156 protein-coding genes, 4 tRNA genes and 2 pseudogenes (1 of these 162 cut by a window edge) are annotated in these 230686 nt (G+C 37.7%); 82 read left to right on the top strand and 80 right to left on the bottom strand.

What is annotated here, in order from left to right; genetic code table 11:
• From PVV57_RS00005 to PVV57_RS00015, 3 genes are all read right to left on the bottom strand, one after another.
• On the bottom strand, positions 1-4200 hold a 4200-nt coding region (locus PVV57_RS00005; RefSeq protein WP_273783190.1), incomplete at its 3' end, for a hypothetical protein.
• A 1225-nt stretch (positions 4201-5425) separates the two neighbouring features.
• Positions 5426-11563 carry a Vomp family autotransporter gene (locus PVV57_RS00010; protein WP_273783191.1) on the bottom strand — a complete coding sequence of 2046 codons (6138 nt, stop codon included), beginning with the start codon at positions 11561-11563 and terminating at the stop codon, positions 5426-5428.
• 1086 nt (positions 11564-12649) lie between these two features.
• Positions 12650-13168 carry a helix-turn-helix domain-containing protein gene (locus tag PVV57_RS00015; RefSeq protein ID WP_273717533.1) on the bottom strand — a complete coding sequence of 173 codons (519 nt, stop codon included), beginning with the start codon at positions 13166-13168 and terminating at the stop codon, positions 12650-12652.
• Between the two features lie 943 nt (positions 13169-14111).
• Between PVV57_RS00015 and PVV57_RS00020 the strand changes: the two genes are divergently transcribed.
• Positions 14112-14381, top strand: a complete 270-nt coding sequence (locus tag PVV57_RS00020) for a hypothetical protein (protein WP_273717532.1) — start codon at positions 14112-14114, stop codon at positions 14379-14381.
• 317 nt (positions 14382-14698) lie between these two features.
• On the opposite strand, the gene PVV57_RS00025 is transcribed toward PVV57_RS00020, so the two are convergent.
• A complete protein-coding gene (locus PVV57_RS00025; protein ID WP_273717531.1) occupies positions 14699-15910 on the bottom strand; it encodes an MFS transporter in 1212 nt (403 codons plus the stop codon).
• Between the two features lie 624 nt (positions 15911-16534).
• Here PVV57_RS00025 and PVV57_RS00030 point away from each other — a divergent pair.
• From PVV57_RS00030 to PVV57_RS00050, 5 genes are all read left to right on the top strand, one after another.
• Entirely contained in the window at positions 16535-17311 is a 777-nt protein-coding gene (locus PVV57_RS00030) for a trans-aconitate 2-methyltransferase (protein ID WP_273717545.1), read from the top strand.
• Between the two features lie 530 nt (positions 17312-17841).
• Entirely contained in the window at positions 17842-19056 is a 1215-nt protein-coding gene (locus PVV57_RS00035) for an MFS transporter (RefSeq protein ID WP_273717530.1), read from the top strand.
• Positions 19053-20258, top strand: coding sequence for an ATP-grasp domain-containing protein (locus tag PVV57_RS00040; protein WP_273717529.1), 1206 nt, complete (start codon positions 19053-19055; stop codon positions 20256-20258). The genes PVV57_RS00035 and PVV57_RS00040 overlap by 4 nt, the downstream gene beginning before the upstream one ends.
• Positions 20259-20281: 23 nt before the next feature.
• A complete protein-coding gene (locus tag PVV57_RS00045) occupies positions 20282-20998 on the top strand; it encodes a YqcI/YcgG family protein (protein WP_273783192.1) in 717 nt (238 codons plus the stop codon).
• Positions 20991-21335 (top strand): cupin domain-containing protein, encoded by a 345-nt coding sequence (locus PVV57_RS00050; protein WP_273717527.1) that lies wholly within the window; start codon positions 20991-20993, stop codon positions 21333-21335. The genes PVV57_RS00045 and PVV57_RS00050 overlap by 8 nt, the downstream gene beginning before the upstream one ends.
• Positions 21336-21844: 509 nt before the next feature.
• Here the strand turns inward: PVV57_RS00050 and PVV57_RS00055 are convergent.
• The 4 genes from PVV57_RS00055 to rplU all read right to left on the bottom strand — a co-directional run bounded on the left by PVV57_RS00055 (position 21845) and on the right by rplU (position 28329).
• Positions 21845-21934, bottom strand: a tRNA-Ser gene (locus tag PVV57_RS00055).
• A 1704-nt stretch (positions 21935-23638) separates the two neighbouring features.
• Complete coding sequence (gene ptsP / locus PVV57_RS00060; RefSeq protein ID WP_273717526.1) at positions 23639-26173, bottom strand: phosphoenolpyruvate--protein phosphotransferase; 2535 nt, start codon at positions 26171-26173, stop codon at positions 23639-23641.
• Positions 26174-27570: 1397 nt separating this feature from the next.
• On the bottom strand, positions 27571-27840 hold the full coding sequence (gene rpmA / locus PVV57_RS00065; RefSeq protein WP_273717525.1) for a 50S ribosomal protein L27: 270 nt from the start codon (positions 27838-27840) through the stop codon (positions 27571-27573).
• 12 nt (positions 27841-27852) lie between these two features.
• Positions 27853-28329, bottom strand: a complete 477-nt coding sequence (rplU, locus tag PVV57_RS00070; protein WP_273717524.1) for a 50S ribosomal protein L21 — start codon at positions 28327-28329, stop codon at positions 27853-27855.
• A 289-nt stretch (positions 28330-28618) separates the two neighbouring features.
• On the opposite strand from rplU, the gene PVV57_RS00075 reads away from it, so the two are divergent.
• Positions 28619-28708, top strand: a tRNA-Ser gene (locus PVV57_RS00075).
• A gap of 933 nt (positions 28709-29641) precedes the next feature.
• Here the strand turns inward: PVV57_RS00075 and pgi are convergent.
• From pgi to PVV57_RS00090, 3 genes are all read right to left on the bottom strand, one after another.
• A complete protein-coding gene (pgi, locus tag PVV57_RS00080; RefSeq protein ID WP_273783193.1) occupies positions 29642-31306 on the bottom strand; it encodes a glucose-6-phosphate isomerase in 1665 nt (554 codons plus the stop codon).
• Positions 31307-31494: 188 nt separating this feature from the next.
• Positions 31495-34632: an efflux RND transporter permease subunit gene (locus PVV57_RS00085; protein ID WP_273783194.1), complete on the bottom strand. Its 3138-nt coding sequence runs from the start codon at positions 34630-34632 to the stop codon at positions 31495-31497.
• On the bottom strand, positions 34629-35765 hold the full coding sequence (locus PVV57_RS00090; RefSeq protein WP_273717521.1) for an efflux RND transporter periplasmic adaptor subunit: 1137 nt from the start codon (positions 35763-35765) through the stop codon (positions 34629-34631). Before PVV57_RS00090 ends, PVV57_RS00085 begins: the two co-directional genes overlap by 4 nt.
• A 363-nt stretch (positions 35766-36128) precedes the next feature.
• On the opposite strand from PVV57_RS00090, the gene PVV57_RS00095 reads away from it, so the two are divergent.
• The 4 genes from PVV57_RS00095 to PVV57_RS00110 all read left to right on the top strand — a co-directional run bounded on the left by PVV57_RS00095 (position 36129) and on the right by PVV57_RS00110 (position 41160).
• Positions 36129-36205, top strand: a tRNA-Arg gene (locus PVV57_RS00095).
• A gap of 761 nt (positions 36206-36966) precedes the next feature.
• Positions 36967-38640 (top strand): formate--tetrahydrofolate ligase, encoded by a 1674-nt coding sequence (locus PVV57_RS00100; RefSeq protein WP_273783195.1) that lies wholly within the window; start codon positions 36967-36969, stop codon positions 38638-38640.
• Between the two features lie 187 nt (positions 38641-38827).
• Positions 38828-39061 (top strand): 30S ribosomal protein S21, encoded by a 234-nt coding sequence (rpsU, locus tag PVV57_RS00105; RefSeq protein WP_273717519.1) that lies wholly within the window; start codon positions 38828-38830, stop codon positions 39059-39061.
• A 1538-nt stretch (positions 39062-40599) separates the two neighbouring features.
• Entirely contained in the window at positions 40600-41160 is a 561-nt protein-coding gene (locus PVV57_RS00110; RefSeq protein WP_273717518.1) for an SH3 domain-containing protein, read from the top strand.
• A gap of 46 nt (positions 41161-41206) precedes the next feature.
• On the opposite strand, the gene irrA is transcribed toward PVV57_RS00110, so the two are convergent.
• The gene (gene irrA / locus PVV57_RS00115; RefSeq protein WP_273717544.1) at positions 41207-41719 is read right to left on the bottom strand and encodes an iron response transcriptional regulator IrrA; all 513 of its coding nucleotides are present in this window, start codon (positions 41717-41719) and stop codon (positions 41207-41209) included.
• A gap of 233 nt (positions 41720-41952) precedes the next feature.
• Between irrA and fabA the strand changes: the two genes are divergently transcribed.
• The 3 genes from fabA to fabI are packed head-to-tail and all read left to right on the top strand — an operon-like array spanning position 41953 to position 44607.
• A complete protein-coding gene (gene fabA / locus PVV57_RS00120; protein ID WP_273717517.1) occupies positions 41953-42462 on the top strand; it encodes a 3-hydroxyacyl-[acyl-carrier-protein] dehydratase FabA in 510 nt (169 codons plus the stop codon).
• A gap of 57 nt (positions 42463-42519) precedes the next feature.
• Entirely contained in the window at positions 42520-43740 is a 1221-nt protein-coding gene (gene fabB / locus PVV57_RS00125) for a beta-ketoacyl-ACP synthase I (protein ID WP_273717516.1), read from the top strand.
• Positions 43741-43788: 48 nt separating this feature from the next.
• On the top strand, positions 43789-44607 hold the full coding sequence (gene fabI, locus PVV57_RS00130; RefSeq protein WP_273783196.1) for an enoyl-ACP reductase FabI: 819 nt from the start codon (positions 43789-43791) through the stop codon (positions 44605-44607).
• A 61-nt stretch (positions 44608-44668) separates the two neighbouring features.
• Here fabI and PVV57_RS10470 read toward each other — a convergent pair.
• From PVV57_RS10470 to acnA, 12 genes and pseudogenes are all read right to left on the bottom strand, one after another.
• Positions 44669-45452, bottom strand: a pseudogene (locus tag PVV57_RS10470) (integrase); the annotation flags it as partial.
• Positions 45453-46472: 1020 nt separating this feature from the next.
• Positions 46473-47480, bottom strand: coding sequence for an NAD(P)H-dependent glycerol-3-phosphate dehydrogenase (gene gpsA / locus PVV57_RS00135; RefSeq protein WP_273717514.1), 1008 nt, complete (start codon positions 47478-47480; stop codon positions 46473-46475).
• A gap of 399 nt (positions 47481-47879) precedes the next feature.
• Complete coding sequence (cyoD, locus tag PVV57_RS00140; protein ID WP_273717513.1) at positions 47880-48608, bottom strand: cytochrome o ubiquinol oxidase subunit IV; 729 nt, start codon at positions 48606-48608, stop codon at positions 47880-47882.
• Positions 48608-49276 carry a cytochrome (ubi)quinol oxidase subunit III gene (locus PVV57_RS00145; RefSeq protein WP_273717512.1) on the bottom strand — a complete coding sequence of 223 codons (669 nt, stop codon included), beginning with the start codon at positions 49274-49276 and terminating at the stop codon, positions 48608-48610. Before PVV57_RS00145 ends, cyoD begins: the two co-directional genes overlap by 1 nt.
• The gene (cyoB, locus tag PVV57_RS00150) at positions 49273-51291 is read right to left on the bottom strand and encodes a cytochrome o ubiquinol oxidase subunit I (protein ID WP_273717511.1); all 2019 of its coding nucleotides are present in this window, start codon (positions 51289-51291) and stop codon (positions 49273-49275) included. Before cyoB ends, PVV57_RS00145 begins: the two co-directional genes overlap by 4 nt.
• 75 nt (positions 51292-51366) lie before the next feature.
• Positions 51367-52338 (bottom strand): ubiquinol oxidase subunit II, encoded by a 972-nt coding sequence (gene cyoA, locus PVV57_RS00155; protein ID WP_273717510.1) that lies wholly within the window; start codon positions 52336-52338, stop codon positions 51367-51369.
• A gap of 124 nt (positions 52339-52462) precedes the next feature.
• The gene (gene aroQ / locus PVV57_RS00160) at positions 52463-52912 is read right to left on the bottom strand and encodes a type II 3-dehydroquinate dehydratase (protein WP_273783197.1); all 450 of its coding nucleotides are present in this window, start codon (positions 52910-52912) and stop codon (positions 52463-52465) included.
• Between the two features lie 55 nt (positions 52913-52967).
• A complete protein-coding gene (recF, locus tag PVV57_RS00165) occupies positions 52968-54101 on the bottom strand; it encodes a DNA replication/repair protein RecF (protein WP_273717508.1) in 1134 nt (377 codons plus the stop codon).
• Positions 54102-54121: 20 nt separating this feature from the next.
• A complete protein-coding gene (gene dnaN, locus PVV57_RS00170; protein WP_273783198.1) occupies positions 54122-55243 on the bottom strand; it encodes a DNA polymerase III subunit beta in 1122 nt (373 codons plus the stop codon).
• A 187-nt stretch (positions 55244-55430) separates the two neighbouring features.
• A complete protein-coding gene (gene dnaA / locus PVV57_RS00175) occupies positions 55431-57002 on the bottom strand; it encodes a chromosomal replication initiator protein DnaA (RefSeq protein WP_273717506.1) in 1572 nt (523 codons plus the stop codon).
• A 704-nt stretch (positions 57003-57706) separates the two neighbouring features.
• On the bottom strand, positions 57707-57973 hold the full coding sequence (rpsT, locus tag PVV57_RS00180; RefSeq protein WP_273783199.1) for a 30S ribosomal protein S20: 267 nt from the start codon (positions 57971-57973) through the stop codon (positions 57707-57709).
• A 239-nt stretch (positions 57974-58212) separates the two neighbouring features.
• Positions 58213-60900 carry an aconitate hydratase AcnA gene (gene acnA / locus PVV57_RS00185; RefSeq protein WP_273783200.1) on the bottom strand — a complete coding sequence of 896 codons (2688 nt, stop codon included), beginning with the start codon at positions 60898-60900 and terminating at the stop codon, positions 58213-58215.
• A 296-nt stretch (positions 60901-61196) separates the two neighbouring features.
• Between acnA and ccmA the strand changes: the two genes are divergently transcribed.
• The 5 genes from ccmA to PVV57_RS00210 are packed head-to-tail and all read left to right on the top strand — an operon-like array spanning position 61197 to position 64133.
• On the top strand, positions 61197-61808 hold the full coding sequence (gene ccmA / locus PVV57_RS00190; RefSeq protein WP_273717504.1) for a heme ABC exporter ATP-binding protein CcmA: 612 nt from the start codon (positions 61197-61199) through the stop codon (positions 61806-61808).
• Positions 61809-61819: 11 nt separating this feature from the next.
• Complete coding sequence (gene ccmB / locus PVV57_RS00195; RefSeq protein WP_273717503.1) at positions 61820-62485, top strand: heme exporter protein CcmB; 666 nt, start codon at positions 61820-61822, stop codon at positions 62483-62485.
• A 46-nt stretch (positions 62486-62531) separates the two neighbouring features.
• Positions 62532-63311: a heme ABC transporter permease gene (locus tag PVV57_RS00200; RefSeq protein WP_273783201.1), complete on the top strand. Its 780-nt coding sequence runs from the start codon at positions 62532-62534 to the stop codon at positions 63309-63311.
• On the top strand, positions 63299-63550 hold the full coding sequence (locus PVV57_RS00205; protein WP_273717501.1) for a hypothetical protein: 252 nt from the start codon (positions 63299-63301) through the stop codon (positions 63548-63550). Before PVV57_RS00200 ends, PVV57_RS00205 begins: the two co-directional genes overlap by 13 nt.
• Positions 63525-64133, top strand: coding sequence for a DsbE family thiol:disulfide interchange protein (locus tag PVV57_RS00210; protein WP_273717500.1), 609 nt, complete (start codon positions 63525-63527; stop codon positions 64131-64133). Before PVV57_RS00205 ends, PVV57_RS00210 begins: the two co-directional genes overlap by 26 nt.
• A gap of 561 nt (positions 64134-64694) precedes the next feature.
• On the opposite strand, the gene PVV57_RS00215 is transcribed toward PVV57_RS00210, so the two are convergent.
• From PVV57_RS00215 to PVV57_RS00225, 3 genes and pseudogenes are all read right to left on the bottom strand, one after another.
• Positions 64695-65696 (bottom strand): Hsp33 family molecular chaperone, encoded by a 1002-nt coding sequence (locus PVV57_RS00215; RefSeq protein ID WP_273783203.1) that lies wholly within the window; start codon positions 65694-65696, stop codon positions 64695-64697.
• A 35-nt stretch (positions 65697-65731) separates the two neighbouring features.
• On the bottom strand, positions 65732-66667 hold the full coding sequence (argF, locus tag PVV57_RS00220; protein WP_273717498.1) for an ornithine carbamoyltransferase: 936 nt from the start codon (positions 66665-66667) through the stop codon (positions 65732-65734).
• A pseudogene (locus PVV57_RS00225) lies at positions 66664-67879 on the bottom strand (aspartate aminotransferase family protein). Before PVV57_RS00225 ends, argF begins: the two are co-directional and overlap by 4 nt.
• A gap of 484 nt (positions 67880-68363) precedes the next feature.
• Here PVV57_RS00225 and PVV57_RS00230 point away from each other — a divergent pair.
• Positions 68364-68897, top strand: coding sequence for a GcrA family cell cycle regulator (locus tag PVV57_RS00230; RefSeq protein ID WP_273717497.1), 534 nt, complete (start codon positions 68364-68366; stop codon positions 68895-68897).
• A gap of 859 nt (positions 68898-69756) precedes the next feature.
• Here the strand turns inward: PVV57_RS00230 and PVV57_RS00235 are convergent.
• Both PVV57_RS00235 and PVV57_RS00240 read right to left on the bottom strand, forming a co-directional pair.
• Positions 69757-70347 carry a Smr/MutS family protein gene (locus PVV57_RS00235; protein WP_273783204.1) on the bottom strand — a complete coding sequence of 197 codons (591 nt, stop codon included), beginning with the start codon at positions 70345-70347 and terminating at the stop codon, positions 69757-69759.
• A gap of 47 nt (positions 70348-70394) precedes the next feature.
• Entirely contained in the window at positions 70395-71087 is a 693-nt protein-coding gene (locus tag PVV57_RS00240; RefSeq protein WP_273717495.1) for a Tim44/TimA family putative adaptor protein, read from the bottom strand.
• Between the two features lie 170 nt (positions 71088-71257).
• Between PVV57_RS00240 and PVV57_RS00245 the strand changes: the two genes are divergently transcribed.
• Together PVV57_RS00245 and secB are read left to right on the top strand one after the other, a co-directional pair.
• Positions 71258-71752 (top strand): FxsA family protein, encoded by a 495-nt coding sequence (locus PVV57_RS00245; RefSeq protein ID WP_273717494.1) that lies wholly within the window; start codon positions 71258-71260, stop codon positions 71750-71752.
• A gap of 143 nt (positions 71753-71895) precedes the next feature.
• Complete coding sequence (gene secB / locus PVV57_RS00250; protein ID WP_273717493.1) at positions 71896-72372, top strand: protein-export chaperone SecB; 477 nt, start codon at positions 71896-71898, stop codon at positions 72370-72372.
• Between the two features lie 65 nt (positions 72373-72437).
• Here secB and PVV57_RS00255 read toward each other — a convergent pair whose 3' ends face one another.
• The gene (locus tag PVV57_RS00255; protein ID WP_273717492.1) at positions 72438-74738 is read right to left on the bottom strand and encodes an NADP-dependent malic enzyme; all 2301 of its coding nucleotides are present in this window, start codon (positions 74736-74738) and stop codon (positions 72438-72440) included.
• Positions 74739-74934: 196 nt separating this feature from the next.
• Between PVV57_RS00255 and mutS the strand changes: the two genes are divergently transcribed.
• Positions 74935-77679: a DNA mismatch repair protein MutS gene (gene mutS, locus PVV57_RS00260; RefSeq protein ID WP_273717491.1), complete on the top strand. Its 2745-nt coding sequence runs from the start codon at positions 74935-74937 to the stop codon at positions 77677-77679.
• A gap of 595 nt (positions 77680-78274) precedes the next feature.
• On the opposite strand, the gene ilvD is transcribed toward mutS, so the two are convergent.
• From ilvD to PVV57_RS00275, 3 genes are all read right to left on the bottom strand, one after another.
• Positions 78275-80113: a dihydroxy-acid dehydratase gene (ilvD, locus tag PVV57_RS00265; RefSeq protein ID WP_273717490.1), complete on the bottom strand. Its 1839-nt coding sequence runs from the start codon at positions 80111-80113 to the stop codon at positions 78275-78277.
• A gap of 1100 nt (positions 80114-81213) precedes the next feature.
• The gene (locus PVV57_RS00270; protein WP_183193592.1) at positions 81214-81465 is read right to left on the bottom strand and encodes a DUF1150 domain-containing protein; all 252 of its coding nucleotides are present in this window, start codon (positions 81463-81465) and stop codon (positions 81214-81216) included.
• Between the two features lie 26 nt (positions 81466-81491).
• Positions 81492-81923, bottom strand: coding sequence for an Hsp20 family protein (locus tag PVV57_RS00275; protein WP_273717489.1), 432 nt, complete (start codon positions 81921-81923; stop codon positions 81492-81494).
• Positions 81924-82043: 120 nt separating this feature from the next.
• Here PVV57_RS00275 and nth point away from each other — a divergent pair, with 120 nt between their 5' ends.
• From nth to PVV57_RS00325, 10 genes are all read left to right on the top strand, one after another.
• Complete coding sequence (gene nth, locus PVV57_RS00280; protein ID WP_275064822.1) at positions 82044-82805, top strand: endonuclease III; 762 nt, start codon at positions 82044-82046, stop codon at positions 82803-82805.
• Positions 82806-82959: 154 nt separating this feature from the next.
• On the top strand, positions 82960-83163 hold the full coding sequence (rpmI, locus tag PVV57_RS00285) for a 50S ribosomal protein L35 (protein ID WP_005774429.1): 204 nt from the start codon (positions 82960-82962) through the stop codon (positions 83161-83163).
• Between the two features lie 33 nt (positions 83164-83196).
• Entirely contained in the window at positions 83197-83598 is a 402-nt protein-coding gene (gene rplT, locus PVV57_RS00290; protein ID WP_012230420.1) for a 50S ribosomal protein L20, read from the top strand.
• Positions 83599-83693: 95 nt separating this feature from the next.
• On the top strand, positions 83694-84776 hold the full coding sequence (gene pheS / locus PVV57_RS00295) for a phenylalanine--tRNA ligase subunit alpha (protein WP_273717488.1): 1083 nt from the start codon (positions 83694-83696) through the stop codon (positions 84774-84776).
• 31 nt (positions 84777-84807) lie between these two features.
• A complete protein-coding gene (pheT, locus tag PVV57_RS00300; RefSeq protein ID WP_273783206.1) occupies positions 84808-87222 on the top strand; it encodes a phenylalanine--tRNA ligase subunit beta in 2415 nt (804 codons plus the stop codon).
• Positions 87223-88796: 1574 nt separating this feature from the next.
• On the top strand, positions 88797-89705 hold the full coding sequence (locus tag PVV57_RS00305) for a metal ABC transporter substrate-binding protein (RefSeq protein ID WP_273717486.1): 909 nt from the start codon (positions 88797-88799) through the stop codon (positions 89703-89705).
• Entirely contained in the window at positions 89702-90532 is an 831-nt protein-coding gene (locus tag PVV57_RS00310; RefSeq protein ID WP_273717485.1) for a manganese/iron ABC transporter ATP-binding protein, read from the top strand. Before PVV57_RS00305 ends, PVV57_RS00310 begins: the two co-directional genes overlap by 4 nt.
• Complete coding sequence (locus PVV57_RS00315; protein WP_273717484.1) at positions 90529-91395, top strand: metal ABC transporter permease; 867 nt, start codon at positions 90529-90531, stop codon at positions 91393-91395. Before PVV57_RS00310 ends, PVV57_RS00315 begins: the two co-directional genes overlap by 4 nt.
• Complete coding sequence (locus PVV57_RS00320) at positions 91392-92297, top strand: metal ABC transporter permease (RefSeq protein ID WP_273717483.1); 906 nt, start codon at positions 91392-91394, stop codon at positions 92295-92297. The genes PVV57_RS00315 and PVV57_RS00320 overlap by 4 nt, the downstream gene beginning before the upstream one ends.
• Positions 92298-92756: 459 nt before the next feature.
• Positions 92757-93143: a YbaN family protein gene (locus tag PVV57_RS00325; protein ID WP_273783208.1), complete on the top strand. Its 387-nt coding sequence runs from the start codon at positions 92757-92759 to the stop codon at positions 93141-93143.
• 1333 nt (positions 93144-94476) lie between these two features.
• Here PVV57_RS00325 and pncB read toward each other — a convergent pair.
• From pncB to aroA, 5 genes are all read right to left on the bottom strand, one after another.
• Entirely contained in the window at positions 94477-95781 is a 1305-nt protein-coding gene (gene pncB, locus PVV57_RS00330; protein WP_273717481.1) for a nicotinate phosphoribosyltransferase, read from the bottom strand.
• Between the two features lie 129 nt (positions 95782-95910).
• Positions 95911-104481, bottom strand: a complete 8571-nt coding sequence (locus PVV57_RS00335; protein WP_273783209.1) for a GH36-type glycosyl hydrolase domain-containing protein — start codon at positions 104479-104481, stop codon at positions 95911-95913.
• 233 nt (positions 104482-104714) lie between these two features.
• Positions 104715-106415 carry a 30S ribosomal protein S1 gene (gene rpsA / locus PVV57_RS00340; protein WP_273717479.1) on the bottom strand — a complete coding sequence of 567 codons (1701 nt, stop codon included), beginning with the start codon at positions 106413-106415 and terminating at the stop codon, positions 104715-104717.
• A 133-nt stretch (positions 106416-106548) separates the two neighbouring features.
• Positions 106549-107196: a (d)CMP kinase gene (cmk, locus tag PVV57_RS00345; protein ID WP_273717478.1), complete on the bottom strand. Its 648-nt coding sequence runs from the start codon at positions 107194-107196 to the stop codon at positions 106549-106551.
• Complete coding sequence (gene aroA / locus PVV57_RS00350) at positions 107193-108521, bottom strand: 3-phosphoshikimate 1-carboxyvinyltransferase (RefSeq protein WP_273717477.1); 1329 nt, start codon at positions 108519-108521, stop codon at positions 107193-107195. The genes cmk and aroA overlap by 4 nt, the downstream gene beginning before the upstream one ends.
• 186 nt (positions 108522-108707) lie before the next feature.
• Here aroA and PVV57_RS00355 point away from each other — a divergent pair, with 186 nt between their 5' ends.
• Positions 108708-109088, top strand: a complete 381-nt coding sequence (locus PVV57_RS00355; RefSeq protein WP_100129789.1) for a TIGR02300 family protein — start codon at positions 108708-108710, stop codon at positions 109086-109088.
• Between the two features lie 107 nt (positions 109089-109195).
• A tRNA-Ala gene (locus PVV57_RS00360) sits at positions 109196-109271 on the top strand.
• A gap of 1216 nt (positions 109272-110487) precedes the next feature.
• Here the strand turns inward: PVV57_RS00360 and PVV57_RS00365 are convergent.
• A complete protein-coding gene (locus PVV57_RS00365) occupies positions 110488-111075 on the bottom strand; it encodes a hypothetical protein (protein WP_273717476.1) in 588 nt (195 codons plus the stop codon).
• Between the two features lie 113 nt (positions 111076-111188).
• A complete protein-coding gene (locus PVV57_RS00370; protein ID WP_273717475.1) occupies positions 111189-112373 on the bottom strand; it encodes a DNA recombination protein RmuC in 1185 nt (394 codons plus the stop codon).
• Positions 112374-112464: 91 nt separating this feature from the next.
• Here PVV57_RS00370 and def point away from each other — a divergent pair, with 91 nt between their 5' ends.
• Genes def through truA form a run of 3 tightly spaced genes read left to right on the top strand, consistent with a single transcriptional unit; the run spans position 112465 to position 114675 of the window.
• Positions 112465-113001 carry a peptide deformylase gene (gene def / locus PVV57_RS00375; RefSeq protein ID WP_273717474.1) on the top strand — a complete coding sequence of 179 codons (537 nt, stop codon included), beginning with the start codon at positions 112465-112467 and terminating at the stop codon, positions 112999-113001.
• The gene (gene fmt, locus PVV57_RS00380) at positions 113001-113930 is read left to right on the top strand and encodes a methionyl-tRNA formyltransferase (RefSeq protein ID WP_273717473.1); all 930 of its coding nucleotides are present in this window, start codon (positions 113001-113003) and stop codon (positions 113928-113930) included. The genes def and fmt overlap by 1 nt, the downstream gene beginning before the upstream one ends.
• Before the next feature lies 1 nt (position 113931).
• Complete coding sequence (gene truA, locus PVV57_RS00385; RefSeq protein ID WP_273717472.1) at positions 113932-114675, top strand: tRNA pseudouridine(38-40) synthase TruA; 744 nt, start codon at positions 113932-113934, stop codon at positions 114673-114675.
• Positions 114676-114707: 32 nt separating this feature from the next.
• Here the strand turns inward: truA and PVV57_RS00390 are convergent, their stop codons facing one another.
• Positions 114708-115571: an LOG family protein gene (locus PVV57_RS00390; protein WP_273717471.1), complete on the bottom strand. Its 864-nt coding sequence runs from the start codon at positions 115569-115571 to the stop codon at positions 114708-114710.
• 106 nt (positions 115572-115677) lie between these two features.
• On the opposite strand from PVV57_RS00390, the gene dapD reads away from it, so the two are divergent.
• Complete coding sequence (dapD, locus tag PVV57_RS00395; protein ID WP_273717470.1) at positions 115678-116526, top strand: 2,3,4,5-tetrahydropyridine-2,6-dicarboxylate N-succinyltransferase; 849 nt, start codon at positions 115678-115680, stop codon at positions 116524-116526.
• Positions 116527-117119: 593 nt separating this feature from the next.
• Here dapD and lepA read toward each other — a convergent pair.
• The 5 genes from lepA to dnaK form a co-directional block, all read right to left on the bottom strand.
• Positions 117120-118925, bottom strand: a complete 1806-nt coding sequence (gene lepA / locus PVV57_RS00400) for a translation elongation factor 4 (RefSeq protein WP_273717542.1) — start codon at positions 118923-118925, stop codon at positions 117120-117122.
• An 869-nt stretch (positions 118926-119794) separates the two neighbouring features.
• Positions 119795-120688: a DMT family transporter gene (locus tag PVV57_RS00405; RefSeq protein ID WP_273717469.1), complete on the bottom strand. Its 894-nt coding sequence runs from the start codon at positions 120686-120688 to the stop codon at positions 119795-119797.
• A gap of 32 nt (positions 120689-120720) precedes the next feature.
• Positions 120721-121626 carry an acetylglutamate kinase gene (gene argB / locus PVV57_RS00410; RefSeq protein ID WP_012230379.1) on the bottom strand — a complete coding sequence of 302 codons (906 nt, stop codon included), beginning with the start codon at positions 121624-121626 and terminating at the stop codon, positions 120721-120723.
• A 1253-nt stretch (positions 121627-122879) separates the two neighbouring features.
• Complete coding sequence (gene dnaJ, locus PVV57_RS00415; protein ID WP_273717468.1) at positions 122880-124022, bottom strand: molecular chaperone DnaJ; 1143 nt, start codon at positions 124020-124022, stop codon at positions 122880-122882.
• Positions 124023-124180: 158 nt separating this feature from the next.
• Entirely contained in the window at positions 124181-126073 is a 1893-nt protein-coding gene (dnaK, locus tag PVV57_RS00420) for a molecular chaperone DnaK (protein WP_273717467.1), read from the bottom strand.
• A gap of 1060 nt (positions 126074-127133) precedes the next feature.
• Between dnaK and PVV57_RS00425 the strand changes: the two genes are divergently transcribed.
• Positions 127134-127688, top strand: a complete 555-nt coding sequence (locus PVV57_RS00425) for a copper chaperone PCu(A)C (RefSeq protein ID WP_273783211.1) — start codon at positions 127134-127136, stop codon at positions 127686-127688.
• A gap of 114 nt (positions 127689-127802) precedes the next feature.
• Here PVV57_RS00425 and lysM read toward each other — a convergent pair whose 3' ends face one another.
• Positions 127803-128258, bottom strand: a complete 456-nt coding sequence (gene lysM, locus PVV57_RS00430; RefSeq protein ID WP_273717466.1) for a peptidoglycan-binding protein LysM — start codon at positions 128256-128258, stop codon at positions 127803-127805.
• A 386-nt stretch (positions 128259-128644) separates the two neighbouring features.
• On the opposite strand from lysM, the gene PVV57_RS00435 reads away from it, so the two are divergent.
• The 6 genes from PVV57_RS00435 (at position 128645) to thpR (ending at position 133701) form a co-directional block, all read left to right on the top strand.
• A complete protein-coding gene (locus PVV57_RS00435) occupies positions 128645-129367 on the top strand; it encodes a response regulator transcription factor (RefSeq protein ID WP_005774392.1) in 723 nt (240 codons plus the stop codon).
• 39 nt (positions 129368-129406) lie between these two features.
• Complete coding sequence (locus PVV57_RS00440; protein ID WP_273717465.1) at positions 129407-131191, top strand: sensor histidine kinase; 1785 nt, start codon at positions 129407-129409, stop codon at positions 131189-131191.
• 23 nt (positions 131192-131214) lie between these two features.
• Positions 131215-131679, top strand: a complete 465-nt coding sequence (locus PVV57_RS00445; RefSeq protein ID WP_273783212.1) for an HPr kinase/phosphatase C-terminal domain-containing protein — start codon at positions 131215-131217, stop codon at positions 131677-131679.
• 135 nt (positions 131680-131814) lie between these two features.
• Entirely contained in the window at positions 131815-132213 is a 399-nt protein-coding gene (locus PVV57_RS00450; protein WP_100129806.1) for a PTS sugar transporter subunit IIA, read from the top strand.
• Positions 132214-132230: 17 nt separating this feature from the next.
• Positions 132231-132524, top strand: coding sequence for an HPr family phosphocarrier protein (locus PVV57_RS00455; protein WP_273717463.1), 294 nt, complete (start codon positions 132231-132233; stop codon positions 132522-132524).
• A 637-nt stretch (positions 132525-133161) separates the two neighbouring features.
• Positions 133162-133701, top strand: coding sequence for an RNA 2',3'-cyclic phosphodiesterase (gene thpR, locus PVV57_RS00460; RefSeq protein WP_273717462.1), 540 nt, complete (start codon positions 133162-133164; stop codon positions 133699-133701).
• Positions 133702-133793: 92 nt separating this feature from the next.
• Here the strand turns inward: thpR and grpE are convergent, their stop codons facing one another.
• Positions 133794-134462: a nucleotide exchange factor GrpE gene (gene grpE, locus PVV57_RS00465; RefSeq protein WP_273717461.1), complete on the bottom strand. Its 669-nt coding sequence runs from the start codon at positions 134460-134462 to the stop codon at positions 133794-133796.
• A gap of 125 nt (positions 134463-134587) precedes the next feature.
• Positions 134588-135658, bottom strand: a complete 1071-nt coding sequence (gene hrcA / locus PVV57_RS00470; protein WP_273717460.1) for a heat-inducible transcriptional repressor HrcA — start codon at positions 135656-135658, stop codon at positions 134588-134590.
• A 483-nt stretch (positions 135659-136141) separates the two neighbouring features.
• Between hrcA and rdgB the strand changes: the two genes are divergently transcribed.
• Positions 136142-136789 carry an RdgB/HAM1 family non-canonical purine NTP pyrophosphatase gene (rdgB, locus tag PVV57_RS00475; protein WP_273717459.1) on the top strand — a complete coding sequence of 216 codons (648 nt, stop codon included), beginning with the start codon at positions 136142-136144 and terminating at the stop codon, positions 136787-136789.
• Complete coding sequence (gene hemW / locus PVV57_RS00480; protein WP_273717458.1) at positions 136786-137985, top strand: radical SAM family heme chaperone HemW; 1200 nt, start codon at positions 136786-136788, stop codon at positions 137983-137985. The genes rdgB and hemW overlap by 4 nt, the downstream gene beginning before the upstream one ends.
• An 841-nt stretch (positions 137986-138826) precedes the next feature.
• Here the strand turns inward: hemW and dapE are convergent.
• The 3 genes from dapE to PVV57_RS00495 all read right to left on the bottom strand — a co-directional run bounded on the left by dapE (position 138827) and on the right by PVV57_RS00495 (position 141780).
• Entirely contained in the window at positions 138827-139999 is a 1173-nt protein-coding gene (dapE, locus tag PVV57_RS00485) for a succinyl-diaminopimelate desuccinylase (protein WP_273783214.1), read from the bottom strand.
• A gap of 222 nt (positions 140000-140221) precedes the next feature.
• A complete protein-coding gene (locus PVV57_RS00490; RefSeq protein ID WP_273783216.1) occupies positions 140222-140968 on the bottom strand; it encodes a M48 family metallopeptidase in 747 nt (248 codons plus the stop codon).
• Positions 140969-141000: 32 nt separating this feature from the next.
• Complete coding sequence (locus tag PVV57_RS00495) at positions 141001-141780, bottom strand: carboxylesterase (RefSeq protein WP_273717455.1); 780 nt, start codon at positions 141778-141780, stop codon at positions 141001-141003.
• 194 nt (positions 141781-141974) lie between these two features.
• On the opposite strand from PVV57_RS00495, the gene infC reads away from it, so the two are divergent.
• The gene (gene infC / locus PVV57_RS00500; protein WP_273717454.1) at positions 141975-142493 is read left to right on the top strand and encodes a translation initiation factor IF-3; all 519 of its coding nucleotides are present in this window, start codon (positions 141975-141977) and stop codon (positions 142491-142493) included.
• A 1530-nt stretch (positions 142494-144023) separates the two neighbouring features.
• Entirely contained in the window at positions 144024-145790 is a 1767-nt protein-coding gene (locus PVV57_RS00505) for an ABC transporter ATP-binding protein (RefSeq protein WP_273783218.1), read from the top strand.
• Positions 145791-147997: 2207 nt separating this feature from the next.
• On the opposite strand, the gene PVV57_RS00510 is transcribed toward PVV57_RS00505, so the two are convergent.
• Positions 147998-152650, bottom strand: a complete 4653-nt coding sequence (locus PVV57_RS00510) for a translocation/assembly module TamB domain-containing protein (protein WP_273783220.1) — start codon at positions 152648-152650, stop codon at positions 147998-148000.
• The gene (locus PVV57_RS00515; protein WP_273783221.1) at positions 152650-154614 is read right to left on the bottom strand and encodes an autotransporter assembly complex family protein; all 1965 of its coding nucleotides are present in this window, start codon (positions 154612-154614) and stop codon (positions 152650-152652) included. The genes PVV57_RS00510 and PVV57_RS00515 overlap by 1 nt, the downstream gene beginning before the upstream one ends.
• 401 nt (positions 154615-155015) lie before the next feature.
• Between PVV57_RS00515 and PVV57_RS00520 the strand changes: the two genes are divergently transcribed.
• Complete coding sequence (locus PVV57_RS00520) at positions 155016-156548, top strand: YifB family Mg chelatase-like AAA ATPase (RefSeq protein ID WP_273783223.1); 1533 nt, start codon at positions 155016-155018, stop codon at positions 156546-156548.
• 11 nt (positions 156549-156559) lie between these two features.
• On the opposite strand, the gene PVV57_RS00525 is transcribed toward PVV57_RS00520, so the two are convergent.
• Positions 156560-157456, bottom strand: coding sequence for a transporter substrate-binding domain-containing protein (locus PVV57_RS00525; RefSeq protein WP_273783284.1), 897 nt, complete (start codon positions 157454-157456; stop codon positions 156560-156562).
• 947 nt (positions 157457-158403) lie between these two features.
• Here PVV57_RS00525 and gyrB point away from each other — a divergent pair.
• From gyrB to tsaE, 11 genes are all read left to right on the top strand, one after another.
• Positions 158404-160836, top strand: a complete 2433-nt coding sequence (gene gyrB, locus PVV57_RS00530; protein ID WP_273783225.1) for a DNA topoisomerase (ATP-hydrolyzing) subunit B — start codon at positions 158404-158406, stop codon at positions 160834-160836.
• A 118-nt stretch (positions 160837-160954) separates the two neighbouring features.
• Positions 160955-161737 carry a bifunctional demethylmenaquinone methyltransferase/2-methoxy-6-polyprenyl-1,4-benzoquinol methylase UbiE gene (ubiE, locus tag PVV57_RS00535; protein ID WP_273717447.1) on the top strand — a complete coding sequence of 261 codons (783 nt, stop codon included), beginning with the start codon at positions 160955-160957 and terminating at the stop codon, positions 161735-161737.
• Positions 161738-161739: 2 nt separating this feature from the next.
• Entirely contained in the window at positions 161740-163326 is a 1587-nt protein-coding gene (ubiB, locus tag PVV57_RS00540; RefSeq protein WP_273717446.1) for a 2-polyprenylphenol 6-hydroxylase, read from the top strand.
• A 68-nt stretch (positions 163327-163394) separates the two neighbouring features.
• A complete protein-coding gene (gene coaBC / locus PVV57_RS00545) occupies positions 163395-164783 on the top strand; it encodes a bifunctional phosphopantothenoylcysteine decarboxylase/phosphopantothenate--cysteine ligase CoaBC (protein WP_273717445.1) in 1389 nt (462 codons plus the stop codon).
• 1641 nt (positions 164784-166424) lie between these two features.
• The gene (locus PVV57_RS00550; protein WP_273783227.1) at positions 166425-167144 is read left to right on the top strand and encodes a sulfate transporter family protein; all 720 of its coding nucleotides are present in this window, start codon (positions 166425-166427) and stop codon (positions 167142-167144) included.
• Positions 167145-168145: 1001 nt separating this feature from the next.
• A complete protein-coding gene (gene accD / locus PVV57_RS00555; RefSeq protein ID WP_273783229.1) occupies positions 168146-169066 on the top strand; it encodes an acetyl-CoA carboxylase, carboxyltransferase subunit beta in 921 nt (306 codons plus the stop codon).
• Positions 169067-169070: 4 nt separating this feature from the next.
• Positions 169071-170390 carry a folylpolyglutamate synthase/dihydrofolate synthase family protein gene (locus PVV57_RS00560; RefSeq protein WP_273783231.1) on the top strand — a complete coding sequence of 440 codons (1320 nt, stop codon included), beginning with the start codon at positions 169071-169073 and terminating at the stop codon, positions 170388-170390.
• A gap of 43 nt (positions 170391-170433) precedes the next feature.
• Complete coding sequence (locus tag PVV57_RS00565; RefSeq protein ID WP_273717441.1) at positions 170434-171432, top strand: complex I NDUFA9 subunit family protein; 999 nt, start codon at positions 170434-170436, stop codon at positions 171430-171432.
• A 720-nt stretch (positions 171433-172152) separates the two neighbouring features.
• The gene (gene ahcY / locus PVV57_RS00570) at positions 172153-173550 is read left to right on the top strand and encodes an adenosylhomocysteinase (RefSeq protein WP_273717440.1); all 1398 of its coding nucleotides are present in this window, start codon (positions 172153-172155) and stop codon (positions 173548-173550) included.
• 35 nt (positions 173551-173585) lie between these two features.
• Positions 173586-176051: a PAS-domain containing protein gene (locus PVV57_RS00575; protein ID WP_273783233.1), complete on the top strand. Its 2466-nt coding sequence runs from the start codon at positions 173586-173588 to the stop codon at positions 176049-176051.
• 43 nt (positions 176052-176094) lie between these two features.
• On the top strand, positions 176095-176562 hold the full coding sequence (gene tsaE, locus PVV57_RS00580) for a tRNA (adenosine(37)-N6)-threonylcarbamoyltransferase complex ATPase subunit type 1 TsaE (RefSeq protein ID WP_273717438.1): 468 nt from the start codon (positions 176095-176097) through the stop codon (positions 176560-176562).
• Between the two features lie 176 nt (positions 176563-176738).
• Here the strand turns inward: tsaE and trxA are convergent, their stop codons facing one another.
• The 6 genes from trxA to PVV57_RS00610 all read right to left on the bottom strand — a co-directional run bounded on the left by trxA (position 176739) and on the right by PVV57_RS00610 (position 189139).
• Positions 176739-177062, bottom strand: coding sequence for a thioredoxin (gene trxA, locus PVV57_RS00585; RefSeq protein WP_012230305.1), 324 nt, complete (start codon positions 177060-177062; stop codon positions 176739-176741).
• 175 nt (positions 177063-177237) lie between these two features.
• Positions 177238-180717 carry a double-strand break repair helicase AddA gene (addA, locus tag PVV57_RS00590; protein ID WP_273783235.1) on the bottom strand — a complete coding sequence of 1160 codons (3480 nt, stop codon included), beginning with the start codon at positions 180715-180717 and terminating at the stop codon, positions 177238-177240.
• Between the two features lie 2 nt (positions 180718-180719).
• A complete protein-coding gene (addB, locus tag PVV57_RS00595) occupies positions 180720-183839 on the bottom strand; it encodes a double-strand break repair protein AddB (protein ID WP_273717436.1) in 3120 nt (1039 codons plus the stop codon).
• A 457-nt stretch (positions 183840-184296) separates the two neighbouring features.
• Positions 184297-185871 (bottom strand): peptide chain release factor 3, encoded by a 1575-nt coding sequence (locus PVV57_RS00600; protein WP_273783237.1) that lies wholly within the window; start codon positions 185869-185871, stop codon positions 184297-184299.
• On the bottom strand, positions 185871-187532 hold the full coding sequence (locus PVV57_RS00605; protein WP_273783238.1) for a lysine--tRNA ligase: 1662 nt from the start codon (positions 187530-187532) through the stop codon (positions 185871-185873). Before PVV57_RS00605 ends, PVV57_RS00600 begins: the two co-directional genes overlap by 1 nt.
• A gap of 371 nt (positions 187533-187903) precedes the next feature.
• Entirely contained in the window at positions 187904-189139 is a 1236-nt protein-coding gene (locus PVV57_RS00610; protein ID WP_273783240.1) for an argininosuccinate synthase, read from the bottom strand.
• Between the two features lie 166 nt (positions 189140-189305).
• Here PVV57_RS00610 and PVV57_RS00615 point away from each other — a divergent pair, with 166 nt between their 5' ends.
• On the top strand, positions 189306-189947 hold the full coding sequence (locus PVV57_RS00615; protein ID WP_273717432.1) for a LysE family translocator: 642 nt from the start codon (positions 189306-189308) through the stop codon (positions 189945-189947).
• A gap of 701 nt (positions 189948-190648) precedes the next feature.
• Here PVV57_RS00615 and rlmN read toward each other — a convergent pair.
• The 6 genes from rlmN to lptC form a co-directional block, all read right to left on the bottom strand.
• On the bottom strand, positions 190649-191875 hold the full coding sequence (gene rlmN, locus PVV57_RS00620) for a 23S rRNA (adenine(2503)-C(2))-methyltransferase RlmN (protein ID WP_273717431.1): 1227 nt from the start codon (positions 191873-191875) through the stop codon (positions 190649-190651).
• 42 nt (positions 191876-191917) lie between these two features.
• Entirely contained in the window at positions 191918-192421 is a 504-nt protein-coding gene (locus PVV57_RS00625; RefSeq protein ID WP_273717540.1) for an invasion associated locus B family protein, read from the bottom strand.
• 1399 nt (positions 192422-193820) lie between these two features.
• Positions 193821-194285, bottom strand: a complete 465-nt coding sequence (gene ptsN, locus PVV57_RS00630; RefSeq protein ID WP_273717430.1) for a PTS IIA-like nitrogen regulatory protein PtsN — start codon at positions 194283-194285, stop codon at positions 193821-193823.
• A 1169-nt stretch (positions 194286-195454) separates the two neighbouring features.
• The gene (lptB, locus tag PVV57_RS00635) at positions 195455-196249 is read right to left on the bottom strand and encodes an LPS export ABC transporter ATP-binding protein (protein WP_273717429.1); all 795 of its coding nucleotides are present in this window, start codon (positions 196247-196249) and stop codon (positions 195455-195457) included.
• A 6-nt stretch (positions 196250-196255) separates the two neighbouring features.
• Positions 196256-196828 carry an LptA/OstA family protein gene (locus PVV57_RS00640; RefSeq protein WP_273717428.1) on the bottom strand — a complete coding sequence of 191 codons (573 nt, stop codon included), beginning with the start codon at positions 196826-196828 and terminating at the stop codon, positions 196256-196258.
• 102 nt (positions 196829-196930) lie between these two features.
• Complete coding sequence (gene lptC, locus PVV57_RS00645) at positions 196931-197575, bottom strand: LPS export ABC transporter periplasmic protein LptC (RefSeq protein ID WP_273717427.1); 645 nt, start codon at positions 197573-197575, stop codon at positions 196931-196933.
• A gap of 186 nt (positions 197576-197761) precedes the next feature.
• Here lptC and ihfB point away from each other — a divergent pair, with 186 nt between their 5' ends.
• The 7 genes from ihfB (at position 197762) to PVV57_RS00680 (ending at position 203339) form a co-directional block, all read left to right on the top strand.
• Positions 197762-198040: an integration host factor subunit beta gene (gene ihfB, locus PVV57_RS00650; RefSeq protein ID WP_026500856.1), complete on the top strand. Its 279-nt coding sequence runs from the start codon at positions 197762-197764 to the stop codon at positions 198038-198040.
• A 7-nt stretch (positions 198041-198047) separates the two neighbouring features.
• Positions 198048-198344 carry a lipopolysaccharide assembly protein LapA domain-containing protein gene (locus PVV57_RS00655; protein WP_273717426.1) on the top strand — a complete coding sequence of 99 codons (297 nt, stop codon included), beginning with the start codon at positions 198048-198050 and terminating at the stop codon, positions 198342-198344.
• A gap of 165 nt (positions 198345-198509) precedes the next feature.
• The gene (locus tag PVV57_RS00660; protein WP_273717425.1) at positions 198510-199442 is read left to right on the top strand and encodes a class I SAM-dependent methyltransferase; all 933 of its coding nucleotides are present in this window, start codon (positions 198510-198512) and stop codon (positions 199440-199442) included.
• Between the two features lie 2 nt (positions 199443-199444).
• Positions 199445-200293 carry an RNA methyltransferase gene (locus PVV57_RS00665; RefSeq protein WP_273717424.1) on the top strand — a complete coding sequence of 283 codons (849 nt, stop codon included), beginning with the start codon at positions 199445-199447 and terminating at the stop codon, positions 200291-200293.
• Positions 200290-200793 (top strand): signal peptidase II, encoded by a 504-nt coding sequence (gene lspA / locus PVV57_RS00670; RefSeq protein ID WP_273717423.1) that lies wholly within the window; start codon positions 200290-200292, stop codon positions 200791-200793. Before PVV57_RS00665 ends, lspA begins: the two co-directional genes overlap by 4 nt.
• A gap of 796 nt (positions 200794-201589) precedes the next feature.
• Positions 201590-202363, top strand: a complete 774-nt coding sequence (locus tag PVV57_RS00675; protein WP_273717422.1) for a Bax inhibitor-1/YccA family protein — start codon at positions 201590-201592, stop codon at positions 202361-202363.
• Positions 202364-202475: 112 nt separating this feature from the next.
• Positions 202476-203339 (top strand): endonuclease/exonuclease/phosphatase family protein, encoded by an 864-nt coding sequence (locus tag PVV57_RS00680; protein ID WP_273717421.1) that lies wholly within the window; start codon positions 202476-202478, stop codon positions 203337-203339.
• 6 nt (positions 203340-203345) lie between these two features.
• On the opposite strand, the gene polA is transcribed toward PVV57_RS00680, so the two are convergent.
• From polA to PVV57_RS00710, 6 genes are all read right to left on the bottom strand, one after another.
• Complete coding sequence (gene polA / locus PVV57_RS00685) at positions 203346-206255, bottom strand: DNA polymerase I (RefSeq protein WP_273783242.1); 2910 nt, start codon at positions 206253-206255, stop codon at positions 203346-203348.
• A gap of 330 nt (positions 206256-206585) precedes the next feature.
• Positions 206586-207293 (bottom strand): DNA polymerase III subunit epsilon, encoded by a 708-nt coding sequence (gene dnaQ / locus PVV57_RS00690; RefSeq protein WP_273783244.1) that lies wholly within the window; start codon positions 207291-207293, stop codon positions 206586-206588.
• A gap of 4 nt (positions 207294-207297) precedes the next feature.
• Complete coding sequence (gene coaE, locus PVV57_RS00695) at positions 207298-207885, bottom strand: dephospho-CoA kinase (protein WP_273717418.1); 588 nt, start codon at positions 207883-207885, stop codon at positions 207298-207300.
• On the bottom strand, positions 207882-208754 hold the full coding sequence (locus PVV57_RS00700; RefSeq protein WP_273717417.1) for a shikimate dehydrogenase: 873 nt from the start codon (positions 208752-208754) through the stop codon (positions 207882-207884). Before PVV57_RS00700 ends, coaE begins: the two co-directional genes overlap by 4 nt.
• Positions 208747-209343: a Maf family nucleotide pyrophosphatase gene (locus PVV57_RS00705; RefSeq protein ID WP_273717416.1), complete on the bottom strand. Its 597-nt coding sequence runs from the start codon at positions 209341-209343 to the stop codon at positions 208747-208749. Before PVV57_RS00705 ends, PVV57_RS00700 begins: the two co-directional genes overlap by 8 nt.
• 12 nt (positions 209344-209355) lie before the next feature.
• A complete protein-coding gene (locus PVV57_RS00710; protein ID WP_273717415.1) occupies positions 209356-210180 on the bottom strand; it encodes a pyruvate, water dikinase regulatory protein in 825 nt (274 codons plus the stop codon).
• A gap of 564 nt (positions 210181-210744) precedes the next feature.
• Here PVV57_RS00710 and rho point away from each other — a divergent pair.
• The 6 genes from rho (at position 210745) to PVV57_RS00740 (ending at position 217709) form a co-directional block, all read left to right on the top strand.
• The gene (gene rho / locus PVV57_RS00715; protein ID WP_005774324.1) at positions 210745-212010 is read left to right on the top strand and encodes a transcription termination factor Rho; all 1266 of its coding nucleotides are present in this window, start codon (positions 210745-210747) and stop codon (positions 212008-212010) included.
• A gap of 31 nt (positions 212011-212041) precedes the next feature.
• Positions 212042-213349: a tRNA uridine-5-carboxymethylaminomethyl(34) synthesis GTPase MnmE gene (gene mnmE / locus PVV57_RS00720; protein WP_273783245.1), complete on the top strand. Its 1308-nt coding sequence runs from the start codon at positions 212042-212044 to the stop codon at positions 213347-213349.
• Between the two features lie 107 nt (positions 213350-213456).
• Complete coding sequence (gene mnmG / locus PVV57_RS00725; RefSeq protein WP_273783246.1) at positions 213457-215325, top strand: tRNA uridine-5-carboxymethylaminomethyl(34) synthesis enzyme MnmG; 1869 nt, start codon at positions 213457-213459, stop codon at positions 215323-215325.
• Positions 215325-215972, top strand: coding sequence for a 16S rRNA (guanine(527)-N(7))-methyltransferase RsmG (rsmG, locus tag PVV57_RS00730; protein ID WP_273783247.1), 648 nt, complete (start codon positions 215325-215327; stop codon positions 215970-215972). The genes mnmG and rsmG overlap by 1 nt, the downstream gene beginning before the upstream one ends.
• A gap of 6 nt (positions 215973-215978) precedes the next feature.
• Positions 215979-216776 (top strand): ParA family protein, encoded by a 798-nt coding sequence (locus PVV57_RS00735; RefSeq protein ID WP_012232630.1) that lies wholly within the window; start codon positions 215979-215981, stop codon positions 216774-216776.
• Between the two features lie 36 nt (positions 216777-216812).
• Positions 216813-217709: a ParB/RepB/Spo0J family partition protein gene (locus PVV57_RS00740; protein ID WP_273717411.1), complete on the top strand. Its 897-nt coding sequence runs from the start codon at positions 216813-216815 to the stop codon at positions 217707-217709.
• Between the two features lie 24 nt (positions 217710-217733).
• On the opposite strand, the gene PVV57_RS00745 is transcribed toward PVV57_RS00740, so the two are convergent.
• The 7 genes from PVV57_RS00745 to dapF form a co-directional block, all read right to left on the bottom strand.
• Positions 217734-218243, bottom strand: a complete 510-nt coding sequence (locus PVV57_RS00745; RefSeq protein ID WP_273783248.1) for a hypothetical protein — start codon at positions 218241-218243, stop codon at positions 217734-217736.
• Between the two features lie 576 nt (positions 218244-218819).
• Positions 218820-219308 (bottom strand): hypothetical protein, encoded by a 489-nt coding sequence (locus tag PVV57_RS00750; protein ID WP_273717409.1) that lies wholly within the window; start codon positions 219306-219308, stop codon positions 218820-218822.
• Positions 219309-219310: 2 nt separating this feature from the next.
• Positions 219311-220072, bottom strand: coding sequence for a hydroxyacylglutathione hydrolase (gloB, locus tag PVV57_RS00755; protein WP_273717408.1), 762 nt, complete (start codon positions 220070-220072; stop codon positions 219311-219313).
• 65 nt (positions 220073-220137) lie between these two features.
• On the bottom strand, positions 220138-220824 hold the full coding sequence (locus PVV57_RS00760; RefSeq protein WP_273717407.1) for a septation protein A: 687 nt from the start codon (positions 220822-220824) through the stop codon (positions 220138-220140).
• Positions 220821-222089, bottom strand: a complete 1269-nt coding sequence (gene ftsY / locus PVV57_RS00765; RefSeq protein ID WP_273717406.1) for a signal recognition particle-docking protein FtsY — start codon at positions 222087-222089, stop codon at positions 220821-220823. The genes PVV57_RS00760 and ftsY overlap by 4 nt, the downstream gene beginning before the upstream one ends.
• A gap of 14 nt (positions 222090-222103) precedes the next feature.
• Complete coding sequence (gene mtaB / locus PVV57_RS00770; protein ID WP_273783249.1) at positions 222104-223387, bottom strand: tRNA (N(6)-L-threonylcarbamoyladenosine(37)-C(2))-methylthiotransferase MtaB; 1284 nt, start codon at positions 223385-223387, stop codon at positions 222104-222106.
• On the bottom strand, positions 223387-224238 hold the full coding sequence (dapF, locus tag PVV57_RS00775) for a diaminopimelate epimerase (RefSeq protein WP_273717404.1): 852 nt from the start codon (positions 224236-224238) through the stop codon (positions 223387-223389). Before dapF ends, mtaB begins: the two co-directional genes overlap by 1 nt.
• A 226-nt stretch (positions 224239-224464) precedes the next feature.
• Between dapF and PVV57_RS00780 the strand changes: the two genes are divergently transcribed.
• From PVV57_RS00780 to PVV57_RS00805, 6 genes are all read left to right on the top strand, one after another.
• Positions 224465-225010, top strand: a complete 546-nt coding sequence (locus PVV57_RS00780; RefSeq protein WP_273717403.1) for an AprI/Inh family metalloprotease inhibitor — start codon at positions 224465-224467, stop codon at positions 225008-225010.
• 98 nt (positions 225011-225108) lie between these two features.
• Positions 225109-226308: a cell division protein ZapE gene (gene zapE, locus PVV57_RS00785; RefSeq protein ID WP_273783250.1), complete on the top strand. Its 1200-nt coding sequence runs from the start codon at positions 225109-225111 to the stop codon at positions 226306-226308.
• A gap of 288 nt (positions 226309-226596) precedes the next feature.
• Positions 226597-227559 carry a malate dehydrogenase gene (mdh, locus tag PVV57_RS00790; RefSeq protein WP_273783251.1) on the top strand — a complete coding sequence of 321 codons (963 nt, stop codon included), beginning with the start codon at positions 226597-226599 and terminating at the stop codon, positions 227557-227559.
• A gap of 91 nt (positions 227560-227650) precedes the next feature.
• Positions 227651-228847: an ADP-forming succinate--CoA ligase subunit beta gene (gene sucC / locus PVV57_RS00795; RefSeq protein WP_273783252.1), complete on the top strand. Its 1197-nt coding sequence runs from the start codon at positions 227651-227653 to the stop codon at positions 228845-228847.
• Between the two features lie 3 nt (positions 228848-228850).
• Positions 228851-229753 (top strand): succinate--CoA ligase subunit alpha, encoded by a 903-nt coding sequence (gene sucD / locus PVV57_RS00800; protein ID WP_273717399.1) that lies wholly within the window; start codon positions 228851-228853, stop codon positions 229751-229753.
• 164 nt (positions 229754-229917) lie between these two features.
• On the top strand, positions 229918-230686 hold the beginning of the coding sequence (locus tag PVV57_RS00805) for a 2-oxoglutarate dehydrogenase E1 component (protein WP_273717398.1). Its footprint extends 2231 nt past the window's final position; 769 of the gene's 3000 nt are visible here — the first part of the coding sequence; it begins with the start codon at positions 229918-229920; the stop codon falls past the right edge of the window.

The raw sequence follows: 230686 nt of genomic DNA on the forward strand, positions 1-230686 counted from the left end.
AAGAAAAGTAATCTTGCTATTGGTTTTTCCTTCACCTGCACCATGTTGAGCGATAAATGCTCCTTTATCATTGTTCCACAATAAAGCATCACCTTTTGTTTCATTAATCTGGTTGGTGATATCATTGGTAATTTTATTCTGAATATTCTTGAAAGATGTGCCAACTCCAGCAAACGCTTCTGCTACACTCGGATAGCTTTGCTCCTCTTCTGTTCCATCTTCCTTAACTGTCTTAAGCGTAAAAGTAGGCTCTTTCCATTTGCCTTCCTCATCATAGCTCGCATTACCATCCAAATAGCTAACAAATTGCTTGTTCATCGAATAAAGCTGCGAACCATTAATTGCATCGGTAGAGTTTTCAGTTATATCACCATTGGTAAGAAAAGTAATCTTGCTATTGGTTTTTCCTTCACCTGCACCATGTTGAGCGATAAATGCTCCTTTATCATTGTTCCACAATAAAGCATCACCTTTTGTTTCATTAATCTGGTTGGTGATATCATTGGTAATTTTATTCTGAATATTCTTGAAAGATGTGCCAACTCCAGCAAACGCTTCTGCTACACTCGGATAGCTTTGCTCCTCTTCTGTTCCATCTTCCTTAACTGTCTTAAGCGTAAAGGTAGGCTCTTTCCATTTGCCTTCCTCATCATAGCTCGCATTACCATCCAAATAGCTAACAAATTGCTTGTTCATCGAATAAAGCTGCGAACCATTAATTGCATCGGTAGAGCTAACAGCAATATCTCCATCCTTAAGAGATTTAATTTTGCTGTTTCCTTTTGCATCTCCTTCTCCATGCTGCGCTACAAAGGCATCCTCATCCTTGCTCCAAGACAACGAATCCTGTGCAACGCCCTCTGAGACTTCTTTAATGCGAGCGTTCACATTCTTGATATTGTCATCAAGTCCTTTAAAGGCTGAACCAACATCGGTATGCGATTTATCTGTTACCTCACCGCCTTTATCAATATTCGATAAGTCATACTTGGGTCCTTTAAAGTTTTTGCCATCAAAGGATACATCATCACCTAAAATTTTTGACAAATCATCTGTAATCGTATGAAGCTGATCACCATTAATCGCATCGCTCGAAGCTGATGTTATAGAACCAGCGGCAAGCGATGTGATTTTGCTGGCTTTTCTGTCTTCACCTTCCCCATGCTGGGCAGCAAAGGATTGTGCTTTACTATCCCACAACAGAGCATCACCTTTAACTTCTTGTGTGATATTTGTGACTTTTTCATTAAAGTCTTTAACAATGTTCTGCACATTCTTATCAATTCCGTCAAAGGCTTCCGCTACATTATTGTAGCTCTTTTCTTCAACTTCATTATTCTCTAAATTGAAAATTTTGAGCTTGAAGGTTGGTTTGTTCAACACGCCATTCTCATACTTAGCATCACCCCCAAAATATTCGGCAACTTTATCGCCTAGAGAATAAAGCTGAGAACCTGTTATAGCTTCATGCGAATCTTTCTCTATCTTACCATCAGCGACATTGACAATCTTGCTCGCATCCTTCTCACCATGAGCAGCATTGTAGGCGCCACCATCACCTACACTATCATCCCAATTTAAACCATTTGAAGAGACGTCCTTTTCAAATTCCTTAATGCGAGCATTCACAGTCTTGATATTATCATCAAGTCCTTTAAAAGCAGAACCAACATCGGTATGAGATTTATCTGTTACTTCACCTTTTTCATCAATAGTCGATAATTTATACTGTAGTTCTTTAAAATTTTTGCCATCAAAAGATACTTCACCACCTAAAATTTGCACTAAATCCTCAGTGATTGTATGAATCTGACCACCATTAACAGCATCTGTCGAATTTGCGTTAAGATCTCCACCCGCAAGCCCTGTTATTTTTTTATTCCCAGCATCAATACCATTCGCTGCTATTTTGGGACCATTTTCAATGGTTAAGCCCGTTGTATCTAAAGTGATATCCTTTAATTTCACACTGTTTAATGTGACATCTTTTGCCAAATCAAATGTTATTTCTTTGCTTATACTGTCTTTTTTATCGCTACTTTTAATCTTTAAATTATCACTTCCAGAAGCCAAGTTTAACTTATCACCCGGCTGAAAACCTGACACAGCCTCATCATTAAGAGAAAGTGTCCACCCTTGTGCTACAAATTCTCTTAATTTTTTTAGCTGCGCAATGTTGACAGCATCAGTGTCTGCATAACCCGCTGCTACGCCTGTAAGCTGTCGCGTTATCTTATTTGGAGTATCACCAATACTAAAAGCACCTTGAGTGCTTTTCCATATCACATCATCACCTGTTGATTTGCTCCCTATGGAAGGATCATAGCCTACAATGGATGCTGAGTTACGAGAAGAAGATTTATAACCCACAGCAACACCACCATCAGTAAGTACTTGCACATTTGAACCTAATGCCATACTATTTTTAGCTGTTGCAGCTGAAAGTCCACCTAATGCAATACTATTTTCACCAGATGCATTTGAAAAACCGCCTAATGCAATATTATTTTCACCAGATGCACTTGAAAGCTTCCCTATAGCAATACTTCCTTGCCCACTTTCTTCCTCACTGGCAGCAATTTTAATACTTTCCGATTCAGCATTCCATTTAAAGACACTACCATCGGCAGCTTTTTTAATCTCATTGTGAAGGTTTACATAAGACTTACCCACCCCCTCAAAGGCTTTTGCTACATTCGAAAAACTTTCTTCTTCAACCTCATTCTTCTCAGGATTGAACGTTTTAATTGTGAACTTTGCATCATCCCATTGGCCACTTGTAAATTTAACACCACCACCTAAATATCCAGCTATATGGGTAGCTACAACACTCAACTGACTACCATTTACCGCGTCTTGTGAATCTGCACTAAGATCACCAGGTTCAATATCCGTTATCCTTCTATTTCCAGCATCAATGCCACCCGTTGTTATTTTGGGACCATCAGTAATTACTAAGCCCGTGGCATCGAAGGTATTTGTGCCTGCCTTTACGCTGTCCAGTGCAATGTCCTTCGCTAAATCAAATTGTACCTTGTTGTCTTTATCACCTTTGGTAATTTGGAAGTTCCTACTTCCAGCAGAAAAATCTACTTCATCGTCTATAAGAACGGTTTTGCCATTTTTACCGCCAACAGACAGTTTCCAGCCATTTTGTTTCACAAATGTTTTTAAATCTTTTAACTGCCCTACATTTACTGCATCAGTATCTTTGCTACCAGCTGCTACACCTATAATTTGTCGCGTTATGTTCTGACCAAAATCACCAACACTCACTGCACCTCTCGTACTTTTCCACTGAGGTGTAGCATTTGTTGCAACCTCACCCTTTAACGAAGGAGCATAACCAAAAATACCAGCAGTCCTTTTGGATACAGAGTTGTTTCCGATAGCAACACCACCCTCAACTATTACATTAGAATCGGAACCTAAAGCAATACTTCCAACTCCATTTGCTTCTGAATAGAAACCTATAGAAATAGCATTTTTAGAAAATGCATATGCACGGTGGCCAAGAGCAGTCGAACCATACTCCGTAGCCTTAGAAACAGCTCCTACGGCTATTGAATAATCACCCTTAGCAGTTGTATAATCGTTGTCTCGGTCCGAATTATATTCTCCACCTACTGCAACACTGCTTTGCCCCAAGGCATGAGCCATATGACCTACAGCAACGCTCCACTTTTTTTCTACTTTCGCGTTCTTACCTACCGCCACAGTATTATTGCCGATGTCAATTCCATCATCTCCTCTAGTCATTGGTGCATCAATTCTCGTCATCGGATTCATACTAAATGTCGTTGTAGCATTCTCCGATACAACAGAATTATAAGCACCCTCTAAAGAAGGTATAGAAAAAGAATTATCATCACTCTTACCAGACAGGGTTCTGGTTAAAAAATTTGCATAATCATTCAAAACATGAGCGTTTGGTGCCAACGTCGTATTCGATACTGTTATATAATTATCTTTTGATACATCAAGAGAATCATCATAAACAGAGATAACACTTTGGGAAGAAACCACAGAAACAGCCTTTATATCTGTAGATCCCCCTTCTCTTGGAGAGAGATTTTTTGAAAAAACTGGAAAAACGCTTGACAAAAGTGCAGCAATTGAAGTCACTGTCACAACTTTAATAAAAGGAAAACGAGAAAATTTTAATTCACTCCCCGCTAATTTAGTATATAATTTGTTCATAACAAATTCCCCAATGAAAAAATTTTAACGACAAACACAAAAAGACATATTTAAACGCTAGAATTTTATCTAGATTTAATTTTTTAACATCGAAATTTATGTGATGAAAAGATAGAAAAATTATGTATTTAAATGTTAGAGTGAATATACCCGCTTTTTGTGTTCTCTAAGAAAATAAGACCTATTTTTTTATATATTAGTTAATATTTGTTTAATTTTTAGGCTTTTTGGTTATTTTTTGCAAGAATAATATTATTTTTTTTGTTTTTCGTTTTTTCTTTTAATTTGAAATGAGCAAATCTAGAGTAATGAAGGGGAGTTTTTTCAAGTAAAATGAAGTCAATATGAGCGGGCGGGTGGTTTTTCTTGAAAAATTTTAAGGGGAGATGTTGTTACTCTTTCTTACACTGATGCTTTTCTTTTGAACTTTAAAAATTAGAGTACGTGTTGTCATTTTACAGTTTTCAATACCAAAAGCAAATACATGTTGGGGTACGCTGTATGCCGCTATTAAGTGCTGCTTAACTTTTTTGCTAAATAAAGCATTTATAATTTCATTCCTCTCCTTTAAGCGTGAAAGCGCTAAAAAGTGGTATTTCGTCATCAACACTATAATTTTTCATGCCTTCAGAATCTATAGACACCGTCAATTAAATATTGCTCAACTGTTATTGAATGTTGGCTTTTGCTTGTTTGCAGAGGGTAAAAGTATTTATGCTCTCTCCTTCTACAGTCATACCAAGACTTGTAAAACAATATTCGACAAAACTATAAGAACAGCTACATTTATGAAATAATACCGTATAAAAGGCAAACAATAACAAGAACGAAAGTTTAAATTATTGTTGGCTCATTTTGCATATCATTTTTATCACTGCTCTTAGTAAAACTAAAATATCTTTAAAGAACTATTTTTCCCATTAGAAAATTGGTAGTAAATTTACAGTTTTTTAGAGAGCAAAGGAGATCCCATTTTTCTACCTATAAAGTGCTGCAAAAACTTTTAGCTGTAAAATTTAAAAGTAGAAAATAATGAATGTGTAATTTATGGAAAAATTGCATTTTTTTAAAATTTACTCGCTTAAGTGAGAATATAAGTTTTTTCTGTTTTTTAAACATGTATTTATTAATTTATATATGCGCCTTTTTTAAAGATGTAAAAAACAATTCACCCCTGCCTCACGAGACAAGGGTAAAAAGAATTTTTTATGTGTTTTTTTGATTATTAGTTCAGGGTCATATTGAATCCCGCACCTACACCCCAATGTCCGCCAGAAGTCGTTGCGGATACATTAGACCGAAACTTTCCATTTTCTGAGGTATAACCAGCACCAAAGGCAAATGCAGATTGACTACGCCATAAACCAGTACCAAATCCAACGCTTAATTTTCCAGGGGTATCATTGTAGCGTAAATTAGACACTGCTAGACCAATAGCCGCTGCTTGTCTTGCCTCTTTTTTTACACTCTCAATGCTGTAGTTTAAAACGTCAAACTTCATATCGGTATACTGTTTAGACCGATCAACCGCATCGTCAATCGCATCAATCACAATATTATTAACCCGTTGATCCGTATAATGCTTGGATTCATCAAGAATAATCTTCATCTGTTCTTGAGTATAGTCATGGAGTTGACCACCATTTACAGCTTCTTTTGATCCTTTCTCAATTTTACCATCAGCGACATTATCAATCAGAACTGGTTCACTGGCATCACCCCCTGCTAATGTGATTTTGTTGGTTTTTTTACCGTTTTCATCTCTGTCATAGCGAACAGCATCCTCAGCAATATCGTTAACTTTATTATCAATATTATCAACTTTAGCATCAATATTGATAACTGTGTCACCAATATCAGCAATGGTATTGGAAATGTTATCGACTCTGTTGTTAAGATGCTTAACATCTTTTTCAACACCCGCTACACGTTCATTGGTTTCCCAAAGTTGTCCACCATTAACCGCGTCTTTTGAACCTTTTTCAATTTTGCCATCAGCTACATTGATAATTTTATTCGGCTTACCATCGCGACCAGCATCATAGGCTTTTTCTTTATCATTCCACTTTAAAGCATCTGAATCGACCTTGTTGATGACGTCATCAATACGGTTATTAATATTTGACATCCCATCATTAATATCACCAAAAGCATCAGCAACATTATGGTGCTCTGTCTCAACAGTCTTGCCGTCCTTATCGACTTTAGAAATCTTGAAAGTAGGATCTGTCCATTTGCCATTCTCATATTTAGCACCACCACCGAAATAATTCGCAAGCTGGTTACTCATGAAATAAAGCTGGTTACCCGTAATAGCATCCGTTGAACCATCCGCAATCTCACCATCCAAAAGATATTTCAATTTGCTGTTTGTCTTCTTGCCATCTTTTTCATGACGTGCAACGAATGCTTCTTCTTCATCATCCCAAAGTAAAGCATCTTTTGAGATACCTTCAATTTTCTGATTAAACTCATTGGATACATTCGTTAAACGCTTATTCACATCTTGAACATTATTATCAAGACCGTCTAAAGCTGAACCAACGTCATAAAAATTAGCCTTCCCTACCTTACCATCTACGATAGCAGATAAAGTATATTTCAGTCCTTTAAAGGCACCATCAACAAACTTTGCGCCACCACCAAAAAACTTGGCAACATCTTCTGATATTTTATTAATCTGGCTGCCATTAATTGCATCGTGGGAATCTTGGGAAATGCTACCATCTTTGACGTTATGAAGAGCAACTGGTCCGTTGTTTTTATCACCGCCCAAAGTTACGCTACCATAATTAACACTACCATCGTCATTCTTATCGTAAAGAACGGCAGCAGCAGTTACTGTCTCAATATCTTTCGTAATATCCTTTATGCTTTTATCAAGTTGGTCTTTGTTAACAGCCTCATCACCCTTCTCTGCTGCTTTAACACCAGAAATGGAACGTGCTACCTTACCATATCCTGCAATATTGATTTCAGTCCCAGCTGTATCCTTACCAATCGTGATAGGATCTGAAATTCCGTCTTGTTTAACAAGACTATTTTTTACCACATCGGAAATCTTATTATCAATATTTGTAATAGAAGTATTCACACCCGTAAATGCATCTGTAACATTATTATAGGGCTTACCCTGAATAAGGAAGGAAGGTTCGATACCGTTCAATACATCTGTACTGCCACCAAAATATTTTGATGTATTTTGAGCAACTTTTGATAAGTTATCAGTAACAGTTTTGACATTTTCATTCGTCTTAAAGAGCTGTGAACCATTTATGGCTTCCGTTGATGTTTGAGAGATCATTCCATCTTTTACACCCGAAAGAGTTCTTTCTTCGCCATCTTTATTGACAATACTGATTTCTGTCCCCCCTGTTTCTTTACCAACAGTGATAAGACCGTCTTCTCCCTCCTGCTTAACAAGGCTATTTTTTGTTATATCAGAGATTTGATTGTGAATATTCGTGAAAGTATTGTTCACACCTTCAAAAGCATCAGCAACATTATCATAAGGCTTTTTAGAAACAGTACCATTATCTTCAATGTGATAAACTTGGAAAGTAGGGGCATGCCATTCTCCATTTTTATCATAACCAGCGCCGCCACCAAAATAAGAAGCAACATCATTCATCGAATTGATCAAATTTTGATTGACATTCTTGATATTTGCATCAAGCCCTATCAAAGCATCACCAACATTATTATGTTCCTTTTGCTTGACTTTACCATCTACACCAACCTCCGATAAATTATATCTTGGTCCTATAAAGACTCCATCTTCGAACGATGTTTTACCACCAAAATAATCAGCAATGTCGCTACCCATATAATGAATTTGGGAACCATTGACTGCATCGGTTGAATCTTTAGTAATGTCGCCATCTAAAAGATAGGTAATCTTACTAACCGTTTTTTCGCCGTTTGGTCCATGAAGTGCAACAAATGCACCTTCCTCTTCACTCCACAATAAAGCATCTTGAGAGAACTTATCAAATTTATCATCAAATTTCTTGTCTACATATTGTATATGATTATTCACATTTTTGACATTTGCATCAAGTCCTGTCAAAGCATCACCAACATTGTCAAAAACTTTCTGCTCTACTTTACCATCTGCAGAAACTATCGATAAATTATATTGTGGACCTACAAAGGCACCATCTTCAAATGCTGCATTACCACCAAAGAATTTTGCAATATCTCCAGATATCTTATTAATCTGACTACCGTTTATGGCTTCTGTTGAACTGTTAGAAATTTCACCATCTTTGACACCTGCAATGGTTCGCTTTCCATCAGTCCCCGTGACATCAATTCTCGTACCACCTTTTTCAGTACCAATAGTGATAAGTTTTTTATCCTCATCCCATTTAACAAGACTATTTTCTACTATTTGATCTTTTATTTCGTTTAACTGTGAAACATTTACAGCGTCATTTGCATTAGTACCCTTTTGTACTCCTGTAATTTTTGTATTGGCAGCATAGATACCACCCTTAGTCATATTTGGACCGTCCTTGATCATGAAACCGGCATTACTCATGCTACTAAGCCCTGTTTCTACACGACCAACTTTAATATATTCACTTAAATCAAAGGATACTTGATTGTCTTCGTTTTTGACAATTTTTATATTTGTGTTCTCACTCTCATTATTATCATCATCCTTATGCTTAACTGCAATAAGATCTACTGTACTCCCAGCTGTAACATCTGTAGCATTGTTTCCATCAACAGAAAGCTTCCAGCCTTTTTCTGCAAGCTGTCTTACATCTTTCAGCTGCTTAAAATTCACTGCATCAGTATTATCTTCCCCATCTGCCACTTTCGTAATTTTCTTATTGCCAGCATCAATCCCATTTATCGTTATTTTTGGACCACCGTTAACAAACCCAAAGCCATTATTATCCATAATGCTGTTGCCTGTCGTGACACTCGTGAGCTTAAGAGTATCATTCAAAGAAAAAGTAACTTTATTGCTGTTGTCTTTTGCAATTTTGATATTTTTGCTTCCGTCCTCACTCTCCGCCGCAACAAGATCTACTGTACCCCCAGCTTTAACATCTGTAGCATTGTTACCATCAACAGAAAGCTTCCAGCCCGTTTCCACCCCTGCTGTAAAGTCTTTCAGCTGCTTAAAATTAACAGCATCAGTATCATCAGTACCAGCTTTCACTTTTGTAATTTTTTTATTGCCAGCATCAATACCTTTCATCGTTATTTTTGGACCACCGTCAACAAACCCAAAGCCATTATTATCCATAATGCTGTTGCCTGTCGTGACACTCGTGAGCTTAAGAGTATCATTCAAAGAAAAAATAACTTTATTGCTGTTGTCTTTTGCAATTTTGATATTTTTGCTTCCGTCCTCACTCTCCGCCGCAACAAGATCTACTGTACCCCCAGCTTTAACATCTGTAGCATTGTTCCCATCAACAGAAAGTTTCCAGCCTTTTTCTGCAATTTCTTTTACATCTAGCAACTGTGAAAAATTTACAGCATCATCTAGATCTTCCCCATCTGCTACTGCAGTAATTTTTTGATAGCCAGCGATAATACCACCAGAAGTTAGTCTTGGTTTATTGTCTCCAGCAAACCCAAAGCCATTTTCATTCATAATGGTTTCCCCCGCAACAACACTTTTTACTGTAATATTCTCGGCCAAATCAAATATTACATTGTGGTTATTATCTTTCGCAATGTTGATATTCTTTTTACCTTCTTGGCCAACTGCTGTAAAATTTACTAAACCGTTTGGACCAATAGCCGTAGCATTCCCTCCATTAACAGCAAGCTGCCAAGTTGTTTTCGTTGCTTCTTTTATCTCTTTCAGCTGTTTATAATTTACTGCTTCATGATCTTGAGTCGCATCTGCCACGTTTGTGATCTTTTTATTGCCAGCATCAATACCATCCACAGTCATACTTGGAGCATTCTCATCTGCAAACGTAAAACCATCAATAGTTACTCTTGGCCCATTATTAATAATAAAGCCATCATCACTCATCGTGCTTTGCCCTGTGGTGACGCTCGTTAACTTAAGATTATCATTCAAAGTAAATTGAACTTTATGCTTATTCTCTTTAGTTTCTCTTTCAATCGTTAAGTTGTCTTTTCCCTCTGGTTTTTTATTTTTCACTGAAAAATCTATTATGCTGCCTGGATTCACGTCTGTAGGATTTTTATCGTTAGCAGACAGCTTCCAAGCTCCTGATGCCACATCTCTCAAGGCTTTTAATTGCGCCACATTCACAGCATCAGTATCCTTAGTCCCTGCTGCAACATTTGTAATCTGTCGCGTTAATTGCTGCTCAGTATTACCAACACTAAAATCACCTCCAGTGCTTTTCCATGCAAGACTAGTCTTTTTTGTTGCAGCATTTGTTACAGGATCATAACCTGCAACCTTTGAGTCAATACGAGAGACAGATCCTCCCCCCACAGCAACACCATCTATAACACGCACTTGTGCGTTTATACCAATTGCAACTGAATGAGCCATCTCAGCATAAGTATGGGAACCTATGGCAATCGAATTTTTACCTTTCGCTATTACCTTTCTTTCCTGCCCGTTGTCTGCAGGCTCCCCACCACCTATTGCAATAGAACCAAGAGCTTGCGCTTCAGCCTTCGAACCTATAGCAACCGTGTAATCTTTCGTTGCTTTCGTTTTGAGCCCTAACGCAACACTATTGTAACCAGAAGCAGTCGCAAGCCCTCCAATAGCAACCGTAGACTCCCCTGACGCCTCTGATCCCACGCCCATGGCAACACTTGCTTTACCACTTGCAAGCGCAGAAACACCAAAAGCTTGCGCCCCTCCAGCCTTTGCTGTCGCGCCTGCACCAAATACCGTGGAATAATTTCCTGTTGCCGCAGAACCACAGCCCGTTGCAAAAGAATAAACACCATAAGCCTCAGGCATAGCATTTAGAAACCCTTTAGAGCCAGCTGGTCCCATATAAGTAGCATTGTTGGTCAGAAGCCCATCCCCCTGCCAAGTAACCTTGTTAGTAGTCACATCATAAGGGTTGCGTCCGTTACCCTCAGTGTAACCATTGATAAATCTGTTATATTGTTCCTCTGCGGTTATTTGTTTATTATCAGCAACTCCTTGTTGTTGCTTACCGCCACGACCAACAACGTTGTCTGCACCGCAGTAGTCATCATCACCAACTAAAACAACACTGCCATGACTACCATGTGCATATGAAACGCCGGTGCCACTTGTGCTCAAATTAGCACCTCCTGTTATCGCAAGATTGGCAGCAAAAACGGGAGAAACACTCGATAAGAGTGTGGCCATTGCCGCGCTGAGCGAGACAGCTTTAATTAAATTTGGTGTGGAATATTTTTTTTTCATAAGAATCTCCTCCAACAGAGTTCAACATCATCACAACGCGCAAAAACACTCATGGCAAAACCCTTGTTTGCGCACCTCAAAAAAACAATAAATCAATATAAAACTCCCCCTCTGACGCCGGTATTCCTTACGGCATCATCCTAAAATCTTTGCAATAACATCGAATCTAGAAAAGTCCCCAATCCTTTTAGCTAGAGGGATTCAAGCTAAAAAATAAATAAAAATACAAGACTTTGAAAATATACCGTAATCTCCATTAAAAAATACTGCGATTTATCTCTTAACAAAAACAGTTTCACTAAAAAGCAATTCTACTTTTCAAATAAAGCGCATCAGCAAAATGGCAAGAGTATAAAAAATAATTTTTTATCAATTTGTAAAAATACTTCTCAATAAAAGAGCTTTTCTTATAAGCACAAATTTATGATTTTTTTAACTTATCGCATAATGTAATAGATAATGACGAGCATCATAATCTCACTCTTTACTAGCGATCTTTGTTATGCTATAATCTACTTTAGTATGGGTGTACTTCTTTGGAAAACATATTTCATGTAATGAGGTGCGTTTTGTAAAAAGTTTCAACATGCTTAGTGTGTTGTCTTGATAAAAAACTAAAGCGGGCTATAAACAGTTCTTTATTCTTCTCTTATATGTCTGTTACCCTTTTATAGGAACCAAATATAGTTTCGGCACCATAATGGGATTAAAGCCACAGTGTCTTTTTTCTGTTATATAAATTTTTTTAAATATCACAAACCGAAAGGAAGATGTTTTATAAACTCTTTCTCTTCACGTAACCCACTGTATTTTCACTGTTGTCAGTATCTTTTCCTTCAACAAATACATATTTCAGGAATAGTGTTCGCTGCTTTTTGAAAAAAATTTATTTGTATCATCAACCGACATTCTTTTTATAAACAATTTTATCTGTATAATATTAATGTATTGATTTATAATTATAATTTATCGTTTTTCAGGTTGAATAAAAGACTCGAAGATCATGAGACCTTCCCATTTCAGACTTGTTCATACAGTAGAAAATCGAAAAAATTCCATTATTTAAAAGGGCTGTTCGTTCGTATCTTATGACGTTGCTTGATGCGCTTTCTCAATTTCGATTTTACGCTTTAAATGTAATTTTAAAAGTGGCATCGTGGCTTCGACTTCTTCCATATCATTGATGTCTTGAATAAACTCTTGCAATTTTCCATAAAGCTCTGCAGCTAATTCTGCAACATCTTCAGGAGGCAAATTTATTTTTGCATCATGATAAGTTATATAAGCCAAATGTCCAAGCTTTTTCATCAGCCCAGTAGGAATCGCTTGCGGTTTAAAACCAGCTGCTTTCGCTTTTGCCATATCTGAAAACATCTCACCATTGCCCGTTACAAGCCAATCTAATGAGACACCGCAAATTTCTTGATATTTGGAGAGCGCAGAGGCTGTAGGCTCACTTATACCAGTTTCATAAGTTCCTATAGAACCAGCAGTGATACCAAGATGTTCAGCAAACTGCTTACGCTCTGTAAAACCAAGAGCGCGACGCACTTCGCGAAAACGTTTTGCCAACTCAGTTTTAGGTTTTGCTTCCGGACGAGCCAAAAAAATCACTCCAAAATCAATATAATTGTTGACTAAGTAATTATATTAATTTATATCTATCATTACTGCTCCTTAAGAAGAGCAGTTACCACATACACAACCCCACAAAAATGGATGTTACAGCATCCCTCTAAGCAGGAGCGAAAATTATGACAATCCCACAAAAAAGGCAATCGCCATAGTATTTTACCAAGCCCCCTACCCTCATACAACCTAGACAAAACGCGTGGAATTTTACCAAATACTGCCCTCCAGTGTCAAAAACATTTGAATATCATCTTACAAAAAAATGATCCTTGCCATTGCCAATTGTATACCCATCGAGCAAAGTTCTATCAAAAAGCGCAATCATATGTTTCAAAGCAATAAAAGGCCAATCCGGTTCTCTTCATTGCGTGCTGCACAATGTACCACTGAAATCTTATTATAAAAATATGCAAATACACTTCCCATACCATAGTTTTTATAAGATAAAAGGTTTATCAATGTCTAAAAATCGATATAAAATAGGCAAAATAATTGCATTTCTACAAAAAATGAGATTATCACACATTCTTAAGAAGCTGAACATTTACAAACCATGCTTGCTTATTGTAGATATTAATTGCACTGATTTAGCTGTAATTGGCAATAGAGATTTCAAGGTGTTTGGTTTATCGTCAAGATACTCCTCTCCTCTATGCAAATTAAAAGCCTTTTGGCAATATATTTTAAATGCTATAAGTTCTAGAGCAAACACATTGCCATCCATATTTACAATTGGGCACTTCAAAGTCTTGGAGTGATAAAGTTTTTAATAGGCATTGATTTATAAAGCGCGTATTTTGCAAAAAATTGACAAAACCGTGAGGTTCGTATACATGGCAGTTCTGAGTGATGATAGTGGAGTGATACTTAAACAGACCAAAGCTGCACAAAAAACCGCAACGTGGAGGAATTCAGCATGACCTATTTATGCGATAAAGAATTATCCGATACACTGGTTGGTCTTTATGACGACTATCAACGTGGTTTCGACATTGGAGAAGAGCTTAAATTGTGTGTGGATTTAGCTTTATCTCTTGAATTAGAGCTTAGTATTCTCCGTTTAAGTGAAACAGATGCACTTTTAAAAAAAGAGATTGTACAAACCTTGCATCGTCGCAGAAATGCTCATTCAAATGAGGATGAAATTGATGCAATTTTTCGTATGGATTTTGAAAAACAAAAATAATGCAACACTCTCCCCATATGATGAGAGAGTACTTTACTTTCTGCTGTGTTTAAACCAAAAAAATTTTAAGAAACTTTAACGTGTTGCGTCTTTGCCTCCTTACAAAAGTCCAATGAATTAAAGAAACGCATTAATCCTCTTTGGTCATCATCAAAAAATAAAGAGTATTTTATAGCATAAATTAATTTATGCTTTCTTCATTAAAAGCACCAACACTTTCACATTTACTCACCACCCCTTTAAAAGCAAAATATGAAATATACGGCGTTATAAATGTTTATAAAATAGCGTATAGTTTTACTACACTTCAATGTAATTTATCGTTTTTCATGTTGATAAAACAGCACAATAAATATTCCAACAAGCGCAACAATGCTTTGAAGAAAATATATCGATTGAGGTGATATGCTACTGCTATCGCTTGCCATAATGAGATAGACTCCGAGGATAAAGCATCCAGACAGACCATTAAAACTTGCCTGCAATCTTCCTTGATATTCCGGATCGCAAGAGAGTTGCGATAAAGAAATCGAAAGAGCCCAACTTGAAAGCCCAAATCCAATCATGAAATAAACAGGAAAAACAACAAGCGTGTGTGCATTGACAGATAGAATGGCAAGACCGATAGCCATAACAGCTAATAAAAGTGCTAATGTTTTCCTTATAGATAAAACTTTACAAAAAAATGGAGAAAGAAGCGCACCAGTAAATACGCCCATGGAATAAAGCGCCTCAAATATTGCAAAAGTCCTGCTATCTGCGTTTAAAACCTCTTGTGTATAAGGCACCAGAATAACAGGAATAGTCATCAAAAGCGTCATAATAATCATCTGGCTTATATAAGGCATAAAAAGAACCGAATTCTGCTTAAAATAATGAAGGGACGCTCTATAATTTTCCCACCAGTTTTGCTGATTTTGATTTTTAGATCTTTGGTTTTCAGGTACTTTCATTGCAAAATTAAACAAACCAGCAATAATAAAAAATATGCCGCCTATCAGAAGTGTTCCTTTTGTTCCTGCACAGGCGAGTATAAATCCACTAAACCCCATACCTATGATAGTGCCAAGTTCATAAACCATATCGATGGTTGCATTTGCATTGATGAGCTGTTTTTTAGGAACAATACTTTGGATCAAAGGGACAGCTGATGGCATATAAAGAGAAATAAAAATACCCAATAGAGCAGATAAGATCATTAAATCAATTTCCATGCCAAAATACCCAAGCATTACCCAACCCACAATCACCAAACCTCTGACAAGATTTGAAGTGATAATCTGCATTTTACGATTGTATTTATCCGCCAATACACCCAAAAAAGGTGCAAAAAGAATGCTAGGCGCCCAAAGAAAAAGCATCATCAACGCTACACCACGGATCGAACTTGTCTGATTGTAAGCAAGCCATGACAATGCAATGTAATTTAATCCGTTTCCAAACGTAGCAAACAAACCACTCAGGGTAAAGTAGAGAAAAGCTCTGTTCTCGAATAGAGCAGCACGTTCTTTCAAATTTGCAACGAACATAAATCATTCCCTCATACATACATCATTCAGTATGCCACATAATCACATTTAAAAATATATATTGAGTTCTTATTTTAGTTCATTAAATTTAAAGGAATGAAATTCCTCGTTTTATTAGAGCGTGATACATTTTTTATGAAAAGAAAACTCTCTAAATATCATATGGGATAAGTTTAACATACTGAAGATTAATAAATATTTCTACTTTCATTGCGCGTTACATTGGCACTATAGATATAAAATAGTGACGCTGAAATGTGTTGTTTTGGCTGTACAGTTACAAAGCGAATAGGCAATCTCATTTTTACGATAGAGTGTTTGAGAATGATCGTTTCCGCAAGCAAGTTATAAATTTAATGCTCATAAAAGGCATGCAAGAGGTAATCGCACCAGAAGTAAGACAGATTTTTAGAGGAATATATGGAATTTCCAACTGATTGCTCAAAAAACAATTTACTTTCAAAATGCATCATTTGAAGCAGAAGAGAATGTAAATATCAACTCTATAGAAAGTGTCAAAGAGCAGCTCCCATTCAATTTTCTTTTAGAATTTATTACTTGACATAATGGACAAAGGAGAGCTTCTTTATGTACAGTGCAATTCGTGAAGGGGGATCACACCATATGTTAAAAACTATTCAACCGCAAAGTGAAAAATTTGATGGACTGGCTGATGATTATGATCGTTATCGTCCACGCTACCCCTTCACCTTATTTAAAACCATGCTGCTTCCTTTTAAAGACAAAAAGCATTTGTCTATCGTGGATGTAGGGGCTGGAACGGGCATTGCATTAGAGGGAATTGTCAAACTTTTAGGAAATGAACACCACTATCATGCTATTGATGTATCAGCAGATATGATTAAACAGGGACAAAGCAAATTTCCTTTTGTGCAGTGGTATCACGGCAAAGCCGAAAGCCTCTTGCCCCAAATCGGCAAGGTTGATCTTGTTGTTGCAGCACAAGCGTTTCAGTGGATGGATCGCCCTCTGTTGCTTCGCAATGTCTCAAGTCAACTTCGCGCCGGTGGTGTCATGGCTGTCATTCAAAACAATCGTGATTTTCAAAATAGTCAATTTCTAGCCACTTATGAGACATTATTAGAGAAGATGAGCCCTAATTATTCCCGTTATTATCGCAATTTTGATTTTTTACAAGAAATGCGTGATGGTCTTGGAGAAAATCCTGAAAAGATTGCTTTACATACACACAATTGGACAATGACAATCCCATCCGAAGCTTTTATCGGCATGAGCCGCTCTTCAACGCAAGCGCAACGCGCCATTGCCAGCCATGGAGAAGAATATTTGCAGCAATTGGTTACACTCATAAAACAATACGAAGTGCAAGGAAATTTGGAACTTTTGTATCGAAGTGAACTCTACATCTATATGAAATAATCTTACATCTATGGTTATCCCCGTTACCTTTCAACGCATTATAATCTCCCCCCAACAAATGAAGTCGTCCGCCCCAAATTGATTGTATAAAGAGCCACCTAAAGCTGTACTAGCACACCTCAATCTGAAGCCATAAATAATTTCTGCCCGATAATTAAGGTTTGTTGTCCCTTCAAAATCCAAGCTTATCCAGTCAATAATCAATAACAACCCAGCAACCTTGAATTAAACAGAGACACCCCTTAAAATACCAAATATGGCTCTTAGGCGTAGCTGCGCTCATCATCGAATAAGTACCCCTTTATCGGCAAGGTGTCCCACAAAAAACGTAGCAAAAATACCAGTTGTCCTCGCTACTTAAATTTCTGAAAATGGGATATTATTACAGTAAATATCAGCGTTCAAATTTATATCATGCCCCTATCGAAAACACTTGACTTATCCCGTAATAGATGTACTAACTGTTTATGAGCGTGTGTACCAATTATAATACTGCATATTTTTAAAGATGCAGACATGGGGGGAATGATGTGCGCAAACAGCTAATGTTTCGGTTTTATGGGCTTGTTGTTCTGCTCTATCTTTCTGATATGGTGCTTTTCTTAAGTAACCTTTGGAATGCTTATCGCATAACATCCTCATCGGTTTTTCTAGGCATAACCATGGCTTTAGGGACCCTTACACCCTATCTTTTGAAAAAGAGTGGTTTTGTGCACATTAAAGCATCGTTGCGATTGATCGATTTATACACAAGACGGATCATCATCTATAGCCTCCTTTTATTGATTGCTCTTTTTCATTATGTCGACTCCCGTTTTGGTTTTATTGTGGTCTCTATCTCTATTGGTTATCTCTCTTTGATCACCTTAAGTACGCTGGAGACTTATAATACTAAACTCGCGCTTAGTGGCTATATTAGTGCTCAAAAGGCTTCTCGCATTATGCAAACAGTGGTGCAGATTGGCGCCTTTTTGGGGGCAGCATTGAGTGGTTATCTCTTAGAAGCAACCAGCCCACGAGGGGTAGCAGCTGAAGTCGGCTATAATGGTTTGATTGCAGCGATTTGTGTGTTTGACATTATCGTAAGCCTTGTGGCCGGATATGTCATCTTTCGCGATGAATATCATGCCGACAGCACTACAAACGGCTTGCCGCCTGTCACCGATAAAGAGACAATGCTTATACCGCAAGCAGATGGGCTTTCTCTAGAGCTTAAACTTTTATGCATCTGCATAGGCCTTATTGGCTTTCACATTTGCTCTTATAATACACTAGCAACTATCCTTTTTCAGAGTGTGAAAAATTTTGGCTCTGAATATTATGGGTTGTGCAGTGCTGTTGCAGGTGTGGGGGCTTTTTTAGCTGCTTTTATCAAGATCCCGCGCTTTGAATTCATTCTTCCAGCCCTTGTATTGGGTTTAGCTGATCTTATTTTTAGCACCACGCAATCGCCTTATTTGGCTGTGATTTTTTGCTTTTTTATTGGCTTTTCAATGAATACCATGCGGATTAACGCCCGCAAACATATGATTGAAGCAACCCGAACAGAAACTCAAGCAGAGCTGGTGGGAAGCTATAGCGGCATGCTTTATACTCTCTCTCAATCGGCTGGTTATGTTATCCTTGGTCTTCTTACAAGCTCTGCCCTTATGGGACCTCAAGCAGCCATTTACCTTCTCCCCCTTATAGGGCTGATAATTTTTATTTATGTTTTTTTCCTTTCATCACAGCGGGCCAAAGTATGAGTAAATCCATTCTTATTGTCGATCCTTTCTCCACGGGTGCTCTTTATAGTCCTGCTTTACAAAAATTAGGCTATGCTTGTTATGGCGTTGTCTCTCAACCAGTTCCTTTTTCACACTTTATGCTCTCTTATCAGGGTGAGGGCATGGTAGAAGCGAAACTTCATAGTGTCGATGAAATAAAACAGCGCTTTCCTGTCGGTGCGATAAAAGCCGTGGTGGCAGGCTCCGAAATAGGTATTTATTGTGCAGAACAATTGGCTGCTTATTATGGTTGTGCCGGAAATAACCCCTTGACCACTGATTGGCGGCGAAAAAAGACAGCAATGCAAAGGCGCCTTTGTGAAAATGGTTTATCCTATATTCGATCAAAAATTCTTACAAAAGGTGATTGTGCTCTCGATGATTTTGAAAGCCTCAGTGGCTATGTGGTAAAGCCAAACGATTCTGCAGGAAGCGATGGAGTTTTGTTTTTCTCTAACCGGGAAGAAGTGGCGGCGTGGATTTCTGAAATTGACTGGACGCAAAAAAATATTTTTGGCACACCTAACGAGGCTTATTTGCTCCAAGAACGATTGGAAGGAGAAGAATACATCGTAGATGCCATTGTAAAGGAAGAAGCTATAAAGATATGCGCTTTATCACGATATAAAAAGGGTATTCATAATGGAAGTGCCTTTGTTTATGAATCGCTTGACGTGCTTGATGCTCAAGATCCTCTTTATGCCGCTCTTATCTCTTATGCAAAACAGTGCATTCGCGCGGTGGGAATTGAATATGGGCCTGCACATATGGAAATCATGCACACCGCTCGTGGTCCAGTAATGATCGAAGTAGGAGCCCGCCTGCACGGAGGGATTGCGCCCACTTTGTTTGCACATTGCTATGAAAATGATTTACTTGAAAGCGCCGTTAACCTTATTGCGGGAGTGTTTTCACAAACACCAAGTCGTTTTAAGAAAAAAGGGCGTATTATCTTTCTTATCAACAAAGTTAACAATCATATCATAAAAGATGTTAATCTATGGCAGCAAAAGCTTCATTCTTGGGAAAATGTTGTTCATTTTATGCTCTTTTTTAAAGAAAATGAGCCTATCCCCCTAACCATCGATTTAAATACCTGTCCAGCTATTATAGCAATTTGGGGCGAGAGTGATGATGAATTATCGACTTTGGAGAGGATAATTCGTAGCAATTTCTTATAAAATACAACAATTGGGAGGAGTACATGGATTCAGCAGCGCAAATAATTGAAAATATCGATAAATATGAAAAATGGAAACAAGTCGTTTTTAACGAATTCGATGCAATAATGAATAACAAAATCAGGCCTTTTCCTTGCCTATTCGGGGTGAATGGATACCAAAAAGACATGCTGAGATTTGGATTCTATAAAAAGTTGACCGCAAAAAATATTATGGAAGATCTCATAAATTATTGCGACAATTATAAGAGCTTTGGAAAAAATACATCTTTTGTTGCATTCGAGGAGCCAGCCCCCATACAAAATATCGAAGTTTATAGAGAGAAATTCTGGTCTATACTTAAAGATTTGAGAATGCTTGACGACCGAGAATGGCCTAAGCATATACCTAAAAATATGGATGACCCTCTATGGGAGTTCTGTTTTCATGGCGAACCTATGTTCATAGTTTGCAATACGCCATCCCATATCAACAGAATAAGTAGAAAAAGTTCTACATTTATGTTAACTTTCCAGCCTAGATGGGTTTTCTCTGATCTACTGGATACAGAAAAAAAAGCAAAGAATGCCTTCTCCACTGTAGGAAAAAGACTTGAACCTTTTGATATTATCACAAAGTCTCCTTTTTTAGGAAAATACGGTGATCCCCAAAATAGAGAATGGATGCAATATTTTCTGCAAGATAATAATATTGAATCCCCACCTTGTACATATCACGTAATGGAGCACGATAATGACTAAATTTTCCAACATTAAATTAAATAAAAGTGTATATGATATATTAAAAATGATGCTTCCAGAGCAAGGATCAATAGAGATACAAAGAGATTTTCCAGGAAAAATACATGATTGGCATATTCACCACGTCGATGAAACTCTCTTAATTATAGAGGGAGAGTTAATTTTTTTCTATGATGAAAAGCGCATAACCTGTATACAAGGAGATATTATACATCTACCTGCCAATACAAAGCACAAATCGATTGCGGCAGACGTAGGATGCATATACGCAATTGCTACAGAAAATCTCACGATTGAAGATAGTGTAGCTGAATACTCTCCAATTTCTTCTCTCTGAAACAGAATTTTAACTTTTACTGCCGCTTTTCTCACAAAGATATGCATCTTGAGTTTATGCGGCAGACAAGGCTATTAATCTCCAATTCAAGGCCCGCGTAAAAACTTTTCAGTTTTTATCGCAAAGGTGTATTTCTCTTTACTCGCTGATATTGTCACAACGACAATTAGTATTCAAGTTATTTGGTTTTTGTTAAAAGCGGCTGCATTAGATTTTGCGTTATTATGGCATCTATTTTCTTTTTCATAATGAAAGGAACTATCATAATAAACAAGTAGTGAAAAAATAAATGGCTATATCTATAGTAAATGCCAAAGTTACACAGATAGCCTTCGATCTTATTATAACTCCTGAATTTTTAAAAAGTTACTTGGTGAAGAAAAAGCTATTCGCAATCAAAGTAATAAAAACGCTACAAAAAAGTTCGGGATAGACAAAAAAATAAGTCAAAAAAATCAAAGAGCTTAAAATTCTCTAACTTTTATATCACCCATTGATTTTACGATAAATGGCGGAGAGAGAGGGATTCGAACCCTCGATATGGTTTCCCATATACACGCGTTCCAGGCGTGCGCCTTCAACCACTCGGCCACCTCTCCAGAGGTCCGCACACTATACCCAGAAAGAAATAACGTGCAAGCTTAAATTATACATTCAAAACTCAAAAAAAATTCATTTATTAAAATGAAAGCTGATATCTGTTGAATAACAAGCACATCCTTCTTTTTTAAGAAAAAACTTTTTCCGTGGATAGTTATTGTACAATACAAGAATGGGAATAAAAAGCTTATCACAAATCATAAATATTCATGCTTACTTATGCACCTTCTGTTTTATGAAAAAATACTGCTCTTAAAATTGGCATATGATCTATGCTTTCTTTACAATGAAGTCATTAAACATCTCTCGTCTATCAATATTGATTGCCGCAATAATAAATAAAATAACAGCGATATGAACTTCTTATATTTCTAAGCTTCATCTAGATAATAAATTTCATTCAATAAAAATCAGTTTCAACCTTCTTTCCCCTCTCAAGAATGAGGATTCTTAACCACGACAAATCTGTTTTTAAATTGCTTTCTCTTAAAATGAAATCTATCTACTCATCACTTTTATGTTTCACTTCATAGACAAAGTTTTAACTTATAAGGACAACTTATTGTTTTTACCTAATGAGATCCTCAAATAGCGTAAAACTTTCTCTTCACACTCCCTTTCATATTGAATGAATTAAAATCACTTTCTTGTACGTCATAAGCGGGGATAATATATGGAAAAAAACATTTAAGAGAGAATAAATGTCTCTTGTGAATTTTCTCAAATAAAAAGAACTGTCACAACATGGGAGCCGGAAAATAGAGTGATGGTGCAACTTGCTCCTTCATAAGTGTAAAGAGAGGGGCTTTATGGATTTACCGTTACACCATCCACCAGCGCACACGCGAAATGGGTTTGGGTGTACGAATGTTTGTGAATGAGCAATCCAATGGCGTTTCGTTTTACATAAAAGACGTGCCCCTATTAAAGAACATGAAAACAAAAGTGTAAGGCAAAGCTTAATCTCCATTATTTTAAAAGATATTGCTTTGGACATATTTGAAAGTCGTAAAGACGAATTAAAAGGTGATGGTAGGGATATTAGTTTGCATCTTTAGTCTTCATATCCCCCAAAATTAGATTATCTGCCCATTTCAGAGATTACACCAACAGAGATAAGCAATATACTCTCCCCCATTTGGTATGCAAAAGCCAACAACAGAAGAGAAAGCATTGAATCGACTTAAAAAATTTTGCTGCTTTGGGATTAAATGTTGATTTACAGGCAAAAAACAAAACATTCTAAATAAAATACTATTGTCTTGCTCATCCAGGCATTTGTTTTAAAAAACATTTCTCAATTCTTGTCACATTCATCCCATAACAATCATAACGCTCATAACGGTATTTATGAATAATATAAAATCTATTGGATAGCACTATCACGCTATTTACCCACTCCAATTGTTGCCACAACTTTTGTTATTTGAGAAAATCTATAAGAGGTATTTATTCTTTACTAAAGTGTTTTTATCCACACGTTAATTCCACTTATAAAGTATAAGAGAATTTTTTATGAATTTAAGATAAAGAAAATTTAAAATAAAAAAATCTTATGTTATTTGAGGATCTCGTCATGTAAAACGATAATTTACCACTATAAATTAATATGTTGCCTATAATCGTTCTAAAAGGCAATGGTCTACAGTACTAAAGATCTAATGACTTTGCACAATGAGCGCGTTCTTTCCTCTTAACGTTCTTTACCAGCGGATATCCTTGCTTAAAGCGCGTACAGCCCGTGCAGTTTCACATTGTAGTGCTTTTTGTGCTAAAATTTTCATATCTTCAAAACTATGAGTCTGCAAACACGCCTTTACTGGAGAAATATCGCAAGATATCATAGAAAGCTCATTAATTCCCAATCCAGCCAAAATCATCGCACCAAAAGGATCTCCGGCCATACCACCGCATACACTAACCCAACACTTATGTTGTGCTGCTCCCTGAATAGTCTGATAAATCATACGCAAAACTGCTGGATCAAGGCTATCCGCTTCAGACACAAGGTACGGATTTTGCCGATCAACAGCCATTGTATACTGTGTTAAATCGTTGGTTCCAATTGAGAAAAAATCAACATGGGCGCTCAATACATCTGCCATAATGGCTGCTGCTGGAACTTCGATCATAATACCAAGTTTTAATTTTGGTGCATCAATATCATTGCGGATTTCTTCTGCAATCTTTTTTATGGTAACAATCTCTGAAACAGACATCACCATCGGAAACACAATCCATAGATCTCCGCCCTCTTTTGCTGCTCGATATAAAGCACGTAACTGAGGAACCAGAAGATCACGCCGACGTAACAAAAGCCGCGTTCCTCGAACACCTAAAAAAGGATTATCTTCTTTAGATAAATGTAAATGCGTAACCTGTTTATCCCCACCAATATCAAGCGCACGAATAATTAATGGCTTATCGCCTACAGCTGCAATCATCGCACGGTACACATCAAATTGTGCTTCTTCATCTGGAATATGTGGATTCTCTAAAAATAAAAATTCTGTGCGCATGAGTCCGACACCTTCAGCCCCCAAATCTAGCGCAACAGGAACCTGATTTGCATAATTGACATTAGCCATGATACGAATTCTTTGACCATCTGTCGTTTGTACTGGTAATCTACACGTACTTATCTCACTGACACGTTTTTGCGCAACAGTATCAATATGCCTTTGAGCATCTTCAACATCTTCAAGCGTAGGATCAAGGTAAATGAACCCGTTATCGCCATCAATAATAGCCTGAATATCAGGCTGAACCGCTAAAATATCATCACCTGCAGCAACAACCATCGGAATATCAAGAGTACGCGCCAAAATAGCTGTATGAGAGAGTAGACCTCCCCATGCTGTCGCTAATCCTTTTACTTTTGTACAATCAAGTTGTGCAACATCAGAAGGAGAAAGATCATTTGTAACCAGAATAACACCACTTGGAATATCATTCAAAAAGAATGATCTATAGGATGGATTTATTTCACCCAAAACACGACGACCAACATCAACTAAATTAACAGCACGTGCTGCTAACAAAGGATTGTCCACCTTAGAAAACATATCTGAAAATTGCCGAACCGCTCTATCCCAAGACCAAGCGACACCATGACCTTCTGCTATAAAACGACAAGCTTGAGCTATGAGATTCTCATCTTCAAGCAAAACCATTTGCGCAGAAAAAATTGCAGCAGAATCCGCTCCCATACGCACTGTAATATCAGAAATCGCAGATGCCATTTTATGTTTTGTTTTTGTAAGAGCATTTTCAAGACATGCTGCACCAACTGAAAAATCAATTGGCTGGTCTATTATGGAAACATCATTTTGCCTTAAAACAAAAATCTTACCAAAGGCTAACCCTGAACTTGCCCCAACACCAGAAATGCCTTTTTGCATGAAGCGTGGATACCAACCATGAAAAGTCTTTGCTTGAGATTCCATTTCTCTCACCACGCATTTTTCACTAATACTCACTTTTTTTACAATAGCAATGGCATCATTGAGAAGTTTTGCTCCCTCTTCAGCATCTGTAGAAAAAATCAGAACATCACCGTTTTTTGCTCCTAATTGCAATAAACCAACTAAATTTTTCATTTCAACGGCACATTGACCATGGCGAACTCTGATAGAATTTTGAATCTTTTTCGCAAAATCAACCCAAAGAGAAGCTGGTCGTGCATGAAGACCACTCGGATAATCTAAAGTCCATTCCTGACACACCGAAAGATCACCAATAAAAGTTTTTTCTTTCTTTATATCTTGATCAAACAGAGTTGTAACAATTTGCTGTTTATCCGTGGTTGTTGTAAGTACTTCAAGTTGTTTTTTATCAAATAAAAGAGACGTCAATTTTTTGCAAATTTCTCTATAGCGATCTGGACACGCTGCAATGGCAATAACCAAATGTGCTTTCTTTCCCTCCTGCCATTCAACACCAGCAGGAACCTGTATAACAGCAACAGCGTCCTTGATGATTAAATCACAATTTTCAACCAAGCCATGAGGAATGGCTATACCATTCCCAAGCCAAGTATTCGTTATTTCTTCACGTGCAAGCATGCTTGCCAAATAACATTTGTCAACTGCGCCAACCTGTACAAGCAATTCAGCAGCAGCATAAATCGCATCATTTTTATGATTAAAAGCAGCAGCAAGTTGTACAGATTTGATAGACAAGATTTCACTCTCGGTAAAATCTACATTCATTGCTTCTGCTTCCTCACATCTCATCATGAATTCAAACTGCCTCACATTTGAATACAAAATCTCTGATAAATTTCATTTCAAAGCCACATTTTCAAAAATACAAGATGTACACAACACTACGACTTTTTGTTTTACGCAATAGAACTGAGTGAGGTGCTTAAATACCTCAATATAATCGATAAAACAATTGGATATTATAACCCCGCGGGTTGCTTAAAACCATCATAAGCAAATCTGACTCTTAAACTCTTACTTTACAAAGACAAAACCTCGATTTTTACAGCCCCAATCACCTGAAAAACTATGTTTTAAAAACGCTCTCTCTATCCTAAATTATTGAACATAGCTTGTCATTATTCTCCCTATAAGAAAGCATCCTCCTCAATCATCTGTAACTTCAGTTAACATTTCTAACTCTTCCTCCAAGTTGGTTTAACCTACCGCCCCTCTTATAAATTTATTACACCATTTAAAATTGCTCCATGCAACTTACTATCTTTAAAATTCTGTGCAGCTCATCCTATGATACTAACCTCTCAATCATATAGCATTGATATATTTTAAGCTAATCCTTTGCTGCAATCAATATCGCAAACACACAATGCCCTCTGTCGCACATTTGCAAATGTACGCCCCATAAACACCATCATCAACCACTAAACTTTAAAAAAATTCTATAAATAATCTTACTTTCTAGACATTTCGTCAAATGAGATAAATAAAGCACAAAAACGAAAAGCAATTATTTCCTTAACTTTAAACCCTTATGCTGGTTGATTTTCAATAATGTACAATAAATAGTGAAATCCGGAAAAATACTCTTGAAGATAGCTGATTGCACATTGGTTACTTTTATATCTTAAGTCTTCCTTAAAAATATCATTTCAGCCTCGATTGACTGAAATGTTTCAATACATATTCCCTTAAAGCAGCTTTAATTATTCAGCTTTATGGATTTTTTATTCCTTTTTTTAAAGAATGTCCTCATCTGCCCCCATCCCCAGCACACATGCTGATAAAAAGATTCCTCTTTATCAAAATGATCACATAAATAATGCTTTCATTAAATTTTTCATAATTTACCGAAAACAAATTGCTTCTCTTATCAAGAAATTACTAAACACTTCTTCATGCATAAAAAGAAAGTAAACTCTCCTCACTATTATCATACACAAATTTATCAATAAATTCCCTCATAACAACAATACCTAAATACTAACATAACACCGCACAAATATCTTCCCTCATTGAGAAAAGTCATTTCCCCCAATTCTACCTTTTTCGTTTTCCGTATACCTTCTAGATTTGTTATAGTACTAACGCAAAAAGGGAAAGATAACATTCTATCTTTCCCTTTTAACGCTTAAAAACTACAAGTGCAATTCAATGAAATTCCAGTTAATTGCTAGAGAAAATGCTACAGATTACTCTGCTGCCTCCACCATAGGAATAACTGAAACATAAGAACGGTTACCCGCTTTCCGTTGAAAAGAAACCTTTCCTTCTGATAAAGCAAAAAGCGTATGGTCTTTTCCCATGCCGACATTGTTACCAGGATGCCAACGTGTACCACGCTGACGGATGATAATATTTCCAGCAATAACGCTTTCACCACCAAATTTTTTAACGCCTAGACGTTTCGATTCTGAATCGCGACCATTCCGCGAGGAACCACCAGCTTTTTTATGTGCCATAGACGCTCTCCTTTAATCTTTCTTACTCTTTGATGCTACAGCCGCTTTCTTCTGCGATGCAGTCTTTTTTTCAGCCGTTTTTTCAGCCTTCTTCTCAACAGCAGCATCTTTTGTTTCTTTTGCTGCCGTTGCCTCCTCTTTTATGGGTTTCGCAGCTGCTTTTTTAGGCTTTGAACCACCCATTAAAATTTCTAAAACACGCAGTGTTGTAAATTCTTGCCGATGACCACGCGTACGCTTAGAATTCTGACGACGACGCTTCTTAAATGCGATAACCTTGCGCCCGCGTGCTTGTTCTAAAATTTCAGCCGTTACCCGTGCATCAGCAACAACAGGTGTCCCAATAACCGCATTACCTTCTTGCCCAACCATCAATACGTCATTGAATTCAACAACATCACCCGCATTTCCACTAACTTTTTCAACTTTTACCACTTGGTTAGCAACAATGCGGTATTGCTTACCACCGGCTTTAATGACTGCGAACATTTTTTATCCTTCCGTTCATTCCAGCTCTTATTTAACTTTTACCTTGAAATAAAGGAAAATAGGCTGCTTTTTATCAGTCGTAATCAATTTTAAAGAAGGATAAAACCTTCCTCAACACAAATACGCGCAGATTCCTCCACGCTCATATTTTTGCATATATGAAGGAATTTCTATTCTCTGTCAATAAAGTCCTATAAAAAAGAAAAAAAGGTTGTACCAAAAACAATTGAAGGTTATCTACCCATTAGAGACTATACTCAAGTAGTGCGAATTTTTTCGCACTTCATATGGAGAGGTGGCTGAGTGGTTGAAAGCACCGCACTCGAAATGCGGCATAGGGGTAACTCTATCGAGGGTTCAAATCCCTCTCTCTCCGCCATTAACTTAAAACGAACTTTCATATGCTCAGTATAGTATAACTTAAAACCCAGCATTTGCACGATTTTTATTATTTGCAATTGACCAGTTCGCGCTAATCTATGCCTGTCATTATGTATCTCTAGAAATCAGTATTGGATTTCTACGAGTTTTATAATTTCCAAACTTTTCCTCTCCCGATCTTTAGATTACCTCATCTGACATAAAATATCTCTTCAAATATTATTGAAAGATTTTTGCCAATCACCAACCTTTGATAGAGTTTTAGAAACAATGGTGATCATAGCGCTATTTGCAATTCTGTTGATAAAAAACTAAATGTGTTTTATCCGCATTAGAGTTTTTTATATTAACAAACACTTAAGCTTTTCTCATGCAATGTGCTCATTTAGAACTAATGTTATACGTATTTGTTCAAAATTTTTATCTCTTATGATATTATAAAAACTCTCAGCAAGCAGATCTTCTAAATTTAGTCTAACCATAACAAGATTGGGCGCTAATTTTCGAGCAACATGAGACAAAGCCAACTGCACTGCTAAAGTTCCAATAGCCTCTCAATCAGATTCTGGATAAGATTTTTAAAATTTCCCGTCCAATCTTCTCTTAATGATACCTCATAATCGCTTTACGCCCCAAAGTGATGACTCAACTATAATTTTGGAGCATGCCTCTCTAGAGATAGAAGATCTTTTCATAGGATACCAATCCCTTCTGATAGCACAGTATTTAAATTCTTTTTTCACATAGATAGTCGTTACATAAACATTGTACGGGACCTATAAAATCTGTTTTTTGCTCTTTTTTTGTTTTTCTATTGCCAAAATCCAATTCAAAAAATAAGGGAGCGCAGAGTAAAATAGAGAATTGTCTCATTTTTTTCTCTCGTTCTACCTTTGCTTAAGTTCGTACAGAATTTATTATCAAATTATATTTATTTTGCACGTCTTGCCTGAATATGGGCGAGCAATCCTAGTGTTGAACTATCGCGATTATCCGCTTTACTTTCTCCACGAAGAATGGGGAGTAACTCATTTGCTAATTCTTTACCAAGTTCAACACCCCATTGATCAAATGAATTAATATTCATTAAAATACCTTCAACAAAAATACGATGTTCATAAAGCGCAATGAGACGACCAAGTGCAAAAGGCGTTAATAAATCTTGAACCAGCGTAATACTGGGACGATTTCCTTTAAAACTTCTATGAAGTGCTAAGTGATCTGCTTCACATGCATCAACGCCATTTTTTATCAAGATATGCCGAGCATCTTCAATACTACGCCCTTTCATCAAGGCTTTTGATTGCGCTAAACAGTTTGCTAGCAACATCTCATACATAGAATGTAAATTTTTCTCATGCCCTTTTATAAATAAAATGAATTCTACAGGAATAACATCTGTTCCTTGATGTAAAAGCTGAAAAAAAGCATGTTGACTATTTGTGCCTGAATCACCCCAAACGATTGGACCACTTGAAAAATTTAATGGTTTTCCATCCAGCGAGACTTGCTTCCCATTTGATTCCATATCAAGCTGTTGTAAATAAGCTGGAAAATGTATTAAGCGCTGTGCATAGGGAATGATAGAGCGTGTTGAATAACCACAAATAACACGATGCCAGAACCCTAAAAGAGCAAATCGAATAGGAATATTTTTATGCAAAGGCATGGTTTTAAAATGTTGGTCCATTTGCAAAGCGCCATTGAGAAATTGGCGAAAATTTTGCCCCCCTATTGCAAACATAACAACAAGTCCAATGGCTGACCAAATTGAATAACGTCCTCCAACCCAATTCCAAAATTTAAAAACTCTGGTCGAATCTATGCCAAATTCTGCTACTTTATCAAGCGCACTCGAAACAGCAACAAAATGCGTGTGAATAGCTTCTTCTCCTAAATGTGAACAAATCCACTGACGTGCAACTTGAGCATTTACCATTGTTTCAGCCGTTGTAAAAGTTTTAGAAGCAATGACAAAAAGGGTTGTTGCTGGATTCAAAATAGAGAGAGTATCAGAAATATGGGCACTGTCAGCGTTAGAAACAAAATGACAACGTGGACCATCATGATAAGGTTTTAAAGCATATGTGACCATTGCAGGACCAAGATCAGAGCCACCAATACCAATATTGACAATATCACTTATTCTCTTTCCACTGCTTCCCTTATAGCGGCCATCACGTACCTTTTCAGAAAATCTTTCCATATCTTCAAGGACATCTTGAATATCGGGAATAAGGTCATGACCATCCAACATGAAAATTTCATCAGCAGGTAAACGTAATGCAATATGAAGAACGGAACGTTTTTCAGTTGTATTAATGGCTTGCCCCGAAAACATCGCATCACGCCGGCCTAACACATCTGCTGCGACAGCTAAATCGTCTAAAAGTTGTAATGTTTTAAATGTTACACCACATTTTGAAAAATCGAAAAGAAGATCATCAAATCTGAGAGAAAAATGGGAAAAACGCTGGTTATCCTCTAAAAAATGCTGACGAATATCAGAGACCCCATCCTTTGCAGCATGGTTTTTTAAAGCTCTTAATGCAGCTTCAAAAGCCTTTTCATTTCGAATCGAAAAGCTATTTCCCATAAGCTTATCCTATACGGTTATTGATAATGAAATCTATGCCCAAACATAACAAAGTAGAAAACGTCTCCTTAATTGCTCTCTCTTTTCACTGCTCACATAAAAAATGAAGGAATATAAAAGTGAAAAAATAAGATCAGAAAAAGATATTTTTACAAGGATAAACTTTCAAATCTTCTCTACTCGATACATCATTTAACTTGATTGAGTTCTTTTGTTAAGCGCAAATCTTCTTCTGCTTTTGGTCTTATAAAACGCCCCAAAAAAAGATAAACAACCGGTGTAACATAAAGCGTAAAAATAGTTGCTAAACCTAAACCACCAACGATAACCCAACCTAAAGCTATACGCGCTTCTGCACCGGCACCTTTGGCTAAAACCAAAGGGATACCCCCTAAAATAGCACAAATCATTGTCATACAAACTGGACGAAGGCGAATATTTGCTGCTTCTTCTACAGCTTCACGCACACTTCTTCCCTGATCACGCAATTGATCTGCAAATTCAACAATCAGAATACCATTTTTTGCCATAACGCCAATTAACAGAATTAAACCAATTTGACTGTAAATATTAAGAGTCACACCACTTAAGAGCATAGCAATTACAGCACAACCAATCCCTAATGGAACAGTAGCCATGATAATGAATCCTGAAAGAAAGCTTTCAAACTGGGCCGCTAAAACCAATAAAATAATCACAAAGGCAATGCCAAAAACAATCATAAAACTGGAAGATGTTTCATTAAGTGTTTCAGCTTCCCCTAAAGGAACAACGTAGGTTCCTTTCGATAACAAAGGAGATGCAGTTTTCTGTACAGTTTGGTAAGCATCCCCTAAAGTGATACCTGGAGCAAGATTTGCGCTTAAAATGACAGCGCTCATGCGCTTTTCCCGTTTTAATTGGGGAGCGATAGCTTTTTCATGTAAACGCGCAATAACTGATAAAGGAACATATCGATTGTCTTTGGTCTTTAAAAAAATATTTTCTAAATCACTAGGACTCTTCATGGAATTTTTACGCGATATCAATTTAACATCGTAAGAATGATCATCCACGTTAATGGAACCAACCTTTTTACCATCCAACATTGCTTGTAATGTATCGCCCAAGTTGGTGATATCAATCCCTAAATCGGAGGCTTTTTTTCGATTGATTTCAATAAAAAATTGCGGTTGTGTGGCATCAACAGTAAGACGTGGGCGAATAAAACGCGGATCAGCTTGTAAAGCACGCACTAACTTATCAGCTATGGGTTGTAATGTTGCATAATCATTGCCAAGAATGGCAAATTGTAACCCTTGCCCCGTTCCTCTCACACCTAGAGAATTTCCCTGTGCAGCAAACACAAAAACTGCCGGAAACTGACTAACCTTTGCATTAACATCTTTCACGATTTCTTGCTGACTGCGTAAACGTTTATCCCAAGATGAAAGCAATAAAACCAAAAAAGCAGTATTGGGTGAACCGCCAATACCCGCGATAGAGTAACTATTAGCAATCTCACCTGCAGCACGTAATGGCTGTAGACTCTCTTCAATTTGTTCTACCTGCTCGTTCAAATATTGTGTTGAAATACCTTGTGGTCCATTAATGACTAAAAAAATAAGGGCTCTATCTTCTTCTGGCGTTAATTCTTGTTGCAACTTCGTATAGCCTCCAACACAAAGAGCTGCAAAAACAAGTGAAGCAAAAATAACAGCCCAAGGCTTTCCTAAACACTTATGCAAACTGTAAGTATATGCCTTATGAAACAAAGAACCCAATTTATATAAAAACGTAAAATGATGATGGGCTTTTTCCTCTTCCTCCTCAATAGGTTCTTTGAGAAAACGTGAAGCCAACATAGGACAAAGCGTTAAGGCAACGATTGAAGAAAGCAAAATAGAAATTGCCAAAACAAAACCAAATTCTCTAAAAAGTCCTCCAACTTGTCCAGGAAGAAAGGAAATAGGGACAAACACAGCCACTAAAGTCAATGTTGTTGCGACAACAGCAAAAAAGACTTCACGGGTTCCTAACACCGCTGCGGCCCTAGGACCTATCCCCATATTGCGCCATCGAACAATATTTTCCAGAACAACAATAGCATCATCCACAACAAGCCCTGTTGCCAAAACAAGTCCTAAAAATGTGAGAATATTCAATGAAAACCCTACAAGATAAATCGCTGCAATGGTACCAATCAAAGCGACTGGAAGAGATACGGCAGGTATCAGCGTTACACGAATGTCTCTGAGAAAAAGAAAAATAACCAAGATAACGCTCAAAATAGCAATGACCAACGCAACCTCAACCTCATGAAGGGCGCTTTTAATAAAAATTGCATCGTCACTAATAACGTCTATATGTACAGAAGAAGGAACGATACTTTTGAGATTATCAACAACGGCTCTCACGCCTGCAGAAATATTAAGGGTGTTGGATTGTGCTTTACGCACAATACCTAATCCAATCCCTGTCTTTCCGTTGATACGAAGAATAACCGTTTCTAAATCAGGTGATAAAGTAACGTGTGAAACATCACCAAGATGCACATGAGGCTTTAAAACAACTTGTTCAAAAGATTCTGGTGTTGTTAAACGTGCAGTAGCACGGACAACTAAAGTTTGCTTAGAATTGCGTAACGATCCTACTGGCACATCCGTTGTCATATCAGCAAGAACACGTGAAATATCTGCGACAGTTAATCCATAACTTGCAAGTTTTGCTTGATCTATATCAATCTGAAAAATCTTTGTGCGAGCACTATCGACCTGTACATCACCAACACCATCAACAGCAGAAATTGCATCAACAATCTGATCGTCTACAACTGTTGTTAAATCATCAATACTCATTGTTGGTGATGTTACAACCAAATACATCATGGCAGCAGCATTCGAATCTGCTTTAATAATCAAAGGTGAATCTGCATTTTTGGGTAAAGAATAAGCAATGCGAGACAGAGCATCACGGAGATCAGATGCCGCTACATTCAAATCAACACCGACATTAAAATTAATCTGCACACGGGAGCGTCCAAAAGAAGATGTTGAAGAAATCGTCTTAACACCTGAAACACGAGAAACAGCATCTTCTATAACTTTTGTCACTTCACGATCAATTGTTTCCGCTGATGCACCAGAAAACATCGTCACAATTGTTGTGACTGGCGTATCAACATCGGGTAACTCTCTTACATCAACATTTAACCATGCTGCAAATCCTGCAATGATGATCATGGCATTTAAAACAAAAGTAAAAACCGGTCTGCGAATAAATAAGGCAATGAGACCACCTTGCTCCGCCTGTGACATTGGCTGCTTTGTGCTCAATTCTTGGCTCATTGTATATCCGTTCCATAAACTGCTGATAATTGCTGTTGATGGGACTTTGGGTCATCAATAATTACTTTACTTCCTGGGTAAAGCATTTGCACTCCTTGAATAACAACTTGATCACCATTTTCTAGAGGGGCTTTTACGAAAACCTGATCTGCTTTATGCTGAATAATCGATACGGGAATAGACTCTACTTTTCCTTCTCTCACACGCCAAACGAATGACCCTTTACTGTTCCATTGAATCGCAAGAGGATTAACGACAGGGAAAGAACCACCATGGAATTGCAAGGCAACAGAAAAGGACATACCAGACATGAGCATATCTTTTTCATTATTGATTTCAACCTGAGCATGAAGTGTGCGACTTTCTGGATCAACGACATTATCAATCGCATAAATATGACCAACAAAAGATTTATCTGGCTGCGCGGTTAATGTTGCCGTTACCTCATCTCCCTTATGGATACGCGACACATAGCGTTCAGGAACCCATATATCGACCAAAATACGTTCTCTATTCTCAATACGGCCTATTACTGTATTAAGGGTCACGTTATTCCCTACATCAACGGGTAAAATACCAACAACTCCAGGAATCGGTGTACGAATTGTTCGCCGATCGAGGTCTACCTCAGCGTTCCGCAAAACCAAATTTGCGTTATCCAACTCTAAACGTGCTGTAATTTCTTGAACTTCCGTTGCTGTATTGCTGGCTCGTAATTTAAGAATCCGCGAAAGCGTTAATGCGCTATTATCACGTTGTACTTTTGCTTTTGCGGCTGCTATTTCCTCCTTTTTAGAATCAAGCTTTGCAATCACATCCCCCACTTGTACTTTTGTACCAGCAGACACAAAAAGCTTATCAATAACACCTGGTGATAAAGGGGTTAAATCTACTTCAGCAAGTGCTTTTCCACTCCCAAGAACGTTAAGGTGTTCATAAAGATCTTGAATCTTCACACGGTCAACGACAACTTTTGTCGGATATCTTCCTATTTTTCCCTTTGAAGCTTTCGATATACTTGTTTTATCCACCATAGAAATGGGTTGTTTTGCACTCTGTTTTCCAGCCCAATAAGTAACCGTTAAAATGACAATTAAAAACACCAATGGAAAGATCTTTTTTAATAACGCCATACACCCACCTCTGCTGTGTCATGTTTATCTGAAATAGTTTTCAACAGTAATATCGGCGTTTTACACAAAAACCAAACAGCAGGTATATATCTTACCCCCCACCGCAAAAACACATATCATCTCTGGCTGACTATCGTTCATAGACGAAAACGTCAAGTTAACTATCGTTCATATTGCTTGGTATGGTCACAGCAAGAAAATGACCCTATCAAAAATCCAACTGAAACCATAATATATCATATCCTTTTTTTAATATCTCATAAAAAAGAGATTTTTTTTATGACAACCCAAGTTTCACTTGCATTTCTTTAATGAAACGATTAGGAACCATTGTCTTAGACAATGTAGAAAATCGAAATGTGTGCACCCGTAGCTCAGCTGGATAGAGCACCAGACTACGAATCTGGGGGTCAGGAGTTCGAATCTCTTCGGGTGCGCCATCTATCAATAAACTCAATAGCTTGCTCATAAATTCAAGTCCTTTGAATTTCTTTTTATGTGATTTATTTTTTGCTTATTATGGCTTTTTATTCCATTCTATTTTGAGTCGTTTCTTTAGCCATTTTGATAGAATAGAATGTTATACGGCCTTCAGTTCAACCCAAAGGCGCTTTTTATTAGCGATAATCGTAGCTGATTGCATGAGTTGGTATGTGTGTTGTTACTTTCTCTTCTCAATCTATACGCTTGTTTTTGATGTCTTCTGGATTATACTTTTTAATCAGTTGGATGATTTTTTACGTGCTTATTTTTCTTTTCTATCCATGGATATTTCTGAATATTTCATTTCTGTCCGCCCCATCTCAAGAAGGACTTTAGGTGTGCCATCACAAATTGCGGTTTACCGTCCTCTAAAACTTTTTCAGTGTGCTATTCTAAATAACAAATATAAAAATCGCATCAATATCGTTGTGTCAAAAGTTTTTAAACTCATTCCCCAAAGACTTTCTTCTGATATTCATCATTCGCTAATATTGAGATTGCAGGCTGGCTAAAAACTTACCAAAATTTAAAACATAGAGATTCTTTTTTCAAAAAAAACGATAAAACCCTTCTTGTGTTCTTTTAGCATTATCTCTTGCGCGACACATCATTGAACTCTATGATATCTTATACTTTCTATTCTTTATGGATTATTCTCATTAATCCATAGAATACAGGTTTCAAACGTTAATAAAAGCTCAGTTTAAAGAATTTTTCCATGCCTAAAACAGATATTGAAATTGCTCGCACTGCTAAAAAGCAACATATTGTTGAAATTGCACAAAAAATTGGTATCGCACATGAAAACCTCATTCCCTATGGCCATGATAAAGCTAAAATTTCTTCTGCATACATAAAATCGCTCAATGAAAATCCAGATGGTAAACTTATCCTCGTCACAGCGATCAATCCCACCCCTGCTGGAGAAGGAAAAACAACAACAACCGTTGGACTGAGTGATGCTCTTAATCTCATTGGCAAAAAAACAATAGCCACTTTGAGAGAACCGTCTTTAGGCCCCTGTTTTGGTATCAAAGGTGGTGCCGCTGGTGGTGGTTATGCGCAAGTCGTTCCAATGGATGACCTTAATTTACATTTTACCGGTGATTTTCATGCTATTACAGCAGCTCATAATCTTCTTGCCGCAATGATCGATAATCATATCTATTGGGGAAATACTCTAAACATTGATCCACGGCGCATTGTTTGGAAGCGCGTTCTTGATATGAATGACCGTGCATTGCGCGATATCGTTATTTCATTGGGAAGCATAACAAATGGTTTTCCACGACAAACAGGTTTTGACATTACTGTTGCATCAGAAATTATGGCACTTCTTTGTCTTTCGGAAAATTTAGAAAACCTTACACGAAGACTCAAAAAAATTATTGTTGCCTATCGTTATGATAAAACACCCGTAACAGTAGCTGATCTCAATGCAGAAGGCGCAATGGCAGTTCTTCTCAAAGACGCCATACAACCCAATCTTGTACAAACAATTGAAAATAATCCTGTTCTTGTTCATGGAGGACCTTTTGCCAATATTGCTCATGGTTGCAACTCAGTTATAGCAACAAAAACTGCTTTAAAATTGGCTGATTATGTCATCACAGAAGCAGGATTTGGAGCGGATCTTGGAGCAGAAAAGTTTTTCAATATCAAATGTCGGCAAGCCGGTATTATACCAAATGCAACAGTGATTGTCGCAACGATTCGTGCATTAAAAATGAATGGTGGTGTGGAAAAAAATAACCTTACAGAAGAAAATATCACCGCTTTAGAAAAGGGAGCAGCTAACCTTTTACGACATATCAAAAATATGGAGCTCTACGGTATCCCTTGTGTTGTAGCGATTAATCATTTTGACAGCGATAGCGATGCCGAAATAAAAACGTTACAAAAAATAGTTGCAACAACTGGACACAAAGCACTTATTTGTAAACATTGGGAACAAGGTGGAAAAGGCGCTATAGAACTTGCACAAGAACTTATTGCCTTAATTGAAAAACAAGATTCCGATTTTAAAGTGCTCTATCAAGATGATATTCCCCTCGTTCAAAAAATTAATTGTATTATAACAAAGTTATACGGTGGGCGTGGCGCTATCATCTCAGCGCCTATTCTTAAACAACTTGAATCTTGGGAAAAAGAAGGTTTTGGCACCTACCCTATTTGTATGGCAAAAACACCTTATTCTTTTTCTGCTGATCCCAAGCAATATGGTGCTCCTGTTGATTTTGAAATTCCTGTGCGAGAAGTTCGTCTCTGCGCAGGAGCCGGCTTTATTGTTGTCATTTGTGGAGATGTTATGACCATGCCCGGCTTACCCCATTATCCTACCGCTGAAAAAATTTATCTTGACGAAAATGATCAAATACAAGGACTTTCATAAGTTTATAACCGTAAACTCTATCATTTATTATAAAAAGCATTTTATGATAAAAAAATAGAATTTTAAAAAGCGATATAGACAAATGTCTTATTTATATGATATAAGCTTCTGTCCTTTTGGATATGCCTTTATAAAGGATGTAGGTTTTTCCTATCATTTATGACACTGAAAAAAAGCAGGATAAATAGTGCAAGTACTCGTTCGTGATAATAATGTTGATCAAGCGCTCCGCGCGTTGAAAAAAAAGATGCAGCGTGAAGGTATCTTCCGTGAAATGAAAATGCGTAGTTATTATGAAAAGCCATCTGAGAGGCGTGCTCGTGAAAAAGCTGAGGCTATTCGTCGTACACGTAAGCTTGCGCGTAAGCGTGCGCAAAGAGAAGGTTTTGTTAGTAACGGGCGAACTGTTGCGGTAAAGTGATATACTTTGGATGCATCATAGAATTGCATAAGCAACAAAGAATAAGCTAGCAGAAAATTTCATCTTCATAAGCAAAATTTTATTTTCATAGGCAATTACAATAGGTTTCTTGCCTATCTTTTTTTGTGTGCAATGTTGTCTCGTATTTTAGTTATATAAACTAATATGTTAATTATCTGGAAGTGATAAATTTTCTTATCATAGGAATGGTGTTGATTTCACTCTTGTAGTTTTCAAAAAGAGATAACAAACAACAGTTTAGATATTTAAGCGACTTGTCTCCTATGTAAAATGTGGATTGCGCGGAGGGTGTTTTGTTATCACTTTTTGCTATAATTTTCCTCCTTCTTTTTATCCCTCAAATAACTGTTTTTTATATGCAAGCCTCATGATAGTTTTCTTCTTTTGTCCTTACATGTTCTGAATCTTTCAAAGATTTTAGATCAGATTACAAAACACAAATGGCTATCACAATATGCGATTGTGTGTATGAGAATATGAAAATACATAATCCTATTTCTCTGCACTTATGTAATTAACCTCATAAGCGTATCGAATAAGCCCTCCTTTTTCATTAAACTCTTTTATACTGAGTTGAAACAAAAGAAAATTGAAAATAAACAGAGAGAACGCTGTATTTAAATATGGGTGTAAGTGCCTTATATTATCATTTTTGATGAAAATATTTTTACAATTTAAATAACGCGTTAAAATTGATAACTTATTGATTTATGATCATAAGTAGTCATTTTTCATATTAAATAATAACTCTGAATACAGTAAAATTTCTCAACATCCTCTCATATTGAAGCAATCAAGATTTTTGCTTGTACATCATAAGCAGGGTCAGCATGTAAATAGAATAAAAATGCTTCTTATGAACGCTCTAAATAATAAGAACTGCATAACATTGAGAGCTGTGAAATAGAATGATGCTAGCCAGCTTATCTCTACCATACGGGTAAGCATTATCATTGCATAAGAACATAGTGTAGCAAATTTTATACATTGAATATCACAGAAAACTATCCTGTTAAAATTAGCCCTTCATATATCAAGCTACTCTATAATGTGGCTCATATTTTTACGTTTAAGTGCTTCATGCATCGTATTCTTTTGTCCATTCAAAACTGTCCTCTCAAGCCACATCATAATCCCTCTACTGAACAGTCTTCATATTCATAACATGCATAACTGTGCTTTTATTTCAAAAAATACTCTTGGAAAAAAGAGACAATATTTTAGCTCTGATTTCCTATACAAAAACTGCCTCAACCACAATATACTTTGCTGTCTTAATATCTTTCTCACACATACAAGCGCGCTAAAAATCCAATATTTATTTACTGGCATCTCCTCATAAACACGACAAACACTAAGAAATTAAAACTTTTGTTTTCTTTATTTTACTCTTCTCGTAACAATTTTTTCATTGTTTAGATCTCGTTAACGGGCGATATGGCATAATTTTTATCAGTCTCCAATCTTATCTTCCAGATTTTAAATTACCAATATATGACGAAATAAAGGAGTTCAGTGTGCAAAATTCTCGTTGGTTTCGCGATTTAATGCTTGCATCATGTATCTTAATAGCAAAAGTCATTGTATTGGATCCACCGCGTTTGTTGCACGCACAAACATTTAATCACAATTTAGGCCCCAGTGGTTTACCACTTCCGCGATTTGCTTCGATTAAACCTACGCGTGTTAATGTACGCGTTGGACCAGGGAGTAACTATTCTATCATTTTTACTTACAAAAAAAAGGGTTTACCTATTGAAATCATCCAAGAATATGATCAATGGCGCAAAATTCGTGATGCAGAAGGCGATGAAGGGTGGGTGTATCAATCGCTTTTATCAGGAAAGCGAACTGCTATAACTATTCCATGGCAAAAAGATAAAACAAAAAGGCTGATGCTACGAAAAAAACCCACCGACAACGCAGAACTTGTGGCAGAAGTAGAGCCTAATGTCATTGGCAATATCCACCAATGCGATGGACAATGGTGCGAAATCACTCTCAATAATGTTCATGGATGGCTTCATCAACCTCAATTATGGGGGATCTATCCTGATGAAAAAATAAAAGGTTGGTGAATGCTCAAATGCATCAAGTTTAATTTTTATTCCTCATTGAATATGCTTATTCCCTATCACAAGATTGATTTCTTTGTCTCAATCGAACAATCAAATCAACATGTGAAATTTCCATACCTTTTGGTGGCTTAGGCAAATTTCTAATAATGGAAGCTTTTTCCAAATCACATGGAATATCAAAAATACGATTTTCGCCTTCTATATAAAAATGGTAGTGATCAGAGGTATTGGTATCAAACCAAGTTTTTGAGCCTTCTACGGCAATAATCCGTAACAATCCCGCTTCCGTAAATTGATGAAGCGTATTGTAAACCGTTGCTAAGGATACAGGAACACCTGCCCTCACCGCTTCCTCATAGAGCTCTTCAGCAGTAATATGACGATTTCCTTCAGAAAAAATCATATGCGCAAGTTCTAACCGCTGACGTGTTGGACGCAAACCATTTTCACGCAAACGTTTTTCTAACATAGAAGTGGAATAATATTGCACACCTTCTCCACACTCTTTTATGGACTGTTGCTCTTCATTCATCTCTGAATTGTCTGCACTTCCTGACATATTACAAACCAAAATATCTTCCTGCGTCAATAAGATAAAAATAGAAAAAAATGGGGATAGTATGGTGCAATCTTGTATTCCATTTTTAAATAATTATTTGTGTAGAATACATGAAAAAGGGCTTTTGTCATTAAAAATGATATAAAATCATTTCCCTCTCTTTAAAATTTGCTCTAAAAGTAGATTGGGGAAAAGCGCAGAAATAAAGATATATGCAAATAAATGGAGTAACCATGGCTGAACAAAAGTCTCGCTATACTTATGAAGAGCTTCTAAGCTGCGCTCGCGGCGAAATGTTTGGTAAGGGTAATGCGCAATTGCCGGCACCACCAATGTTGATGATTCATCGAATCACTCAAATCAGTGAAACTGGTGGCAAATATGATAAAGGAATGGTTCGCGCCGAATTTGACATTACACCAGACCTTTGGGTCTTTAATTGTCACTTTATAGGCGATCCCGTTATGCCAGGATGTCTTGGATTGGATGGTATGTGGCAATTAACAGGTTTTTTTCTTGGTTGGTTAGGAGAACCAGGGAAAGGAAGAGCGATATCAACAGGTGAAGTGAAGTTATCAGGTATGGTAACGCCACAAACCAAACTTCTTGAATATGAAATAGATTTTAAGCGTATTCGACGTGGAAATTTAGTCTTAGGAATAGCTGATGGGTGGCTAAAAGCAGATGGAGAAACTATTTATAAGGCAAATGATTTGCGCGTTGCTTTATTCAAAGAAGATTGAATGTTATTTTCATCAGGAAGAATTTTTTACTATTCTGTATGGAATAAGGAGGTATGAATGCGTCGAGTTGTTGTAACCGGAATGGGGATTGTCTCCGCGATTGGAAATGAACCTCAAGCCGTTTTAACCAGTTTACGTGAGGCAAAATCTGGGATTTCTTACGCACCTCAATATGCTGAGTTAGGCTTTCGTAGCAGAGTTTACGGCAAACCTGATATTAATATAGAAGAATTGGTCGATCGACGCGCCCTACGCTTTCATGGACGTGGAACAGCCTGGAATCATATCGCCATGGATCAAGCAATTGCTGATGCTGGTTTAGAGCCTCATGAAGTATCAAACGAACACACAGGTATTATTATGGGTTCTGGAGGTGCTTCAACCCATTCAATCGTAGAAGCCGCTGATATTACACGCCAAAAAGGTCCAAAACGTGTTGGGCCTTTTGTTGTCCCTAAAGCGATGAGTTCTACAGCATCTGCAACATTAGCAACTTTCTTTAAAATAAAAGGGGTCAACTATTCAATCTCTTCAGCTTGTGCTACCTCCAATCATTGTATTGGGAATGCTTATGAAATGATCCAATATGGTAAACAGAAGCGCGTCTTTGCCGGTGGCTGCGAAGATTTGGATTGGACGCTCTCTGTTTTATTCGATGCTATGGGCGCTATGTCTAGCAGATATAATGATATTCCTCACAAAGCTTCACGTGCCTATGATGTCAATCGTGATGGATTTGTTATTGCTGGGGGTGCGGGTGTTTTAGTCCTTGAAGATCTAGAACTTGCTAAAGCACGCGGAGCAAAAATCTACGGAGAAATCGTTGGATATGGCGTAACATCCGATGGGCATGACATGGTCGCTCCATCAGGAGAGGGAGCAGAACGGTGCATGCGCATGGCCCTTGCAACAGTCGATAATAAAATTGATTATATCAATCCCCATGCAACAGCAACGCCTGTTGGCGATCCTCCGGAAATAGAGGCTATTCGCCGTATTTTTGGAGCGGGTGATCAATGCCCACCCATTTCTGCTACCAAATCTCTAACAGGACATTCCTTAGGAGCCGCAGGTGTTCACGAAGCAATCTATACATTGTTAATGATGAATCATAATTTTATTTGTGAAAGTGCCCATATTGAAGAACTTGATCCAGCTTTTGCTGATATGCCAATCGTTCGTGAACGACGTGATCATCAACAACTAAATACTGTATTGTCAAATACTTTTGGCTTTGGCGGTACCAATGCAACGCTTGTTTTTCAACGCTATATATAAATGAAAGTTCTTAGCAATTGAAAAAAGTACGGTCTTACGGAGAATAATATGAAAGGTTTGATGGAGGGCAAACGTGGCCTTATTATGGGAATTGCGAATGACCATTCAATTGCTTGGGGCATTGCCTGTCAACTCGCACAAGCAGGAGCTGAATTAGCATTAACTTATCAAGGAGATGCTTTCGGAAAACGTGTTCAGCCCCTCGCTGATAAACTTGGCTGCAAATTGGTTCTAGAGTGTGATGTTGAAAAAATTGAAAATGTTGACGACGTCTTTGAAAAACTTGAAAAAGAATGGAAAACGATTGATTTTATTGTTCATGCCATTGGTTTTTCAGATAAAAATCAACTAAAAGGGCGTTACGTTGATGTTACAACGCGTGAAAATTTTCAACGTACAATGGTTATTTCAGCTTATTCCTTTACTGAAATTGCTCAACGCGCGGGGAAGCTTATGCCTCATGGAGGGGCACTTTTAACCCTTACTTATGGCGCTTCACAGCAAGTTGTCCCTAATTATAATATCATGGGGGTAGCTAAGGCTGCTTTAGAATCTATGGTACGTTATTTAGCTGCGGACTTTGGTCCGCAAAATATCCGCGTCAATGCGATTTCAGCAGGTCCTGTTAGAACCTTAGCGGGTAATGGTATTGCAGCTGCACGTGCAATATTTTCACATCAACGACGTAATGCCCCATTACGTCGTACTGTGAATATTCATGAAATTGGAAAGTCCGCTCTTTATCTACTCTCTGACTTGTCATCAGGCGTTACGGGTGAAATCCATTATGTTGATTCAGGCTACAACATCATGTCTATGCCAATACTTGAAGAACTGAAAAAAACTGAAGATTCCCAAGAAGGATAAAAAATGCCCGACTTTAAAACATATGTAGAATGCTTTAGTCGCGTATTGAGCGGCGTTCTCTACTAGACTGAACCTCATAGAGACGGGCTTCAAGTCCAATCTGTTGCATATATGATGACACACAATTCTCACCAAGGGAACACGACCTGTTGCAGAAAAAAAGAAATCATTACAAGATAGCAAACAGCTTGTTTCAAAATTTTTAATGCCTCTGATGACAAGGAAAATAAAATTCTATTGCAGTATTACATTTTCCTTTCATATTTTCGAGCCAAGGATAATCCATACATTTCTCTCGATCTGATCTTTATCAATATAACGCAAAGGACCTGTATGCCCCCTGTAAGGATAAGCAAACACAAAGCCAATTGTATCAATTGTTGTTGTTTTGCAAAGTGTTTTATAAAAATCCGGTATATCTCTCCAATCCATTTTGCAAGAAAGTTTTGTGTTTTATGGAGTTGTTTTCCTAACAAAGCCCATGCTTTTTCTGCTTCTTGTAAATCAACATCCAATCCCAAAGCCCCAGCATATTTAGGACAAATATTAAGGCGGTTTAGTATTAAGGCGATTTAGTGCTTTCTTTACTGTTGCCGCTTCTGTATGCCAGACAGGAGCAAATGTGCCGCGTATCTCTGTTTTATTTCTCTCTGAAACGGGGAAACAACCTCATTTGGGAAGAATATAAAGGCATAAAGATAGGGATCATCTTTCAGCTTTACCATCATCCTTTAATTCAGCTGTACGTCTTTCACAGCAATATCTTTTAAATAATGAAGGTTACGCCTTCCCTCACGCTCTTATTTTTTCCGTTCTTTAATGAAATCACTCCCTTGAGGTATCAGATAAGATAGAATGTCTAAAAAAACACTATTGCTGTTGCTCATTTACATACTTTTTTAAAATACATACTTTTTTAAAAAGACATCTCTCAATGCACGCAATTCCATTTCACAATGGTACCTATAAACAGTATAATTAAAATCTTCTGTGAAATACATACCCCTTTTTGCACCACCATTTTACTTACCAAATTCTCATGTTGCAACACTCCTTGTCACTTGAGATGATTCATTAGAAGTATTTTTACTCTTTTCTTAAATAACTTTTATCCACACGCCAACCCACTTGCGACATACAAGCAAATAATTTTGATTAATTCAATACAAAAACACGATAAAATATTCATATAAATCAACATATTATCTTTATATCATATTATTTTTCAGTTTAAATGACAGCCACAAATACAATAATATTCTTTCAATTTCAGACCTTCACATTTGAATCAAAAAAATCATTTTTTGCATATAAAAAAGCAAAATTGATATGTAGGAAAAGAAAAGGCGTAAATATCTCTACTGCCCCCCCCACAAGTGCCAAAAGCTGCCTTAACATTGTGAGCTAGAAAAGTGTGTGATAACGTCGGCCTTCTCCTTTGCAAGCATAAAGATAGGGGGTGCAATAGGTTTTGTGTATTTCACAGGGATTTTAATTATACTGTTTATGTATCATTGTGTAATGGAATCGCGTGCATTGAGAGATGTCTTTTTAAAAAAGTATGTGAATGAGCAGCAATAGTGTTTTGTTTTGCGCGAGAGGCATGCCCCCATTAAAGAACGAGAAAAACAAAATATCCCTTTCATCATATTACAGAAATATGTTTAAGTGGAAACAATAATTTATTTTCAAAGAGATAACTCTTAGATAAAAACTTTTATATTTCATAAAAATATAAAATGATATGAATCTATAATTTGCTGAAATACGACCATCTTACACAATCATCAATACAATCTATTTTATATTTCTATCATAATATGTTTCTATTTTTTACGATTGGAATTATTTAAAAACGCAGGATATCATTGTATTTCGTCCTTGAGAGTGCGGCTTAATAATGTGTTAGCCGCTTCAGTTATGTTTTTACCACAATAGAGAATTTGATAAATTTGTTTTACAATAGGCATTTCCACCCCAATACGTTTCGCTAACGTATGTACTTCCTTGGTATTTAAGTACCCTTCCACAACTTGACCAATTTCTTTTTCCGCTTCTTTTATATCTATCCCTTTACCAAGAAGTATTCCAAAACGGCGATTACGCGACTGATTATCAGTACATGTCAAAACCAGATCACCTAAGCCTGTCATTCCCATAAATGTGGAAAGCTCAGCACCCATAGCGCCCCCTAAACGACTGATTTCAGCTAGTCCTCGTGTGATGAGCGCTATTCGTGCATTTGCCCCAAATCCCATGCCATCTGATATTCCTGCACCAATAGCAATAACATTTTTGACGGCTCCCCCTAATTGAACACCAATCATATCTGAGCTTTTATAAACTCTAAAACTTTTGTCACAATGAAAAAGTTGCTGCAATTCTTTACCAAACGCAACATCAGAAGCTGCTATCGTCATTGCAGTAGGCCAACCAATAGCTAGTTCTTTAGCAAAAGTTGGTCCAGAAAAAACAGCTAAAGGAATTTTTTCACCTAAAATCTCACGAGCAACTTCTTGTAAGAAACGTCCTGTACCATGTTCTAAACCTTTCGTTGCCCAAATAACGCGTGAATGCTGATCCAAATAAGGCTGAATATTATACAACACTTGATGAAATACATGGCTTGGAACAGCGATTAATATATTATCACTTGCTGTTATTGCAGTTTCAAGCGAAGCTTCAAGGAGTAAATTTTCAGGAAATCGAATATCAGGTAAATATACTTGATTACAACGTTGTTCTTGTAATTTTTTGATGTGTTGAGAATTATATCCCCAAAGTAAAACATTATGGCCATTACGAGCAAGAGCAATCGCTAATGCAGTACCAAAAGAACCAGCACCAATAACTGTCATTGCAACGGTTTTCATTCAGTTTTCTGATTATTCTCTAAATTGTCAATTTCAATTGCACGTTATTATTACAAATAACTTCAATGCTCTCTTTAACATAAACACTGTAAAACTAAAACGTTACTTCTTCACAGCTTTATCTCACACAACATAAAAATGTTTTTCACACTCTTTTTTGTATTGAATTGTACAAACACTATTCTTTGTATATTCTACAAATAGCTATTTGTTTGAAAAAATTAAAGCTTGATTAAATACTCAATGGACCGTTTTGTTAAAAATACAAGTATATTCAAAACCATGATACCCATTCCACCGATATCTTACACTTAGCCCCCTCTTCATATTCTATGAACTTAGCAACAACATTTGTGGAGCTGATACATGCCGCATCAGCTCCACAGGTATTTATCACAACTATTCTACAGGAGTTTGCATACTTGGAACTTGATCCATGGGCATTTCTGAACCAGGCGCTTGATCTACAGGAGTTTGCATACTTGGAACTGGCTCCATAGGCATTTCTGAACCAGGTGCTTGATCTACAGGAGTTTGCATACTTGGAACTGGCTCCATAGGCATTTCTGAACCAGGTGCTTGATCTACAGGAGTTTGCATACTTGGAACTGGCTCCATAGGCATTTCTGAACCAGGCGCTTGATCTACAGGAGTTTGCATACTTGGAACTGGCTCCATGGATATTTCTGAATCCACCATCTTTTCTGGCTGTTTTCTTACGGATATATCTTTGTTTGATAATTGCTCAGATATTGAAGAATCATCTACACCTGATATTTTCGGTTCAATAACACGTCCTGAACCACCCATCATATTATAATTCAAATGGGAAATAGCCCACCAAGTTCCCCCAATAATAACAAAAACGCAAATAGCAGCAAACCATAAAGCGCTTAAATTCCACTTGGCATCTGGACCAGAGTTCAAGTGTAAAAAGAAAACAATTTGTACTATAATCTGAATAATCGCCATCCCAATAAGATATGCAACCTTTGTACTAATTGCCCAACCTTCCATCATTCCATACATCACAGGAATAAAAGAACCCAAGGTGAAAAATACAGCCAGAATAAAACCGACTAAATAGGAACCAGTACTGGGACCATGTGTTTCATTTTGCATGCTCATCACAACGCTCCTAATAGATAAACCATGGTGAAAACACCAACCCATACAATATCAAGTAAATGCCAAAAAATGGAAAGGCATGCTAAACGTGTTTTATTATTCTGATCCAAGCCATGACGACGAAGATGAAAAAACATCACGACCATCCAAAGAAGACCAACACTTACGTGCAGTCCATGCGTACCAACCAAAGCAAAAAACGCTGACCAATAAGCAGACAGTATCTCCCGTCCAAAAAGTTGTAGACCTGTTGAAGGATCAATACCCGCATAAGCATTTGGATCGTAATAAAATACCTCACTCAAGAGTTCATGGAATTCGTAAAGTTCCATAGCAATGAAACAACACCCAAATACAAAGGTTATAGCCATCCATAAACGCACACCACTGATGTTGTTTTTATGTGCTTGTACCATTGCAAAGCCATAAGTGACGGAAGAAAACAATAAAAAAGCAGTCTCAACCAAAACAAACTTTAAATCAATAAACTCATTCCCTGCCTTACCGCCGCCATAAGAAGCAGAAAAGACAGCAAAACTTGAAAAAAGTGTCGAAAACAGGATTAAGTCTGAAAGGATATAGACCCAAAAACCAAACGTCATTACCGAGCTACTATCGTGGTGAAGTTCATCCACAGTACTCGCATTATTCATTGTTACTGCACTCATACTGTCACTCCTTGTTCTTTAAGAACAGCTGTAAAGGCATCTTCCGTTTTTTGTACTTCTTCCGCTGGAATATAATAACCATGGTGATCACCTGTTAATGAATGACACACAAGCGTTGCAATAAAACCAACCAGCCCGATCGCAACAAGCCACCAAATATGCCAAACAAGCGCGAAACCAACAACTAATGAGAAGAAACCAGCAATAATTCCAGCTGATGTATTCGATGGCATATGAATTTTTGTAAATCCACTTGTTGGGCGTTGATAACCACTTTTCTTCATATTCCAATAAGCATCATCAGACTGTATCTTGGGAAGGAGAGCAAAATTATAGGAAGGAGGTGGTGAAGAGGTAAACCATTCAAGTGTACGCGCATCACCCCAAGAATCATTTAACGTTACTGGTAAGTGACCTTTATGCTTAATACCGTACCAAATTGCCAAAACAACCTGTAACACAAAACAAAGGATACCAAGTAAGATAATAAAAGCACCTAGAGCAGCAATAATAAACATCGGCTGCCAACTAGGTTCCATGTAATGCTGAAGACGACGTGTTGCCCCCATTAAACCAAGGGCATAAACGGGGAAAAAGGCAAGATAAAAACCAATAAACCAACACCAGAAAGATGCAATACCTAGTATGCGATTTGGTTTATAACCGAAAGCTTTTGGAAACCAAAAAGCAAGCCCTGCTAAATAAGCAAAAACCACACCACCAATAATCGTATGATGGAAATGTGCTATCAAAAAGAGCGAATTATGGAACTGCCAATCAGCAGGGACAATCGATAATAAAACACCCGTTAATCCACCACCAACAAACGTAAAGATCATTCCCATGCACCAAAGCATCGGAGGCTCAAAGCGTATCCTTCCTCTATACATCGTGAGCAACCAATTGAAAACTTTTACACCTGTTGGAACTGCGATGATCATCGTAGCAATACTAAAGAACGTATTTACAGCTTCACCGCCGCCCATTGTAAAGAAATGATGTCCCCAAACAAGAAGCGAAAGAATCAAAATAACCACCATGGCCCATATCATGGAAGTATAACCAAAGAGGCGTTTTGAAGAAAAAGTTGAGACAACTTCAGATACAATGCCAAAAGCAGGAACAACCAAAACATATACTTCAGGGTGGCCAAAAACCCAAACATAATTAATCCACACCATTGGATTTCCACCACCAACATTTGAAAAGAAATTCATATTCAAATAACGATCACATGCTAAGAGTGCAAAAGCGACAGTTAAGACAGGATAAATAACTAAAATAAGGACATTGCTGACAAAAGCGCTCCAACAAAAAACAGGCATTTTCATCATTGTCATTCCAGGAGCGCGCATCTTAATCAGAGTCGCAACGAAATTAACTGCCCCCATTGTCGTCGCGATACCAGAAAGCTGAAGCGACCATAAATAATAATCTACCCCTGTATCTGGGCTTGTTTGCAACTCTGTAAAAGGTGGATACATTAGCCAACCACCACGACCAAAATTACCAACACCTAAGGATATATTAATCAAAATCGCCCCAGCTGCCGTAATCCAAAAACCTAGATTATTTGCAAAAGGAAAAGCAACATCACGCGCACCAATTTGAAGCGGTATAAGATAATTAAAAAGACCAAATAAAATAGGTGTAGCCATGAAAAAAATCATGATCGTGCCATGCGCCGAAAAAATTTGATCAAAATGCTCAGGGGGTAAATAACCTGCTGTTTCACTCCCAAGAGCTAAAGCTTGATGCGTCCGCATCATAAGCGCGTCCGCAAAACCGCGAACAAGCATAATAATTCCAAGAATTATATACATAATACCAATGCGTTTATGATCAACAGTTGTAATCCAATTTCGCCATAAAATTCCCCACCACCCAAACGCTGTTAAAGCAACAACAGCAACTAAACCAATCACAACAATCGCGATACATGTATACAAAACGATTGGTTCATGTGCAAGCGCATGAAAAGCACCTGCCGTAGGATCTGTAAGTCTTCCAAACATTTCTTAACCCATTTCAAATGAAATTCAAGTTTAAAAGAAACCTTATATTAAAAGGGCTCTTTCTCTATTGATCCTTTAAATAACATCAGGATCAAATACTGAACACAGTGCACCCCACAGTGTCTGAGCAGCAGCACGTTTCATTAAATCTTCATTACATACCGTATTTTCATCGACACACCGATTAACAATACGATAGTAAAGCCGCTTCTCAACAGGTGCAAAATAACGAACTTCAGCATCTTTTTCCTTCGCAGCAATATCACCCATACGAGGCGCAATAGAAAGCTGACGATAAGATTTACGATCAAGAGCTCGACCATTAGCCCGAGCTTTCACAATCCAATCCTCAAAATCCTGCGAAGATACAGAATGCCACTTAAACCGCATCCCTGAAAAACCATCGCCACTGTAATTTGCTGAGGTTCCTTTGAATACTCCTTGTTCTTCAGCAATCAAATGCAACTTAGCATTCATTTGTGGCATAGCGTAAAGAACTGTACCTAATTTAGGAACCCAAAAGGCATTGACAGAATTTTCTGACGTCAATTGCAATAAAACTTGACGTCCTTTAGGCGCGTAAATTTCATTAATCGATGCAACGCCATATTGAGGATAAATAAAAACCCATTTCCAATCAAGAGCGATAGCATCAATCTGCAATGGTTCTCCTTCACCCACAACCTCTATTGGAAGAGGATTTGCAGGCTCAAGCTTATAGGTATAATAAGCTGTTAATGAACCTAAAATCATTACGATTACAATTGGAATACCCCACATTAAAGCTTCAATTTTATTTGAATGCGCCCAATCAGGGGAATAGTTCGCTTTCGTATTCGATGCACGATATTTTATCGCTAAAAATACCACACTCACCATGACCGGAATGACAACGCAAAGCATAACAAGCACACAGACAACGATCAAAACGAGCTGTTGACGTGCTACATAACCGGATGGTTGAAGAACATCCACTTTACAACCAGACAAAAGCAGTGCTCCCCCTAAAATCACAAGCATCTCTAATTGTCTAACAAAGCTTTTCATCTTTATTTACCCCCGTCATACGCACTAAAAATTTTCATAAATATAATACCTCACATTGTACAGATTTGAAAATAATTATCAAGTGAATTCAATGCCTATATTACGCTTATCCAACGCTCACTCTTTACCTTTTACAATTTATTAATTGTTTTGCAATATGCTCAAGAGCAAACCGATATCCATCACTTCCACACCCAGTTATGATAGCGTCGACACCTGCAGATGTATAAGAATGATGACGGAAAGCTTCACGCTGATAAATATGGGATAAATGAACTTCTACTTTCGGCCCTGAAAACATTTTTAAAGCATCAAGAAGAGCGACAGATGTGTGACTGTAAGCCGCGGGGTTAATGATCAATCCAGAACTTAACCCTATTGCTTCTTGTATCCATTCTACTAATTGTCCCTCATAGTTACTTTGATAAAAATTTATGATAACCCCGGCTTTTTTGGCCCATTCTCTGCATTTTTTTTCAATATCTCCTAGCGTTTCAGTTCCATAAATTTCTGGCTCACGTTGACCCAGAAAATTTAAATTAGGACCATTTAAAATCGTTATCATCACAGACATAGCAAGCCTTTTCTTCTCAACCACCACTTAATTAAAAAAATATTTAGCATGTTTTTTACAGCAATAAAGTGCCATCTTTAATCTCAAAAAATTCTGCGCGTCCTTTTAAATCATCAAATAAAAGACGATCTGTTCCTGTCATAAATGTTTGCACAGCTAAATCATCAAGAATATCAAATAAAGCAGCACGTCGATGTGAATCAAGATGAGCAGCCATTTCATCAAGAAGAAGAATGGGAGCTCTTTGTGATATCATACCTGTTAGACGTGCATGACACAAAACTAAACCTGTCAGTAGCGCTTTTTGTTCACCTGTTGAACAAGATGTTGCTGCTCTATTTTTATCCGCATAAAAAACTTGTAAATCTGTGCGATGCGGTCCTTCTAATGTCCGCCCAGCAGCACGATCTATTGCACGATTACGCCGCAACATATCACAAAATTGCTCTTCAACTTCAGTCGCTGATATTTCACCAAGAGCTGTTTCTAAAAAACCATCAATTTGCAAAAAAGCTCGTGGAAAAGGTATCTGAGATGGCATTTGTGTAAACATATCGTTTAAAAGCCGAATAACATCAATACGCGCCGCAGAAATAGCTGTCGCCAATTCTGCCATCTGCTTTTCTAAAGCATTAAACCAAGCATAATCTTCATTGCCATCCAAAAACAAACGATTACGTGCACGCATCGCTCTATCATAATCGGCTATGCGGCGACTATGCAAAGGATCAATCGCCAAAACCATACGATCCAAAAAACGACGACGCTCAAGCGAAGGACCTGTAAAAAGACCATCCATAGATGGTGTTAAGATACTAATATGACAGTAATCTGTTAAGCAATCACTTGGCACATTCACACCATTAATATGGACCTTTCGACTGTTATCGCTAACCTCCAAAGCAGTACCGATCTTTACTTCACCATAAAGAGCACATTCAAGACATGCAAATACAACGAATCCTTCACCACCACCATCTATAAAGCTAACGTCAGAATATGCAGCCCGTCGCAAACCACGACCCGGAGAAAAAAAAGATAATGCCTCTAAAAGATTTGTCTTACCCGCACCGTTGTGGCCAGTAAAAACCACATGCTGACCCGAAAAATCAATATTAAAAAAAGGATAATTACGATAACGTAAAAGCTTCAATTGCCTCACAGCTACTTTGTGCACATGACTTGCCATGCATTGCAAAACACTCGCCCCTAAACGCGAATAGGCATCAGTACATAGAGCACATCCGCATCATCATTATCGCGAATCAGAGCTGGTGCTCCAGCTTCAGCCAACATAAAAACCATCTCATCGCTTGAAAGCTGCCCAGCAATATCCAAAAGATAGCGCGAATTAAACCCTATCTCAAGGGGATCAGATGAGTAAGTTACGGATAATTGATCTTCCGCACTGCCCGAATCAGGACTATTAACAACAAGCCTTAACTGTCCATGCTCAATCGTTAACTTAACTGCCCGCCCCCGATCACTTGAAATCGTTGAAACACGATCAACGGCAGAAGAAAAATTCTGCCTATTAACAACCAATTCCTTATCATTGCCAAGAGGGATAACACGTTGATAATCTGGAAATGTTCCATCAATTAACTTTGATGTAAAAATCACAGAACCTACAGAAAAACGAATCTTTGTCTCTGAAAGCTCTATACATACATCACCATCATTTTCTTCTGAAAGAAGTTTTTGCAACTCTCCTACAGCTTTACGAGGAACAATAACACCAGGCATTCCTTCAACTCCTGGAGGAGCTTCCATCTCAACTTGTGCCAAACGATGACCATCAGTCGCAACCAAACGCAGTTTCAAAACATCATCATTAATAACATGGAAGTAAATACCATTAAGATAATAGCGGGTTTCTTCAGTAGAAATGGCAAATTGCGTACAATCAAGTAAATGTTTCAACCCTGATGCCGATAGAGAAAAGCGATAACCAAACTGCCCAGGAAGTGACTCTGGAAAATCTGCCTTTGGAAGACATTGAAGCTGAAAATGTGCACAACCGGAAACAACGGACATTGTACTCGCTTGATTCTCATCGACGGATAAGACAACTTCACTGCCATCAGGAAGTTTCCGAATGATATCATAGAGCAAATGTGCTGGAACAGTTGTTGCTCCAGCTTGTTCAACATTAACTGTAAAAGATTCTGTAACCTCTAAATCAAGATCTGTTGTCTTTAACTGTACATGACCATTTTCTGCATCAATCAGCACATTCGACAAAATAGGAACAGTATTACGACGCTCTACCACACGGTGAACACGACCAAGAGACTTGAGAAATTGATTGCGATCAACTGTAATACGCATAAAAGCCCCGTATGATTTACCAAAAACTATAGAATTCCTTAGAACTGAAATAATAGATCCTTTTTAGAGAATCGCTTGCTAGAGTTTATTAAACCTCTTTTAAAATGGCAAGTCACTCCTGCATAAGAAAAAACAAATCCTTTCATTAAATCCCTTAGAGTTTCTTCAAATAAAGAAATGATAAACACTATACAGCCTGCTCTCCAATCAACCGCTTCAACAATTCAAGTTCCTTGGCCAAGGTCTGATCACCACAAACTAAATCTTCAATTTTACGCACAGCATGTAAAACTGTTGTATGATCACGCCCACCAAAACGGCGCCCTATTTCTGGCAATGAGCGAGGCGTTAATACTTTCGCTAAATACATTGCAACTTGTCGTGGTTTTACAACCGTACGTGTTCGACGATTAGATAACAAGTCCTGTTTAGAAACATTATAATGTCGTGCTACCGTACGCTGAATTTCTTCAATCCGAATACGCTTAGGTTCACCTGGACGTGTCAAGTGACCCAATAACTCATCAATCCGCTCTAAAGATAAATCAGACTCAAAAGATTGACGAAATAAGAGCTGGTTAAATGCGCCTTCAATATCGCGCCCCGACCCTAAAACCGTTTTCGCAATATATTCCAAGACATCATTAGAAATTGATATCATGCCGTCATCTTGCTGTGCCACTTTCAACCGCTGGCGCAACATTTGCAAACGCATTTCATAATCTGGTGCCTCAATTTCAAGGGCAACTCCTCCCTGAAGACGAGACCGAACGCGAAGATCAAGCGATTCTAATTCCGCTGGTGGACGATCTGCAGCGACAACAACCTGTTTTGCACTATCAAGCAACATATTAAGCAAATGGCAAAATTCATGTTGTATCGACTTACCCTGCAAAAACTGCATATCATCAATAATCAAAAGGTCGATATCGCGGAGCTGTTCTTTAAAAGAAAGAGCATCATTATCACGAATAGCTGTTGCAAAACGCCACATAAAATATTCAGCAGTTAAATAAATAACACGTGCAGACGTTAAACGCTTCAATGCAGACGCTGCAATCGCTTGAAGCAAATGTGTTTTTCCTAAACCAACAGACGCATGAATAAAAAGAGGATTAAAACGCAAAGCACTTTTATGCCCCTCCGCAATTGAACGTGCTGCTGCTAAAGCAACGCGATTAGAAGCCCCCTCAACAAAACTTTCAAAAGTATAGCGAGAATCAAGTGGAGATCCAAAAACTCCCGCTTGAGAACTCTTGGCTGAATGCTCTACACAACTCTCAACAAAAGATGAAGTCACCTGCTCCTCTAGCACAACAGAAGGCGCACTTGTTTTACAAACAACATCCTTTGAAACGCGTTCCATACCGCGAACGACGACTTCAACACGAAGAATTGCTGAGTTCTCTTGTTTCCATAAATGAGTCAAAAGAGAACCATAGTGATTATTAATCCATGAACGTAAAAAAGCGGTAGGAACAGAAAGCTTTACAAGAGTATGACTATACTCAGCAAGTTTCACACGACCAAACCAGCTGGTATAAGCCTCAACACCAACCTGCGCCTTTAATTGTGCCATAACACGTATAAAAGCCGTCGCACTTTCCTCCTCTGAAACAATAGAATGCCCTATAGAAGCATTGCTACAAACGACCTCACCACTCTCCGTCATCCTATTCTTTATTATGTTCTCTGCCGACAGGACATTCACCGAAACCCTTTTAAAGGAACTAGCTTTAGAGTTCAATTTATCCACCATCTTCCATCCTGATAAAAATAAAATTTTGTCCTGCCAAACAGCTAAAATAAATCTAGCGAAGGCAAAACGCCCTACCCCAAACAAGATTACTCACCCTCCCCTAGGGATAGCCTCATCACAACCCCACTAACAAAGATGACCAATAAGATTTACTTGCACTCATGATATGACCCACCCTTCTAAAATGGTAAACATACCAATTAAGAAAACTAAAAAAAACGTTAGGAAAGCTATCCAACACAAAAGCTGCGAAAAGCCTAAACCAAAGCATTCTATATTCAACAAAATACAGGATAATAGGCTGATGTGACCCCTTCATGCTTTTTAGTCTTCACAAGAACCATACAAAACAGCAGAGGTAAAATGCAAGAGGTCAAAATAAAGTCAAAAGCCCAAAAAAAATGCTTGTTTCAATGAAAAATGAGAAAAATAATTGATTCAATTCATTTTTTTCCTCTGAATTTACCAATCATTAAAGAATCTCTTCAGATTAAAAAAAAAAAATAAAATGCTTGACAAAAAAGACTCTGTAAAAATCCACAAAGCTTGTGGATAACCAAACTCCCTTCTATAAACTTTCTCTCCTTTTTCAAGAGGAGAATCGCTGTCGATTCTTATTTTCAATAGAAACTTTTTGAAACAATAAAACAAAAAGCCAGCATCCTTACGGATACCGGCTTGATTCTGAATAAAACAGAAAAAGCTTAAACGCTGAGAGCCTTCAAACGTCTCGCTAAACGCGATACTTTCCTCGCAGCAGTATTTTTATGAAAAACTCCTTTAGAAACCGCACGCATAATCTCAGGCTCAAAATTCTTAAATGCAATTTCCGCAGATGCCTTATCGCCTCCCGCTAAAGCATCATCAAACCTACGCATAAAAGTACGAACGCGTGAACGGCGGGCCCTATTAACCTGTGTGCGTGCTGCAACCTTGCGCACCGCTTTTCTAGCAGAAGGTGTATTCGCCATAAAATAATCTCTCTTTCAACACCTTGGTAAAATGAGTCTCAATAATAACTCTACCAATATAAACAAACCTATCTCAAGCAAAACTATAAAGCTGCTTACAATTTCCGTAGCTTATAGCGCAATGTCAAAGCCAACGTCAATTAAATTTTCAAAGACAGACATAAAAAACGAAACCAAACTCTTTGATCCGAAACTTTATAGCTTAATCGTTTAAAGATATTCCTCAATAAAAAAGGCATTTAAACGGCTAGCTTACGCAAGACATATTGCAAAATTCCACCATGATGTAAATAATCCAGCTCATCTTCAGTATCAACACGGCATAATAATGGAACGGCTTTTACCGTACCATCAGAAAAAGTAATTTTCGCTACGGTCTTTTGACGAGGTTTCAAATTATGAATCCCTTCAATTGTTACCTTTTCATCTCCCTTTAAGCCTAAAGATTTCCAACTTAGCCCCTCCTCAAAGACAAAAGGGACAATGCCCATACCAACAAGATTAGAGCGATGAATCCTTTCAAAGGATTGCACAATCACTGCTTTAACACCAAGAAGATTGGTCCCCTTGGCAGCCCAATCGCGTGATGATCCATTACCATATTCAATCCCCGCAAAAACAACAAGCGGAATACCTTCTTGTTTATACGCCATTGCTGCATCGTAAATGGTTTGTTCTATCGCTGAGGGATAATGAACCGTATAACCTCCTTCTTGACCATTTTCTCCTAACATGAAATTACGAATGCGGATATTGGCAAAGGTCCCACGAACCATAACTTCGTGATTCCCACGGCGCGTCCCATATTGATTAAAATCAGCCACCTTAACACCATGATCCATTAAATATTTTCCAGCAGGAGAAGCTGCTTTAATAGAACCAGCAGGAGAAATATGATCTGTCGTGATTTTATCACCAAACAAACCTAAAATCCGTGCATCCTTAATATCTGGTAAGACATCCGGCGTTTTCTGCATATCATCGAAATAAGGTGGATTACGGACATAGGTGGATTGCTCATCCCAAGAATAGGTAGACCCTGTAGGGATCTGAACTTTTTGCCAATTTTCATCTCCTTTAAAAACATCTGCATATTTTTCGGCAAAAACCTTACGCGTGACATTTTCTTCGATAAAGGCCTGGATTTCTTGAGAAGTTGGCCAAATATCTCTCAAGTAAATCGGTTGACCATCTGAATCTTCACCAAGAGGTTCCTTGGTTAAATCTTTACACACCGTCCCGACAAGCGCATGTGCAACAACTAATGGAGGGGAAGCTAAATAATTCGCTTGCACATCAGGGGAAACTCGCCCTTCAAAATTACGATTTCCTGAAAGAACTGCAGCGGCAATGACACCATTGTCATTAATCGTTTTGGAAATATCTGGATGCAAAGGACCAGAATTCCCAATACATGTTGTGCACCCAAACCCTACTAAGTTAAATCCTAATGCATCTAAATCTTTTTGCAATCCCGAATTTTGAAGGTAAGCTTCAACGACTTGTGAACCAGGTGCAAGAGAAGTTTTTACCCATGGCTTACTTTTGAGACCTTTTGCCACAGCATTTCGCGCCAAAAGACCTGCTGCAATAAGAACACTTGGATTCGATGTATTTGTACAAGAAGTAATCGCTGCGATTACCACATCACCGTGACTAAGCGTATATTCTTCTCCTTCAACCTGATAATGCTCATCTGGTCCAGAAGTTTTCTTATAGTCTTCAACCAATGCCTTTTCAAAACCTTGCCCAACATTTTCCAATGCAATACGTCCTTCAGGACGTTTAGGACCAGCCATAGAAGGAACAACGGTTCCCATATCTAATTCAATGGTATCACTAAAAACGGGATTAGCCACCACTTCGTCATGCCACATTCCTTGTGCTTTGGAGTAAGCCTCCACTAAGGCAATTCGATTTTCATCACGCCCTGTCATATTGAGATAACGCACCGTCTCCTTATCAATTGGAAAAAAGCCACAGGTTGCTCCATATTCAGGTGCCATATTCCCTATCGTCGCCCGATCAGCAAGCGTCATATGCTCCAAACCAGGGCCAAAAAATTCAACAAATTTACCAACAACGCCCTTCTGGCGGAGCATTTGGGTCACCGTCAACACCAGATCGGTAGCTGTTACACCTTCTTTAAGCTTCCCTGTTAGGCGAAAACCAATCACTTCAGGTAACAACATAGAGACGGGTTGGCCTAACATTGCCGCTTCGGCTTCAATGCCACCAACACCCCAACCTAAAACACCCAAACCATTAACCATCGTCGTATGCGAATCAGTTCCCACACAAGTATCAGGATAAACTGTCTCCCTCCCCTCTTCATTCTTCATCCACACGCATTGTGCTAAATATTCGAGGTTAACCTGATGACAAATCCCTGTTCCTGGAGGAACAACGCGAAAATTTTGAAAGGCTTGTTGTCCCCATTTCAGAAAACGATAACGCTCACCATTGCGTTCATATTCATGCTCAACGTTTTCCTTAAAAGCCATGGGAGTGCCAAAATCATCAACAATAACTGAGTGATCAATGACGAGATCAACGGGTATGAGAGGATTAATTTTTTCAGCGTTACCACCAAGTTTGACCATAGCATCACGCATTGCAGAAAGATCAACAACCGCCGGAACACCAGTAAAGTCTTGCATAAGAACGCGTGCAGGACGGTAGGCGATTTCTGCCCCTGCGCTCCCTTTGTCGCTTAACCATTTAGCAACATTGAGGATATCCTCTTTTTTAACCGTGCGACCATCTTCAAAGCGCAATAAATTTTCGAGAATAACTTTCATCGAAAACGGCAAACGCGAAATGCCTTCAAGCCCATTCTTCTCCGCTTCGATCAAGCTATAATAAGTATATTCTTTGCCATTAACATTTAACGTTCTGCGACAATTAAAGCTATCAATGTGAGTCATGACTGTCCACCCTCATACTACAAACTACCCAATTTCCAGGAATGAACAACACAAACCACGAGTCAAGGTCGCAGCTTGAGTGCAGACGCAATTACCTCCGCCATCCACTTCCCCCTCCACCTTGCATAGGTAAATGCGGAAATCAGCGCCAAAAACCATTCTACACCAGATTTTGATGTAACGCACCTCTTATAGAACTATTTCTAGAACTATTCTAGGGACAATTGCATAAAAAAACGTGTTTTTTTATTCTATAATGCAATAAAGAATAGGAAAATAAAAAAATAGGCAATCGCATGGTGTTATCAGGCAAAGATTTAGCAGCTTACAGAAACGAGGAAATTCTATTCAAAGGTCTTTCTTTTCGTTTATTTCCACAGCAATTGATAACAATCACTGGACCAAATGGCATTGGAAAATCTACATTACTCCGAATCATTGTCGGTCTTCTTGAACCTGCTGAAGGTCATATAATACTTAAAGACTATGAACAAAGATACCCTGTTACAACTGCGTGTCATTATCTTGGTCCTCAAAATGCCATGAAACCTCTTTTATCTGTCATTGATAATTTGCAATTTTGGGCAGAGTTTTATGGACAACCTCTATGCTCCCCCTATGAAGCCCTTGCCGATCTTGGTCTTTCTGATCTTGAATATTTACCCTTTAACGCTCTGTCTACTGGACAACAAAGGCGTGTCGCTCTTGCCCGCCTTTTGCTCTCCTATCGTCCTATTTGGATTTTAGATGAACCCATATCGGGACTTGATAACCATGCTCAAAAACGCCTTACTCGTATTCTCCAGCGTCATCTCAATCAAGGTGGTATGATTATCGCCGCAACCCATAATTCTTTAGGCATTCCAGAAAACCATACAATCGCTCTGGAAAAATTTTTACCTCTCTAGGAGAGAATAAAATGAAAGCACTGTTCTGGCGTGATCTTAAACTATTATTAGCGCCACAAGCCTCGTCGCTAACAGGACTATTGTTTTTCATCGCTGTTGTGATCATAACCCCCTTTGCTATTGGACCAGATCCCAAAATTCTTGCACAAATAGGGCCAGGAATATTGTGGTTTGGTGCCCTTCTTTCAGGACTCCTTAATCTGAATAAACTTTTTCAAATTGATCGTGATGATGGCAATCTCGACCAATTTATCCTTTCAGAACAAAGACAAAGTTTTATGCTGATTGTCTTTACCAAATGCATCGCCCATTGGGTAGGAACGATGCTTCCTCTCATTTTTGCTACGCCTATTTTGTCCCTCATGCTCCACTTAGATGTAACGATAACTTTTACAACAATACTTACTCTTTTATGCGGAACACCTGCTATTATTTTTATTGGCGCCATAGGAGCAGCACTTGCAAGCTCATTGTTGCATAGCACTCTTCTTATTTTCATCATTATCTTACCGTGGATCATTCCAATTATGATTTTTGGCGTTTCAGCGGCTACGGCTCCAACAAATCCAAATGCCTCTTTTCTCACTTCCCTAGCTCTTCTTAGCGCTTTTTCACTTTTTTTGAGTCTCTTTAGCTCTTTTGTTGCCGCACTAACGCTCAAGCTTTTATCAGAATAATAAAAGATGATTGCCGCATAGCAAAACTCTGCCTATTATGAATTTCATGAATGAATTATCTCACACATATAAAATGAGGTCACTCCCTGCAAGTTTTGCCCGTTTTATGAAAATAAGCAAAATCATTATACCTTGGTTAGCCAGCATAACATTGTGTCTTCTTATCTTAGGACTCATTCTCGTGATGCATTCCCCTGATGACTATCAACAGGGTATGACTGTTAAGATTATGTACCTTCATGTACCTTTCGCGTGGTTGTCTACATTCTGTTATGTAACGATGAGTGTAGCGGCATTAGGAAATTTGATTTGGAAATATCATCTTGCTGATGTAGCTCTCAAATGTGGCGCGCCCATTGGAGCAATTTTTACCGCCTTAGCTCTCATGACAGGAGCACTTTGGGGGCGCCCTACATGGGGAACATGGTGGGTATGGGATGCACGGTTAACATCGGTTTTAATTCTGCTTTTTATCTATCTTGCCATTATCCTGCTTGGACGTGCTTTTGACAACCAAGTAAAAGCCGCTCGCGCTACTGCAATTCTTACCCTTGTTGGATCTGTTAATATCCCTATTATTAAATTCTCCGTTAATTGGTGGAATACATTGCATCAACCAGCCTCTCTGTTACGTGCTGGAGGACCAACAATCGACAATACTATGTTATTGCCCCTTATAACCATGTTATTTTGTTTCATCTTTATGTTTATTACGCTCTATTTGATGGCTATGCGAAATGAAATCAATCGTCGTCATATCCAAATACTTCAGATTAAAAAATCCCGTCGTGCACAACACCAGGACTCTTCATCATGCTTGACCTAAATGGCATCCACAGTGGACTTTTAGGAAACTTATCTTTGAAAATTGATTTTTTCCTTGGCACCCTTAAACACAAGCAAATTGTTGTTTTAAGCTATACGCTTTCTGCAATCTCCCTCTTATGTCTTATTGGCTATATTCTTTGCAAAGCCCTATACCAAAAAAAAATTCTCCAACAGCTAAACAAAAAAGAGCTGTCACAAAAAGAAAAATACAATGAAGAATATCCCTCCAAAACTTAAAAAAAATATATCTTTGCCTGTTTTGTTTGTTCTTTTTGGACCATTTGTGCTTTTTCTTCTTCTCATGGTGTTTTTTTTCAACTTTATGGATAAAAAATACCCTCAAGATCCTTCTCTTCTCCCAAATGCATTAGCTGGAAAACCTGCCCCCAATACGCTCCTTCCTCTTCTTGATAAGAAAAGTTATCTTAATTCAAAACAGTTTAAAGGACGTGTCACATTGATCAATTTTTGGGGTTCTTGGTGTTTACCTTGTCGCCAAGAGCATCCTCTTCTTATGAAAATTGCACAAGATAAGCGTTTTGATCTTATTGGTATTAATTATAAGGATAATAAAGCAAACGCCCTGCGCTTTTTAAATAGTTTTGGTAATCCTTTTAAATTGATTGGCTTTGATGTTTCAGGATATACAGCCATTGACTGGGGGGTATATGGACCACCAGAAACCTTTCTCTTGAATAAAGAGAGCATCATTATCGCCAAACATGTTGGTCCCTTAACATGGCAAATTTATCAAAAAAAAATTCTACCAAAAATTGAACAAGCAATCATAATAGAAGAAAATAAAATATCAATAGATTGATTTATAAATATAATTTACCATTTTTCTCTATTAAATGAAAACATCGAACACTATGAGATTTTTTCAAATCTTTTTATGTTGAATCAAGAAAAACATCTAAGAAAAGGCTAAAAATACCTTTTTGTGCATTTTTTTAATATAAGTATAATAAAAAACGTTTTAAGTTAAAAAATATAATAATGCAGGTTTGTAAGAAGACAAAGTTTTATCGTTCTATGCACGCCATTTTATTTATAGGTTCTTATTCTCTCGATAATTTCTCTTATGGTTATAACCAATGATCTTTTTTCGACTCTTAAGTAAGATGAATTCGAGTAAGAAAATATTGACTATAGTCAAAAAGAAGCCCTTTCGAGAGAAGAAAGTAGCTTTTACAGGGCACTCTTTTTTAAAAAGCATATCCAATGAATCGTGATTTCAACAGAAAGATCATTGATATACATCGAAAAACGCTAAGGAAAGAAATATTCTAGAGCTTCATATGCGCTTGTGCTTAAGTTTTTATAGCGCGAATAAAATGGGCTTTTGTTGCAATCATCATTTTTTATGAAAAATATTTAATTATGTTTTTTCTTCCAAAAATTCTTGCGGTGTAAAATGATACGTTTTTGAGCAAAATTCACATGTAACTGAAATATGTTTATTTTTAACCATTTTATTGCGTTCATCAATCGGAAAACCTTCTAAGATTCCTTTAATTTTTTCGCGTGAACAAGAACATTGGTCGACAAGAGAAAAAGGATTAAAAACTCTCACACCTTGTTCATGAAAAAGACGGAACAAGAGTTGTTTACTCCCGACGTGGGGATCTGTTAATTCTGCACTTTCAATCGTTGCCATGAGTATTTTAGCTTCTTGCCATTGATTATCCAACTGGATTTGGTTTTTTGTTTCTTCTCGTTTTTGATGAAGGTCATCTATTTTATGATGGGACGATGCTTGGGGCAAAAGTTGAGTCAAAATACCTCCAGCTCGCCAGCTTTTCTGCGGTTTTCCTTGGTTGTCACGATTGATTAATATAGCAACAGCCAAACGAATATCGGTAGGAATTTGCTCTGATTGATCAAAATAAGTACGAGCAGCTTCTTGTAAATTTGATCCATCTAATGCAACTATCCCTTGATAGGGTTGCATGTGGGGACCTTGATCAATCGTGAAAGCTAAAGTGCCTTTTCCTAAAAGTGTTTCTGAAGAGGTTTGATCATTATCTATGGCTTGTTTAAGCAGTTTTTTATCAAAACGAGCGTATCCCCGTAAACTGGAAGGAGGAGAAAAATCGCACACCACCATATTAACGGGTCCATCGGAATGGGTTTGTAAAATAAATTTTCCCGTAAGCTTGAGAGAAGTTCCAAGCAGAACAGTTAAAAGTAAAGCTTCTGCCAGAAGATAAGAAACTGGTTCAGGGTATTGATGCCTGTTAAGAATAGAATTTAAAGTTTCCCCAAGTTGTACAGCACGTCCACGGATATCAAGTTCTTCAACTTGAAAAGGAATAACACTATCATCTTCATGCAAGGCGTTGTTATTGAGAAAGGCTCCATCTTTCGTTTGTTCACTCATGGCTTTACCTTTTATTATAATTTGTTGTAGGGAGGCTATTGTGGAGAGAAAAACACATCTTGTAAACACCAAGAAAGAATTGCTTTTTGAACATGAAGACGATTTTCAGCTTCATCGAAAACCACTGAGTGCGGTCCATCAATCACAGTATCTACAACTTCTTCACCACGATGAGCAGGAAGGCAATGCATAAAAAGAGCATCAGGTTTTGCTAATTTCATAAGAGCTTCATTAACTTGATAAGGCTGAAAAATAGAATGATGACGAGCACGAAATTCTTGTCCCATGGAGACCCATGTATCGGTCATAATACAATCAGCATCTTGAGCCGCTTTTTGCGGATTATTGGTTAGTGTAAGATGCGCTCCTCGCTCACGTGCCCAATGTATAAATTTTTCCTGTGGTTCATTGCCTTTTGGAGTGGCAATACGCAAATGAAAATCAAAAAGAGCTGCCGCTTCAATCAACGAATGGAGCACATTATTCCCATCCCCCATCCACGCAACTATTTTGCCAGCAATTGGCCCTCGATATTCCTCATAGGTTAAGATATCTGCTAGAATTTGGCAAGGATGTGTATCATCTGTAAGGGCATTAATGACAGGAATTTGTGCATATTGTGCCAATTCCAGCATGCGTTGATGTTTTGTTGTTCGCAATATCACGATATCCACAAAACGGGATAAAACGCGTGCCGTGTCAGCTATGGTTTCACTATGACCAAGTTGCATCTCAGAACCCGTGAGCATTATTGTGTCTCCCCCAAGCTGGCGCATACTGATATCGAATGAAATACGGGTTCGTGTGGATGGTTTTTCGAAAATCATCGCGAGTGTTTTACCCACAAAAGGTTTTGAACCTTTCCCTGCTTTAAAAGATGCCTTAAGGATTTTTGCATAATCGATCAGGGCGCGTGCTATTGCTGGCGTTAAAATGGATAAATCCGTGAAATGACGAAGAGCATTTATCATGTGTGTGATATTTGTCTTTCTTTATTGATTTGCGAAAAGATAAGCTATTGCTTTTTCAATACGATGCAAACTTTCATCTATTTCTTCTTCCCTGATGATAAGAGGAGGCAATAAGCGCACAACATTGTTGTTGGCAGCAACACTTAAGAGATATTCATTTTCCAACGCATTGACAACAAGATTTGAAGGAACAACACATTGAATACCCACCATAAGTCCCATCCCATGAACTGCACAGATAATATCAGGATAGATATTGAGAATATGCCAAAGTCCACTTTTCAGTTTATCCCCCATGTTTTGCACATGGTTGAGAAAACTTGGCTCTAACAGAATATCAAGAACACTATTTCCTACAGCCATTCCAAGAAGATTTCCTCCAAAGGTTGAACCATGGGTCCCAGGTGTCATACTTTTTGCAACTTTATCCGTTGCAAGGCAAGCGCCTAATGGAAATCCACCTCCTAATCCTTTCGCGAGGGTAAGAATATCAGGCGTGACATCACTCCATTCATAAGCAAAAAGCTTTCCTGTGCGTCCCATACCCGTTTGGACTTCATCAAAAATCAACAACAAACCATTATCATCGCATATTTTGCGCAAAAATCTTAAATATTCAGAAGAAACCGTTCGTATTCCTCCTTCTCCTTGAATGGGTTCAATAAGAATAGCGGCGGTATTTTTATTAACAGCGTTACACAAAGCGATTTCATCACAAAAAGGGACTTGAATAAATCCACCAGCTTTAGGTCCAAAGCCTTCAAGATATTTTGCATGCCCGGTCGCAGCAAGTGCTGCAAGTGTCCGTCCATGAAATGCCCCTTCAAAAGTAATTATTTCAATGCGCTCTGAATGACCCGCAGCATAGTAATAATAACGTGCCGTTTTGAAGGCGCATTCTAATGCTTCAGTACCTGAATTGCAGAAAAAAACCTTATCCGCAAAACTATTTGCACAAAGCCTTGTGGCAAGAGCTGTTTGTTCAGGAGACTGAAAAAGATTAGAAACATGCCAAAGTTTTTCAGCTTGTCTTTTGAGTGTATCAACCAATTTAGGATGGGCATACCCTAATGCATTAACAGCAATGCCAGATGTGAAATCAAGATAATGTTCTCCTTTATCGGAAATAAGCCACACACCATGCCCCTGTTCAAAATGCAAATTTCGTCGTGCAAAGCATTCATAAAGTGGTTGTATAGAGATGGCATCCATCATAATTCCCTTTATATTTTAACCTTTTCAATATATACAAAGCAACACTACAAATAAAATAACATGATACATTTCGTTACGGTGCTTTCAACATTTCACTAGATTAATGATTATATCTATGGAATAAATCATTACACCAATTGAAAAAAAGTCAATGAAGGTTCTACAAATAAAAATTTTGGGGACAAGCCTTAAACAAAAATGAACGTTTAACCTATAATTGATTTGCAAGTTGGGGAAAACATTCTAAATAAACAATTCAAGAGGTAAAGACTCTTGTCAGGGAGTGAGTGTATATTGTAATTTACACTATAGTTAAGCAAGATGATGTGTTTTTATTTGTAAGTTCCACAGGTTGGATGATTTTCTTATGCTCATTTAGAGTGTAAAATTCTTTCATTCAGCGCATTGAAAACATTATTGAAACATTTGAAGATGCAAAGGGGGGAGCATCGCGGTGATGTAATTGGAATGGAGTGCTGATATGGGTTGGACATGTGAACGTGTTGAGCTTCTTAAGAAGCTTTGGAGTGAAGGATTAAGTGCAAGTCAAATTGCTGCTCAATTAGGTGGGGTCAGCAGAAATGCAGTCATCGGCAAGGTGCATCGATTAAAGTTGCCAGGACGTGGCAAGACAGCACAAGGAAGTGCCCGTGCGCAAAAAACTCCCGCAGGAAGCAACCCATCATCTCCACGTACGCGCCGCAACACAGCTGCGGTATCGCCAATAAGCACATCATCTGTCAACGTTGAAGAAACAACTTTAAAGACAGAATTTGTAGCAGAAGATGTAAAAGAAGTTGATATGTCCACAAAATCTAATGTAGTGGTGCCTATATCACGTCAACTTAATCTGCTACAATTGAGTGAAAATACATGTAGATGGCCGGTTGGCGATCCATTATCAGCCGATTTTCATTTTTGTGGTGCCGATTCTGATGAAAATAGCCCCTATTGTGCTTTTCATGCTAAGCTAGCATTTCAACCAATATCTGAAAGACGGCGAATAAGAATATAAGATCAGCAATATAATTTCATATTCTGCGCTTTCTGCTTCTCATTATTCAATTTCAATGATCGAATTATTATGAGAAAGAAATTTGATGAGACTTTTAATGAATGAGAACATTTCTTCCTGAAAATATTCATAGGAATATGTTTTGAATAATACTGTTTCTCAATTTATTATGTTTTTATTCTTCGTATACCTAATAAAGTAATGTGGTGGTTATAAAAATAATTTATCGTTTGGCAATCTGAGTGAAATCCACGAATATCTCTCTCATTTTGAGCTCCCCTATATTGAATCAATAAAAATCTTTCGTTTGCGCGTCACAAGCTAAAGGAGCCACGTAGAGTAAAAATACTTAAAGAAAAGCATGCCTCTTATAAACCCTCTCAAATGCCAAGGGTTTTGCAATATTAAGGGCTAGCAAAGTGTGTGATGTTTCCGGCTTGCACTTTTATTAAGCGTAAAGATGGAGGTTATAACAAATTTTTACGCTTTATGGAGATTACTATTTTTCGTGCCCTGCCATTGAATAAGCTTGAAAGTATTAAGAGATATTTCTCTAAAATAAGCACGCGAATATGCAACATAAGTGTATTCTGCTTGAAATGTTCTGTTTTGCGTGAGTGGTGAAATGTCTTTAAACCATAAAAAAACAACAGCACGATGCAATGTGTAGTGTATAAGACGAATAGTCTTTATAATTCTTTATAAGAAAGTTAAAAAATAAAAGAATACTGTATTCAACGCTCTTACGTAAGAGAAGAGAATTATAATTATAAATCAACACTTATCATGCCTCTTCTATGATCTATAACATACGGGATCTTGTAAAATCAATATTAAACCTGGAACGACTACAATAGCATCACATTCCTTTTCCCGACACAAAACGACGCAACCAAACATAAAGCGCACCTTCACCACCATGCTGACGCGCTGCTTGCTCAAACGCATGAACATAATATTGAAAAGCTGGTGTTGATAACCAATACGGAACAAATCTATACAAAGCTCCATCACTCCCAACGGATCGACCTTTTCCTGTAATCACAAGGACATAACGCAATCCACTCTGCTGAGAGGATTGTAGAAATTTTTTTAAGAAAAAATAAGCTTCTTCCTGCATATAACCGTGAAGATCAAGACGCGCCTCAAGAGGATAACGACCTTGGGAAATTTTACGATGTGCAACACGATCAAAGAAATGAATCTTATGCGCTTGTGTAACTGCTCTCTTCTCTTTTTTAATCATTGTCAAGTATTGTTGATTTTCCTGAGAAACTGAGGGGATTTGAGTTATGCTCTGTTTTTTATCATTATTACTTGCAATCGCTTCTGAAATAGAAGAGATTCTCTTACCATAAAGCGGTGTTGTCGTACGACAAACCATCTCCCATAAAAGGCGATCTCGTGAAGCGAATAAATCTCTTTTTTGTCTCCATTCACTTGAGGACATTTCAATTTCTCATAAATCATTGAGTACTTATGGAAGAAAAAAGTACTTTAATTTTCATCTTCTGTAGCAAAAAGCTTCCAATTTGGATCCGGCGATAGGCTATTGCGAACAAACGTCCAAATATCCCTAATTTCTACAATCGCATCGGGATCCCCGTCTATACGCTCGCCCTGTTCATTATAAGTAACAGAAATCATCTCACTGATAATACGTATCGTTAAAAGTTCATCCTTATCTTGTATTGTCGCCGCGACAAACTCGATTTTATTAATTCCAACAAAAGTAAACTCTATTCTTTCTTTGTTTTTTTCTCGTTCCTCAATAGCAGCACAAAAGCTCTCAAAAACATCCTGACAAAGCAAGCTTTTAAGTTGACTGCGATCACCTTTGGCAAAAGCTGTTACAATCATTTCATAAGCAATTTGCGCACCTTTTATAAAAATTTGAGGAGAAAAATGAGGGTCAATTCTACACAGTGCTCGCAAATTTTCATTCAAAATACTTCCCTCTGGTGCAATCTTATCAATTTCACTAAAATCGCCTTTTTGTGAATTTTTTTGATGAGGGAACGAAACAATATTATCAGTCGTTTCTGCCTCAGCTTGTTTTTTAGAGCGACGTGAATAAGGATCAAAAGGAGGCTTTTCAAACCCAATTCGCTTCCCTAATACACTACGGAGTTGCACAAAAATGACAACCATAACAACAAGAGCGATGACAAGTATAACGTCAAATTCCATGGGCGCTGTCAATCTCCAAAGCTTAAGTCTGTAATAAACATTGCAGTCAATATCATTTATCAATAAATATGTAAAATAGGGAATCCTACCATTCATATATTTTTATAGATTTTATATAAGGAGTACTCTTTAAGAATTTCTCCCCTCCTCATCCAGAAGGAAATTTTCATGTGATAAAACTTTATTCTATAAATCCTCGTTTTTTTGTCGTTATTTTGCTCTGTATTCTTTTAATTGAGATCGCTGGTTTTATCTTTGTTGGTCAAGAAATTGGCATTTTGGCAACTTTGAGTTTGGTTATTCTCACAACCATAGTTGGGGTGGTTTTATTGCGAATTCAAGGATTTAGCCTTTTAAAAAACATACAAAGTGAACTTATCCAAGGACGCACATTAGAAAACAATATTATTCATGATGCTTGCATCATGTTTAGTGCGATTTTACTTATTCTTCCCGGCTTTGTAACTGATCTCTTGGGCATATTACTTCTTATTAAACCAATTCGCTCTGTTGCTTGGCATTTCTTTACATCATTAAAAAACACAATGAAGCCCAATACGAAAAGAAAAAATGACTCTGAAAAAATAATTGATCTTAACGCTGAAGATTACAAAATTCATGATACGACAGAATCTCCATGGCGCAAAAATGATGATAACCATTGAAATACCTAAAAAATCTGTAATGACCGAAAAAAAATAATCAAGATAAAGAGCGCATTCCTTGCAACCTTTTGCAAGGCGTGATAACCAATTCGATCTTTAGATCTAAAATAATATACATAATTGTAATGAGAGAGGTTCGTCGTATGGCCGAAGGTGAAATGAACAACAGTGGTGGAGAGCCGGTTTTTGCTGTATTAACGCAATATTTAAAAGATTTATCATTCGAGAATCCAGGCGCTCCTCATTCATTGCGTGCGCGTGAAAAATCACCACAAATTGATATCAATATTAATGTCAATGCTAACCCAATTGGGGATGACAATTATGATGTCGTCTTGTCTCTCTCCGTCAAAGCTAATGATGACACTGAAACCTTATTTCATGTAGAACTAATTTACGGTGGTGTTTTCCACCTTAAAAACATTCCACAAGAACATGTTATGCCACTGGTCTTTATTGAATGTCCCCGTCTTTTATTTCCATTTACTCGCCAAATTATATCTGATGCTACTCAAAATGGTGGTTTTCCACCTTTGTGGATTGATCCTATTGATTTTGCAGCCCTCTTCCAAAAGCGTCTCGCTGAAGAACAAAAAGACAATCAAATACAGCCATCTTAAAAATTTATTCCTTTGCTATCATAAAGCCCCTTGATATATTATGATCTACGAGGGGCTTTTTTCCTTTAGGTGACTTTTGCTGCATGATAAGCTGCAAGCATTGCAATATTGACAACATCTGTATCGTTACCACTAAACGGTACAATTTGGACAGATTTTTTCAATCCAATTAAAATAGGACCAATGATGGTCGCTTCACCAAGTTCTTGTAACATTTTACTTGCAATGGAAGACGCGTGATATCCGGGCATAACCAAAATGTTAGCGGGCTCTTTTAATCCCATAAATGGATATTGCTGCATCAATTTTGAATTAAGCGCTACATCAGCACTCATTTCTCCATCAAACTCAAAATCAACTTTACGCTCATGCAAAATATTAATCGCATCCTGAATTTGCTGTGTAACCTTCCCTTTCATATAACCAAACGTAGAAAATGCTAAAAACGCAACCCTTGGGTGATATCCAAATCCACGCACAAACAAAGCGGTTTGTTCTGCTATATCTGCAAGTTCTTCAGCATTAGGATTTTCATAAACAGCAGTATCCGCAATAAATACAGTTCGGCCACGGCAAATAGCTATTGAAATACCAATCAATCGTTCTTTTGGTTTTTCATCAATTGCCCGACGTATATCAATCAGCGCTGTTTCATAATTGCGTGTCACCCCTGTAACCATTGCATCCGCATCTCCTAGTGCCACCATACACGCAGCAAAATAATTTCGATCATTATTGATACGTCGATGACAATCACGCAACAGCCAGCCTTGACGCTGCATCTTTTTATAAAGATAATTCGCATAAGCATCGGTACGACAGGAAAGCTTAGCATTCATCAGTGAGATACCTTCACGCTCCAAATCAATTCCAGCGATAACAGCCGTTTCTCTTACTTGCTCTTCACGACCAACCAAAATCGCTTGTCCTAATTTTTGATGAACATAGGAAACGGCAGCCCGCATGACTTGCTCTTCTTCACCTTCTGCAAAGACAATTTGTTTTGGTGCTTGACGAACATGGTGATAAACCCCTCGCATCATCGAAGAAATAGGATCACGTCTCGCTTTCAAATCGCGCTCATAAGCCTCTAAATCATCTATGCTCTTTTGCGCGACACCGCTTTCCATTGCTGCTTTTGCTACCGCACTTGAAACAACCGTGAATAAACGCGGATCAAAAGGAACAGGGATGATATAATTAGGACCAAATTTTAATCGCTTTCCGCGATAGGCTTCTGCAACGCTGTCAGGAACTTCCTCATGTGCTAAATCGGCAAGGGCCCTCGCCGCAGCAATTTTCATCTCTTCATTAATAACCGTTGCACGTACATCAAGTGCACCACGAAATATATAAGGGAAACAGAGAACATTATTAATCTGATTTGGATAATCGGAACGCCCTGTTGCTACAATGGCATCCTGACGCACTTGCAAAACCTCTTCCGGCGTAATTTCTGGATCAGGATTGGCCATGGCAAAAATAATTGGCTTTGGCGCCATAGATTTTACCATTTCAGCAGTTAGTGCACCTTTAGCAGAAACCCCGAAAAATATATCTGCCCCTTCCATTGCTTCCATAAGCGTACGTTTATCCGTTCGAACAGCATGCGCCGATTTCCACTGATTCATTCCCTCTTTACGTCCTTCATAAACCACACCCTTTGTATCACATAATATGATATTTTCAGAACGAAAGCCCATCGCTTTAATCAGCTCAATACAAGCAATCCCAGCAGAACCAGCACCATTACAGACTAACCGTGTGTTTTGCATATCGCGCCCTGTTAAAATCAAAGCATTAAGAACACCAGCAGCTACAATGATTGCTGTACCGTGTTGATCATCGTGAAAAACAGGAATATTCATCACCTCACGTAGGCGACTTTCAATCATAAAGCACTCAGGCGCCTTAATGTCTTCAAGATTAATGCCACCAAAAGAGGGCTCTAAATGACGCACCAAATTGATAAAACTTTCCGTATCGTTGATATCAATTTCTAAATCAATGGAATCAATATCCGCAAAACGCTTAAAAAGCACTGCTTTGCCTTCCATGACCGGCTTAGAGGCAAGGGCGCCTAAATTTCCTAACCCTAAGATAGCTGTACCATTTGAAATAACAGCAACAAGATTGCCTTTTGCTGTATAATCGTAAGCTAGCGCTGGATTTTGAGCAATTGCCTTAACTGGAACTGCAACACCCGGTGAATAAGCAAGGGCTAAATCATGCTGTGTTGTCATAGACTTTGTTGCAACAATCTCAAGCTTTCCTGGTCGACCTCGACTATGAAAATCAAGAGCTTCTCGTTCGCTCGCACTGTAAATCGTTTGGGGTGTTTTTTGATCCTGCTCGCTCTTTTTCATCTCACTTTATTTTCTCCAAAAACAGTGTAAATTTTGCTTGATAATGCGTATAATCATTAAATTTGATTCATATGTTAGAAATCGCTATTCTTTGCCTTAGCAAATCTGATGATGTGTTGCAATTTAGAGATAAATAAATATCGAAGTAAACAAAAAAGAGCAAAAGCCTCACTGAAAGAGAACAGGCCAGGTAAAAATGGATAAAAAAAACGACCATCAAAATAATTTAATTCCACAGCCTGCTTCCCTCTCTGCTTCCTCCCAAGAACGTCTTACACCTATGATGGAGCAATACATAGAAATCAAAGCCGTCCATCATGATTCCCTTCTTTTTTACCGAATGGGAGATTTTTATGAATTATTTTTTAATGATGCAATTGAAGCTGCTCAAGCTTTAGGAATCACACTCACAGCACGCGGAAAACATTTAGGGCAAGATATTCCTATGTGTGGTGTTCCCGTTCATGCTGCAGACGATTATTTGCAAAAACTGATTGCTTGTGGTTATCGCGTTGCTGTTTGTGAACAAACAGAAGATCCTGCTGAGGCAAAAAAACGGGGCTCAAAATCTGTCGTTCGGCGTGATGTTGTTCGCCTTGTAACCCCTGGAACAATAACAGAAGAAAAACTCCTTGATCCAACACGCGCAAATTATTTGATGACACTTTCCCGTATAAAAACCGGCGATGGAGAAGAATTTGCCCTTTCTTGGATTGATATTTCAACAGGTATATTTCGTGTAACAGAAAGCCGTCAAGAAAAACTTTTAGCAGATATTATGCGTGTGGATCCGCAAGAAATCATTGTTGCTGATTCCTTTTTTTATGATAAATCGCACAAATCACTTTTTAATATTCTTGATCGTATCGTTGCACCTCAACCGGCTTGTCTCTTTGATACCCTCACCGCTGAACGCGATATTTGCACTTATTTTAAACTTTCAACGCTTGAAGGTGTTGCCGATTATTCACGCTGTGAACTCTCTGCCATCGTAGCTGCTATTCGTTATATCGAAAAAACACAAATCACGCATCGTCCTCCTCTCATGCAACCTGAGCGCCAAAATGAAAGTGCTACCCTTTTTATTGATGCCGCAACCAGACTAAGCCTTGAGCTTATTCGAACGACATCAGGTCAACGGGATGGAAGCCTATTAAAAGCTATTGATCGCACTGTAACAGGGGGGGGATCTCGCCTTCTCATCGATCGCCTTATTTCTCCTCTCACAACCCCTTCAGCGATTGATACACGTTTGGATTCTATTGATTTTTTTCTCCGTAATCCTTCTCTTGCAGAAGCGATAAAGCTCACTTTAAAAGGGGGACCAGATATGCCCCGCGCTGTTTCACGTTTGGCTCTTGGACGAGGAGGTCCCCGTGATATGGCAACGATTCAGCGCGGCTTTGAAATCATTCGTGAAATTCACCAGCTTCTTAATAATGAGCTCCTGCCTCAAGAAATAAGTGATATACAACAGGTGTTTTCAAATCTACCCGTTGCTTTACATTGCCATTTAGACCAAGCATTAGCCGATGATCTCCCACTACTTAAACGTGATGGTGGTTTTATTCGTTCCAATTATCATAAAGTGCTCGATGAAATGCGTGCTTTACGGGATGAATCGCGCCGTGTCATTGCTGAACTTCAAGCGCAATATGCCCAAGAAACAGATATTAAGACGCTAAAAATAAAGCATAATAATATTCTAGGCTATTTCATTGAAGTTACCAATATACAAGCATCTGCCCTTACAAATAATCCACAAGCTAAAGCACGTTTTATTCATCGGCAAACAATGGCAAACGCTATGCGTTTTACGACAACAGAGCTTGCTGATCTTGAAAGTCGTATTGCCCATGCTGCCAACCACGCCTTGACACTTGAACTGGAAATCTTTGATGCTCTTGTTCAGGAAATTATTGAACAAGTTGATTTTATTCGTAAAGCCGCTGAAGCGCTTGCTATTTTAGATGTTTCTGTCGCTTTAGCACATCTTGCTGAGGAACAAGGATATTGCCGCCCTAAAATTGATCATTCACTGACCTTTCATATCAGCGGGGGACGCCATCCTGTTGTTGAGCAAGCACTCCGCAAACAAGCAGCAGAACCCTTTGTTGCCAATAATTGTGATCTCTCTGTGCAAGAAAATCAGCAATATGCAGCAATCTGGCTTTTGACAGGGCCTAATATGGGAGGAAAATCAACTTTTTTACGGCAAAATGCTCTCATTGCTATTATGGCGCAAATGGGGTCCTTTGTTCCAGCAACCTCAGCGCATATTGGCGTCGTTGATCGCCTTTTTAGTCGCGTTGGTGCTTCCGATGATCTTGCACGAGGGCGCTCAACCTTTATGATGGAAATGGTTGAAACAGCAACGATTCTCAATCATGCTAGTAACCATTCTCTTGTTATTCTCGATGAAATAGGACGTGGAACTTCAACCTTTGACGGGCTTTCTATTGCTTGGGCAGCCGTTGAATATCTCCATGAAGTTAACCACTGTCGTGCTATTCTTGCTACCCATTTTCATGAAATGACTGCTCTTACCGAAAAACTTGACAGACTGCATAATGTAACCATGAAAGTCAAAAATTGGAATGGTGATGTGGTTTTTCTTCATGAGGTCACACCAGGAGCCGCTGACCGATCCTATGGGGTACAAGTTGCAAAGCTTGCTGGGCTTCCTCCAGCCGTTATTACACGAGCGACAGATGTCCTCCATCAATTAGAACAAGGTGAAATGGCTGGAAAAGGGCATAAACTCATTGATGACTTACCACTCTTTTCTCTTAAAGCAACCTCTCCCCTCAACGAAGAGAGAAACAAACATGATGCACTTCACGAAGCTTTAAAAAATATTCATCCCGATGAACTCTCCCCTAAGCAAGCTTTAGAAGCAATTTATCACCTCAAACAGCTTGAAAAGAATACCCCCCTATAAAAAATAGATGTTCTTTTTTATTAAAAAGCTTTCTTAATAGGAAATTACCAGTCCCCTTTTTTGATAGGTTTTAGTATAAAATCGCTCTTCACTCGTTCCTATTCTCTTTTCTGCACAACATATTTTGATAAGCATAGAGAGAAAAAACGGACCTATCCTCATATTTCCTTAGATCAAGGCTAACTTTTATACAAAAAAATTAATCAATATCGACGCTTTTTACAAAACAGTCATTTTTTACAAAGATTGTTATGAAATTTTCTCTCTCCTGCGAATAAACATGTTTAATGAATCATACTTTTTCACGATCAATATTACTGTTATCGTAATTATTTTTATCATAGAAGCAGCTTTGGTCTAAAGCTGTCTGTGTTGGAATACCACCCAAATTTGCATGATAAATTCATAGATAATGAAGTTATCCATTTTCTTCACATTTTAAACGATAAAGAGCTCTTTATACCGGTTTTACATAGGTTTTATAAGTGAATCTTGCTTCTTTTTATTTTCTTAAAAGACCTTTGAACTCCTTCCCGTATCTCAAAAAATGAAGATTTTCACTCTCTCTTTTTTATAAAACGCGTCCTTCATCTCATCAAATATTACGAACTGCACCCTTTGCTGCAGATGTTGTCATCGCAGCATAAGCTTTGAGAGCCTTTGAAACTTTACGCTGACGCTTCTCAACCGGTTGCCAAGCATCTTTTCCTTTTGCTTCCATCTTAGCACGACGCTGCTTCATCTCAACATCATCAACCAACATATGAATGCTACGGTTTGGAATATCAATTTCTATGATATCCCCTTCTTCCACCAGCGCAATTTCTCCTCCTTCAGCCGCTTCTGGTGAAACATGTCCTATCGAGAGCCCTGAGCTGCCCCCTGAAAAACGTCCATCCGTAACAAGTGCACAAACTTTGCCCAATCCTTTAGATTTGAGATAACTCGTGGGATAAAGCATTTCTTGCATTCCAGGTCCCCCACGTGGTCCTTCATAACGGATTAAAACAATTTCACCTGTTTTAATTTTATCATTTAAAATTGCTGAAACAGCTGAATCTTGACTTTCAAAAATTCTTGCTGGACCTTTAAAAGTCAAAATTGATTGATCAACGCCTGCTGTTTTTACAATACAGCCATCTTTGGCTAGATTTCCATAAAGAACTGCCAATCCTCCATCTTGTGAATAGGCATGTTCCTTATCGCGGATCACTCCTTTTTCACGATCAAGATCAAGAGTCTCATAGCGACAAGATTGGCTAAAAGCTCTCTGTGTTGGAATACCCCCTGGAGCAGCACGATAAAATGTACGAACTGTTGGTTCACTGGTTTGTTTTATATCCCAATAATCAAGAGCTTCTTTCATCGTTTTTGCATGAACCGTATAAGTTGATGTATCAATGAGTCCCGCCGCATCTAGTTCGCCTAAAAGCCCCATAATACCTCCCGCGCGATGAACATCTTCCATATGGACATTCGCAACAGCAGGTGCAACCTTGCATAAAACTGGAACACGACGTGAAAGGTGATCGATATCCGTCATGGTAAAATCCACCTCACCTTCCTGCGCCGCTGCTAAAAGATGCAGTACTGTATTGGTTGATCCTCCCATGGCTATATCAACGGTCATGGCATTTTCAAAAGCCTTGCGTGAAGCAATAGAGCGTGGCAAAACTGTTTCATCATCATTTTCATAATAACGCTTGACCAATGCAACAATCTGCCTTCCAGCTTCTTCAAAGAGCATCTGTCGATCTCTATGTGTTGCTAACACGGATCCATTTCCAGGAAGCGAAAGCCCCAAGGCTTCCGTTAAGCAATTCATGGAATTGGCCGTAAACATTCCTGAACAAGAACCACATGTAGGACAAGCAGCACGCTCCATTTCAGCAACTTCTTCTTCTGAATTCAGATCTGAAGCGGCAGCAACCATGGCATCAACCAAATCAACCCTTAAATCTTGATCTTTCCATTTAATCTTACCGGCTTCCATAGGACCGCCTGAAACAAAGATTGTTGGAATATTCAACCGTAAAGCAGCCATTAACATTCCAGGGGTAATTTTGTCACAATTAGAAATACAGACAAGAGCATCCGCACAATGGGCATTGACCATATACTCTACAGAATCAGCAATAATTTCACGTGAGGGCAAAGAATAAAGCATTCCATCGTGCCCCATCGCAATTCCATCATCGACAGCAATGGTATTAAACTCTTTTGCAACACCACCGGCAATTTCTATCTGTTGTGCAACCAATTGTCCAAGATCTTTTAGATGGACATGCCCTGGTACAAATTGTGTAAAAGAATTCGCAATCGCAATAATGGGTTTACCAAAATCTGTATCTTTCATCCCTGTTGCACGCCAAAGTCCGCGAGCTCCTGCCATATTACGCCCGTGAGTCGATATTCTTGAACGGTAAGAAGGCATTATTTTTTTCCCCTCAAATAATTCCATTTCGCTTGTTGTGCTGTAACTTCACTCTAAAAACAAGAACTTTAATATTTAAAAGAGAAAAATACCTTGTACTGAAGCATTTGAAACACAAAATTAAAAACACTGTATAAGCTTCTTCATAAAGCTCTATTGTTTTATTACCTGCCCATTAACATCTAATCCCAGCGCCCCTGCACGTTTGAGACAAATATCAAAACAATTCAATACAACACGAACTGTTCCAGATTTTTACATGCCAGATTTAGTGAATATATTGCACCGACCTGTTTGCGTAATTTCTGAAACAATAAAACAGCTTTATTGGTAAAGAATATGAAAGCCTAATGGTATAAAAACTTACCAACTCCTTACATTTCAGCTTTACGCCTTTTAAAAGCATCCATAGCGATATCTTAAATAATGATGGCACATTGTCTCATACTTTTGTTTTTCACATTCTTCAATGAAGTCACGCCCCTTACGAAGAATAGAATACTCAACAAAATACACTCATCCTTCCAATTCACGCACTCGTTTTAAAGAAGTATCTCTACGCTGCTCTAGCCTATTTCATCACCAAGCGCGTGAGTAATCTAACGGCCCCATAAATAAATAAAACTTATAGAGCACCACTACCTTTACACTTATGTAAAGAAAAATTTGGAAAAATCATATACTTCGATAATTCCCAATGTTACAAAAGTCTTTGGCAATTAAGACAATTCATAAGAGGCATATTCCTTCCTTCACGTATTTTTACCTATACTCCAACTCTACTTATGACTGAAAAACAAGCAATTTAAATTGATCAATATAAGAGAACCTTAAACGAGAGAATCTCATGATTTTGGGGACTCATTCCAGTTGAAAAAATCAATTATAAATACTCATCACTATTTTATTGAGTAATAACGCACATTGCATCAGGATGCCAATCCTTTTAAGCTCCCCTCCACACAATACCAAGACACCACCCGCCCTCACCACAAAGGAAGGAAAAAGTCCAACAATACCGCTAAATAGCTTAATACCCTTTAATTGAAAAAAAACGGATAAAATTTATAAAGAGCTTAAGTTTTTTCTCATCAAGCAATCTAGTGCAGAGTTACAATTTGGAGCTCATGCTCATTGGCTCCAGCAAGGGCAATAGAGCGTTCATCGGATAAAATGATAGGATAACCTGTTTCACCAAAAAGCGCCCATATGGTAATCCCTGGGGTCATGGGGGGAAGATCTGGAAAATTTTTAGCCAGATCATCTGTACAAACCTTTTTTAAATAGGCAATCTGTCCTGTATCAGAGTAGGACGTATTCTGAAACGATAAGCTTTGTTTATGTTCTCCCATTTCACTGTTCCTTTACGCCTTAACTTTTATGTCTCACCACTACTGGCTTTAATTGGAATCTGTTTTATTTCTTTTTTTAATTTTGGTTGATACAGACTAATTGATAAAAGACCATTTTTCAACTCGGCATTTGTGACATTCATCCCTTCCGCGAGGACAAAGGTCCGCTGGAATTGTCGCGCGGCTATACCGCGATATAAATATTGATGATTTTGATTGTCTGTTTGTTTACCATGAATAACCAATTGATTATCATCGAGTAAAATATTAAGATGATTAATCTTAAATCCAGCAACGGCCAAAGTTATCCGGATATGATTTGCATCATCGTTTTTATGTAAACGTTCAATATTATAGGCTGGGTAAGCCTCATCAGCCTTACCGATACGTTGTAATATTTTTTCTACGGTTTCAAATCCTAAAAGAAAAGGATTGGAGAAAGGTGTCACATGTGTCATTCATGAGTATCCTCTTTAAAGCGGCTTTACTTGACCAAACTCTATATAAAATGTTCGCTGCATTCTTCTCATATGGCGAGCGCGCATGATAACTTCAAGAGAGAAGATTAAGAGAGTTCAATGCCTCAAAGTAACATAAAAATACCTCGAAATACCATAAAATTGTCAAAGGTGCGAAATTTATCTGGTATATTATATGATGAAGATGAAATTACAGAAATATTTCGCCGTTTTTCTGTGCAACGCCCAACCCCTAAGAGTGATCTTAACTATATAAATACTTTTACGCTTTTGGTTGCCGTGGTTCTTTCAGCTCAAGCGACAGATATAAGCGTTAATAAAGCGACAAGAGAACTCTTTCGCCTTGCTGATCGACCAGAAAAAATGGTTGCATTAGGGGAAGAAGAAATCGCACATCATATCCGTTCAATTGGTCTTTGGCGTGCAAAAGCACGCAATGTTTATGCACTTTGTAACTGTTTAATGGACCAATATGGCGGTCAAGTCCCTGATACGCGTGAAGCACTTATGGCTCTTCCGGGCGTGGGGCGTAAAACAGCTAATGTTGTTTTGAATGTTGCTTTTGGTCAGCCTACATTGGCGGTCGATACACATATTTTTCGCTTAAGCAATCGTCTTGGTTTGGCGCCTGGCAAAACACCAGAGATTGTTGAGAAAAAATTATTAAAAATTATACCGGTTCATTATCTTCGTCATGCACATCATTGGCTGATTTTACATGGACGCTATATTTGCCAAGCACGTAAGGCACAATGTACGCAATGCATTATTGCTGATTTATGTAAAGCCGCAAGCAAAACAAATGCTATTCCAGCACCTTTGGTTGAAATTCAAGGCAATGGAGCGCCGATTTTTTTGTAATACGCTCTTGATATTTTGTTTAGACTAGCTTATGAAAGCGCTTTTGAAGAGCCGCCCGGCAGGGCATGCCGTGGCTGTTTAGATGCTTGTTCAAGCGTTGGTCCGCTTGAGTAAATAAAAGTTTGATTGATCAATTAATGTATGGAGTAGCAAAATGCCCAAGATGAAGACCAAATCATCCGCTAAAAAGCGGTTTAAAATCACTGCGTCAGGCAAAATTAAAGTAGCAGCCGCCGGTAAGCGCCACGGTATGATTAAGCGTTCGAATAAATTTATTCGCGATGCACGTGGAACAATGGTTTTATGTGAACAAGATGCTAAAAAAGTTATTCAGCATTATTTGCCGAATGGTCATTAAACCTTGCGCTTTTGATTTTGAGGAGATTATAATATGGCACGTGTGAAAAGAGGTGTGACAGCACACGCTAAGCACAAAAAAGTTCTTAAACAAGCTGAAGGCTTTTACGGTCGACGTAAAAATACTATTCGTGCCGCTAAGGCAGCCGTTGATCGTTCAAAGCAATATGCTTATCGTGATCGCAAAAATAGAAAACGTACTTTCCGTGCTTTGTGGATTCAGAGAATTAATGCGGCTGTTCGTGCAGAAGGTTTAACTTATGGACGCTTTATTGATGGCTTATCAAAAGCCGGTATTGAAGTTGATCGTAAAGTTCTTTCAGATATAGCAATCTATGAGGCGGAAGCATTTTCTGCTTTAGTCGCTTCGGCAAAAAAAGCTTTAGAATATTTAAAAGATACAACACCTAATGCTTTTGAAGGCGCTGTCAAGTAAGCCAGTCGTGTTCTCTTAAAGCATTTATTTATTCGAGGTCCCGTGCTGGCTATTGCGAGTGCGGGTTTTCTTTTATTAAAAAAATAGGCAAAAATATGAACGATATTGAGCGTCTGGAACAAGAAATTTGTTTAGCCTTAGAGGCAGCTAGTGATGAACAGGCACTTGAAGAAGTGCGTATTGCAGCATTAGGTAAAAAGGGCAGCATCTCTGAAAAACTAAAAGCATTAGGAAAAATGGAGGCTAGCGAGCGCCAAAAAGTTGGACCCGTTCTTAATGGGTTAAAAAATCGTATTTTAGAATTATGGGCGCAAAAGCGTGATCTTCTAAAAAGACAAGCAATGGATGCTCGTCTTTCTCGTGAAACGGTTGATATTACCTTACCTGTTCGCTCTTCGCCTATGGAACGGGGGCGTATTCATCCTATTTCACAAGTGATTGAGGAAATTATCGCCATTTATACGAAATTGGGTTTTTCTCTTGCAGAAGGGCCAGATATTGAAACAGATTATTATAATTTTACGGCATTGAATTTTCCTGAAGGGCATCCAGCACGTGAAATGCATGATACCTTCTTTTTTGATGTTGATAAAATGGGAGAACGCAAATTATTGCGGACCCATACATCACCCGTACAAATTCGCACACTGGAAAAACAAAAAGCACCCATACGGATCATTATTCCTGGAAAAACTTACCGCATGGATTCGGATGCAACACATTCACCCATGTTTCATCAGGTCGAAGGCCTTGTCATTGATAAAACCTCGACCATTGCTCATATGATGTGGCTGCATGAAACCTTTTGTAAAGAATTTTTTGAAGTTGCTTCAGTAAAAATGCGTTTTCGTCCCTCTTTTTTCCCCTTTACCGAACCATCTATGGAAGTTGATATTCAATGTGATCGTTCTGGCTCAGAAGTAAAGTTTGGCGAAGGACAGGATTGGTTAGAAATTTTAGGATGCGGAATGATACATCCTCATGTGTTGAAAAATGTTGGTTTGGATCCCGATGAATATCAAGGCTTTGCATGGGGAATGGGCATTGATCGTATTGCCATGTTGAAATACGGTATGCCTGATTTACGGGCTTTTTTTGATGCTGACCTGCGTTGGCTAGACCATTATGGCTTTCGTTGCTTTGATATGCCTGCTTTTTTTCCTAATAGAAATGTGTGATCTTATCATCGCTTTCATGTGAGGTTTTAAAATGAAATTTACTTTGTCGTGGTTAAAAGATCACTTAGAGACAGATGCATCTTTGGATGAAATTTGTGAAAAACTAACAGCTATCGGTCTTGAGGTTGATCACGTTGATGATCGCTCTTCTTTAAAAGAATTTGTTATTGCGAAAGTTTTAACGGCAGTAAAACATCCTGATGCAGATAAACTCCAAATTCTTTCAGTCGATACGGGAACTGGTACACCTGTTCAAGTTGTCTGTGGCGCACCAAATGCACGTGCTGGACTTGTTGGTGTCCTTGCACGACCAGGCACTTATGTTCCAGGACTTGATGTAACATTATCTGTAGGAAAAATCCGCGGCGTTGAGAGTTTTGGGATGATGTGTTCACAAGCAGAGCTTGAATTATCAAATGAGCATGATGGGATTATCGAACTTCCAGAAGATGCACCTATTGGGGGAGCATTTGCAGCTTATGCTGGTCTCGATGATCCGATCATTGATATTGGTTTGACCCCCAATCGCTCTGATTGCACAGGTGTTCGTGGTATTGCCCGTGATCTTGCTGCTGCTGGAATCGGACAATTAAAAGAATTGTCTTTACCAAAATTTGAAACTTCCTTTGATACACCTCTCGGCGTTTCATTAGATTTTTCGCAAACTTCATCGTTATGTTTAGGCTTTACTTGGCGTGAAGTATGTAATGTTCAAAATGGCGCATCACCGCAATGGATGCAACAGCGTTTAAGTGCAATTGGTTTAAGACCGATTAATGCGCTGGTTGATATGACTAATTACATCAGTTTTGACCTTGGTCGTCCGCTTCATGTTTTTGATGCTGATAAGATTAAAGGGAATTTGTATGTACGTTGTGCTCGTGAAGGAGAGAAACTTCAAGCACTTAATGGAAAAATCTATCATTTGAGCGTTCAGGATTGTGTCATTGCAGATGAAGAAGGTGTTGTTTCGATTGCCGGTATCATGGGTGGAGAAAGAACGAGTTGTGATGAAACAACACGGCGCGTTATTATTGAATCGGCGCTTTGGAATGCGCAAAGCATCGCACAAACAGGGCGAACATTAGGTCTTATCAGTGATGCACGTTATCGGTTTGAACGGGGTGTTGATCCAGATTTTATGGAAACAGGGCTTGAGATTGCAACAGAATTGGTCTTACGTCTTTGTGGCGGTGAAGTCTCTAAGGCGAAAATTGTGGGCTATCAGCAACAAGAAACCCAACAGATCGCTTTTCCTTTTTCTGAAATTAAACGTTTGACACATTTGGAAATAGAGCCTGCAAAAGTCATCTCTATTTTAACGAAACTTGGATTTTTCGTTGAGGGAAAAGGAGATATCGTTACAGTAAAGGTACCATCATGGCGTCCTGATATTATGGGTAAAGCCGATTTGGTGGAAGAAGTTATGAGAATTTATGGGTTAGATAAAATTAAGCCTATTCCTTTGGAAAACTTCGCAGAAGAAAAAGATCAAGTTTTAACATGCGCGCAAATTCGTTCACGCGCTACCCGTTTGGCTCTAGCACATCGCGGTATGAAAGAAGCGGTAACGTGGTCTTTTATCTCTGAAAATCAAGCTCTTGCTTTTGGTGGAGGTCAAGCAGAGCTTAAATTGGTCAACCCTATTGCCGCTGATATGTCAGTGATGCGGCCTTCTCTTTTACCTGGTTTGCTTATGGCAGCACAGAGAAATGCTGATCGTGGTTTTTCTGATCTTGCCTTGTTTGAAGTTTCTAGCATTTATGAAGGTAATACCCCTGATAAACAACGCCGTGTTGTAAGTGGGATTCGTCGTGGCACAGAGCAATTTGAAGGCGCTGGGCGTTTTTGGAATGGAAATGCAACCGCCGTTGATGTTTTTGATGCCAAAGCAGATGCTTTAGCCGTTTTAGAAGCATGCGATATAGATGTTGGGAAAGTGCAGATTGAAGTTGGCGCCCCTGATTGGTATCATCCAGGTCGTTCAGGAGTCATAAAACTTGATTCAAAAATTATTCTTGGTTTTTTTGGTGTTCTTCATCCAGCGACCTTAGAAAAATTAGATATCAGCGGTCCTTTATGCGGCTTTGAAATTTTTCTCGATCAAATTCCAGAACCAAAGAAAAAAACAACGAAAAGCCGTCCTCCCTTGAAATTATCGCCATTTCAAATGGTGCGGCGTGATTTTGCATTTATCGTTGATAAAACGATTGCTTCTTCTCTTATTGTTCGTGCTGCTCAAGGAGCTGATAAAAAACTGATTCATTCCGTGCAAGTTTTTGATCTTTTTGAAGATCAAAGCCTTGGTGAAGATAAAAAATCCGTTGCCATTGAAATTGTTATTCAACCGATTGAACGCACTCTGACAGACAAGGACCTAGAAGAAATTGCTACAAAAGTAATAGAAAATGTCACTAAAATGACAGGCGCTTATCTTCGTCGTTGAGTATTTTTCAATTACTTTTATAAAGACAGGAGCACTTTTGAGTGCTCCTTTATTTTTTAAGGGTTTAAGATCTATAGAATTCTTTTTAAAGAGAACTTTATCACAATACATTGATTTATAATGATAATTTTCAAATAAAGTCCGTAATATTATAAGACTCATCATTTCAAATCCCCTTTGAATGAATCAAAATCTTTTATCCTCAATACCTTAAAGTGGAGTGGTTGTTTAGAAACAATAAAAAAGGAGTAAAAAATGCTCCTTATACATGCTCTCAAATGCCAAAACCTATCGCAATATTTAAGAATTGATCATGCGACATTGGGATTGAAAAAATAAAAATGGTACCGCATTTTGTAAAGTCAATGATTGGGCTCAATGGATCTCATCCCCTTTGAGGTATGTGCCTTAGAGCTATTGCCATGAGATGAATATAAGATGTTTTGTTAAAACAAGTGCATGAATGACATGATAAGCCTCTTGTTTTGAGCGTTCTGTTGTTTGTGAAGGCTGTAATCTCATTGGAAAATGAGAATAGAAACATGGGGGCAATATGCATTCCATGAATTAAAAGACATTGCTTGAAATGCTTTTGAAAAGCACACAAATTACATAATCGCTGTAAATAACTTGATGAACCTGATCTATTAGAACCACCAGTAACATACTAAGACCCTTTGCATTTTCAAAATTCATTTCACGTAAAGCCAAATTAAAAAGGGAAAATAACCAGGAGATGATTTCTACTTTGCATCTTTATATTTTTCTAAAGAAGTTGCATCTGCATTTCAAAAGACAAATTCAAAAAACTGTAATATTTTTTGCTCCATTTTAGCAGATAAAAGCGAGAATTGCTTATAAAGCTTTTAAACGTAATATTTTTTCAAATGTGTGCTTGTTTTAAGAAACATATTTTAGTGCTTCTAAGTTTGTTTCACGACAGCATCCGTGAATGGTATGATTAAAGTTTTATTCTGCATGATCTTCTTTATGCTTCGTAAAGGGCAAATTGGCTTCATCATACTCTCTTTTCTAGTGTCCATATAGGCAACAAGCCCTTATATTTGCGAAAGGCCATAAAGAAGGATTTTTACTCCTTTTTATCGTTTTTGTTCACAGACTCATTCTGCTTGGAATGAACAAGTAAAAGGTAGTCTTTGATTCGTAATAAAAGGGGTTAAAATGAAAAAAAACTATTATATTCAGATCATTAACTTAATAAAATGATACATTACCCTTATAAATTAATATGTTATCATTGGGATTAGATGTTGATTAATCAGCAATAAAAAAAGACACAGTCTTTATGAGATAAAAAGTGCCATAAAACATAAGTTTACCAGCAACAAATGAGAAAGGTATCTCAGCTTTTTATAAAATGCTTTGCAAAACAACAAAACAATTCTTCTTTAAAATCATCCATTTTTTCAAGATGAATTTTCAAAGCAAGAAAGAATTGTTTTTAAAGGGCTTGAAAAGTTAATTTTTGTAAAAATCCTTCATTGCAAATGCAAAAAATAACTGTTATTGCTAAATGATAATGCAAATCATTCGCAATAAAAAAGAGAAAATTAATGAATATAAAAAAGATTTTTACTCTAATTCTGGGAAGTTTTATTTTTTTTACTCCCAATTTAGCAGTATGTGCTGGTAAATTTAAAGCTGTTACAACATTCACCATTATTGCTGATATGGCGCGAAATGTAGCCGGTGATGCCGCTGATGTTGAATCAATCACGAAGCCAGGTGCTGAAATTCATGAATATCAACCCACCCCACGTGATCTCATGCGTGCGCAAGGCGCAAACCTTATCTTGTGGAATGGATTAGAATTAGAACTTTGGTTTGAAAAGTTTTTTCAAAATATCAAGGATGTTCCAAGTGTCGTTGTTTCAGAAGGTGTTGTACCAATTACCATTGGTGAAGGGCCCTTTAGTGGTAAACCCAATCCCCATGCATGGATGTCACCGACTTCTGCTCTGATTTACGTTGATAATATTCGTGATGCTTTTGTAAAGTACGATCCTGAGCATGCTACTATTTATAAAGAAAATGCCGAAATTTATAAACAGAAGATTCGCGCAACGATTGATCCAATCAGAGCGGAATTGCAAGCGGTACCTCAAGATAAGCGTTGGCTTGTAACGAGTGAAGGTGCATTTAGTTATTTGGCACGTGATTTTGATTTGAAAGAGCTTTATTTATGGCCAATCAATGCTGACCAGCAAGGAACACCACAACAGGTTAAGCATGTTATTGATATGGTTCGCAAATACAATATCCATGCAGTTTTTTCTGAAAGCACAATTTCTCCAGCACCTGCAAAACAAGTGGCAAGAGAAACAGGAGCTAAATACGGTGGTGTTCTCTATGTTGATTCTCTGAGTGAGAAAAATGGTGAGGTCCCCACTTATATTGACTTATTACGTGTCACGAGTGGTCGTATTAGCAAAACCTTATTAGAGGGAGTAAAAAACCAATGACGGAATGTGGAATATTTGCCCAAGGGGTAACGGTAACTTATCGTAATGGACATACAGCTTTACGCGAAGTAAATTTTGAAAGTCCAAAGGGGTCTATTACAGCATTGGTTGGCGTTAATGGATCCGGTAAATCAACATTATTTAAAGCGATTATGGGGTTTGTACGCCCCTCAAAAGGAAAAATTCGCATGTTTGATTTGCCAGTTGATATAGCTTTGAAAAAAAACCTTATTGCTTATGTTCCTCAAAGTGAAGATGTAGATTGGAATTTTCCTGTTCTGGTTGAAGATGTTGTCTTGATGGGGCGGTACGGTCATATGAATTTCTTTCGCTATGCCAGCGCACGAGATTATGAAGCCGTTCGTGTCGCCTTGGAACGCGTTGATATGTTGCCTTTTGCCAAGCGCCAAATCGGAGAACTTTCTGGTGGACAGAAAAAGCGCGTTTTTCTAGCACGTGCTCTGGCACAGAAAGCAAAAGCTATTTTATTAGATGAGCCGTTTACAGGGGTTGATGTTACAACAGAAGATAAAATCATTGCTTTGTTACAAGATCTTCGTAAAGAAGGAGCAGTAATCTTGGTCTCTACCCACAATTTAGGCTCTGTTCCGGAATTTTGTGATCATACAGTTTTAATAAAAGGAACCGTTTTAGCTTCTGGGTTAACGGAAAAAATCTTTACAAAGGAAAATCTGGAGAAAACTTTTGGAGGTTCTTTGCACCACCATATTTTTGATCTTCAAAGCACGAAAAAAAATAGTGTTTTCATGGGAGGAAAACAGTCTGCAGTTTGTGAAAGTATTGAAAGAATGGAGCACGTTGCATGATTTCTTGGTTGCTTGAGCCTCTGAGCTATCAATATATGGTGAATGCAATGTGGGTTTCTGGGTTAGTTGGGTGTGTTTGTGCCTTTCTTTCGGCTTTTTTGATGTTAAAAGGTTGGTCATTGATTGGTGATGCGCTATCCCATTCTATTGTTCCTGGTGTCGCAGGGGCTTACCTTTTAGGGTTGCCTTTTTCACTTGGCGCTTTTTTTTCTGGTGGTCTTGCTGCGGCAGCAATGTTGTTTTTTAATCAGCGGACAAAACTGAAAGAAGATACCATTATTGGTCTCATTTTTTCTTCCTTTTTTGCCTTTGGATTATTTCTCAAATCATTAAAACCAATGGCTGTTAATATTGATACGATTGTTTTAGGAAATATTTTAGCCGTTAGTTCATCAGATATTATACAATTGGCTTGTATTGGTTTTTTCTCTTTACTTATATTACTTTTGAAATGGAAAGACCTCCTTGTCTCTTTATTTGATGAAACACACGCACGTGCCATTGGATTGAACGTAAAGTTTTTAAAGATTCTCTTTTTCACACTGCTTGCTGCTTGTACTGTTGCTGCTATGCAAACGGTTGGCGCATTTTTGGTCATTTGTTTGGTTGTGACGCCTGGAGCAACAGCTTATCTTTTAAGTGATCGTTTTGTGAATATCTTGGTTATTGCAGTTATAATTGGCACATTCACAAGCGTATTAGGTGTTTATGTGAGTTATTTTTTGAATGCACAAACGGGGGGCGTTGTCGTGCTTTTTCAAGCATCCTTATTTATGTTAGCTTTTATTTTTGCTCCTAAACACGGGTATATTGCTGCGCGTTTACGTATAAATGCAGCAAAAAAAGGTGTGATGTTATCATGATTGATCAATTACTACTTCCTTTCCAGTTTTCTTTTATGCTGAAAGGCATGCTTATTGTTATGATCCTTTCTATTCCAATGGCAATGCTTTCTTGTTTTCTTATTTTGAAAGGATGGGCACTGTTAGGTGATGCCATTTCCCATGCAGTATTTCCAGGTGTTGTTGTTGGTTATATGACAACACCGTGGGTGATAGCATTTTTAGCTTCTTTGCCATTTGCTTGGTTCCAACATATGCGCCCAGAGAATATTACAATGACTTTGATTACTTGCGGTGCTTTTGTTGCGGGTATGGTTTGTGCACTTACAACAGGTTTTTTGGGAAGCAATAGTCGTATCAAACAGGATACAGTGATGGGTGTTGTTTTTTCATCGATGTTTGGTTTAGGGCTTGTTTTGGCGACATCTATCTATAGTAGCCTAGATTTAAATCATATTCTATTTGGTAACCTGTTAGGCGTTAATTGGCTTGATATTACGCAGACAGCGATCATTTCTGCCATTGTTACTTTTACTTTAGGGGCAAAATGGCGCGACTTTATGCTGTATATTTTTGATTCAGTACAAGGTCGTGCAATGGGATTGCGAATATCACTGCTCCACTATACGCTTCTCACGATGATTTCTCTTACAATTGTTGCAGCTTTGAAAGCGGTTGGAATTGTGCTTGTTATTTCTTTACTGATAGCACCAGGAGCAATTGCCTATCTTGTCACAAAACGGTTTTCTTTTATGTTAATGATCGCGATACTTGTTGCAGCTTTTTCTGGTTTTTTAGGGATTTATCTCAGCTTATTTATCGGCTCTGATTCTGCTTCCACAATCGTGTTGATCTTGACATTGATTTTTATTACTATTTTCATGATGATTTTCTTTCGTCCAAACACAATTCAAGAAACTTGATGGTGATAAAATTTATGCATATCAGCCATGCATTTTTATATATTGTTTCTCATGCCTATTTTAATTAGATGTTGAATCGCTAGGTTATTTTTCCTCCTAATGTCTAGCAAGTGAATGCAGTACGTATTCTCCCCCCCCCCCCAACGCTGCATTCTTAATTAAGAGGCTGCATTGATTTATTCTGCAGCCTTTTTATTTTTTTACTTTTCTAAAGTCTCCTCTTATTTCTTGAAATCATTTAAAATGATTATCGTATTGCAAAGCTATTTAGTATCTTGAAGGAACTTATGAAAGTCAAAGACACTTACACATAGAAATGTTGGAGAGGAGAAATAGTGGAGAGGAGAAATAGTGGAGAGGAGAAATAGTGGAGAGGGATTGTCCACTCAAACATATGAACAGTGACACAGATACAATTTTTTGTGTAAAGTTTTACGTGGAGGAAAATAATAAGAGAGAATGAAGAAATATTTCAAGATATCACACCCTTTGCGCCTCTGCTATTATATAGCAGGGTGGGCAATGGTTATATTAGGTATTATCGGTGTGGTATTACCTATTATGCCAACTTTGCCTTTTTTATTGGTTGCCTCATGGTGTTTTACGCGTTCTTCTCCACGTTTTCATCAGTGGTTGAATAATCATCGTATTTTTGGTCCCCCTCTTAAACGATGGGAAGAAAGAAGAGCGATCTCTCCATTTGTTAAAATTTTTGCAGTGATGAGTATGACAGGGGGAGGATTATCCTTTTTCGTGATGGTACACCCACCTTTATGGATTTCTTTACTTGTTGCCGTTATATTATTGTCGATTGCTATTTATATTGTGACACGTCCATCTTCATAATGACAGAAAAGACTTCATGAGATGCTCTTTTTAGTTTTGTCTTATTTGTTAGAACGATAAGAGGTACTTTTCCTTCAAATTTTAGAAATAACCTCTTCGTACTCAAAATGCGTATGAAATAAAAGCTTTTTAAAAGCAATTGATTAATGATATGTTTGTGAAATAATTTTTATGAGCAAAGAAAATTATGCTCTCCCTTAAAACTCATAAAAAGTTGCTTTGTAAACAATGATAAATTACATTCATCAAGAGGCTTTATTTTTGTAAAGTATGCTCGTACGAGTTTCTATATACATCTCTATTGAAAACGCATTGATATTATATCTTTTTTCTAACAAGATATTTCGTTTGTTTTCATATCTCTTGATGAGGACATCATACAAAGTTTATTAAACCCCATCATTTTATACTTATACGGTTAAGAAGCCTGCCTATTATAGGCAATCTTTAGTATTCTCCCAACTTATGGCTCAAGGATAAGTCATAAGAAACAACAGAGTTTTGTTCAAATGGCTTTATACATCCACGTATTCTTGTGATGATATGCACGTAAATAAATTTTCTGACTTTGCATAAAGCCTATTCGAAATAAAAATATTATCGCATTCTCTGTTTTTTATGAGATCATGTCTTTCACGTAATCACGTAAAATAAAAAAATCTCCAATGCCTATCGTGTTATTTACACGCTTATTTTAACAAAATATTTCTCAATGCTTTATACCCATTTCATGAGGGCCCCATATAGAGTGTAGCGGTAAATATCCTATAAAATGAAATTCATTGGGGCGCCACCATCCTTTGCAAAACGATTGCCACTATGCCATTTGTCACCTCCAATGTTGTCTTACTAATTCTGAATATTGCAATAGCCTTTTAGAGCATTCATAAGAGCTATTTTATAATTTTTATCCACACGAACCATTCCACTTGTAGCATGCAAGGAGATGATTGTACTTAATTCAAAAACAGGTTTGAAATGAGAAAAACTTACAATGTTCACGAACTCTCACTCAACATGCAAAGTGATAGTATCTTGCTATACCGTAAAATACCTTTATCTATAACAATGATATAAAGCATTTAAGCCTCTTTAGCTAAACTTCCTTGGCTCGTTAAGTTATTAAAGTGCATCGTGCATATTTTTAAGTTTTGCTTATCGAGCCTTATATCAGCAAACCGCATGTGTGGAAAGCCAAGTGGAATCCGCTCAACAAGAATCCGAACTATTTACAGACCTGCAATGGTTAAGAATCCTCGTCCTTAGGATAGGAAAAAGGTTAACCCTTATAAACAATATGATGAATCAATATATCGGTTTAAAGAGCCGAAAATTACATCTTTATAGGTCTAGCAATGCGCTTTTTATTGCCAAAAAAATTGAGATAACGTTGTACTTCTTTTGAATCACCGATCGTCTTCTCAGGATTATCTGAAAGTTTTACTGCTGGTCGACCATTGGCATGGGTCACCTTACAAACAAGAGAAAGAGCATCAAGGGTTGCAATTTCTTGAGGGGCACAGCCCGTAAAGTCATTGGTAAGATCAGTGCCCCATCCAAAACTCATGCGCACTTTCCCATGGAAATGATGATAGGTTTTTTCAATTGTATCGACATCAAGTGCATCAGAAAAAATTAAGAGTTTTTCGCGCGGATCTTTACCTTTTTCTTTCCACCATTGAATAATACGTTCTCCACCTTCAATAGGGGGTGCACTATCCGGTCTAAAACCCGTCCAATCTGCTACCCAATCTGGGGCATCGCATAAAAACGCTTCTGTACCAAAGGTATCAGGTAAAACAATGAGAAGATTTCCACCATAATAACGATTCCAATCTTGCAAAACTTGGTACGGAGCTCTGCGTAATTCATCATCGTTATTGCTAAGAGCAGCAATAACCATAGGCAATTCATGTGCATTGGTTCCAAGAGCTTCTAAATCTGTATCCATGGCGAGAAGGACATTAGAAGTTCCCGTAAAAGAATGACCAATACCTTCTTTTAAAGCTTCAACACACCAACGCTGCCATAAAAAAGAATGGCGGCGCCTTGTCCCAAAGTCGGATATTTTAATATCAGGCAATTTTTTAAGGCGTTCAACTTTACTCCACATTTTTGCTTTAGCACGTGCGTAAAGTACATCAAGAGCAAAGCGATCCAGTTTTTTCATAGCTGCACGTGAACGTAATTCACTGATGATAGCAAGAGCTGGAATTTCCCACATAGAGCTATGAGCCCACGGACCATGAAAATGAAGAATATATTGGCCATCTTTACGGGTTAGTTCATATTCCGGGAGTTGAAAATTCTCAAGCCACTGAAGAAAATCCGGTTCAAAAATTTGTTTGCGTCCATAAAATGTATTACCAGCAAGCCAGATCATTTCTTTTTTTGTAAAGCGCAAACTAAGAGCGTGATCAAGTTGAGCACGCAATTCACCTTCATCAATATCATCGGCAAGACGTATTGTTTTAGAGCGATTTATGAGGGAAAAAGTAACATTGACAGTGGGATAAAGCCCCCAAATCATCTGTACCATAAGAAGCTTATAAAAATCTGTATCAAGAAGTGAACGAATAATGGGATCAAGTTTCCAAGTATGATCGTAAACACGTTTAGCAATATCCGGATGATTCATAATCTTTTTCTTTCAGTCTCATAAAATCTAAAATTATTATGCACCAACACGGTCAATATAGGCAGTGCAAGGACTATAACAACTCTACAGTTTTGGGCAAGAATAAAAACTTGCTCTCTTTTTTCGTCTTTAAGATTTAACAATACGTATAATTTCATGCTGACTTGTTTTTTGTAATTTTATCCCTTTATGCACTTCAGTATATTTTTTGCCATCAACGTGAAGCATATTTTCAGATCCCCATTTGACTTTAATGGTATAAACGGCATCATAAAATTTCATTTTTGCTTCATATTTTGGCCAAATAGAGGGTAAATGTGGCTGTAAAAACAACAGATCTCCCTGACGCTGTATTCCAAGAATAGCTTGTGTTGCAGCACGATAAAACCACCCGGCTGAGCCTGTATACCATGTCCAACCGCCTTGACCACACCGTGGTTCAACGGCGTAGATATCTGCGGCCAACACATAAGGCTCAACACGATAAGTTTCAGGATCTTGTCCATGAGTAATTGGATTAATCATAGAAAATAAAGCGTAAGCTTTATCGTTTTGCCCCATTTCAGTTAATGCCAAAATACTCCAAATAGCACCATGCGTGTATTGACCACCATTTTCTCGAATGCCAGGGGGATAACCTTTTATATAACCGGGCTCGAGTGTACTTTTATCAAAAGGCGGCCAAAACAAGCGAATGAGTCCACCTTTTTTATCACACAAATGTTCCAGCATTGATTCCATTGCTTGCTTTTGACGCTCAAGCGGTGCCATTTGAGAAATAACAGCCCAAGATTGGACAATGGTATCAATTTGACACTCATCATTGCTTTTAGAGCCAAGAGGCGTTCCATCATCAAAATAACCACGTCGATACCAAGCACCATCCCAACCGTTTTCTTCTAGGGATTTTGTTAAGTATTCAAAGTATGTACTCCATGTGTCAACACGGGTGTTATCTCTACGTTTTTGAGCTAAAGGAATAAATGCTCTTAGTGTGCTCCCAAGAAACCATCCTAACCAAGTGCTTTCGCCTTTTCCTTGCGCACCTACCAAATTCATACCATCATTCCAATCGCCACCTAAAATAAGAGGGAGCCCATGGGGTCCACAGCGTTTAATGGCAAGATCTAAAGCTAAAGCACAATGTTCATAAACTGTTGCAACCTTTGAGGATTGGGCGGGTTTAAAATAAGCATCCTGTTGCCCACTTTTTAGAACATCGCCTTCAATGAAAGGAATAAACGTATCAAGAAAGGTATCATCGCCAGTAGTATTGACATAAAGAGCTGTTGCATAGGCAAGCCAAACGATATCATCAGAAATGTATGTGCGAACACCAGCATTTGTATCAGGCAGCCACCAATGTTGTACATCTCCTTCAAGAAATTGGTGCGCTGCAGCATTTAACAATTGTTCATGGGCCAATTGTGGTTTCAGTAACAACAAAGACAAACTATCTTGTAACTGATCACGGAAGCCAAATGCACCACTTGCTTGATAAAAGGCAGCGCGCGCCATAATGCGGCATGCATAGACTTGATAAGGAAGCCAATGATTGACCATAATATCAAAAGAGGGATCGGGTGTTTTTACTTGGAGTGGAGAAACAAAATCACTCCAATAGTGTTTTTGTTGTGCGAGTAAAGTTTCAAAATCACTTGCACGTACTTGATTGAGTAATTTTTCAGCTTCTTTTCTATTTTCAGCGCTACCAAGATAGAAAATGATTTCTTTTGTTTGTCCGGGAAGAAGATCAATATCATAGGCAAATGCTGAACAAGGATCACATCCTGCTTCAATGATATTCGAAAGTGCGCTGGCTTTACGGATCGCATTTGGATGTGTTACGCTTCCCGTTGTACCGATAAATTCGCTGCGATTGGTTGTGGTGCTGGTTGGCATTTTAGATGCTGATAAAAATGTGACTTGTTGAGATTTTTCAATGTGATAGGGGTTTTGAATAAAATGTGCGCCCCATTTAGCCTCATAAGAAGGAACAATAAAGGGGGCATATTTTGTACGGACATTTCCCAAAACCCATTCAACATAATTATAAAGGCGTAAACTGCGTGGTTTTTCCCCTTCATTCGTGAGGATAAGACGTGAAAAGCGAACAGGTTTTTCTGCGTCGAGTGTATGAGTCAGTTCTAATGCGATTTCTGAATGTGTCGATTTAAAAGTTGAGAATCCAAAACCATGACAAGCCTCATAAACAACATTTTCATCACATTCTACAGCAGAAATAGGTGAGAAACGTTTTAAAGACTGGCGATCAACCAGATAAAGTGCTTCGCCTGGCCGGTTAGAGGTTGGATCATTCGCCCAAGGAGTTAATTGATAATCGCGGCTATTGTGAGCCCAAGTAAAAATTGCACCTTCAGCAGAAACATGAAAACCAAATCCATGATTAGCAATGACGTTAATCCAAGGATGCGGTGTAGTGGTGCGTCCATGAAGACGTATTACATAATGATTATGCTGATTAAAACCACCATAACCATTCCAATATGTTAGATCTTCTCCATTAGTGGGGGGAGATGATGGTTTTTGTTGACTCGCAAGACCAATAGAAGCAAAAAGATTTTGTTCAGTTTGTGTTGTAACTTGCCTTCCTTCGTTATATTTGGGGGAGTCTAATTGATCATGAGGTCCCTGATAATTTTTACGAATTGAGAGATCAAAATCATTCTCATCAAGCCGTTTAAGCTGTTCAAATAAAGAGCCATTTTGGGCATCAAGAATAATGCGTGCTGATGCAAGAAGCGTTTTAAAACTTTGTTCATTTATTTGATCACGCCGAAGTGTAAAAATATGTTGGCGTTCATCTGTTTCTTGCGTGTAATGTCGATAAGATTCGCATACCCATTCAAGAGCGCGTTGTGTATCTTGTATATAGGAAAATGCTTGTTCATTGAGAATAACCAAATCAACGATGAGTCCGCGCATACGCCAATATTCATGTGCTTTAAGGAGCTCTCGCAGTACAGTTATATTTCCCTCGTTATTTAATCTAAGAAGACAGATTGGATTGTCTCCTGAAATGGACATGGGCCAAAGATCAGACTGTTTTCCAAGCGTCTTTGCTAATATTTCAGAAGGAAGACGCCATGTTCGGTCAAGATAGATAAGCGGCGTTGCATATTTTTGATAGACAATAGCTTCTTTAAGCTCAGTTCCACTCTGATACAGCGCAACTTGTGAGCGTGTCCATGCCATTGAAAGTTCTTTTTGAAACATACCGGGTTGTCGATAATGTTTCATATGATTATACAACACTTCTTTTGTATGAGCAGCAAAAGTCCAAAAAATAAGTTCTGCTTTTCCATAGGCTGGAATTTTTATACGGCATCGCAATGACACAATAGGATCGAGAACACAACCTTGACTGTTACTCAAACGAGCATTTCGGTCAAATGCAGCAGGCCGATGAATGGATCGCCCCCGACCAATAAACAACGAGCGATCCGTTTCAGCTTCTGTTTCTTGGAGAGTATCTGTTGTACTGGAGACAAAATGAGCAATATAAATTTCGGGGTTGTTAGGTGAGCGTTTGCGCCTTTTGGCAAAAATTGTTTTGCTTTCCTCAGCAATTTCCGTCTCTATAAACATCCGTGAAAAAACAGGATGAGCTTGGTCCATATCCATTGTTGCGAGCGCTAGTTCACCATACGAGGTAACTTCAATAAGACAGTCTTTGTTTGTTGTATTCATCAGTTGAATACGTCTACCTTCGCCACATCCTTCAGATGTAATAAGACATTCAAGTGTTGATCTGATACCATCAACCATTTTCGTATATTCAGCCTTTTCATCCGTAAAAATGCTGACGGCTTCTTCTTCAAGAACGCGTGTTGGTTCACTGGTCACAGACCACCACCGTCCACTATAGGTATCGCGTAGGAAGAATAAAATCCCTTGTTGATCTTCTGTGGCATCAGGAATAAAGCGCGTAATCGCATAATCATGCCAGCGGCTATAACCAGAACCATTCGCTGTTAACATGATGGAATAAAAGCCATTAGACAAAAGCAAAGTTTCCCGTGGTTTAAGCAGCGGGTTTGTAATAATGCGCAAAGGGGCGGCATCCAATGCTTGAGATTTATTGCGCATACGCTTAATAGCTTTGGTGTGAATAATAGGAATAAGATGGGGAGCGCGCTCTTGTAAAAGCAATTGCGTTGCTTCAATAATGTGATCATGATGAAAACGATCACGCATTCTCCCTTGAAAAATAACATTGTTAAGAGCAAGGATAGACATACCATGATGGTGCGCATAATAATTGCGTACAATAGCGTATTTTTCCCCTATTTTTACGCGTGAAGGGGTAAAATCAACAGAGTCATAATAACCGTATGTTCCTAAAGCTCCAAGATCACGGAGTCGTTTTAAATTGGCAACAGCGCAAGCAGGAGCATATTGTGCCGCGAGAAAGCTGGCATAAGGAGCAATCACCGCATTGCGTGAAAGACCACGTTGGAGTCCGAGGCTTGGAACACCAAAATGAGCGTATTGGTAATTCATTAAATGATCACGAGCGTTAAATGCAGCCTCTGAAATACCCCATGGCAATTCCCGTGTATGGGCATATTTTATTTGACAACGAATAATCAATCGATTTGTTTGATCCAAGAGAGATCCTAAAGGCTCATGCATCACAAGAGATGGCATAAGATATTCGAACATGGAACCAGACCATGATAGGAGTGCACCTTTCCAACCTATGGGAATGAGAAGTCGGCCAAGATGAAACCAATGTTTAAGTTTTATATCTCCTTTTGCGATGGCAAAAAAGCTTGCAAGACGTGCCTCTGAAGCGAGTAGATCATAACAATTTTCATCGAGTTTGTTTTCTTGAACACGATAACCTATGGATAAAAGATGCCGTTTAGGCTGTTCTAAAAAGTCAAATTGCATATCAAAGGCGATTTGCCGTGCCGCTATAGCCAACCTGTTTAGTTTTTTGCATAATTTTTCAGTATCACAATGAGCCGTTGCATCATGATGATGAGCGTCGCAGGTTTCGATAAGGCATTTAACCCAAGAAAGCGCACGAGCAGATTCTGTCGTTTGAATTTTTTGGTCGAGTTCATCGATTAAGTGTACAATATCATGGGCTGCACGTGAAAGATCCTTGATGTGAGAAGGGATCGTATTTTCTTGTTCTACAAAAGTACGGACAGAGTGATGAAAATGAGCAATCTTTTCTTCGATTCTTTGGCGTAAGAGATGTAAACTGGGTTGATGATCTGGAATTTCTTTAACCGTTTCTTCGAGAATAGTAAGAACATCTGATAAGCCTTCTCGATCACTTTGAAAAAGAAGATGCGGTTTTTCAGCCCATCCCCTTAAGGCAGAAGAGAGTGTTACCAAATGACCGGCAAGATTTCCTGAATCAACAGTTGATACATAAGTGGGTAAAAGAGGTCTGAGTGTATCGGTTTCATACCAATTATAGAAATGACCACGGAACTTTTCCATTTTTGCAAGAGAGCGTAATGTACATTCAATACGGGTGATGGTCTCTTCAAAACCAATCCAGCCAAAATCACGTGCAGCAATAACAGAAAGAAGATAAACCCCAATATTCGTAGGGGATGTACGTTGAGCAACAAGAGGTTCAGGATCTTCTTGAAAATTATCGGGAGGCAAATAGTTGTTTTGTGCATTGACAAAGGTTGCATAATAAAACCATGTACGCCGTGCAATAGAGCGGAGGATTTTTTCATCTTTTGAAGAAAGTGCAAGGCTATCTTGAAATGTTGAAGGTCGACTCACAGCCCAAGCAATAAAGGGTGAAAAAAACCATGCTATCCCAAAAGGCAAAGCAATAAAGCTTGCAAAACTATCAAAAAAAAGAGGGAATGTTAGAGCAAGAGCACCAATAAGCGATGCTGGTGCCATTGAAAGAACATAGAAAAGTAAACTATTAGGTGTTGATTTTGTCTCGGCAGAGGTTTTCCATTCAAGAAGGTGCTGTTTTGAAATCGTCATACGATAGAGTGTACGAATAATCGCATCGGTCATAAAATACGCTGAATGAGCAAGAAAAGTCGTTTTAAGAAATATATCAGCGCTTGTAAGAGCAGTTTTGTTCCCGATTAATTGAAATTGTCCGCGCAAAGAATGATCTATATTGGATGGAATAAGCGTTTTTAATACACATAAAATGGGTGCAATGAAGGCGCTAAGCAACAAAAATATCTGCCAGATAATTGCACTCTTTAATGGCAAAAGAGCCCATCCTGCAAATGCTGCGATTAACCACATCAGTGGAGTGAGAGAACGACGTAAATTATCCTGCATTTTCCAGCGTGTCACGGAGCTTATTTGACGATGGGAAAAAAGATAAGGCAAAAGTTGCCAATCACCACGAATCCAGCGATGGTAACGCATAACATCAATATTATAAGCTGTTGGATAATCCTCAATGACTGCTATGCTACTTACCAGAGCAGTACGGGCATAACCTCCTTCTAAGAGATCATGACTGAGAACAGTATTTTCTTTAACTGTGCCGTCAAGTGCTTGTTCAAATGCATCAATATTATAAAGACCTTTACCGATAAAGGTACCTTCTCCTAAAAGATCTTGATAAGTATCAGAAACAGCAAAAACATAAGGATCAATACCACGGTTGGTAGAGAAAACCCGTTGGAGAATTGATGTTTTTTTTTCTGTTGTCAGAGAAGGAATAATGCGCGGCTGCAAAATGCTGTAGCCTTTTATAACCTTTCTGCTTTGTGGATCAAAAATGGGATGATTGAGTGGATGGTTAAGCTTTCCAACAAGTTTTGTGACGCTCTCAGGGGTAAGACGTGTATCGGCATCCAGCGTCATAACAAAACGGCAATCCATAGGAAGATGTGGATTGGTGGGGTAAAAGCTGGTGTTTTTATCGCCTCTTAAAAGCCGATTGAGTTCATGAAGTTTTCCCCGCTTTCGCTCCCAGCCCATCCAACATTTTTCGCTGCTATTATAAAGGCGTCGGCGATGTAAAAGGAAAAAAACAGGAAGTTCATCACGATGATAACGACCATTGAGTTTATCAATGCTTCTTTGCGCATAGTGCAATAAATCAAGATCATCTTGTGTTTCTCTTAACGGAGCATCCACCCAATCTGTAATCAGTGCAAAATGAATGGCACCTTTAGGATTGGAAAGATAGTGCACTTCAAGATTATACACTTGCGCATCAATATCATCGCGTGATGTTATCAAAGTAGGCACAACAACCATTGTACGTGCATGTTCGGGAATACCTTCTTTATATTCATAACCAATGAGCTGTCTTGATGGAACAAACCACGAAACAACCGTATTAAATAAAGCACAAGCCGCATCCATAGCAGGAAAAAGCGCCAATACAGTAAAGCAAAGAGACAACCATGGTGTCATGCCGGATATCTGTAAAAGGATGTAAACTGCAAGCAAAAGAGCAAGTGTCAAAAAAGAAACAGGAATGGCAATGGCTCTCAGTTTTAAGCAATAAAAAGCGCGTGCCCATTTTATGAGAGGAGGCGGCATATATCCACAAGCCTTTTCAAAGGCGCCACGACCATCATCGACAAGATACCACCCAACAGAAGAATGATGAGGTCTATCTTCAAAAGTGGTATTGGCCATTTCTACAGCTTTATGGGAAATTTCCAACTCACTAAGAGGCGAAAAACGTGCAATTTTTTCAATGACTTGTCGATAAATACTGCGTGAATGAGAATCAATTTCAGAAAAATCACTATTTTTACGCAAAATAGCATCAACACAACTCACTGTTTCAAACCATACGGTCCAATCAACATCATCTATAGCTTTAAGAGCACGGATAATATTGCCCATGGTCACACCATCTGCGGCTTGTCGAGTGTGTTCATCGGCTGTTGCGCTTTCTAAGCTACTGCCTTGACTTTTCAATTGCTTTTCAAGCCAAGTTAATGCAACGGTTGAATCGACAGATGCACTGCGCAGGCGATAGAATAAATGCGCTGAAAAAGTTGGGTCAGCAGTGAATGATTTGTATTGCGTAAAAAGAGAGTTTAGACTTGTTTTATTTTCTACAAGAGAAATTTTATCAGCTACTTGACTAGCAAGATGCCGCATCTGCCGCGCTTTTTCGATACGCACTGAAAGACGACGAACATTTTCAATGAGGAGCATTTGCATAACAGAAGGAAGAGCCCACAATTCACCAATTGTGAGCGCACAAACTTCTTGAAACCCATTAACCATAGCCGTGAGTGTTTCTTGTGAGAAGCTGCTATCGGTATGCGCAATATAAAGCCAAGTTAAAGCAAAAATGCGTGGTATTCCTGCTTTTTGTGTAGAAAGAGGAAGTTGCTTTATGAAGGACTTTGGGAAATTACGGCGTAGTTGTTGTATGGTTTTATCAATGGTGTAATGATTATCAATGAGCCATTGAGCAGACGGCGCAATCGTTTCATCATTTTGAGCAGCAAAATCACTGGTATGAAAGGCGTGAAGGATCAGTTTAGCATTTTCATTCAATCTCTTGCGAAAATCTTCTACTCCTTCATATTCAGGAAGTAAAATTTCTTTGCCAGAAGCTATATCATGCCCTAGGTTATAAAGATCTTCCTGTACTTTATAAATTGCACGAAGAGGAAAATCCGTATTAATAAAGTGGTCTTTTCCCTTCTTGTGAGAAAAAAAGTACTTTATGAAAGGTATTGTGCACGCCATAATGTCCCATTGTTATTCAATTACATCATTCTTTTTATTTACATTGTAAGCATTTTATCTGAATAGTGAACCGTTGATAGACAAAAAACAAACTTTTTGTTTTTATTTGCAAGCAGTTATAATAATTTTGAATGCAATAATTAAAAATTAAGGAGATAATTTCTTCAGAAAATAAAAAGGTCACTCCTAAAATGAGTGACCTTAATAACACCGTCAATTTTAATGATTGATGATTAATCTTGTTCTTGTTTTTTCAAAGCTGCACCAAGAATATCGCCAAGAGAAGCACCTGAATCTGTAGAACCATATTGGGCAACAGCTTCTTTTTCCTCTGCAATTTCTAACGCTTTGATCGACACTGAAATTTTACGTGTTTTTTTATCAAATGCTGTGATGCGAGCATCAACTTTTTGCCCAATTGCAAAACGCTCAGGACGTTGTTCATCACGATCACGCGCTAAGTCAGCACGCCGAATGGTTGTTTCAAGGTTGTGGTCAATTAATTTCACATCAATGCCATTGTCGTTAACAGCAATCACTTCACAGGTGACAACAGCACCTTTTCGCAATTCACCAGAAGCGGCTGCCTCTCCAACTTTATCGCTGGAAAGCTGCTTAATTCCAAGAGAAATACGCTCTTTTTCAATGTCAACATCCAAAACCACAGCTTTAACGATATCACCTTTGTTATAAGTATCAATGACTTGTTCACCAGGACGGTTCCAATCGAGATCAGATAGATGAACCATACCGTCAACATCGCCTTCAAGTCCAATAAACAGACCAAATTCTGTTTTATTTTTAACCTCTCCCTCAATTTGTGAATTGACAGGAAATTTATTGGCAAAAGCTTCCCATGGATTTTCAAATGTTTGCTTTAAGCCAAGAGAAATACGCCGTTTAGAAGGATCAATTTCAAGAACAACCACTTCTACTTCTTGTGATGTAGACAGAATTTTTCCAGGGTGAACATTTTTCTTTGTCCAGCTCATTTCAGAAACATGGATCAATCCTTCAATCCCTGGTTCAATTTCAACAAAACCACCGTAGTCAGTAATGTTGGTAACAGCACCCGTAATTTTTTTACCAATCGGATAGCGGACACTGATGCTTTCCCAAGGATCACTTTCAAGCTGTTTCATTCCAAGAGAAATACGGTGCGTATCTTGATTAATGCGAATAATCTGAACTTTAATCGTTTGGCCAATTGTGAGCACTTCAGAGGGGTGGTTAACACGCCGCCATGCCATATCTGTAACGTGTAAGAGACCATCAATTCCACCAAGATCAACAAAAGCACCATAATCTGTGATATTTTTCACCACACCTTCAACGATTTGATTTTCTTCAAGATTTTGTACAATTTCTGAACGTTGCTCAGCGCGACTTTCTTCTAAGACAGTACGACGTGAGACAACAATATTGCCCCGTCGACGATCCATCTTCAAAATTTCAAAGGATTGTGAATTATGCATGAGAGGTGAAACATCACGAATGGGACGAATATCAACTTGGCTGCGCGGCAAGAAAGCAACAGCGCCATCAAGATCGACTGTAAAACCACCTTTTACTTGACTAAAGATAACTCCCTCAACGCGCGTACCAGCATTGAATTTTTCCTCTAAACGGATCCAACTTTCTTCGCGCCGTGCTTTTTCACGCGATAAAACAGCTTCGCCCATCGCATTTTCAATGCGTTCAATGTAAACCTCAACTTCATCGCCAACTTGCAAAGAACCGTCTTTTGCTTTAGCTCCAAATTCTTTGAGAGGAATACGTCCTTCGACTTTAAGTCCAGCATCAATAATGGCCATGTCTTTTTCGATTGCAATAACACGACCTTTAACAACAGATCCTTCATTAAGATCATTGGTTTGAAAAGATTCTGTTAAAAGAGCTTCAAAATCCGCTGTTGTGGGATTGTATTGTGACATAAGAACTCCTAATATATACCTTATCTTATAAGGTATGAGCGCTAGGTTAGTGTTAACATGGGTGACCCCTTAGCCCTTTTTCTTATAATACAGGAAAAAAGTTAGCGCGAGGCTTGAAGTCACCTTAACGAATTCATTCAATTATATGCATTTTTATGATTGGATCAATAAAACTACATGCAATTGCAAATGTTGCTTCTATACTCAATTCTGACGTATCAAGCAAGTGGGCGTTTTTTGCTGGTTTTAAGGGGCTTTGTTTGCGCATTATATCGCGGGTGTCTCGCTGTTCAAGATTGCTAAGTATTTCATGATAATTTGCTTGCTCCCCCTTTTTTAAAATCTCTTGGTAACGACGTTTGGCACGTATTTGAACATTGGCTAGAATATAAAACCTGATATCAGCATCAGGGCAAACGACGGTGCCAATATCTCGCCCATCGAGCACGCTTCCAGGTAAAGTTTTGGCAAAACTACGTTGTTTTTCGACAAGAATTTTGCGTATAGCAGGATTAAGCGCTATTTTTGAAGCCGCTTCACCAAGTTCATGAGAAGAGAGAAGAGCAGAATTTAAGGTATTAAAATCAAGTTCTTTAGCATAAGTGATAGCATTTTTTTCATCATTAAGCGCTAAATTGTGTTGTAAAAGCGCATGAGCAACACCACGATAAGTAAGCCCTGTATCCAGATGATGAAGATGATAATGCGCAGCAATTTTGCGTGCTAAGGTCCCTTTGCCTGAGGCTGCAGGTCCATCAATGGCAATAACAAAAGGCTTCAAGCGATTTTTCCCCCAAGTTGTCTTATAAAAGGTATAAATTCCGGAAAACTCGTAGCAATCATTCGCTTATCATCAATGGTAACAGGTTTTTCTGATACAAGTCCAAAGGTGAGAAAGCACATAGCAATGCGATGATCAAGATGTGTGGTAACATGTCCACCACCCAAATCTTTGGAAGAACCTTTCCCATAAACAACAAGAAAATCTTGACCTTCTTCACAGTCTACACAATTAATTTTTAATCCTTGGGCAACAGCAGACAGTCGATCTGATTCTTTAACACGCAATTCCTCAATTCCTAGCATAACTGTTTTGCCTTCTGCAAAGGCCGCTGCGACCGCCAAAGCAGGATATTCATCAATCATCGATGGAGCACGCTCTTTAGGCACAGTAACACCTTTAAGGATCGATGATTTTATCCGTAGATCGGCGACATCCTCTCCACCTGTTTGGCGTTGATTCAAAAATTCAATGTGAGCGCCCATTTCCCACAATGTTTCGATAAGCCCTATTCGAGAATTGTTTATTAGAACATTTTCAATGGTGATATCAGAATCTTCTACAAGAAGGGCTGCGATAATTGGAAAAGCAGCAGAAGAAGGATCACCCGGAATATGAATCGTTTGTCCAGTCAGATGGGGTTGACCATTAAGATGAATCAAACGCGCACCTTCCTTATCTCTTTCTATTTCAAGTTTAGCACCGAATGCTTTTAACATTTTTTCCGTATGATCGCGTGTGAGAACCGGTTCAATAACCGTTGTAATGCCGGCGGTATTGAGTCCAGCAAGGAGAACCGCTGATTTAACTTGAGAGGAAGCTATTGGAACACGGTAGCGAATCGGATTAGCCATTTTGGGACCATAAAGCGTTAAAGGAAGGTGATCGCCGTGTGTTGCCTCAATTTCCACCCCCATAAGACGTAAGGGATCGAGGATACGCCCCATAGGACGTTTAGAGAGAGAAGCATCGCCAATAAAAGCTGTTTTCATATGATAGGGGCCAACCATTCCCATAACTAAACGAGCACCTGTTCCAGCGTTTCCAAAGTCTAAAGGTTTTTGTGCAGCTAAAAGGCAACCATTCCCTGTTCCTCGTATGCTCCAGAAGTCATCCTTCTTAATCATACAGGCACCCATAGCTTGCATAGCAGCGGCTGTATTGAGTACATCAGCGCTTTCAAGTAATCCGTGGATATATGTTTCACCATTTGCTAACCCTCCTAATATAAGAGAGCGATGGGAAATTGATTTATCTCCTGGTATTCGAATTTTTCCAGAGAGACTACTCGATTTATAGGCAGTTATAGGGATTGATTTTTGCATGGAAATTCTATTTAATTCTATCTAACCTTTATGAAATTATGCATCCTTTAGCACATGCTTTAAAGGGCGTCATGAAAAAATCTACGTGGAACAGTGTATTTATCTTTGACAAAGGCGTTATTTTTCGATTAAGCACCATAAAATTTATCTTTTAATGGAATGTAGTTAATCAAAGAGGCACGGTTTATGGCAAAACAAGAACTTGGAACGAAACGTGTTGATCCAGAAACAGGAAAAAAGTTTTACGATCTAAATCGCGATCCTATTGTGTCACCCTATACAGGAATTTCTTATCCGCGTTCTTATTTTGAGGTTGCGGCAGCTGAAGCAAACAATGAAGAAGAAGTGGATACTGAAGAGCTTGATACAGCCCTTGAAAAGTCTGCTTTTATGCTTCTTGAAGAGGATGATGACGGTTCTAAAGATGACGATCTTCCTGATTTGGAAGATAGTGATGTCGATCTTGGTGACGACGATGATACATTTTTATCTCACGATGATGACGATGAAGATGATGATGTCACCGATATTCTCGGAGGCGGCGTTTCTAATGATGACGATGCTTAAAAGAAGGCATCTTTTCCGTTGAATGCAAATTCTTCTTGATCTTCAATTTTTCTCGTTTTAAAAAAGTTGGAATTATACTGTCCTTTTAGGGAAAATTTGTTTTTATAGGGGCTATAGCTCAGCTGGGAGAGCGCTTGCATGGCATGCAAGAGGTCAGCGGTTCGATCCCGCTTAGCTCCACCAAAAGGACCAGCTCTTCTATCAAGAAATCAATTTACAGCAGAGAATATGTGATCAATTTGAAAAAGTTATGTGCTCTGTAACTATAAATTCATTAGTGAACGCTCTTTTAAGTTAAGCACTGTAATATATTTCTAATTGTTTGTTGGATTGTGAAATTTTACTGTCATAGTAATGAAAAGTACGTGAAGTCTTTTATACTTTGCATAGAAATAAAAAATGAGCTGTTTAGCTTACGCATTGTTTTAAAGGACAAAATTTAAATCCCCCTCCACCGCAAAATTTCCACAAAATCATAACGTGCTGATTGTCGCTATCTTTTTAAAAGATAGGAAGACCCTAAACATAGATTTGAGAATAAAATACTAAGATATACTTCCCCATTATTGCGAATCAGAACTTTTTTGAGTGTTTTTAGTCTGATCAGATGTCCTACCAATTAAAATCGTTTCCTTGGAACATCATGAGCAAGGTTGAGGTGTAAGCAAAGCGGCACCTATCACACACCTTGCAGTCCCCCATGTTACTTCACGCTACAGGAAAGTCCTGCCTTGAAATATTTATTATATGTAAAGCTGTATATACCCCCTAAACGATAGGGCCGTACAACAAAATAACTTTTTTAATTAAGATAGACAGGCGAGATGAATGGACAGACTTCATTAATATCAAAGACCATTCATTAGTCCTTTTGAGGGCTGTAGCACCTCCTTTATACAAAGCAAATATTTTATGAAACGATGCTCTTTCGTTTAATGCATTTTTCGTTTTTTTATATTGAATATTTTACCCTTTTTATGATGCTCGAATTGCATTTATTTTAATTGCTATTTTATATGCTTAACAAATAAATATTCATGTCATAATCAGCTAATAATGCGCATAATGAAAATAAAAAATGATATTATATTTTAAAATTTTCCTTCAATTATCTCTGGTATTCGCCCAAAGTTAAATGCTAGCGTTCAGTGGGAGATAGTGTCCATTGTAAATTTTTTGAAGAAATGTAAACTCTTTGAACAAAGGGGAACAAAAATATCGAGAGTATTTCCAAATATATTGTGTATTGCGAAAACTTTCTGTCGCTTGAGTTAAAAAAATAACAATTTATTTCATTCGACAATCAGAAAAACCAAACTATCTTATCACGTCATAAGAAACTTTGTTCTCGAATAATTTTATCCCATAAATTCCCTAATTGAAATTTTCAGAATTCTCCCTAACGCCATCCACATCTCTTTAATTGTTGTTCATAGAGCCCAGACATCCTCGCCATGCGCTGTGCTGCTTGTGAAAGCGCAGCAGTAACATGCCCGCCACTACGCGCATAAGCACCATGTCCCATATGATAATTTAAATAAAGGTTATAGGCATCATCAAACCTCACTCCATTGCGTTGAACAGTTTGGCGATGATACCAAGCAACAAAATCAGCAGCATCTGCAAAATTCGTACGCCATGCAAAAGACTTTCCTGTAGAGCGAAGATACATTTCCCATGTACTGTCAAGCGCTTGAGCATAACCATAAGCTGTCGACCGACGCTTCCATGGAATAAAACCAAGTAGTTTTTTGCGTGGAGGACGTGCATTGTGACGAAAACTTGATTCCATATTAATGGTTGCAAGAATAATCGGCATAGGAATTCCATAGCGCATTTCTGCTCTTTGAGACGCCCTACCCCAATTATCAAAAAAACCATTTTTTTGTGCCAAAATAGCACAAGCATTGTTTGTGTGGATGGGAGTAGTTGTTGCACAGCCCCCTAGCAGAAACACCAGTGCCCCTAAAAACAAAAGGTGTCGCATATTCCCTATTCCTCTCGTTTAAGAAACAAAACAAAATAGAGATACTAAAAAATTATTACCAATCAATAAAGAACATGATCCTAACTTGTGATCGTTGAGAAGCTTGATTTACTTTATTCTTCATCAACCAAACGCAATATTTGCGACTGAGTTGATGTTGTCATTTTTGCTGGTTCAGAATAATTTTCTTTTAATTCGACAGTTTCAATGCGATTTGCCCGTTTCATAATTTTAGAGGACGATATTAAAATTCCCTCTATATCTTCTCCTGCTTTGTGAAAGTGCTTCTGTAGTGCGCGAACACGGCTATCCATTCGTCCAAAATCTTCCATCAATTTTGCTACTTCTGATTGAATTAAATGCGCTTGTTCACGCATCCGCGCATCTTTCATAATGGTTTGTACAACTTGGACAGAGAGCATCAACAAAGACGGTGAAACAATAATCACATGGGCTCTATTGGCTTTTTGTACCAATGGCTCAAAATCCTCATAAATTGTCGCAAAAATCGATTCCGATGGTACAAAGAGAAAAGCGGTGTCATGGGTTTCTCCAGGAATTAAATATTTTTGCGCAATATCACGGATATGGACTTCCATATCCGTGCGAAATTGGCGTTCTGCCTCTTGACGTTCTTGAGCTGTTGTTGCTTTACGCATGGTATTCCAAGCTTCCAGAGGAAATTTAGCATCCACAACAAGAGAAGGCGCTTTATTTGGCATGTGAATGAGACAATCTGGCCGCTTTCCATTTGAAAGAACAGCTTGAAAAGCATAAGAATTTAGTGGTAGAGCATCAGCAATAATTGCTTCCATCCGCCCTTGACCAAAAGTACCACGCGTCTGCTTATTGCTTAAAATGGATTGCAGTTGGACAACTTGTCCCGTAAGTGACTGAATATTATTTTGCGCTGCATCAATGACCGCTAAACGCTCTTGCAAACGATTTAAATTCTCATAAGTTGATTTTGTCTGTACCTGAAGTGTTTGACCTATATTGGCTGTCATGCCATTGAGTTGCTCACTGAGTGACTTATTCAATTCAGCCTGTCTTTGACCGAAAATTTCAGCCATCGTTTGCATTCGCCCTTGCATTTCAGCTTGTGTTTTGAGCAATGTAGCCATCTGCTCTTGTGCCTCACGCGCACGCTTGGCAACTTCACTTTCCAAAAATGCCTTTTTTCGATGAGAATAAATCAACATAAAAAATGCTAAGCAAAGGAGTATCAATAAAAGCAGGGCGCTCAGTTTCGTAAACGACTCATCAGCAAGTATAAAAGAAAAAAACGAATCAAACATGAGAAGTAATATAACGCCCTCATCATAAAAAAGCGCAAGAATTTGTTATTCAATATTGACCCATAACAAAGCATTGATTAATCTATTCCGCATGCCAATAAAATCTTTAGTGACTTTACCAGATCCGATTTTACGGGAAGTATCCAAACCCATCGACCAAGTCGATACAGCTCTCCAGAAGCTCGCGGATGATATGCTCGAAACTATGTATAATGCTAAAGGTATTGGTCTTGCTGCTATTCAAATTGGCATACCACTACGCATGTTGGTTATAGATGTCTCTGGAAATTCTGAAGATAAGCAGAAAAAGCCCTTTGTTATTATCAACCCTGAGATTTTATGGCTTTCAGATGAGCGCAATATTTATAAAGAAGGTTGTCTTTCTATTCCTGACTATTTTGCGGAAGTTGAACGCCCTAAACGCCTGCGTGTTCGCTATCAAAACCGTGAAGGAAAACAAAAAGAAATTGAAGCAGATAATCTGTTGGCAACTTGCTTGCAGCATGAGATTGATCATCTAGATGGCCGCCTGTTTATCGATCATATTTCAAAAATCAAACGGGATATGGTGATACGAAAATTTAAAAAACGCGCAAAAGAAAAAACGACGCAGGAAGCAGTTTTGTAATGGCATTACGTTTGAGTTTTATGGGAACACCAGATTTTTCTGTTCCCATTTTACATGCTTTGTTAGATGCGGGGCATGATGTTGTCGCCGTTTATAGCCAACCTCCTCGCCCAGCAGGACGTCGTGGTCTTAAACTTATCCCCTCAGCTGTACAAAATGCAGCAGAAGAAGAATCTATTCCCGTATTCACGCCCAAAACACTCAAAACAGCCGAACAACAAGCTCAATTTGCAGCACTTTGTGTTGATGCGGCTGTTGTGGTTGCCTATGGACTTTTGTTACCCAAAGCTATTCTTGAAACACCGCGTTTTGGTTGTTTTAACGTCCATGCTTCACTCTTACCACGTTGGCGCGGTGCTGCACCTATCCAGAGAGCAATTATGGCTGGTGATAAAGAAACAGGGATAATGATCATGAAAATGGACGAAGATCTTGATACGGGACCTATCGCTCTTTCTCACTCCATCTCCATTACTGATAACATCACTACTACTGAGCTTTCAAACAAACTTTCACATATTGGTGCAAAACTTATGATAGAAACTCTATCAACTCTTGAAAAAGGACAACTCAAACTGACCCCACAATCAGAAGAAGGCATAACTTATGCCGCCAAAATCAAAAAGGAAGAAACCCGCATTGATTGGACAAAATCTGCTGAATTTATTCATAGGCATATCCGTGCGCTTTCTCCCTCTCCTGGTTGCTGGTGCAATATGAATATCGGTGGACGAGAAGAACGCGTAAAAATTCTTGAAAGTCGTTTAATAACAGGCCCTTCTCTTGAAATTGGTCGAATAGAACCAGATTCTTTGATTATCCATTGTGGTCAAGGACGCCTTGAGATAACTTCTCTCCAAAGATCTGGTGGTAAAGTCCTTGAGAGCGCAACCTTTTTGCGAGGCGCTCATATTTCTGCTATTTTTTGATATGCCACGTTTTAAACTCACTCTTGAATATGATGGATCAAATTACGCTGGCTGGCAGCGTCAAACAGAGCTTCACACGATACAAGGAGCTCTTGAACAGGCAATTTTTCGCTTTAGTGGACAACAATTAACCATTACAACTGCGGGTCGAACGGATGCAGGGGTGCATGCTACAGGGCAAGTTTCCCATGTTGATTTCATAAAAAACTGGCCCCCCCATACTATACGAGATGCGCTCAATGCTCTTTTACGTCAACAGAGTGAAGCAATTTCAATCTTAAATGTAGAAAATGTCCCTGATGATTTTGATGCGCGATTTTCCGCTATCAAACGCCATTATCTTTTTAAAATTCTCAATCGTCGCTCTCCACCAGCCTTAAATGCCAAACGCGTGTGGTGGTTGCCAAAACCTCTTAATGTTGAAGCTATGCATGAAGCGGCTCAAAAGCTTGTCGGAAAACATGATTTTACAACTTTCCGTTCAGCACATTGCCAAGCCAAAAGCCCTATTCGGACCCTTGAACGCCTCGATGTTCAAAGAGAAGGAGAAGAAATTTTCATTTATGCGAAAGCCCGCTCTTTTCTTCATCATCAAATCCGTTCATTCGCAGGAAGCCTCATGGAAGTGGGTATTGGACGTTGGACAGCTCAAGATCTTGAAGCAGCTCTTCATGCTAAAGATCGTAAACGTTGTGGTGTTGTTGCTCCCCCTTCAGGACTTTATTTAACTAAGGTAGAGTATTAACTGTCCCACAAAAATGACTTTTTCAAAAGCAATTAAGGCAGTTTATAAAAAGAACGAATTTCTTTGAAAGCTTCTGCTGCTGTATTGACAAATTTCACCAAATTAATATCCGCAGGAGAGATTGTACCTTGCAAAGCTAAATATTCAAAATTGATAGCATTGCTCCAAAATTCTTTGCCAAACAATAAAATTGGTACCTGTTTCATACGTCCTGTTTGTATTAAAGTTAACGTCTCAAACAACTCATCCAAAGTCCCAAATCCTCCAGGAAAAATAGCTAATGCTTTCGCGCGTACTAAAAAATGCATTTTTCGCATCCCCAAATAGTGAAAATTGAAACACAAATGCGGAGAAATATATGAATTAGGCTCTTGCTCATGCGGTAAAATAATATTCAAGCCAACCGTTGGCGCACCAACATCACAAGCACCACGATTTCCTGCTTCCATAATCCCTGGTCCGCCTCCTGTGACAACCACAAATTCACGGTATTCTGTTTTTGCCGAATAGAGGGAACACAAACGTGCAAATTCTCTTGCTTCATCGTAATAACGTGACATAGCGCACAAATTTTTCTTTTGTGTTTCATTTTTTGCAGCCCACGCTGTTTGCCCAGGTTCAGGAATACGTGCACCACCGAACAAAACAACTGTTGATTGAATATTATATTCTTTAAGTGTTATTTCCGGCTTTAAAAATTCAAGACCAATACGTTGTGAACGCAGCTCTGGACGCATCATAAAATCTTGATCGATATAGGCTAAACGATAAGTCGGAGAACGCATTTGTGCTGAATTAGAGACTTTATGGATCTGTTGTAGAGCTTCCTTCGTATGAAGAAGGGGGGTCCAATTTTCTCGTTCTTCTTTTCTTTTTTCTTTACAGCCCTTTTTCATGCACCTGTCCTACTTTCTCATCGTTTTATTGACTGAAAACATTTCTTCGCGTAGGTCATAGAGAATAAATCTTGAAGCTTTCAACTTGTTTAACGGAACTTTCGTCATGACCCATCTCACACAACTTGAAATCATTATCGAAAAAGCATTTGATGATCGCGATTCTATTAATACTACCACAAAAGGTGAAATTCGTGAGAGTGTCGAACACACATTGAACCTTCTTGATAAAGGTGAAATCCGTGTTGCAGAACGGCAAAAAAATGGACAATGGCATGTTCATCAATGGTTGAAAAAAGCTGTTCTGCTCTCTTTTCGCCTCAATACCATGCAAATTATTGTTGGTGGGATCAATGGAACACATTGGTGGGATAAAGTTCCTTCGAAATTTTCTGGTTGGAAAGAAGATGATTTTCAAAAAGCGGGGTTTCGTTCTGTTCCTGGAGCGATTGTACGCCATTCTGCCTATGTTGCACCAAACGTCATACTCATGCCATCCTTTATCAATCTTGGCGCTTTTGTCGATGAGGGTACAATGGTTGATACATGGTCAACCGTTGGTTCTTGCGCACAAATTGGTAAACATGTTCATCTTTCCGGTGGTGTTGGTATTGGAGGTGTTTTAGAACCACTGCAAGCAAATCCAACCATCATTGAAGATCATTGCTTTATTGGTGCACGCTCTGAAGTTGTCGAAGGCTGTATTATTCGTGAAGGCGCTGTTTTGGGAATGGGCGTTTTTATTGGAAAATCCACCAAGATTATTGATCGTACAACAGGAGAAATTTTTATCGGTGAAGTACCAGCCTATTCGGTTGTTGTTCCAGGATCTCTCCCTGGAAAACCACTCCCAAATGGTGAAGCAGGCCCAAATCTTTATTGTGCTGTTATCGTAAAACGGGTTGATCAAAAAACACGAGAAAAAACATCCATTAACGATCTTTTACGTGATTAGACACACTGTTGATTTATAGTGATCATTCATTGTTTTTCAACTTGAATAACACCCTCAAATACAAGGATTCTCTCATTTCAAATCCTTTCATACTGCATCAATCGCTCTCATTTCTTTGTGCATCCCAAACGCAGTTAGTGTATGCGTAAGACACGCTTCAATAAAAAGAGTAAAAATGTCTTTAATAACGCTCTCAAACAACACTAAGAGCTATCATAACATTTTGAACGCGCAAAGAGTGTGATGATAGCCACCATGCGTCTTTATGACATATAAAGATAATCGCGCCAAATAGGTTTTATGTCATTCACGGAGGCTTTACCGTTATACTTTTTACGAACTACCATTGTGAAATGAGATCGGATGTATTGAGAGGTATTTCTTTACAATAAACACGCTAATGTGCAATACAAATATGTTTTGTTTAAAGCATTCCGTTTTACGTTTACGTGAGCAATGTGACACCATGAAAAAAACATTCTACCTAAAAATGTAATTACTGCGCAATTTCCATTTAAAAGCACTCTTTTAAAACTGAACCAATCAACAAAAACAAAAGTGCAATAAATTAAGAGAAAATACTCCTTTTTTCATTATTTATTCATTTTGAGCGCTTGAATAAAAGCTGACTGAGGAATTTCTACCTTTCCAAATTGGCGCATCCGTTTTTTACCTTCTTTTTGCTTTTCCAAAAGTTTGCGCTTACGCGTTACATCGCCCCCGTAACATTTCGCTGTCACATCTTTACGCAAAGCACGAATTGTTTCGCGCGCTATAACTTTACCACCAATAGCCGCTTGAACTGGAATTTGGAACATATGCTGGGGAATAAGATCTTTCAGTTTTTCGCACATGGAACGCCCGCGCTTTTCTGCAATCGTGCGGTGCACAAGCATCGACAATGCATCAATAGACTCTCCATTCACCAAAATAGACATTTTAACTAAATCCCCCTCTGCATAATCCGTCATCTGATAATCAAAAGAAGCATACCCCTTTGAGATCGATTTTAGACGATCATAAAAATCAAAAACGACTTCATTCAGTGGTAAATCATACGTCACCATAGCACGCGTTCCAACATAGGATAAGCCAACCTGTACCCCACGCCGCTCTTGGCACAATTCTAAAATTGACCCAAGATAATTATCAGGAGTCATGATTGTCGCTCGGATCCACGGTTCTTCGATGGAAGAAATTTTAACCAGATCAGGCATATCTGCCGGATTGTGTAACTCTTTAACAGAACCATCATTCATATTCATGCGATAAACAACTGAAGGTGCTGTCGCAATTAAATCCAAATTAAACTCACGCTCTAACCGTTCTTGAATAATTTCAAGATGAAGAAGCCCCAAAAAGCCACACCGAAAACCAAACCCCAAAGCCGCGGATGTTTCCATTTCAAAAGAAAAACTCGCATCATTTAAGCGTAATTTGCCCATGGCTGCACGTAAATCTTCAAAATCAGCAGCATCAATTGGAAAAAGTCCACAAAAGACAACCGGTTGCGCAGGTTTAAAACCAGGCAAAGCATTTTCACAAGGACGACGCTCTTCAGTAATCGTATCCCCAACCCGTGTATCGGCAACCTCTTTGATAGAAGCAGTGATAAAACCAATCTCGCCTGGTCCTAATTCATCAACCTGGACCATTTTAGGTGTAAATACCCCAACGCGCTCAACGGGATATTTTGCCCCCGTCCCCATCATACGAATGGTTTGACCTTTTTTTAAAATACCATCTATCACCCGTACCAAAACAATGACGCCAAGATATGCATCATACCAGCTATCAACCAACATTGCCTTCAAGGGATTTGCAATATCACCCGTGCGTGGAGGTGGTAATTGTGTAACAATTGCCTCCAAAACATCAGGAACACCCAAACCTGTTTTTGCTGATATTTCTACCGCTTGAGATGTATCAATGCCTATCACATCTTCAATTTGTTCTTTAACACGCTCAGGTTCTGCTGCTGGAAGATCAACTTTATTGAGCACAACGACCAACTCATGGGAATTATCAATGGCTTGGTAAACATTTGCCAAAGTTTGCGCCTCGACACCTTGGCTTGCATCCACTACCAACAGAGAACCTTCACAAGCTGCCAGTGAACGTGAAACCTCATAAGCAAAATCCACATGACCAGGTGTATCCATAAGATTTAGAATATAGGTTTCACCATTCTTTGCCTTATAGTGTAAACGGACTGTTTGTGCTTTAATAGTAATCCCACGTTCACGCTCAATATCCATGGAATCAAGCACTTGTTCCTTCATCTCACGTGTATCAAGTCCCCCTGTTATTTGAATCAAACGATCCGCTAAAGTGGACTTGCCGTGATCAATATGCGCCACGATGGAAAAATTACGAATATAATTACGATCTCTTGTCATATAAGGCGATTTAGCAAAGAATAATACAAAACGCAAAGACCAATTATGTCCTCTTGAGAACCTTTCAAAAGAATATTAACCAAAAGAGTTTCTCAAAACACAACTTCTCATAGCTTAAAAAATAAGATTTTTGTCTACTCAATTAAATACCAAAGGGACTAAAATGATTTTTTCACATCTTGTTTGATGGCTCATAGATTGGATAAACTGGTACCATCACACACTTTGCCAACCTCCAATATTTCGATGATCCTTGATACTTGAAAGAATTTATAGGAGGTATGCCTTTCTTGTGGAGTTTTAACCACGTAGACCACCCGCTTATGGCGTGCAAGCAAGTGATTTGGATTGATTTCACATGAAAAAGATTTGAAATGATGCTCTGTGATTTTTACAAACTGCACGCGGACCACCAATGAGTGGGAAATTTGTCTTTTTAAAAAGCGTGGGAATATACAACATTATGGGGAACCGCTTTGAGCGTTCTATTTTGTTTGAAAAGCATAATCCCATGAAAGAACAAAAGAAATAACACAGCACCAATGCACAATCCCCATTATAGGTATTATCTTGGATGTGTTTTGAAAGTTGTAAAGCCAAATTTAAAAATAACAATAAAGATGAGAGCTGGTTTTTATCTTTATCCCTTCATATTTTAATCCCATGAAGGTTATCTTCCCGTTTCAGAAGTCAGAAAAAATAAAGACTCTTGCTCTAGTTTGGCATACAAAAGCAGAAACAGCTTATAAAGCCTCTTCATCATCTTTAATTTTAAAAAAGCCTCAAAAATGAAAACTCTGCAAGCAAAAAACGCATGCAATAAAATCATCATAGTAAAGATGCATCGCTCACCAATTTTTTCAATTGCTTTATTTTTTTTTACGCCATTGTGAAGGTTGTAATTCAGCAACAATAATCCCAATCAGAATAAGCAAACCACCCAATAAAGCTAAAGGAGATAAATGCTCTCCAGCCAAACGCCCAACGATACCAGCCCATACCGGTTCACCTGCATAAATGAGTGTTGCACGCGTAGGGGAAATAGACTTTTGTGCCCAATTCATAGCCAATTGAATAATAGCACTCATTAATGCCAATCCCATACCAACACTAAACCATACCCACGAAAATTCAGGAATGCTTTCACCCATCAAAGGCATACAAGCAAATGAAAAAAAACCGCTAAAGAATAACTGAATAATGGTCACACGCCGACTATCAACCTTGTTGGCAAAAATTCCGATGAGTATGACTTCTCCAGCAATCGCTAAAGCGCCCAACAAAGTCAAAATTTCACCTTTTGAAAAATCAAAACTTCCCGGCTTTTGTCCTGAAACAAGGACAAGCCCAATAAAAGCGAAAATAATACCAACCCAACAGGCAAAACGGGGAGGTTTTTTAAAAACAATCCATTGCAAGATTGGAACCATCGGAACATAAAGCGCTGTGATAAAAGCCGACTGACTACTAATAATCGTTTGAAGTCCAGCTGCTTGAAAAGCATAACCAAAAAACATGGATAAACCAATTGCCATCCCAGCGAAAACTTCATAAACAGTTATACCTTTTATAGAGCGCCAAAAAATTGCTCCACATATAAGAGATGCAACAATAAAACGAAATCCAACAAAAAACAAAGGACCGCTATAGCGTACCGCAATGTGAATGACTAAAAATGTAATCCCCCACAATATTGTTGCAGCAAATATTGCCAATTCTGGTTTACTTAATAAAGGATATTTAAACTGTTTTATATTCGTCATGAAAGGCCTTCTCCTCCAATTTTCCGCACAATTTATGAAACAATAAGCGTTCCAACTCCCTGTTCGGTAAACAGCTCTAGTAAAACAGAATGAGGGGTTTTTCCATTTAAAATGACAACACCTTCCACACCATTTTGAAGGGCTTTCACACAAGTTTCTACTTTTGGAATCATGCCTCCTGAAATTGTTCCATTTTTGATAAGTTTCTCAGCTTCAGAAACTGTCAATTCCTTTAAAAGTTTGCCCTGTTTATCCAAAACACCAGGAACATCCGTGAGGAATAAAAGACGTTTTGCCTCTAATGCACCAGCAATAGCTCCAGCAAAAATATCAGCATTAATATTATAGGTTTTACCATCCCGACCTGGAGCTACAGGAGCAAGAACTGGTATCATTTCAGAACATGCTAAAAGGTCCAGCAATGTACGATCAACTTCAATAGGCTCACCAACAAACCCCAAATCTAAAACACGTTCAATATGTGAATCAGGATCAATGACAGTTCTATAAGCCTTTTCGGCAAAAACCATATTGCCATCCTTACCACACAGCCCTATTGCCCATTCACCCTCAGCATTGATGAGAGCAACTATTTCCTTATTGATGGAACCCGCTAAAACCATTTCAACCACTTCAACGATCCGCTCATCGGTTACCCGTAAACCGTTTTCAAATCGTGATTCAATCCCCATTTTCATTAAAATTTCAGCAATTTGAGGCCCACCACCATGAACAACAACAGGATTAATCCCCGATTGCTTTAATAGAGCAATATCACGCGCAAATGCCCGCCCCAAAGCAGGATCACCCATAGCATGACCGCCATATTTTACCACAACCGTTTCATTTTCGTATTTTTGCATATAAGGTAAAGCAGACGATAAAAATGCTGCTTGTTTTTCCAAAACATCGACAGCACTGTTTTTAGCATCATCCATTAATAGAGCCTCCTCATCACTTTTTACTATCTCTTAGTGAAATTTAGGAAAAGTGAAAACAATAAAACAAAGCTTTACTCTATCCATCCCCCTGAAAATCGTCAATTTTCCTTCAAATTACGAAAAAGTAATAACGAGATGAAATAAGAAAACAACTTCCTCAATAAAGTTAACAGCGAAAAATTAAACAAAATAAGCGCAAAAAACGTCATTATTTTATGATCTTATGTATAAAATCGAATAGTAAAATTTTTAAGCTACGCTGTAAAGTCAACTCATTAGTTTACCCTTATGGATACTTAACAATGAATGGGAATATATACAACCATTGATTTTGTAAGATAAAAACAAAATTTTCTTATAATAATAAAATCAATATATTACCGACATAGAAATCGCTCAATTGCTTTATTTATATTTTATCTAAAATTGAACATTCAAAAATAATCAATTAAATAATTTATGAAAATGCGCGTTTTAGAGAATTATAATAAACTGATTTATAATCATAATTTACCGTTATCCGAAAAAATAACCTCTATTTTAGAGGAAGCTATGGTTAAGACTATGAAAATAGCACCTATACAATCGATAATGAGAGGTTATATTATTGGGAAAAGATGGATTGCCCAACAGCTTCTTTAGCCTTACTTGATAGAATCTTGCCATTTTGTAGTTTTATTATAGAGCTTTAAAAGGGATGTTGAATGAACAAATCATAAAAAAAGAAAGATAAACACAAAATTCTGAATGCTTGGTTCCTTCCTTTTCTTTAAATTTAAAGAAGAAGGTTCTTAAGGGATTTTGCCCGTAAATAATCTGGATTTTTACTGGGATGGTTTCACTTGATGGTCGCTCATGTGATTTTATTTACATAAGACTCTACGAACAAGGCTAATAACCACGTACTTCTAAAAACACTTCATGTGTACAAAAAGGCTTACCTGGCTTGTATCACCACCTTAAATGACGATCTTTTACGGCACAACAAGATCAATGCTGTTAACACTAGAAATATTATCAGTCATTCAATTGCATGCCTTATATGGATAAGCCCTTTTTAAAATGTTATAGACACTCAAAAGCAAGACTTATCCATAAAATCCATGAAATGTAAAAAAACTTTCCGCAGCAGGAACTTACCCTAAATTAATTGTTTCTCTCTTTTCAAAGATGATAAGAAAATAGAAAGCTTAATGAAAATAACCTTCCAAAAGTGTTTTCTCGCTTATTCTGAATAACGTTCACATATTTTAACCAGAAATATTTTCAAAAAATTCTTTCATACGTGAAAAAAAACCATGTGATTGTGGTGAATTCTCATGATTTGAGAGTTTTTCAAATTTTTGCAACAGTTCACGTTGCTCTTGCGTAAGTTTCTGCGGTGTCTCAATCGTAATATGGATGTAAAGGTCACCCCTTGCTTGCTGACGACGCAACATAGGCATGCCTTTGCCTTTAAGGCGGAATTGACGTCCATTTTGTGTCCCCTCTGGAATCTTAACACGTGCTTTAACACCATCAAGATCAGAAACCTCAAACTCTCCTCCTAAAGCCGCTGTTACCATCGAAATAGGAACACGACAGTGAAGATCTGCTCCTTCTCGCTGAAAAAATTCATGCGGTTTAACGGAAAGAAAAATATAAAGATCACCATTGGGACCACCACGAATACCAGCATCCCCCTCACCAGAAAGACGAATACGCGTCCCATCTTCAATACCAGCTGGAACATTCACGCTCAATGAACGTTTTTTCTCTATGCGTCGTGTCCCCTGACATTTGGGGCATGGATCCGTAATCGTTTCACCACGTCCATGACATGTAGGACATGTTCGCTCAATAGAAAAGAAACCTTGTGCAGCACGCACACGACCAGATCCATGACATGTTCCACAAACTTGTGGCCTAGATCCTTTTCTCGCACCTGAGCCTTCACAAACATCGCATGTGACGGAACTAGGAATATTAATTTCTGCAGTTTTTCCTGAAAATGCCTCTTCTAAAGTCACTTCCATATTATAACTCAGATCTGCACCACGTTCGCGACCATCACCACGCTTACGGTGCCCACCTCCCATAATCTCACCAAAAAAGTCTTCAAAAATATCAGCAAATCCACCACCGGCAGCAAAACCGCTAAAGGGATTTCCTCCCCCTTGACCACCGCTATTTTCAAAAGCCGCATGACCAAACCGGTCATAAGCAGCACGCTTTTGGGGATCTTTAAGAACTTCATAGGCTTCGCCAATTTCTTTGAATTTTCGCTCTGCCTCTTTATCCCCGGCGTTGCGATCAGGATGATATTGCATTGCCAACTTACGAAAAGCAGATTTCAACTTTTTATCATCACATTCACGAGTCACGCCAAGAATTTCATAATAGTCAACCTTCATCATGTATTCCTGATAGTTTTTCTATCATCCATCTTTATGGATAATATCGCTTTTAATTTATATTTTTAGCAACAAAGTTGCAACTTATCTCAAATAATAAAGCCCAGCCTTATATTTCAAAGGCCGGGTTTATAAATTAATCAACACATATGCTGACACTATTTCTTCTTATCATTAACTTCTTCAAAATCAGCATCGACAACATCATCATTCTTTGTCTCTGTTTCAGCGTCAGCGCTCGCTGCTTGTGAAGTTTCATACATAGCCTGACCAAGTTTCATACTGACTTCTGCTAATTTTTGCATCTTTGCTGTTACTGCTTCCGTATCACTGCCTTCAAGTGCAGATTTCAAATCAGATATTGCTGTTTCAATCTGTCCTTTTTCTTCGGCTGATACTTTATCGCCATATTCATTGAGCGACTTTTCAGTTGAATGAATAAGAGATTCGGCTTGATTCCTAGCTTCAACACCTTCACGGCGTTTTTTATCTTCAGCCGCGTGCTCTTCTGCATCCTTTACCATTTTTTCAATATCAGCATCACTTAAACCACCCGATGCCTGAATACGAATTTGATGCTCTTTACCAGTTCCTTTATCTTTGGCCGAAACATTAACAATACCATTTGCATCAATATCAAAAGTAACTTCAATTTGAGGTATACCACGCGGTGCTGGGGGAATACCAACAAGATCAAATTGAGCCAATAACTTATTATCACTCGCCATTTCCCGTTCACCTTGGAAAACGCGAATAGTTACAGCACTCTGGTTATCATCAGCTGTTGAAAAAACTTGCGATTTTTTCGTTGGGATAGTGGTATTGCGCTCAATGAGACGTGTGAAAACCCCACCCAAGGTTTCAATACCCAAGGATAAAGGTGTTACATCTAGCAGCAATACGTCTTTGACATCGCCTTGTAAGACGCCCCCTTGGATGGCTGCACCCATTGCGACAACTTCATCGGGATTAACACCTTTGTGTGGATCTTTGCCAAAGAAGTTCTGCACGACTTGCTGAATCTTGGGCATACGTGTCATACCGCCCACTAAAACAACTTCGTCAATCTCACCAGCCTTTAATCCAGCATCTTTCAACGCAGCTTTACAAGGCTCGATGGTACGCTGCACTAAATCGTCAACCAGAGATTCAAATTTTGCCCGAGTCAATTTCATTGTTAAGTGCTTGGGACCTGATTGATCTGCCGTGATAAATGGTAAATTGATTTCTGTTTGCTGTGATGACGAAAGTTCAATCTTTGCTTTTTCTGCCGCTTCTTTTAAACGCTGTAAAGCGAGTTTATCATTTTTCAGATCAATTCCTTGCTCTTTTTTGAATTCATCTGCAAAATAACCAACCAAGCGCATGTCAAAGTCTTCACCCCCTAAGAATGTATCTCCATTGGTTGATTTAACTTCAAAAACGCCATCTCCAATTTCAAGGACTGAAATGTCAAATGTACCACCACCAAGGTCGTAAACAGCAATTGTTTTTCCATCCTTTTTGTCCAAACCATAAGCTAAAGCAGCAGCAGTCGGCTCATTAATAATTCGTAAAACTTCAAGTCCAGCAATTTTACCCGCATCTTTAGTCGCTTGACGTTGCGCATCATTAAAATAAGCAGGAACAGTAATAACCGCTTGTTCAACTTTTTCACCAAGATAAGATTCAGCTGTTTCCTTCATTTTTTGCAAAATCATCGCTGAAATTTGCGATGGAGAATATTTCTTACCGGCTTCTTCAACCCATGCATCACCATTGTCACCTTTAACGATTTTATAAGGCACAAGCGCTTTATCTTTTTCAACCATAGGATCATCAAAACGGCGCCCTATCAAACGTTTCACTGCAAAGACTGTCCCTTCAGGATTTGTTACCGCCTGCCGTTTAGCAGGCTGTCCAACAAGCCGCTCTCCCCCATCAGTAAAGGCAACAACGGAAGGTGTTGTTCGCGCTCCTTCTGAGTTTTCGATAACCTTTGCGTTTTTGCCATCCATAACAGCCACACAAGAGTTCGTCGTCCCCAAATCAATACCAATTACTTTTGCCATATTATAATCTCCATTCAGCAAGCTACCTCAACCTCCATAAAGCATCTTTTTAAGGTAGCTCCTCATAACACTTAAAGCCCGTATATTACCTCAAGCAACATAAAATAATAATAAACCGCAAGTCACAACAAGCCTCGCTGCCTCGTATATAAGAACAGGATTTTATTGCTACAAGAGAATAATGAGAGAAACATCTCCAAAATAAAAAATTTCTCTTAAAATGGGCTCTCTAATGACCCATAAATACCATATTTATGAAAGACTTGAGATCATAATACATTTTTCTTGCAATTCTCAACAAACATATTTCTCTATAAACATTAAAAAAATAAAAAGAGTAATCGCACACGCGTTCTTGATCTCTCATTATTAATTAAGAAATACTTACGTAAAAGCTTTTTTAAAATATCGCTTAAAAGCGAATAACTTATATCACAAATATTATAAACCTTCCTTAGACTAAAATAGCCGTCATATCTTATGATAATTATTTTTTATGAGCCTCCTTCATAGTATTAAACGGTGCTTTTCCAAATGCTCATATCGATAACGGTATCATCTATCGATCTCCTCTCAAAAATTCTTCTTCTAATAGCCTCATCATTCATTGCTATGCTGCTATTTGAAAGCTGTGCTTTAAACTCACCTAAAGAGCTTTTTTCTTAACTGTATAGTTCTGAAATTTGAAAATATATAAAAATGCCTCCGTCGAAACGCTTTAAAATGTCAAAAGCTGTTGTAATATTAAGAGTTGATCAAGTGTATGATCTTTTTGTATTATATTTTTATTCAGTAAAATAGTAGTAGACCATAAATGGACCATAAATTTTTACCATTTACAAATACTTTTGTGAGATGAACACAAAAGCGTTGAGAGGTGCTTTATCTTTGTAAATCTTACTGTCTTCCTTTAAAATCCAAAAATTCTATGATTTCTATTTTCATAATTTAAACCAATTTTATTTGAGCAATTATTTCTTTTATTTTTATTTTAAATAAAAATTCTGCTAAGAATAAGAAAATGTTCAAAATGTGAATCTTTATGAAGAAGGGTAAATCAATGATGATATCTATTATTAAGAAAATAACAAATCTCATCTTTAAGAATACAATACATGCACAATATTCGCACAAAAAGGTTATCGCAAATATCGTGTGTGCTCTTCTCTTTGCTGGTATAACCCTACCAGCAAATGCCCAGCAATATAAACTTGGTGACATAGAAATTCTCAATCCTTGGGCACGCGAAACACCTAAAAGTGCAAAAGTTGGTAGCGGTTATCTCTATATTATTAATCACAGTAATACCCCAGACCGTTTAGTTTCTATTTCCACAAACGGCGTACAAACAACAGAAATGCACACTATGACAGTTGTTAATGATATTATGAAAATGGAAAAAATGCATAATGGCATTGAAATTCCGGGAAATGGCGAAATCACGCTTAAGCCCGGTGGCAATCATATTATGTTTATGGGACTTTCACAACCATTCAAGCTAGGTGATAAAATTAGCGCAAAATTGACATTTGAAAACGCAGGAACCATTAATATTGATTTCTCTGTAAACGCTATGCAAACAACCTCACCTTTTAAATCTACTTCTGCTCACTAAGCTCTTTTTATTATAAATATACATTTTATAAAATGAAGAAGCGTGATTTTTTTACGCTTCTTATTTTTTTGTTTAATATCATAGTATAAGCAAAAAATTATCCTCTTTGATGCGTTAAATATGGTCAATTTCAGGAATACGCAAAACTTGTCCAGGATAAATTTTATCAGGAGATTTTAGCATTGGTTTATTGGCTTCAAAAATAAATGTGTTTTTATCACCTTGCCCTTTTCCATAAACCTCTTCAGCAATTTTCCAAAGATTATCACCAGATTTAACCTCATAAAAACGAGAAGTTTTTCTAGGCGTCGTATCTATAACCTTTAATTGCTCAACATCCACAGAAGAGATACCTTGTGAATTGCCAACAATCAGAAGTGCTTTTTCAAGTGTTTCCCTATCTGGAACCTCACCGCTTAAAATAGCTTTACCGTCTTTAACTTGAATATTGACTTTTTCTGTACCGAGTTGAAAATGATCAAATGCAGCCTTGAAGTCTTTTTCTTTTGGTCCATGGTCCCCCATACCTAACTTTTCCCCTACAGTTTTAATAAAATTAAAAAGTCCCATGATAACCTCCTTTCGTATAGCAGAAACAAATTTTTGTGCATATATTGCCACATTCTTGTCTTTGCTCTTAAAACACATAGGCGAATTTTCTAAACTTCAACAATCAAAACTAAACATGTTCAATTTTGGTACAAAGACAATAATAAACTTTGCAATAAATTTTGATAAAAAAAGCTTTTATGCAAATTTTCTCTCAAACGAAGGGATCTTAATAGACGTAGAAACATTATAAATTATGAAAGCAAAACAAGATATTACAGGAATGACAAGAGGTTTTTTACTTTGCTACAATTTGTATCATATTTGTTTTGCAAAAAAAATGTGAACTCCCATATAAATAAGTGTGGGTAATTTGCTACCACAGCAATAGAAAGGTCTAAGAAACCATGAAAGATACACCAACAATCACGCAAACGATTGTACTTGTTGATGATGATCGCAATATTTTGACATCTCTATCTTTTGCGCTTGAGACAGAAGGATATCGGGTTGAAAGCTATACAGATGGAGCATCTGCACTCAAAGGTCTCACACTTCACCCCCCACACTTAGCTATTTTTGATATTAAAATGCCCCGAATGGATGGGATGGAACTCTTGCGTCGTTTACGTCAAAAATCTGATCTTCCAGTTATTTTTCTTACCTCTAAAGATGATGAAATTGATGAATTATTTGGTCTCAAAATGGGAGCTGATGACTTTATTACGAAACCTTTCTCCCAACGTCTTCTCATTGAGCGCGTGAAAGCTATTTTGCGCCGTTCCAATGCACGTAACCAACCACTTTCTACAGGGACTTCTTCCACCTCTTCTCTTAAACGTGGAGATCTTGTGATGGATCAAGAACGTCACACCTGTACATGGAAAGATAAACCTGTTATTTTAACTGTTACGGAATTTTTGATTTTGCAAACCTTAGCACAAAGACCAGGAGTTGTAAAAAGTCGTGATGCTTTAATGGATGCTGCCTATAGTGATCAAGTCTACGTAGATGATCGCACCATTGATAGCCACATTAAACGTCTACGTAAAAAATTTAAACAAGTGGATGATGATTTTGCAATGATTGAAACACTTTATGGTGTAGGTTATCGTTTTCACGAAGTGTAAAGCTGCTTTGTCGCAAAAATTTGAACGGCAATCAAATCGATGACAGACAATTCTCAACTGGAAACTCTTAAAAAAACAGCCCTTAACAGTATATCCTCAACGCCATTTCTTATGTTTGCTCGTCTGCATCTTCGAACACAACGTCTCTTTAGACAGTTGCTTTTTTCCAGTCTCACACGCCGCATTGTTATATTAAACATTGCTGCCCTTGCCGTTCTGGTTACAGGCATTTTATACCTTAACCAATTTCGCGATGGTTTAATTGAAGCAAAAATTAAAAGTTTATGTACCCAAGGGAAAATTATTGCTGGAGCTATTGCTGCTTCTGCAACAGTAGATACAAATTCTATCCTTATTGACCCCCAAAAACTCTTGGAGTTACAGACCGGTGAAAGCGTTACACCCGCCCCCCAATCAACCGACTCTTGGGATTTCCCCATTAACCCTGAGCAAGTTGCCCCTCTTTTACGACGTCTTATCACACCTAAAACGACAAGAGCACGTATTTATGATCGTGATGCTACTTTACTTCTTGATTCGCGGGTTCTTTATTCTAGTGGTGAAGTTTTTAGCTATGATTTACCCCCACTTAAAACAGAACAAAACATGTGGGATCGCTTTACTTCATGGTATTCAAACACATTTTATGGCAAAGGTATTGCTCTTGATAGAGAACAAACAAAAAACCGTGGTATTGCTTATCCAGAAGTGTACCGTGCATTAAACGGATCTCTTGCTACCGCCAAAAGACGCAACAGACAAGGTCAACTCATTGTTTCTGTTGCCGTTCCTGTTCAACGCTATCGCGCAGTGGTTGGCGCCCTTCTTCTTTCAACCACTGGCTCCGATATTGATAACATTGTAAAGGCCGAAAGACTGGTTATATTTAAAGTCTTTGCCGTTGTAGGCAGCGTACTTTTGGTTCTTTCGCTCTTTTTAGCCCATACGATTGCCCATCCCTTAAGCAAATTATCTGCCTCTGCTAATCGAGTACGTAATGGCAATAATCAGCGTGTAGAAATTCCTGATTTTTCAATGCGTGAAGATGAAATTGGTCATCTCTCAACCTCTATTCGTGACATGACCAATGCCCTTTATATGCGTATTGAAGCCATCGAACGCTTTGCTGCTGATGTAAGCCACGAATTAAAAAATCCCCTTACTTCTCTACGCAGTGCTGTTGAAACCCTCCCTCTGGCTAAAAATGAAGAAGCACAAGAGAAATTGCTTGAAATTATTCAACATGATGTGCGCCGTCTTGATCGGTTGATTACAGATATTTCTGATGCATCGCGTCTCGATGCAGAGCTTGCACGAGAAACCGCAGAGATCGTTGATATGACACCACTTTTGGAAAGTCTTGTTCATGCTGTTCAGGAAGTATACCGTAATGCGCAAACCATCGATGTAAGCCTTAATATTATCCCACGTCCTCATGGAAAAGCCTATCTTGTGCTGGGACATGAGCTCCGTTTAGGGCAAGTGATTTCAAATCTTCTTGAAAATGCACGTTCCTTTATTCCCCGTAATTGTGGCAAAATTTCCATTACTATGAAAAGTCATGCTTCAACCCTTATTTTAACCATTGAAGATAATGGACCCGGTATTCGTTCAGAGAATATTGAACGCATTTTTGAACGTTTTTATACAGATCGACCAAACGAAGATGCTTTTGGACAAAACTCTGGACTTGGCCTTTCTATTAGCCGGCAAATCATTGAGGCCCATAATGGGACAATTACAGCCGAAAATATTATTGATCCGGAACTTGGAAAATGTAAAACTGGTGCACGTTTTATTATTATGCTTCCCCTCGTTAAATAAATCTTTTATCCAAAGTAAAAGGTATGAAAACAAAATGTGAAATACTCCACGCAAATTGCCTTCAACTGGGTGGAAAGGGGCTGTTAATTATAGGTCCATCGGGATCAGGAAAATCAACCCTCACCCTCTCTCTGCTCGACCGCGCTGAGTGGTCAAAACGTGAAGCAAAACTTATCAGTGATGATTATACAATGCTACGTGCGAAAAATGGAAAACTTCACGGATACACACCTGACAACTTACAGGGCGGTATCGAGATTCGTGGTGTTGGTCTTTATATGATGGAATTTCAAAAGAATACAACTATAGATTGCGTTGTTTTTCTCGGCCCTGAATATGAACGTTTTTCCACAAATAAAACTTTTCAATTTGAAGATTTGCACATCCCTCTTTTAAAACTTCCCTCTCTTCGTGAAGCCGATTGTACAGCCATTTGTCAAGCTATTGAAGCATTTTTGTTCAGAAAAATATGGCGTAAACCTGTCTAATTTTTTTCTAAAGATAAAAAAATAACAATTTTTGCCTTTTTTTTGCAAATTTTTCTTGGCAGCAAGACAAAGCCTTGTAAAATATCTTTCCCACCAATATGGTCGGATCTTATTAGTTAACAGGAGTTTGCGTAAATGATTGGACTCGTGCTTGTAACGCACGGTGAGCTGGCTGTTGAATTTTTACATGCCGTGGAACATGTTGTTGGAACACAAGAAAAGTTTGCAACAATATGCGTTTATCCCGATGACGATATAGATCAGCGCCGAGGTGATATTATAGCCGCAGTAACCGATACAAATACAGATCATGGCGTCATCATATTAACAGATGTGTTCGGTGGAACACCATCAAATATAGCTATTCCTGCTATTGAAAAAGGACGCGTTGAAATGATTGCGGGGGTTAATTTGCCCATGCTTATTAAACTGATTTCTATTCGCAAATGTCCTGATATCTCATTATCAGACGCGTTAAGAATAGCGCAAGAAGCTGGGCGTAAATATATTAACGTACCAAGTATGATTTTATAGCGGATAATACAATACCAATGCTTTCCAAAGATACCTCCCCATGTATAAGCCGTCATTTCAATATCTGTAATAAACGTGGGTTGCATGCAAGGGCTTCCGCAAAATTTGTACAAACTGTTGACAATTTTAACGCTACTGTTGAAGTTGAAAAGGATGGAAAAATCGTTGGTGGGTCATCAATTATGGGGCTTATGATGCTAGCTGCTTCATCCGGTTGCAACCTCATCATTCGTGTTTCAGGACCAGAAGCAACAGATGCTCTTAATGCTCTTGAAAAACTCATCAATAACAACTTCGGAGAGGAAAACTAGCGCTTTCTCACCATAAATAAGGATGATAATTCTTAGAGAATAAGAACTGTCCATCGTTATCTTAGACTTTGATCACTTTTCCCGTTTTTGTGCCAATATTCATATCCACTGTAGATTAACACAATTATTATAAATGTAACTTCTTGTCATAATTCTATTATATAGAATTTTTTCTTCCTTTCTTAACATTATTTGGCAAATTTAAATAGTTGTTGCGTATTATGGCTGTTATCATGATTAATATTTATGATGAGATCTTTACAGTAGAGAAAAACTTTTATCCCTACTGAATAAGCTGAATTTTAAACTACTTTAAAAATATAGAATTAATCACATCATAAGGAATTTTTCAATTTTCTTTATCTTAAACTAAACTTTTTGTATTTGTAGAGAGAAAATACACATAACCTTCTACCACACATCTTCGCGACAAAACACATATGAGTATGGTTTCATTATCCCGATAAATATTTTTTTTAATTTCATAAGCTTTATGAACTCAATGCAACAATTATAGAATAAACATTTTTTAGACATTATTTTTCTACACAATTGCCTTATCCTTATTGGTGTATTCATCTTTATTATTATCCACCATTGTGCTTGCAGTGGTATTTTTTACTTTAAGGAGATAACCATGTCTCGTTTATTTAGTGCCCTTCAAATTCCCCAACAAACAACACAACAACTTGTATCCTTGCAAAATGGCTTACCAAATGCGCAGTGGATTAATCCGCAAAATTTTCACGTTACTTTGTCTTTTTTCGGTGAAATTGAAGGTGCTACAGCGGATGCACTTATGCACGCCTTTGACACAATAAAGTTCCCTCCTTTTATGCTACAAATGAAGGACTTTGACATTTTTGTTTCAGAAAACGCTCCACATTCTCTTGTTATTCGCATTGAACTTTGTGAAACTCTCAATCTTTTACACGAAAAGATGCAATATATTCGTAGCCATTTAGATCTAACGCCTGATGAAAGAGAATTTACTCCACATATTACTATTGCACGACTGCTTGATACTAAACCTGCAGATCTTCCTCCTTATCTGTCCTCTCGGGGTGATTTTTCATTTCCTCCTTTTGAGGTCGATCACTTTGTCTTATTTTCATCCCCATCTCCCTCAAGTGATGCACCATATATTGTAAAAGGGAGTTGGCCACTTCAAAGATAAAAGGGTGTTACAAACACCCTTTAAAGCTCTTTGAGAAAAAACCTCATACATGCGAAATTGCAGGAAATGCTGCATTTTACGTTGGAAGCTTGTTATTGATGTGAAGCCTTATCAGTTTCAACAGAAGTTTCTTTTGTTCCTCCTTTGGCCACACCCACTATAGCTGGGCGCAACACCCTTTCCCCGATAATATAACCAGCCTGAACAACTTGTTGAACAGTGTTATCGGGGACATCAGTATTAGGAATTTCAAACATCGCTTGATGAAAGTGAGGATCAAATTTTTGTCCATCTGGATAAATTTTCTGCACCCCATGGCGTTCTAATGCTGCCATCATGGCACGTTCAGTCATTTCAACACCTTCTGCCAATGATTTCAAACCAGCATCACTTTCACGTGCACCTTCTGGAATCGCTTCCAAAGCGCGATTGAGATTGTCAGAAACAGACAACATATCCCGTGCAAAATTAGCAATGGAATAAGCCCTCGCATCCGCTACATCACGCGCAGTACGACGTCGAAGATTTTCCATATCTGCAGCAAGACGTAAAAGTTGATCTCTCAGCTCTTTATTTTCATCCTGCAAAGACGCTAAAGGATCAACTTCATTACTTTCTTTTTCAACGTCTCCATGTACTTCTGTTTTATGTGTTTTTAAAAGTTCATCAGCTGCTTGTTTAAGTGTATTACGATCAGCGGGATTTTTTAAATCGCAATTTTCAAATGAAGCATCAGTAAATTTGTTTTTTTCATCAGACATAAAAATTCTATTCCTTCATAAGATTTGTTATTCTCGATATCGAAATTTTACAGACAAAAATCAAGGGGTATAGATGTATATTAATACAATGAGCTTTTATAGCACAAATACTTACCTGCATCGTTTTAACGCAATAACTGTGATACAAGTTGAGCTGTATAATCAACCATGGGCACAATCCTTGCATAATTAAGCCGTGTAGGACCAATAACGCCTAAAGCACCAATAACTCTTTGTTGTGAATCACGATAAGGTGCTACGACTAAAGAAGAACCAGAAAGTGAAAATAACTTATTTTCTGAACCAATAAAAATTCTAACCCCTGAACCTTCATCCGTTAAATCGAGAAGCTGTGCCATACTCTCACGTGTTTCAAGGTCATCAAACAAATGGCGTAACCGTTCTAAATCTTCTTCTGCTTTCACATCTTCAAGCAAATTACTGCGTCCACGAACAATGAGGTGTATTTTATGATCAGCGCCTTCTCCTCCTAGGAGAGCTAATCCCGTTTCAACAAGATGATGTGATAAATCATCAAGTGCAGCCCGCGTTTCCGCGCACAAACGCGCAATTTCCCCTTTAGCTTCACTCAATGTACGCCCTTGAATATGAGCATTGAGAAAATTCGTTGCTTCTGTCAATTGTGCATGGGTAACCCCTTCTGGCAAATGAACAATACGATTTTCAACCTCACCTTGTTGAGTCACTAAAACAGCAAGAGCGTGCTCCCTATCAAGACGCACAAATTCAATATGTTTTAATGTTCCTTCTTGTTTTGTTGCGAGAACAAGCCCAGCCCCACGGGAGAGATCTGAAAGAACTCGGCTTGCTTGAACAAGAAAATGTTCAACCGATTGTGCATGACCAGCCTCTTTGACTTGCATTTCAATATTTTCTCTCTCCTCGTTTGGCAAATCACCCGCTTCCATAAATGCATCAACAAAAAAGCGTAAACCCGATTGGGTTGGCATTCGCCCTGCCGAAACATGCGGTGCATAAATCAAACCGAGATGTTCAAGATCACTCATCACATTGCGAATCGTCGCAGGTGATAATGTCTGTTGCAAAAGCCGTGAAAGATTGCGTGACCCTACAGGCTCACCATCATTAAGATAGGCTTCAACAATATGGCGGAAAATATCACGCGAACGCTCATCAAGATATTTTAGTTCATTATCAATAGGTTTGTGCTTCATCACAATTGTTTCACTACTTAAAAACACTCTTCTCTTATATAAGTTTTGCCAAGGCTTGGTCAAATAATCTAAAGTAGTATAAAAATATACTACCCTATTGAGCCATAAAACACCATCTTTTAGAATGATGTTATAAGGCAATATAAATTATGCATGAGGTATTTTTAGTTAGAGTGTGTGATTGGATATTTAAGACAGGCATTGATCTTCTTTAGAGGCTTACCAAGAGAAGCTTGATTGTTTACAAACCACTGGGAGTAGAAAATTGGACTTTTACCATAAAAAGGCTCCCATAAAAAAATCATCTCTCATGTCTTTTTAATCGTTATCTTCACAAAATACGAAAAATTTTATTTGAATAAAATATCATAAAACGTGTAAAATAATCCTATCATGTAAAATCAAGCAGAATGTGTGTATATGAGCATTTAAGCTGTTTTTTAGCACAAAAATAGTTCCCCTTTCATTTTTGGAGAAATCTATATGAGAAGTATAGCAGATAAAAAACTTGTCATTGCTACACATAACACCGGCAAATTACATGAAATCACCACTTTGGTTGCACCTTTCGGTTTAATAATACAATCAGCAAAAGAGCTTGGTTTGCCAGAGCCAAAAGAAACAGGAACAACATTTGAAGAAAATGCTTATATTAAAGCTTTTGCAGCAGCAAAAAAGACAGGACTTCCTGCTCTCTCTGATGATTCAGGTTTAGAGGTGGATGCATTGGATGGTGCACCAGGCGTTTATACCGCGGATTGGGCGATTCAAGCCGATGGTACACGTAATTTTCCAAAAGCGATGCAAAAAATAGAAGATGAACTCCAAAAAATCGGAGCACGAGAAAAAAGCCAACGAAAATGCCGTTTTATATCCGTCATTTGCATTGCGTGGCCTGATAACCACGCAGATTATTTCCACGGATACGTTGAAGGAACATTCATTTGGCCTCCACGGGGAGATAAAGGCTTTGGTTTTGATCCTATTTTTTTACCAGATGGATATGAAAATACCTTTGGAGAAATGTCAACAGAGCAAAAACACAGCTGGCAACACAATGACATTCCCCCTCTTTCACATCGCGCACGGGCTTTTAAACTTTTGGCAGAAAATCTTTTGGCATTCTCATGAATGAACCTTTTGGCATTTACATTCATTGGCCCTTTTGTGCAGCGAAATGTCCCTATTGTGACTTTAATTCACATGTTCGCATTCATGGTATTGATCAACCACGTTTTGTCACCGCCTTTGAACGCGAAATAGAAACGCAATACAATAAAATAGGTCCACGTCATATTACGAGTATTTTTATTGGTGGGGGAACTCCTTCTCTTATGGAGCCGCAAACCGTTGATGCCCTCTTGCAAGCACTGGCAAGAAAGTGGATATTTGATGATAAAGTTGAAATTACATTGGAAGCTAATCCATCCAGTGTGGAAGCAGGACGTTTTCGCGGATACCGTGCTGCAGGTGTTAATCGCTTATCTCTAGGGATACAAGCGCTCAATGATAAAGCATTGCGCAAACTTGGCCGACTCCATAATGTAGAACAAGCTCTTTACGCAATTGATTTAGCACGACAAATTTTTCCACGCTTATCCTTTGATCTCATTTATGCTCGCCCCAAACAAACCCTTGAACAATGGAAATCTGAACTTGTACAAGCCATTGATTTGGCCGCGGATCATCTTTCTCTTTATCAATTGACAATCGAAGAAGGAACCGCCTTTAAACGACTTCATGATGCAGGAAGACTTATCCTGCCCCCATCAGAGCTAGCAGCAGATCTGTATCATCTTACCCAAGAAATAACAGCTCTGTATGGACTTCCTGCCTATGAAATCTCAAACCATGCTATGCCTGGTGCTGAATCAGCACACAACCTTCTTTATTGGCGTTATCACCAATATGCAGGATTTGGTCCAGGAGCACACGGACGTTTCATTGAAAACGTACAAAATCATTCTTCCGCCTTTTCAAAGGCATCTTTATCACACCTTGAAAACCGTGAGCGTTATGTCACAATCAATGAAAAGCATCCCGAACAGTGGCTAGAATTAGTAGAAACAACAGGACATGGCTGTATTGAAACAGAACGATTAACCTCTGAGCAACAGGCAAATGAAATGCTCCTTATGGGGTTACGCCTTTGCGAAGGCTTAGAACTTACACGCTATGAAACCTTAAGCCCCAAACGTATCCCAATGGAAAAACTTATCGATTTACAACACCAAGAATTGGTAGAAATGGTTGATAACCAACGCTTAAAAGCGACAACCAAAGGACGTATTGTTCTTGACCACATTATCAGCCAACTTGCCAACTAAAGTTTTTATAACAACATATTGATTTTAATGACAGTTATCATTTTTATAGCAAAAGCGAGACTAAAATATCGTAAGATTTTTTCATTTAAAAACTATTTATAATACATTAATGACAACCATTCACTTACCCTCTAAAAGTAGGAAAATTTTTGGATAAAAACTATTAAAAAGGGTATAAAATGCTTTTTATGAACAATTTCAAACGCCAAAAGCTATCGCAATATTTTGAGCTAAAAAGTCTATGATGGTCTCTTTTTTCATAAGCGTAAAGAGAGGCGATGCCCTATAGATTTTATATTACATTATCCATAAGCACCGTTGAATGTAACAAACATTGAAAGCGTTTCTTTAGAATAAGCACGTGAATGCACACTACAATGATATATTATTTCTTACAAGAGTGTGGAAAATATTAAAACATAAAGTACAAATAAGCACATTTATGTTGTAGAAAATTTTTAAAAAAGCAGCATATTCTTATGTGTCTTTATGGCTTTAACCTATCATCATATCAATTGTGATATTAACGTTCGTTGTTTTCCATATATGAATTGCGCGTTAATTTCTGCCCTACACCTTAAAGAATCAAGATTCTTAATCCGATCCTGTAAACAGCCCTACTTCTTAAAACATGTTTCACTTGGTTTTCCATTTATGTGATCCACTGAACTGAAGACTTTACGAGCAACAATCCAGCTTAAGAATGCTGTACTTTAAAACCACCTAATATAGCTAAGTCGCGCTTTATATCACCACACCTCAAATGACAATGTTTTATGGCAACAAAAGGGTTTTACGGCAAAACAAGATAAAGATATTATTGAACCAAACAATTATTTCTTTATGCAAAAAAATCAACAATAAAACGCTCATAAATAGCCGTTAGCGTTTCTACTGCATCAAGGGCGACACATTCATCTACCATATGCATCGTTTGCCCTGGTAAACCAAATTCAACCACGGGGCAATAATCCTTAATAAACCGCGCATCTGAAGTTCCCCCAGACGTGGAACATTCTGGTACACTCCCTGTTACACTTTTAATAGCATTGGATAAAGCTTGAATAAGTTTATCATTTTTGGTCAAAAAAACATCCCCTAAACTTGGAATCCACTCAAGCTGATAAGAGGGATATTGACCACTGTTATTTTTTGATTGCACCAAAGAAAGACGCTTTTCAATTTCCCCCATCAATGTTTCTTTTGTCCAAAGATCATTGTAGCGTATATTAAAACGAACCGTTGTCTGTGCTGGAATAACATTGACCGCTAAATTACCGGTATCGATGGTTGTTAGCTCTAAATTACTGGGTTGAAAATTCTCTGTTCCTTGATCTAAAGCAGTTTGTGTCAATGCTTGAATAAGTTTACTCGCCAAAGGCAAAGGATTGGCAGCCCGCTCTGGAAAAGCAACATGACCTTGGCGACCTTTCACGGTAATGATACCAGAAATCGATCCGCGTCGTCCAATTTTGATAACATCACCAACAGTCTTTACGCTTGTTGGTTCTCCTACAAGAGCCGCAGTCCATTTTTCGCCTTTTTTTTCTGCCCATTGGAGAAGTTTTACCGTACCATTAATAGCAGGCCCCTCTTCATCACCAGTAATTAAAAGACTTACCCTTCCTTTAATGGACTGTTTTTCAAGAACGCGCGCTAGAGCTGCAATAAAACAAGCAATACCACCTTTCATATCAACAGCACCCCGCCCATATAATTTCCCATGATCTATGACAGCTTCAAAAGGCGGATAGGTCCAGTCTTCCAATGCACCTGGCGGTACGACATCCGTATGACCCGCAAACATAAGATGGGGTCCTTCGCTTCCCATTTTTGCATAAAGATTTTCAACATTATCTGTATTTTTATCCGTAAAAATAGGGCGCTCGACATGAAATCCCATTTTTTTCAAAAATTGTTCCAAAGTTGATAAAGCCCCTGCTTCATGAGGTGTAACAGAAGGACAATGAATAAGTGCCTGTAATAGCTGAAGTGGATCTGTAAGAACAGGCATAAAAAACCTTCCTATTTGTTATAAATCATCGGAACTTAAGGTTATTACGCTGAATGACAAAAAAGATAAAGCAAAAACATTGAAGACACTCAGCAAACCAAGCAGGGGAGGACAATCGTGCTGAGAGCTTCAATGGCTTCCTCATCATGCATGACGAAGCACACAAACAACGAAACATTCAACAAAAAGTTCCGTTAAATATTGCTTTCATTTGCAAGTTTTTTACACCTCTAATTCATATGAATCAAAATTAATGGCGTGCAGTCTCTGAGCATTTTCTTTCAACCAAGCACGATATGTTTTACTATCAGGGCAAAGTTTCTCACAAAGAGCCCAAAATCTTGGTCCATGATTCATTTCAACAAGATGAGCAACTTCATGGGCAACAACATACTCAACAACTTCTTTTGGTGCCATAATAAGGCGCCAAGAAAAAGAAAGACGCTTATCAATTGAACAAGATCCCCAACGACTTCTCGTATCTTTATAACAAATGGATTTGACTTTACGCTCTACCTGATGAGCATAATGCGCCACCAAAGGTGTTATAATAAGCGCTGCTTGTTTTTTTAAAACGTCAGCAATGCGTCTTGGGAGATATTCTAATTGACCATAAACAATAATTTCAGGCCCCTGCTCCGCATTTGCTGTAACAATCTCTGTTACCCCACGTCCTTCTCTATGTTTTATGGTATGAGAAACACCCAATAAGGGAATTGTTGCCCCCTCTTTGAGATAAGCATTTTCATGAGAAATTTGTACACGAGCAAGACGTGCCTCAATCCAAGACCGATGTTTTTCAATAAAACTTTCAACCGCATAGAGATTTATCGCTGGTGGTGTTGTTACACAAATCTCCTGGCTTCTGGCATCAATACGTAAGGTAAGACGGCGCGCGTGCCTATTTTCCCGCATTCGTACAGGGATAGCACGATCAGAAAAAATAAAATGCTTTTCAGAAATGCTCATATATTTATCTTCATTATCAATAAATAGCCCCCTTATTTTGCATTAATCTGATTAATCAAAGATCTCAAGGCTGTTTCGAAGCAATCTAAATCTTGTGGACGAGAAAAACGGTGATCGGCATCACGCACAAGTGTCAATGTTACGTCATGAAGAGGTAAATGATCAAGTAAAGTCAATGTATGCTGATAGGGTATCTTATCGTCTTCCATCCCTTGTAGAATATGAATTGGGCACCCAACATCAATGCATCCTTTCATGACACAATTTTCGCGTCCATCTTCAATCAATTTTCTTGTAAAGGGCATTGGTTCCTCATCACCAACAGCAGGACGTTCAATATAGCCTTTTTCTTCCAAAATTTTCCATTCTTCTGGGCCTAATTCTGGTTCCACCAATGTTTTTGTAAAATCAGGTGCTGGAGCAATTAATATCATACCAGCAAGCTTCTTATTTTTCTGCGCTAGCATCATAGCAAGCTTTAGTGCAATCCACCCCCCCATAGAGGAAGCAACCAAAATTTGCGGTCCCTCACAATAGGTTTCAAAAGTTGCTAAACTTTCGCTCACCCAACGTGAAATCGTTCCTTGAAAAAAATCTCCTTCCGATTCCCCATGACCAGAGTAATCAAAACGTAAACAAGATAAATCATTCTTTTGAGCAAACTGATCAACCAACATCGCCTTACTTCCCAACATATCGGATTGATAGCCATGAAGCCAAACCAAACCTGGAGAGTGGCGTCCTTTGCGATAGCGTACTGCAAGAGCAGTGTCCTCAAACGAAAAAAATTGGCACGGAATATTTTGATTCATGATTTTTTTCTCCATAAAACAATTTCTTTAAATTAAGGGAAAAACTTTTATAAACCAAATCACTTAAAAAAGTAACAAATCAAATAATGAAAAAGACGCGAATTATAGTTGTTTTTATGCGCATAATTGTATATTAAATTAGCTGTTAGTTGAATCAAAATTAAGGAGCATAAACCATTCGTAAACCGTTTAAAATGACACCTACCCAAAAAGACGGACCACGTTCAAATAAGGATATTCGAGTCCCTCATGTTCAGCTTATCAATGATGCGGGACAACATCAGGGGGTCGTTGCAATACAAGATGCTCTTGCTATGGCCGCAGAGGCGGGGCTTGATTTGGTTGAAATTGTACCAAATGCAGAGCCGCCCGTGTGTAAAATCATCGATTTGGGAAAATTAAAGTATCAAACTCAAAAAAAAGCCGCTGAAACACGTAAAAAACAAAAAGTCATCGAAATCAAAGAGATTAAGATGCGCCCGAATGTTGATGTCCATGATTATGGAGTCAAGCTGAAGGCTGTTCATCGCTTTATTGATCATGGAGATAAAGTAAAGATTACTTTGCGTTTTCGTGGTCGTGAGATGGCTCACCAAGATCTTGGATTAAAGCTTCTGCAGCGTGTGAAAGAAGATACAAGTGAAATTGCCAAGATTGAATTGGAGCCAAAACTTGAAGGGCGGCAAATAATGATGGTGATCGCGCCTAAATAGTTTTTTATTGGAATAATATCTGTGTGCAACTCGTCAAAATGAGCGGATGAGTACCGTCTAGAAGCGCCACAGTGAGTTTTGTGGTGCTTTTAAGGTTTTATAAATTTGTATAAATCCTTTTAAGAGTTTAATAATGCTTTCTCAATTTATAAAAAGAATTCGTTATTTTGCATATTAAATGAGACAGTGCGAATACCGTAAGATCTTCTCATTTCGAGCTCTCTTATTTTATAGAATCTAGCAAAAAATCATTTGCTTGTACATCACAAACAAAGATAATGCATAAAATATTAAAAAAGTAGAAATGTCTTTTGTGAACCATTTCAAATGTCAAAAGTTATAACAATAGGGAAACTGGTAAAGGAATGATGGTGTTGGCTTGAACTTTCATAACCGTAAAGATAATGAAGCCCATTAGCACGACCATCCTCATCTGTTCCTTGCAATCGCAACGTACTGATTTATAAAGATATTCATTGTTTTTCATTAAGAGTCTCGAATATCGTAGGGTTCTTTCATTTCAAATCTCTCTCATGTTGAATCAATCAAAATTACTTGCTTGCACATCATAAGCGGAGAGAGCCGTGTGAATAAAAACTGTACAAGAAAAGAGTAAAAATGCCTCTTATGAAGAGTCTCAAGTGCCAAGGGCTGTCGCAACACCCACGAGCTGGCAAAGTGTGTGATGGTGCAAGCTTGTGTTCCTTCATAAGCGTAAAGATGGGGGTGCTTAATAACAACACTTTACCAAACAGCATTCAATAATCCAGGGAACAATCAGTGCTTATTTTTCAAAATAAGATATCATCTCCTCATTACAAATTTCCCCTTATTATCAACTCTATTGCCAGCTTTCTAAGCAACTTTAGCTACTATCTCTTTTAAAGATAGATCATTTTGTTGGTTCACTACCAAAGCCTTTAAATTTTTTTATTCCATTGGTTTTAATCTAACCTTCTGAATATAATAGGATAAAGCGAATACGCAACGTTATAGGATGAAGATGAAAATGATGTATTTTTAAATACTCAAAGCATGAAAAATTCCTTGCGCAATATTTTGCATGGAGTAGAATAGAATAACATATTAATTGATAATGATAATTTATATTTTTGCTCCTTTTAATTAAGTGAATATCGTAGGATTTTCTCATTCCAAATCTTCTCAATATGGAATCAAACAAAAATATTCGCTTGCGCATCATAGGGGATATGATGTGCATAGAAAAAATCATTATCCTCTTATGAAAGTTTTCAAGCGACTAGGGGGAATTGTTGCAATATGCGAATGCCAATAGAGTGATGGTATCAGCTTATATCTTAGATGATACTTATATAAATGAAAGTATAAATGAAAGAGTGATGCAAAAACCATTTATAGAGGATTTTACGTTATACGATGTGCTGTCGCATGAAAGAGTATGACGCACATTGAAAGAAGAAGGTTCTTTTTGTAAAAAAGATTAAGAGGCTTTTTAATTAAGAGCGCCTCAATCTTGCATAAAACAACAAGAAAATATAGAAGCACTTCATGGCCAAAAAACAACTTTCCTCTTTTGATAAACATCTTATTATCCGCCTTTTGCGGGAAAATTTTCATAAACATGCGCGTTGGTACAGTGCAGCTATTATCTCAATGATCATCATTTCTTGCACAACTGCAACCAGTGCGTGGATTATGCGTGATGTTGTTAATTATATTGTTGATGCGCAGAATTTTGCTATGATCGTTTTGATTTCTAGCTTCATTGCTTTTATCTTTATTCTTAAAGGGAGTGCAACTTTTGCCCAAACTTACTTTTTAAGCAAAGCAGGCAACAGTATCATTGCTGAACAACAACGCAAAATTTATGCGCGTCTTATGGAACAAGGTGTCTCCTTTTATCATAATAACACGTCATCTGATCTGCTTGTTCGCGTAACCCATAATGCAACGGCTGTGCGTAATATCATTGATACGATTATCACAACTTTTGTACGTGATTTGCTCTCTGTTAGTGGTCTGTTGCTTGTCATGTTCATTCAAAACTTTGTGTTAATCTCCATCACTTTAATCTTAGGACCACTGGCTTTTTTAGGTGTTCGAATGGCTTTAAAACGCGTTCGCCGCCTTATGGAAAAAGAACTTCTTTCACTTGGTGAAATTATAAAAATCGTGCAGGAAACGGCTATTGGTATTCGAGTCATCAAGGCTTTTTCACTAGAAGAAGTCATGAAAAAAAGGATGGACAAAGCCATTTGTGATGTTGAAAAACAAACAAACAATATTGCAACACTTGAAGCTATTACTAATCCGATTATGGAAACACTCACAGGTGTTGCCATTGCAGGTATTATCTGCTTTTCCGGTTACCTTGCAACCCAACGCGCAGGTGTTCAAGGTGAATTTATGTCCTTTATTGTTGCTTTACTTTTAGCTTATGAACCAGCAAAAAGACTCGCAAATGTCCGTGTTAAAATTGAATCTGGCTTGGTCAATATCCGTACGATGTTTGAAATACTCGATCGTCCCCTTACAGTTATAGAGCATAAAGAAGCTAAAGATCTGAATAAAACGCAAGGAGCTATTCGTTTCGAGCATGTTTCTTTTGCATATACTGATAACAAAATGGTATTGAAAGACATCAATCTAGAAATAGAAGCCGGGAAAATGACCGCATTGGTGGGGCCGTCTGGTTCAGGAAAGTCAACCCTTATCAATCTTATTATGCGCCTTTATGACCCCACAAAAGGACGTATATTGATTAATGATCAAGACATTCGCTACACAACTTTTCGTTCTCTGAGAAACCTAATGGCCTATGTAGGGCAAGATACTTTTCTGTTTCAAGGAACCGTTAAATATAATATTGGCCTTGGAAAAGAAGGCGCTCGTGATGATGAAATTATCGCAGCAGCAAAAGCAGCAAATGCTCATGACTTTATTATGAATTTGCCAAATGGTTATGATACTCAGATAGGCGATAATGGCTGTAATCTTTCAGGGGGACAAAAACAACGACTCGCTATTGCTAGAGCAATGATTCACGATAGTGAAATTCTGATTCTTGATGAAGCAACAAGCGCGCTCGATTCACATACCGAAGCACAAATTAATGAAGCCATTCATCACCTTACCAAAGGACGCACAACGATCATTATTGCTCATCGCCTTTCAACGATTGCTCGTGCTCATAAAATTGTGTTCATACAAAATGGACAACTGGTTGAACAAGGGACTCAGAAAGAATTACTCGCAAAAGAACATGGATTTTATAAAAAACTTCATAATATCCAGTTCAAAAAATATACGTCCTAATTTCTAAGCTTTTAAATAAGATTTAAAATAAAAAATGGATAGAAGCTAACGCTCCATTTGTAAAAACGGAATTACCAAAGAAAAGTATTATTTCAATCAAGAATTAGCAAAGAATTTATGGTTTATTGAGAATAAACTTATTGGATTTAGATGAAAACCTTCCCTTTTATTTTGTTGAATACAACTGATTTTTAATCATGAAACTTGAGATCAAAAACCTTCTTCTCTTTTTAAGAAAGTGATGAAACATTCGTAAGTTTTACAAATCCTAAAAGAGAGAATACCATAAAGTTTTGAAAAAATTTTCACGAAGAAGGAGAAATCTAGATTGATGCTATCTTTATCCATATTTATCTCTACGCTGACAATTTTTTCCTCTTAACACCTTAAAAGTACAAAGATTCCTACTCAATCTAATTTGTAAATAATCCAGATTCTTATTGAATTCGTTCCACCCGATAACAACTTGATTCACTTATAAAAGACTCAACGAACAACGCCACCCTTAATATTCATAAAATGCTTTCAAAACACTTGGTCAAAGAGGCTACACGCCTTACTATCACCACACCTCAAATGACAGTCTTCCATGAGCACAACGAGATAAATGCCAATTACAAAAAGCGTGCTGTAAACTATAGATATACTCAATGTAAAAGAAAAAGAGTGAAAAATAAGAAAGGATTTATTATAAAACTTTTTACTGTTGTAGATTGCTTGAGAGCAAGCTTTTCTGTTTTATCTTCACCTCTAGAAATGATATTCCTCAAATACCTTAACTTCTTGAAGCGTTTATATATATAAAGCGTTATTGCTGATTAAAACTGTGATTTCAATATGCTAGAAGAACACTCCTCTTTTTTCTAACCGCTTAAATAGAAAAATATGATATAAATCTGATAAATATTTTTACAAAAATATCTTTTGATATATATTAATATATTGATTTGTAATCATAATTTTATTTTTCATCTCAAATAAAAGATACGATGTCATTTGCTTATTTCTCCTTTATATTTATGATGAAACAATCAAAAGAGCTTGTTGTACGTCATAAAAAGCATTGGCGTATCCATAAAAACGCTTAAGATAAGCAATAAAAATCCCTCTACGCTTTCAAGCGCAAAGGTTGTCGGCAACATGAGAAGCTGAAACTAAAATGATAATGCCAACTTATATCTTTATTAATATCGGTAGTATGAATTTTATCCTATTTCACAAGCAGTATTGTGAAATAGGATCAAGCATACACTGAGAAATATTTCTTTAAAACAAGTTTATGAGTTTGCACCACAATAGTAATAGTGTTCTGTTTGGAACTGTTTGTTATAAGAAAAGTGATCTTATTCAAAAACACCATAAACAAAAATGTAAAATAATTAGGTCATTTTTATTATTAAAAAATATTGCTTTAAATACGTTTGAAAATAAAATCGATATCTTATGAATTCTACGCTTGCCTCATGCTTTTGTTTATCGTGTTCTTTAATGGCAACATGTCCTTCCCATGAAATAGAAATGCCATTGTATTGCAAACTCATGGGCTTGTTTTAAAGAAACATCTCTCAACGTTCCCCCAAAGCCCATTTCGCGACAACGCCCATAAATTGTACAACAAATCTATTCAGCACCTCCATCGTTTACGCTTATAGAGTAATAAACCGGCACCATTCACACTATTTTGCCAACTCGTAGGTGTTGGTGACAGCCCTTAGCTCTCGAGATGGTTCATAAAGAGGCATTTTTAGTCATTTCTTGTACAGTTTTTATTCACACGGCTTTCTCCACTTATGATATGCACGTGAATGATTTTGATTGATTCAACATGAAAGAGATTTACAATGAATGAGAGAAGCTTACGGCATTCAAAGTGCAAAGTTCTAATTCAAATTGAATGACGATAAATTATTCTTTATAAATCAATATGTTGTATATATTATACTCTTTAGGCAACAGTATGAAATGAGCTTGAGAACAAGGTTTATCTCTAAAATAAGTTATAGATCAGCAAAATAACATGCTCTCCTTCGTGAAGATTTTGTCTCTTTAGAGTATGCCATAAACAAAAAATCAACTATTTTAGATCGTTTTCTTCATACCGCAATAAAACACTTCACCTTTGAGTGTATTCCTAGTCTAGGTTTCCTTCTTCAGCTTTAGAAATGAGAGACAAAAAATAAAGAAATTGTTTTTTAAAAATTCAATCTTTAATAGTCTCTTTCATAAAAGAGACCAATACTAGAATTTTGTTCATTTCCTATAGCACCTTTAGCTTTGAGATGACGCGAAATATCCAAATTAATTGTGCCTTTCGTCGTTCCATCAGACCCTGCTTCAAAGCCTAAATAAATGTTATTGTGTATGTATCGACCAATACGTAAGCCTGTATTACCCTTTTCATTAACGATAACATCAAGATCATCAAGTCCAATTTTAGTTCGTAAAGTGTTCAACAAAGATGTATTAGAAGCACCCGCAAGATCAGCTGCTGCTGCCGCAAGTTGAGCAATCTGAAATGGTGATAGTTCATTAAGAGAGCGATTAAAAATCAAACGCGCCAAAATCTCATCCTGCGGCAAATTCGGTTGTGAAGAAAAATTAATATCAAGATTATCAATCGTTCCACTTACAGTTACAGTGACGCGAATGTCACCACTGTTATTGTTGGTTACAAAATAAACCGTAGGATTAAGATTACCGCTAAAACTCGCTTGTCCTTGATCAAAATTAAGACGTTGTGAAAGAATATCAAAACGTCCACGAATCATTCTAAACTCACCCACTGGATGCACATCATTTAATGGACCTGCTAAATTAATACGTCCTCCCAGTTCGGCATCTAGCCCTTTTCCTCGTACAAAAAATTGATTGCGTGCTGTAATACGCATATTTGATAGCACAACAGATGACGATTCTTCTGTGACACTAGGGCTTTTGTTCGTGCCCTTAACATCAGCACGTTCAAGTGTTGTTTGAATTGGTTTTGTTAAATTCTTATTTCTGACATCAAGAAACTTAGCATTTTTAAAATGATCAGGGACCAGAATTTCAGCTTTTTCAACAATGATATCACCACCAATAACAAGATCACTTAGAAAATGACCTGTCATTGTTATATCACCTGACAATGTTGCAAGAATCATAGAACCATCGTTATAATTGGCATTATCAAGATGAAAAATCAAATCAGACTCTAGATCATTAGAGATACGACCTGAAGCAGAAATTTTCCCTCCCTCAAACGAAGAAGCTGAAGCTTTCTCTATAAGAATATGGTCGCCATCTAATTTGCCTTCAAGCGTTATATTATTCAAGCCTACATTGGTTTTTGAATCAAAAAAACTACCATCGCCTATAGAAATATTTCCAATAAATTGTGGCTTTGATAACGCACCATTAAGAGCTGTATCAATTCTTGCTGTGCCCGTTATATGTGCACCACGCTTAGCTAATAAGAGATTAACAAAATCAAGAGGCATTATCCCTTTAACGTTTAATTTTGCCTCTGAACCATTAAGAGAAACAGGCCCATGGATGGAAAAATCTAATCCTTTATCTCCTGTTGCTATCATATTTGCAATATGAAATGTCGAGTTTTTATAAGAACCACGAGCATTGATATTGATTGACATCGGTCCTTTAGGCGTCATAGCGGTTAAACTTTGACTAGAAAGCTCAAAATGAGCAGATGGATCCTTCATTGTTCCACCAATATCAATTTTGCCTATCACCGTCCCATCAAACGCTTGTCCTGCAATAAAACTATTCGCCAAACTTGCAGATAAATTTTGCAAATTAATATGGAGATCAAGCTTGTCTTTCTCTAAAGATACAAGCCCCTGAGCTTGTGCTTGTATTCCTTCTCCTGTGACACTTGCATTCAAAGTAAGGTTTTGATCTAAGGTTTTTCCCGTAGCAGAAAGCGAAAAAGGCATAATTTTTTTATCTTGAAGCGTAACGCTTGTCAGTCCCTCACCTTTTATATCGTAGGTTATATCAGGTTTTTTAAAATGACCACGAATCATAACCTGTCCTGTTACACTCCCTGCTGCTCCAAGATCGGATTTCCACAGATTGGCCAAAGTAGCAGGAAGAGCATCCACGGTAAGTTGCAAATTCATGGTATCTTGAATATTCCCTGCAAGAGTAATTTTACCGCCATTTATTGCAATTCCTAATTCATTGATTGTCATTCCATCTTTATCAAAAACAATTATCGACGGTTTTGGCAATGTTGCATGGAAATGGTGTTGTTTTAAGTCTATGGCTTCAATTCGCACTTCTCGCTTTATGCCTTTTGGAAGTCCTACACCCATTACACGACCAGAAAGCTGAGCCTTCAGAGCATCATGCACCATCGCTTGGACAGTAAAAACCGTTTGTTCATTATCTCTATTGGCGTGAGCATTTAAACGATTGACCATTATCAAAGGAGTTTGGATATGCTCTGCATTGATAACGCCTTCAAACTGTGTCGTACCAAAAGGATCGAATATGTCGGCATCTATTGCCAGTTTTTTTATTTTATTCTTGGCAAAATTCAAATGGTTAACGTGCGCCTTCACATGAGCTTTTTGTTTGCCATTTTGTTCATCAAAAATAAAATCTCCTTTTACTTTTCCACTACCATCCTGCAACAATAATGCTGAAAGTACTGAAATATCATCGGCATCAATATGCAGCGCTCCTTTCAAAAAGCCTCCAAGTTGTTGAGAAAGATCACCCGTTATTTTTACACTTCCCCCTTTAATATCGATATTTTCAAGTTTTCGAATTTTATGAGAATCTTTAAAAGAAGCAGATAAATGCAGAGGTTTATGAGCAAAAATTCCTTCACCTTTTACCCCCCCCGTTAAAGAAGTAACGGGTGCTGTATTATCTACAAGTACCTGTATATTAAGTGTTGTGTTTTGAAGTTTTTTCCCTACAACCAACGCTTCAGCAACATGAGCACTTGTATTGAGTTTTATATGGCTATTGCGCCCTCTTGCTGTCCCTTGAATGGTAATTGCACCGCTTATCTTCGGATCTAATTTGGCGAGATCAGATATTTGAGCAGATAAGTCCATTTTAGCGCTTTCATCCGAAAAATAGCCATTAGCCTGTATGTTGGTATATTGATTTTTCAAATTCAAATGACGTAAAATGAAGTCCGTGGTATTTCGAGCAACACCACCTGAAAGAGTGATATTTCCTTTGAATAAACGATCAAAAGGCTGCACACCTATTTTCATATTGTCAGCCATTCCTGATAATTTCAAATCAAAAATGCCACTCAGTAAACCGATCGTTCCTTTGGCTGTAATATCTGCATTACCAGAGAGTGGTTGTTTACTGAACATTTCCAAAGGAGCTAATGTTTGAGCTTTTAAACCAAGATCGCCTGTAAAAATAAAATGCTCCATTGTCCCTTTTAACCAAGAAGAAAAACCCTGAGCCGTAACACTAAAATCATGAATCAAAATTGGTTTATGCGAAACAATATCCGTATCTAAATGCATATGAACCGCTTGGCTTAAATCTTCTACCAACGTTCCTTTAATCTTTTTAACCCCTTGAAGCGTTCCATTAACCTGAACACCAATATGACGAGAAGCCGCATTATCAAGACTTTCGCTTACTCCCCCCATATCAAAAACAGCATCGCGAATATAAATATTTTTATTTCTAAAATGATGTACAACAAGCCTCCCATTCCAAGATTGCTGTCCTTCGCGACCATAGTCAATGTTTAAAGCAACATTATTTGCAGGTTTTGGCGCCTCTGATACCGGTAAATGAACAGACTCTTTTTCGTTATCAAGAGCCATTTTGCCATCAACAAAAAGCCGCCGCAAAAATCCATCAGCTGTTATTTCAGCATTGGCGATAACATTCATTTCTTTGCTCTGAAGAACCATCTGATCAAGGTGTGTTCCCCCCTCTCTTGTTCTTCTTGCCTCTGCTTTTAATGTTATATCAGATGCGAAGAGATGACGATATTGCGCAGGTATTAAAGGCTCCAATCTACCCTCTAGTTTCGTAGAAAAACTGTGTCCCTCTGAAACACTTGCAAGAATAACATGACCATCTAAAATAGAATGATGATCGGCTTCTAAAGAAAGTTTGATAACCAAATCATCAAAAGTACCATCACCTTTAATGGCGAGATTTAATGCTGGACGTTTTTCAATGTTAAAAACATTTGCCAAAATACCATTTTGTGGTTCATCAGCAGAGATATCAATTTTAGCTGTACGATTGTTCTCAGATATCTTGGTAAGAACAGAAAAAGAACCCGGTGCATCTAAACGATGCGCCACTATATCAACATCAAGATTACCACTCGCCAAAGTGAAATTGCCTTCTAAGGACATATCAGCAGAAAAACCAAAAAGATTCTGTTCAAACGTCACATGCTGAGCTGTAAGCGTATTAATAGAAAGAGCAAGCGGCAATTTTGGTAAAGAAAACCTCCCCGTCTCAAGGGAAGAAATAAAAGAAGAATTGCCTTGTGGTTTGCGTAAAAACGTAACCTGTTCTGCTGAAAGCTGATTAATATCCATCCGCCCTCTTAGCAGCGTTAGACGATTCCAATCCATTTTAGCATTGGTAATTTTAAGCCAAACCCCATTTTTATCACTGACAGTAATAGCATCAATTGATGTTTGAGAAGACAACGTCCCTTGTATATTGTGTAAACGAACTTGACGATTAGGTGTTGAAAGTTTGCGTTCAATTAAAGAAACAAACCATGAACGATCATCTGCTGTCTCTTCGCTAGAGGGAAGACGGTCTTCTCTCTGTGCAAAAACAAAACCACCGACCAAAAAAAACACAAGTCCAAAGAAGAAAGCTAATAAACGTACAGTTTTTTTCATTAAAATGCTTGTCCTATACCTACATAAAAACCAATGCGAGGATCACCCTGCTCTCTCTTTAAAGGAAAGGCTAAATCAACGCGTAAAGGACCAAGACCCGTCATATAGCGACCTCCTATACCGGCTCCCCATTTAATTTTTTGAGAAAAGTCAAAATTTGACTTTTCTCCTACGAGACCTCCATCAAGAAAACTGACAAATCCTATTTTATCATTTAAAGAAACCCGCAATTCTGCCGATCCCTCAATAAGCGCCCGTCCACCAACAACCACATCATTTTCTGTTTTGATACCAATATTACGATATGCATAACCACGAACAGAGCCACCACCACCAGCAAAAAAGAGCGTATCCGCAGGAATTTGTGCTGTATCATTCCCAAGAATTGTGCCAAGCTTTGCCCGCGCAGCAAAAACAAAACGATTCCCTTCATCCAGCGCCCAATAAGAACGACCTTCTGCCGTTACTTTTGCGACAAAGTTGCTAAAACGCATCTCATAAAAGGGCTCAATGAAAACTTCACCATATAAACCTTTTGTTGCACTGAACTTATTATTACGACTATCGTAAATCAAACCGGTAGGGAAACCAATTGTTGTAAAATTACGACTCCCAAAATAGATATCACGTGAATAACCATTCGAAACTTCTATAGCTGCCTGTCCCGATAGATTACTATTGAAAATATGTGTAATACCTAATTTCCCTTTGATGGCTTTTGTCGTATAATTTTCTAGAACATCTTGTCGTATTTTTAATTCTGACCTGAGATCTGTATCAGGCGTGAGTACACCCGGCTTTATAAATGTACCACCGAAAAGGTAATCAAAGTTCTTAAAATTATATGATTGTTTTTTATTTCTGCCAACACCACTTATTTTTGTTTCAATTTTAAGGGTCTCTGCATGACCAAAAAGATTGTTATGCATCCAATAAGCTTCAAAACCAGCACCATCTAATGTTGAATAACCACCCCCTAAACCAAAACGACGCGGTTTACGTTCTTGTACAACAAGTGTAAGCGGTAAACTGCCATCTGGGTTAATGGTATCAGCCTCTCGTATATTAATAGCACGAAAAACACCAAGGCGTGCAAGACGTTCATTTGCTTTAGCTAACGCATCGGAATCGTATTTCTGACCTGGCTTCAATCCGGTCATCCATGCGATATAAGCTGAATCTACACGTGGTTTCTTACTTATATTACGTACAGTTAGCGGACCATAATAAGCCTTTTGTCCAGGATCAACAACAATCCGCCCTTCAACACGCAACGCAGCATGGTCAGCCACGATCTCACTTTTCATAATTTTAGCTTTAGCATAACCTTGTTGACGCCATCCTTCGACCGCCCATTTTTCTGCTTTCAAAATGGTTTCAGATTTGGCAATAGCGCCAACTTTATAGCCCAATTCTTCAATTGTAGGCATTTTATGCGCTTTACGTTTTTCATAGGGCGCTACTTTATCAATATTTGCAATACTCAAAATATATTGTGGACCAGCATTAATCGTAATAACGATATTTGATTGTGCTGGAAGTTGAGTTACCGGACTTAAATCAGCGGCTTCTAAACCATTAATTTTAATACTAATAACACCCCCATAGCGCCCATCAGCATAAAGAGCAGAAAGAATAGCCCGATAATCTGAACGCGCTTTGGCTAACAAACCAGAAGAACTCGCAGATGCTTTCTCTTTATCTGCAAAAAGAGAAGAGACAGATTTAACTATTTTTATACCTTCTAATGGCGCTCCTGGTGGTGTAATAATATCAACTTTATAAAATCTCTCTGTACTTTTGACATACTGTGAAGAAGATTTTTTTTTCTTTTGACCAAAAATAGGGATGCCGAAAAAATCAAATGCAGCAAGTGGCTGTGGAAAAGCAAAAACGAAACACAAGCCTATAAATACACAGCGTACAGTTCCTGATTTTAACAAAATTCTTGTTTTGGATACCATAAATCAGATACCTTTAATACACTTGCATCTACTACACTTTTAAATAATATAAAATAAGAAAGGTAAATATAACCACTTTGCATACTTTACACGTTTTATCACATCAAATAACACTCTGCGATACATAACGTCACCCTCCCCTCATATCTTAACAAAATTCTGCTCTGTTATGTCATACAAACAGCCTCATTCCTTTTTCTTAACATATTCATTTAGCTTATTATAAATGTTTTATTGCGCTCCATATTATCATGGTTAAATTTGTACAAATAACTTGCCATGAGAACGCTACAAAAATCTGCGTACGTATATAGATCTCTCCATTAAAAAAACCATAGAGATGCTTCTTGATTTTTATGCGTAGATATGATTGTCTCTCCCAAGTCTAAAGGGGGAGATCAATGATCGCACGTATTACAACTGTTGCTTTTCGCGGTCTAGAAGCAGTTCCTGTCGATGTACAGGTTATGATTTCGCCCGGTAAAATAGGAATGGCTATTGTTGGATTAGCCGATAAGGCAGTCGCAGAAAGCCGTGAACGTGTACAAGCAGCCCTCCATGCTTGTGGGCTTTCTATGCCGACCAAACGAATTACGATTAATCTTGCACCAGCTGATTTGCCTAAAGAGGGATCACATTATGATTTGCCAATTGCCGTAGGTTTAATGCTTGCTATGGGAATTCTCCCTCCTGACGTAGCGCAAGATTATGTCATTTTAGGCGAATTGTCACTGGATGGTTCACTGACTGCCGTCAACGGGGTTTTACCAGCTGCCATGACAGCTGTATCACTCGATAAAGGACTGATTTGTCCCTTTCAATGTGGACCTGAAGCCGCATGGGCAAATGCAGAAATAAATATTCTTGCCCCAGAGACTCTTCTCACTATCGTCAATCATTTTAAAGGAACCCAAATTCAAAAACGTCCACAACCGCGCCAATATACTATTGAAACTGAACTTCCAGATCTTTGCGAAATCAAAGGACAGAAAACAGCCAAACGTGCCTTAGAAGTTTGTGCTGCTGGACGCCATAACCTTTTGTTTGTTGGCCCTCCTGGAGCTGGAAAATCTATGTTGGCGCAACGCTTACCTTCTATTTTACCCCCTCTTGATAGTCGTGAGCTTTTAGATGTCTCTCTAATTGCTTCTATTACAGGAGAAACAGTCCATAATACCATTTCACTTCATTGCCCCTTTCGTGCTCCACATCATTCTGCTTCCATGGCTGCAATGATTGGTGGGGGGCTTAAAGGACGACCAGGAGAAGTCTCTCTTGCCCATAATGGCGTATTATTTCTTGATGAGTTGCCTGAATTTTCTCCGCAGGTTCTTGATTCCCTTCGTCAACCTTTAGAAAGTGGAGAATCGGTTATAGCCCGCGCTAATCATCATATCAGCTATCCTGCTCGCTTCCAACTCATTGCCGCAATGAATCCTTGCCGATGTGGTATGGCAGGTGAAAAAGGCCATGTTTGTTCTAAAGGAATACGCTGTCAAATCGATTATCAATCCCGTATTTCTGGTCCGCTGCTCGATCGAATTGATTTACGGATTGATGTTCCTGCTTTGACAGCGATGGACCTTATGCAACCAGAGCAATCAGAAAAAAGCTGCGATGTTGCTAAACGTGTCGCACGGTGCCGTACTATTCAAGCTCAACGCTTTGCAACACTAGGGTTTGACCATATCCGAACCAATGGCGATTGCCCTGCCAAAATTATAGAACAAATTGCCATTCCTGATAAAAATGCCGCCATACTCTTACGAGAGGTGAGTGAAAAAATGCATCTTTCTGCACGTGCTTATCATCGCATTCTCAAAGTTGCGCGTACGATTGCTGATCTTGATGGATCCGATAATCTTTCACGCCATCATCTCGCAGAAGCCATCTCCTATCGACTCGGTACGGAAAGATTAACAGCTCTGAACTAAAAAACTTTTCGTCAGTAAAAACTTACTGGAAAATATCGCAAATAAAGCTCTGTAAGCTTACCATCCTCTTCTAGAGATTTTAGTGCATAATTGAGGATATCAACCAATTTTTCATTCTTTTTTGCAACAGCAAGCTGCATTCCTTGCCCCAATAACTGCGGTGCCATATATGCCCCTCCAACAAAATGGCAGCAATCAACAGATTTTTGATTTTTGCCCCATAACGATAAAGCAAATCCATCATCAAAAATAAGGTCAATTTTATGCTCCTCTAAGGCTTTATAGAGCTCTTCTCTCTCTTTAAATCCTTGCCATTGTGCTTTAGGGAAATAATAATGAAAGAGCTTTTCGTGAACACTTTTAGACAAAACACCACTGGTTAAATGGACCAATTGATCGCTTATTGGCTCATCGAGATTTAATTTTTGAGAAGCAACAAATCGCGCTGGAAAGCGCAAATATGACTTTGTAAAAACAAGATCTTGCTGGGTTTGACTTGTTTCTTTTAAACCCGCAATAATAACTTCTGCACCACCATTTTTGACATGCTCTACAAGCTCTTTCCAAGGAACCACTTCTACTTCACAAAATTTTTCTAATTGTAATTTTGAGCAAATAGCACGTAATAAATCGATATTATAACCTGCAAGATGCCCCGTTTGATCAAGAAAATTAAAGGGGGGAAAATCAAAAGTTGTTACAAAACGCAAACGAATGATATCCGTGGTATCAGGTTGTATCAAATGTTCATGCGAATCAAAAAAAGAAGGCAGCCTTCCAGCTATCCCAGCTTCTGCGTAAGAGAAAAATAAAAATCCCCCTGCTACAAATAAAATACGAATAAAAATAGTGTATAGATTATTGACTAAAAAGTACCGTAAACGCCATTGAAGATGTTTTATATGCATAGGTTTTCTTATTTTCAAAATCTCTCCCCCATTTTTCAAAGCTAAGATTAAACTTTTCTTAGTTATTATCTAACGCACTTCACTAAAATATCTGCCGTTTAACAAATAAAATTCTTGCACTTTTCTAAAACTGTTAAAAATTTTAACAATTTTCATATATTTTTTTAAAATACATTGAGAGATGCTTCTTTAAAAAAAATGTGTGAATGAACAATACAATAGCATTTTATTTTGAATGAGAGATGTAATCTCCATTACTAGAATAGCACAACCAAATATACACAATATTCTCGCCTTAATTTAAGATACAAAAACTTGGGCAGTTTAGGAAACCCATTATCTTTGTGTTAAATATACGATTTCATTAGGATTGAAGGTTGATTGATTAAGTAAAAAATAAAATCTTTGTTCGTATAATACAAAGATGCACAACTAATTTTAAATATTACGCATATTTAAAAATAAACAATAATATCGCTCTTTACACAATTTTAAACTTTACGTTTAAAGCTTACGTAAAGCTTAATTGACCTCGTCCACAAATCTTAAAGGAAAGGGATTCGTACCGACGTTAGCCTGAAGAGAGTTGGTTTCTCTCGATAAATTACGCTTTTAATTTTTTTGGTCTTCCCATTCATGCGATTCACTTAACTAAAAGCTATATGGATAAGCACTGCCCTAAATATTCACCATCCACTGTAAAAATACTTAAATATATCAAAGAGAAACTTACTTTTCCTATATTATCGCCCTAAATGACGGTGTTTTACTGTACAATAATTTAATATCATTTCATCATTCGCTTCATTATATAGTGACAGATATTGAATCTAGAGCTGATATACGGTAAATGTTTAACGTGGTTATTCCATAAATAACTGATCAGAACATTGAGCTTAAAAAAGCAGATAAGATATTGTAAATTGAACACAGAAATGGACTAACTTATGAGTGATGAAATAACCTCACCGACAAAAGGCGATGACTATGGCGCCGCTTCTATCAAAGTTCTCAAAGGTCTCGATGCTGTACGCAAACGTCCTGGTATGTATATCGGTGATACGGATGATGGATCCGGGTTACATCATATGGTCTATGAAGTTGTAGACAATGCTATTGATGAAGCTTTAGCTGGTCACGCAACTCTTGTAAACGTCACACTCCATGCTGATGGCTCTTGTTCTGTTCGTGATAATGGACGTGGAATTCCAACAGATATCCATCCAACAGAAGGTATTTCTGCCGCAGAAGTTATCATGACACAGCTTCATGCTGGCGGAAAATTTGATCAAAACTCTTATAAAGTTTCAGGTGGATTGCACGGTGTTGGTGTCTCTGTTGTGAATGCACTCTCTGTTTGGCTTAAATTGCAAATCAGACGAAATGGTAAAATTCATGAAATATCATTTACCCATGGGGTGGCTGATGCTCCATTAAAAGTTGTTGGCGATTGTGATCAAGAAAGTGGAACAGAAATTAGATTTTTACCAAGCTCTGAAACCTTTACTATGGTTGAGTTTGACTTTGAAACTTTAGAGCGTCGTTTACGAGAATTGGCCTTTCTAAATTCTGGGGTTCATATTCTTCTTGTTGACGAGCGTCATGCTGACATTAAATCCGTTGAATTACATTATGAAGGCGGATTGACAGAGTTTGTCAAATATATTGATCAATCAAAAAAAGCGCTCTTAGATACTCCTATTTACATTGCAAGTGAAAAAGATGGTATGAGCGTTGATGTTGCCCTATGGTGGAATGATTCCTACCATGAAAAGGTCTTGTGTTTTACCAATAATATTCCTCAGCGTGATGGTGGAACGCATTTAATCGGTTTTAGAAGTGCTCTTACACGTCAAATTAATGGTTATGCTGAATCTTCAGGGATTGCCAAAAAAGAAAAAGTGAATTTAACCGGTGATGATTGTCGTGAAGGATTAACAGCTATTCTTTCTGTCAAAGTTCCTGATCCTAAATTTTCTTCACAAACAAAAGATAAGTTGGTTTCTTCTGAAGTCCGCCCTATAGTTGAAAATTTGGTCAATGAAGGTCTTTCAATATGGCTGGAAGAACATCCTAATGAAGCAAAGCTTCTCATTAGTAAAGTGGTGGAAGCTGCAACAGCACGTGAAGCTGCACGCAAAGCACGTGAACTCACAAGGCGAAAAGGAGCGCTTGATATCACTTCTCTGCCAGGAAAACTTGCCGATTGCCAAGAGCGTGATCCTGCAAAATCAGAAATCTTTATTGTCGAGGGAGATTCGGCTGGTGGTTCAGCAAAAAGTGGACGCTCACGTCAAAATCAAGCAATTTTACCTCTCCGCGGAAAAATCCTCAATGTTGAGCGAGCTCGCTTCGACCGCATGCTCTCATCTGATATGATCGGAACACTGATTACAGCTCTTGGAACGTCTATTGGTAAAGATGAATTTTCACCCGATAAATTACGCTATCATAAGATTATTATCATGACAGATGCGGACGTTGATGGAGCCCATATACGTACTCTGCTGCTCACTTTCTTTTTTAGACAAATGCCCGAGTTAATCGAACGTGGACATCTTTATATTGCTCAACCACCTCTTTATAAAGTATCGCGTGGAAAATCTTCTCAATATATTAAAAATGAAGCAGCCTTTGAAGAATTCTTGATCGATACGGGACTAGAAGAAACAACCCTCGAACTTTCAACGGGAGAAGTTCGTGCAGGGGCTGATTTATATCAACTCGCGAAAGATGCCCGTGTATTCCGTCAACTTTTAAATGGTCTTCATACCCGTTATGACCGCAATATTGTTGAGCAAGCAGCCATTGTTGGCGCTTTTAACCCTGAAGCCTTTACAACACAAGAAAAAGCGCAAAAAATAGCAGAGGCTGTCGCACACCGCCTTAATCTGATTGCTGATGATATGGAACAGGGTTGGAGTGGACAATATATAGAAGATGGAAGTTTATGTTTTGAGCGTATTTTGCGTGGCGTTAAAGATGTTATCGCGCTTGATGTAGGACTTATAAACTCAACCGATGCACGTCAAATTGATCGCATTTCCCAAAATTTTAACGATATATATCATCCTCCCCTTCTTTTACGCCGCAAAGATAAAACAGAGCGTATTTTTGGACCTATGAGCCTTTTAGAGAGCATTTTTACAAACGGTAAAAAGGGTATTACTCTTCAACGTTATAAAGGTCTTGGGGAAATGAATGCTGAACAACTTTGGGAAACAACGCTTGATCCCAATGCGCGTTCTCTTTTACAAGTAAAAATTAATGATGCAACCGATGCAGATTCACTCTTTTCTCGTCTCATGGGTGATGAAGTTGAACCTAGACGTATTTTTATTCAAGACAATGCCTTAAGCGTTGCCAATCTTGATATCTAAAGGTATTCTTTTGTTTTGGGCTGTATAAACATCGCAGTTTTATACGTTGTTTTTTCGTATTTGAACATTACCTCTCTATTTCATTTACGATAAAAGAAAAATAAGGAAGGTCATATACATGGCAACCGAAACAGAACGTGTAGGAGCCAAAGGGGGTATGGAGCACTCTTTTGGTTTTACAAGAGTTGATGAAACACAAAAACAATCCATGGTCGATGGGGTGTTTCATTCTGTTGCTGAAAATTATGACAAGATGAATGATATCTTATCCTTAGGGCTACACCGTGTGTGGAAAAATTCTATGGTTGCATGGCTTTCTCCACCAGCGCTTTCTCATTGGAGAGTTCTCGATGTCGCTGGTGGTACAGGTGATATTGCTTTTCGCATCCTTAAGGCTTCACGTCAAAAAGCCCATGCTACGGTGCTTGATATTAATGGTTCTATGCTCAGCATTGGCAAACAACGCGCACAAAAAAATGGTCTTGCTCCTCTGATTGATTTTGTTGAAGCCAATGCAGAACATCTCCCCTTTGAAGACCAAAGCTTTGACGCTTACACGATTGCTTTTGGAATTCGCAATGTTCCTCATATTGATCAAGCTCTTAGAGAAGCTTTTCGCGTTTTAAAGCCCGGTGGACGTTTCTTATGTTTAGAATTTTCAAATGTTGAGATGCCTTGGCTCGATAAAATTTATGATCTTTGGTCTTTCCATGCTATCCCTAAGCTGGGTCAATTTATTGCAAATGATGGTGATGCTTATCGTTATTTGGTTGAATCTATTCGCAAGTTTCCTAAACAAGATGATTTTGCCCATATGATCAAGCAAGCAGGATTTTCGCGCGTATCGTACCGCAATCTCACCGGTACGATTGCAGCACTGCATTCAGGTTGGAAAATTTAAAAATGGTGCAAATTTCTCCCTACTTTCAATTGATGCGTGCAGGGTGGATTTTAACACGTGAAGGTGTTTTAAGTGCTCTGCCTCACGACGATCTTCAAGGATTTCCAGCATTATGTCATCGTATAGCGGGGGCATTAGCACGACGCAAAACGAAAAAGAAACAGCGATCTGAAAATATTTCGTATGCCATCAATAAGCTTGGACCCTCTTACATAAAACTTGGTCAATTTCTTGCCACAAGACCTGATATTGTCGGACGTAATGTTGCAGACGATTTGTCACAACTACAAGATCGTGTCCAAACATTTTCTTGCACCGCCGCTATTGCTCAAATTGAAAGTTCTCTTGGTCGCTCTATTGATGATTTATTCATAAATTTTTATCCTCCCATTGCCGCCGCTTCTGTTGCTCAGGTTCATCCTGCTGAATATATTGATGAAACCGGTCATAAGAAAAAATGTGCCGTAAAAGTCATTCGTCCCAATATAAGAGCGCGTTTTTCTAAAGATCTTAGAGGTTTCTATCTCATTGCGCATTTACAAGAGCGTTATATCCCTGCCTCTCGAAGGCTACGTCCTGTTCGTGTGGTGGATACTTTAGCACAAACAACACGCCTTGAAATGGATTTACGCTTAGAAGCAGCAGCTATATCTGAAATGGCTGAAAATATTCAACAGGATACAGGTTTTCGGGTTCCTCGTATTGATTGGGAACGGACAGGGCGAAATGTTCTTACCATGGAATGGATTGATGGTATAAGAATATCCGAAATTTCCAAACTCAAAGAAGCAGGTTTTGATCTACAGGCTCTTGCCATTACGCTTATTCAGTCTTTTCTACGCCACACATTGCGTGACGGTTTTTTTCATGCCGATATGCATCCTGGTAATTTATTTGTAGACTCAGATGGATGTATTGTTGCTGTTGATCTAGGCATTACAGGAAGGCTTGGAAAAAAAGAAAAGCATTTTTTGGCTGAAATTCTTTACGGCTTTATTACGCGCGATTACCATCGGGTAGCCCGCGCCCACTTTGAAGCAGGCTATGTCCCTTCACACCATAATATTGAAAGCTTTGCACAAGCCAATCGTGCGATTGGTGAACCAATTCACGGACAATCAGCACAAAGCATTTCCATGGCTAAGTTGCTCACATTATTGTTTGAAGTCACTGAATTGTTTGACATGCAAACGCGACCCGAACTTCTATTACTGCAAAAAACAATGGTTGTTGTGGAAGGTGTTGCCCGCACATTAGATCCTAGTTTTAATATGTGGAAAGCTTCTGAACCCGTTGTCAGAGAATGGATTAGTAAAAATTTAGGACCCGTAGGCGTTGCAAAAGACTTTAGTGAAGGAGCGCAAGCTCTCCTTTCCCTGGCACGCAAAACACCACAACTGGTACAAAACTTCCAACGTATAGAAGAAGATTTCAATCAAATGAGAACAACAGGTTTTAATCTTTCTCCTGCTACCCTCAAACAACTTGCCGCTGAACAAAGTCGTAGAAACCGTTATGGTCGTTATAGCCTATTTATCATTGCACTTTGTTGCGTTTTTTTCACTTTTTACTTTTTTCATCTTTTCTAATCTCTTTAATATGCTAAAAATACCAATAATGAAATCATTGCAATCATTTTGTTTATTGGAGGTATTTTATGGCCAGTATTACTATTCGTAATCTCTCTCCTGAAATTAAAGAAGCTTTGCGCGTACGTGCCGCACAAAATGGCATTTCTATGGAAGAAGAAGTGCGCCGTCTTTTAAGTAATCCCACCACTTTCACCAGACACCCCTCTCATGTAAGTGCCGTTGAAGTGCAATCATTGCAATCAAAATCACTCCTTCTTATTATTGGTGGAAGTATTGCGGCCTATAAAGCGCTTGATCTTATTCGTCGTTTAAAAGAGCGTGGAGCACGCTTAAACATTATTATGACAAAAGCAGCACAAAAATTTATTACGCCTTTAGCCGCTGAAGCCCTCAACGGTCGTACTGTATATACTGATTTATTTTCACGCGAAGAAAAACATGATATCGGACATATCCGCCTAGCACGGGATGCTGACCTCATTATTTTAGCCCCTGCTACAGCCAATCGCATAGCCAAAATAGCCCATGGCATAGGAGATGATCTAGCCGATTGCGTCCTTTTAGCAGCACGCTGTCCACTTTTAATCGCGCCTGCTATGAATCCAGCTATGTGGGCGCATCCAGCCACTGTTCGCAATGTTGCACAATTGCGCGCAGATGGCGTTCATATTATCGGACCAGAAATCGGAAATATGGCTGAACGTGACGAAACAGGCTATGGGCGCATGAGTGAACCCTTAACCATTGTCGCTGCCATAGAGGCTCTTTTGGATGTGCGTGAAAAACCTCTCTCTGGCCGCCATTTCATCGTTACCTCTGGCCCTACCCATGAACCTATTGATCCGGTGCGTTATCTTGCTAATCGGTCTTCAGGTAAACAAGGCCACGCCATTGCAACCACTCTTGCGCATTTGGGGGCAAAAGTAACACTTATTTGTGGACCTGTTAATCTTGCAGACCCACAAGAAGTAAAAACTATTCATGTTGAAACAGCACAACAGATGTTACAAGCCGTTCAAGAATCATTGCCTGCTGATGGTGCCATCTTTGTTGCCGCAGTTTGTGACTGGCGCAGTCAAACGCAATCTTTACACAAAATTAAAAAGAATGCTCATAAAACACCACCATCCCTCCATATGGTCGAAAATCCGGATATTTTAGCAACGATTGGACACGCTCCAAACCGCCCCTCACTGGTCATTGGTTTTGCTGCTGAAACATGTGATATTATTGCCAATGCGCAAAAAAAATGTGTTGAAAAAGGCGCTGATTTCATTCTTGCTAATGATATTTCTCTTCAACCAGATGGTACAAGTGTCATGGGTGCTGATACAAATCAAGTTTATCTTGTGAGCAAAGAAAAAGTTGAACAATGGCCCCCTATGCGTAAACAACACGTAGCGCAAAAATTAGCAAACATAATCGTATCATTTTTTACCCCCCCAAATGCCTAATCCTCATAAGGAAAAGATACCCCATTTTTCAAATAATAACTCTTCAAACACCTTATTAAAATATCTAAAAAATAAGAACTGAACTTTTGAATCCATGAAGATGTCTATACATCTCGACTAGATTGGATAACATATTAATTTATAATGATAATCTAACATTATTCAACTTGAATGAGAACCCCGAATATCGTAAGATCTTCTCATTTAAAATCCATGTATATTGAATCAATGAAAACCATTTTCTTGCACGTTAGCAACGATAGCCGCATGAATATTAAGTGTTTAAGAAAGGACTAAAAACCCCTACAATGAACCGTTTTAAGGGCTAAGGACTTGTCGCAACATTGAAGGTAAAGAGATGATGCCGGCGTGCTCTTTTGTTAAGCGTAAAGAGAGAGACGCTCTATAAGTTTTATAGCATTTATAGGAGCTTTATCCTTATACCATTTCACAAGCGCTGTTGTGACAGGGGTGTGGTGGGCATTGAGAGATGTTTCTTAAAAAAATCCTATTCTTACCCTAGCTTTTATCAAGAATAGAGTCTTTTTCACCACTGTCTCTCTAGCTTACAAAAAGAGAAGCTGAAACCATCATTTTTTAGTCTTCAACTTTACGAAAGCCCTGCACTGGGGAGAATTTATCAAAAGCATTTTCTTTCTTAAATGTTTTTATCCCCATATTGCTCCTATTTATAATGTGTAAATAAATGATTTTTTTGATTTTAACGATGAAGATTTAAGAAAATATCTCTATATTTGGGATTTTCATTCAAGTTGAAGATGATAAATTCTCTTCATAAATGAAAGGTGTTATTATCTAAAAATTATTTGCTCCAGTGCACCATTTGTATGAAAGATGCTTCAATGAACGCTTACTTTATTGCACTTATAGCTCTTAAAATTTAAAATCTCATCATTTTTAATCATCAGTGATATCTCCCTCTCTTTGCTTTTTCTCAAAAAACTGCTTGTTATGAAATATGTAGTGTTAATCGTTTGAAGTTTTTTTCCTATTGCGATGTCACATGAGTCATTCTGTTGCCCAAAATCAGAATATCTCCATAACGAATATGTAAATTTTACCCTTATTTCACTAACCTCAATATTGTTTTGAATAGAAGCAAGAGCCAAGACGCGCCACGCCAAGCGATAGAAAAGTACAGAATATTAGGAATCGTGCACAACAAATAAGGCTATAGATAAATGAAATTAGGCAGCGATACTGGATAAATGGAAGTAAAAAAACTCCTCCTCACTATCTTTTACCACCTTAATTTTTTAGATATATCATGTAAACGCAATTAGCTAAACTCTGTACAAAAATATTTAAAATCTCTTCTACAACAGCTGCTTCTTAAATTCTTCTCAGTTTTTTAAAAGCAAAATTTCTATTGATTCAAATTTTATTTTAAACGAAGAAGCCTTCGTTATTTTTTTATTTTATCCATTCTATAAGAAGAATTTATCCTGATTGGAATAATATATAAAGGTAAAAAATCCTCTTTTTTACAAAACAATATCGATGTATTTCCTTAGTGTTATTAAAAATAGTTCTTGTAATTCAAGAAAGAAAAAATTACACAATACACTCATCTAAATATATTTCTTGTTTTTTTTGCTTCTTTCCTTAATTTATTAATCTATGATTTTTACTGCTGCCTATCGTGCTTTACAACGTCTTCTGACCTCACAATATAGCATTATGATACTGAAAGCATTGGGAGTTACTTTTTTTGTGCTCGCCATTTTATGGTTATGTGTGCACCAACTTTTTGTGTCTTACTTTTGGCCTTGGGTTTCTCAGTTTCTTCCTGGTCTACCAAGTTGGGCAGGGTGGTTGGGATTTAGCATGCTTATCATCTTCAATCTTGGTTTGGCTCTTTTGTTAGCTTTTTTTATTGCTCCCATCACAGCTATGATAGGTGGTTTTTTCATTGACTCTGCTGCTGAAATCATTGAAAAGGAAGATTATCCAAATGAGCCTATGGGACAAGCTATGCCATTTGGGCGTTCTCTTATCCTCTCCTTTAAATTTGTTATTTTAAGCCTTCTTGGGAATGGAATTGCTTTTATTTTATTCTTCATACCAGGTGTTAATTTGATTGCTTTTTATGTTATTAATGGTTACTTGCTTGGTCATGAATATTTCTTATTTGCTGCTTACCGTTTTCGGACAGAGCAAGATGCGCGTGCTTTTTTACATACTCATTATACAACGGTTTTTGGCGCTGGATTGTTGATTGCGGTTTTTGTTTCGATTCCCATTCTTAATTTAGCCACACCGCTTTTTGCAGCTGCCTTTATGACACATTTACACAAAATGCTTTCCCAAAAGACCATAGCACGCATCACTCAAAAATGATGTTCCTTGAACTTTAAACTTACCAAAACTTGCGAGACAAAGAAAGCATAATATAAAATCTTATGTTTTACCTTTTCTAAAATCAATATATTGATTTACAATGATAATTTATCATTTTATGACATGCGTAAAAACCTAAATATCATAAGGATTTCTCATTTTAACCCTATTCATACTGAATCAATTAAAATCGTTTGTTGAGATGTCATAAACGGGAATGGTCGTGTGGATAAAAGCACTTTTTAAAAGGCATACAACACCTCTCATGCCCCCTCTCAATGCAAAAATTATTGTCACATTAGAAGTTGGTAAAGAGTATAAGGCTATCGGTTTATTCCTTTTATTTCAATGAAAATGGGAGAACATATAAATCTCATACCTTTCATGGAGAGGTTATACTCTTCATAGGCATTATCATGAAAGAATTTTTGAAATATGTGAGACTATCAAATCTAGCAATGTAGGGTACATAATAAAAATGATATTTTTGGGGCGCTTTATTTTATGTGAAACGCGCGCTTTAAGAAAACCGTTTGAAAAAATCTTGCTCTGGTGTTAGCGTTTCGCTAACATAACGTTATCATATCCATTATCTTTAATGGATGAGTATAGCCTTGTTAAGGTTTTATATTATAAGGTTTCTTTGCTTTAAGACTGTTGATATTAATGATTAATTGGAGAGTCATTTTTATTAAAAGAAAATAAGCCGTTTGTTAACCAACGTAAGAGATGAGTTTTAATACCAAAATCAAAGAATAAAAACATGTAAGTCCTTAAAGTTTTTTAAAAATTTGTTATAGGGAATGCTCTTCGTGCATATGATTTTTATGACATTGGAAATATTAAAAATAAAAAAACAATGGATTTAGAGCTATACGTGTGCGGATAAAAGTATTAAATAGACTCTTTTGTTCAGCCGAAAAAGCAAATGTAACTGCTTAAGTTCTATATTCTTTCAAATCATGCAAAAGATGTGTAATATTTAAAGGAAGGCTATAAAGATGAACTGGATTACAAATTATGTTCGTCCTAAAATTAACTCTATATTGGGGCGCCGTGAGATTCCAGAAAATCTATGGATTAAAGATCCTACCAGTGGTGAAATGATCTTCCATAAAGATCTGGAAGCCAATCAATTTGTGGCTCCCAATTCTGGCTATCATATGCGTATCAGTGCCAAAAATCGTCTCATGCATTTTTTTGATGATGGTGTCTATACAGCTCTTGAAAATCCAAAAGTTGTCACAGATCCTTTAAAGTTTCGCGATGAAAAACGCTATATTGACCGGTTAAAAGATTATCGTTCTAAACTTGGTGTTGATGACAATATTTTAAGTGCACGCGGCACTATTGAAGGCTTACCAATTATTGCAACCGTTCAAGATTTCGCCTTTATGGGTGGGTCTCTCGGTATGGCTTCAGGGGAAGCTATTATCAAAGCTTTTGATACTGCCATTGCTGAAAGGTGTCCTTTGGTTCTTTTTGCTGCTTCTGGTGGTGCACGCATGCAAGAAGGAACACTCTCACTGATGCAAATGCCCCGTACAACAGTAGCGATTGAAATGCTGAAAGAAGCAAAACTTCCCTATATTGTTGTTCTGACCAATCCAACTACCGGTGGTGTTACTGCTTCTTACGCCATGCTTGGTGATATTCACATTGCCGAACCCGGCGCTATGATTGGTTTTGCTGGTCCACGTGTGATTCAACAAACGATACGCGAAACTCTACCAGAAGGTTTTCAAAGTAGTGAATATCTGCTCGAACATGGTATGATTGATATGGTTGTATCGCGTTTAGAAATGAAAACAACCATTGCACGTCTTTTACGCTTAATGATGAAATATCCTGCTTTTGTTAACCCTTCCAACCCATCTCCTACAGATTCTAAAACATCGCTTTCTACAACAAAAGTAGCTTAAATTTATGCAACAAAGTCAAGTACAAAGGGTGGTGGATGGTTTACTAAAGAATTATCCGAAAAAATTTGATCTTTCTTTAGAGCGTATTGTTCGCCTTTTAGAGCATCTTGGCAATCCACATTTAAAACTTGGCCCTGTTATTCACATTGCTGGAACAAATGGCAAAGGATCTGCCTCAGCAATTTGTCGTGCTCTTTTAGAAAGTGCTGGCTACTCCGTTCATGTGTACAGCTCACCTCATCTCGTCAACTGGAATGAACGCTGCCGATTAGGTCAAAAAGGAGGCGGTCAACTTGTTACAGAGAGCCTATTGGCTGAAACAATCCGTGAAATTATAAAAGTAAATCGTCAAGAGCCGATTACTATTTTTGAAATTTTTACAGCCGCTGCCTTTATGCTATTTAGTATACATCCAGCTGATGTTGTCATTTTAGAAGTTGGGTTGGGAGGACGTTTTGATGCTACCAATGTCGTTAACAAACCAGCTGTATCGCTTATTATGCCCATTGATTATGATCATGAGAACTTTCTTGGAAACACAATTGCTCAAATCGCTTTTCAAAAAGGGGAGATTATCAAACCAAACGTTCCTGTGGTTATCGGTAAGCAAAATTATGAAGAAACTCTTGCTACTTTAATATCCCTGGCCGATAAAAATAAAGCACCTTATTCTCTATTTGATCAAGATTATCAAAGCTATAAAGAACATGGACGTATGGTTTTTCAAAATAATCAAGGTCTCATGGATCTTCCCCTTCCTAACCTTATTGGAGACCACCAAGTTGCCAATGCTGGTGCTTCTCTTGAAGCAGTCTATCAAGCAGGTTTTCAACTTTCAGAACAAGCCATAAATGACGCTTTGAAAAATATTTATTGGCCCGCACGGATGCAACACCTTACCCAGGGACACTTGGTTGATCAACTGTCTCCTAATATTGATGTATGGCTCGATGGTGGTCACAATCCTGCTGCTGGAAAAGTTATTGCAGCTGAACTTACACAATGGAGAAAAAAAACAGATCGTCCCATTATTATGATTGCTGGCATGCTCAATACCAAAGATGCTGTGGGTTATTTTCGTCCTTTAGCGAACCTTGTCGATAAAATATATACGATACCGCTTATTGACAATAACGCCAGTATCTGTCCAATAAATTTAGCTGAATCAGCCCAAAAAGCAGGAATATTTGCGTCCCCACAAGCACATCTACAAGATGCTTTGCATAAAATTAAGGTCGAATATAAAGAGGCTATTGTCCTTATTGGAGGTTCCCTTTACCTTGCGGGTGATATTTTGCGTGACAATAAAACACCACCGTGCTAAAAATCGGCTATTTTTAAAGCTTTGAAAGATAGACTTTTTAATCATGCAATTTGATTGTGCACTTTATCAACATCCTAAACTTATTACTGTTTTTGGCGGATCTGGTTTTGTAGGGCGCCATGTCGTTGAAACTTTGACGAAGCGGGGATATCGCGTTCGTATTGCTGTTCGTTGTCCACAAAAAGCTTATTACATGCTCCAAATAGGAGAAGTAGGACAAACCCAAATGCTTAAAACAGATATCAAGCATCGTGCATCTGTTGCACGCGCATTGCTTGGAGCTGATGCGGCAGTGTTTTTGCCTGGTAGTTTAAAACAAGCAAATCAATCGAATTTTAAAAGCACACAAATTGATGGTGCTTACAATGTTGCTGAATTAACAGCAGAAGCTGATATTCCACTCATCTATATGTCAACGCTTGTAGCTAATGAAAACGCTTCATGTCTTTATGCGCATGTTAAGTTTATGGGTGAACAAATCATTCATAACAAGCATCCTCAAGCAATTATTATGCGTCCATCTGTTATCTTTGGACCAGAAGATTGTTTCTTTAACACCTTAGCAGATTTGTCACGTTTTTTACCCATTATGCCTCTTTTTGGAGGGGGACAAAGTAAATTGCAACCCGTGTATGTTGGTGATGTTGCCGAATTTCTCGCACGCGCTTTAGATGGACAGGTTGCTTGGGGAAAAAATTATGATCTTGGTGGTCCCCAAATTATCACCTTCCAAAATGCTCTTGAAAATATACTCAAAATTATTCACCGTAAAAAAACAATCCTATCCATGCCTCTTTCTGCTGGTCTATTGATTGGAGGAGTTTTAGGAACAATCGGTAAATTACCTTTTATACCGACACTTGTAACAGCCAATCAGATACGCTTTTTGCAAATGGATAACATTGTTTCACAAGAAGCTATTGAAAATGGATATACTTTAGAAGGTGTGGGAATTACTCCTAGAGCAATAGCTGCATTTTTGCCAAGTTATCTCTGGAGATTTCGTCCACATGGTCAATTTTCCCAAAATTTACTCGTCTAAAATAAATTCTCCTAAAACTGAGTTAATTATTTGATTTATAATTCATAGCTTGTTGTTCGCTATTTTAAAATCAGAGTGTTCAATAGATTGATGTTTTTGCATTTTAAATGCTCCATTGATATCATAAAAAGTGTTTTCTCGCATATTTACAGTCTTTTGAAAAAAATTATTGAAAACAGGAAAAAAACATCTCTTACAAACTATCCTCATGTAGGAGCATAATGCACCATAGGAATTCAGAAAAACCTATGCTGAGATTGTCTGTTCATAAATATAAAGACAACAACATATGGCTTTGCATTATATTATTTTACTAAAGCTTAATAATCAAACGAAACAAGATCATAATGCCTTTTTTAAACAACCGCATGAGTGAGTAGAATAAAAGTGTACTATTTTTGTTTATCCCATAAAAAAATCAATATAAAAACTGTGAAGCAATGCATCATGTTTATTCTTTAAAAGGTATCCCTCTGAAGATTTTTAAAAGCTTTAACGTTCCGTAAAAAGAATAAAATTTTGTTTTTATAATAAGACTTATCCTGAGATTTCTTGTCCTATTCGTCACATCATGACTCAGCTTCATAAATGCCTATTTGTTACACAAATTTATGGAGATTTTAAAAGAGCTTTTTCACATAAAGAAGTCTTCTTCTTGTCTTGCATTTTTTTTTAATTTCTCCTACCGTCTTGGAAAAACTGATTTTAAAGGAATAAAGAATGACAGCTCAAGATTTTGTTGTCAAAGATATTGCCCTTGCCGCTTATGGTCGTAAAGAACTTGATATTGCTGAAACTGAAATGCCTGGTTTGATGGCTTGTCGAAAGGAATTTTCCTCCAGTCAACCTTTGCGCGGTGCGCGCATTTCTGGCTCATTGCACATGACAATTCAAACAGCTGTTTTAATTGAAACATTAAAAGCGATTGGCGCCGATATACGGTGGAGCTCTAGCAATATTTTTTCCACACAAGATCATGCAGCAGCAGCTATTGCCGCAACGGGTATTCCTGTATTCGCTGTTAAGGGTGAAACATTGGAAGAATATTGGACTTATATAGATGCCATTTTCCAATGGCCTGATGGTAATCCTTCCAATATGATTTTAGATGATGGAGCAGATGCTACAAACTATATTTTAGTGGGAAGTCGTGCAGAACAAAATAAAGATATCCTCTCGCATCCTAAAACAGAAGAAGAAGAAATTTTTTTCAAACAAATCCAAAAGCGTATGGATGCAACGCCAGGATTTTTTACACGACAGCGCGCAGCAATTAAAGGGGTAAGCGAAGAAACCACAACAGGTGTAAACCGCCTTTATCAATTACAAAAAGAAGGACTCCTGCCTTTTCCTGCTATTAATGTCAATGATAGCGTCACGAAATCAAAGTTTGATAATAAATATGGATGTAAAGAATCATTGGTCGATGGTATTCGACGTGGAACAGACGTGATGATCGCGGGGAAAACTGCCATTGTCTGTGGTTATGGTGATGTAGGAAAAGGTTCAGCAGCGTCTCTTTCGGGTGCTGGAGCGCGTGTTAAAATAACAGAAATTGATCCTATTTGCGCACTTCAAGCGGCTATGGATGGCTATGAAGTTATTAATTTGGATGATGCTGCCTCCAGTGCTGATATTATCATCACAACAACAGGCAATAAAGATGTTGTCCGTTTAGACCATATGCGACAAGTCAAAGATATGTGTATTCTTGGAAATATTGGTCATTTTGATAACGAAATCCAAGTCGCAGCCCTTAGAAATTTGCCATGGACAAATATTAAACCTCAAGTTGATATGATCACCTTTCCCGATGGAAAACGCATCATTTTGCTCTCTGAAGGGCGGTTGTTAAATCTTGGTAATGCAACAGGGCATCCTTCTTTTGTCATGTCGGCCTCGTTTACCAATCAAGTTTTAGCGCAAATTGAACTCTTTACCCGTGCAGAACACTATACAAATGAAGTCACTGTTTTGCCTAAACATCTTGATGAGAAAGTTGCACGTCTCCATCTTGATCGGTTAGGAATAAAATTAACTGTTTTATCAGAAGAACAAGCCGCTTATATTGGAGTCACACCGCAAGGACCTTATAAACCAAACCATTACCGTTACTAAAATGCTTCCTTGGGTTAAAAAAAGGGAAAGATGTCGTGCTCAGCTTTGGTGACCATACCCCCAAAGAAAAAGCTCAAAAAATGATTCGAATCTATACGTATATCTTTTGCCTTTTTTTCTTTTTTTCTCCAACATGCTCTATTGCTCAGTCGTTGGAGAATTATTTACCATTTTCCTTCACTTTGCAAAATGGTCCATGGCTGTTTTTAGCGCTGTGTGGAGGGATTTCTTGTGCTTCATTTCTCACATGCATGGCTGTTATTATGCATGCAAAAAAAACAGCACAGAAGCCTTTGAAGATAATTCAAGCAGATTTTTCTGAAAAACTTAAATATTATGAATGGCTTCTGGAAGAAACCGAGCAATTCCTTCTTATTTGGGAAAATCCAACAACCTTACCTCGTGTCGTGGGTAACCTTTCCACATTGCAAAAAATAGGCATTGATCAGCAAAATTTTCAGCGTTTTGAACTCTGGGTTGAAGAAAATTCTCTGCGAGAACTTGATTATGCGTTGACTCAACTGCGTTGTAAATGTCACCCTTTTGCACTTTCCATCACCACCACAAATAATGTGCTGCTACAAGTTACAGGGGTTATCGCAAGAACAGTCGCCATCGCTCGTTTTCAAGATATCTCAAAACAGCAGAGCGAAAATGCTCGTTTACAGAAAGATATCGCCCGCCTTCTTACTGAACTGAGAATGCAGCGTAATCTTCTTGATCTTATTCAAGAACCGGTATGGATCAAAGATTGTGAGGGAAAAGTTTGTTTTATCAATCGCGCCTTTAGAGAAATGACAAACTATCGTGAAGGCAGTGATGAAGTGGGGGATCTTTTCAATGAAAACACACAATGCAAAACAGATGAAACAGAAACACTTTTTCAAGAACATGTTCACACCGTCATTGATGGAGAACGGCGCCGTTTTCATCTCACACGGATCACAACAGCCGAAGGGATGGCCGCTTTTGCACGTGATGACAGTGCCTATGAAAATCTTGCTCATGAATTAAGATATGTTCTTCAAAGCCATTGTGAAACCCTTGACCAAATCTCAACAGCTGTAGCCATTTTTGATACAAACCAAAAATTAAAATTCTGCAATCATGCTTTTAAAATTTTATGGCCGTTGGAGAGTTCCTTTTTAGAAAGTGAACCAAGCCATACATTATTTCTTGAACGTTTACGTGAAAAAGGGCTCATTGCTGAACACCCTGATTGGCGCGCGTGGAAAGAAGAACTTTTTAAAGCCTATCGGCAAATGGAATCAAACCAACAAATTTGGAATCTTCCAGATGGGCGTACGGTGCGTGTTGTCTCGAACCCTCACCCACAAGGAGGGATCACGTGGCTTTATGAAAACCTTACAGAAAAAATTGATCTTGAACGCCGTTATAATACTCTTATTAAAATACAAGGTGAAACACTTGATAAACTTTCCGAAGGCGTGGTCGTTTTTGGTACGGATGGACGCCTTCGTTTATCCAATCCGGCCTTGTCGAAATTGTGGTCTCTTCCTTATAATTTACTGGTAGAAGGAACCCATATTACACAGTTACAAAACCATTGTTCAGCCTTAACTTGGGGGCAAGAATGGGATCAGTTTACCAAATTCATTACCGGTTTTGCTGAAAAACGTGAAACATATTCGGGACGTATAGATCTTAAAAATGATATGATTATTGACTATACTTTAGTCCCTCTTCCCGATGGACAAACAATGCTTACTTTTGTGAATGTTACAGACACCGTTCATGTTGCACGAGCTCTTCAAGAAAGAAATGAAGCCTTAGAAAGTGCTGATCGTTTGCGTAATGAATTTGTCCAACATGTTTCCTATGAATTGCGTACACCTCTCACCAATATTATTGGATTTTCCGATATTTTACGGGATCAAATTTTCGGTTCTATCAATGAACGTCAACAAGAATATCTTGGGCATATTCATTCAGAATCAGGAACTCTTTTGAATATTGTTAACGATATTCTTGATCTTGCCACCCTTGACGCAGGCATTATGGAGTTAGACATAAAACCAGTTAACATTGCTGATGCTATGATACAAGCGGTAGCCCGTGTAGAAGATCGCCTTAATGGACGCCATATTACGCTTTTACAACAAATTTCGCCTTCCTTAAATTCTATTTCTGCTGACGAAAAGCGCTTACATCAAATTTTTGTGAATGTTCTGAGTAATGCACTTAATTTTGCAACGGAAGCGAGCACTATTGAATTTTGTGTCGATGAACAAGATGATAACATCGTCTTTAGCGTTCACAATGAAGGCTCTGATATCCCTGAAGACATTCTTGATCGTATTTTTAAACGTTTTTCTTCCCATTCACACCATGGTGGGCGTGCAGGAGCGGGACTTGGTCTTTCGCTTGTGAAAAGTTTCGTTGAACTACACGGTGGATATGTTGAAATTCTTACCGGTTCTGGAAAAGGAACAACAGTTAAGTGTTTTTTCCCCCTCTCCAAAGGAGATAAAATTTTTTAATTTTAACCTTTATTATATTTTTATCCAGCTCATGGAAGTTTTGATGAATTTTAATTTTTTTCTTGAAAATGAAGAGGCAACAAAGCTTTTTGCAAAAAATTTAGCCCTTTCTTTAAAGCCAGGAGATCTTGTAACGCTGCAAGGAGATCTTGGAACTGGAAAGTCAACCATTGCACGTACAATCATCCAAACACTTGCGAACGATGACACTATGGATGTTCCAAGCCCGACTTTTACTCTTGTGCAAAGCTATCAACTTCCACAGTTTGAAATTATTCATGCTGATCTTTATCGCCTTTCTATGGCAGAAGAAATTGATGAATTAGGGCTTCATGAAGCACGTGAGAAAAACATTTTACTCGTTGAATGGCCAGAAAGAAGTACAGATTTTTTAGAGTTTGCCACTTTTGCACTTACCTTACAATATCAAGCACATGGGCGTCATGTGACACTGAGATCTGCACAACATTCCATTGAACGTTTGCAACAGTCTTTTGCAATTCACACATAAAAAATATCGACATGGTCATGCATAACAGTGTGTATTCTTAAAAGCATTAAAATAAATGCATCTAACTTTTTGATTTAATTGACTTGCTATTACCAATATATTTTAGAAAAGAATGTTTAAAAAAGTCAAAAGGAGAGATAAAATTTCTCTCCTTTATCGTTGCCTATGTATAAGCATTAACGAAGCCCATCTTTTATCCACTCAGAAAGACGTCCTTTAGAGGTAGCGCCAACCATATTTGATGAGACATTTCCATTTTTAAACATTAATAATGTAGGGATAGAGCGTACTCCATATTGGGTAGCTAATTCCGGATTTTCGTCAATATTTACTTTGACAATTTTAACTTGGTTTTGCATCTCTGTTGAAATTTCATCCAAAATTGGCGCAATCATTTTGCAGGGACCACACCATTCTGCCCAAAAATCAACCACAACTGGGGTGGAAGAGGTTAGAACTTCACTTTCGAAATTGTCCTTATCAACTTTTACACACGTCATTGATTTATCCTTTATACTCACTTTTTATAGATTGGTATGATAACAATTCATATCAAGTTATTGCAAAGATAAATTATTAAAGAGTTTTTTTGCATCAAAAATTGTGGCGTGTGTTTATTTGAGCAATTTTAGGAAAGTAAAAAAGCGTAAAGATACTTTGAAGGGAAGCAATAACTTATAGGGCAATTTCATCAAGAAATGCCTCGAGTTTTTCTGGAGGAAGTTTAAAAATTTTGGCTTCTTTACTGTAGATAAGCAGAGCTTGGATATCTTTATCAGGATGTATCGCTTGCAACAATTTTCGATAAAGCGCCATTTGCAACCAATGATGAGGAGCAATAGCAGCTTCATTTTCAGGTGGAATCCCTGTTTTAAAATCAGCAAAGATAATGCTGTTTTTCGTGATGTAGAGACGGTCAATTTGACCAGAAACTGCTTGTTCCTTTCCTCGAATTTTTACAATACCCATTAAAGGAACCTCAGCACGTGAATGCTCAGAAAAAAGGGGGATGAGGTAAACATGATCTAAAATTTTCCAAACGTGGCGAAGAGCATCTTCTCTTTGGCTTTCCTCCCAATGAGAAGCTTTGAGATTGAGATAGTTTCGAGCATAATCTGGACGTTTTTGTGGGGGGCAATCTGGTAGATGTTGTAACAATCGGTGAATGATATGACCATATTCAATGAAAAAAACTCTGTTGGTGTTTGTTTCTCCTAAAACAGGTGAAGTGAAAAGTTGTTTTGGACTTGAAGAAAGCTCTGTATCAGCTTCAATGGAAAGGCTCGCGACAGAGGGTTTTAACGGTTTTGGGAGCACTGGTTCGACTGGTACTTTATGAGAGAAAAAGGAAGGCAAAGGTGGTAAGGCTTGACTCTCAGCACAAGGAACTTCTTGATTTATTATAGAGGCAGAAGAGGAAGATGTAATGCAATAACGCCAAGCTGCAATATCTTCTGCAGGACCTTTTATAGTAACCGCATGGGGTACAAGGGCTTTTTTTACTAGTTGTAGCCATGTATCAGAGAGCGTTTTTTTACCGTTATATCCACAAACAAATAAACGATCTTCAGCGCGTGTCATTCCCACGTAAAGAAGGCGCCTATATTCTTCTTCGGCACGCTCTTTTAAATGTAAAATTGCTTTTTTAGAGAGCTTTGTATTAAACTTTTCATTGGGGCGCCAAATAAAAGCGTGTTGTCCGTACCCTTGTGCATCATCTAAAGGAACTTTAAGCAAATGAGGTGCATGCTGAGGATGCCAAATCGCACTACCAGGATCAACCAAAAACACAATAGCAGCCTCCAGTCCTTTTGCGGCATGAACCGTCATGATGCGAATTTCTTCATTGTTTTGTTCAAATTCACGTTTAATTTCTGGTTCGCTTGCAGTTAATGTTTCTAAAAAAGCTTGTAATCCTGGTAATCCTGTTTTTTGAATAGCGAGCGTATAATCCATAAAAGCATCGAGTACATCATTTGCTTCAGATCCTAAACGGGCTAAAATTTTTTGTCTTCCTTTATCATTATTCAGAATATGGCTATAAAACTCGAAAACCGGTATTTTATCCACTAAAGTGCGATAATAGTTCAGTTTTTCAAAAGCATCTTTAAAAGATACCTGCGATGATGCATGCGTACATAAGCTTTGCCAAAGAGAGCCGGTTCGGTGTGTAGCAAGCTGATAAAGTTCCTTTTCACTAAAAGCAAAAATGGGGCTTTTTAAGACGCAAGCAAGAGAAAGATCATCTTGTGGCTGCAAAACAAAACGCCCAAGTGCCATTAAGTCACGGATACTAATATGTTTGGTGAGTTGTAAACGATCAGCCCCTGCTACAGGAATATTAAGGTGTTTCAGAGCACGGGAAAGAGCTGAAACAAATTTATCACGTTTACGAACCAAGATCATAATATCACTTGCCCGTATTAAGCGTCCCTTTGCTGGAAGCATTTCACCTTTTTGTAACCAGTCGGCAATCGTTTCAGCAATTTTTTCTGCTAAACGGACTTCAGGTGTATCTAAATGATCAACACTCAAATGCCAATCATGAGGAAATTCGCTTGTTTCTTTGGAAATGGCATCCCATATAACAACTTCACCTGGGCTATGAACACGAATAGCCTCATGCACCGTCTTTGTGTTTTCTGCCGAAAGTCCTTTATAGTTTTCTGGTGTTTCGAAAACAAGATCAACGCTTTTAAGAACATCTGCTGTAGAGCGAAAAGAGTAATGCAGTTGTATTTTTTCAAATTGTTGATTTGTTTGCTGCGCTTTTTTTTGAATGATTCGTCCATTTGCAGCAAAATTTTCCGGAGCAGCGCCTTGAAAAGAATAAATAGATTGCTTTTCATCTCCAACAGCAAAAAGAGTCCGTATATTTGTTCGTTGGCTATACCCTGAGAAAAATTCTTGTGCCAACAGTTGAATAATTTGCCATTGCTCCGGGTTGGTATCTTGTGCTTCATCAAGGAGAATATGATCAAGGCCCTGATCAAGTTTATAGTGCACCCATTGGCTTGCACCTTTGCGCTGTAACAAATGGAGCGTACGCTCAATAAGGTCGTCAAAATCCAAGATGCCATTGGCCTTTTTTAGATTCGTATAGATTTTGAGATAAACGGCACAGAGCTGAAAAGCAGCCATATTGAGGGTAGCAACCTTTGTGCATTGATATTTTTCTAAAAGAAGAGAAAGCTTGTTTTGTTTATCTTCAAGCATTTGTTGAATAAACGGCCAAATTTCATCGGATTTTTTACGAGATAAATTTGAGAAGCTACGCGGCTCACCTTTTGTTTTAAAATAAATATCAGAAATAATATTGAGAATATTTGTCTCATCATGCGCCTTTTCTAATTGGGAAAATTTTTCCACCATATTCTTAAAGTTTTGGCTTCCATTGGTTTCACAATGCTTAAGAGCATAAAGGGGGAGGCGCGCGGTTTGTTGAATTTGTTCCAGCAGACCTTGATTTGTTTCATCGGGCGCTAAGTTGAAAAGCGCGCGCAATTTTTCTTCTCCATTTTCAGATAGAAGAGAAGATAAAAAATCAGAGAGTTTATGTTGCTTTTCAACTGCTTCATAGAGCAGTTGGTTAAAAGTATGTTCGCTAATAACTTGAAGCAACTGTTGCAAAGCAGGTTGTACATCATGACGCGCTAAAAGTTGGCGACGAGATTCTTGTCGTAATTTTTCGCGACTGATATCATCGGGAAGTTCGAAATGCCCTGCGATATTGGCTTCTAACATAAATTGATGCAAGAGAGATTCACAAAAAGCATGAATCGTTTGAATTTTCAAGCCTCCAGGCGTTTCAAGAGCACGAGCGAAGAGTTGTCGTGCATAAGTTAATTTTTGCGCATTGACGGGTTTATTTTCAAACCGTGTTAAGATTTCTTGCAGCTGTGCATCATCGAGTTCATTCCAACTGGAAAGTGTACGAAAAATTCGTGATTGCATAACAGCAGCAGCAGCTCTTGTATAAGTAAGGCACAAAATACGTGCTGGAGGCGTACCGTTTAAAAGCAAACGAATAACACGTTCACTTAAAACGTGGGTTTTTCCAGATCCAGCATTTGCAGAAACCCACACGTTTTTTTGGGGATGTGTTGCTGTTGCTTGTGCATCAAGAGCGGCTTCAGGAATAGAAAAAACAGTCATGATTACTCTTCTTTATAAAAACCACTTGACCATTCCCACAACCGTGCCAAATGGTCGTAGTCACCCTCATATCGTTTTTCCATGGGAACAGCATGTGAAAGATAGCCTTGTTGTGGATTTTGATAATACGTTATAAGTGCAATAAGATTTTTCCATGCAATTTCACCAAGATTAACTGCACTTAAGTGGGTTTCTCCTTCTCCTTTACTTAAAAGAATGGATTGGGATTTAATTTCACCTTTTCCGTTTAGGGGAATGTAAAATAAATTTGAGGGGGTAAGATCTTGAAAATCTGGAAATGCCCCTTCCATCAGCAAAGCTGTTTCTAAAGCCAATTGTGGAAATAATAATTCACGAACCTGTTTTGATGAAGGAGGCGTTCCAGTTTTGAAATCTAGAATTTCAACCGCTCTGTCTGGCAAGACATCAAGACGATCAGCACGCCCTGAAAGGGTTACTCCTGTTGTTCCTATAGGTATTTTTTCTGAGACCACTTCAGCATATCGCTCTCGCGGCCCTAAACTTTGTTCCCACTGAATAAGGCGTGGAGCAAGATTTTCAAAAATGTTCCACCAAATAGCTTCAATATCGGGTGGAAAATTGAATTTATCAAATTCTTTACGTCCAATGGCAAGTAGGACATCTAAAGCATTTGCGGCATTTGGATTTTTTATTTGTGTGCAAAAAGCTGCAAGAATAGCGTGATAAAGTATTCCGCGCTCAATAGCGCTAGGGTCGTGAATAAGTGGTTTAAGTGGTTTCAGTCGTAAGATTTTTTTGGCATAAATAGCATAAGGATCATAGCGCAATGTTTCTATTTCAGTGACTGAAAAATGACGCGGACGTACATCAAGGGGTGGTGCGGGACAAGGTCGTTCCACATCAAAAATCATGCTGGTATGATCAAGCATCCTTGTCCAATGGCGTAGTATTTCACCTCGTGCACGGATTTGTTCCCAAGCCTTTTTTCCTACAACTGTTTCTATGCGTTGTAGCCAGCGTGAAGGAATAGAAGGCGTATGATTAACACGCAATGCGCGACTCATCACCACTTTATCCATTCCCATAGCCCATTGAAAATCATGGGCGGAAATACCAATACGCTGCTCTGGTGGTTCTAGAGTTAACATCATTTTCATCGGTCGCGATAAAAAAGCATCATTCCGGATTGATATCGGCCATGACCCTTCATTAAGACCGCCAATAACCACTGTATCAACCGTTTGCAAACGTGATTCCAAAGTACCCCAGATGAATAAACGTGAATGTCCTCCAGGCGAAGGTGTAACGGAACGCGTTGCGATCAATGCAGAAAACATAGCGGGCCATTCGCAAAGATGAAATGTTAATCTTGATTGATCACTGACCAATTCCCGTAAAAATTTTGATAGAGTTTGTCCTGCTTCGTGTCGATAAAGATGAGCAAGAGAATTATCCTCATTGCGCCCAAAATTTTCAAAAACCTCAACAGTTGCTATCGCAGCTTCGTTGATGGTGCATTCTTTCTCTTGTTTCATGAGAGAGGCTAAAGGTTCAACAGCCTTCTTCAAAAGATGACACAGGAGACGTGCTTCCTCAAATTTCTGCTGATCAAGGGCATTAATTTCAGAACGAGCATGGGAATAGGTTTCAATCCATTTTTCAAGAAATTGATCACATTCGCAAAGATTGATACGCCCCGTGTTCCCTCGAAGAACAAAAAGTTCAAAATTTTCTGCCATTTCGCGTAAGCAATGACGATTTTGTTGGAGTGTTGTCAGTGGATGTTTAAGAAGAGAAAGAAAAGCAATGGGATCATCAGGTTGCAACACATTTTCTAAGATCAGTCGCAAGAGCGTTACAGGCAATGTTTGTGCAAGTGGTATTCCCCCTGAATCATTTGCTTCAATGCCAAATCGCTGTAATTCCGCAGCAACACGGCGAGCTAAATTACGGTCATTTGTAATAAGGGCTGCAGTTTTTTGGGGCTCTTCAATAGCCTTGCGTAAAGCAACAGCGATAGCGAGAGCCTCTTCACGTTCATTTATAGCTTCAATAAATGACCAATCTGCACAAATATCCTCATAATCATCACGGACAATTTGTATCCATTTGTCTGTCGTAGAAGCTGGTCGGAGTGCTTCCGATAAAAGAGCCATTCGCCTTTTCTTTGTGCTATTCTGTTGGCCAATTTCGCAAACATGGTCGCGTTGACAGTCCATGAGAGTTAGAAGTTTTTTTAAATGATATTGAGGATGGCTAAAAATATTTTCTGCATGATCAAAAAAATCACAAGCTGTTTTTTCTTTATTGCTTGTGCTGAGTGCATTCCATTGTTCTTCATCCATATGAAGATCAAGACCAGGAAGAACAACAGCCCCTTTTGGTAGAGAGGCTATAACCTTTAAAAGATGAGAAACTGCGGGAATAGAACCGGACACACCAGCCGCAATGATCGGTTTATCAGGCTGCGTACGTCGTAAAGTCTCTGCATGCATTGTAAGTGCTTGATTACGCCATTCAGCAGGATTACTTCGCTGCCTTTCTATCAAGATTTGTGGCCAATTTTGCGTAACAATAGTCAGAAAATCGAGTGTTATTTGCCACCATTCAGCAATCATATCAGGAGCAATATTTTTAAGTTTCGTCCAATCTGCTGCTTCTGTTTCAATTTCATCCATCAAATGTGCTAAATCTTGAGCAAGCCAAATTGCATCGGCACTATGCGCTGGAATAAGCACATCTTCTGTACCAAACATGGCACGCAGATGTGCAGGCAAACTTTCACGCCATGGACGAATAAGACGCGCTAAAAGCAGTAGGCGTTCGCTTTCTCCAATAGGCGGATTGAGAGAACAGGTATGATTTTCAACAAAAAGGAAACTGTCCTCATCGACATCTCCTAGGGCACGAATGGTTGGCAAGAATGTTGATTGTGTCTGGCTTCTTTCAACAAAGGCTAAACGCAAAGCCCGAGCCGCACGACGTGTTGGAACATAAATAAGGCTATCGGCAAGGGCTGTTTGAATATCTCCATTGGGAGCAAAATTATCAATAAGGGTACCAGAGAGCAGCGCATCAACAAAGTGAGGCAAAAAAGCCGTTCCAGGAGAAATAGAAAAGACACGTGGTTTATAGGTCATATGATCTCATATTTTGGATAACAAATTCCACCTTATTGATTATTTGCATTATTTTGACTGTATACAATTTTCATACAAGGAAAAACTGAAAAGCTCTCTTTATACAGGAGATTTTTAACTTACATTAAAAATATTGAAATATATGACCTTGTCTTAAGCCATTGTGAAAAAATATATCAAAACTTTTTTGATATTTTTCAACGAAGAATTTAGCTCCAGCTCGCCTTCTAACTCACAGAAGCAATATAAAAAAACAAATATTAAAATTTTAAAAGACGTTATAAATATATTATAACTTATTGAATATAAAAATTAACGGCATTTTTATATAATGCAATCTGAAAATGTTTTTTACAAACGCTATCGTTTTCAGAAAAAAATAGCAATATTCAGATCCCCAACACAATGTGAAAAATCATTATCAATCAAATTGTGACATAAAAGATTCTTCTTTACGTTAAGAGCGTACTTGATAATCTTTAAAAGCAGAAAATTTTATTTTAGGGGCTCTTTCTGCCTCATAATTCAATGAAAAACGGTTCTCCGCTAAAAAAACTGGATCACCTTCCAAATCATACGCAATAGCAGAGCGGTGATTGCTGAGAAAATTTTGTAACTCATCTTTGCTTTGTGCTGAAACCCAACGGCATAAATTAAAACGTGCTGGCTCAAAATTGACGGGTAAAGAATATTCTATTTTCAATCGTTCTTTTAAAACATCAATTTGCAAAGCACCAATAACACCAATGAGAGAAGGCGATCCATCATCTGGAATAAACAATTGTACAACCCCTTCTTCAGCCATTTGTTGCAAAGCCTCTTTGAGCTTTTTTGCTTTCATTGGATCGCCCAAACAAACACGACGCAAAATTTCTGGTGCAAAATTGGGTACTCCCTTAAAGAGAATATCTTCTCCTTCAGTCAAAGTATCACCAATACGCAACGTTCCATGATTAGGGATCCCCACGATATCACCCGCATAGGCTTGATCAGCAATTTGGCGTGAACGCGCAAAGAAAAATTGTGGAGCTGAGAGTGTCATTGGTTTTCCCGTTCGAACCAACTTTGTCTTCATACCGCGTTCAAGTGTTCCAGAACAAACCCGAAAAAACGCAATACGATCACGATGATTAGGATCCATATTCGCTTGAATTTTAAAAACAAATCCCGTCATTTTAGGTTCAGTTGCTATGATATTGCGCTGATCTGCACTTTGATCACGGGGACTTTGGCCAAAATCAATGAGTGCATTAATTAAATCACGAACACCAAAATTTCGTAACGCCGAACCAAAATAAACCGGAGTCATATGACCTTCACGGAAAGCTTGAAGATTAAAGTTTTTGCAAGCACTTCGGGCGAGTTCCACCCCTTCAATAAAAGTTGAACGTTGATACTCTGGAAGTAAATGAACAATCTCACTGGGATCTGAAACGATCCGCTGTGTTATCTCATCATCTTTTTGGCGAAAACGATTATGATGAAGATCAAAGGTACCAACAAAATCTTTACCCGTCCCAATAGGCCATGTTATGGGTGCGGTATCAAGCGCAAGTTTTTCCTCAATTTCATCTAAAAGCTCTATAGGATCACGCGCCTCACGATCCATTTTATTAATAAAAGTAACAATAGGAATATCCCGCATCCGACACACTTCAAACAATTTTAGTGTTCTAGGCTCAATCCCGCGGGCGCCATCCAATACCATGATAGCACTATCAACAGCTGTAAGCGTACGATAGGTATCGTCTGCAAAATCTTCATGGCCTGGGGTATCTAAGAGATTAAAAATATGATTTTCATATTCAAACGTCATCACCGAAGTCACAACGGAAATACCACGATCGCGCTCTATATTCATCCAATCAGAACGCGTTTGAATACGATCCTTTTTGGCTTTTACTTCTCCTGCAAGTTGAATAGCACCACCAAACAATAAAAGCTTTTCTGTCAATGTTGTTTTCCCAGCATCTGGGTGAGCAATAATCGCAAATGTACGGCGTCGCTTTACTTCCTGGACTCTTCGTTCCATTATTCCTCCATAGGTCGTGCCAATGCTTCGGCAATCAGTGCACGCATTTCATTAATCCCATAAAGCGCTATAAATGATCCCCATCGCGGACCTCGCTCTTGTCCTAAAAGGACCTCATAGAGCATTTGGAAAAAGACATTGGAGACACCAGGACCACCTTCAGGACTTTTTTTGCTATGATCTTGGTAACGTTCCGTTAGTCGCGCAACATCAAGAAGCGTATTTTGCAATATGTTGCCATCAAAAGTTTCAGGCAAATTGGCTAATTTTTCATCAATTTGTGCTAATGTTGCGCGTTCACTGTTATCGGGTGTACGGAATTTTTTGTTGGGTTTGACAAAAATATCAAAATATTTAATGGCAAACTTCACCAATTGATCAAGTTCTGGATAAGTTTGCGTATTGGCACCTTTAGCATAACGAGAAATAAACCCCCAAAGAACTTCTGCATTCTCTGCATTTGAAGCACTTACTAAATTTAAAAGCATGGCAAAGGATACCGGCAAATCAACCTGCGGTGGACAACCATTATGAATATGCCATACAGGATTATTAAGCCGTTCTTGCCAACTTTGACGACCATAGGCTGAAAGATGTGCATAATACTCATCAACGGCTTTGGGAATAACATCAAAATAAAGCCTTTTGGCTGTCTTGGGCTTTGAAAACATATAAAGCCCTAAACTCTCCGTTGGGGCGTAAGTAAGCCATTCATCAATGGTTAAGCCATTTCCTTTTGATTTGGAAATTTTCTGCCCTTTCTCATCCAAAAAGAGCTCATAGTTAAATCCTTCTGGAGGCTTCCCACCCAATACTTTACAAATTTTAGAAGAAAGATTTGTGGAATCGATAAGATCTTTTCCTGCCATTTCATAATCAATGCCAAGCGCTGTCCAACGCATAGCCCAATCGACCTTCCACTGACACTTGACCTTGCCGCCTGTAACCTCTGTTTCTATGGTTTCTCCTGTTTCGGGTTCAATATAAGTGACTGTTCCTTTTTCAATATTCCGCGCAATCATCGGGACCTGTAATACTTTTCCAGAAAAGGGAGAAATCGGTAAAAAGAGAGAATAAGTTGCTTGTCGTTCCTCACCCAATGTCGGTAAAATGATTGCCATCACCTTGTCATAACAAGCAAGGATTTTTAAAAGTGTTTCATCAAAACGACCCGAACTGTAATAATCCGTAGCACTTGCAAATTCATAATCAAAACCAAAACGATCAAGAAAAGCCCGTAAACGTGCATTATTCGCTGCTCCAAAAGAAGGATAATCATCTCCAAAAGGATCAGGTACACGGCTCAACGGTTGACCGAGATAATGTTCCATTTTCTCGCGATCAGGCACATTCTCAGGGACCTTGCGCAAACCATCCATATCATCAGAAAAACAAAGCAACTTTGTTTTTACTTTATTCTCTGTAAGAATATGAAATGCATGACGCACCATGGTTGTACGTGCAACTTCCCCAAAAGTCCCAATATGCGGTAAACCAGAAGGTCCATAACCCGTTTCAAATATTACACTATCTGGGTAACCTGTTTTTTCATACCGTTTGATAATATTACGTGCTTCTTCAAATGGCCAAGTTCTCGATTGAGCAGCCGCATCCTTTAATTCAGGCGTAAGGCTAAGGGCATCACACTGATCACGCATCATTATTTATCCTAAAAATTATACTTTTTCAAAATAGGGTGTATGGTTCTTGAATTTATTCGTCAATAATAGCAAGCAAAAAGATGTAAATTTCTTGATACTCTTGGTCAAAATACAAAAAACACCCTCGCTGTAAACATATTTTGTTCTGAGAGAAATAAAAAACATTGAATATTATAAAGCAAAATTGTCTTGTTTTGATTATCAAAGCCTTCTTTTCTCTTACCACGAGGCTTGCTTATTGTATTTATCAGCACAAAAGCGAAATCTCTAACAGTAAACGAAAGAACCTTAAGAACCAATAAACAAAAATACTTAGATAAAGTGTTTCATATAAAAACAATGCCCCATATGATACTTTTCAAAGTAATTTTTTATCTCTTTTCTTTATCACCTTGATGACGCATGGCTAATGTACGCAAACGCAGAGCATTTAATTTAATAAAACCTGTTGCATCTCTTTGATCATAAGCGCCTTGATCATCCTCAAAAGTCACCAACTCACTAGAATAAAGTGACTTTTTACTTTGGCGCCCTTCAACGATCACATTTCCTTTATAGAGCTTTAACGTAACTTCACCTTCAACATGTTCTTGAGATAAATCAATCGCTGCCTGCAACATCTTACGTTCCGGCGAAAACCAAAATCCATAATAAATGAGTTCTGCATAACTTGGCATTAATTCATCTTTCAAATGAGCTGCACCACGATCTAGCGTTAAAGATTCTATAGCTCTATGAGCCGTTAAAAGGATAGTTCCCCCTGGTGTTTCATAAATACCCCGCGATTTCATACCCACAAAGCGATTTTCCACCAAATCTAACCGACCAATACCATTATCGCGCCCATAATGATTTAATTCTGCAAGTAAAGTTGCAGGGGTTAAACTTTTTCCATTGATTGAAACAGCATCACCTTTTTTAAAGCCAAGAGTGATTCTGGTTGCTTGATCTGGAGCAGCTTCCGGCGAAAGAGTACGCATATGGGCATATTCAGGAGCAGGAAGGGCTGGATCTTCTAAAATCTTTCCTTCTGATGAAGAATGCAATAAATTTGCATCTACTGAAAAAGGCGCTTCACCTTGTTTATCCTTTTCTATAGGAATTTGATGTGTACGGGCAAATTTAAAGAGATCTGTCCGACTCTTAAAATCCCAATCACGCCACGGTGCAATAATCTTTATATCAGGATTAAGAGCATAAGCGGAAAGCTCAAAACGTACCTGATCATTGCCTTTTCCTGTTGCTCCATGAGCAATTGCATCGGCCCCTGTTTCCTTAGCAATTTCAATAAGGCGTTTTGAAATAAGTGGACGTGCAATTGACGTTCCTAAAAGATAACTCCCCTCATAAACGGTATTGGCCCGAAACATCGGGAAAACAAAATCACGCACAAATTCTTCACGCAAATCTTCAATGTAGATTTCTTTAACACCGAGCATTTCAGCTTTACGACGAGCAAATTCTAGCTCTTCGCCCTGCCCCAAATCCGCTGTAAAAGTTACAACTTCAACGCCTAGCGTACTTTGCAACCATTTGAGAATAATTGACGTATCTAACCCCCCTGAATAAGCCAAAACAACTTTTCTAATATTTTGCCACTTTTTCATTCTAATGCTCTATACAAATTGCTCTTTTTTTCTAAAAAATTAAAACGATGCAAGAAGTATAAAAATAAATTCTCTTTAAACAACATTAAAAAGACTCAAAAAGCATAAATAAAGACGCTTCAAAGTATAAATAATGAACATTACTTAAAAATAAGAGGAGATTGACGTGTCATTTCTACCGGAGTGGTCTATTGTTGTACAATTTGCTTTAGCATCGTTGATTTTAGCACTTATTCCAGGACCTGATATGATGCTTTCTGTAGGACGAACCATTACACAAAGCAAAAAAGCTGGAATTATGTGCGCCTTAGGAAGTGCAACAGGATTTGCCATTCAAGTTACTGCCGTAGCACTTGGCTTATCAGCGCTTATTTTTACTGCGCCACACGCTTTTGTTCTTCTGAAAATTGTAGGCGCCTTTTATCTTTTATGGTTTGCCTTTCAAGCGTTACGGAGAAAACCTACACTTTCCTTTGAACCAACATCTTCTAAATCTCAAAGCTCTAAACGTAACTATCTTGCTGGTATTGGAATTAATCTTCTCAATCCTAAAGTCATACTCTTTAACGCGACATTCTTACCGCAATTTATCAATGCGAATGATCCTATGGCAACACAAAAGTTACTCTTTTTGGGACTCTCTTATATTCCTATTTCTTTTCCCATTACAATTTCAGTCGTTTTTACAGCACATAAACTTACCAAAACCCTTAAACAAAATCCTCTTTATCTCCGCTTTCTCGACTGGCTTATTGCAGGTATTTTTACCAGCTTTGCCCTTCATCTTCTTATCGTTACAAAAAATTGATTTAAAGGTGTAATTTATCGTTTTTAATTTAAATGTGAATTCTAGATATTGTGAAACGCTCTCAATTTTACATCTGTTTATGTTGAATTAAACAATAGCTTTCTTGCACATCACAAGAAAAGCTTGAATTGTCTTAAACACCTAAAGCCTTTAAAACATTGAAAACTAAAAAATAGAATAATGGTACCAACTTACACCTTTATTAAACCTAAAAGTATGGATGGTATAATATATTTCACAGAGGCTTTTGTATTATACTCTTCACAGAAATTTTTGCGACATGGGGAGTGCATTAAGATGTCAATGGACAAAAATGGTAATTTATATTTTAGACACTCCGTTTTTTGTGTGAAGTGTAATCTTGTTAAAGAACGTAACAAACAAAAGCATGAGGCAATGTACATCTTAAAAGATATTACCGCAGATGCTTTTAAAAGTCATAAAGCCGAAGTAAAGAGTGTGAGGTGGAAATGTGTAGCCCTTGAGACTTTCCTCTAAATTAGGTTTCATCCTCATTTCAGAGATTATGCAAACGGACTTTATGCAATATCTTTTCCCCTATTGAATCTATAAAAGCTGAGATTGTTCATCTCGCACTGTTCCACCTTAAGCTATGTCTTATACATGCTTATTTTATGCGAGGTTTATACGTTGATTTACAGAAAAAAGCATAAGCTTTATATCACTGAAAACTGTGTTAACTAATGACCAATGGCATTTTCAAGTTTCAAACGTTCAGATTTCCGTAAGCGCTCTGAAGCCGATTTAAGCTGTCCACATGCCGCTAAGATATCGCGTCCACGCGGTATTCGAATAGGAGAAGCATAGCCTGCTTGATTAACAACATCAGCAAAACGCTCTATTTGCTCCCAATCAGAACATTGATAATTACTCCCTGGCCACGGATTAAAAGGAATTAAATTAATCTTAGCAGGAATCCCTTTCAATAGCTGAATCAATCGCTTAGCATCATCTAAACTATCATTGATATCTTTCAGCATAACATATTCAAATGTAATTCGTTTTGCATTAGACAAACCAGGATAATTACGACAAGCATCCATGAGTAAAGAAAGCGGATATTTTTTATTGATAGGAACAAGCATATCCCTTAGTGTATCGTGTACAGCGTGGAGTGAAATTGCTAACATAACACCAATTTCTTCTCCGGTTCGGATAATTCCAGGAACAACCCCACTAGTTGAAAGCGTAATCCGACGTTTTGATAAAGAAAGTCCATCGCCATCAGAAGCGATCAATAAAGCTTTTTTTACAGCTTCAAAATTATAAAGAGGTTCTCCCATTCCCATCATAACAATATTGGTAATTTTGCGCCCTTCAACAGGAACAATTGCCCCATCAGGAGTATCCTTATCAGGAAAATCACCCAAACAATCACGTGCAACCAACAATTGTGCCAAAATTTCTTCCGCAGTCAGATTGCGAACAAGCATCTGCGTTCCCGTATGACAAAAAGAGCAGGTTAATGTACATCCCACTTGCGATGAAAGACATAAGGTCCCACGTCCTTCTTCAGGGATATAAACCGTTTCAATTTCAACAGGCCTTCCAGCTCCACGCGCTGGAAAACGTAAGAGCCATTTACGTGTACCGTCCTTTGATATTTGTTCTCCAACAATTTCCGGACGTGCAATGGAAAAATGACGTTTAAGTGTTTCCTGCATTGCTTTAGAAATATTCAGCATTTCATCAAAATTTGAAACACCACGTACATAAAGCCAATGCCAAAGCTGACGCGCACGCATACGCGTTTGACGCTCTGGTACACCAAGTGTCTTCAAAGCTTGCACTATTTCATCTTGCGATAATCCAATTAAAGAGAGTTTAGAACTCTCCTTCACAACAATATTATCTGTTTTTCGTTCTATACATGAACCAACAGGCCTAAGATCATAGGAAATAGCCATTGCTTTCCAATTTACATCACTATTTTAGAAGTTATCAAAACCTTAATGGCACTTTTGAGCTGCATTTAAGGCAGCAGTGACCCCTTTTAAGGAATAAGTATAGGTGGTATGCGTTCCCCGTTTTGATATTGCCTTCACTGTCATATTGTTTCCAGCACGCATAGCAGAAACAAGCTGTTTTTCTAGCTCTGATGACGCCAACCAAGCTGAAGAATCCTTCGTAAAGAAATCAAAGTCCTTATCTCCAATGGTCACTGTCACTCTCGACCCTTCTTGAAGCGTATAACCAGCCATAAACTGCGGCTCAAACGAAAGAGGCGATTGAGAACGCTTGGTAACTAAGAAAAAATTATCACCATGATTAACCGTCGTTGGAAGAGAATTCAAAGGAACAGACAACACATAGCAAATCGTATTTTGGGACGATTTATAAGAATAGGCTCCCCACGCTTCAAATTGATTTAAACGGCTTGGCGTTTGTGCACACGCCACCCCACCTGTAACAAGAACCATTACAGATGCAGCAATAACAGTCTTTTTAAACATCTTCATTTAGCTCACTTCTTTAATCTTTAACAAGACTCTCTTCATTAGAAAAGTTCAAATAAAAACTTCTCGATACTCACGTGTAATTATCCTAATTCCTTCAATAAGCAAAATATTTTCACAGCAATCAGAACAGATTTTTACGTTCCATTGTGACCTTTTAGTCGTTACTAAAATATGAACTTTTTATTCAATAATCACATTAAAAAACAACATTTTTGATTTTATATCACTCATTTCGTTTTTGCATAAAAAACGTTCTCTTTAATCTGCTGCAAAACTTTGAAAATACACCCTGCACTCCAAAAGAAATTTCATAGCCTTGTGAATATCATTTCTCAAATCTAAACATTCAATACATGTCTGTCCGTAAGATACTCCACCTTCCATCCATTATAGTGTATTCATACCTCGTATTCAATATCGTCCTGATATCGCCTTTTCGTAATATTAAAAATATCTTGCAAAAATAATCAAATATTATCAATATATTAATCATAAAACATAGAGACTTTAAATCCTGTCTCAATAATGACATGCAACTTTGTTTGTTATGAAACTATTTCCCTATATCTCATCTCAAATTATTAATTTTTAAAATGATTTTAACCACTTACACAAGCTTAACCATATTGTTAATGCATTAGAGAATATCTTCCTTCCTGTTACAAAAACTTCTGAAGAATTCTTTTGTCTCGTTTTCTTATCTTATTTTTAGGTAATTTATAAATAAAAATATAAAACTTTTTTCTATAGCAGCTCTAAACTCTCCACCTTATCGTCTTTTAAACAACATTTTAATCAATTAAAGCATCATTGAATAAATTTTTCTATAAAACTCTTTCACCCAGCCTAAAGCTATCATTTTCATTCATACCGTACAAATTTGTTTTTTAGCATGAGCTCTATACAACAGTTGCGATCTAAACCATATCTATTAAAATAGCTGATCTCTTCCTCGCCCTCAAAGGACGAAGATTCTTAACCCCATCTGGCCTGTCAACAATTCGGATTTTGTTAAGCAAGCTCCTCTTGTCTTTCAATTCATGGAATTCTACAAGCAAGTCCTGCTTAAGAATATTTACGAGGTATCCTAAAAGCACTTAATGTATTAAGAAAACTTACATGCCTTATCTCATCATACCTCACGTGCTATTGTTTTACAGCATAAAAGGACAAAAGAATTCAAGAGCATAATGATTGGGTGCTTTAATATATGGGAACAATAAAAAATAAGTACTTTGTTTTTGTTGCTTGCGATTTTAAAAAAGATTCGCTTAGAAACGATTTTTTAAAATCGCATAACGTAATCTTTTGCTATCAGCCCTTTAAGATACAAATTATATTATTTCTACCCTCTATGGTGTATACCCCGCAATTTATACACTCATAATCCCTTTTAAGCTGCATTTGATTCTGAAGTTTGAATCAATAAAGCATAAAGCGCATTGGCATTATGCGTATTGCGCAATTTTTGCACAACATCAGCATGACGCAAAACACGTGCAATCTGTGATAAAGCTTTTAAGTGATCTGCACCAGCATTTTCAGGTGCCAAAAGAAGAAAAACGAGATCTATAGGTTCGTCATCGAGAGCTTCAAAATCAACTGGGCTTTCAAGACGTGCAAATATACCAATAATCCGATTAATATCAGGTAATTTTCCATGAGGAATCGCAATACCACCACCAAGCCCCGTTGAACCAAGCTTCTCGCGTTGCAAAACAATATCAAAAATTATATGCTCACTAAGACCTGTCAGCTTAGACGCTTTTTCGGCTAAAATTTGTAGAACTTGTTTTTTCGAATTAGCCTTAAGAGCCGGAATAATTGCTTCCGGTGCTATTAACTCACTCAAATTCATCCTTTAATTTTCCTCTTACACGCTTAAATGCTCACCAATAAACCTATAAATGGTGTCGATATTTAAAGTTCTTTCACTTTTCGCAACATCGCATGTGTTTTTATTTTTCAATTTATAACGGGTGATGGCTTAATACGTCTCATATCATTTTTAACAGAACAATAAATAGTGTTTAGCTCCTCATTAACAGCATGAGAACAGAAAAAAAGAAACGAAGTTGTTCATAAAATTAATTTCCTTAAAACACTAGAAAAGGGCATTATTCATAAATTTATTAAACTTGTCACAAGAGTTAATGTATAATTCCCCATTAGATTTTTTTCTTTCTTTAAAAATAAGTTCTTAATAGAATGAGAAGCATATTGAGCAAAATAGACCTTTAGTTTGAGAATTACTGTATAGCTTAAACAAAGCCTTATAACAAGAATCTAAAAGCTTTTAGAATTTTGATGATTATTTTAAAAGATTTATAGATTTAGCCTAATATTTGTCGCCGCGCTCCTATTTTTAAATACGCCACACAAACCAATAAAACACGACAATCCCTCTTAAATAAATGCAATATATAACGGATGCTCCAATTAAAATACCCGAAACAGCATCAGCGATATGTTCTTTGATTCGACAGAGAAAAATATGATAAATATCTCTCACCTTTCAATAACACACGCATTTATTTACAGCCTCATTTATCATTCATTATCGCGTTAATCTAGTGATATCTTTTCTATGATACAATCATAAGTAACCTCAACCAATAAAATAATAAACTCATCTTATAGTGATGAAGCCTTTTGTACCTCTCAATAAAATTTTTTAGATTACACTCATAAAAGAAGTTTTGGCATAAATAAGGAAATTTTCAATAATTCAATAATAATGTAAAGAATACAATCACCAGAAAAAATCTTATTGCATACCCCAATTAAAAAACTTTATCCTAAAGTCGTCTTCTTTTGTTGATTTACAATCTTTAAAAACATCATCAATAAAGGAACAATTGCCTTTGTTTCTGTAATAAAAATATATATCGATAATAATTCTTTATTAATAATCACAACGAAATCTCATCCACCTCCTTTGGAATGTGTTTGATTACCTAAAATAGCGTTTGTGACGATCATGTTGTTTCTGTTAAACTTAAATGGAAACGTAGGAAAGCTGTAAAATCATAGAGAAAACTGATTTCCCAAATAAATCCTGCGGACATCAACGTTGTTGATAATATCATGAGGACGACCGTGAACTAATACTTTACCGGTGTGAATAATGTAAGCGCGGTCAACAAGTCCTAATGTCTCGCGTACATTATGATCTGTTATTAAAACACCAATGCCGCGCTTCGTTAAATGACGAATAAGCTGCTGAATATCAAAAATAGCGATAGGATCAATTCCTGCAAATGGTTCATCAAGTAACATAAAATTAGGACGAGAAGCTAAAGCACGCGCAATTTCAAGCCGTCGACGTTCACCCCCGGATAACGAAAGTGCAGGCATTTTACGTAAATGATCAATTTTAAATTCATGTAAAAGGCTATCTAACTCTTCACGTTGTTTAAGGCGATCTTTTTCAACAACTTCTAAAACAGCTTTAATGTTATTTTCTACTGAAAGACCACGAAAAATAGAGGCCTCCTGCGGAAGATACCCAATACCTAAACGCGCACGTCGATACATCGGAAGATGCGTAATATCAAATCCATCAATTTTAATGGATCCTCCATCAGATTTTATGAGCCCCGTAACCATATAAAAACAAGTTGTTTTACCTGCCCCATTGGGCCCTAAAATGCCAACAGCTTCTCCCGTACGAATGCCAAAAGAAACGCCATTAACAGTTGGTCGTCCTCGATAAACTTTAATCAAATGACTGGCAATCAAAGTCCCTTTTAAGCGCTTTTTTGAAGCTTCACTTGCAAAATCATAGTTATCAGTCTGTTTTTTTCTTTTGATTCCAAACATGAAATCTTAATGGCCATTTTTTTGATTTTGTTTAAAAATAATAGAAACGCGACCCTTTTTATTAGTCGTCTCACAACCTTCTAAAAAAGCCTTTCCGCTTTCCATATTTGCCGTTAGTTTGCATCCTGTTGCTACATTATCACCATCCGTTAATACAACATGATTCCCTGTCAAGCTCATCATTTTTGATTTTCCATCAAAAACGCCTTTATCCCCCGTGGCAATTTGCGTAGCTATTTTTATATAAACCTTTCCTAAGGCTTCCATTTTTTGTACGCCCGACGAACCAAACAAAGCAACAGATGATGCCTTCGTATCTTCCTTGTTTCTATCCGTTCCTTTATAGACTTTATCGTAATAAACAACTAATTTTGCCGTCCGTAAAAGACGTTCACCTTGCACCACTGAAACATCACCCTTAAAAAGCGCTATCCCTTCTTTATCACGTATTTCTAAAGAATCTGCATGAAGTTCTACCGGTTCTTTGCCGTTTGATAGACTTATACCAAAATGGGTTTCTTCAGCATAGCCTAAAACCGTTCCTCCTCCTAACACTCCCATGCTAAAAGCTAACGCCATACCTATCCATCTTTTGTATGATCTCATTATTTCAATTCTTCTGTCTGTATAGTCACATACTTCTCTTTTAAATATCGTTTAAAGATTCGTATTGATATTGCGTCATTGCTTTTGAAGCACTAAATGCACACCGCCATGGAAATACATGTTTTTTCCTTTTTCTCGAATTTGTAAGGCATTGGCGGCAAGATGAAAACCAGCTCGCTGAATATTAACACGCTGATCTGTTTTTAACTGTCCCTCAGATAAATTAATATTAGCCGACATAAATTGTGCCATCATCCCATCGTTCGTCGTAATGGTGAATGGCTTATCCAACTGTAAAAAACCATGAATGTTATCGTAAACGCCCCCTTGTGCTGCGAGAAAAACCTGCCTTTGTTGACCCATAGATGTTTTAGCTGTGATGTTTTGTAATCCAATTATTCCAGAGCGCGTATGATCTTGAAATGCCTTTTCTGCTTTAAGCCAATAAGGTTCATGAGCACGCGTATAACCTTCTAATTTTGGATTGAGCATCGTCAAGTTCACCACTCCATTCTCTTCACTATTCAAAGGCATAGGATCAGAAGGAGTGGGAACCAAGAAAAACGTAAACCAGCAAAAAACCAGCGCTGAAACTAAGGCTAAGAGAGGTAAAAAAATTTTTAATAGGCTAATGCGACGCGAATGCCGGGATGCTTTTTTAAAAACATCTCCAACAGATGATTGCGTTGAAAAGACTTCATAATAATTGTGTACGGACATACTCTCCTAATCTCTTAAATATTCCGAATTTTTAATCTGTATAACCTTTATAAGAGGTATTTTCAAATTTTGTTTCTTGAAATTTGCTTTTTCTTGGTTTTATTTTGCTTTTATCTGTTTATATATTGTAATATGCATGAAGTGCACAATTATAAAAAAGTTTTTTGTGTGGAAAGTGAGGCTATTGTGGTTAAATCAGAGCTTGTGCAAATTATTGCTCGTCATAACCCGCATCTTTTTCAACGGGATGTGGAAAATATTGTAAACGCTATTTTTGAAGAAATTTCAACGGCACTTGCAAATGGCGATCGTGTTGAACTTCGTGGATTTGGAGCATTTTCTGTAAAAAGCCGTTCAGCCCGTAATGGACGTAATCCACGAACAGGAGAAGCCGTTGCTGTTGAAGAAAAGTGGATTCCTTTTTTTAAAACTGGCAAGGATTTACGCGACCGTCTTAATCAGTGAGAAACTTATGATCATTAAACGTATTCTTTTAACAAGTATCGGTGTGATTATCGCAGCGGTTTTGATTGTTTTTATCATAGCTAATCGTCAAATGGTTCCGTTAACCCTTGATCCTTTTCGAGAAAATTCTGAAAGTTTTACTTATCATGCTCCCCTCTTTATATGGCTCTTTATTTTCTTTGGTTTTGGTATTTTATTAGGAAATCTATTCCGTTGGTTTTCTTATTACAAATGCAAAAAAGCTCTCAAAAAAAGTAAAGCCGAGATCGAGAAATTGAAAATGTCTATCACAAATTTGGTGTAATGGTCTTTTAGTGAAGTCTTTTTCTCTCTGTATTTTATATTCAACACAGAGTTTAAAAGTGCTTTTTTCTAATGTTTTAATTGATTTTAGCTCTTTTGCACTTTTATCAAACATTTAAGAGCTTTATAATACAGCTTTTACACCTCATACACTGTGATACAAAACATGCCTGCACAATGCTTTCAATCCTTTCCCAATAATAGATATCCGCAGGAAAAATTGCCCCTTATTTTAGAAACAGGTGTGAGTGAAAATTATGCTCTCATTGATTCTGGTCATGGACAAAAATTAGAGCGTTATGGAGCTTATCGAATTATTCGACCAGAAGGTCAAGCACTATGGAAACCCGCTTTATCACAAAAACAATGGGCTGATGTTGATGCTATTTTCACAGGAAACCTTGATGAAGAAGGGGTTGGTCGTTGGCTTTTTCCTAAAAAGCCACTTGATGAAACGTGGCCACTTTCTTGGAATGGACTGTCTTTTCTAGGTCGCTTTACTTCCTTTCGTCATGTAGGCGTTTTTCCTGAACAAGATGCTCATTGGCGCTCTATGGAAGAACAAATTGTTAAAGCCGCACGTCCTATAAAACTATTGAATCTTTTTGGCTATACAGGTGTTGCCTCTTTGATTGGAGCACGAGCGGGTGCAAATGTTACCCATGTTGATGCTTCTAAAAAAGCCATTGCGTGGGCAAAAGCTAATCAGGAAAGAGCAGGATTACCAGATTATTCTATTCGCTGGATTTGCGATGATGCTGTAAAATTTGTCGAGCGAGAACTACGTCGTCAGAAAAGCTATGATATGATTCTTCTTGATCCCCCTGCTTATGGGCGTGGACCCCATGGCGAAGTTTGGCAACTGTTTGATCATTTACCAGCGATGATCACAAATTGTCGTAAACTTCTCTCTGATAAACCGCTCTCTGTTGTCCTTACAGCTTATTCTATTCGTGCTTCCTTCTTTGCACTTCATGCTTTAATGCGCGATGCATTTGTAAATCTTGGTGGTACAGTCGAATCAGGAGAACTCATTTTGCGTGAAGAAGTTGCAGGGCGCGCCCTTTCTACTTCTCTTTTTAGCCGTTGGATTGCTTGAACATGTGTGGACAAAAAACTGGTAGAGTGAAAGAAATTACCTCTCTTAGCAACCCCATCATAAAAGATCTTAAAGCACTTAGCCAAAAGAAAAACCGTAATCGAGAAAGTCTTTTTATGGCAGAGGGATTAAAATTGATCATTGATGCTCTCAATCTCGGCTGGACAATACAGACGCTTATTTTTTCTAAAAGCGAAATTGGTAATGCTACTATCGAAAATACTGCTGCACGCGCTGTAGCCAATGGTGGTTTTGTTATTAAAGCCTCACAAAAGGTTATGGAATCACTTACTCGACGTGATAATCCACAAACAGTTATTGGTATTTTCAAACAAAAATGGCAACCTCTTGAAATGATAAAAGGACAGGCTAAAGATGTTTACATCGCGCTTGATCGTGTGCGTGATCCTGGAAATCTTGGAACCATTATTCGCACTGCTGATGCTGTCGGTGCTAAAGGTGTTATTTTAATTGGTGAAACAACAGACCCGTTCTCACCTGAAACAGTTCGTGCAACCATGGGATCTATTTTCTCTATACCCCTTTATCGTTTTGATGAAAGCACCTTTTTAAACTGGTCTGCTCACTTTAAAGGTATGATCGTTGGCACGCATCTCAAAGGATCTCTGGATTATCGTAAACTTGATTTGAAAAATGGTCCTATCATCCTTTTAATGGGAAATGAAAAACAAGGGTTATCAGATATTCTGACAAGTCGGTGTGATAAACTTGCGCGTATTCCACAAAGTGGGCGCGCTGACTCGCTTAATCTGGCTATAGCAACAGCTGTTATGCTTTATGAAATTCGTCGCCCTTATTTAACACTGGAACCATGCGAGGAAAAAATATGATCCGTAAATCACTCCCTTTTCTTCTCTTTGGCTTAGCCCTTACAGTAGGACTTGACCAAGCTGTTAAGTACTGGGTTATGCAAAATATGCCTTTAGGAACAGAAATCCCTCTTATTCCTTTCCTTTCCCTTTATCATGTGCGTAATTCTGGCATTGCATTTTCGTTTTTTTCTTCCTTTTCTCACTGGGGAATCATTGCCATTACGATCATTGTGATTATCTTTCTTCTATGGTTATGGAAAAATACTGAACATAATAAATTTTTAATGCGCTTTGGTCTTATCCTTATTATTGGGGGAGCAATCGGCAATCTTATTGATCGTATTCGCTTTCATCATGTCACTGATTACATACTTTTTTATATTGATGATATTTTTCATTTTGCTATTTTCAACCTTGCAGATAGTTTTATTACACTTGGTGTTATTGCCATCCTTATTGAAGAATTGTGCACTTGGATGAAAGCAAAACGTCATTCCAACCATCCATCTCCTCATTGATGTTCTCATCGCCTCAAAAAAACAGAGATTTTTAACCATCATAAGTCTGATTACAAATTGATTTCTTTTGATCCATTTTTGCGGTTAATCGTTTAAAATATTTTTCTTTATGAGCTTTTATTTTCTTTTCAACTTTACATTTCCATCTTTGCTCAATACAAAAGAACTGACTTCAAATAGAAATCAATACCTCTTTATCTATATGTCCTCTATAACATCATGATATGAAAATATTTTACAGCATTTAAAATTCTATTTATTTGCTTAGAGTAATTGCTTTTCGTATATTTTTTAGTTTTTACAGATATCATTTCTTACAGTACTTTTCTTTAGCTTCGTTAAAAAATACTCCTTTTTTATTTTTAGATATTGTCTAAATTGCCAAGGGCTGTTGCAACATTAAAAGCTTATAAATAAACGATGATGCCAGCTTAATCCTTCATAAGCGTAAAGATAGATATTTTGTAGATGGGAATTATAGGGTTCCTGTGAATAATAAAAAGCTTCTAGTATCGTCTTTTTATCTTGCAAAAATATGGTAAAAAAAACGGAAATATTTTTCATAAAAATGAACCTTTTCCTTACCAATTTGTAAGGTTCCTTGCTTAGATAAATCTCTTGTAATTTTTAAATAAATCTCCATAATAAAGGGGAATATGCTGGAATTCCGTCAGTGATTCTGAAAGGTTTTTGTATTTGCTAATTTAAGGCTTATACGAGGTTTATCTCTGTAATGAGAGAGACACTTTTAAAAAAGTCAATATCTGACGGGACATATGCTAAAGGATTTTATATTATGGCTAATTTTAAAAATTTACGTTCAGCGCCTGCTTCTCATGCTGATGCATCAATTGATCAGGGATTGCGCGACTATATGTTGGGTGTCTATAATACAATGGCCATTGGTTTGCTTATTACAGCTGTTGCCGCTTATGCAATTGTATCATTAGCAACGACAACAGATATGAGCCAAGCAGCAGCTCAGATCAATAGCAGTGTTTATTTAACATCATTTGGAGTAACATTTTATACATCTCCATTTTCTTATATTGTTATGTTTGCACCACTCGTTGCCGTTTTATTTCTCAGTTTTAAAATTAATACATTGAGCACAAATGCTGCTCGTAGCCTCTTTTTTGGTTATGCCGCTCTGATTGGGCTTTCATTGTCTTCTATCGTTTTGCGTTATACGACAGAAAGTATTGTACAAACCTTTGTCATTTCCGCTGCAACTTTTGGAGCTCTTTCACTTTATGGATACACAACAAAGCGTGATCTTACAGCAATTGGTTCGTTCTTATTCATGGGATTGATCGGTTTGTTTCTTTCTATGATCGTGAACATTTTTCTTGGATCAAGTGCTTTGCAATTTGCTATCTCCGTTATTGGTGTTTTTATCTTTGCGGGTTTAACAGCTTACGATACTCAGAACATTAAGTTAATGTATTATGAAGGAGATGAAGGCGACACCAGAGGACGTAAAGTTATTATGGGTGCATTGAGTCTTTATCTTGATTTCATCAATATGTTTGTTTTCTTGCTACAATTTCTTGGCTCAAACCGTGATTGATTGCAAAAATCATCGCTTAATGAAAGAACCTTGTTTCTAAAAGAAACAAGGTTCTTTTGTTTTTAGTGTAAGTTTTTACCCTTTGCCTCTTAGGGACTATTCTTTTCGCAAAATGACAAAAATACCTTACAAGCAAAAATTCCCTAAGTTTAGCGACTTTATCCAACAAAAGCTCCATAACTCTCTTTTAAAGGCAATCTATAGCCGCTCTCATCATCAATCAAATATCCTCAACCCAAATAATCATTATGATCTGACCGTTGCCTCCTATAATGTGCATAAATGTGTAGGTGTTGATAAAATTTTTAATCCTACACGGATTGTTCGTGTTATTACTGAATTACAAGTTGATATCCTTGCTCTTCAAGAAGCAGATAAACGTTTTGGGGAACGCATTGGTTTGATTAATCTTCAGCTGTTAAAAGCTGAGACCGGCTTGATCCCTGTGCCTCTCAATACTATGTCACCTCATGGTCATGGTTGGCATGGGAACGCGCTTTTTTTGCGAAAGGGATATGTACGCGACACTTTACAAATCACTCTTCCCGGTATTGAACCACGTGGAGCTATCATTGTAGAATTAGAAATGGCAGCAGGCCCTATTCGTATTATCGCGGCTCATTTTAGCTTACTGCGTTATTCTCGTAAACAACAAACAAAAATGCTCCTTGCAATCTTGCAAAAACGCTCCCTTATGCCTACACTCCTCATGGGAGATTTTAATGAATGGCGGCTGGGAAAAGGCTCATCTTTAAATCATTTTTACCCCTATTTTGATAGCACACTTGAAGTTGTACCAAGCTTTCCCTCTCGCTTTCCTTTCTTAGCCCTTGATCGCGTTTTTGCCTTTCCTCACCAATTGGTAACAAATCTTGAAAACCACCATTCACCACTTGCGCGCATTGCCTCAGATCATTTGCCGATCAAAGCCTATCTTAATCTTTCCAATGCAATGAACATCCTTAAAAATAAATGAAAAAGGTTAATGTGCCTCATCCCAATTTTGAGCCATCATTACTTTCACTTCAAGGGGTACAGACAAAGATAAAACCGGCATTGTAGCATTTTCCATGACATTTTTAACAACAGCCATGGTTTTTTTACTCTCTTCTTCTGATACTTCAAAAATCAGTTCATCGTGCACTTGCAGCAACATTTTTGCTGATAGATTTTTTTCTTTTAAAGCATCTTCCATCTGTATCATAGCACGGCGAATAATATCGGCCGCAGAGCCTTGAATTGGCGCATTGATAGCTGCTCGCTCATTAAGAGAACGAATTTTTACATTCTTTGCTTTTATTTCTGGATAATGGATACGACGCCCAAAAATTGTTTCTACATAACCATTCTCACGCGCAAAGCTTTTGGTCTTTTCCATATAATCTTTAATTCCTGAAAATCTTTCAAAATAAAGTTGAATATAACGACCTGCTTCTTGGCGTGAAATTCCTAATTGATTGGCTAATCCAAAAGCTGAAATACCATAAATAATACCAAAATTAATCGCTTTTGCACGCCGTCGTATATCCGAATGCATTCCCTCTATCGCAACGCCAAACATTTGTGATGCCGTTATAGCGTGAATATCATGTCCTTTAGCAAAAGCTTCTTTTAATGCTTTGATATCAGCAATATGTGCAAGAATGCGTAATTCAATCTGACTGTAATCAGCAGAAAGCAAAACATGGCCTTTTCGAGCAATAAAAGCTGTTCGAATTTTACGTCCTTCAGCAGTTCGTACTGGAATATTTTGCAAATTTGGCTCTGATGATGATAATCGCCCTGTTGATGTTATTGCCAAAGAATAATTCGTATGAACACGCCCTGTTTTTGGTAAAATATAAGAAGGCAAAGCATCGGCATAGGTAGATTTTAGTTTTGCAAGTTGACGCCACTCAATAATTTTACGCGGTAAAATATGACCTTCAGCAGACAACTCTTCTAAGGTCTGTGCAGAAGTTGACCATTGTCCGCCCTTGGTCTTAGCACCTCCAGGCAATCCCATTTTGCCAAAAAGAATATCCCCTAATTGCTTTGGCGAAGCAAGATTAAATTTTTCATCAGCTTGTTTGTAAATTTCCTCTTCTAAAATCAAAGCAGCTTGTGCCAATTCTCCTGAAAGACGCAATAAAATCTGCCGATCAATAAGAATCCCACGTTCTTCCATTCTTGCAAGAACTTCTACAAGAGGTCGATCAAGACGCTCATAAATTTTTGTCATACCCCGAGCGACAAGTTGCGGTTTCAATACTTGCCAAAGGCGTAGCGTTATATCGGCATCTTCCGCTGCATAAAGGGTTGCTTGTTTTAAATCTACTTGTGCAAAAGAAGTAATTTTTTTTCCGTTATGTGTTAAATCTTTATAGGCAATTGGTTTATGTCCAAGCCAACGTTCAGATAAATCATCCATATTATGGGTTAAAGTTCCAGCATCCAAAGCATATGACAAAAGCATAGTGTCATCAAAAGAACGTATTACAATGTCGTATTGCTTCATCACCAACCAATCATACTTTATATTCTGACCAATTTTTAACACTGCTGAATCTTCTAATAGCGGTTTTAAAAGTGCTAAAGCTTTTCGGGTTTCAATCTGCGAGGCAATGCGCCCACCCCTCAAAAGGTCCTCCTCTCCTTCATCAAAATGTTCAAGAGGTATATAGGCTGCTTTTTCTGGCTGTAATGCGAGTGAAAAACCAACAAGCTTTGCTTGCATTGGATCAAGAGATGTTGTCTCAGTATCAAAAGCAAAAAAACCCTGTTCTTGTGCTTGTGATAACCACTCTTTTAAAATTTCCTCATCAAGAATTGTTGTATAAGTATCTCTTGTAATTTTTTGAGTTATTGCTTGATCTTTACGTTGTTGTGCAAAAACTTGTGGAGAATTTTCAGAAAAATTATGAAGAGATGCTTTCTCAATATTTTTGATATCAGAATCATGCCCATAATTCTGTTTTTCCCATTCAACATCTACATCAAGTGCATCAATAACAGCTGCATCGCATGCTGTCGTCTCTGCCACACGACGCGTTAATGTTGAAAATTCCATCGCTTTCAAAAAAGCAATTAAGCGTGGTCCATCTTGTGGCTCTAAAATAAAATCATCTAAATCACTGTCTATAGGAACATCTGTTTTAAGCCTAACAAGTTCACGAGAAATTTTAACCTGTTCACTATACGCTTGTATGTTTTCACGTCGTTTTGTTTGTTTAATTTCAGTCACACGTTGCAACAAAAGATCAAGAGAACCAAACTGATTTAACAACTGAGCAGCAGTTTTTGGTCCAATACCTGGAATACCCGGTACGTTATCCGTCGAATCTCCAATTAACGCTTGTAAATCGATCATCTTTTCAGGGGTAACACCCCATTTTTCTATAACTTCTGAGATGCCTATATGCTTGTCTTTCATTCCATCATACAAGGATACATGCTTATTGACGAGTTGCATAAGATCCTTATCAGAAGATATAATGGTCGTTTTTGCACCAACCTTTGTTGCCAATTGTGCATAGGTTGCTATCAAATCATCCGCTTCAAAGCCTTCCTTTTCAATACAAGGCAAATTAAAAGCCTTTGTTGCTTGGCGTATTAACGCGAATTGAGGAATTAAATCTTCGGGAGGCTCAATGCGATTCGCTTTATACTGAGGGTAAATTTGTTTTCGAAAAGTATCAGATGAATAATCAAAAATAACAGCAAAGTGTGTTGGAACAATACCAGTCGCTGTGTTACGAGCGTCACAGAGTAATTTCCATAACATATTACAAAAACCAGCTACTGCTCCTACAGGAAGTCCATCCTTTTTACGTTTTAAAGGCGGTAAAGCATAGTAAGCACGAAAAACATAGCCCGATCCGTCAACCAACAAAAGATGATCTGTCGCTTTCATGACAATTTTATCTCTCCATTTCAGCTAAAAAAACACATTACCCTTATATATTTTTTTCACTTTTATTTTAATTTTTTTCATCTTGCCTCTAAAAAGCCATTTTTTCTTTTCATAAGACATGAAGTCGTTGCACTTTATATTACGTACCTAGAGCTTTTCTTTGCTGTTACAGGATTAATAGCTTTCATTTTGCTCCTCCTATGATAGCTGAGGTACGATGTAGCGACAAGGTCGTTGTGGTGTTCCCCTCCCCACAACGACCGTTTTTTTTGGCATCTGTATTTTTTATTTTTAATCTTAAGTAACTTTTTTAGAGAAAAGATAGAGATGTTATTCATGAATTTTGAAATTATTCCACAGAGCTTTTTCACCCATTTTATTGATAAAATCAGCGTGCAACCTTTTTTCTTGTGCACTCAATCTTGAAGGTAAAGCTTGTGGACGAAATTTAACTGCATAAGACGTATCTTTCTCATTTTGGGTATGTTCATCAACATTCCTTTTGTTATCAAAACCCAATACGCCCTGTTTTCCACCAATCAGTTCAATATAAACATCGGCCAAAATCTCTGCATCAAGGAGAGCACCATGAAGAACACGATGACTGTTATCAATTCCAAAACGTTTGCATAAAATATCAAGAGAATTAGGGCCCATAGGAAATTTACGCCGTGCCATAGCCAATGTATCAAGAATATTATCAACACTGATAAGCGGCTTATTGACACGTTTTAATTCTGCATTAATAAAACCTATATCAAAACTCGCATTGTGCGCAATCATGGTCGCACCATTGATAAATCCTAAAAATTCATCAACAATATCACTAAAACTTTTCTCGTTTTTTAGGCGTTCATTGGTTAATCCATGAATTGCTACAACTTCATCAGGAATAATAACGCCTTCAGGGTTTAAATAAACGTGAAATTGGCGCCCCGTAAGATAACGATCAACCATTTCTACACAACCAATTTCGATTATGCGATCTTTCTCTTTATCTAAACCTGTTGTTTCTGTATCAAAAATAATTTCCCGCATGATTTTAATTCTTCAGCAATTTTCTTATTACATCAAAAACTTGTTGACGTGTATTCTCTAGATCTTTCCCTGTATCAATTATAAAATCAGCACGCTCTCGTTTTTTTTCATCCGGCATTTGTTGAGCATTGATAAAGGCAAATTTTTTCTCATTCATACCTTGTCGAATCATTACACGTTCTTTTTGTATTGCTGGTGGAGCAGAAACAACAATAACGCCATCCACACGACTTTCACCATTTTTTTCAAACAGAAGTGGAATATCAAGAATAACTAATTTTTCCCCCTGGTGGCGCGCTGTGTTAATAAATTCTTTTTCTTTTTCTTGCACCAAAGGGTGAATTATTTTTTCTAATGTTTGTAATTTTTCCTTATCGTCAATCAAAATTTCAGAAAGTTTCAAACGATTAACTTCACCATTTTCAACAACACCAGGAAAAATACGCTCTATGCGAGATAAAGCTGGCTCGCTTTTATAAAGCTGTTGTACTGCCTCATCAGCACTAAAAACAGAAATACCCGCTTGCTTAAAAAAATCAGCAACTGTTGATTTTCCCATAGCAATTGATCCCGTCAATCCTATGATCTTCATTCTCTCTCTTCACTCATATCCTCTAAAATAGCTGTCCGTAAAGCTTTTGTTACTTGTGGTCTTATTCCAAACCACCGTTCAAAACCTATAACAGCCTGATGTAGAAGCATCCCAAACCCATCAACAGTTTTTAGACCACAAGCTTTTGCCCGTTGTAAAAAAGGGGTTATCAATGGTGTATAAACAATATCTGTTACTAATGCCGTTTTTTTTGCCTTATGAAAATCACAAAAAAAAGAATCACTTTTTTCTTCAGTTTTTTTTATGCTAATAGAAGTTGTATTAACAATTAAATCAGCTTGATAAAGTATTTCATCGATTTTATGCCAATCGTAGACTTTAATGGTTTTTCCAAAATGTTGGGCTAAATCATCAGCGCGTTGTTTTGTACGGTTAACTAAATAAATCTGCTCAAATCCCCGTTTTTTTAAAGCATATAGGATAGCGCGTGCAGCGCCACCTGCTCCAAATACAAGAGCTGTTTCCCCTCCCCAATCAGATGCAAAATCATCAAGATTAGCGCTAAAACCATAGGCATCACTATTTGTGGCACAAAGTTTATCTCCTTCATACCAAAGTGTATTAGCAGCACCAATCATTGTTGCTCTCTCATCTTTATAATCTGCTAAACGAAAGGCTTCTTGTTTATGCGGTAAAGTAACATTTCCTCCACAAAAGCCCATTTTTTGTAAAGAAGTAATAAAATAACTGAATTTTTCAGAGGTTACTTCCTGTGCAAGATATTCCCCTTGTAAACCATATTGTTTAAGCCAAAAATTATGAATTCTTGGCGATTTTGAATGATGAATAGGAAAACCAACAACAAAAGCACGGGGATAATTTATTTTTTCTATTGTTAAGTCAACCATCAATAATTCCTAAATGACGTAATTTTACGAGTAGAGGTAGCAAAGGTAAACCAACAATGGTAAAAAAATCTCCATCAATTTTTTCAAAGAGATGAATCCCTTCCCCTTCAATTTGATAGACTCCCACACTGTTTAGAACATCTTTTCCTACGCGCGCTAAATAACGTTCAATAAATTTTGATGAAAGTAAACGTACGGACATATGGGCACTAAAAGCTTCAACCCAAATTTTTTGTCCATTTTTAAATAAAGCTACTGCACTATGAAGAGAATGCGTTTTTCCTGATAAATCACATAAACGTTGATGTGCTTCCTTAATATTTGTTGCTTTATGAAAAACTTGACCTTCCAAATCAAGCACTTGATCACAACCAATAACGAAAGCATTAGGAAAACGATCTGAAACATTTTTTGCTTTTGCACTCGCAAGAAAACAGCTGAGTTCTTTGAGTGTTTTTTCTTTTGCTTTTTTTTCTACTTCTCTTTCATCAAAAGAAGCTCCCTCAATGAAAAAATTTAAACCTGCTTTTTTCAATAATTGTGCACGATAAGAACTAAGAGATGCTAATATTAATGTCTCTGCGTTCATAAGAATTTTCTCTCATTTTCCTTCACGAAATCGTGATAAAAGTTCAAATATTGCAGCAGCAGTTTCTTCAATAGAGCGCCTTGTGACATCAATAATAGGCCAACCAAAACGTTCGCAAATGCGTTTTGCATAGATTAATTCTTCAGCTATGTTAATACGATTCGTATAACTCTCAAGAGCAAAACCTTCTCCCAACTCTCGATTTTGGCGAATATGTGAGATTCTTTCAGCTGAAGCAATTAAACCAATAATCAAAGAACTTTTTGCCTCTAAAAGGGATTCTGGCAAATCAATATTAGGAATAAGGGGGACATTGGCCGTTTTGATTCCGCGATTTGCTAAATAGATACTTGTTGGTGTTTTAGAGGTTCTTGAAATTCCTACAAGAATTACATCTGCTTCAGACAAGCTACTGGAAGACTGTCCGTCATCATGCTCTATCGTAAAATCGAGTGCCTCAATACGACGAAAATAATCTGCATTAAGATCATGTTGTGCACTCGCACGTAAGTGTGTTGGCATCCCAAGGTAAGACTGAAAAGCATTTAAAACAGGGTATAATATATCAATACAGGGAACTTTTATTTTTTCGCATTTTTTTTGAAGAAGAAGTTTAAGTTCTTCATCAATTATTGTGTAAAGAACAATACCTGGCTCTTGTTGTATTTCATCAAGAGCTTTTTGTAACTGTACTTTATTACGAATCATAGGATAGATATGCTCTGTTGCCTGAATCATGGTATACTGCGATGCTACAGCTCTTCCAACAGAGATTAATGTTTCCCCCGTTGCATCAGAAAGCATGTGTAAATGAAAGGATTTTTTTTCTTTTGTCACAAAAATTTTAACTCCTTGTTAAGACATGTGTATATATCTTCAGAAATTTTTATAAAACTAAAATTTAGGAAAATTTTTCCATTATTATGCACAAATTAAACCCTTGTGATAATCGAAGTCCTCTTATAAGAAAAAAGAGGGGATAATAGCTTTAAGATAGTGTTATTTTTATTCTTTTTTTCTTTTCTTTTGTGGATAAAATTGAGGATAAATAAAGCATAAATAATAATTCACACTAAACACAGCTTTAAATAAAAAGAATCCTCTCTTAATATAAATTTATTAATAAAAAGTTTTGGAAAAATGCTTTTGAATGATATTTCATTGATGCTATAGGTTAAGTTCATATTTTTATTATGAAATAATTAAATACTATTCGGATTTTATATTTTTTCAAATTTTTTACATAATTTCTTAATATTACACGAATAAATTTCATATAAATGGCACTTGCAGATTGAAAAAATTGAGTGTAAAATATTTTTTTCTTATAAATATTTCATTCTATAAAATCTCCAAAATTGTTTAGGGTAATTCTCTCCTTAATTATAAAGAGCATACTTCATGCAAAAAATGAAACTACAAGAACTTAAAAGCAAAAATCCCGTTGAACTTGTTTCTTTTGCTGAAACATTGGAAGTTGAAAATGCTTCCCTTATGCGCAAACAAGAATTAATGTTTGCTATTTTGAAAAAACTTGCTCTACAAGATGTAGAAATTATAGGAGAAGGTGTTGTTGAAGTTTTACAAGACGGATTTGGATTTTTGCGGTCTGCTGACGCTAACTATCTTCCTGGACCTGATGATATTTATCTTTCACCTTCACAAATTCAGTCTTTTTCTTTAAAAACAGGTGATACCATTGAAGGTCCTATACGGAGCCCAAAAGAAGGGGAGCGTTATTTTGCTCTTCTTAAAATTAATACAATTAATTTCGAAAAACCTGAGAAGATTCGCTACAAAATTCACTTTGATAATCTTACGCCTCTTTATTCAAATGAACGCTTCCAAATGGAAATACAAGATCCTACAGAGAAGGATATGTCATCGCGTGTAATTGATCTGATATCTCCATTGGGAAAAGGACAAAGAGGATTAATTGTCGCGCCACCTCGGACGGGAAAAACAGTTTTATTGCAAAATATTGCTCATTCTATTACCACTAATCATCCCGAATGTTATCTTATTGTTCTTTTGATTGATGAACGACCAGAAGAGGTTACTGATATGCAGCGGTCAGTAAAAGGAGAGGTTGTTTCTTCTACTTTTGATGAACCTGCAATACGTCACGTACAAGTAGCAGAAATGGTCATTGAAAAAGCCAAACGCCTCGTTGAATATGGACGTGATGTTGTTATTCTTCTGGATTCTATTACACGTTTAGGTCGTGCATATAATACGGTTGTTCCTTCTTCAGGTAAGGTTTTGACAGGTGGGGTGGATGCAAATGCCTTGCAGCGCCCAAAACGTTTTTTTGGTGCTGCACGTAATATTGAGGAAGGTGGATCTTTAACCATCATTGCAACGGCTTTGATTGATACAGGTAGCCGTATGGATGAGGTTATTTTTGAAGAATTTAAAGGAACTGGTAACTCGGAAATCGTTCTTGATCGAAAAGTTGCTGATAAGCGTATTTTCCCTGCTATGGACATTTTGAAGTCAGGAACGCGTAAAGAAGAACTTTTAGTCGCACGACAAGATTTGCATAAAATTTTTGTTCTTCGTCGTATTTTAGCGCCTATGAATGTAACAGATGCAATTGAGTTTTTGATTGATAAATTAAAGCAAACAAAAAACAATAGTGAATTTTTTGATTCAATGAATACCTAGAGACATTAAAGTTTTTATTAGGAAAAAACCTGTGGATACAATCTTTGCTGTTTCGAGTGGATTGTTACCTTCAGGGGTTGCAGTCATTCGGCTTTCTGGTCCTCATGTTGTGCATATCGTTAAAACACTGTGTGGTTGTTTACCTAAAGCACGCTTTATGCATTATGGAAATCTCATTGCTCGTGATGGTAGTTTTTTAGATTCTGCTTTAACTGTTTTTTTTCCTGCTCCTCATAGTTTTACGGGAGAAGATTGTGCAGAATTCCATTTACATGGCGGAAAAGCAGTTGTTAATCGTTTTCTCGATGAATTATCGACATTTTCTGGATGCCGTATTGCAGAGGCGGGTGAATTTTCACGTCGTGCATTTATGGAGGGAAAATTAGATCTTGTTCAAGCAGAAGGTCTTGCTGATTTAATAGAAGCAGAAACGGAAAGCCAACGGCGTTTAGCGGTTATGGGGACAAGTGGACATTTAACAACACTTTATCGTGATTGGCGTCATAAGCTTACAAAGGCGCGTGCTTTTATTGAAGCAGAACTTGATTTTGCTGATGAAGCAGATATTCCTGATGCAATATCCGATAAAATTTGGAAAGATGTAGAAGATCTTTGTACTTCTCTTCGAGAACATATTCGTGAAGGAGAACGTGCGAGTATTTTACGTGATGGATTAAAAATTGTTATTGCGGGGGCTCCTAATTCTGGGAAATCAAGCATTATGAATCGTCTTGCAGGAAGATCTGTTGCTATTGTGACGGAAGAAGCTGGAACGACTCGTGATGCTTTAGAAATGAGACTTACTCTTGGTGGTTTACCTATTTTTTTAACGGATACTGCTGGTTTTAGAAAAACAGAAAATAAAATAGAACAATTAGGAATAGAAGTTGCTAAACAGCATGTGAGAGAAGCTGATTTGGTTATTTTAGTTTATGATATGGGAAATCCTAAGCAAGTTGATTTACCAGAAACATCGGCTGAAATATGGCGTGTTGGTAATAAGCTTGATCTTTATGAGAAAAATGATCCATGCTGGTCTATACAATTTTCTGCATTAACTGGTTTAAATTTTGATTGTTTTATCAAAGAACTTGAATCATTTTGTCATCATCGTGCTTCTGAAGTTGGCAATCTTGTTCCGGCGCGTAAAAGACAACTTCAATTATTAAAGGAAGCTGTTAAGGAGATTGAAAATTCTCTCAATTATCATTCTCTTGATCTCAGTTTACGCGCAGAACATCTCCGTCGTGCAAGTGATTTTCTTGGAAGAATTACGGGAGATATTGATGTTGAAGATTTACTTGATATTATTTTTTCAGAGTTTTGTGTTGGTAAATAATGATTCACGTGAAACATTGATTATTTCATAGACAGATTTAAAAGATTATGTAATTTATATCCTGTTTCACGTGAAACCTTAGAACTATTCTCTATGGAATGAATTAAATGCAATCATATGATGTTATCATTGTTGGTGGTGGTCATGCAGGCTGTGAAGCAGCTTCAGCTTCAGCGCGTGTAGGTGCACGTACAGCACTTGTGACACATAAAATATCAGCACTGGGAACAATGTCGTGTAATCCTGCTATTGGGGGACTTGGGAAAGGGCATTTAGTACGTGAAATAGATGCGTTAGATGGTCTCATGGGAAGAGCAGCAGATGCTGCTGGAATTCAGTTTAGACTCCTTAATCGACGTAAGGGACCAGCAGTGAGAGGTCCACGGGCACAAGCTGATAGACAACTCTATAAAGAAGCCATTCAAAAACTTTTAAAAGAACAAGAAAATCTGACGCTCATTGAAGATGAAGTTATTGATTTGGTTGTTAAAGATCATAGTGTATCAGGTGTTATTTTAAAAAGACAAGGAACAATTTTTTCCGGCGCTGTTGTTTTAACAACAGGGACATTTTTAAATGGCTTTATTCATATTGGTGATAAAACATGGGCTGCTGGTCGCATGGGAGATCCATCAAGTGTGAAACTTGCTGAACGTTTGAAAAATTATCATATAAAACTTGGGCGATTAAAAACTGGAACCCCTGCTCGTTTGAGTAAAAAAACAATAGATTGGTATCGCCTTCCAAAACAACAAGCAGATGAAAATCCTGTTCCTTTTTCTCTTTTAACAGAAAAAGTTGAACAGCCACAAATTGAATGTGCAATAACACGTACAAATGCGCAAACACATCAAATTATTCGTGATAATATCCATCTTTCTGCTTTATATTCTGGAAATATTGAAGGATTAGGACCTCGTTATTGTCCCTCAGTTGAAGATAAAATTGTTAAATTTGGGGAACGTGATGGACATCAGATTTTCCTGGAACCAGAAGGATTAAATGATGATACGGTCTATCCAAATGGTCTTTCTACTTCTCTTCCTGAAGATGTACAAATTTCCTTCTTGAAAACCATTGAAGGATTGGAAAATGCTACAGTTTTACAGTCTGGTTATGCTATTGAGTATGATTTTGTTAATCCACAACAATTAACAAAAAGCTTAGAATTACGCTCTTTACCAGGATTGTTTTTAGCGGGACAAATTAATGGTACAACAGGATATGAGGAAGCTGCAGCACAAGGACTTTTAGCAGGATTAAATGCGGCACGTAAAGTTGGAAAATTAGATGAAATACTTATAAGTCGTTCTATCTCTTATATTGGTGTTATGGTTGATGATTTGGTTTCACGAGGTGTTTGTGAACCTTATAGAATGTTTACATCACGTGCTGAATTTCGTTTATCTTTACGGTCTGATAATGCTGATACGCGTTTAACACCTTTGGCCCAAGAATGGGGTATTGTCAGTAAAGTACGTTGGGATTGTTATAAGAAAAAGAAACAACGGCTTGATCAAGCACGATCAATATGCAAAAATCTCTTTTTAACACCTAATGAAGCTTCTGCTCATGGATTACACGTGAATCATGATGGAATTCGGCGTTCGGCTTATGATTTTCTTGCTTATCCTCATATGACTTTAGAGCGTCTTTCACATTTTTGGCCACAATTACGAACAATTGATTCTAAAACGGTAGAATCTTTAGAAATTGAAGCACAATATGCGGTTTATTTAGATAAACAAGCACAAGATATTGCCTCTCTTCAGAGAGATGAGCGTTTGGAAATTCCTTCATCTCTTGATATTCAGGCAATTTCAGGTCTTTCAAACGAACTTAAATCAAAAATTCAAGAAGTGTCGCCGCGTTCAATTGCTGATGCACAAAAAATTGATGGTATGACACCCGCCGCGTTATCCCTTATTATTACGTATATTCAACGTCAACGACGTGAAAAGGCTAAAACAGCTTAATGGATTCTTCTATAGAACAAAAGTACAAGCAACTGTTAGATATTATTCCTTCTGTTTCACGTGAAACGATGGAAAATTTAATTCAGTTTGAGTCTTTAATACTTCAATGGAATGCACACATTAATTTGATATCTGCTACAACAATACCAGATTTATGGAAACGGCATGTTTTAGATTCAGCACAAATTTTTCCTTTGTGTAGTCATTCTTTGCAGTGGTGTGATCTAGGATCAGGAGGAGGTTTTCCCGCAATTGTGATTGCTATCTTTCTGAAAGAAAAAAGATCAGGACATATTAATCTTGTTGAAAGTAATGGAAAAAAAGTTGCTTTTTTGCGAACAGTTATTGCTCAACTTAATCTTCCTGCAACGGTTTATCATGCTAGAATTGAAGATATCTATCAAAAAATTCCCATATCCGATATTATAACGGCACGGGGACTAGCGCCGCTCAATGAGCTTTTACAGCTTATTTTTCCTTTATTAACAGAAAAAACAATCGCTCTTTTGCAAAAAGGTCGGGATTACGCTACAGAAATAAAAAATGCCTCTGCCAATTGGCGCTTTGATCTGTTAAAACATAAAAGTAAAGTTGATGAAAATTCTGTTATTTTAGAAATTTCTCATATTCGATCATATAGAGGGTAAAGCAAAATGAGCGAAACACGAATTATCGCTATTGCAAACCAAAAGGGTGGAGTCGGAAAAACAACCACAGCAATTAATCTTGCAACGGCTTTAGCAGCCATTGGTGAAAATGTTCTTATTATGGATGTTGATCCACAAGGTAATGCTAGTACAGGCTTAGGAATTGATCGTAATAGCCGTCCTTTATCGTCTTATGATGTTCTGGTTTCAGGAGTTTCAATTACACAAGCAGCTTTAAAAACAGCCGTACCCAATCTTCATATAGTTCCTTCTACACTTGATCTTTTAGGTGTGGAGATGGAAATTTCTTCATCACAAGATCGTATCCAACGTTTACGTAAAGCTCTCTATGATGATCCGGAAATGGAAAAAAAATTCAATTATATTTTAATTGATTGTCCACCATCACTTAATCTTCTTACATTGAATGCTATGGGGGCTGCCGATTCTGTTTTGGTACCTATGCAATGTGAATTTTTAGCGCTTGAAGGTTTAAGTCAATTGCTTGAAACAGTAAAACAAGTACGATCTGTTCTTAATCCATCTCTAGAAATCCAAGGTATCGTTCTGACAATGTATGATGGACGTAATAATCTTTCAAATCAAGTTGTTGAAGATGTACGCTCTTTTATGGGAGATAAAGTTTATCGTACTGTTATTCCACGAAATGTAAGAGTATCAGAAGCACCCTCTTTTGGTAAACCTGTATTGCTTTATGATCTCAAATGTGCTGGAAGCCAAGCTTATTTGCGTCTAGCATCAGAAATGATACAACGTGAAAAACAAGCACGTGCTGCTGCTTAGAAATATAAAAAAACTAAAAATTCAAAGAGAAAAATTATGAATGATGATCTCTCAAAAAAAAGACTAGGACGTGGATTAGCAGCATTGATTGGAGATATCAATTTAAACAACAATCTTGCACGTTCATCAAGTTTTGATAAATTGACTGAATCCAGTAGCATTTCCGAACGATTTGTTCCTCTTGAATCTATTTCATGTAATCCTCACAATCCGCGACGTCATTTTACTGAAACAGAGCTTGATAATTTAGCACAATCAATTCGTCAGCACGGTGTGGTTCAGCCTGTTATTGTAAGACCCTTAAAAGGTCATTCTCATCGGTTTGAATTGATCGCAGGTGAACGGCGTTGGCGTGCAGCACAACGTGCAAATTTAAGTCAATTGCCCGTTATTGTCCGTGATGTGGATGATAAAACTGCTTTGGAATTGGCTATTATTGAAAATGTTCAGCGGGCTGATCTTAATCCTATCGAAGAAGCAAAAGGATATGAGATGCTGTTGAATGAACATGATTATACACAAGTCGATTTAGCGCAAGTTATCGGAAAAAGTCGTAGTCATGTTGCAAATACACTTCGTTTGTTAAAACTTCCAGAAAAAGTACAACAACTTCTAACAGATGGGCAACTTTCTGCGGGACATGCACGGTGTCTTATAACTGTTGATAATCCACAAGATTTAGCTGAAAAAATTATCCGTGAAGGGCTTTCGGTACGTCAAACAGAAATACTTGCATATGAGCAGGCAAATCCTAAGACTAAAAAACGTACTGCTATGGAAAAAGATGCAGAAACAAAATCTTTAGAAAAATTACTTGCAGATGTCATTGGAATGAAAGTTATTATTCGTCATGGTAAAAAAGGTGGTGATTTAAAAATACATTATTCTTCACTAGAACAATTAGATGAAATTTGCCGTCGTTTACAAAGTTAATCAATTATTTTAAAAAGAGTTTTCTTAACAATTCCCTTTTAAAATTTTGATTATTCTATACATATGCTCTTTAGCAAATTCTATATTACTGGAAAGTACAACGTTTTGTTCATAAGTAGAAATTTCTTCATTTGTGAGCATATTCAGTGTTGCTTGAAGTGTTAGGTGGGCAACAACAAAATCTTTGGGTGTAAAATTATTTTCTCTTAAAATATTTACGAGTCCTCTTTTACTAGAAATATAAGTGATATATCCTTCAATGTGATCATCATAAGTGGTAGGATTATTCTTTGTATTTTGCTGTTTTGGAGGTAAAGTTTTACATTCTTTTTCAATTTTCTCTAACTTTAAAAGAAGATCTTCTGTTAAGGGGTAGTTTGCAACAGGAGATGATATAAGAGAGGGATTATTTGTTTTTTGCTTTTTGTCTTGAGCATGTAATGCAAAAGGAAAAAGGAAAAGAAAGTACAATGCAAACTTAAACATAATTAAAAAATATTCTTCTTTTTTGAATTTCAATAAAGACTTTTTCATCTGTTGCTCTTTATTTTTAGGAAAAGTCATTTGAATATAACCAGAAGATAGTTATTCAGAATGGTAAAATATGATGATTTTTAATAGGGTCATGCCTCTCACGAAGAATAGAACGTCATTGGGTTGTTAATTCACACGCTTGTTTTTACTTGTTTTTAAAATACATCTTTCAACGCTTCCAAGTTCATTTCGTGATGGTGCCCCGTGAGTGGTGTAATTATAAAGCCTCACTAAGAATATAAAATTACAGAGTACCTCTATTTTTTGGCTTATCAAGAAACAAGCTGCATCATTACACAGTTTGCTAACTCCCAAGGTGGTACTAAAGTCTTTGATACTTAAGACAATTCATAAAAGGTATTTTTATTGTAGAGCTTCACTCCACATGTCCCTCTTCCCGCTGTAAGGTACAAGCAGATGGTTTTGATTGATTTAACATGAGAAAACTTAGAAATAAGAGAATCTTACGATATTCGTGCTCCTTATTTGATATGTAAAATAGTTAATTATCATTATAAATCAATATCTTGACCAATTATAGTAATGAAATGATATTTTTTGTCGTTTCATAATTGATTAGTTTCTCAGAATCAGTTCTTCACAACTCCCTAAAAGATTCGTTATTTTGTAAAAATGTTTCTTAACAAATTCAAAATTGTTTAGAGATATAACAGGCTTCTCAGGTGAATATTCCTTTTCGGGTAGAAATACAAGACGCATTGATATTCTTTCAAGTGTTAAGGTTCCAGCAGCGAACTCTTTAGGTGTGAGATTATTTTCTTTTAAAATACTCACGATTTTTGGTTTACTAGAAATATAGGCAGTGTAATTTTCAATATTAGAGTGAACATTAGAATGATAAGTGATAGGATCATTTTTTGTTTTTGGAAGTAAATTTTTACATTCTTGTTCAATTTTTTCTAACTTTAAAAGAAAAGTTTCTGTTAAGGGATAATTGCCGATGACAGGTGATATAAAAAAAGAATCATCAGTATTCTGTCTTGTATCTTGAGCATATGATACAAAAGGGAAAAAAAAGAAAAAGCACAATGCAAGTTTAAACATGACTAAAAATTATCTTTTCTTTTTCGAATTTCTGCAAAAACTTCTTCATCTGTAGAGTCTTTCATTGAAAGATTTTTTCTGATTGCTTGATTATCCCAGCGAAGAAAGGGGTTTGTTGCTTTTTCTTGTCCTAAAGTGACAGGGAGAGTCATGGCATTTTTTGCGCGTAATGAAAAAACTTCTTCTGCTCTTTGTTGAAGTTTTGGATTATGTGGATCAAGTGTCAATGCAAAAAGAGCATTATTTTTTGTGTATTCATGTCCACAATAGAGAAGTGTTTCATCAGGAAGTTGACGAAGTTTTTTTAGAGAATTTAGCATTTGTACTGCTGTTCCCTCAAATAGACGCCCACAGCCAAGTGAAAAAAGTGTATCTCCAGCAAAGAGTAATTTTTTTTCAAGAAAATAATAGGATAATGCTCCTAAAGTATGGCCAGGTGTTGAGAGAGCTAAAAGTATGTGAGAACCAAAGAGAAGTTTCTCATCAGGTTGAAGTGTTTGATCGAGATGATGAATTTTTTCTTTTTCTGCTTCTGGTCCGATAACCGTAGCGTTGTACACTTGTTTTAATTCTGCTACGGCTTCTACATGATCATAATGATGGTGAGTCACAAAAATAGTGTGAAGTTCCCAATTACGACGCTTTAAAACATTGTGAATTGCTTTGCTTTCAGGAGCATCCATTGCGGCTGTCATACCGCTTTTTTCATCATGAATGAGTACACCAAAATTATCTTTTCTACAAACAAACTGCTCAATCAACATGTTTTTTCTCCTGAACAGTATATCTATCAATAAATACGTAAAGTAATCTGTCGTCGTGAATTTGTTTAAGAATTAGATTTATCCTCTTCTGTAAAAAGCCCTTGTGAGTGTTTTAGTATAAGAGGCATTTGGGTAAGCATGAAAAGAACTGTTATAGGCATGACGCCAAATACTTTGAAACTCGTCCAAAAATTATCGCTAAAATTACGCCAAATGATTTCATTCAAAAGGGCAAGAAAAACGAAAAAAAACGCCCAACGATAGGTGAGTTTTTGCCAGCCTAAATCATCAAGTTTTAAGGTAGAGTCAAGAGCATAACGTAAAAGTGGTTTTTTAAAAAACATTCCACCAAAAAGTATAAAAGCAAATAAGCTGTTAATGATTGTTGGTTTCATCTTTATGAAAGTTTCATTATGAAGCCAGAGCGTTAAAAAGCCAAAAACGAGAACAAATATTCCCGAAATAAGAGGCATAATAGGAATTTGTCTTGCAAGGATCCATGATAAGCTTAGAGAAATAATAATCGCTACCATAAAAATAGCTGTTGCAGGGAAAATGGGTTTACTAAAATTTTGAAAAAATTCAATTTTTTTTATCAACCATTCTCCCTTATAATTGGCAAAAAAGAAGGCGACCAATGGTCCCATTTCTAAGAGAAACTTAAGTGTTGGGGAGAGGGAAGTTTTTTTATTATTATTCATATTTTTCTCAGAATTATTGTGTGAACTAGGGTTAGATAAAGGTTGTTTCATACATGTTTTCCTACGATAGTTTCGGCAAAGTCAGAAGCAGAAAAGGGTTGAAGGTCTTCAATATTCTCTCCTACACCGATAAAATAAATGGGTAATTTATATTTTGCTGCGATAGCGACAAGAATTCCTCCTCGTGCAGTCCCATCTAGCTTTGTCATGACCAAACCATTAACACCAGCAATATCACGGAAAATCTCCACTTGGCTGAGTGCATTTTGTCCGGTTGTTGCATCAAGCGTTTGAAGGATTGTATGGGGCGCTTGGGGGGAGTGTTTTCTTAAAACACGAATAATCTTTGCCAACTCATCCATCAATTCAGATTTATTTTGTAAACGCCCGGCCGTATCAATAATTAATACATCACTGTTTGCTTTTTTTGCTTTTTCAAAAGCATCAAAGGCTAAACTTGCGGCATCTGCACCCAATTTGGTTGAAATAACAGGAGAATCGGTACGTTTACCCCAAATATGCAATTGTTCAATCGCTGCGGCTCGGAAAGTATCACCAGCAGCAAGCATAATGTTTAGTCCTCCTTCAGTTAATTTGGCTGCAATTTTTCCAATTGTTGTCGTTTTTCCAGTACCATTTACACCTACCAGCAAAATAACATGAGGCTTATGACTTAGATCAAGTTCTAATGGCATGGCAACAGGTTCCAGAACTTTTTTGATCTCATCAGCGACAATTGTGTGAATGTCATCTGAGGAGAGATCTTTTCCATAACGACTGGAAGCCAAAGTATTTGTGATGCGTGTTGCTGTCTCTAGACCGAGGTCAGCTTGAATAAGAATATCTTCGAGCTCTTGCAATGTCTCTTCATCAAGTTTTCTTTTAACAAAAAGATCGCTGATTGATCCGCTTAGGCGTTGTGAAGAAAGGGCTAGACCTTTTCTAAGGCGTCCAAACCACGCTGTCTTTTTTTGTTCAACAGAGGGTTCAGATAAAGTTTCTTCATTCTTTTTTTCACAAATGGTGTTTGTGACAAGAATTTTGCCATAAGGGGGAATTTTACCAGAAAGGGGGGCTTTATCAGAATGCGACTCTAAAGATTGGAATTTTTCATCACATTCTACAGATCTTAACTTTTGATTTTCTGCTTTTTCTTCTTGTTCTGCATCTGTAGAGATTTGACCGTTTTTTGCCCTTTCATTTTTGTCTTCATTTTCTTCTATTATATCGTTTTTATCAAGAATAGAAATTTGTTCCATTTCCTGATCTTTAGATTTGTTAAAAGAGAATATTTTTTTTATAAAAGATTTTTTCATAAGAGTTTTCCGGCTCAAGCAGCGTTTAATTTTGGAAGGACAGCAATTAATTTATCGCCATCATGGTCAATGATAAGGGCTTGAACAATTGTTCCTGCTTTTGCACCTTTAATTTGTACAAGAGTATAATCTTCTGTTCGTCCAATTTCATCTTTTTCAACGAGAATTGTTTGTTGACTGTTTTGTAAATGAGCAAGATGTTTTTGGTAAGCTTCCTCACCTGCTTTACGCAATCTTTCAGCACGCATCTTAACTATTTTACGGTTGACTTGTGGTATCCGTGCGGCAGGTGTACCTTCTCTTGGACTAAAGGGGAAAACATGAAGGTGGGTTAAATGACAATCTTTGATTAAAGCAAGACTGTTTTGAAACATCTCTTCTGTTTCCGTAGGAAAACCAGCAATCAAGTCGGCACCATAAACCATTGTAGGACGTTTGGCACGCAATTCTTGGCAAAATTGAATAGCATGTTCACGCAAATGCCGACGTTTCATCCGTTTTAAAATCATATTATCGCCTGCTTGCAAAGATAAATGCAAATGAGGCATGATCCTTTTTTCATAAGCTAAAAGATTTATGAGTTCTTCATCTGCTTCAATGGAATCAATAGATGAGAGGCGTAATCGGGCTAAGTCAGGGATATGATGCAAAATGGCTGAAGTTAATTTTCCTAGAGTAGCTTTTCCAGGCAGATCGTGACCATAACTTGTAAGGTCAACACCTGTAAGGACCACTTCTTGAATTCCCTCGCCTGTCAGTTTTCTAATTTGCTCTATGACAGCCCCCATGGGAACTGAACGAGATGGTCCACGTCCATAAGGAATAATGCAAAATGTACAGCGATGATCGCATCCGTTTTGCACTTGTACAAAAGCGCGGGTGCGTTCTTGCATTGCACTGACCATATGGGGAGCAATTTTTTGCACTTCCATGATATCATTGATGCGCACCTTTTCGGAATGGTTAATACCAAAATCAGGAAGTTGACGATAAGAATGGGCATGAAGTTTGTCTTCGTTTCCTAAAACGAGATCCACTTCTGTCATCGAGGCAAAATTTTGTGCTTCTGTTTGGGCGGCACAGCCTGTTACAATAATGCGGGCATGAGGATTTTCGCGTCGCGCTTTGCGGATAGCTTGTTTTGCTTGCCGTACGGCTTCGGCAGTGACGGCGCAGGTATTGAAAATAATAGCACCATCTTTAAGCTGGTCTAGCCCTGAAGAAGTGCTTTCTTTGCGAATAATTTCCGATTCGTAGCTATTGAGTCGACAACCAAAAGTTACAATTTCTACTGCCATCAAGAGTTATCCTTTTTGTAGCAGCCTGTTAAAGGATTTAAAAAACCACTAAATTGATATTTTATTGGTCCCGTCATGATAATGTGATCGTCTTCTCGGTAAAAAATATTAAGTATTCCCCCTGGTGAGTTTACATCCATATGGCGCTGTATCAGACCACGTCGATAAGCGGCCACTGCACTGGCACAAGCAGCACTCCCACATGCTTGTGTTAATCCTGCTCCTCGCTCCCATGTACGTAAATTTAGACTTTTCTTTGACGTTATGCAAGCAATGGAAATATTGCATCGTTCCGGAAAAAGGGGATCATGTTCAAGTTTTGGTCCATATTTTTCTAATGGAATATGTTGAATATCATTTTTAACAAAAAAGATAGCATGGAGATTACCAATAGATATAAGGCAAGCATCTTTTAGGGGACCAGCCGTAATGTCTACATGATTTGTATCAACTATTTCACGTGAAACAGGCATTTCTTTTGCATTGAAATTTGGGCATCCCATATCAACAGAGATGAGATTGTCGGCCTGCCGTTTTCCTTCAATAATTCCAGTGGGTGCTTCTAAACGAAAATTTTCACCAAAATTGTGGTCTGTGAGCCATGCAATGACACAGCGGGTACCATTGCCACAAGCTTTAGCCTTTGAACCATCAGCATTCCATATTTCGATGCGGAAGTCGGCTTCGTTCTTTGTTGGGTTGTGGATAGCCATGATTTGATCAAAATGCATTTCGGGATCTGCCGATAAAGCAAGGATTGCTTGTACTGTGAGAGCCTGTGTGCTTTCACGCATATCAGCAACAATAATTTGATTTCCAAGACCGTCCATTTTGCTAAATGGCGTTTTCATGAAATTTCTCTATTTCTAATAATTACTTATCAAGGGATATATGACTGAAAAACTTATAAATTTCTAGTGTTTAATAAATATAAAATTGGATACATAACTGACTTTCATTTAAAATAAGTGATTTTAATCCTGTTTTTTTAATTTGTTAATTTATCTTTGTCATTATAACGAATATTCACTTAATTTTTTTGTGAGTTTATTTATTGTCGTGGGAGAGAGTACAAATATGGCGTTTTCAAAAATTTCGTTTTTCGTTGCAATGTCAACAGTAATGCTTTTAGGGGGATGTTCAACAATGCGGTTTGACAATAATGACAGTAGCAACGCATTAGAAGTTTTTTATCCATCTCAACAAATGACAACATTGGAAGTGTCTGATGTGTCGTCTGCTTCTTCTTCGATATCTGAAGCTGTAAACGCCTCGATGTATGAGAAAGGAGATGCTCAGAGTGATGGACGAATGGCTAGTCTCGAATTGCCAAGCAATGCCACTGATTTAGTTCCTGCAAGTATTGCTGGGGTATGGAATCTTTCTGTGGGGGGTAAAGTTTGCCGGATTGCAACGCCACAAACAAAGTTTGGACAAGGGTACCGCGCTGGCCCTTTACACTGTCCAGGAATTGCTTCCCAAGTGAGATCGTGGGCTGTTAAAGGAAAAAGATTATATTTTTACAATAATTCTGGACGTGTTATCGTTGCACTTTATTCTTCAAATCTTGATCGTTTTGAAGGACGTACACTTGATGATCATCCCGTTGTTTTAAGCCGTTAGATCATTTTTGACCGTTTATGAAAAAATAAGCTATATGGACAGATTCGTAAAAAGAATTTGTATTTTTCATTGAAAACGGTTGGGAAAAGGTTGTTTGGATGATTCTCGTTTCAACACGCTATAAGGAACTGGTTTCTAAAGGGAAAGTCCGTTTTGATCCAGCTCAATTGGCTGTAACAGAGCACTTTGATCATTTATTAAAAAAAATTTCGGAACAAAATGCTTCTCGTCCTTGGTATTGGATATTTTGGTCTTTTTTAAAAAGAATATTTAAAAAGAAAAGACAAAATTTCGCTCATGTTGCAAAACAAGGAGATGAAAATGATTCTTTTCAAGGGTTATATATTTATGGTGAAGTAGGACGGGGCAAAACCATGCTGATGGATTTGTTCTTTTCTTGTTTGCCTAAGAGCCATAAAAAGCGCGCCCATTTTAATGATTTTATGGCTGATGTGCATGAGCGTATTAATTTTTATCGTCAAACATCTGGGCGTGAAAAATCTAAACAAGATAATCCTATTTTAGCTGTTGCTGAAGATCTTGCACGAGAAGCAAAGGTGCTTTGTTTTGATGAATTTAGTGTAACAGATATTGCTGATGCTATGGTGTTGGGGCGGCTTATTTCTGCTTTGTTTGATAAGGGAATTTTCTTTATTGCGACTTCAAATGTGGCGCCGGATAATCTTTATTATAACGGTTTAAATCGTGAACTCTTTTTGCCTTTTATTCAAGTTTTGAAAGCATATGTTCGTGTTGTTAATCTTGATGCAAAAACAGATTATCGTCTTGAAAAATCAAATCTACAGCCCGTGTATGTAACACCATTAGGGAAAAAAGCAGATGAATGTATGGATCAAGCATGGGCATTTGTGTTGCAAGGACATAAGGAAATATCTGATGAGCTTTCTATAAGAGGGCGCCTTATTCCTATTCCGCGTTTTGCTGCCGGTTGTGCACGCTTTAATTATCGAGACTTGTGTACAAAACCTTTGGCCGCAGCTGAGTATTTGGTATTAGGGGAGCGTTATCATACGATTTTTATTGATAATGTACCGATCATGGATGATACATGTCGCAATGAAACAAAACGGTTTATTTTGCTTATAGATATTCTTTATGAGCGCCACATCCGGTTATTTATGTCGGCAGCAGCAGGGGTGGAGGATTTGTATAAGGGGCATGCTCAGACCACGGAAACATTTGAATTCCAAAGAACACAGTCACGTCTTTTTGAAATGCAAAGCTATGATTATTTGAAGTTTTGGGAAGAACATTTTCTTTTGAAGAAGAAGCGTTGATTATACTTTTACCTTTACGTAAACTGTAAAAACAATAACTCTTTGAAATTAAAGAAATGTAATAATTCTGTTGTATTTTTTTTAAATTCACTTTATCGATACATCATGATAATTTTCTAATAGTTGTTTCTGCGGAGGGTTGTTGTTTTTGTAAGGAGAGAAATTTGTAAATTTCATTTATTTACTCCTTTTTATGATATTATTTAAAAATGATTGAAGTCAAAAATATTCAGTTTATGGGCGCTGATGAGTGTGCGCTGAATTATCTGAAAGTTAGGAAAAAATAAAATGGCACGAAAAAAAATAGCTCTCGTTGGTTCAGGTATGATTGGTGGTACCTTAGCACATATTATTGGGTTGAAAGAGCTTGGTGATGTGGTCTTATTTGATATTTCGGAAGGTATGCCACAGGGTAAAGCTCTTGATATTGCTGCATCTTCTCCCGTTGATGGTTTTGATGTCAATTTAAAAGGTGCAAATACTTATGAAGCAATTGAAGGGTCTGATGTTGTTATTGTAACAGCAGGGGTGGCACGGAAACCTGGCATGAGCCGTGACGATCTTTTAGGTATTAATTTAAAAGTCATGGAACAAGTTGGTGCTGGGATTAAAAAGTATGCACCTTCAGCTTTTATTATTTGTATCACAAATCCTCTTGATGCAATGGTATGGGCATTACAGAAATTTTCAGGTCTTCCGGTGCATAAAGTGGTGGGTATGGCTGGTATTCTGGATTCAGCGCGTTTTCGTTATTTTTTATCTGAAGAATTTAAAGTCTCTGTTAAAGATGTGACAGCATTTGTTTTAGGTGGGCATGGTGATTCAATGGTGCCCTTGGTGCGTTATTCAACAGTTGGTGGTATTTCTTTGCCTGATCTTGTTAAAATGGGTTGGACAACACAGGAAAGAATTGATCAAATTATTCAACGTACTCGTGATGGTGGTGCAGAAGTTGTTAGTTTGTTAAAAACAGGTTCTGCTTATTATGCACCAGCTGCTTCTGCTGTTTCTATGGCTGAAGCCTATTTAAAAGATACTAAGCGTGTTGTGCCTGTTGCAGCCTATCTTTCAGGGGAATATGGGGTTAATGATACCTACGTTGGTGTTCCTGTTGTACTTGGTGCGGGTGGTGTTGAAAGAGTCATTGAAATTGATCTTGATAAAGAGGAAAGAGATGCTTTTGATTATTCCGTCAATGCGGTTAAAAAGCTTTGTGAAGCTTGTATTGCTCTTGTGCCTAGTCTCAAGTAAATAAAACAAGCTTTCGTTCATTAAAATAAAGTATTTTAGAATATTAGAACTTTAGTATTAATAATAATCCATAAAAGAAAGGGACTAATGCATGAATATCCACGAGTATCAGGCCAAACGTCTGCTTCATGAATATGGAGCACTCATTGCCAATGGTGTTGCTGTTTATTCTGTAGAGCAAGCTGAAAAATGGGCAAAAAAATTGCCCGGACCTCTCTATGTGGTTAAAAGTCAGATACACGCTGGTGGTCGTGGTAAGGGTAAGTTTAAAGAACTTGGTCCTGATGCAAAGGGTGGTGTTCGGCTTGCACAATCTGTTGAAGAAGTTGTTGCAAATGTTCAAGAAATGCTTGGAAAAACTTTGGTAACCAAACAAACTGGTCCAGAGGGTAAACAGGTCAATCGTCTTTATATTGAAGATGGTGCTGATATTGAGCGCGAACTTTATCTTTCACTTTTGGTTGATCGTAGTGTTGGTCGGATTGCTTTTGTTGTTTCAACAGAAGGTGGCATGGATATTGAAACGGTTGCTGAAGAGACGCCAGAAAAAATCTTCACACTGCCTATTGAAGTGTTAGAGGGTGTTACCTCTGCTGATTGTGCAAGACTTTGTGATGCATTAGAATTGCGCGATAGTGCACGGGAAGATGGTGAAAAGCTTTTTCCAATTCTCTATAAGGCATTTTGTGAAAAAGATATGAGCCTTTTAGAAATCAATCCGCTTATTGTGATGAAAGATGGTCACTTGCGCGTCCTTGATGCGAAAGTTTCTTTTGATAATAATGCTTTGTTTCGTCATCCAGATATTTTAGAATTACGCGATCTTTCAGAAGAAGATCCAAAAGAAATCGAAGCCTCAAAGCATGATCTTGCTTATGTTGCTCTTGAGGGCACAATTGGTTGTATGGTCAATGGTGCTGGTCTTGCTATGGCAACCATGGATATCATTAAGCTTTATGGAGCTGAACCGGCAAATTTTTTGGATGTTGGTGGTGGCGCATCAAAAGAAAAGGTGACAGCTGCTTTTAAGATTATTACGGCTGATCCAAATGTTAAGGGTATTTTGGTTAACATTTTTGGTGGTATTATGCGTTGTGATGTCATTGCTGAAGGTGTGGTTGCTGCTGTTCGTGAAGTTGGTTTAAAGGTTCCCTTGGTTGTTCGTCTTGAAGGCACGAATGTTGAGCAGGGTAAAGCGATTATCAATGACAGTGGTTTGAATGTTATTCCCGCCGATGATTTAGATGATGCTGCTCAAAAAATTGTTGCAGCCGTGAAGGGAGCTTAAGCGATGTCAATTCTTGTGAATAAAGAGACGAAAGTTCTGGTTCAGGGGCTTACAGGAAAAACAGGAACATTTCATACAGAACAAGCGCTTGCTTATCATGGCACGCAAATGGTCGGTGGTGTTAATCCTAAAAAGGGTGGGGAAACATGGGAAGGTTCAAAAGGTGAAACTCTTCCTATCTTTGCTAGTGTTGCAGAAGCAAAAGAAAAAACAGGCGCAGATGCTTCCGTTATTTATGTTCCTCCAGCAGGGGCTGCGGCAGCTATTATAGAAGCTATTGAAGCTGAAGTTCGTTTAATTATCTGTATTACGGAAGGTATTCCTGTTATGGATATGGTGAAAGTAAAGGCGCGATTAGAAAACTCAAAATCTCGTCTTATTGGTCCTAATTGTCCTGGTATTCTCACGCCAAATGAATGTAAAATTGGTATTATGCCTGGTTCTATTTTTAGAAAAGGCTCTGTCGGGGTTGTTTCACGGTCGGGAACTTTAACTTATGAAGCTGTTTTTCAAACGAGTCAGGAAGGTCTCGGACAAACAACCGCTATAGGGATTGGTGGTGATCCTGTTAAAGGGACAGAATTTATTGATGTGTTGGAAATGTTTTTGGCGGATGATGAAACCCAGTCTATTGTTATGATTGGTGAGATTGGTGGTTCTGCTGAAGAAGAAGCGGCACAGTTTCTGCAAGATGAAGCAAGAAAAGGGCGTAAAAAGCCAGTTGTTGGCTTTATTGCTGGCCGCACGGCTCCTCCAGGTCGTACAATGGGACATGCTGGTGCTGTTATTTCTGGTGGTAAAGGTGGAGCAGAAGATAAAATTGCAGCAATGGAATCAGCAGGGATTCGTGTGTCTCCTTCGCCATCACAGATAGGTAAGACTTTGTTGTCAGTTTTGAATGGCTAAAAGAAAATTTCATCTGGATAAGAATATTTTCTTAATTCAGGTGAAAAAAGCTTGAGTATAAAAAAGTAAAACTTTTTTGAATGTTCGTACCCTCATCTGCTTTGTAAGCATTTAAAGGTCGAAAAGAGATATAAGGAGACGGAATAGATGTTCCGGAGAGGTATATGGCAAGGCAGGACGAGATAAATAGTCTTTTTGCACAGACATCATTTCTTTATGGTGGGAATGCGGATTATATAGATCAACTTTATGCTCAGTATGAAAAAGATCCTACCAGTGTTGATTCACAGTGGCGTGCTTTTTTTGAAGGTCTTCATGATAACAAAGAAGATGTTCTCAAAAATGCTGAAGGAGCAACGTGGCAGCGTGATAATTGGCCATTAAAGCCAGATGGTGAGTTGGTTTCTGCTCTTGATGGTGATTGGTCTTCTCTTGAAAAATATCTTGGTGATAAATTAAAAGAAAAAGCAGTAACAGGGGTTGCTCAAAAGGGAAAAGCTTCTAGTGAACAAGATGTTATTCGCGCAACGCGTGATTCTGTTCATGCCATTATGATGATTCGTGCGTTTCGAGCTCGGGGGCATCTTCGGGCAAAGCTTGATCCTCTTCAATTGGCGGAAAAACTGGAAGATTATAAAGAACTTTCTCCAGAAGCTTATGGTTTTACTCCTGCTGATTATGAACGTCCAATTTTTATTGATAATGTTTTAGGGTTGGAATATGCAACTATTCCGCAAATGCTTGAAATTCTCAATCGTACCTATTGTTCAACAATCGGTGTGGAATATATGCATGTTTCTGATCCCGTCCAGAAAGCATGGCTTCAAGAGCGTATTGAAGGGCGAGATAAAAAAATTGCTTTCACACAGCAAGATAAGAAAGCTATCCTGAATAAGCTTATTCAAGCAGAAGGATTCGAACAGTTTTTAGACA

This window comes from Bartonella sp. AU15XJBT, from assembly GCF_028618615.1.
In the GTDB taxonomy this organism is placed as follows: domain Bacteria; phylum Pseudomonadota; class Alphaproteobacteria; order Rhizobiales; family Rhizobiaceae; genus Bartonella.

Bases quoted from the DNA above. Each gene is read 5' to 3' on its own strand.
- PVV57_RS00010 (WP_273783191.1), bottom strand. From the start codon at position 11,563: ATGAAAAAAAAATATTCCACACCAAATTTAATTAAAGCTGTCTCGCTC.
- PVV57_RS00020 (WP_273717532.1), top strand. From the start codon at position 14,112: ATGACCTATTTATGCGATAAAGAATTATCCGATACACTGGTTGGTCTT.
- PVV57_RS00025 (WP_273717531.1), bottom strand. From the start codon at position 15,910: ATGTTCGTTGCAAATTTGAAAGAACGTGCTGCTCTATTCGAGAACAGA.
- PVV57_RS00030 (WP_273717545.1), top strand. From the start codon at position 16,535: ATGTTAAAAACTATTCAACCGCAAAGTGAAAAATTTGATGGACTGGCT.
- PVV57_RS00040 (WP_273717529.1), top strand. From the start codon at position 19,053: ATGAGTAAATCCATTCTTATTGTCGATCCTTTCTCCACGGGTGCTCTT.
- PVV57_RS00045 (WP_273783192.1), top strand. From the start codon at position 20,282: ATGGATTCAGCAGCGCAAATAATTGAAAATATCGATAAATATGAAAAA.
- PVV57_RS00050 (WP_273717527.1), top strand. From the start codon at position 20,991: ATGACTAAATTTTCCAACATTAAATTAAATAAAAGTGTATATGATATA.
- ptsP (WP_273717526.1), bottom strand. From the start codon at position 26,173: ATGATGAGATGTGAGGAAGCAGAAGCAATGAATGTAGATTTTACCGAG.
- rpmA (WP_273717525.1), bottom strand. From the start codon at position 27,840: ATGGCACATAAAAAAGCTGGTGGTTCCTCGCGGAATGGTCGCGATTCA.
- rplU (WP_273717524.1), bottom strand. From the start codon at position 28,329: ATGTTCGCAGTCATTAAAGCCGGTGGTAAGCAATACCGCATTGTTGCT.
- pgi (WP_273783193.1), bottom strand. From the start codon at position 31,306: ATGGGAAATAGCTTTTCGATTCGAAATGAAAAGGCTTTTGAAGCTGCA.
- PVV57_RS00085 (WP_273783194.1), bottom strand. From the start codon at position 34,632: ATGAGCCAAGAATTGAGCACAAAGCAGCCAATGTCACAGGCGGAGCAA.
- PVV57_RS00090 (WP_273717521.1), bottom strand. From the start codon at position 35,765: ATGGCGTTATTAAAAAAGATCTTTCCATTGGTGTTTTTAATTGTCATT.
- PVV57_RS00100 (WP_273783195.1), top strand. From the start codon at position 36,967: ATGCCTAAAACAGATATTGAAATTGCTCGCACTGCTAAAAAGCAACAT.
- irrA (WP_273717544.1), bottom strand. From the start codon at position 41,719: ATGTCAGGAAGTGCAGACAATTCAGAGATGAATGAAGAGCAACAGTCC.
- fabA (WP_273717517.1), top strand. From the start codon at position 41,953: ATGGCTGAACAAAAGTCTCGCTATACTTATGAAGAGCTTCTAAGCTGC.
- fabB (WP_273717516.1), top strand. From the start codon at position 42,520: ATGCGTCGAGTTGTTGTAACCGGAATGGGGATTGTCTCCGCGATTGGA.
- fabI (WP_273783196.1), top strand. From the start codon at position 43,789: ATGAAAGGTTTGATGGAGGGCAAACGTGGCCTTATTATGGGAATTGCG.
- gpsA (WP_273717514.1), bottom strand. From the start codon at position 47,480: ATGAAAACCGTTGCAATGACAGTTATTGGTGCTGGTTCTTTTGGTACT.
- cyoD (WP_273717513.1), bottom strand. From the start codon at position 48,608: ATGAGCATGCAAAATGAAACACATGGTCCCAGTACTGGTTCCTATTTA.
- PVV57_RS00145 (WP_273717512.1), bottom strand. From the start codon at position 49,276: ATGAGTGCAGTAACAATGAATAATGCGAGTACTGTGGATGAACTTCAC.
- cyoB (WP_273717511.1), bottom strand. From the start codon at position 51,291: ATGTTTGGAAGACTTACAGATCCTACGGCAGGTGCTTTTCATGCGCTT.
- cyoA (WP_273717510.1), bottom strand. From the start codon at position 52,338: ATGAAAAGCTTTGTTAGACAATTAGAGATGCTTGTGATTTTAGGGGGA.
- aroQ (WP_273783197.1), bottom strand. From the start codon at position 52,912: ATGTCTGTGATGATAACGATTTTAAATGGTCCTAATTTAAATTTTCTG.
- recF (WP_273717508.1), bottom strand. From the start codon at position 54,101: ATGGCAAGTCATGTGCACAAAGTAGCTGTGAGGCAATTGAAGCTTTTA.
- dnaN (WP_273783198.1), bottom strand. From the start codon at position 55,243: ATGCGTATTACAGTTGATCGCAATCAATTTCTCAAGTCTCTTGGTCGT.
- dnaA (WP_273717506.1), bottom strand. From the start codon at position 57,002: ATGGTGGATAAATTGAACTCTAAAGCTAGTTCCTTTAAAAGGGTTTCG.
- rpsT (WP_273783199.1), bottom strand. From the start codon at position 57,973: ATGGCGAATACACCTTCTGCTAGAAAAGCGGTGCGCAAGGTTGCAGCA.
- acnA (WP_273783200.1), bottom strand. From the start codon at position 60,900: ATGACTCACATTGATAGCTTTAATTGTCGCAGAACGTTAAATGTTAAT.
- ccmA (WP_273717504.1), top strand. From the start codon at position 61,197: ATGGTGTTATCAGGCAAAGATTTAGCAGCTTACAGAAACGAGGAAATT.
- ccmB (WP_273717503.1), top strand. From the start codon at position 61,820: ATGAAAGCACTGTTCTGGCGTGATCTTAAACTATTATTAGCGCCACAA.
- PVV57_RS00200 (WP_273783201.1), top strand. From the start codon at position 62,532: ATGAATGAATTATCTCACACATATAAAATGAGGTCACTCCCTGCAAGT.
- PVV57_RS00205 (WP_273717501.1), top strand. From the start codon at position 63,299: ATGCTTGACCTAAATGGCATCCACAGTGGACTTTTAGGAAACTTATCT.
- PVV57_RS00210 (WP_273717500.1), top strand. From the start codon at position 63,525: ATGAAGAATATCCCTCCAAAACTTAAAAAAAATATATCTTTGCCTGTT.
- PVV57_RS00215 (WP_273783203.1), bottom strand. From the start codon at position 65,696: ATGAGTGAACAAACGAAAGATGGAGCCTTTCTCAATAACAACGCCTTG.
- argF (WP_273717498.1), bottom strand. From the start codon at position 66,667: ATGATAAATGCTCTTCGTCATTTCACGGATTTATCCATTTTAACGCCA.
- PVV57_RS00230 (WP_273717497.1), top strand. From the start codon at position 68,364: ATGGGTTGGACATGTGAACGTGTTGAGCTTCTTAAGAAGCTTTGGAGT.
- PVV57_RS00235 (WP_273783204.1), bottom strand. From the start codon at position 70,347: ATGTCCTCAAGTGAATGGAGACAAAAAAGAGATTTATTCGCTTCACGA.
- PVV57_RS00240 (WP_273717495.1), bottom strand. From the start codon at position 71,087: ATGGAATTTGACGTTATACTTGTCATCGCTCTTGTTGTTATGGTTGTC.
- secB (WP_273717493.1), top strand. From the start codon at position 71,896: ATGGCCGAAGGTGAAATGAACAACAGTGGTGGAGAGCCGGTTTTTGCT.
- PVV57_RS00255 (WP_273717492.1), bottom strand. From the start codon at position 74,738: ATGAAAAAGAGCGAGCAGGATCAAAAAACACCCCAAACGATTTACAGT.
- mutS (WP_273717491.1), top strand. From the start codon at position 74,935: ATGGATAAAAAAAACGACCATCAAAATAATTTAATTCCACAGCCTGCT.
- ilvD (WP_273717490.1), bottom strand. From the start codon at position 80,113: ATGCCTTCTTACCGTTCAAGAATATCGACTCACGGGCGTAATATGGCA.
- PVV57_RS00270 (WP_183193592.1), bottom strand. From the start codon at position 81,465: ATGGGAGAACATAAACAAAGCTTATCGTTTCAGAATACGTCCTACTCT.
- PVV57_RS00275 (WP_273717489.1), bottom strand. From the start codon at position 81,923: ATGACACATGTGACACCTTTCTCCAATCCTTTTCTTTTAGGATTTGAA.
- nth (WP_275064822.1), top strand. From the start codon at position 82,044: ATGCCTCAAAGTAACATAAAAATACCTCGAAATACCATAAAATTGTCA.
- rpmI (WP_005774429.1), top strand. From the start codon at position 82,960: ATGCCCAAGATGAAGACCAAATCATCCGCTAAAAAGCGGTTTAAAATC.
- rplT (WP_012230420.1), top strand. From the start codon at position 83,197: ATGGCACGTGTGAAAAGAGGTGTGACAGCACACGCTAAGCACAAAAAA.
- pheS (WP_273717488.1), top strand. From the start codon at position 83,694: ATGAACGATATTGAGCGTCTGGAACAAGAAATTTGTTTAGCCTTAGAG.
- pheT (WP_273783206.1), top strand. From the start codon at position 84,808: ATGAAATTTACTTTGTCGTGGTTAAAAGATCACTTAGAGACAGATGCA.
- PVV57_RS00305 (WP_273717486.1), top strand. From the start codon at position 88,797: ATGAATATAAAAAAGATTTTTACTCTAATTCTGGGAAGTTTTATTTTT.
- PVV57_RS00310 (WP_273717485.1), top strand. From the start codon at position 89,702: ATGACGGAATGTGGAATATTTGCCCAAGGGGTAACGGTAACTTATCGT.
- PVV57_RS00315 (WP_273717484.1), top strand. From the start codon at position 90,529: ATGATTTCTTGGTTGCTTGAGCCTCTGAGCTATCAATATATGGTGAAT.
- PVV57_RS00320 (WP_273717483.1), top strand. From the start codon at position 91,392: ATGATTGATCAATTACTACTTCCTTTCCAGTTTTCTTTTATGCTGAAA.
- PVV57_RS00325 (WP_273783208.1), top strand. From the start codon at position 92,757: ATGAAGAAATATTTCAAGATATCACACCCTTTGCGCCTCTGCTATTAT.
- pncB (WP_273717481.1), bottom strand. From the start codon at position 95,781: ATGAATCATCCGGATATTGCTAAACGTGTTTACGATCATACTTGGAAA.
- PVV57_RS00335 (WP_273783209.1), bottom strand. From the start codon at position 104,481: ATGGCGTGCACAATACCTTTCATAAAGTACTTTTTTTCTCACAAGAAG.
- rpsA (WP_273717479.1), bottom strand. From the start codon at position 106,415: ATGTCACAATACAATCCCACAACAGCGGATTTTGAAGCTCTTTTAACA.
- aroA (WP_273717477.1), bottom strand. From the start codon at position 108,521: ATGCAAAAATCAATCCCTATAACTGCCTATAAATCGAGTAGTCTCTCT.
- PVV57_RS00355 (WP_100129789.1), top strand. From the start codon at position 108,708: ATGGCAAAACAAGAACTTGGAACGAAACGTGTTGATCCAGAAACAGGA.
- PVV57_RS00365 (WP_273717476.1), bottom strand. From the start codon at position 111,075: ATGCGACACCTTTTGTTTTTAGGGGCACTGGTGTTTCTGCTAGGGGGC.
- PVV57_RS00370 (WP_273717475.1), bottom strand. From the start codon at position 112,373: ATGTTTGATTCGTTTTTTTCTTTTATACTTGCTGATGAGTCGTTTACG.
- def (WP_273717474.1), top strand. From the start codon at position 112,465: ATGCCAATAAAATCTTTAGTGACTTTACCAGATCCGATTTTACGGGAA.
- fmt (WP_273717473.1), top strand. From the start codon at position 113,001: ATGGCATTACGTTTGAGTTTTATGGGAACACCAGATTTTTCTGTTCCC.
- truA (WP_273717472.1), top strand. From the start codon at position 113,932: ATGCCACGTTTTAAACTCACTCTTGAATATGATGGATCAAATTACGCT.
- PVV57_RS00390 (WP_273717471.1), bottom strand. From the start codon at position 115,571: ATGAAAAAGGGCTGTAAAGAAAAAAGAAAAGAAGAACGAGAAAATTGG.
- dapD (WP_273717470.1), top strand. From the start codon at position 115,678: ATGACCCATCTCACACAACTTGAAATCATTATCGAAAAAGCATTTGAT.
- lepA (WP_273717542.1), bottom strand. From the start codon at position 118,925: ATGACAAGAGATCGTAATTATATTCGTAATTTTTCCATCGTGGCGCAT.
- PVV57_RS00405 (WP_273717469.1), bottom strand. From the start codon at position 120,688: ATGACGAATATAAAACAGTTTAAATATCCTTTATTAAGTAAACCAGAA.
- argB (WP_012230379.1), bottom strand. From the start codon at position 121,626: ATGGATGATGCTAAAAACAGTGCTGTCGATGTTTTGGAAAAACAAGCA.
- dnaJ (WP_273717468.1), bottom strand. From the start codon at position 124,022: ATGAAGGTTGACTATTATGAAATTCTTGGCGTGACTCGTGAATGTGAT.
- dnaK (WP_273717467.1), bottom strand. From the start codon at position 126,073: ATGGCAAAAGTAATTGGTATTGATTTGGGGACGACGAACTCTTGTGTG.
- PVV57_RS00425 (WP_273783211.1), top strand. From the start codon at position 127,134: ATGATGATATCTATTATTAAGAAAATAACAAATCTCATCTTTAAGAAT.
- lysM (WP_273717466.1), bottom strand. From the start codon at position 128,258: ATGGGACTTTTTAATTTTATTAAAACTGTAGGGGAAAAGTTAGGTATG.
- PVV57_RS00435 (WP_005774392.1), top strand. From the start codon at position 128,645: ATGAAAGATACACCAACAATCACGCAAACGATTGTACTTGTTGATGAT.
- PVV57_RS00440 (WP_273717465.1), top strand. From the start codon at position 129,407: ATGACAGACAATTCTCAACTGGAAACTCTTAAAAAAACAGCCCTTAAC.
- PVV57_RS00445 (WP_273783212.1), top strand. From the start codon at position 131,215: ATGAAAACAAAATGTGAAATACTCCACGCAAATTGCCTTCAACTGGGT.
- PVV57_RS00450 (WP_100129806.1), top strand. From the start codon at position 131,815: ATGATTGGACTCGTGCTTGTAACGCACGGTGAGCTGGCTGTTGAATTT.
- PVV57_RS00455 (WP_273717463.1), top strand. From the start codon at position 132,231: ATGCTTTCCAAAGATACCTCCCCATGTATAAGCCGTCATTTCAATATC.
- thpR (WP_273717462.1), top strand. From the start codon at position 133,162: ATGTCTCGTTTATTTAGTGCCCTTCAAATTCCCCAACAAACAACACAA.
- grpE (WP_273717461.1), bottom strand. From the start codon at position 134,462: ATGTCTGATGAAAAAAACAAATTTACTGATGCTTCATTTGAAAATTGC.
- hrcA (WP_273717460.1), bottom strand. From the start codon at position 135,658: ATGAAGCACAAACCTATTGATAATGAACTAAAATATCTTGATGAGCGT.
- rdgB (WP_273717459.1), top strand. From the start codon at position 136,142: ATGAGAAGTATAGCAGATAAAAAACTTGTCATTGCTACACATAACACC.
- hemW (WP_273717458.1), top strand. From the start codon at position 136,786: ATGAATGAACCTTTTGGCATTTACATTCATTGGCCCTTTTGTGCAGCG.
- dapE (WP_273783214.1), bottom strand. From the start codon at position 139,999: ATGCCTGTTCTTACAGATCCACTTCAGCTATTACAGGCACTTATTCAT.
- PVV57_RS00490 (WP_273783216.1), bottom strand. From the start codon at position 140,968: ATGAGCATTTCTGAAAAGCATTTTATTTTTTCTGATCGTGCTATCCCT.
- PVV57_RS00495 (WP_273717455.1), bottom strand. From the start codon at position 141,780: ATGAATCAAAATATTCCGTGCCAATTTTTTTCGTTTGAGGACACTGCT.
- infC (WP_273717454.1), top strand. From the start codon at position 141,975: ATGACACCTACCCAAAAAGACGGACCACGTTCAAATAAGGATATTCGA.
- PVV57_RS00505 (WP_273783218.1), top strand. From the start codon at position 144,024: ATGGCCAAAAAACAACTTTCCTCTTTTGATAAACATCTTATTATCCGC.
- PVV57_RS00510 (WP_273783220.1), bottom strand. From the start codon at position 152,650: ATGAAAAAAACTGTACGTTTATTAGCTTTCTTCTTTGGACTTGTGTTT.
- PVV57_RS00515 (WP_273783221.1), bottom strand. From the start codon at position 154,614: ATGGTATCCAAAACAAGAATTTTGTTAAAATCAGGAACTGTACGCTGT.
- PVV57_RS00520 (WP_273783223.1), top strand. From the start codon at position 155,016: ATGATCGCACGTATTACAACTGTTGCTTTTCGCGGTCTAGAAGCAGTT.
- PVV57_RS00525 (WP_273783284.1), bottom strand. From the start codon at position 157,456: ATGCATATAAAACATCTTCAATGGCGTTTACGGTACTTTTTAGTCAAT.
- gyrB (WP_273783225.1), top strand. From the start codon at position 158,404: ATGAGTGATGAAATAACCTCACCGACAAAAGGCGATGACTATGGCGCC.
- ubiE (WP_273717447.1), top strand. From the start codon at position 160,955: ATGGCAACCGAAACAGAACGTGTAGGAGCCAAAGGGGGTATGGAGCAC.
- ubiB (WP_273717446.1), top strand. From the start codon at position 161,740: ATGGTGCAAATTTCTCCCTACTTTCAATTGATGCGTGCAGGGTGGATT.
- coaBC (WP_273717445.1), top strand. From the start codon at position 163,395: ATGGCCAGTATTACTATTCGTAATCTCTCTCCTGAAATTAAAGAAGCT.
- PVV57_RS00550 (WP_273783227.1), top strand. From the start codon at position 166,425: ATGATTTTTACTGCTGCCTATCGTGCTTTACAACGTCTTCTGACCTCA.
- accD (WP_273783229.1), top strand. From the start codon at position 168,146: ATGAACTGGATTACAAATTATGTTCGTCCTAAAATTAACTCTATATTG.
- PVV57_RS00560 (WP_273783231.1), top strand. From the start codon at position 169,071: ATGCAACAAAGTCAAGTACAAAGGGTGGTGGATGGTTTACTAAAGAAT.
- PVV57_RS00565 (WP_273717441.1), top strand. From the start codon at position 170,434: ATGCAATTTGATTGTGCACTTTATCAACATCCTAAACTTATTACTGTT.
- ahcY (WP_273717440.1), top strand. From the start codon at position 172,153: ATGACAGCTCAAGATTTTGTTGTCAAAGATATTGCCCTTGCCGCTTAT.
- tsaE (WP_273717438.1), top strand. From the start codon at position 176,095: ATGAATTTTAATTTTTTTCTTGAAAATGAAGAGGCAACAAAGCTTTTT.
- trxA (WP_012230305.1), bottom strand. From the start codon at position 177,062: ATGACGTGTGTAAAAGTTGATAAGGACAATTTCGAAAGTGAAGTTCTA.
- addA (WP_273783235.1), bottom strand. From the start codon at position 180,717: ATGACTGTTTTTTCTATTCCTGAAGCCGCTCTTGATGCACAAGCAACA.
- addB (WP_273717436.1), bottom strand. From the start codon at position 183,839: ATGACCTATAAACCACGTGTCTTTTCTATTTCTCCTGGAACGGCTTTT.
- PVV57_RS00600 (WP_273783237.1), bottom strand. From the start codon at position 185,871: ATGGAACGAAGAGTCCAGGAAGTAAAGCGACGCCGTACATTTGCGATT.
- PVV57_RS00605 (WP_273783238.1), bottom strand. From the start codon at position 187,532: ATGATGCGTGATCAGTGTGATGCCCTTAGCCTTACGCCTGAATTAAAG.
- PVV57_RS00610 (WP_273783240.1), bottom strand. From the start codon at position 189,139: ATGAAAAAGTGGCAAAATATTAGAAAAGTTGTTTTGGCTTATTCAGGG.
- rlmN (WP_273717431.1), bottom strand. From the start codon at position 191,875: ATGGCTATTTCCTATGATCTTAGGCCTGTTGGTTCATGTATAGAACGA.
- PVV57_RS00625 (WP_273717540.1), bottom strand. From the start codon at position 192,421: ATGTTTAAAAAGACTGTTATTGCTGCATCTGTAATGGTTCTTGTTACA.
- ptsN (WP_273717430.1), bottom strand. From the start codon at position 194,285: ATGAATTTGAGTGAGTTAATAGCACCGGAAGCAATTATTCCGGCTCTT.
- lptB (WP_273717429.1), bottom strand. From the start codon at position 196,249: ATGTTTGGAATCAAAAGAAAAAAACAGACTGATAACTATGATTTTGCA.
- PVV57_RS00640 (WP_273717428.1), bottom strand. From the start codon at position 196,828: ATGGCGTTAGCTTTTAGCATGGGAGTGTTAGGAGGAGGAACGGTTTTA.
- lptC (WP_273717427.1), bottom strand. From the start codon at position 197,575: ATGTCCGTACACAATTATTATGAAGTCTTTTCAACGCAATCATCTGTT.
- PVV57_RS00655 (WP_273717426.1), top strand. From the start codon at position 198,048: ATGATCATTAAACGTATTCTTTTAACAAGTATCGGTGTGATTATCGCA.
- PVV57_RS00660 (WP_273717425.1), top strand. From the start codon at position 198,510: ATGCCTGCACAATGCTTTCAATCCTTTCCCAATAATAGATATCCGCAG.
- PVV57_RS00665 (WP_273717424.1), top strand. From the start codon at position 199,445: ATGTGTGGACAAAAAACTGGTAGAGTGAAAGAAATTACCTCTCTTAGC.
- lspA (WP_273717423.1), top strand. From the start codon at position 200,290: ATGATCCGTAAATCACTCCCTTTTCTTCTCTTTGGCTTAGCCCTTACA.
- PVV57_RS00675 (WP_273717422.1), top strand. From the start codon at position 201,590: ATGGCTAATTTTAAAAATTTACGTTCAGCGCCTGCTTCTCATGCTGAT.
- PVV57_RS00680 (WP_273717421.1), top strand. From the start codon at position 202,476: ATGACAAAAATACCTTACAAGCAAAAATTCCCTAAGTTTAGCGACTTT.
- polA (WP_273783242.1), bottom strand. From the start codon at position 206,255: ATGAAAGCGACAGATCATCTTTTGTTGGTTGACGGATCGGGCTATGTT.
- dnaQ (WP_273783244.1), bottom strand. From the start codon at position 207,293: ATGCGGGAAATTATTTTTGATACAGAAACAACAGGTTTAGATAAAGAG.
- coaE (WP_273717418.1), bottom strand. From the start codon at position 207,885: ATGAAGATCATAGGATTGACGGGATCAATTGCTATGGGAAAATCAACA.
- PVV57_RS00700 (WP_273717417.1), bottom strand. From the start codon at position 208,754: ATGGTTGACTTAACAATAGAAAAAATAAATTATCCCCGTGCTTTTGTT.
- PVV57_RS00705 (WP_273717416.1), bottom strand. From the start codon at position 209,343: ATGAACGCAGAGACATTAATATTAGCATCTCTTAGTTCTTATCGTGCA.
- rho (WP_005774324.1), top strand. From the start codon at position 210,745: ATGCAAAAAATGAAACTACAAGAACTTAAAAGCAAAAATCCCGTTGAA.
- mnmG (WP_273783246.1), top strand. From the start codon at position 213,457: ATGCAATCATATGATGTTATCATTGTTGGTGGTGGTCATGCAGGCTGT.
- rsmG (WP_273783247.1), top strand. From the start codon at position 215,325: ATGGATTCTTCTATAGAACAAAAGTACAAGCAACTGTTAGATATTATT.
- PVV57_RS00735 (WP_012232630.1), top strand. From the start codon at position 215,979: ATGAGCGAAACACGAATTATCGCTATTGCAAACCAAAAGGGTGGAGTC.
- PVV57_RS00740 (WP_273717411.1), top strand. From the start codon at position 216,813: ATGAATGATGATCTCTCAAAAAAAAGACTAGGACGTGGATTAGCAGCA.
- PVV57_RS00745 (WP_273783248.1), bottom strand. From the start codon at position 218,243: ATGAAAAAGTCTTTATTGAAATTCAAAAAAGAAGAATATTTTTTAATT.
- PVV57_RS00750 (WP_273717409.1), bottom strand. From the start codon at position 219,308: ATGTTTAAACTTGCATTGTGCTTTTTCTTTTTTTTCCCTTTTGTATCA.
- gloB (WP_273717408.1), bottom strand. From the start codon at position 220,072: ATGTTGATTGAGCAGTTTGTTTGTAGAAAAGATAATTTTGGTGTACTC.
- PVV57_RS00760 (WP_273717407.1), bottom strand. From the start codon at position 220,824: ATGAAACAACCTTTATCTAACCCTAGTTCACACAATAATTCTGAGAAA.
- ftsY (WP_273717406.1), bottom strand. From the start codon at position 222,089: ATGAAAAAATCTTTTATAAAAAAAATATTCTCTTTTAACAAATCTAAA.
- mtaB (WP_273783249.1), bottom strand. From the start codon at position 223,387: ATGGCAGTAGAAATTGTAACTTTTGGTTGTCGACTCAATAGCTACGAA.
- dapF (WP_273717404.1), bottom strand. From the start codon at position 224,238: ATGAAAACGCCATTTAGCAAAATGGACGGTCTTGGAAATCAAATTATT.
- PVV57_RS00780 (WP_273717403.1), top strand. From the start codon at position 224,465: ATGGCGTTTTCAAAAATTTCGTTTTTCGTTGCAATGTCAACAGTAATG.
- zapE (WP_273783250.1), top strand. From the start codon at position 225,109: ATGATTCTCGTTTCAACACGCTATAAGGAACTGGTTTCTAAAGGGAAA.
- mdh (WP_273783251.1), top strand. From the start codon at position 226,597: ATGGCACGAAAAAAAATAGCTCTCGTTGGTTCAGGTATGATTGGTGGT.
- sucC (WP_273783252.1), top strand. From the start codon at position 227,651: ATGAATATCCACGAGTATCAGGCCAAACGTCTGCTTCATGAATATGGA.
- sucD (WP_273717399.1), top strand. From the start codon at position 228,851: ATGTCAATTCTTGTGAATAAAGAGACGAAAGTTCTGGTTCAGGGGCTT.